The 217,151-nt window shown below is 37.5% G+C and carries 186 protein-coding genes, 3 riboswitches and 1 other annotated feature; of the genes, 133 read left to right on the top strand and 53 right to left on the bottom strand.

The features are described 5' to 3' along the window. Positions 1-662: 662 nt before the first annotated feature. From ACIQXJ_RS18095 to nhaC, 3 genes are all read left to right on the top strand, one after another. Positions 663-806 (top strand): hypothetical protein, encoded by a 144-nt coding sequence (locus ACIQXJ_RS18095; RefSeq protein WP_401011087.1) that lies wholly within the window; start codon positions 663-665, stop codon positions 804-806. 245 nt (positions 807-1,051) lie between these two features. After that, positions 1,052-2,167, top strand: coding sequence for an amidohydrolase (locus tag ACIQXJ_RS18090; protein ID WP_403055904.1), 1,116 nt, complete (start codon positions 1,052-1,054; stop codon positions 2,165-2,167). 277 nt (positions 2,168-2,444) lie between these two features. Next, on the top strand, positions 2,445-3,893 hold the full coding sequence (gene nhaC, locus ACIQXJ_RS18085) for a Na+/H+ antiporter NhaC (protein ID WP_403055907.1): 1,449 nt from the start codon (positions 2,445-2,447) through the stop codon (positions 3,891-3,893). 189 nt (positions 3,894-4,082) lie between these two features. Here the strand turns inward: nhaC and ACIQXJ_RS18080 are convergent, their stop codons facing one another. Continuing rightward, the gene (locus ACIQXJ_RS18080; protein ID WP_403055910.1) at positions 4,083-5,327 is read right to left on the bottom strand and encodes a hypothetical protein; all 1,245 of its coding nucleotides are present in this window, start codon (positions 5,325-5,327) and stop codon (positions 4,083-4,085) included. A 78-nt stretch (positions 5,328-5,405) separates the two neighbouring features. Here ACIQXJ_RS18080 and ACIQXJ_RS18075 point away from each other — a divergent pair, with 78 nt between their 5' ends. Next, positions 5,406-6,518 carry a mandelate racemase/muconate lactonizing enzyme family protein gene (locus tag ACIQXJ_RS18075; protein WP_403055913.1) on the top strand — a complete coding sequence of 371 codons (1,113 nt, stop codon included), beginning with the start codon at positions 5,406-5,408 and terminating at the stop codon, positions 6,516-6,518. 12 nt (positions 6,519-6,530) lie between these two features. Beyond that, positions 6,531-7,211, top strand: a complete 681-nt coding sequence (locus ACIQXJ_RS18070; protein ID WP_403055916.1) for a GNAT family N-acetyltransferase — start codon at positions 6,531-6,533, stop codon at positions 7,209-7,211. Between the two features lie 86 nt (positions 7,212-7,297). Here ACIQXJ_RS18070 and ACIQXJ_RS18065 read toward each other — a convergent pair whose 3' ends face one another. After that, positions 7,298-8,008, bottom strand: coding sequence for a Fe-S oxidoreductase (locus tag ACIQXJ_RS18065; RefSeq protein WP_401011263.1), 711 nt, complete (start codon positions 8,006-8,008; stop codon positions 7,298-7,300). Between the two features lie 117 nt (positions 8,009-8,125). Here ACIQXJ_RS18065 and ACIQXJ_RS18060 point away from each other — a divergent pair, with 117 nt between their 5' ends. Then, a complete protein-coding gene (locus tag ACIQXJ_RS18060; protein WP_403055919.1) occupies positions 8,126-8,557 on the top strand; it encodes a DUF4395 domain-containing protein in 432 nt (143 codons plus the stop codon). Between the two features lie 265 nt (positions 8,558-8,822). Here ACIQXJ_RS18060 and ACIQXJ_RS18055 read toward each other — a convergent pair whose 3' ends face one another. The 3 genes from ACIQXJ_RS18055 to ACIQXJ_RS18045 form a co-directional block, all read right to left on the bottom strand. Further along, positions 8,823-9,797, bottom strand: coding sequence for a DMT family transporter (locus ACIQXJ_RS18055; RefSeq protein WP_403055922.1), 975 nt, complete (start codon positions 9,795-9,797; stop codon positions 8,823-8,825). Between the two features lie 431 nt (positions 9,798-10,228). After that, a complete protein-coding gene (gene pepT / locus ACIQXJ_RS18050) occupies positions 10,229-11,458 on the bottom strand; it encodes a peptidase T (protein ID WP_403055925.1) in 1,230 nt (409 codons plus the stop codon). 70 nt (positions 11,459-11,528) lie between these two features. After that, positions 11,529-12,179 carry a lysoplasmalogenase gene (locus ACIQXJ_RS18045; protein ID WP_403055928.1) on the bottom strand — a complete coding sequence of 217 codons (651 nt, stop codon included), beginning with the start codon at positions 12,177-12,179 and terminating at the stop codon, positions 11,529-11,531. A 192-nt stretch (positions 12,180-12,371) separates the two neighbouring features. On the opposite strand from ACIQXJ_RS18045, the gene ACIQXJ_RS18040 reads away from it, so the two are divergent. Then, positions 12,372-14,051 (top strand): hypothetical protein, encoded by a 1,680-nt coding sequence (locus ACIQXJ_RS18040; RefSeq protein WP_403055930.1) that lies wholly within the window; start codon positions 12,372-12,374, stop codon positions 14,049-14,051. 47 nt (positions 14,052-14,098) lie between these two features. Here ACIQXJ_RS18040 and ACIQXJ_RS18035 read toward each other — a convergent pair whose 3' ends face one another. Both ACIQXJ_RS18035 and chrR read right to left on the bottom strand, forming a co-directional pair. Next, entirely contained in the window at positions 14,099-14,524 is a 426-nt protein-coding gene (locus ACIQXJ_RS18035) for a hypothetical protein (RefSeq protein ID WP_403055933.1), read from the bottom strand. A 202-nt stretch (positions 14,525-14,726) separates the two neighbouring features. After that, entirely contained in the window at positions 14,727-15,458 is a 732-nt protein-coding gene (gene chrR / locus ACIQXJ_RS18030; protein WP_403055936.1) for a class II chromate reductase ChrR, read from the bottom strand. Between the two features lie 315 nt (positions 15,459-15,773). Between chrR and scpC the strand changes: the two genes are divergently transcribed. Further along, positions 15,774-17,294: a succinyl-CoA:acetate CoA-transferase ScpC gene (gene scpC / locus ACIQXJ_RS18025; protein WP_403055939.1), complete on the top strand. Its 1,521-nt coding sequence runs from the start codon at positions 15,774-15,776 to the stop codon at positions 17,292-17,294. A gap of 35 nt (positions 17,295-17,329) precedes the next feature. Here scpC and ACIQXJ_RS18020 read toward each other — a convergent pair whose 3' ends face one another. Together ACIQXJ_RS18020 and ACIQXJ_RS18015 are read right to left on the bottom strand one after the other, a co-directional pair. Further along, positions 17,330-17,473 (bottom strand): hypothetical protein, encoded by a 144-nt coding sequence (locus ACIQXJ_RS18020; protein WP_403080881.1) that lies wholly within the window; start codon positions 17,471-17,473, stop codon positions 17,330-17,332. Positions 17,474-17,508: 35 nt separating this feature from the next. Further along, positions 17,509-18,150: a glycerol-3-phosphate acyltransferase gene (locus ACIQXJ_RS18015; RefSeq protein ID WP_403055944.1), complete on the bottom strand. Its 642-nt coding sequence runs from the start codon at positions 18,148-18,150 to the stop codon at positions 17,509-17,511. 156 nt (positions 18,151-18,306) lie between these two features. Further along, a riboswitch (SAM riboswitch) is annotated at positions 18,307-18,420 on the top strand. A gap of 113 nt (positions 18,421-18,533) precedes the next feature. On the opposite strand from ACIQXJ_RS18015, the gene ACIQXJ_RS18010 reads away from it, so the two are divergent. From ACIQXJ_RS18010 to ACIQXJ_RS18000, 3 genes are all read left to right on the top strand, one after another. Beyond that, positions 18,534-19,835 (top strand): O-acetylhomoserine aminocarboxypropyltransferase/cysteine synthase family protein, encoded by a 1,302-nt coding sequence (locus ACIQXJ_RS18010; protein ID WP_340821156.1) that lies wholly within the window; start codon positions 18,534-18,536, stop codon positions 19,833-19,835. Between the two features lie 404 nt (positions 19,836-20,239). Further along, positions 20,240-20,626, top strand: a complete 387-nt coding sequence (locus ACIQXJ_RS18005) for a hypothetical protein (protein WP_403055947.1) — start codon at positions 20,240-20,242, stop codon at positions 20,624-20,626. 418 nt (positions 20,627-21,044) lie between these two features. Further along, positions 21,045-22,031 (top strand): homoserine dehydrogenase, encoded by a 987-nt coding sequence (locus ACIQXJ_RS18000; protein WP_403055950.1) that lies wholly within the window; start codon positions 21,045-21,047, stop codon positions 22,029-22,031. 62 nt (positions 22,032-22,093) lie between these two features. Here ACIQXJ_RS18000 and ACIQXJ_RS17995 read toward each other — a convergent pair whose 3' ends face one another. Next, positions 22,094-22,324, bottom strand: coding sequence for a MerR family transcriptional regulator (locus ACIQXJ_RS17995; RefSeq protein ID WP_401011056.1), 231 nt, complete (start codon positions 22,322-22,324; stop codon positions 22,094-22,096). 157 nt (positions 22,325-22,481) lie between these two features. Here ACIQXJ_RS17995 and ACIQXJ_RS17990 point away from each other — a divergent pair, with 157 nt between their 5' ends. The 4 genes from ACIQXJ_RS17990 (at position 22,482) to ACIQXJ_RS17975 (ending at position 26,476) form a co-directional block, all read left to right on the top strand. Next, positions 22,482-23,339, top strand: a complete 858-nt coding sequence (locus tag ACIQXJ_RS17990) for a DMT family transporter (protein ID WP_403055953.1) — start codon at positions 22,482-22,484, stop codon at positions 23,337-23,339. A gap of 109 nt (positions 23,340-23,448) precedes the next feature. Further along, positions 23,449-24,141, top strand: a complete 693-nt coding sequence (locus tag ACIQXJ_RS17985) for a response regulator transcription factor (protein WP_340821152.1) — start codon at positions 23,449-23,451, stop codon at positions 24,139-24,141. Beyond that, on the top strand, positions 24,119-24,274 hold the full coding sequence (locus tag ACIQXJ_RS17980) for a hypothetical protein (protein WP_340821151.1): 156 nt from the start codon (positions 24,119-24,121) through the stop codon (positions 24,272-24,274). The genes ACIQXJ_RS17985 and ACIQXJ_RS17980 overlap by 23 nt, the downstream gene beginning before the upstream one ends. Positions 24,275-24,289: 15 nt before the next feature. After that, positions 24,290-26,476: a histidine kinase dimerization/phospho-acceptor domain-containing protein gene (locus ACIQXJ_RS17975; RefSeq protein ID WP_403055956.1), complete on the top strand. Its 2,187-nt coding sequence runs from the start codon at positions 24,290-24,292 to the stop codon at positions 26,474-26,476. Positions 26,477-26,849: 373 nt separating this feature from the next. Here the strand turns inward: ACIQXJ_RS17975 and ACIQXJ_RS17970 are convergent, their stop codons facing one another. Next, positions 26,850-27,998 carry an acyl-CoA dehydrogenase family protein gene (locus tag ACIQXJ_RS17970; RefSeq protein WP_403055959.1) on the bottom strand — a complete coding sequence of 383 codons (1,149 nt, stop codon included), beginning with the start codon at positions 27,996-27,998 and terminating at the stop codon, positions 26,850-26,852. A 159-nt stretch (positions 27,999-28,157) separates the two neighbouring features. Here ACIQXJ_RS17970 and ACIQXJ_RS17965 point away from each other — a divergent pair, with 159 nt between their 5' ends. The 7 genes from ACIQXJ_RS17965 to ACIQXJ_RS17935 all read left to right on the top strand — a co-directional run bounded on the left by ACIQXJ_RS17965 (position 28,158) and on the right by ACIQXJ_RS17935 (position 37,077). Continuing rightward, positions 28,158-29,237, top strand: a complete 1,080-nt coding sequence (locus ACIQXJ_RS17965; RefSeq protein WP_403055962.1) for a metallophosphoesterase — start codon at positions 28,158-28,160, stop codon at positions 29,235-29,237. A 289-nt stretch (positions 29,238-29,526) separates the two neighbouring features. Continuing rightward, positions 29,527-30,360 (top strand): undecaprenyl-diphosphate phosphatase, encoded by an 834-nt coding sequence (locus tag ACIQXJ_RS17960; protein ID WP_340821147.1) that lies wholly within the window; start codon positions 29,527-29,529, stop codon positions 30,358-30,360. Between the two features lie 298 nt (positions 30,361-30,658). Next, on the top strand, positions 30,659-31,951 hold the full coding sequence (locus ACIQXJ_RS17955) for a protoglobin domain-containing protein (protein ID WP_401011044.1): 1,293 nt from the start codon (positions 30,659-30,661) through the stop codon (positions 31,949-31,951). A 364-nt stretch (positions 31,952-32,315) separates the two neighbouring features. After that, positions 32,316-33,278 (top strand): 2-hydroxyacid dehydrogenase, encoded by a 963-nt coding sequence (locus ACIQXJ_RS17950; protein WP_403055966.1) that lies wholly within the window; start codon positions 32,316-32,318, stop codon positions 33,276-33,278. Between the two features lie 299 nt (positions 33,279-33,577). Then, positions 33,578-34,156 carry a helix-turn-helix domain-containing protein gene (locus ACIQXJ_RS17945; RefSeq protein ID WP_403055969.1) on the top strand — a complete coding sequence of 193 codons (579 nt, stop codon included), beginning with the start codon at positions 33,578-33,580 and terminating at the stop codon, positions 34,154-34,156. Between the two features lie 40 nt (positions 34,157-34,196). After that, positions 34,197-35,312, top strand: coding sequence for an ethanolamine utilization protein EutH (gene eutH, locus ACIQXJ_RS17940; protein WP_403055972.1), 1,116 nt, complete (start codon positions 34,197-34,199; stop codon positions 35,310-35,312). Next, complete coding sequence (locus tag ACIQXJ_RS17935) at positions 35,302-37,077, top strand: aminopeptidase P family protein (protein WP_403055975.1); 1,776 nt, start codon at positions 35,302-35,304, stop codon at positions 37,075-37,077. Before eutH ends, ACIQXJ_RS17935 begins: the two co-directional genes overlap by 11 nt. A gap of 418 nt (positions 37,078-37,495) precedes the next feature. Here the strand turns inward: ACIQXJ_RS17935 and ACIQXJ_RS17930 are convergent, their stop codons facing one another. Beyond that, entirely contained in the window at positions 37,496-38,296 is an 801-nt protein-coding gene (locus ACIQXJ_RS17930) for a TIGR00266 family protein (protein ID WP_401011032.1), read from the bottom strand. A gap of 437 nt (positions 38,297-38,733) precedes the next feature. Here ACIQXJ_RS17930 and ACIQXJ_RS17925 point away from each other — a divergent pair, with 437 nt between their 5' ends. The 6 genes from ACIQXJ_RS17925 to ACIQXJ_RS17900 all read left to right on the top strand — a co-directional run bounded on the left by ACIQXJ_RS17925 (position 38,734) and on the right by ACIQXJ_RS17900 (position 46,916). Further along, the gene (locus ACIQXJ_RS17925; RefSeq protein WP_403055978.1) at positions 38,734-40,212 is read left to right on the top strand and encodes an aldehyde dehydrogenase family protein; all 1,479 of its coding nucleotides are present in this window, start codon (positions 38,734-38,736) and stop codon (positions 40,210-40,212) included. Positions 40,213-40,238: 26 nt separating this feature from the next. Continuing rightward, positions 40,239-41,411 (top strand): saccharopine dehydrogenase family protein, encoded by a 1,173-nt coding sequence (locus tag ACIQXJ_RS17920; RefSeq protein WP_340826378.1) that lies wholly within the window; start codon positions 40,239-40,241, stop codon positions 41,409-41,411. Between the two features lie 9 nt (positions 41,412-41,420). Then, positions 41,421-42,614: an acyl-CoA dehydrogenase family protein gene (locus ACIQXJ_RS17915; protein WP_403055981.1), complete on the top strand. Its 1,194-nt coding sequence runs from the start codon at positions 41,421-41,423 to the stop codon at positions 42,612-42,614. Between the two features lie 489 nt (positions 42,615-43,103). After that, positions 43,104-44,078 carry a helix-turn-helix transcriptional regulator gene (locus ACIQXJ_RS17910; protein WP_403055984.1) on the top strand — a complete coding sequence of 325 codons (975 nt, stop codon included), beginning with the start codon at positions 43,104-43,106 and terminating at the stop codon, positions 44,076-44,078. A gap of 70 nt (positions 44,079-44,148) precedes the next feature. Next, a complete protein-coding gene (locus tag ACIQXJ_RS17905) occupies positions 44,149-44,601 on the top strand; it encodes an SRPBCC domain-containing protein (RefSeq protein ID WP_403056415.1) in 453 nt (150 codons plus the stop codon). 215 nt (positions 44,602-44,816) lie between these two features. Further along, positions 44,817-46,916, top strand: coding sequence for a beta-propeller domain-containing protein (locus tag ACIQXJ_RS17900; RefSeq protein WP_403055987.1), 2,100 nt, complete (start codon positions 44,817-44,819; stop codon positions 46,914-46,916). Positions 46,917-47,098: 182 nt separating this feature from the next. Here the strand turns inward: ACIQXJ_RS17900 and ACIQXJ_RS17895 are convergent, their stop codons facing one another. Beyond that, positions 47,099-48,505, bottom strand: a complete 1,407-nt coding sequence (locus ACIQXJ_RS17895) for a polysaccharide deacetylase family protein (RefSeq protein WP_403055990.1) — start codon at positions 48,503-48,505, stop codon at positions 47,099-47,101. 372 nt (positions 48,506-48,877) lie between these two features. On the opposite strand from ACIQXJ_RS17895, the gene ACIQXJ_RS17890 reads away from it, so the two are divergent. Further along, positions 48,878-49,630, top strand: coding sequence for a threonine/serine exporter family protein (locus ACIQXJ_RS17890; RefSeq protein ID WP_340821135.1), 753 nt, complete (start codon positions 48,878-48,880; stop codon positions 49,628-49,630). Between the two features lie 12 nt (positions 49,631-49,642). Next, positions 49,643-50,110 carry a threonine/serine exporter family protein gene (locus ACIQXJ_RS17885; protein WP_403055993.1) on the top strand — a complete coding sequence of 156 codons (468 nt, stop codon included), beginning with the start codon at positions 49,643-49,645 and terminating at the stop codon, positions 50,108-50,110. A 92-nt stretch (positions 50,111-50,202) separates the two neighbouring features. Here the strand turns inward: ACIQXJ_RS17885 and ACIQXJ_RS17880 are convergent, their stop codons facing one another. After that, positions 50,203-52,224: an EAL domain-containing protein gene (locus ACIQXJ_RS17880; RefSeq protein WP_403055996.1), complete on the bottom strand. Its 2,022-nt coding sequence runs from the start codon at positions 52,222-52,224 to the stop codon at positions 50,203-50,205. Positions 52,225-52,410: 186 nt separating this feature from the next. Between ACIQXJ_RS17880 and ACIQXJ_RS17875 the strand changes: the two genes are divergently transcribed. The 4 genes from ACIQXJ_RS17875 to ACIQXJ_RS17860 all read left to right on the top strand — a co-directional run bounded on the left by ACIQXJ_RS17875 (position 52,411) and on the right by ACIQXJ_RS17860 (position 58,296). Continuing rightward, positions 52,411-53,304 carry a DMT family transporter gene (locus ACIQXJ_RS17875; protein ID WP_403055999.1) on the top strand — a complete coding sequence of 298 codons (894 nt, stop codon included), beginning with the start codon at positions 52,411-52,413 and terminating at the stop codon, positions 53,302-53,304. Positions 53,305-53,378: 74 nt separating this feature from the next. Further along, the gene (locus tag ACIQXJ_RS17870) at positions 53,379-55,100 is read left to right on the top strand and encodes an ABC transporter ATP-binding protein (RefSeq protein ID WP_403056002.1); all 1,722 of its coding nucleotides are present in this window, start codon (positions 53,379-53,381) and stop codon (positions 55,098-55,100) included. After that, positions 55,100-56,932 (top strand): ABC transporter ATP-binding protein, encoded by a 1,833-nt coding sequence (locus tag ACIQXJ_RS17865; RefSeq protein ID WP_403056005.1) that lies wholly within the window; start codon positions 55,100-55,102, stop codon positions 56,930-56,932. The genes ACIQXJ_RS17870 and ACIQXJ_RS17865 overlap by 1 nt, the downstream gene beginning before the upstream one ends. A gap of 497 nt (positions 56,933-57,429) precedes the next feature. After that, entirely contained in the window at positions 57,430-58,296 is an 867-nt protein-coding gene (locus tag ACIQXJ_RS17860) for a GNAT family N-acetyltransferase (RefSeq protein WP_403056008.1), read from the top strand. A gap of 384 nt (positions 58,297-58,680) precedes the next feature. Here the strand turns inward: ACIQXJ_RS17860 and helD are convergent, their stop codons facing one another. Then, a complete protein-coding gene (gene helD, locus ACIQXJ_RS17855; protein WP_403056011.1) occupies positions 58,681-60,909 on the bottom strand; it encodes an RNA polymerase recycling motor HelD in 2,229 nt (742 codons plus the stop codon). Positions 60,910-61,044: 135 nt separating this feature from the next. On the opposite strand from helD, the gene ACIQXJ_RS17850 reads away from it, so the two are divergent. Next, positions 61,045-61,764, top strand: a complete 720-nt coding sequence (locus tag ACIQXJ_RS17850) for a glycerophosphodiester phosphodiesterase (protein WP_403056014.1) — start codon at positions 61,045-61,047, stop codon at positions 61,762-61,764. A 90-nt stretch (positions 61,765-61,854) separates the two neighbouring features. Here ACIQXJ_RS17850 and ACIQXJ_RS17845 read toward each other — a convergent pair whose 3' ends face one another. Further along, positions 61,855-62,877, bottom strand: coding sequence for a DUF2804 domain-containing protein (locus tag ACIQXJ_RS17845; RefSeq protein ID WP_403056017.1), 1,023 nt, complete (start codon positions 62,875-62,877; stop codon positions 61,855-61,857). Positions 62,878-63,061: 184 nt separating this feature from the next. On the opposite strand from ACIQXJ_RS17845, the gene ACIQXJ_RS17840 reads away from it, so the two are divergent. Beyond that, on the top strand, positions 63,062-63,556 hold the full coding sequence (locus ACIQXJ_RS17840; protein ID WP_403056020.1) for an amidase domain-containing protein: 495 nt from the start codon (positions 63,062-63,064) through the stop codon (positions 63,554-63,556). A gap of 102 nt (positions 63,557-63,658) precedes the next feature. Then, complete coding sequence (locus ACIQXJ_RS17835) at positions 63,659-64,231, top strand: nitroreductase family protein (protein WP_403056023.1); 573 nt, start codon at positions 63,659-63,661, stop codon at positions 64,229-64,231. A 280-nt stretch (positions 64,232-64,511) separates the two neighbouring features. Here ACIQXJ_RS17835 and ACIQXJ_RS17830 read toward each other — a convergent pair whose 3' ends face one another. The 3 genes from ACIQXJ_RS17830 to ACIQXJ_RS17820 all read right to left on the bottom strand — a co-directional run bounded on the left by ACIQXJ_RS17830 (position 64,512) and on the right by ACIQXJ_RS17820 (position 67,679). Beyond that, positions 64,512-65,894 (bottom strand): dipeptidase, encoded by a 1,383-nt coding sequence (locus tag ACIQXJ_RS17830; RefSeq protein WP_403056026.1) that lies wholly within the window; start codon positions 65,892-65,894, stop codon positions 64,512-64,514. Between the two features lie 265 nt (positions 65,895-66,159). Then, positions 66,160-66,903, bottom strand: a complete 744-nt coding sequence (locus ACIQXJ_RS17825; RefSeq protein ID WP_401011001.1) for an SDR family NAD(P)-dependent oxidoreductase — start codon at positions 66,901-66,903, stop codon at positions 66,160-66,162. Positions 66,904-66,923: 20 nt separating this feature from the next. After that, positions 66,924-67,679, bottom strand: a complete 756-nt coding sequence (locus ACIQXJ_RS17820) for an SDR family NAD(P)-dependent oxidoreductase (RefSeq protein ID WP_403056029.1) — start codon at positions 67,677-67,679, stop codon at positions 66,924-66,926. Positions 67,680-67,870: 191 nt separating this feature from the next. Between ACIQXJ_RS17820 and ACIQXJ_RS17815 the strand changes: the two genes are divergently transcribed. Together ACIQXJ_RS17815 and ACIQXJ_RS17810 are read left to right on the top strand one after the other, a co-directional pair. Beyond that, positions 67,871-69,001 carry a LuxR C-terminal-related transcriptional regulator gene (locus tag ACIQXJ_RS17815; protein WP_403056032.1) on the top strand — a complete coding sequence of 377 codons (1,131 nt, stop codon included), beginning with the start codon at positions 67,871-67,873 and terminating at the stop codon, positions 68,999-69,001. Between the two features lie 298 nt (positions 69,002-69,299). Beyond that, entirely contained in the window at positions 69,300-69,848 is a 549-nt protein-coding gene (locus ACIQXJ_RS17810; protein ID WP_340821120.1) for an RNA polymerase sigma factor, read from the top strand. 129 nt (positions 69,849-69,977) lie between these two features. On the opposite strand, the gene ACIQXJ_RS17805 is transcribed toward ACIQXJ_RS17810, so the two are convergent. From ACIQXJ_RS17805 to ACIQXJ_RS17785, 5 genes are all read right to left on the bottom strand, one after another. After that, positions 69,978-70,424 (bottom strand): MarR family winged helix-turn-helix transcriptional regulator, encoded by a 447-nt coding sequence (locus ACIQXJ_RS17805; protein ID WP_340821119.1) that lies wholly within the window; start codon positions 70,422-70,424, stop codon positions 69,978-69,980. Positions 70,425-70,447: 23 nt separating this feature from the next. Then, the gene (spx, locus tag ACIQXJ_RS17800) at positions 70,448-70,852 is read right to left on the bottom strand and encodes a transcriptional regulator Spx (RefSeq protein ID WP_036117523.1); all 405 of its coding nucleotides are present in this window, start codon (positions 70,850-70,852) and stop codon (positions 70,448-70,450) included. 571 nt (positions 70,853-71,423) lie between these two features. Then, positions 71,424-72,989, bottom strand: a complete 1,566-nt coding sequence (locus tag ACIQXJ_RS17795) for an ABC-F family ATP-binding cassette domain-containing protein (protein ID WP_403056034.1) — start codon at positions 72,987-72,989, stop codon at positions 71,424-71,426. Between the two features lie 98 nt (positions 72,990-73,087). Continuing rightward, positions 73,088-73,273, bottom strand: a complete 186-nt coding sequence (locus ACIQXJ_RS17790; RefSeq protein ID WP_403056037.1) for an SE1832 family protein — start codon at positions 73,271-73,273, stop codon at positions 73,088-73,090. Positions 73,274-73,501: 228 nt separating this feature from the next. Continuing rightward, positions 73,502-74,548: a PseG/SpsG family protein gene (locus ACIQXJ_RS17785; RefSeq protein WP_403056040.1), complete on the bottom strand. Its 1,047-nt coding sequence runs from the start codon at positions 74,546-74,548 to the stop codon at positions 73,502-73,504. A gap of 243 nt (positions 74,549-74,791) precedes the next feature. On the opposite strand from ACIQXJ_RS17785, the gene ACIQXJ_RS17780 reads away from it, so the two are divergent. From ACIQXJ_RS17780 to ACIQXJ_RS17765, 4 genes are all read left to right on the top strand, one after another. Continuing rightward, positions 74,792-75,631, top strand: a complete 840-nt coding sequence (locus ACIQXJ_RS17780; protein ID WP_403056418.1) for an NAD(P)H-binding protein — start codon at positions 74,792-74,794, stop codon at positions 75,629-75,631. 131 nt (positions 75,632-75,762) lie between these two features. Then, positions 75,763-76,317, top strand: coding sequence for an NADPH-dependent FMN reductase (locus tag ACIQXJ_RS17775; RefSeq protein ID WP_337982217.1), 555 nt, complete (start codon positions 75,763-75,765; stop codon positions 76,315-76,317). Between the two features lie 144 nt (positions 76,318-76,461). Then, entirely contained in the window at positions 76,462-80,244 is a 3,783-nt protein-coding gene (locus tag ACIQXJ_RS17770) for a DEAD/DEAH box helicase (protein WP_403056043.1), read from the top strand. Position 80,245: 1 nt separating this feature from the next. Then, complete coding sequence (locus ACIQXJ_RS17765; RefSeq protein WP_403056046.1) at positions 80,246-80,992, top strand: hypothetical protein; 747 nt, start codon at positions 80,246-80,248, stop codon at positions 80,990-80,992. Between the two features lie 925 nt (positions 80,993-81,917). Here ACIQXJ_RS17765 and ACIQXJ_RS17760 read toward each other — a convergent pair. Both ACIQXJ_RS17760 and ACIQXJ_RS17755 read right to left on the bottom strand, forming a co-directional pair. Beyond that, entirely contained in the window at positions 81,918-84,107 is a 2,190-nt protein-coding gene (locus ACIQXJ_RS17760) for a DNA topoisomerase III (protein ID WP_403056049.1), read from the bottom strand. Between the two features lie 436 nt (positions 84,108-84,543). Further along, on the bottom strand, positions 84,544-85,560 hold the full coding sequence (locus ACIQXJ_RS17755) for a LacI family DNA-binding transcriptional regulator (RefSeq protein WP_401010985.1): 1,017 nt from the start codon (positions 85,558-85,560) through the stop codon (positions 84,544-84,546). 600 nt (positions 85,561-86,160) lie between these two features. On the opposite strand from ACIQXJ_RS17755, the gene ACIQXJ_RS17750 reads away from it, so the two are divergent. From ACIQXJ_RS17750 to ACIQXJ_RS17595, 32 genes are all read left to right on the top strand, one after another. Continuing rightward, complete coding sequence (locus ACIQXJ_RS17750) at positions 86,161-86,991, top strand: amidohydrolase family protein (RefSeq protein WP_403056052.1); 831 nt, start codon at positions 86,161-86,163, stop codon at positions 86,989-86,991. Positions 86,992-87,007: 16 nt separating this feature from the next. Beyond that, positions 87,008-87,337 (top strand): UxaA family hydrolase, encoded by a 330-nt coding sequence (locus ACIQXJ_RS17745; protein WP_403056055.1) that lies wholly within the window; start codon positions 87,008-87,010, stop codon positions 87,335-87,337. Next, positions 87,334-88,494 carry a UxaA family hydrolase gene (locus ACIQXJ_RS17740; RefSeq protein WP_403056058.1) on the top strand — a complete coding sequence of 387 codons (1,161 nt, stop codon included), beginning with the start codon at positions 87,334-87,336 and terminating at the stop codon, positions 88,492-88,494. The genes ACIQXJ_RS17745 and ACIQXJ_RS17740 overlap by 4 nt, the downstream gene beginning before the upstream one ends. Before the next feature lie 22 nt (positions 88,495-88,516). Further along, positions 88,517-89,332, top strand: a complete 816-nt coding sequence (locus ACIQXJ_RS17735) for an SDR family NAD(P)-dependent oxidoreductase (protein WP_403056061.1) — start codon at positions 88,517-88,519, stop codon at positions 89,330-89,332. Next, positions 89,329-90,102, top strand: coding sequence for an SDR family NAD(P)-dependent oxidoreductase (locus ACIQXJ_RS17730; RefSeq protein ID WP_403056064.1), 774 nt, complete (start codon positions 89,329-89,331; stop codon positions 90,100-90,102). The genes ACIQXJ_RS17735 and ACIQXJ_RS17730 overlap by 4 nt, the downstream gene beginning before the upstream one ends. Before the next feature lie 27 nt (positions 90,103-90,129). Next, positions 90,130-91,023 carry a fumarylacetoacetate hydrolase family protein gene (locus tag ACIQXJ_RS17725; protein ID WP_403056067.1) on the top strand — a complete coding sequence of 298 codons (894 nt, stop codon included), beginning with the start codon at positions 90,130-90,132 and terminating at the stop codon, positions 91,021-91,023. A gap of 20 nt (positions 91,024-91,043) precedes the next feature. After that, positions 91,044-91,472 (top strand): L-fucose mutarotase, encoded by a 429-nt coding sequence (gene fucU / locus ACIQXJ_RS17720; RefSeq protein WP_403056070.1) that lies wholly within the window; start codon positions 91,044-91,046, stop codon positions 91,470-91,472. A 108-nt stretch (positions 91,473-91,580) separates the two neighbouring features. Continuing rightward, positions 91,581-92,594 carry an asparaginase gene (locus ACIQXJ_RS17715; RefSeq protein WP_403056073.1) on the top strand — a complete coding sequence of 338 codons (1,014 nt, stop codon included), beginning with the start codon at positions 91,581-91,583 and terminating at the stop codon, positions 92,592-92,594. 28 nt (positions 92,595-92,622) lie between these two features. Continuing rightward, on the top strand, positions 92,623-93,933 hold the full coding sequence (locus ACIQXJ_RS17710) for an ABC transporter substrate-binding protein (RefSeq protein ID WP_403056077.1): 1,311 nt from the start codon (positions 92,623-92,625) through the stop codon (positions 93,931-93,933). A gap of 177 nt (positions 93,934-94,110) precedes the next feature. Beyond that, positions 94,111-94,998 (top strand): carbohydrate ABC transporter permease, encoded by an 888-nt coding sequence (locus ACIQXJ_RS17705; RefSeq protein ID WP_340821097.1) that lies wholly within the window; start codon positions 94,111-94,113, stop codon positions 94,996-94,998. Further along, a complete protein-coding gene (locus ACIQXJ_RS17700; RefSeq protein ID WP_401010966.1) occupies positions 94,995-95,810 on the top strand; it encodes a carbohydrate ABC transporter permease in 816 nt (271 codons plus the stop codon). The genes ACIQXJ_RS17705 and ACIQXJ_RS17700 overlap by 4 nt, the downstream gene beginning before the upstream one ends. A 35-nt stretch (positions 95,811-95,845) precedes the next feature. Continuing rightward, positions 95,846-97,846 carry an alpha-amylase family protein gene (locus tag ACIQXJ_RS17695; RefSeq protein WP_403056080.1) on the top strand — a complete coding sequence of 667 codons (2,001 nt, stop codon included), beginning with the start codon at positions 95,846-95,848 and terminating at the stop codon, positions 97,844-97,846. Positions 97,847-98,014: 168 nt separating this feature from the next. Continuing rightward, positions 98,015-99,454 carry a leucyl aminopeptidase family protein gene (locus tag ACIQXJ_RS17690; protein WP_403056083.1) on the top strand — a complete coding sequence of 480 codons (1,440 nt, stop codon included), beginning with the start codon at positions 98,015-98,017 and terminating at the stop codon, positions 99,452-99,454. Positions 99,455-99,456: 2 nt separating this feature from the next. After that, a complete protein-coding gene (locus tag ACIQXJ_RS17685) occupies positions 99,457-100,149 on the top strand; it encodes a copper homeostasis protein CutC (protein ID WP_403056086.1) in 693 nt (230 codons plus the stop codon). A gap of 26 nt (positions 100,150-100,175) precedes the next feature. Further along, on the top strand, positions 100,176-101,114 hold the full coding sequence (locus ACIQXJ_RS17680; RefSeq protein ID WP_403056089.1) for an ROK family protein: 939 nt from the start codon (positions 100,176-100,178) through the stop codon (positions 101,112-101,114). Between the two features lie 466 nt (positions 101,115-101,580). Then, positions 101,581-102,231 (top strand): TetR/AcrR family transcriptional regulator, encoded by a 651-nt coding sequence (locus ACIQXJ_RS17675; protein ID WP_403056421.1) that lies wholly within the window; start codon positions 101,581-101,583, stop codon positions 102,229-102,231. 87 nt (positions 102,232-102,318) lie between these two features. Further along, positions 102,319-103,461 carry an acyl-CoA dehydrogenase gene (locus tag ACIQXJ_RS17670; protein ID WP_401010957.1) on the top strand — a complete coding sequence of 381 codons (1,143 nt, stop codon included), beginning with the start codon at positions 102,319-102,321 and terminating at the stop codon, positions 103,459-103,461. 33 nt (positions 103,462-103,494) lie between these two features. After that, a complete protein-coding gene (locus tag ACIQXJ_RS17665) occupies positions 103,495-105,135 on the top strand; it encodes an AMP-binding protein (RefSeq protein ID WP_403056092.1) in 1,641 nt (546 codons plus the stop codon). 15 nt (positions 105,136-105,150) lie between these two features. Then, positions 105,151-106,509 carry an acetyl-CoA carboxylase biotin carboxylase subunit gene (locus ACIQXJ_RS17660; protein WP_403056095.1) on the top strand — a complete coding sequence of 453 codons (1,359 nt, stop codon included), beginning with the start codon at positions 105,151-105,153 and terminating at the stop codon, positions 106,507-106,509. A gap of 201 nt (positions 106,510-106,710) precedes the next feature. Continuing rightward, a complete protein-coding gene (locus ACIQXJ_RS17655; protein ID WP_403056098.1) occupies positions 106,711-106,923 on the top strand; it encodes an acetyl-CoA carboxylase biotin carboxyl carrier protein subunit in 213 nt (70 codons plus the stop codon). Positions 106,924-106,935: 12 nt separating this feature from the next. Next, positions 106,936-107,853, top strand: a complete 918-nt coding sequence (locus tag ACIQXJ_RS17650) for a hydroxymethylglutaryl-CoA lyase (protein WP_403056101.1) — start codon at positions 106,936-106,938, stop codon at positions 107,851-107,853. Beyond that, the gene (locus ACIQXJ_RS17645; protein WP_403056104.1) at positions 107,850-108,635 is read left to right on the top strand and encodes an enoyl-CoA hydratase; all 786 of its coding nucleotides are present in this window, start codon (positions 107,850-107,852) and stop codon (positions 108,633-108,635) included. The genes ACIQXJ_RS17650 and ACIQXJ_RS17645 overlap by 4 nt, the downstream gene beginning before the upstream one ends. A 24-nt stretch (positions 108,636-108,659) precedes the next feature. Then, positions 108,660-110,198 carry an acyl-CoA carboxylase subunit beta gene (locus tag ACIQXJ_RS17640; RefSeq protein ID WP_401010947.1) on the top strand — a complete coding sequence of 513 codons (1,539 nt, stop codon included), beginning with the start codon at positions 108,660-108,662 and terminating at the stop codon, positions 110,196-110,198. A gap of 131 nt (positions 110,199-110,329) precedes the next feature. Continuing rightward, positions 110,330-110,902, top strand: a complete 573-nt coding sequence (locus ACIQXJ_RS17635; protein ID WP_403056107.1) for a VanZ family protein — start codon at positions 110,330-110,332, stop codon at positions 110,900-110,902. Positions 110,903-111,253: 351 nt separating this feature from the next. Further along, positions 111,254-112,042 carry a hypothetical protein gene (locus tag ACIQXJ_RS17630; protein WP_403056109.1) on the top strand — a complete coding sequence of 263 codons (789 nt, stop codon included), beginning with the start codon at positions 111,254-111,256 and terminating at the stop codon, positions 112,040-112,042. A 24-nt stretch (positions 112,043-112,066) separates the two neighbouring features. Continuing rightward, complete coding sequence (ybaK, locus tag ACIQXJ_RS17625) at positions 112,067-112,561, top strand: Cys-tRNA(Pro) deacylase (RefSeq protein ID WP_403056112.1); 495 nt, start codon at positions 112,067-112,069, stop codon at positions 112,559-112,561. A gap of 132 nt (positions 112,562-112,693) precedes the next feature. Further along, positions 112,694-113,326, top strand: coding sequence for a YczE/YyaS/YitT family protein (locus ACIQXJ_RS17620; protein ID WP_403056115.1), 633 nt, complete (start codon positions 112,694-112,696; stop codon positions 113,324-113,326). Positions 113,327-113,660: 334 nt separating this feature from the next. Then, a complete protein-coding gene (locus ACIQXJ_RS17615; RefSeq protein ID WP_403056118.1) occupies positions 113,661-114,737 on the top strand; it encodes a nucleotide kinase in 1,077 nt (358 codons plus the stop codon). 233 nt (positions 114,738-114,970) lie between these two features. Then, positions 114,971-116,170 carry a glycine C-acetyltransferase gene (locus ACIQXJ_RS17610; RefSeq protein WP_340826371.1) on the top strand — a complete coding sequence of 400 codons (1,200 nt, stop codon included), beginning with the start codon at positions 114,971-114,973 and terminating at the stop codon, positions 116,168-116,170. 248 nt (positions 116,171-116,418) lie between these two features. After that, entirely contained in the window at positions 116,419-117,429 is a 1,011-nt protein-coding gene (locus ACIQXJ_RS17605) for a methionine ABC transporter ATP-binding protein (protein ID WP_403056121.1), read from the top strand. Continuing rightward, the gene (locus ACIQXJ_RS17600; protein ID WP_401010933.1) at positions 117,422-118,090 is read left to right on the top strand and encodes a methionine ABC transporter permease; all 669 of its coding nucleotides are present in this window, start codon (positions 117,422-117,424) and stop codon (positions 118,088-118,090) included. Before ACIQXJ_RS17605 ends, ACIQXJ_RS17600 begins: the two co-directional genes overlap by 8 nt. A 20-nt stretch (positions 118,091-118,110) precedes the next feature. Next, entirely contained in the window at positions 118,111-118,962 is an 852-nt protein-coding gene (locus ACIQXJ_RS17595) for a MetQ/NlpA family ABC transporter substrate-binding protein (protein WP_403056124.1), read from the top strand. 58 nt (positions 118,963-119,020) lie between these two features. On the opposite strand, the gene ACIQXJ_RS17590 is transcribed toward ACIQXJ_RS17595, so the two are convergent. From ACIQXJ_RS17590 to ACIQXJ_RS17570, 5 genes are all read right to left on the bottom strand, one after another. Next, positions 119,021-120,190 (bottom strand): pyridoxal phosphate-dependent aminotransferase, encoded by a 1,170-nt coding sequence (locus tag ACIQXJ_RS17590; protein ID WP_403056127.1) that lies wholly within the window; start codon positions 120,188-120,190, stop codon positions 119,021-119,023. A gap of 158 nt (positions 120,191-120,348) precedes the next feature. Continuing rightward, the gene (locus tag ACIQXJ_RS17585; protein ID WP_403056130.1) at positions 120,349-120,555 is read right to left on the bottom strand and encodes a hypothetical protein; all 207 of its coding nucleotides are present in this window, start codon (positions 120,553-120,555) and stop codon (positions 120,349-120,351) included. Then, a complete protein-coding gene (locus tag ACIQXJ_RS17580) occupies positions 120,536-120,766 on the bottom strand; it encodes a hypothetical protein (RefSeq protein WP_403056132.1) in 231 nt (76 codons plus the stop codon). The genes ACIQXJ_RS17585 and ACIQXJ_RS17580 overlap by 20 nt, the downstream gene beginning before the upstream one ends. Before the next feature lie 62 nt (positions 120,767-120,828). After that, complete coding sequence (locus tag ACIQXJ_RS17575) at positions 120,829-121,026, bottom strand: hypothetical protein (RefSeq protein ID WP_403056135.1); 198 nt, start codon at positions 121,024-121,026, stop codon at positions 120,829-120,831. A 75-nt stretch (positions 121,027-121,101) separates the two neighbouring features. Then, the gene (locus tag ACIQXJ_RS17570; protein WP_403056138.1) at positions 121,102-121,800 is read right to left on the bottom strand and encodes a polysaccharide deacetylase family protein; all 699 of its coding nucleotides are present in this window, start codon (positions 121,798-121,800) and stop codon (positions 121,102-121,104) included. A 636-nt stretch (positions 121,801-122,436) separates the two neighbouring features. Here ACIQXJ_RS17570 and ACIQXJ_RS17565 point away from each other — a divergent pair. Beyond that, the gene (locus tag ACIQXJ_RS17565) at positions 122,437-123,228 is read left to right on the top strand and encodes a carbon-nitrogen family hydrolase (RefSeq protein WP_403056141.1); all 792 of its coding nucleotides are present in this window, start codon (positions 122,437-122,439) and stop codon (positions 123,226-123,228) included. Positions 123,229-123,376: 148 nt separating this feature from the next. On the opposite strand, the gene ACIQXJ_RS17560 is transcribed toward ACIQXJ_RS17565, so the two are convergent. Further along, positions 123,377-124,945, bottom strand: coding sequence for a PucR family transcriptional regulator (locus tag ACIQXJ_RS17560; RefSeq protein WP_403056144.1), 1,569 nt, complete (start codon positions 124,943-124,945; stop codon positions 123,377-123,379). Between the two features lie 372 nt (positions 124,946-125,317). On the opposite strand from ACIQXJ_RS17560, the gene ACIQXJ_RS17555 reads away from it, so the two are divergent. The 12 genes from ACIQXJ_RS17555 to ACIQXJ_RS17500 all read left to right on the top strand — a co-directional run bounded on the left by ACIQXJ_RS17555 (position 125,318) and on the right by ACIQXJ_RS17500 (position 138,628). Next, on the top strand, positions 125,318-126,670 hold the full coding sequence (locus ACIQXJ_RS17555) for an aspartate aminotransferase family protein (protein WP_403056147.1): 1,353 nt from the start codon (positions 125,318-125,320) through the stop codon (positions 126,668-126,670). Between the two features lie 486 nt (positions 126,671-127,156). Beyond that, entirely contained in the window at positions 127,157-128,740 is a 1,584-nt protein-coding gene (locus ACIQXJ_RS17550; RefSeq protein ID WP_403056150.1) for a glutathione ABC transporter substrate-binding protein, read from the top strand. Positions 128,741-128,806: 66 nt separating this feature from the next. Beyond that, a complete protein-coding gene (gene nikB, locus ACIQXJ_RS17545) occupies positions 128,807-129,730 on the top strand; it encodes a nickel ABC transporter permease (protein ID WP_401010915.1) in 924 nt (307 codons plus the stop codon). Between the two features lie 13 nt (positions 129,731-129,743). Further along, a complete protein-coding gene (locus tag ACIQXJ_RS17540) occupies positions 129,744-130,640 on the top strand; it encodes an ABC transporter permease (protein WP_401010913.1) in 897 nt (298 codons plus the stop codon). An 11-nt stretch (positions 130,641-130,651) separates the two neighbouring features. Further along, positions 130,652-131,644, top strand: a complete 993-nt coding sequence (locus ACIQXJ_RS17535) for an ABC transporter ATP-binding protein (RefSeq protein ID WP_403056154.1) — start codon at positions 130,652-130,654, stop codon at positions 131,642-131,644. Further along, positions 131,637-132,602, top strand: a complete 966-nt coding sequence (locus ACIQXJ_RS17530; RefSeq protein ID WP_403056157.1) for an ABC transporter ATP-binding protein — start codon at positions 131,637-131,639, stop codon at positions 132,600-132,602. Before ACIQXJ_RS17535 ends, ACIQXJ_RS17530 begins: the two co-directional genes overlap by 8 nt. 18 nt (positions 132,603-132,620) lie before the next feature. After that, a complete protein-coding gene (locus tag ACIQXJ_RS17525; protein ID WP_403056160.1) occupies positions 132,621-133,499 on the top strand; it encodes a sugar phosphate isomerase/epimerase family protein in 879 nt (292 codons plus the stop codon). 11 nt (positions 133,500-133,510) lie between these two features. Beyond that, complete coding sequence (locus ACIQXJ_RS17520; protein WP_403056163.1) at positions 133,511-134,569, top strand: Gfo/Idh/MocA family protein; 1,059 nt, start codon at positions 133,511-133,513, stop codon at positions 134,567-134,569. Between the two features lies 1 nt (position 134,570). Then, positions 134,571-135,452 carry a sugar phosphate isomerase/epimerase family protein gene (locus ACIQXJ_RS17515; protein ID WP_403056424.1) on the top strand — a complete coding sequence of 294 codons (882 nt, stop codon included), beginning with the start codon at positions 134,571-134,573 and terminating at the stop codon, positions 135,450-135,452. Positions 135,453-135,466: 14 nt separating this feature from the next. Further along, positions 135,467-136,615 (top strand): ROK family transcriptional regulator, encoded by a 1,149-nt coding sequence (locus ACIQXJ_RS17510; protein WP_403056166.1) that lies wholly within the window; start codon positions 135,467-135,469, stop codon positions 136,613-136,615. 18 nt (positions 136,616-136,633) lie between these two features. Further along, on the top strand, positions 136,634-137,635 hold the full coding sequence (locus ACIQXJ_RS17505) for an asparaginase (protein WP_403056169.1): 1,002 nt from the start codon (positions 136,634-136,636) through the stop codon (positions 137,633-137,635). Between the two features lie 12 nt (positions 137,636-137,647). Continuing rightward, positions 137,648-138,628 (top strand): N-acetylglucosamine kinase, encoded by a 981-nt coding sequence (locus ACIQXJ_RS17500; protein ID WP_403056172.1) that lies wholly within the window; start codon positions 137,648-137,650, stop codon positions 138,626-138,628. Between the two features lie 59 nt (positions 138,629-138,687). Here ACIQXJ_RS17500 and ACIQXJ_RS17495 read toward each other — a convergent pair whose 3' ends face one another. Beyond that, positions 138,688-139,860, bottom strand: a complete 1,173-nt coding sequence (locus ACIQXJ_RS17495; RefSeq protein WP_403056175.1) for an FtsW/RodA/SpoVE family cell cycle protein — start codon at positions 139,858-139,860, stop codon at positions 138,688-138,690. 175 nt (positions 139,861-140,035) lie between these two features. Here ACIQXJ_RS17495 and ACIQXJ_RS17490 point away from each other — a divergent pair, with 175 nt between their 5' ends. The 3 genes from ACIQXJ_RS17490 (at position 140,036) to ACIQXJ_RS17480 (ending at position 144,898) form a co-directional block, all read left to right on the top strand. Further along, complete coding sequence (locus tag ACIQXJ_RS17490; RefSeq protein ID WP_403056178.1) at positions 140,036-141,709, top strand: methyl-accepting chemotaxis protein; 1,674 nt, start codon at positions 140,036-140,038, stop codon at positions 141,707-141,709. A gap of 326 nt (positions 141,710-142,035) precedes the next feature. Beyond that, the gene (locus tag ACIQXJ_RS17485) at positions 142,036-142,989 is read left to right on the top strand and encodes an L-threonine 3-dehydrogenase (RefSeq protein WP_403056181.1); all 954 of its coding nucleotides are present in this window, start codon (positions 142,036-142,038) and stop codon (positions 142,987-142,989) included. A 283-nt stretch (positions 142,990-143,272) separates the two neighbouring features. Next, positions 143,273-144,898 (top strand): long-chain fatty acid--CoA ligase, encoded by a 1,626-nt coding sequence (locus ACIQXJ_RS17480; protein WP_403056184.1) that lies wholly within the window; start codon positions 143,273-143,275, stop codon positions 144,896-144,898. A 148-nt stretch (positions 144,899-145,046) separates the two neighbouring features. On the opposite strand, the gene trpB is transcribed toward ACIQXJ_RS17480, so the two are convergent. Both trpB and ACIQXJ_RS17470 read right to left on the bottom strand, forming a co-directional pair. Continuing rightward, the gene (gene trpB / locus ACIQXJ_RS17475) at positions 145,047-146,210 is read right to left on the bottom strand and encodes a tryptophan synthase subunit beta (protein WP_403056187.1); all 1,164 of its coding nucleotides are present in this window, start codon (positions 146,208-146,210) and stop codon (positions 145,047-145,049) included. A 59-nt stretch (positions 146,211-146,269) separates the two neighbouring features. Further along, positions 146,270-146,468, bottom strand: a binding site (T-box leader). 129 nt (positions 146,469-146,597) lie between these two features. Beyond that, the gene (locus ACIQXJ_RS17470) at positions 146,598-147,080 is read right to left on the bottom strand and encodes a QueT transporter family protein (RefSeq protein WP_403056190.1); all 483 of its coding nucleotides are present in this window, start codon (positions 147,078-147,080) and stop codon (positions 146,598-146,600) included. A 6-nt stretch (positions 147,081-147,086) separates the two neighbouring features. Next, a riboswitch (PreQ1 riboswitch) is annotated at positions 147,087-147,131 on the bottom strand. Positions 147,132-147,474: 343 nt separating this feature from the next. Here ACIQXJ_RS17470 and ACIQXJ_RS17465 point away from each other — a divergent pair. The 6 genes from ACIQXJ_RS17465 (at position 147,475) to ACIQXJ_RS17440 (ending at position 154,000) form a co-directional block, all read left to right on the top strand. Continuing rightward, positions 147,475-148,086 carry a hypothetical protein gene (locus tag ACIQXJ_RS17465; protein WP_403056193.1) on the top strand — a complete coding sequence of 204 codons (612 nt, stop codon included), beginning with the start codon at positions 147,475-147,477 and terminating at the stop codon, positions 148,084-148,086. Positions 148,087-148,131: 45 nt separating this feature from the next. Then, on the top strand, positions 148,132-148,647 hold the full coding sequence (locus ACIQXJ_RS17460) for a hypothetical protein (protein ID WP_403056196.1): 516 nt from the start codon (positions 148,132-148,134) through the stop codon (positions 148,645-148,647). A 708-nt stretch (positions 148,648-149,355) separates the two neighbouring features. Beyond that, positions 149,356-150,378, top strand: a complete 1,023-nt coding sequence (locus tag ACIQXJ_RS17455; protein ID WP_403056199.1) for an ABC transporter substrate-binding protein — start codon at positions 149,356-149,358, stop codon at positions 150,376-150,378. Positions 150,379-150,658: 280 nt separating this feature from the next. Continuing rightward, positions 150,659-151,684, top strand: a complete 1,026-nt coding sequence (locus ACIQXJ_RS17450; RefSeq protein ID WP_403056202.1) for an ABC transporter permease — start codon at positions 150,659-150,661, stop codon at positions 151,682-151,684. Then, positions 151,677-152,471, top strand: coding sequence for an ABC transporter ATP-binding protein (locus ACIQXJ_RS17445; protein ID WP_403056205.1), 795 nt, complete (start codon positions 151,677-151,679; stop codon positions 152,469-152,471). Before ACIQXJ_RS17450 ends, ACIQXJ_RS17445 begins: the two co-directional genes overlap by 8 nt. Before the next feature lie 131 nt (positions 152,472-152,602). Continuing rightward, the gene (locus tag ACIQXJ_RS17440) at positions 152,603-154,000 is read left to right on the top strand and encodes a DUF1565 domain-containing protein (protein WP_403056208.1); all 1,398 of its coding nucleotides are present in this window, start codon (positions 152,603-152,605) and stop codon (positions 153,998-154,000) included. A 268-nt stretch (positions 154,001-154,268) separates the two neighbouring features. Here ACIQXJ_RS17440 and ilvA read toward each other — a convergent pair whose 3' ends face one another. Continuing rightward, positions 154,269-155,531, bottom strand: coding sequence for a threonine ammonia-lyase IlvA (gene ilvA, locus ACIQXJ_RS17435; protein ID WP_403056211.1), 1,263 nt, complete (start codon positions 155,529-155,531; stop codon positions 154,269-154,271). A 286-nt stretch (positions 155,532-155,817) separates the two neighbouring features. Between ilvA and ACIQXJ_RS17430 the strand changes: the two genes are divergently transcribed. Next, positions 155,818-156,564, top strand: coding sequence for a TerC family protein (locus ACIQXJ_RS17430; protein WP_401010873.1), 747 nt, complete (start codon positions 155,818-155,820; stop codon positions 156,562-156,564). A gap of 40 nt (positions 156,565-156,604) precedes the next feature. On the opposite strand, the gene bshB2 is transcribed toward ACIQXJ_RS17430, so the two are convergent. From bshB2 to ACIQXJ_RS17415, 3 genes are all read right to left on the bottom strand, one after another. Continuing rightward, on the bottom strand, positions 156,605-157,294 hold the full coding sequence (gene bshB2, locus ACIQXJ_RS17425) for a bacillithiol biosynthesis deacetylase BshB2 (RefSeq protein ID WP_403056214.1): 690 nt from the start codon (positions 157,292-157,294) through the stop codon (positions 156,605-156,607). Positions 157,295-157,307: 13 nt separating this feature from the next. Then, the gene (locus tag ACIQXJ_RS17420; RefSeq protein ID WP_340821045.1) at positions 157,308-157,658 is read right to left on the bottom strand and encodes a YojF family protein; all 351 of its coding nucleotides are present in this window, start codon (positions 157,656-157,658) and stop codon (positions 157,308-157,310) included. Between the two features lie 573 nt (positions 157,659-158,231). Then, positions 158,232-158,513, bottom strand: a complete 282-nt coding sequence (locus tag ACIQXJ_RS17415) for a hypothetical protein (RefSeq protein WP_403056217.1) — start codon at positions 158,511-158,513, stop codon at positions 158,232-158,234. A 173-nt stretch (positions 158,514-158,686) separates the two neighbouring features. On the opposite strand from ACIQXJ_RS17415, the gene ACIQXJ_RS17410 reads away from it, so the two are divergent. Further along, positions 158,687-159,232: an acyl-CoA thioesterase gene (locus ACIQXJ_RS17410; protein WP_337982127.1), complete on the top strand. Its 546-nt coding sequence runs from the start codon at positions 158,687-158,689 to the stop codon at positions 159,230-159,232. Positions 159,233-159,375: 143 nt separating this feature from the next. Here ACIQXJ_RS17410 and thiD read toward each other — a convergent pair whose 3' ends face one another. Continuing rightward, positions 159,376-160,206, bottom strand: coding sequence for a bifunctional hydroxymethylpyrimidine kinase/phosphomethylpyrimidine kinase (gene thiD / locus ACIQXJ_RS17405; RefSeq protein WP_403056220.1), 831 nt, complete (start codon positions 160,204-160,206; stop codon positions 159,376-159,378). 174 nt (positions 160,207-160,380) lie between these two features. Here thiD and ACIQXJ_RS17400 point away from each other — a divergent pair, with 174 nt between their 5' ends. The 5 genes from ACIQXJ_RS17400 to ACIQXJ_RS17380 all read left to right on the top strand — a co-directional run bounded on the left by ACIQXJ_RS17400 (position 160,381) and on the right by ACIQXJ_RS17380 (position 163,418). After that, positions 160,381-161,058 (top strand): uracil-DNA glycosylase, encoded by a 678-nt coding sequence (locus tag ACIQXJ_RS17400; protein ID WP_403056223.1) that lies wholly within the window; start codon positions 160,381-160,383, stop codon positions 161,056-161,058. A gap of 76 nt (positions 161,059-161,134) precedes the next feature. Beyond that, positions 161,135-161,314: a uracil-DNA glycosylase gene (locus ACIQXJ_RS17395; protein ID WP_340821041.1), complete on the top strand. Its 180-nt coding sequence runs from the start codon at positions 161,135-161,137 to the stop codon at positions 161,312-161,314. Then, a complete protein-coding gene (locus ACIQXJ_RS17390; RefSeq protein ID WP_403056226.1) occupies positions 161,311-161,577 on the top strand; it encodes a YwdI family protein in 267 nt (88 codons plus the stop codon). The genes ACIQXJ_RS17395 and ACIQXJ_RS17390 overlap by 4 nt, the downstream gene beginning before the upstream one ends. A 71-nt stretch (positions 161,578-161,648) precedes the next feature. Beyond that, positions 161,649-162,029 (top strand): DUF423 domain-containing protein, encoded by a 381-nt coding sequence (locus ACIQXJ_RS17385; protein ID WP_401010859.1) that lies wholly within the window; start codon positions 161,649-161,651, stop codon positions 162,027-162,029. A gap of 210 nt (positions 162,030-162,239) precedes the next feature. Next, positions 162,240-163,418, top strand: coding sequence for a M20 family metallopeptidase (locus tag ACIQXJ_RS17380; protein ID WP_403056229.1), 1,179 nt, complete (start codon positions 162,240-162,242; stop codon positions 163,416-163,418). Between the two features lie 261 nt (positions 163,419-163,679). Here ACIQXJ_RS17380 and gerQ read toward each other — a convergent pair whose 3' ends face one another. Next, a complete protein-coding gene (gerQ, locus tag ACIQXJ_RS17375; protein WP_173478664.1) occupies positions 163,680-164,015 on the bottom strand; it encodes a spore coat protein GerQ in 336 nt (111 codons plus the stop codon). Positions 164,016-164,035: 20 nt separating this feature from the next. Then, on the bottom strand, positions 164,036-164,461 hold the full coding sequence (locus ACIQXJ_RS17370; RefSeq protein WP_403056231.1) for a cell wall hydrolase: 426 nt from the start codon (positions 164,459-164,461) through the stop codon (positions 164,036-164,038). 415 nt (positions 164,462-164,876) lie between these two features. Between ACIQXJ_RS17370 and ACIQXJ_RS17365 the strand changes: the two genes are divergently transcribed. After that, positions 164,877-165,047, top strand: a complete 171-nt coding sequence (locus ACIQXJ_RS17365; protein ID WP_340821036.1) for a hypothetical protein — start codon at positions 164,877-164,879, stop codon at positions 165,045-165,047. A gap of 251 nt (positions 165,048-165,298) precedes the next feature. Continuing rightward, complete coding sequence (locus ACIQXJ_RS17360) at positions 165,299-165,481, top strand: hypothetical protein (RefSeq protein ID WP_403056234.1); 183 nt, start codon at positions 165,299-165,301, stop codon at positions 165,479-165,481. Positions 165,482-165,522: 41 nt separating this feature from the next. Here ACIQXJ_RS17360 and hemQ read toward each other — a convergent pair whose 3' ends face one another. Beyond that, a complete protein-coding gene (gene hemQ, locus ACIQXJ_RS17355) occupies positions 165,523-166,275 on the bottom strand; it encodes a hydrogen peroxide-dependent heme synthase (RefSeq protein ID WP_401010850.1) in 753 nt (250 codons plus the stop codon). A gap of 160 nt (positions 166,276-166,435) precedes the next feature. On the opposite strand from hemQ, the gene lipL reads away from it, so the two are divergent. Further along, positions 166,436-167,269, top strand: a complete 834-nt coding sequence (gene lipL, locus ACIQXJ_RS17350) for an octanoyl-[GcvH]:protein N-octanoyltransferase (RefSeq protein WP_403056237.1) — start codon at positions 166,436-166,438, stop codon at positions 167,267-167,269. A gap of 32 nt (positions 167,270-167,301) precedes the next feature. On the opposite strand, the gene ACIQXJ_RS17345 is transcribed toward lipL, so the two are convergent. Beyond that, complete coding sequence (locus ACIQXJ_RS17345; protein ID WP_403056240.1) at positions 167,302-167,952, bottom strand: RsfA family transcriptional regulator; 651 nt, start codon at positions 167,950-167,952, stop codon at positions 167,302-167,304. A 234-nt stretch (positions 167,953-168,186) separates the two neighbouring features. Between ACIQXJ_RS17345 and ACIQXJ_RS17340 the strand changes: the two genes are divergently transcribed. From ACIQXJ_RS17340 to ACIQXJ_RS17330, 3 genes are all read left to right on the top strand, one after another. Then, positions 168,187-168,414 carry a YuzB family protein gene (locus ACIQXJ_RS17340; protein WP_024362844.1) on the top strand — a complete coding sequence of 76 codons (228 nt, stop codon included), beginning with the start codon at positions 168,187-168,189 and terminating at the stop codon, positions 168,412-168,414. Between the two features lie 178 nt (positions 168,415-168,592). Continuing rightward, positions 168,593-169,897, top strand: coding sequence for an HD domain-containing protein (locus ACIQXJ_RS17335; protein WP_340821030.1), 1,305 nt, complete (start codon positions 168,593-168,595; stop codon positions 169,895-169,897). Positions 169,898-170,387: 490 nt separating this feature from the next. Further along, positions 170,388-175,682, top strand: coding sequence for a collagen binding domain-containing protein (locus ACIQXJ_RS17330; RefSeq protein WP_403056243.1), 5,295 nt, complete (start codon positions 170,388-170,390; stop codon positions 175,680-175,682). A gap of 49 nt (positions 175,683-175,731) precedes the next feature. Here the strand turns inward: ACIQXJ_RS17330 and ACIQXJ_RS17325 are convergent, their stop codons facing one another. Both ACIQXJ_RS17325 and ACIQXJ_RS17320 read right to left on the bottom strand, forming a co-directional pair. After that, positions 175,732-176,400, bottom strand: coding sequence for a class A sortase (locus ACIQXJ_RS17325; protein ID WP_403056246.1), 669 nt, complete (start codon positions 176,398-176,400; stop codon positions 175,732-175,734). 143 nt (positions 176,401-176,543) lie between these two features. Continuing rightward, positions 176,544-176,729 carry a 2-hydroxymuconate tautomerase gene (locus ACIQXJ_RS17320; protein WP_024362848.1) on the bottom strand — a complete coding sequence of 62 codons (186 nt, stop codon included), beginning with the start codon at positions 176,727-176,729 and terminating at the stop codon, positions 176,544-176,546. A gap of 126 nt (positions 176,730-176,855) precedes the next feature. On the opposite strand from ACIQXJ_RS17320, the gene ACIQXJ_RS17315 reads away from it, so the two are divergent. Then, positions 176,856-177,371 (top strand): YwhD family protein, encoded by a 516-nt coding sequence (locus ACIQXJ_RS17315; RefSeq protein ID WP_401010838.1) that lies wholly within the window; start codon positions 176,856-176,858, stop codon positions 177,369-177,371. Between the two features lie 347 nt (positions 177,372-177,718). Here the strand turns inward: ACIQXJ_RS17315 and ACIQXJ_RS17310 are convergent, their stop codons facing one another. After that, a complete protein-coding gene (locus tag ACIQXJ_RS17310; RefSeq protein WP_403056249.1) occupies positions 177,719-179,773 on the bottom strand; it encodes a transglycosylase domain-containing protein in 2,055 nt (684 codons plus the stop codon). A 311-nt stretch (positions 179,774-180,084) separates the two neighbouring features. Between ACIQXJ_RS17310 and speB the strand changes: the two genes are divergently transcribed. Continuing rightward, complete coding sequence (gene speB, locus ACIQXJ_RS17305) at positions 180,085-180,957, top strand: agmatinase (protein ID WP_403056252.1); 873 nt, start codon at positions 180,085-180,087, stop codon at positions 180,955-180,957. A gap of 368 nt (positions 180,958-181,325) precedes the next feature. Beyond that, positions 181,326-184,262 carry an S-layer homology domain-containing protein gene (locus ACIQXJ_RS17300; RefSeq protein ID WP_403056255.1) on the top strand — a complete coding sequence of 979 codons (2,937 nt, stop codon included), beginning with the start codon at positions 181,326-181,328 and terminating at the stop codon, positions 184,260-184,262. 165 nt (positions 184,263-184,427) lie between these two features. On the opposite strand, the gene ACIQXJ_RS17295 is transcribed toward ACIQXJ_RS17300, so the two are convergent. From ACIQXJ_RS17295 to ACIQXJ_RS17275, 5 genes are all read right to left on the bottom strand, one after another. Next, positions 184,428-184,973, bottom strand: coding sequence for a hypothetical protein (locus ACIQXJ_RS17295; RefSeq protein WP_403056257.1), 546 nt, complete (start codon positions 184,971-184,973; stop codon positions 184,428-184,430). A 158-nt stretch (positions 184,974-185,131) separates the two neighbouring features. Then, positions 185,132-185,656 (bottom strand): hypothetical protein, encoded by a 525-nt coding sequence (locus ACIQXJ_RS17290; protein ID WP_403056260.1) that lies wholly within the window; start codon positions 185,654-185,656, stop codon positions 185,132-185,134. Positions 185,657-185,941: 285 nt separating this feature from the next. Beyond that, the gene (locus tag ACIQXJ_RS17285; protein ID WP_403056263.1) at positions 185,942-186,316 is read right to left on the bottom strand and encodes a RidA family protein; all 375 of its coding nucleotides are present in this window, start codon (positions 186,314-186,316) and stop codon (positions 185,942-185,944) included. A gap of 13 nt (positions 186,317-186,329) precedes the next feature. Further along, positions 186,330-187,271: a threonine ammonia-lyase gene (locus tag ACIQXJ_RS17280; protein ID WP_403056266.1), complete on the bottom strand. Its 942-nt coding sequence runs from the start codon at positions 187,269-187,271 to the stop codon at positions 186,330-186,332. Positions 187,272-187,431: 160 nt separating this feature from the next. Then, positions 187,432-188,541: a GGDEF domain-containing protein gene (locus ACIQXJ_RS17275; RefSeq protein WP_403056269.1), complete on the bottom strand. Its 1,110-nt coding sequence runs from the start codon at positions 188,539-188,541 to the stop codon at positions 187,432-187,434. A 160-nt stretch (positions 188,542-188,701) separates the two neighbouring features. Between ACIQXJ_RS17275 and ACIQXJ_RS17270 the strand changes: the two genes are divergently transcribed. The 18 genes from ACIQXJ_RS17270 (at position 188,702) to ACIQXJ_RS17185 (ending at position 214,369) form a co-directional block, all read left to right on the top strand. Beyond that, positions 188,702-189,136, top strand: coding sequence for a YwiB family protein (locus ACIQXJ_RS17270; RefSeq protein ID WP_403080879.1), 435 nt, complete (start codon positions 188,702-188,704; stop codon positions 189,134-189,136). Next, positions 189,136-190,803: an arginine--tRNA ligase gene (gene argS / locus ACIQXJ_RS17265; protein ID WP_403056275.1), complete on the top strand. Its 1,668-nt coding sequence runs from the start codon at positions 189,136-189,138 to the stop codon at positions 190,801-190,803. The genes ACIQXJ_RS17270 and argS overlap by 1 nt, the downstream gene beginning before the upstream one ends. Before the next feature lie 413 nt (positions 190,804-191,216). Next, entirely contained in the window at positions 191,217-191,606 is a 390-nt protein-coding gene (locus ACIQXJ_RS17260; RefSeq protein WP_403056278.1) for a MerR family transcriptional regulator, read from the top strand. Beyond that, entirely contained in the window at positions 191,599-193,101 is a 1,503-nt protein-coding gene (locus tag ACIQXJ_RS17255; protein ID WP_403056280.1) for a class I adenylate-forming enzyme family protein, read from the top strand. The genes ACIQXJ_RS17260 and ACIQXJ_RS17255 overlap by 8 nt, the downstream gene beginning before the upstream one ends. 2 nt (positions 193,102-193,103) lie before the next feature. After that, entirely contained in the window at positions 193,104-194,771 is a 1,668-nt protein-coding gene (locus ACIQXJ_RS17250) for an acyl-CoA dehydrogenase family protein (protein ID WP_403056283.1), read from the top strand. A 253-nt stretch (positions 194,772-195,024) separates the two neighbouring features. Beyond that, positions 195,025-195,209: riboswitch (cobalamin riboswitch) on the top strand. A 196-nt stretch (positions 195,210-195,405) separates the two neighbouring features. Next, positions 195,406-196,392, top strand: a complete 987-nt coding sequence (locus tag ACIQXJ_RS17245; RefSeq protein ID WP_403056286.1) for an ABC transporter substrate-binding protein — start codon at positions 195,406-195,408, stop codon at positions 196,390-196,392. Further along, on the top strand, positions 196,389-197,390 hold the full coding sequence (locus tag ACIQXJ_RS17240; RefSeq protein WP_403056289.1) for a FecCD family ABC transporter permease: 1,002 nt from the start codon (positions 196,389-196,391) through the stop codon (positions 197,388-197,390). The genes ACIQXJ_RS17245 and ACIQXJ_RS17240 overlap by 4 nt, the downstream gene beginning before the upstream one ends. Next, positions 197,387-198,847, top strand: a complete 1,461-nt coding sequence (locus tag ACIQXJ_RS17235) for an adenosylcobinamide amidohydrolase (protein ID WP_403056292.1) — start codon at positions 197,387-197,389, stop codon at positions 198,845-198,847. The genes ACIQXJ_RS17240 and ACIQXJ_RS17235 overlap by 4 nt, the downstream gene beginning before the upstream one ends. A 13-nt stretch (positions 198,848-198,860) precedes the next feature. Beyond that, positions 198,861-199,424, top strand: a complete 564-nt coding sequence (locus tag ACIQXJ_RS17230; RefSeq protein WP_139860146.1) for a cob(I)yrinic acid a,c-diamide adenosyltransferase — start codon at positions 198,861-198,863, stop codon at positions 199,422-199,424. 397 nt (positions 199,425-199,821) lie between these two features. Further along, the gene (locus ACIQXJ_RS17225; RefSeq protein WP_403056295.1) at positions 199,822-202,056 is read left to right on the top strand and encodes a (Fe-S)-binding protein; all 2,235 of its coding nucleotides are present in this window, start codon (positions 199,822-199,824) and stop codon (positions 202,054-202,056) included. Positions 202,057-202,256: 200 nt separating this feature from the next. Continuing rightward, positions 202,257-203,462, top strand: coding sequence for an acetyl-CoA C-acetyltransferase (locus tag ACIQXJ_RS17220; protein WP_403056298.1), 1,206 nt, complete (start codon positions 202,257-202,259; stop codon positions 203,460-203,462). Continuing rightward, positions 203,462-204,313: a 3-hydroxybutyryl-CoA dehydrogenase gene (locus tag ACIQXJ_RS17215; RefSeq protein WP_403056301.1), complete on the top strand. Its 852-nt coding sequence runs from the start codon at positions 203,462-203,464 to the stop codon at positions 204,311-204,313. Before ACIQXJ_RS17220 ends, ACIQXJ_RS17215 begins: the two co-directional genes overlap by 1 nt. Before the next feature lie 198 nt (positions 204,314-204,511). Beyond that, positions 204,512-205,645 (top strand): acyl-CoA dehydrogenase, encoded by a 1,134-nt coding sequence (locus tag ACIQXJ_RS17210; protein WP_403056304.1) that lies wholly within the window; start codon positions 204,512-204,514, stop codon positions 205,643-205,645. A gap of 103 nt (positions 205,646-205,748) precedes the next feature. Then, the gene (locus tag ACIQXJ_RS17205; RefSeq protein WP_403056307.1) at positions 205,749-206,885 is read left to right on the top strand and encodes an acyl-CoA dehydrogenase; all 1,137 of its coding nucleotides are present in this window, start codon (positions 205,749-205,751) and stop codon (positions 206,883-206,885) included. A 3-nt stretch (positions 206,886-206,888) separates the two neighbouring features. Further along, the gene (locus tag ACIQXJ_RS17200; RefSeq protein ID WP_173478637.1) at positions 206,889-207,521 is read left to right on the top strand and encodes a TetR/AcrR family transcriptional regulator; all 633 of its coding nucleotides are present in this window, start codon (positions 206,889-206,891) and stop codon (positions 207,519-207,521) included. Positions 207,522-207,818: 297 nt separating this feature from the next. Next, positions 207,819-211,067, top strand: a complete 3,249-nt coding sequence (icmF, locus tag ACIQXJ_RS17195) for a fused isobutyryl-CoA mutase/GTPase IcmF (RefSeq protein ID WP_403056310.1) — start codon at positions 207,819-207,821, stop codon at positions 211,065-211,067. Positions 211,068-211,531: 464 nt separating this feature from the next. Beyond that, entirely contained in the window at positions 211,532-212,074 is a 543-nt protein-coding gene (rpoE, locus tag ACIQXJ_RS17190) for a DNA-directed RNA polymerase subunit delta (protein WP_403056313.1), read from the top strand. Positions 212,075-212,776: 702 nt separating this feature from the next. Then, complete coding sequence (locus ACIQXJ_RS17185; protein WP_403056316.1) at positions 212,777-214,369, top strand: CTP synthase; 1,593 nt, start codon at positions 212,777-212,779, stop codon at positions 214,367-214,369. Positions 214,370-214,664: 295 nt separating this feature from the next. Here ACIQXJ_RS17185 and ACIQXJ_RS17180 read toward each other — a convergent pair whose 3' ends face one another. Next, the gene (locus ACIQXJ_RS17180; protein ID WP_403056319.1) at positions 214,665-215,195 is read right to left on the bottom strand and encodes a DUF2529 family protein; all 531 of its coding nucleotides are present in this window, start codon (positions 215,193-215,195) and stop codon (positions 214,665-214,667) included. A gap of 154 nt (positions 215,196-215,349) precedes the next feature. Between ACIQXJ_RS17180 and ACIQXJ_RS17175 the strand changes: the two genes are divergently transcribed. Next, the gene (locus ACIQXJ_RS17175) at positions 215,350-215,709 is read left to right on the top strand and encodes a response regulator (RefSeq protein WP_340821005.1); all 360 of its coding nucleotides are present in this window, start codon (positions 215,350-215,352) and stop codon (positions 215,707-215,709) included. A gap of 555 nt (positions 215,710-216,264) precedes the next feature. Continuing rightward, a complete protein-coding gene (locus tag ACIQXJ_RS17170; RefSeq protein ID WP_340821004.1) occupies positions 216,265-217,119 on the top strand; it encodes a class II fructose-bisphosphate aldolase in 855 nt (284 codons plus the stop codon). The last annotated feature ends 32 nt before the right edge of the window (positions 217,120-217,151 follow it).

Below are 217,151 nucleotides of genomic sequence, written 5' to 3'. Positions count from 1 at the left end.
AAACCTTAGTGGTTCAATCTTTTGCAGTAAATAAAAAATTAGAAGTGAATGATGGTAGCGAAGGCGAGTGACTCCTGCGGGAACAGCACAAAACGTAAGCCACAACAGGCGGCGCGACAGCGACGGTTGTGGCTTACGATGTGCCCGCGGAAAGCACGCGCCATAGCGGACATCAAGACGTGGCGAAAAAGTGTTGGATTAATGGCATTTTTCCGCTATGAAATAAAAATGAAACCTTAGTGGTTCAATCTTTTGCAGTAAATAAAAAATTAGAAGTGAATGATGGTAGCGAAGGCGAGTGACTCCTGCGGGAACAGCACAAAACGAAAGCCACAACAGACGGCGCGACAGCGACGGTTGTGGCTTACGATGTGCCCGCGGAAAGCACGCGCCATAGCGGACATCAAGACATGGCGAAAAAGTGTTAGATTGATTACAGTCAATCTAACACTTTTTCCATTTCCTCTATCTAATTTTAGATTTCAAAAAAGAAAAAGGCATCATATTTACGTGAAATTGCAATAAATTTAAGGTTTTATTATCTCAAAATGAGATGAAATTAATATTTATTATGCATAATGAGTATTATTTGTTGATTTTTAATAAAAAGCTAGTATATAATTCTTTTATCAGAAAATTCTATTAATAAAGGAGGTAATGAAATGGAGCACATTTTTAACTCGAAATTTGAAACATATTTGATGGACCAGGAGTCGGAATTACAAATTACTGACCAAAATATTGAGGAGCAACCAATTCAAATACATTATGAAGAATATCCAGAGGGGTTTTTTACAAGTTTATAAATCATTTTTCAAAAGGCTGTGCTAAAAGTGGAACAATATCTTTTAGCATAGCCTTTTGTTATGTATATAAAATGTACAGACACAATTTGTATAAAGTTTACATAAAATAGGAAGAAGGTTTTAAACATTTTCTTAATATTAAGTTATATGATAGTTAAATAAATATAGTACTAATTTCATATATACTTTTCTAAAAAGCTTTCATGTATAATGGGGGAGAAAAAAAGGTATATCGAGGTGTAGTTATGACAAGTGCAGCAATGTTAGAAGAAACAATGTATCAATGGTTTGAACATTTTCATAATTATCCAGAAGTAAGCTGGAAGGAGTATGAGACAACAAAGAAAATTGCATCTATATTAGATGATTTAAATGTTTCTTACCGTTTGTTAGGCGATGTACCAGGGCTAATTGCAGAAATTGGTACAGGCGATGAGATTGTTGCAGTACGTGCAGATATTGATGCACTCTGGCAAGAGGTAGATGGGAAATGGCAGGCAAACCATTCATGTGGTCATGATGCCAATATTACAATGGTTCTAGGAGCATTATTGTTACTAAAAGATCGACCGCTACAACATCGTGTACGATTTATTTTCCAACCTGCTGAGGAAGTAGGAAATGGTGCTTGTGCCGCATTTGATCGTGGTGCTGTAGATGGTGTTTCACATTTATTTGGTGTCCATTTGAGACCTATCGAAGAGCTTCCTTTAGGAAAGGTTTCACCTGCCATACATCATGGTGCTGCCTATTTTTTAGATGGGACTATTCATGGTACGGATGCACATGGTGCAAGACCACACCAGGGGAAAAATGCGATAGATGTTATTATGGCTATTCAGCTAATGTTAAATAGCATCCATTTGTCACCGTTCGAGCCACACTCTGCAAAATTAACAAAGATTATTGCAGATGGTGGTAGCACGAATATTATCCCAGGTACTGCTAGTTTTGCAATGGATATTCGGGCACAGCATAATGATCAGCTTGAGTTGCTTCGAAACCGTATTGAAGCAGGTTTGAAATCAATTCAGCAGCAGTTTGAAATTGAACTAAAATGGAAATGGGTCGATTTCACACCTGGTGCAGAAGTTTCACCTATAGCTGCTCGTATGGCTAAAAATGCTATAGTGGAATCACTTGGCGAGCAATTTTTAGCTGAGGAAATTACAACTCCGGGTAGCGATGATTTTCATTTTTATACAGTAAAAAAACCAGAGCTAAAGGCAACGATGATTGGAATTGGTGCTGATTTAGGCCCTGGGTTACATCACCCAAAGATGACTTTTGAACGAAGTGCATTAATAGATGCATCGAAAGTTCTTGCGTGTGTATTAGAAAAAAAGCCTGAAAATAAGTAGAATATTTTGAAAAGGTTCTATCCAACTGTTTACTTTGGGTAGAACCTTTTTTAGTATCTAAGCACAGCAGAAATGCATAAAGATACGCTGTTTTGAATGGTTTGTAAAAGCTATTTGGAAGCGTTTTTTTTCCCTTTAACAGTCATAATTGCTATAGAAGCATAAAATTTTTGCGTTGACTTTCTATTTTTTGAATATTAAGCTAAAAATCGTAAAAATATATTTGCGCTTGTGAAATAATAATTTGTAATTGGGTGCAAAAAAAGGGGATGGGACAATGAAAAAGGAAATTAGTGCGAGTTGGGCACTCCTAACTTTCGCAATAATGATTACTACGATGCTTGTTACAGTAGTTATGTTAGAGCAGAGTCCTCACGTGCCATTGATAGTTGGAACAATTGTAGCAGCGATTGTTGCCAAAATGCATGGCTTTAAGTGGATGGAAATTGAGGAAATGATGTATAAAGGTATCCGCCTAGCTCTTCCGGCCATTGTCATTATCATATTAGTTGGTTTGACAATAGGAGCATGGATTGGTGGAGGAGTCGTTGCCACAATGATTTTCTACGGATTAAAATTAATTTCTCCAGCTTGGTTTTTAGTAACGATTTTACTATTATGTTCAATCGTTTCGCTAGCAATTGGAAGCTCATGGTCAACAATGGCAACTATCGGTGTCGCTGGTATGGGGATCGGTTTAAGCATGGGTATTCCCGCACCAATGATTGCAGGAGCAGTTATTTCAGGTTCTTATTTTGGTGATAAAATGTCACCTTTATCTGATACTACAAATCTAGCAGCAGGTCTAACTAACACTGACTTGTTTGATCACATAAAACATATGCTTTATACAACTATTCCGGCATTAATCATTACACTTGTCACATTTGGCTTTATGGGAAGACGTTTCGCTGATGTATCAATGGATTCAGAAAAAATTATGACAACGCTTGATGTTATGGAAAAAAGTTTTGTGATTTCTCCTTGGTTATTACTTGTCCCAGTTGGCGTTATTGTGATGGTGGCAAAAAAAGTTCCAGCAATCCCAGCATTAGTTATTGGTATTATTTCAGGCTTCTTATTACAAATTTTTGTACAAGGTGGCTCACCAACTATGGCTGTCCATGCCTTACAAGAAGGGTTTGCGATTTCTACAGGAAATGAAATGGTGGACGAGCTCTTTAATCGTGGCGGTTTAGATTCAATGATGTATACGGTTTCAATGACAATCGTTGCCATGACATTTGGTGGGGTTTTAGAATATTCAGGCATGTTAAAGGCACTTATGGATGTTGTCGTTAAGTTTGCTAAATCTACGGGTAGCCTTATTGCTTCAACAATTGCTGCATGTATTACGACAAATGCGACATGTTCTGAGCAGTACATATCAATTGTTGTACCTTCACGAATGTTTGCTGACGTATATCAAAAGCGAGGCTTGCATTCAAAAAATTTATCGCGTGCTCTAGAAGATGGTGGAACATTAACATCTGTATTCTTCCCTTGGAACACTTGTGGCGTATTTATTTTAGCGACATTAGGTGTAAGTGCAATGGAATATGCACCTTATGCCATTCTTAACTTTGCTGTGCCAATTATTTCAATAATCTATGGTTATGTTGGGTTTGCTATTGTAAAGATGACACCAGAAGAGATTGAAGAGGCAAAGCAACGTAAAAAAGAAGCGCAAGAACAAGAGATGAATAATATGGTTGTAGCAGACTAATAAAAATAAGTCTTGCTTAAATAGAGAAATTGCTCGGAAGGATAGAGCTTATTAAAGTAAAACAAGACAAGCCCCATCACATAGATTGCTGTTGGAAAGTGAAGAGACACTCTAAGCATGGTTGATGCCGTTCGATGAGATTTTTCGCTCGCCAATGAAAAGCGCTATGTGGGGGCTTGTCCTTGTATATCAATAGGTTGCAAAGTCCAATTCGTAAATAGTGCGTGGTCGTCCTTGTTGGTGGGGCATTTCTTCGCCAACAACTTTAACATAGCCATGGTCTACTAATTTTTTGATTATACGTTCAGTAGTACGGCGTGTAACTTGTAAGTATTCTGAAAGATTTTGTGCTGTAAATTGTGATGCCTGTCGTTCTTTGCTAAATTGAATAATTTTAGATATGTTGAGAGGGCTTAAGCTTGTCTGTTTAGCCATTTGTAAAACAAACGGATCTTTTGTTTTTAAAGAGAGTTTACTCGCTGATTTTGGGAATGGACCAGATAAATTTTTATGTTCATCCAAAATATAAATTTCAAAAGGTTTGGCAAATTTTAATGCATGTGTAGCATTTTCGGCTGCTTCAAAAATCGAATGTCCATAGCCAAAAGCAAGCCTAAAGGGAACTTCAATTCGTTGTATAAAATGCTGCAAATTTTCTTTTTCCAGTGCATTTTGTAAATGTCCAGCTGTTGTATAAAGCTCAAAATAGTTAGGGCTAATTTGCTTATAGGTTGAATGTGTTGTTGCAGTTATTTGCTGTAAAATATCCGCGCAATGACTAGTTTCAGGAATATCTAAAAATCCAATGGCTGCCTTTGCAGATTCGGATTTAGTAAGAAGAGATTGTGATTTCGTTTCTTCTAGACATTGTATAATGGAACTTGTTGCATCTAGCATTCGCATAGCCGGAATGTTTCGTAGCTGCAATTCATCAAATACTGTATGAATGCTTGTAACGATAAAGTCAATTTGTTTGGACTCCCATAGAGTGATATGCTTTTGTAAAACATCGTCAGCCGTTTCTGTAATTGAAATAGAATGAACATATGGTTTTGTACCGGTATATTCTATCTCCGTTAGAACGTTATCAACGAATGTAGGGTGCATGACATCGATAGAAAGCCTTTGTAAAGGAATTGCCTGGTTCGCTATAAGAGATAATAAAGTCGTAGAAATTGTCATCTCATCTTGTTTTAAATAATTCCATGGAATCGGTAATGTCGCTAAAGATGTTTGCGCATGTAAATACGGCAATGTTCCTCCAAACAATAGTGCATCACATGGCTTAATTTGTTTTAACAAAGACGGTGCATCAGAAGGCTGATTGTAAAGATAAAATTCTAATTGAATATTCTCTATGTTTTGTGCGATACTAAGTATACGATTCTTAAAAGCTTTCGAACATATAATGGCTATTTTAGTAGACAAAGGCATCTGTCCTTTTCTATTATTTTTTGAAAAATTAGCGACGTATTAACGACAACTATAAATTATATAGGAGTATGATATAAAATGAAAATCCAACAAGTAGAAATTTTTGCAATTCAATTACCACTTATTGATCCTTTTATTATTAGCTATGCTACATATGATACAATGCCTTCTATCATTTTGAAAATAACAACTGATACAGGCATTGTAGGATATGGAGAAGCAGTACCTGATGAACATGTTACAGGTGAGTCGTGGGAAAGTACGTATGCAATATTAAAACAGCAACTTGTACCTGCAATTATTGGAGAAGACCCTATGGCTTTTGAGAAGCTTCACGATAAAATGAATCACATCGTAAAAGATGTCCCTGCTGCTAAAGCAGCAATTGATATCGCATGTTTTGATATTGCTGGTAAAGCATTACAGGTCCCAGTTTATCAGCTACTTGGCGGTCGCTATCATGAGAAATTCCCGATTACCCATGTGTTGAGTATCGGAACGCCTGAAGAAATGGCAAATGAGGCAGCTAAACGCGTGGAAATGGGCTATCAATCATTTAAAATGAAGGTGGGAACTGAAGTTAGACGTGATGTTGCACGCATAAAAGCAGTACGTGAGCGTGTAGGTGAGGATATTGCGATACGTGTTGATGTAAACCAAGGATGGGGAAATGCTTCTACAACATTACAAGGGTTACGTGCACTAAAGGATTTAAATATCGATTGGTTGGAACAGCCTGTTGATAGTGAAGATATAGATGGAATGGTAGAAATTAAATCGAAATCCGATGTATCATTAATGATTGATGAGGGACTTCGTGGAGTACGTGAAATGCGTGAAATCATTTTGAAGCGTGCTGCAGACAAAGTGAATATTAAATTAATGAAATGCGGTGGGATTTACCCTGCTATGAAATTAGCGGTAATGGCAGAAATGGCAGGTATTGAATGTCAAATTGGTTCAATGGTTGAGTCTTCTGTAGGTTCTGCAGCTGGCTTCCATGTAGCATTTTCTAAAAAAATTATGACAAGTGTAGAATTAACAGGTCCATTAAAATTCTCAAAGGACATCGGCAATTTACACTATGATGTTCCGTTCATTTGCTTAACAGAAAAGCCTGGTTTAGGTGTAGATGTAGATGAAGAAATACTTAAGGAACTATGCAAATTTTCAACAACAGTAACAGCTTAAGGGGGCTTCGACATGGAAAGAATTTATGAAGGAATACTCGGAGAAACACCTTTTTATGTTACTAAATTACAGCTGTTGCATTTACCAGCAATACAGCAATTACAGCAAGAGGTATATGAAACATTACCGGATCAAAGTATTTTACAGCCATTAACTACAGAAGAATTCGAATACATTTTACAGGGAAATGGTTTGATGATCGGGGCATACGTTAATAATGCGTTAATCGGTTTTCGGGCATTATTGAATCCACCTATTGATGACGAGCATCTTGGATATGATTGCGGCATTGCTGAGGATCAATTCCATCGCGTGTTATATCAAGAGATATCAAATGTTTCACCACATTATCGTGGCTACGGGCTACAAAAAACGTTAGCGACTATTGTGATGAATGAAATTGATTTAGATTGCTATGACTATGTTTGCTCTACGGTTAAACCTTATAATATACCAAGCTTAAAAGATAAGTTTTCTCAAGGGCTCGTGATAAAGGGCTTGAAGATTAAGTATGTTGATAAATTACGCTATATCTTTTATAAGAATCTACAACAGGAGCAATCTGTATATACTGAAAAAAGAGCTGTTTTGATGAGAGATACTGCCTTACAGCAGCAATTTTTGAAGGAGGGCTATACGGGAACTGCAATGTATGAAGAACAAAATGATTGGTTCGTTGTCTATGAAAAATAAACGTAATGCTAACTAACAAATATAGAGATATTTAAATAAAAAGAAGGCCTTACTTTTTCACGCAAATGTGAGAGTAAGGCTTTTTGTTATTTCTTAAGTGGACAAAATCCACAAGCAAGTAGGCCGGGAATATCCTTTGAAAAGCAGCAAGATTTTCGGACAGGAACGTTAACTAAATTTGTAGGGCTCTGACCGCCAGTATATTCCGCCCACCACGATTTTTGTGAAAAGCGAGCCCATGTTTTTGGGTTCTCTAAAATTTCAATATCATCCATTGCTTGATCTGCCAAGCCGGGGTTAGACAACAGTATATGATAATGCCAAAGGAGGTAGCCAAAGAAATTTTCCCAAATCGTTAAGGGTGAAATCGATGTTACTTTGCGCAGTTGCTGAACGATAACATGCCCGTCATATAAAATTTTTTCAATGACCGATTGTCGCTCCTCTTCATCCACATATCGCCAATCGTTAGGATTAACGAACATTGCGACAGTAAAACTATTAAATTCCTTAGCTGCATCAAAGCGAATTTCAATTGGTTTTCCATCCCATACTTCATCGTATGCAGCGAGCATATAAAGCTGCATGGCGAAAAACATACCATAGCGACGTGCAAAGTGGGAAATGGCTGCTGTTTCTGTTGCAGCATCTGTAATGCCCATCATTAGATTTAAAAAATCAGGATGGTAAAAGTCTTTATGTATATCAGCCAATGTAAATAACGTTCGTTTTGGCTCCGTTGTATAAATACTGTAGGAATTCAGTTGTCTGACTTGATCCATCGTTAAAGCGGGCATTGTCATCACCTTTTCTTTTCAATCATTAACTTCAATTATAAGTTATTCATTTTTACTTCACAAATGGTATGCAATATAGTAAAATACATTAAACATATCTGAAAGGTAGGTTTTTAGATGTCATTGCCACATGCAATTCCACGGCCGCTCGTACGACTCAATCAGTGGACTATACTGTTAAGTGTTATACTGACATGGCTAACAGGATTTGAATGGATATTAGCGATTCCTTTAGTAGCAAATTTACTTGGTGTATTATGTAATTATAATCCAATTATCCGATTTGGAAAGCTGTTTTTGAAAAAAGCTCCTACTGCGTATATACCAGAGGACGCACAGCAACAAAAGTTTAATTCAAGTATTGCAACCATATGTTTAGCTGGTGGTCTTGTCGCCTTTTTGTTTAATTGGCAAGTAGTAGGGTATGTGTTTACAACGATGGTAGCAATCGCTTCATCAGTGGCAATTGCTGGGTTTTGTATCGGTTGCTTTTTGCATTTTCAGCTAAAGCAACGGCAATATAGACGGAAACTTAAGAAAGCATTATAATCATTAAAAAAGTTTTAAGATAATTTAAAGATAATAGTTGACAATTTAATTGATAATGATTATCATTATCATTGTAAAGATTATTCCTTCTCTGCAAAACAAGTGTAGAGAGGATGAACTTTAGCTACTTTTCTCCAGAAGTTTGCTAGTTCATAAAGCGCTCCTAAAACCCCCCTCATTTTTTGGGAACGTAAAATCTCTAGACGGCTTATTCATACGGAATGAGCCGTCCTTTTTTATTTGTAAATAAGTTCAACAGCCTTTGTTAAGTTGACTGCTCAGAAGGGGTAGATTGTTGGGGAATGCTTTTTTTTCCAAGCACCATCGTATAGTAGCTATGCAACAACATACCAACAATAATAATACCAAGTCCAGCAAGTGCAATTGGCTCTGGAAACGCAATTCCAAGTAATAACGCTTCACCAATAATGACAAATAGGATTTCAGTTGATTGAGTTGCCTCAACAGCGGCTAGTTTGCCTTGATGTTCACGAACGCGATCAGTTGCGATGAAAAATAGAATGGTTGCAATTACACCTGAGCTAATCCCAACTAGTAGAGATTGTAGTACTTGACTTAATGAAGGTAGTCCAACTGTTACAATGGCATAAATGGCCATCACAATCCATGCAGGCATTGAAGCAACTGTCATTCCAAGCACTCGCTGGAATGTATCAACACGTCCCCCGCATACCTCCATCATTTTGCGATTTCCGAGTGGGTAGGCAAATGCAGCAACTACAACAGGTAAAATCCCTAATAAAAGATTTTTTGTTGGAACAGATTGTGCCTGTGGTACTTGAATAAGTAAAATTCCTGCTAAAATAACACATGAAATAAGCAACGAAATTAACGGGATTTTTTGACGTACTGTTTTTCCAGCAATTACTGTTACAAAGAGGGGAGCGAGAAGAACACCAGCAACAATTGTAAATTGCCATGTTCCAGAAACGAGCCAACCCGGACCGAATGCCGCAGCAAATGTAATTGGTGCATAAAATAGCACGAAGCCAACGAAGCTCCATAGTAGCCAAGCTACAGGTCTACTTTTCATTTCATTCGTTAGTTGCGAAAAGCCTTTTCGATAAAAGACGATGGCTAATAAAAATGGCAACATGAAGAAATAACGTAGTGATGCACTCCATAGCCAACTGCCTCCTTGCATTTCCATCGCATGATTTAAAATAAATGTCACAGCAAAAAAAAGTGAAGCTAAAATGCCTAATGCAATTTCTTTCAAAATCCATCATCCTAACTTTTATGTAATTTGAAAATTCAGTTATTATTATTGAGAAATCAACATCGACATAATGAGCAATCTTTAACTTGATTCAGCAGAGTCCGCTAATTCCGTAAAAGGTGAATGAAAGCCATATATGGGCTGTTTACGGTGAAGATTCACCTACAATTAAAGGCCTCAGCATATGTAGCAGATTTTTTGAGGTGCTTTTCGAGCCGGCTATAAAAATTGTGGACGCTATTATGCCAAGACATAATTGATTATTAAAGTAAAAATCCGCGTTGACTCCTAAGAAAAAGCAAATGCACGGGCCTAGTAGCTTTACTAGTCGTACCTTACCCATCAGGAGCGAAGCGGATTTTAGTATCTTGAAGACTTTTTAGAGCGTCCTCGCTTTAAATTGTTTCTTATCGCTCGAATTTAAAAATGACTTATTTGCCTTGTTGTTCAAATAATTGCACGATTTCAATAATAACTTGTGTAGCTTTTTCCATTGTTTCGGCAGATACATATTCGTATTTACCATGCATGTTCTCGCCACCTGCAAAAACATTTGGCGTTGGTAAGCCCATATAAGAAAGTTGAGAGCCATCAGTACCACCACGAATCGGTAATGTATTCGGTGTAATATCTAATTTTTCCATTGCTTGACGTGCAATGTCAACAATTTCTTTTACAGGTTCAATTTTTTCACCCATGTTATAGTATTGATCCTCGATAGAAATTGTTAGTGCATCCTTACCAAACTGAGCTTGTATTTTGGCAGCAGCATCACGCATTAATTGCTTTTTCGCCTCAAATTTTTGACGATCATGGTCACGTACAATATAAGAAAGCTCAGTATGTTCAATTGCGCCTTTAAAGCCCATTAAATGGATAAAACCTTCATAGCCTTCTGTTTTTTCAGGTACTGCATCTGTAGGCATTTCGTTTTGGAAAGCAATCGCCATTGTGATAGAGTTGACCATTTTATTTTTTGCCGAACCTGGGTGTACGCTTGTTCCTTTTGTGATGACTTTAACACCTGCAGCATTAAAGCTTTCGTACTGTAGTTCACCTAGTGGTCCGCCATCCATTGTATATGCATAATCAGCTCCGAATGCAGCGACATCAAATTTATGCGGTCCACGGCCGATTTCCTCATCTGGAGTGAACGCTACACGTAATTTACCGTGCTTAATTGAAGGATTATTTATTAAATATTCCATAGCAGTCATAATTTCAGCAATGCCCGCTTTATCGTCCGCACCTAAAAGTGTCGTACCATCTGTTGTAATTAGTGTTTGCCCAATGTAATTTTTTAGTTCAGGGAATTCAGTTGGAGACATGGCTAAATTTTTGTTTAATTGAATGTCACCGCCATCATAATTGTCAATACGTTGCGGATTAACATTTGTACCAGTGTAGTCTGTTGCTGTATCCACATGCGCTAAAAAGCCGATAGTCGGTACTTCTTTATCTGTATTTGCTTCAAGTGTTGCAAATAAATAGCCATTGTCATCTAATGTAATGTCTGTTAAGCCGATTGTGGAAAGTTCATCCTTCAATACATGCAATAAGTCAAATTGCTTTTGAGTGGAAGGAGTTGTTTCACTTGTGAAGTCTGATTGTGTATCGATTTTTGCGTAGCGAATTAATCGCTCGATTACTTGTTCTTTCATAGAATATACGGCCTCCTTTGTAGGTGTCTGGCACTCAAACAATTCAGAATTGTTTGAGTGCCAGGCACTTTCATTGTACCACTTTACTTCGGATTTCGGAATATTGAAGAATGCTCAATGCTATAAGTATTTGAGCACTATAATAAGTCATCATAATAACTTCATGTGAAAAAGGTAATGGCATGACAAATTTATTAATCGCTAAATAGGAATCCGATGCGATAAATAATATTGCGCCAATGATAGCGAAAGCAGAACCAGTGCGAATGGCAGTCCAGCCCATTGTTAAAATGATTGAAATATACGCTAAAACTGCAAAAGTAAGTATAGTTTCACCAGATTTAAAGACAGTAGTGGCAATCCAGCCCGCCATTAATACACCATATAGCAGTAATACAACCTTTGCCCAAGTGGGTACTGGCTGTTCATTTGTACTTGAAAAGGCAAAAATATAAAAAATATGGCCAATTAAGAAGCTTGTAAGACCAATAAGAAACCATTGTAATGTGTAGTCACCTACCATACAAAATAGTAGCCCAATAACTATTAACAGTTGATATTTTTTAATTGATTGTGCTTTTTGGGTTGCAGCCATGATTATAATCAAAATCATAGGAATGACTTTGAATATTAGTTTCAAACTTTGGTCAATATGTGAAAAGAAAAAAATATAATAAAGACCAAATAGTATGATGAACGTTAACAAAATTTTTCTTGCCAAGTTTTTCAGCTCCTTTACATTGAAATTCTCTATCGTTGTTTAAATTTCCTTTTTCAAGTATAAGCTCTTTTTACCTCGCAATGTTCTTCTATTAAGGGGAAGGGCAGAGGTATCCAATTCAACTTATGTTTGAAACTTTTTCAATATGTAACCGTAAATAAGTAGACAGTAAGTGAGGAGAGGGTGAACGGTATGACTAAGCTATTGATAGCTTCTGTAGTCATTGCATTAATTGCGAGTGTACTATTAACACCGCTAATAACGAAGAAGCGTGAAGATGGAGAATCGAAAAAAGTAGTTGGTTACTTTTTCATTGGTGTTTTTGTTATAGGATTTATAGCGTCGGGTATTATGCTGTATGTTACAAAAATTGATGTTAACTGGCTTGTCTTTTGGCCAGTAATTATACTACTAACTTTATGTGGTGCATTTCTTGCAAGTGGTATTGAAAGAAAGATTAAAGGTGTTTTATTTTTAGCAAGCTTAGTTGTGGGGGTCTATGTATTGTCCGCACCACTGTGGAATGCTAACGATAAATTCAAATCAGCGGAAATGAAAGAAGAGGTTGAGATTAAGCCGTTTGATGAAACGCAAACACCAGCGAGTGTCCCACCTAAATTCGTCCGAAATAAAATGAAAAAAGCATTTGGGCAAGTACCGAATACAAGTTATTACGAGCTAGGACGTTTACAAATTCAGAAAGTAAATGGTGAGTATGTTTATATCGCTCCAGTTGAATTTTCTGGTTTCTTTAAATGGATGAATGGTAAGACGACACCAGGTTATTTTACGATGAGTGCTACGGACTCAGCTGACAATCCTAAATTTATCCCGCAGGAAATGAAATACGTTCCTTCTGCGTTTTTAAATGCTAATTTAGAGCGTCATATGCGCTTGCAACATCCATTCCTTATTTTCTATGGAGATGTTCAGCTAGAAATTGATGATGACGGTAAACCATACTATATCCGTTCATATGGGGAATTTATTTCTGCACGAAATGGCTTTGATGTACAGGGCATTGTACTTGTAGATGCATTAACAGGCAAATCTGAGCTTGTAAAATTAGATGATGTTCCGGCATTTATTGATGGTGCCGTTTCACCAGAGACAGTAAGTTTACAAAATAGCTATTATGGAAAATACGTTCATGGTTACTGGAATAGTATGTTTGGTAAGAAAGATGTCAAGTTACCTTCAGATGAAGGCACGGAATCAAATGTCAGCCCGATATTCGATGAGGCAGGCGATATGTATTATTTCACTGATTTCACAAGTCCAAAAGAGGGCGTGGATTCAATGCTTGGCTACTCATTAACGAATGCTCGAACTGGGGAAGCGACATATTACACAGGAAATCAAGATGAATCGTATATGGATTCACAAGGGAATTTGCAAATCATTGAAAAGAAATTTATTGAGAAAAAGTGGGCAGGAGAAATGCCTGTATTGTATAACTTTTATGGTGAGGCAAGTTGGTTAACAGCAGTGTTAGATGCTAATGGCTTCTTACAAAATTATTTCATCGTGTCCGCAGCAAATCCTGAAATTTCAGCCTATGCCACAACACCGAAAGAAGCGTTGAAATTATATAAAACAGCACTTAGCCGTGGTGGAAGTACGGTTGATGGTAGTTCAAATGCAGAAGAGAAAAACGCAAGTGGAACAGTACTACGCGTTTATAAGGAACGCCTCGGTGACTTTACCCTCGTATCGTTTTTACTGAATAATGGTGAAAACTATTTAGTAAGTGCAGAAACGGAGCCTCTTGCAATTTATTTACAAGAAGGTGACGAAGTAATACTAACTTATGGTGATACAGGAGAGCAATTTTTACCAGTACGCTCGCTAATAATTAAAGGCTTACAATAAACAAAAGACGATCAGCACAATGAATTTTGTTGTCTTGATCGTCTTTTTTATGTAGTCTGATTCTCGATGTAACGTAGTAGCTTTTCTTTATGATTAGAAAAGAGTGTTGCGGCGTGATCGTTTAATGCGAAAATCTCTTGAATATAGCCTTGCAACAAATTATTTTCGTACTCCAAAGAATGTGCTGTTTCGTTTGCTATAATATGCTCCAATAGAAGTGCATGCAGCACAACCACTTCTAGGTTCTGTGTATTTGTCACAAATTTTAAGTTTAAAATGGTTGTATAGGAAACGAATTGATCGACATATGCAATAGCTTCTTTGTATTGATTGAGGTCGATATGTTGTTCAAGTCGCTTTCTTAAAAGTAAGCATTCGTTATTTAAGTCTTGGATTTTTAAAAATAAACCTCTTACGCTTCTCTTATGTTGTTGTTCTAGGGTACGGGCAAGATGCTTATTAACAAAGGACATTTTTACAAAACTCCTTTCGAGATAGGGTCCTTCTATTAATATTAATGGAAATGTTGGAAAAGGAAAGAGTCTTTTCGTTTAATTTGTACCTGAATTTAACATATCAATCAAGTCAAAAATACTAGGTTAGCATTAAAAAAACGTTAAAAATATGAAAAAAGTGGAGTTATTATCAGACGATAGTAACCCCACTTAAGGAATGTTATTTCCAATTAAATCCTTTTTGTGCTAGAAAGCTATTAATGTGTGGACGACGCTGTTCAACTAAAAAGTCAGCCATTTGCTTTGTCCAATTATCAATTTTACGATTTGAGGAACGACTATTGTAATATGCCTCCATTGTTTCATTGTAAGCAGGTAACAGTTCCTCATATTTTTCTGTATTGTATGCATTTTCATGAAGGATAGCAGCTACTGGTAAACGAGGCTTAACCTCATTGCGTCGAGCAGGAACGCCAATTGTTAAACCGAACAATGGGAATACATAATCCGGTAAATTAAATAAATCACTAATTTCTTCAGGCTTATTACGTACACCGCCTATATAACAAATACCGTATCCCATAGATTCAGCTGCAATCACAAAGTTTTGCGCAAATAATGATACATCTGCTACGCCAACAAGAACGTTCTCAGCCGAATCTGCGACAATATCAACGCCTTCTAATTTCCCTGCCATTTGTAGTCGTTTAAAGTCTACACAAAATACAAAAGCACCACCAGAAGTTTCGTATTGACGTGGATTTCCTGACAGCAAACCTAGCTTTTCTTTTTTCTCCTCGTCTGTTACCCAAATTACGCTATATGCTTGTACAAAGTGAGAAGTTGCTGCCATCTGTGCAGTAGCAATTAAATCCTCAACGATTTCTTTAGATATAGGATTCCCATCATAGATACGAACCGAAGAGTGGTTACGTAATAATTCTTTAACCATCTATAAAGTCCCCTTTTCCCAATTAATATACCAAGAGCATATCACGATTTTTGGCTAAAATCGAATCAAATCCAATATAAAAAAGGGTGAACTATTAAGGTGAAACTATTTTCGAATAATTAAGTCTAATGTTAATTCGCTCGTAAAGTAAAATATTTTGTTAGATATAGCTTAAATGTTCTGAATAGTGTAAAATTATGTATGGCGACAGGTTATTTATCTCCTGTTTTTTTACATTGGTTGGGTGTACCGATGTGGATGTGAAGGACAAATAATCTAGTTGAAGTAAATAAATGTGGGATGGAGGAATAAGGAATGGATGAAAAGTTAGCAAAAAAGCTTCGTAATGAACAATTACGAAACAAAGTCGTATCAGCAGAAGAAGCAGCATCTTGGATTAAGGACGGCATGGTACTTGGTATGAGTGGATTTACACGTGCAGGTGACGTAAAAGTGGTACCGCTTGCACTTGTTGAGAAAGCAAAAACAGAAAGCTTCAAGGTAGATGTATATACAGGTGCATCACTTGGACCTGAAGTTGACCAATACTTAGCAGAAGCTGGTGTTATTCGCAAGCGTGGACCTTTCCAAGGAGATGCAGGCATTCGAAACATGATTAATAGTGGAGAAGTCACTTATGTTGATGCCCATTTATCACACAATGCTGAATTAGTACGTCAGGGCATTATTGGCCCGATTGACTTTGCTATTATTGAAGCTGCTGCTATTACAGAAGATGGCTTATTAATTCCTACAACTTCAGTTGGTAACTCTCCGATTTTCGTACAAGAAGCAGACCAAGTTATCATCGAGCTAAACGTAGCACAGCTTGATGCATTAGAAGGTGTGCATGATATTTTTGTTCCAGGACCACAAGGTAAACGTGATCCAATTCCAATGCTAAATGTGTCAGATCGTCTTGGTACAATTGGCATTCCACTAAATTTAGACAAAGTAAAAGGCATTGTTATTTCAGATATTTTAGATGCGCCATCAATGATTGTTCCGGCTGATGAAGAAACAGATATTATGGCAAATCATCTACTGAATTTCTTAAGAGAAGAAATTAAAGTAGGTCGTTTAACGACGAGTTTACGCCCACTACAATCAGGTGTAGGTTCAGTGGCAAATGCTGTATTATTAGGTTTCAAAGATTCCGAGTTTGAAAATTTAGAAGTTTATTCGGAAGTACTACAGGATGCTGTATTTGAATTAATGGATGCTGGAAAAGTAAGCTTTGCATCTGCTACTTCTATTACCCTATCTGAAAAAGTAGGAAACCAAGTTTACGGAAATTTTGAAAAATATGCAGATAAATTAGTATTACGACCACAGGAAATTTCTAATCACCCAGAAATTATCCGTCGACTCGGCTTGATCTCTGTAAATACAGCGCTTGAATTAGATATTTACGGGAATGTAAATTCAACTCATGTTTCGGGTACAAAGATGATGAATGGTATTGGAGGTTCTGGAGATTTTGCTCGTAATGCACGATTAGGTATTTTCGTGACAAAATCGTATGCAAAAGGTGGGAAAATTTCTAGTATTGTTCCAATGGTTTCGCATGTAGACCATACTGAACATGATGTGGATGTTATCGTAACGGAGCAGGGCGTTGCAGACTTACGAGGTCTAGCACCTAAAGAGCGTGTCGGTCTAATCATTGAAAACTGTGCGCATCCAGATTATAAGGAGCAATTATGGGCGTACTTCAATGACGCAAATGAAGCAACAGGTGGTCACCATACACCGCATGATTTAGAAAAAGCACTTTCTTGGCATGTGAATTTAGCTAAGAACGGTACAATGCTAGATCCATCATTTGCAAAATAATATATTTAAAAAGTGTTAGATTGACTGCCATCAATCTAACACTTTTTGCTATGCGTTGATGTCCCGTTTGCGGATGCATTCCACGGCACACCGTAAGCCACAACCGTCGCTGTCGCGCTGTCAGTTGCGTCTGACATTTGTGCTGTTTCCGCAGGAGTCACCGCCCTCGCTACCACCAACTAGTGTCCTCGAAGTTATGTCTCATCCTCTTGTTTTATGCTGATTTTTTAAAGGCAGATGTTACTTTCGGTTCTGTTCCATGGAATAGCCTTTTAATATTTTCGATATGCAAGATGAACGCTATGCATAAAAGTAGAATGGAAATGATCGTTGGGCCAATTCCGGGTATCCATAAATAAGTTGCTGTACAAAATACAATATAAAATTCTAACACACCGACGATTAAATAGTTTGTAGCTAAAGATAAAATCACAAATAATATAAGTGCACATAAAGCAATTTTCCAATCGACAGCAAGTAAAATCCCAATAATGGAGGCAGTACCTTTGCCACCTTTGAAGCCCATATGGAATGGGAAGTTATGCCCTAAAATAACACTAGCAGCCATTGTATAGATTAAGAGCCACGTTTGTATTTCAGTGAATTGTGACGCATTAGAAGAAAAGTAGTAGATGGCACAGAGAATAGCACCGACGCCTTTACCAATATCAATCAGTGCCACTAATATGCCGTATTTCCAACCAAGAGAAAGCGTTGCATTTGAGGCACCAGCATTGCCATGACCAGTCTTTTTTAAATCTACACCCGATAGAAATTGTGCCACTTTAGATCCGTGAATACAGCCGATTAAATAACCAATAACAATAATAATAAAAAAAATCATAGCTTTTTCCATAAAAAATGCTCCTTTCATTTTTATTTTTTATATAGTGTATGTGCTCTTATTACGTAAATTAGCAGACAGAAGTTTCAGAAAAAAATAAATTTTACTGTTGACAGAAAAAAAGTCTATGTTTATACTGTGTAACAACGATGGAAATTGAATCACATACTCTTATCAAGAGCGGCGGAGGGATAGGCCCTATGATGCCCGGCAACCAGTGAGTGACGAACTTGCTAAGGTGCTAATTCCTACAGATTCTTACTTGGATCTGGCAGATAAGGGGAGGAAAACTTGCAACCGCAACCCTCTTCTTAACTGAAGAGGGTTTTTGTTTTCTACACATAAATCCTCCTCATCTCCGGTACCATCGTAAAACCATTAAGGAGGAAGAAAATATGTCGAATTTCAAACCAGAAACATTACTATTACACGGTGGTCAAGAGCCAGACCCAGTGACAGGCTCTCGAACTGTACCAGTGTACCGTTCAACAGCTTTCGTATTTAAAGACACTGCTCATGCGCAACGTCTTTTTGCATTAGAAGAAGCGGGCAATATTTACACACGTATTACAAATCCAACTGTAGATGTTTTTGAAAAACGCGTCGCTTTATTGGAAGGCGGTACAGCAGCAGTAGCACTTTCATCAGGTGCAGCAGCTATCGCATTTTCAATTTTAAATCTAGCAAGTGCAGGGGATGAAATCGTAGCAGCAAGCTCTTTATACGGAGGAACATATAACTTATTAGCAAATACACTACCAAACTACGGTATTAAAACAATTTTTGTAGATGAAACAAACCCTGAGAACTTCCGATCTGCGATTAATGAAAACACAAAAGCAGTGTTTGCTGAAATTTACGGCAATCCAAGTTTAAAGGTTTTAGATGTTGAAGCAGTAGCAACGATTGCACATGAAAATGGCTTGCCTTTAATTATTGATAGCACATTTGCTTCACCATATGGCGCAACGCCAATCGACTTCGGTGCAGATATAGTTGTTCACTCAGCGACAAAATGGATTGGCGGTCATGGTACAACTTTAGGTGGCGTAGTTGTAGATGCTGGGAAATTTGATTGGACACAAGGTAGATTCCCTAGATTTACAGAGCCAGACACATCTTATCATGGATTACGATACGGAATTGATACTGCAGCGGCTGCATTTGCCACAAAACTGCGTGTGCAATTACTACGTGATTTTGGCCCAACATTAAGTGCTGATGCTGCCTTTAACTTACTACAAGGTTTAGAAACGCTTCATTTGCGTATTCCTAAACACAATGAAAATGCGTTAGCAGTTGCTGAATATTTACGTAACCACCCATCCGTGGAATATGTAAACTATAATGGATTAGAGGATTTTGCTTCCCATGACTTAGCGAAGAAATACTTGAAAAATGGCTTCGGTTCAGTGCTTACATTTGGCATTAAAGGTGGACGAGAAGCAGGTCGTCAGTTAATAGACAGCGTGAAACTATTCTCACATGTAGCAAACGTTGGAGATGCAAAATCGTTAATTATTCACCCAGCATCTACAACCCATCAACAATTATCTGCTGAGGAATTAATCCAAACTGGCGTATCCGAGTCGCTCATTCGCTTATCAATCGGTTTAGAGGCAGTTGAGGATATAATTGCAGACTTAGAACAAGCAATTGCACAAGTAACACCTACTGAACAAAAAGTAGAAGCTTAACATAAATTGATAAATTAGATTCATGTCGTAGCGTTAACGTATTTTCTCATTCGAAATGCCTCATTTGGTAATGCGTATAACGTTGCTACATCAATCATTACCTCATTTGGTAAGTTATCTGAAATTTCCTATAAATAATACCTAGTATTTTTATAAGTATTGTTGACTTGATTAAAACCATGCTATATACTAGGGATTAAGTTAAATGTTCGAATGGCTACCAACCTAGAACAATTTTAAAGAGTGTCGAGGTTACGTAATTCTAAATGCCGCTTCTGTTTAGGCGGTAACAATCAATTTGTTTTCATAAGTGCTCCCCCACTTTTGAATATATGAAAAGAGTTTAGCTACATAGCCAGTAGCTATGCTCGCTTTAAAAAACTGATCGAAAAGGAGTGTTATAAATGGGAAATATTTATCGGGCACAAAATGTAACAGCTTATATAATTTATGAATTAAATGAAAGTCATCATTTTGTGAACAACCTATCCATTCAAAACTTACTTTCGACAGTTGAAACAAAATGGCAACAAACTTTTGGACATAGTGCTTTTGAAGAAGTCGTATATGCTAATGAAGAGGGCTATGTAGTTAAAGAAGTTTTTGAAGAGTATGATGCTTACGGTATAAGTCATATTGCATTACCGGCGACAGAATATTATTTAAAATACGGATCCTTTCAATTAATTGAACGCACATATGCAGTACCAAACTTTACACAAGAAGAAGTAATGCTAGTGCAATCAGCTTTAGCGCAATATCGTTATCGATTATTTTTACAAGCAAGTTAACTTTCCCTTATATTTTTTAGCTCATTCTCTACTGCTATAGGGAATGAGCTTTTTGTTGCGTTTCACGTTACTTGTGGAATTAGTTACTGCTTTTCAAAAACAGCTTATTCTATAACGGGTATCTTCATACATATATAATAGAAGAAAGGCATTTCTTTTTTTAAAAGAATTCGTCAAAAGTTGTTCAAAAATTATAGATTTATTAATAAAACGTATAATAAAGGCAATGAAACCGATTTCTTTTGCACTCCTAGAGAAAACAATTGTCCATCCTAGAAAGATTTTTCTTGTGCAATGTATTTATTTGCGTTACAATTTTCTTTAGGTTAAATTTTGAATTATTTGAATATGTGCTTGTAGGCACAGACTTTATTTATATATAAAACTGGAGAAATGTACGTTGGAGGGAATAACAAGTATGGCAACTATAAAGGCAGCAATCTTAGGATTTGGAACTGTAGGTCAAGGTATCTATCATATATTGAATGAAAAGCGTGAAGAACTGAAACGGAAATTAGGCATTGAATTGGTAGTAGCAAAAATATTAGTAACGGATACTAGTCGTGAACGTGTTCCAGGTACTGCTCATTTATTAACAACAAGTATGGATGAGGTTTTAGCGGAGCCTGGCATGCAAGTTGTATTTGAAGCAATTGTCAATGAAGAACCGGCATTTGGTTATTTAAAGCGTGCAGTTGAACATAAGTGTCATGTAATTACAGCAAACAAAGTGATGTTTGCAAAACGTGGCTTAGAGTTACAAGAGCTTGCAAAGTCAAATGGTGTATTCGTGGGCTTCGAAGCAACAACGGCAGGCGGCGTGCCTGTTATTAAAACGATGAAAAATATTTTGCTTGTAAATGATGTAAGCCGTATTCAAGGTGTGTTGAATGGAACATCAAATTATATTTTAACAAAAATGCGCGCACAGGGCTGGTCCTTTGAGAAAGCTTTAAAAGAGGCGCAAAACTTAGGTTACGCAGAAGCTGACCCGTATAATGATGTATCTGGTCAAGATGCCTTTAAAAAGCTAATGATTTTAAGCGCATTAGCATTTGGTGAGCAACCAGATTGGGCTGACGTCGAAGTAATTGGCATTGACTGTATCTCAGCTGAACAGGTAAAGGATGCTTGTGAAAAGGGCTTACGTTATCGCCATGTAGCTGAAGTGGAGAAACTTACAAATGGTAAAGTGGTAGCAAAGGTTGGTCCACAATTAGTAGATAAAGAGCATCCGCTTTATCCGGTTGATGACGTTAATAATGCGGTTGCGCTTGAAACGAATTATATTGGTACATTAACATTAGTAGGTCCAGGCGCAGGCATGTACCCAACGGCAAGTGTGATGGTTGAGGACTACGCTGAGATTATCGGAAAACGTGCAGGATTTGTAGTAAGTATTTAGTTAAGTAGGTGCCAGGCACTCAAACAATTTTGAATTGTTTGAGTGCCTGGCACTTTTAAAGTTTAGTCTTCGTCCTTCACGTCAATATCTTCAGGAATAGGTGTGTTACGCCAAATTTCTATTTCTTCTTTTATCCGTTCTAGCTGTTCAAAATAGGTACTAAATTGTCCACTATTAATCAATATTTGATCCCCATCATAAATTGAACGGATGCGTCCTTCATAAACAAGTCGTAGTATCTGCTCCTCAGGCATGCCAAGTTCCAGGGCTGTTTCTTCAATAGTTTTATACATAAACGGTCGCTCCTTTTAATGTTATTATTATACCTCCTCTGTTATAGAAAACATAATAATGAATTGTATGTAAGGAAAGTAAGTTGGGAATTGTTTGATTTTGGATAAATCTGTATAGTTAACAGTAATAGTGTTAAAGGTTAGGAGGGTATCAGCATTGGTTTATCCATATTTTTTTGTACTTCTAGCAGCTATTTTATGGGGAATGACAGGGACAGCACAAACTTTTTTAGATAATGGCGTATCGCCGTTTGCAGTGGCAACTATTCGCTCAGCAATTGGTGGTGGTTTATTATTAGTTGTAGTAGTGTTGTTACGTAAAATTACTTTTCGAACATGGTCCTGGAAATGGACAATATTGGCGGCGGCAAGTATTGCTTTATTCCAAGGTCTTTTTTTTACATCTATCCGTCTAACAGGCGTAGCGATTGGCACTGTTGTGACAATTGGTAGTGCCCCGATGTTTTCAGGCGTGCTGGAGTGGCTACTTTTGAAAACGCGACCAACAAAAGTATGGGGCGTCGCAACCGTTATGACAATTACAGGATGTATTCTATTGTTTATTAATAATGGAGATGGAACTATACATATGGGTGGCATAGGGCTAGCCATTTGTGCGGGTGTTTCTTTCGCAGTATATACAAATATAAGTAAAAAACTAATGGCACAGCAGGAAGCATTACCTGCAGTTGCTATGACATTTTCGATTTGTGCACTATTATTACTACCGTTTTCAATTGGCAGTGGATTTAGCTGGCTATCAGATACACAAAACTTATGGACAATGCTTTTTATGGGCGTTATGTGTACAAGCATAGCGTATTTATTGTTTTTAAGTGGTCTTCAGAAAATTAGCTCGTCATCTGCTGTAACTTTGTCCCTTGCGGAGCCCTTAACTGCAGCAATGTTAGGCGTAGTGCTAGTTGGCGAGCATTTAAGTATAACATCTTGGTTTGGTGTTGTAATGCTACTTGGTGGCATTGTGGTTCTTACATTTGCAGGGAGGAAAAAATAGAAATAGTAAGCATGGAAAATGGTAAAAGCTTAAGAAATTCTTCATTTTTATCCTAGTTGGTTTTTAAGATTTTATATGTAGACTATTAGTTGAGAGCGAGGTGTATATCATGACGAAGTTAACAGTTCTTGTAACAGACGATGATCAAGATATTCGTGATGGTATTGAAATTTACTTAAAAAATGAAGGTTATCATGTCATTAAGGCAGCAGACGGTGTAGAAGCACTTGAAAAGCTGGAAAATAATGAAGTACATTTAATTATTTTAGATATTATGATGCCAAATATGGATGGTATTACGGCGACGTTTAAAATTAGAGCAGAACGCAACATTCCAATTATAATGCTTAGTGCGAAAGCTGAAGATGGTGACAAGATTCATGGCTTATCCGTTGGAGCTGATGATTACGTAACGAAACCATTTCATCCATTAGAGCTGTTGGCGCGTGTTAAATCACAATTGCGTCGTTATGTACAACTTGGGACGTATAATGACGGCGCAGCAAAGGTAGAAATTGATGGTTTAGTGCTAGATGAAGATGCTAAGGAAGTAGTGTTGGAAGGCGAACCTGTTCGTTTAACGCCAATTGAATATAAAATTACAGAATTACTAATGAAAAATGCAGGACGTGTTTTTTCGATTCGAGAAATTTATGAACGTGTATGGAATGAGGAAGCTTACAATGCAGAAAATATTGTAGCAGTTCACATTCGGAAAATACGTGAAAAAATTGAAGCAGATCCGAAAAATCCACGTTATTTAAAGGTGGTATGGGGCGTTGGCTATAAAATGGAAAAATAAAATAGAGAAGTATGTAACGATAGCAGGATTTGTGGCAGGTGTTATCGGTCTCGTTTATTTCGGTATTTATGCATATAAAATGGTAAATTCCCGCTCCTCCGAAATGCTACAATTTTTTGAAAAAATTTTTTAGAGGGGAGTTGAAAACATGATGAAAATTTGGAAGCCTCTACTTGCACTTATTTGTTTAACATGGTTTATTTTCGGTGTATTTACGTTTTCTAAAATTGGCTATCAATATGTAGGGAAATCGTATTTTCAATCCGGGAATTTTCAAAATGAACTGGATAATTTTCAATCGGAGCTAGGGCCGTTAGTGCTTAATTTACCAACTGCTGAGGAATTGAAGAGCAAGATTACAGTTTCAGAAAATGAAATTGAGGAACACCGCAATTATTATGGCTCACTAGGCACACAAATTGATAATATAAAGAGTCAATATGAAGAGAAGATTCAAGAAGCTGCTGATAATAATGCCAACGAATTAAAAACAAAGCTTGAAAATGAGCGAGATGCCAAAATAAAAGATATTACGAAAAACTTTGAAGATGATGAATATGTTCGGAAGAAAATTGCGGCGCAAAAGGGTGCGCTCATCGATAAATATATAAAAGCGGTAAAAGATGAAGCAAAAGATTTTGCGAAAAACTATAACTATTTGTCTTATGAATTAACGAATGTTGAAACTGGAGAAACTTATCAATCCGGAGATATTACTGACAGTAATGTATACAAAATAACATATGTACACCCTCCGCTAAGAACGGGTAGCATCAGTAACAATTCAAGTCATTTGTTATACGGTTCCGATGTGTACATTGAATCCGACGTATTAAATGAAACGAGTGAATACACAGGAACAATTACTATCTCTAAAAGAGCTGCACAATCTGCAGCGATAATGGATGGGTATGACCAATTTAAACGCAATCAATACATGTTTTTTGTTATTTGGCTTACAAGTCTAATAGCAGCATTCTTTGCTTGGAAAGGACGTAAAGAATTACTTCCTACTATAGGCAGCTTAAAGGAAAAAGAATCTTTAGCCAAGCTACGCATTGATATCCAAATAGTATTACTGTTCATTACAGGTTGTATATACTGGTTTTCTTCACATATTGCATTCGAAGCAATTGAATATACGTATCAATACAATTATGTACGATTTTTAATTGACTTTGTATTTAAAGTATTAGTTTTAATTATTATTGGTGTTGCATTTTTTGTGCAAGTTATTTGGTTGTATGATCGCGTAAATACAGTGAAAAAACTAAGTGAAAATGTACAGGAAAGTTATCTGTGGGGAATAGGGGAATCAATGACTGATTTATTTTTAAATCGATCGATCGCTTTACACTCAATTGTCTTGGTCGCAGCTGCCTTTTTTGGTGGTGGTAGTCTTGTTGCCAGTATGATGTGGGGCGGATTCCCAGTTCTAGTATTTGGAATATGTACGATTGTCGGCATTCCAGCAATGATTGTCTTCCTTTCTAAAATGGGCTATTTAAATCGCATTATGAAGGATACAAAGGATATGGCAGAAGGGCGCCTAAATCGAGATGTGAAAGTAAAGGGGAAATCCCCGCTAGCAGCCCATGCAGAAAATCTTAATCATCTACGCGAAGGTGTTCGCACATCAATGCATGAACAGGCAAAGAGTGAACGTTTAAAAACAGAGTTAATTACAAATGTTAGCCATGATTTACGTACCCCGCTAACATCTATAATTACGTATACAGATTTACTGAAAAATCCGGATATTACGGAAGAGGAGCGTAAGCAGTATATTCATATTCTCGATAAAAAATCAGACCGTTTAAAAGTATTAATTGAGGATCTGTTTGAAGTATCCAAAATGGCGAGTGGCAATATTGAGCTTCATCGAAGTCGTGTAGATGTAACACAGCTTGTTCAGCAGGCGGTAGGAGAGCATGAAGAAGATTTAAGTAAAGCACGCTTAGATTTGCGCATGACGATGTCTAATGATCCTATTTACGCTTATGTTGATGGACAAAAATGGTGGAGACTTATCGATAATTTAATTGTCAATGTATTGAAATATGCCTTAGAAGGTACACGAGTTTATGTTACGTTAAAAAGAACGACTAACGGTGATGCTGAATTCACTGTGAAAAATGTTGCGAAATATGAAATAAGCGAAAATGCTGATGAATTATTTGAACGCTTTAAGAGAGCAGATGCTTCACGTCATACAGAGGGCTCAGGGTTAGGTTTAGCCATTGCACAATCTATTGTAGATTTGCATGGAGCACGTATGAGCATAGATGTAGATGGAGATTTATTTAAAGTAATCGTTCGAATACCAGCAGTGTAAGAAGCAGCGGCAAAATTTGCCGCTGTTTAAACTTTCCGTTCAAGAAACTTACTTTCCCAAAAGCACGGTAAAGCTAATGTGAATTTCTGCTATATAGAATGAATGAAAACACAGCATTTCTATCCTTAGCAATCAATAAAGGTTAGAAGTGAACACTAGTTGTTGGGAGCGGAGGCGGCGACTCCTGCGGGAACGCACGCTGCGTAAGACGCAACAAACCGCGCGTTAGCGAGGGTTGCGGCTTACGGTGTGCCCGCGGAAAGCGTCCGTCGTAGCGGACAACAACGGCAGAGAAAAAGTGTTAGATTGATTAAAGCAATCTAACACTTTTTCCTTTTGTTCAAGTCGCAATTCCTCGCAGCGACAATGCTTTTTATAGCCCTACATTTTTTGCAATAATCATTTTCATCACTTCATTTGTGCCAGCGTATATAGACATTACCGGAATATCACGATAACGTCGTGCAATTTTATATTCCTCCATATATCCGTAGCCACCATGCAACTGCATGCACTGAGTAGATATCTCTCGAGCATTTTCAGTAATCCAGTATTTCGCCATAGAAACCTTTGTGACAACTTCTTTTCCAGCAATATGTTCTTCGATTAAAGATTCTAAAAATGTTTTCCCAAGTTCTACTTTTGTTGCCATTTCAGCAATTTTAAATTGTGTATTTTGGAAGTCACTAATGGATTTTCCGAAAGCCTGACGTGATTTAACATAATCAATTGTTAAAGCGAGCATATCTTCGGCTGCAGACTGGGCTGCGACTGCTACAGCTAGACGCTCCTGCTGAAGCTTTTCCATCATGTAAGTGAAGCCTTTTCCTTCCTCACCTAATAAATTTTCTACTGGAACCCGACAATCCTCAAAAAATAGTTCGGCCGTATCTTGCGCATGCATGCCTACTTTTTCAAGTTTACGCCCCTTCGTAAAGCCTGGTGTTCCTGCCTCAATAACGAGAAGGCTAATTCCTCGATGTATTTTCTCAGCATGGGGGTTCGTTTTTACCGCGACAACGACTAAATTTGCATGAATTCCATTCGTAATAAAGGTCTTTTGACCATTAACTATATAATGATCGCCATCTCGAATAGCAGTCGTTTGTATATTCGCTAAGTCGGAGCCTGTTCCTGGCTCTGTCATTGCAATGGCTGTAATAGTTTCACCTGTGACACATTTAGGGAGCCAGCGTGATTTTTGTTTGTCTGTCCCATATGCCTCAATGTAAGGGACAACGATATCATTATGCAAACCGACACCGATAAGGCTGGAACCTACGCGCTCTAATTCTTCTTGGATAATGACACCAAAGCTAAAATCTAACCCGAGACCTCCATATTGTTCTTCCACTTGTGGACATAGATAACCTAATTGTCCAAGCTTACGCCAAAAATCCAGCGGAATAAGGTGATCTTTTTCCCACTGATTATAATGTACTTCAGCTTCTTCTGCTAAAAACTTACGGAACGTTTTGCGGAATAACTCATGTTCTATGGATTCAAATTTATACTTCCCCATCTGAGACAACACCCCTTTATTTGCTCGTTTATGCATAAATTTTCTAGTACATCTATAATGTTACTGAAATATTGTCTAAAATAAAAGAGCTTTTAAAAATACGATTTTCATCTGTAATGCTATAATCACTATGAATATATGAAAGTAGAGGACCAGTATATGGCAAAAATAAGCATGGGCGTTCTTTTTTTAGGTATATATAGCGCTTTAACGTTCTATTTAGGGTGGGGCTTAAAGCAGTGGCTTGTCGCAATGAATTGGTTTTACTATCCGGTTTTATATTGGCTGTTACTTTATATCGTTTCCTTTAGTGTTCTTATAGGAAGGATACATGAATCTTTACGAGTATTTTCTGTGATCGGTAATTATTGGATGTTTATATTCGAATATGGTTTATTGTTATGTTTAACAGTACAAATTGTTATGTGGCTAACGCCATTCAATAATCTTCGCATTATTGGAAGTTTGGCTATTGGTGCGTTCTTTGTACTGTGGGTTGTCGGTACGTATCTAGCATATTCTCCAGTTGTACGTAATTTAGACATTACAATGGATAAAAAAGATAGTGAGTTATCGTCGATGCGGGTTGTTATTGCTTCCGATTTTCATTTAGGTGTGTTATCAAATAAAAAGCATTTACAACGTTTTGTAAATTTATCGAATGAAGCGAAGCCAGATGTTGTTTTTTTAGCAGGAGACATTGTTGATGATGACCCAAAATGGTTTGTTCAAGAGGGAATGGCTGATGTGATGAAACAGCTTACGGCTACTTATGGTGTATATGGTGTGCTTGGTAATCATGAATATTATGGAAAGAAAATTCCTGAATTTGTAGAGGAAATGAAAAAAGCTGGTGTGGAAATTTTACGAGATGAAACAATTCGGGTAGGCAATGCGTTTATAGTAACGGGCCAAGAAGATATTACGAATAAAGAAAGACAACAACTCGATGCTATAAAATTGAAAGATCATTTGCCTTGGTTTGTTATGAATCATACACCGGATGATTTGGTAACACCGGCGCATGCAGGGGTAGATCTCCATATGTCTGGTCATACACATAAAGGGCAATTATGGCCTAATCAGTATATTACCGCACGTGTTTTTGAGTTGGATTATGGTTATAAGATGAAGGGACAAATGCATACACTTGTTTCATCAGGCTTTGGATTTTGGGGACCACCAATGCGTATAGGTAGTCGTTCTGAGCTATGGGTTGTTGATATTACTTTTCAGTAAAAGAGGTAGTATATGAAAAAAGAGTAGCTTATAATAAGTTGGTGTGTGCAAAAACGATTATGGTCAAGTATTTGATGTTATCGTCATCATTAAAGTTAATTTGGATTGTGAAAGAAGTATACAGCAGCTTTATTCAACATAAAGGCTGACTGTCTCCAACTGAAGCTAGCTTTCGTATGAGTTACTAGGAAGTCTATGAAAGTTACCTCACGATTGGTGTCTATTGTAGAAGCTTCATTTTCCACACATAGAACAAAAGAAGAATAAAGTTAAAAGGTAAGGTGACAATGTGGATATAATAGAATTGTTGAAGGCACTTATTTTAGGCTTTGTCGAAGGAATGACAGAGTTTGCACCAGTATCTTCTACAGGTCATATGATTATTGTGGATGATATGTGGTTAAAGACAGAGGAGTTTTTAGGAAAGTATCCGGCTAATACTTTTAAAATCGTTGTTCAGTTAGGATCGATATTAGCGGTCGTAGTGGTCATGTGGAAGCGTATGCTAAGCCTCGTGGGTCTATATAATATTAGTGGACAATCACGATCAATGAAAGGTCGCTTTAACTTAATGCATGTAATTGTTGGTATGTTACCAGCAGTTGTATTAGGATTTGCGTTTAAAGATTTTATTGACGATCATTTATTTAAAGTAGAGCATGTTATTTATGCATTAGTAGCAGGTGCAATTTTAATGATTGCTGCCGATAAATTTGCACCAAGAAAACCTAAAGTCGAATCATTAGATGATATTTCTTATGGCATGGCGTTTAAAGTAGGTTTAGTACAGTGTTTATCTTTATGGCCAGGATTTTCTCGTTCGGGTGCAACTATTTCAGGTGGTGTCCTTTTCGGGATTAGTCACCGAGTAGCTGCTGATTTCACGTTTATTATGGCTGTTCCAATAATGGCAGGTGCAAGCCTTGTATCTGTATTGAAAAACTGGGATACCCTTTCAATGGATTATTTAGGATTTTATGTAGTTGGTTTTATTAGTTCATTTGTATTTGCATTACTATCCATTAAGTTTTTCTTAGCTCTTATCTCAAAAGTAAAACTAATGCCATTTGCGATTTATCGTTTGGTATTAGCTGCTATACTAAGTATTATTATTTTTATGTAAATGAAAAAAGTCACTCATTTGTCACAATAATGAGTGATTTTTTTTGTAGAGACAGAGCTATTCATTAAGTTAGTGAATGTGAAAGTGTTACTATTATCTAATTATTGGCAAAAAAACAATGGTTATATAGATAAAAAGAATTATAAAATCGATGATAATGAGTGTCAATAGGTGGTGTAGTAGATAATTTTTACTGAACTATTGTATCTATTAATCAATACACTTTATAATCAATTATAGATAAGTTGCATAGGAAAAAAATAGAATGGCACAATATATTACTTTATGGGGTGGAAAGATGTTTCAATTTAGGAATAGACCTAAGCAAAATACAATTGTTATGCATGATGTGTCAAATACAGGTGTAACTATTCAAGATCAAGAACGTCTGCTACAGCTACAACTCGTCAATCTGACAAAACAAGATTTACAGTTAATAAAAAGTTTAAAGCCATATGTTGAGCAAAGTGTTGTGGAAGTGGTCGAAACATTTTATAAAGCAGTAGAGAGTGTACCAACTTTACGAGATGTTATTCAAAAGCACAGTTCGAGTGAGCGCCTTCGCCAAACACTTCGTCATCATATAATTGAAATGTTTGAAGGGAAAATCGATGACAACTTTTTAGAAAAGCGTCGGAGTGTGGGAAAAATGCATGTAAAGATTAATTTATATCCGAAATGGTATCTAGCTGCGTTTCAAAACCTAGAAAAATCTTTGCGGAAAATCGTCTATAATTTGCATTTATCAAAAGAGGAAGAAGAAAAGCTATGTGATGCTATTAGTAAAATGTGTAATTTTGAACAGCAAATTGTTTTGGAGGAGTATAACAATTACTCTAATTCTATAGTAGAAGAGCAACGAAGCAGTATCCGTGCACATGTAAAAGATATAGTTGGTGGAATTTCGACGCAGTTAGAAGCCCAGTCTCATGAAACAAATGAATCGGTGATGGAGCTTATTTCTAGTACGAAGCAAGTAGATGCTTACTTAAAGGAAAGTATTGATGAAGCTAAGACGATGCAAAAGGTTTCATCTGAAGGCTATTCGAAAATAGTATTATTAAATGAGCAAACTGGAAAAATTAATGATAAGACTGCTGAGATGGCGATAATGGTAGAGGAGTTAAACCATTCCTCTTCAAAAATTAATAAAGTAATCGAGATGGTGAAAAGCATTTCTGGACAAACTAATTTACTAGCATTGAATTCAGCAATTGAAGCTGCACGAGCTGGGGAACATGGAAAAGGTTTTGCAGTAGTAGCCGATGAGGTACGTAAGTTAGCAGATCAAACGAAAGAATCAGTGGAACAAATTGCAGATCTGATCGGTATGTCCAATGGGATTACGAAACATGTTGTTCAGGCAATTCAAGAAATTCAAGAGCTCGTAAATAATAGTATCGAGCAAAATTTGAACTCATTAAAAGCATTTGATGCGATATCTGGCTCTGTTGAGGGCTCTATCGTAAACTTTCAAAATGTCGGAAGTCAAATAACTGAGTTGGCAAATGTAATTGAATCCATTGGCGAATCTTCGGAGGAATTAGAACGAGTTGCAAGTCGTCTTGATACGACGATTAAAGATTTCTAATTTATTGGAAAATAGTACTTAAAAAGAGTGCGTGAGACGCTTTTGGGCTCACCACAACGTAAGCGGTAACCTTGAACTTCTTGATGACTGTTCTCATAACTCTGAACTATGCACATAAAAGTTGCATAGTTTTTTTATGGATAAAATTGTTGAAATAGAGGGTAGAGAAGTTTAAAAAAGGATAAAATCCCATAACTGAAGGATAAAATTACTGATAGGAAGGATAGATTTAAAAAAACCAGAAAACCGTATTTTTTTATCGTGCAAAATGGAAATATTGAATATAAAAGCTTGCTTGTGACGTTAGCATATTAGTGTTACGCTAAAGGCAAAATGGGGAATTGACTCAAAGGGGTGTTGGAATATGAAAAAGAAATTGTTTATTACACGAAAATTTCCGGCTCAGTTTGTTGAGCCTTTAGAGGAGCATTATGATATAGAACAATGGGAGGAGGAAGAAATCGTTATTCCGCGAGACAAACTTATAGCAGCAGTAGCGGATTGTGAAGTATTGTGGGTAACGATTGCAGACCAAGTTGACGAAGAATTACTAAAACACGCCCCCAATTTAAAACTAGTGACAAATCTAGCAGTTGGTTTTAACAATATTGATGTACCAGCGTTGCGCAAAAGAGGCATAATGGCTACAAATACTCCAGGCGTATTAACAAATACGACAGCTGATTTAGTATTCGGCTTATTGTTAGCAACAGCACGTAGAATACCAGAAAGCGAGCGTTATTTACGTGATGGTAATTGGAAAAGCTGGTACCCAATGCAATTAGTTGGTAAGGATGTATCGGGTGCTACTATTGGCATTATTGGCATGGGACGTATCGGGCAGGCTGTTGCGAGACGTGCGAAGGGCTTTGATATGAAAGTTTTATATCATAACCGCAGACGTCGCCATGAAGCGGAAGAAATGTATGGCTTCCGTTATGCATCCCTAGAGGAGCTTTTAACGAAATCTGATTTTGTTGTTATAATGACCCCTTATAATAGCGATACAGTTGGTTTAATTGGCGCGAAGGAGCTTGCCTTAATGCAGGAAGATGCAGTATTGATCAATGCCTCTCGTGGAGGAATTATTGATGAGAATGCCCTTTATGACACGTTGAAAAATGGCAAGCTATGGGCTGCAGGGCTAGACGTTTTTGAACATGAGCCAGTAGCATTGGACCATCCACTGTTAACCTTACCAAATGTCGTTGCGCTTCCGCATATCGGTAGTGCCTCATTAAAAACAAGAACTGCTATGCTAATGCTCAATGTCAATGCACTAATGGCATATGGAGAGGGTAAGCCAATATCGAATAGAATTGACTAAACAAATATTAAAGGGGTGTTTCCTCTTATGCGAGCGACCTCCAATAGAAGTCTACTTTAACTTTAGTTGAGGTAGTCACAATAGGATAGTTTTCTAATTTTAATATTGAACAACGTAGGCGCAAGATCTAATGGATCGAGCGTCTTTTTTTGTACTAGATGGGGTAATACTTTGGACTTATTGAGAGCAATAAAAACATGAAGAAATTCATATAAGTGAATTTATTTCATAATACATTGAATATTTAGCTGAAATATATTATATTATTCACAATTATGAAATTTAGAGGAGGTGAAGTAATGAATATAGGGATGGAAATAAAGAAATTAAGAACTGAAAAAGGAATTACTTTGAAAGAGTTAAGTGAAAAAAGCGAACTTTCTGTTGGGTTTTTGTCTCAATTAGAAAGAGGTCTTACTACTATAGCAGTTGATTCACTTGAAAAATTAGCTGAGATTTTGGAAGTACACTTAACACATTTTTTTGATTATCCACATAAAAAGAAAGATATCGTTTTAAGGAGTTATGAACAAGAAATATTAGACGCCGTAGAAGGTGGCTTTATTAAGTATAGTTTAAGTACAAACTTGGAAAATAAACAACTTGTACCTAGGCTTATCGAAATACTACCTCAAAAGAAAGATGAAGAAGTATTATCCTATAAGCATGAGGGAGAAGAGTTCATTTATGTTTTAGAGGGTATATTAACGGTTTACATAAATGGTAAGAGCTATGAAGTGTATCCTGGTGATAGTATTCATATGGACTCAAATATCGCTCACAATTGGGCAAATTATACTAATAAAAAGGTTAAGCTCATAGCTGTTAATACGCCTAATTTCTATAATAGTGGGTTAAATAATATAGCTTCGGATTAGTCAAAACGTTAAATAAAGTTAATAGAAAGTGAAAATAAAAATGGATAAATTTGTATTGCTCCTAATTGGCTCATTTTTTGTAATCGGAGGTATTGATTATATTACCGGTAATCATTTAAAATTGGGTCGGAAATTTGAGGAAGGCATAAAAACCATGGGGGCTTTAGGGCTTGGTATGATAGGAATACTTTCTTTAGCACCTATACTAGCAAATTTTTTATCCGCTAAGATTATTCCAATATGTCAAGTATTTCATTTAGATCCCTCTATCATTCCTGCAGCATTTTTAGCGGTAGATATGGGGGGATATCAACTGGCTGAGAAGCTAGCAATGACAAAGGAAATGGGAGCATTCTCAGGAATTATCATTGCTTCTACTTTAGGAGCCACAATTAGTTTTTCAATTCCTGTCGCTTTAGGAATGCTTTCGAAAGAAGATGAAAAATTTTTTTCAAAAGGTGTTTTGGTTGGAATTATTACGATACCCATAGGATGCCTTGCAGCAGGTTTATGGCAAAAAATAAATATCAATCTATTAGTATGGAATCTGGTACCTATATTTGTTTTTGCCATTATTTTAGGGGTTGGATTATTAAAAGCTCCTCATGTGTTTATAAAAGTTTTTAATGTATTTGGAAAGCTTATAATGAGTCTAAGTGCTGTAGGATTACTTTTACAAGGTGTAGATGTGATATTTGGTGTAAAGCTTGTTTCAGGATTAGCGCCTCTATCTGAATCTATGGTTATAGTAGGCAAAATCGCATTTATTTTAGCTGGTGCATATCCTATGCTAGAACTGATTAATCTAATATTTAAAAATAGGTTTAAAAAAATAGGGAAGAAATTTGGCATTAATTCTGCGGCGGTAGCAGGCATTATCGGAAATTTAGCTAGCAATTTATTAATATTTGGCACATACAAGGATATGAATCCTAAAGGAAAAGTGGTATGTACTGCCTTTGGAGTAAGTGGAGCATTTGTATTTGGTGGCCAATTTGGATATGTGTCAGAAGTAGCCCCAGAAATGTTAGGTGCGTTTATAGTTTCGAAGCTTACAGCAGGCTTAATGAGTATAGTACTAGCCTTATGGCTGTATGATCGTGAAAATAAAAAATTTAGTCTTAAGAACAATGGAGGTATTAGTAATGAATATTAGAAATAGAGTCGAAAAGCTAAGAGAGCTAATGCAAGAAAATCAAATGGATGCTTATATAATTCCAAGTTTTGATGCACATCAAAGTGAGTATATAGCAGACCATTGGAAATGTAGAGAATGGATATCAGGATTTACAGGATCTGCAGGTACTGTAGTTATTACGTTAAATGATGCTGGATTATGGACCGATGGCAGATACTATATTCAAGCTGAAAAGCAGCTTGAGGACTCGGGAATTAGATTATTTAGAATGGTAGATCCAGGGGTACCATTTTATTCAGAATGGCTAGCAGATGTTCTGAATGAAGGAAGTGTTGTTGGCTTTGATGGGAATGTTTTTTCAATAGATATGGTTAAAAAGATGGAAGAAGATCTAAGAGCAAAAGGAATCTTATTAAAAATGGATCAAGATTTAATTGGTGATCTGTGGGAAGATAGACCGGACATTCCTAAAGGTTCGATTTTTGCGCATGACGTAAACTATGCAGGGAAGTCACGAGCAGAGAAATTAAATGAAGTAAGAGCAGAAATGAAAAATAAAGGGGCAAATTATTATATTTTAACTTCCCTTGATGATATTGCGTGGCTTTTAAATATAAGAGGTAACGATGTGCCAAACAATCCAGTTGCCATAGCCAATGTAATCGTAGCGGAACATACATGTTATTTATTTATTGATTCGTGCAAGGTTCCCGCTTTGGTTAAATCGGAACTAGAGGCAGAAGGAATTGAAGTAAGAGAGAATGATGAAATACAAACATTCTTGGAAAATCTTTCGCACGAAGATGTCGTTATTTTAGATCCAAATAAAACAAATATCAGATTATTTAATGCCATTAATCAAAAAACAAAGAAAATTGAAAGTCCTAACATTACGACGCATTTAAAAGCGATTAAAAATGACGTCGAGATAAAAAATTTAAAATGGTGTGAAATAAAAGATGGTTTAGCTATGGTTAAATTTATAAAGTGGCTAAAATACTTTGTTGATAAAGAAGAAATTACAGAGATTACAGCAGAAGAAAAATTAGAAGATTTCAGAAGTGAACAGGAAGGTTTTGTCGGACCTAGCTTTGATACGATTGCAGGTTATAAAGAACATGCAGCGATGATGCATTATAAAGCTAATCAACAATCGCAACATACTCTTAACAATGAAGGTCTATTTTTAATTGATTCAGGCGGACAGTATTATGATGGAACAACAGATATTACACGAACAATTGTTTTAGGAAAACTTACTGAAGAACAAAAAAGAGATTTTACTTTAGTGTTAAAAGGCTTTATTGCATTAAGCTCAGTAAAATATTTATACGGAGCAACAGGCTCTAACTTAGATGTTTTGGCAAGACAACCAATTTGGCAGTATGGTTTGGATTATAAATGTGGGACAGGACATGGGGTAGGTTTTTTCCTGAATGTTCATGAAGGACCACAAAGCATTCGAAATACTAATCATGTTACATTAGAAAAAGGCATGATTGTTACGAATGAACCAGGAATATATCTTGAAGGTAAATATGGAATTAGAATTGAAAATATGATGTTAGTAGTGGAAGACGAGAAAACAGAATTTGGTCAATTTATGAAGTTTGAAGCAGTTACATATTGTCCTATTGATTTAGCGGGTATCAATAAAGATATGTTAACAGAGAGTGAAAAGCAATGGTTAAACGATTATCATCAAGAAGTTTACACAAAGCTAGCTCCTTATTTAAATGAAGAAGAGAGTGCATGGTTAAAGGAAGAAACGAGAGAAATATAATAAGGTATGGCGGAAAAAACAATATTGACCTTAAGCACAAGCAGATTCGTGATGGGTGCCAGGCACTCAAACAATTTCTATGCTAGCCAAGGAAAAAATGCACGCAGCGAAAGTACGCAACAGACCACGCGACAGCGGGGGGGCTGCTTACTGTGTGCTCTTGGAAAGTGAATAAGCTAAGTGCCAGGCACTCAAACAATTTTGAACAAAGTCTAAAATATAGGTGTAGGGTTGCTAATTCTTACAAAAGAACGAGCAACCCTACAAAGTAATCTATTACATTTTGAATAACCATGCTAAGTGAAACGAAACAGAACATGGGCTGCAACTATCGGAAAAGAACGAGTCCTGTTTAGCTGCTATTTGCCTATGAAAAATGCTGAGGATGACTGGAAGTATTTTTTGTGACTACCCCTAGTTACTTATTGAACATATCAAATAGTCCACCGATACCACCTTCACCTGCTGAATGTCCGCCACCGCCTTGTGAAATCGGTGCAGCTGCAAAGACGCGACTTGCTAAACGGCTAAACGGTAATGATTGAACCCAAACTGTACCAGGACCACGTAAAGTTGCGAAGAAGATTCCTTCACCACCAAATAGTGCAGTTTTTACGCCTCCAACCATTTCGATATTGTAATCAACGTCAGAAGTCATCGCTACTAAACAACCTGTATCAACACGCAATACTTCGCCAGGCTGTAAAGTTTTTTGATGAATTGCGCCACCTGCATGTACGAAAGCCATACCATCGCCTTCAAGTTTTTGCATAATGAAGCCTTCACCACCGAAGAACCCTACGCCAATTTTTTTCTGGAATTCAACACCAACTGAAACGCCTTTAGCAGCCGCCAAAAAAGCATCCTTTTGACAAACAATTTTCCCTTTTAGTTGACTTAAATCCATAGGAATAATTTTCCCTGGATATGGAGATGCAAAATAGACATGACGTTTACCTGAACCAGCGTTCGTAAATGTTGTCATGAATAAGCTTTCGCCTGTCACAAGACGTTTACCTGCTCCAAGTAATTTCCCCATAAAACCGCTTTGTGAACCACCTCTTGAACCATCACCAAAAATTGTTTCCATCTGAATAGCATCGTCCATCATCATTAAGGCTCCTGCTTCTGCTACTACCGTTTCTTGCGGATCAAGTTCAACTTGCACATATTGCATGTCATCACCAAATATTTTGTAGTCGATTTCATGGTTATTCATAGTGTAATTCCTCCAATATCATTTATTGTTATTGTATACGATTATTAGACAGGATAGTTTCATGACATAATTAATAATTTTAGAAAAAAAGGGAATAAGATAGAAAATGTCGAATATAAAAAACTAGAATGTGTATTATTTATCTTTGCACCAGTTGTTTCTATATAGTGATGAAAGTATGCACTATCTATTTGAAATTGCTGGACAAAGATAAAGCCTTTGGCAAATGTCACCGATATTTTTCACTAAAGTTGATTCCAGATTAGATTAATGCTCAAGGAGTTTCTTTAAAATGAAAATTCGGAATTTTGACATTTTTAACTGCGTATATATAATGCAGTGCGCATAAGGAAGCAATAGCGACAGATATTTTCTGTAGCGAAAGCAAAAGGTACGTGGAAGCCAAAGCATCATAGATTTATCAGGGGGTGTTTGTAATGGAAATTAAAAACTATATCGGCGGTAAATGGGTTACACATTCGCATTTACAAAGTATAGCAGTGACAAATCCTGCAAACGGAGAGCACTTAGCAACAATACCGCTTTCAACTGCAAATGAAGTGATGGAAGCGGTAGCTGTAGCGAAGGCTGCGCAAAAACAATGGGCACTTGTGCCAGCACCAAAGCGTGCAGATTATTTATATGCCATCGGTCAACAGATGAAAGAAAAGAAAGAATATTTGGCGACCGTTTTAACAAAAGAAATGGGTAAAGTGATTGAAGAAGCAAGAGGGGAAGTACAGGAAGGGATCGATATGGCTTATTATATGGCAGGGGAAGGACGAAGGTTGTTTGGGGAGACAACACCGTCTGAGCTTGCCAATAAATTCGCCATGAGTGTGCGAGCACCAATAGGCGTAGTTGGCCTAATAACACCGTGGAACTTCCCTGTTGCTATTGCTACGTGGAAATCTTTCCCTGCGCTTGTCGCAGGCAATACGTTCATTTGGAAGCCATCAAATGAAACACCGATGATGGCGTATGAAATGGGAAAAATTTTTGAGGAAGTGGGCTTACCGGAAGGGGTAGCAAATATAATATTTGGTACAGGGCCGACTGTAGGAACAGCATTAATTGAGCATCCCGATGTAAAAGTAATTTCGTTTACTGGCTCTACCACAACCGGAAGTAAGGTGGCAGAACTGGGCGGGAAGCATTTAAAGAAAGTGTCACTAGAGATGGGTGGAAAAAATGCTGTAATTGTCATGGATGATGCAGACTTACAGCTTGCTACAGAAGCGATATTATGGAGTGCATTTGGTACAGCGGGTCAACGTTGTACAGCATGTAGTCGTGTGATTGTGCATAAAGATGTAAGAGAAGAATTAGAAAACCGTCTATTAGAAGCAATGCAGTTTTTAACAATTGGAGACGGTTTAGATGAAAGTGTGAAAATTGGTCCTGTGATTAATAGAGCGGCATTGGAAAAAATTAATCATTATGTACAGATTGGTAAACAGGAAGGTGCAACCTTATTAGCAGGAGGCAAAATTTTAAACGAGGCTCCTTACGATAAAGGGTTTTATTATGAGCCAACATTGTTTACTAATGTAAAGCCTCATATGATTATTGCACAGGAAGAAATTTTTGGACCGGTCGTCTCTCTTATTGAAGTTGCCAACTTAGATGAAGCAATTGAAGTCAATAATGGTGTGAAATTTGGCTTATCAAGCTCTATCTTCTCACAAAATATTAATACGATTTTCCGCGCTCAACGAGACTTAGATACAGGTATTGTTTATATCAATGCAGGTACGACAGGTGCTGAAATCCATTTGCCATTCGGGGGAACGAAGGGAACAGGAAATGGACATCGAGATTCTGGTGTAGCAGCATTAGATGTTTACACAGAATGGAAGAGCATATACGTTGACTACAGCGGCAAATTACAAAGAGCACAAATCGATACAAAGTAACAGATCAATGAAAGGGGATGTTCATGATGAAAGTTGTTGTATTAGGTGCAGGATTGATGGGGAAAGAAGTAGCTCGTGATTTAATAAAAAATAACAATGTTGAACGTGTCATTTTAGGAGATATCGACGTAAATACAGCTCAAAAATTTGTAGATACATTAAATACAGATAAAGTTGAAGTAGTAGAGCTGCATGCGGAAAGTGATGACTCATTAACATCGGTTATTGCAAAAGGTAATGTTGTTGTGAATGCACTGTTCTATTCGTTCAATGAACGTGTGGCAAGGGCTGCAATAGAAGCAGGTGTTCATTCTGTAGATTTAGGGGGACATATCGGTGGTGTAACTGACAAGATTTTGGCATTACATGAAGAAGCAAAGGCAAAAGGTGTGACAATCATTCCTGATTTAGGTGTAGCACCGGGTATGGTGAACATATTAGCAGGCTATGGAGCAACAAAACTAGATGAAGTAGAGTCTATTAAACTATATGTAGGAGGCATTCCTACAGAGCCGAAGCCACCTTTGCACTATACGCGTGTCTTTTCTCTTGATGGTGTATTTGACCACTATACACAGCCTTCTAAAATGATTCAAAAGGGTAAACTTGAAGAAGTTCCATCATTATCAGGAATTGAACCTATATATTTCGATGGTTTTGGTGTGCTTGAGGCATTTTATACATCGGGTGGCATCTCCACTCTTTATAAGACATTCCCAAATGTCCACACATTAGAATATAAAACGATTCGTTATAAGGGGCATGCAGAGAAATTTAAATTGTTAGCAGACTTAGGATTTTTAGATGCTAGTAATAATGTAGAGCTAGAAAATCAAGAAGTGCCTGTAAGAGCAGTTGTCAGGGAAGCACTAAAGAAAAAACTTGAACTTGGAACGAAGCCTGATGCGGTGCTATTACGTGTAATTGTAGCAGGTGAAAAGGCGCAACAGCAGGTCACATATGAGTACGAAATGGTCGTACGTAAAGATATGACGATTAATGAGACAGCGATGGCTCGTGCTACAGCGAATACAATTTCTGTAGTAGCACAAATGATTGGGGATGGGCTTATTACAGAACGTGGAGTATTTGCTCCAGAAACCATTGTACCAGGTGAGCCGTATATTAAAGAAATGGCTAAGCGTGGTGTTGTCATTAAGGAAACATCTCATAAGTCTGCAATGATTGTGAAATGGTAGGTGAAGACCTTGAATTTCGAATTTACAACAGAGCAGGAAATACTAAGAAAAACCGTACGCCAGTTTGTTGATGATGAAATAATGCCACATATTGCAAAGTGGGATGCAGAGGGGAGCTTTGATGCAAGCATATGGTCAAGGCTTGCTGAGCTCGGTTTTATGGGTGTATGCGTACCTGAAAAGTACGGTGGCAGTGGCATGGATTATAATGCACTTGCTATCGTTTGTGAGGAACTTGAACGAGGGGATACAGCCTTTCGAACGGCTGTATCCGTCCATATAGGGTTAAATAGTATGACGTTAATGCAATGGGGCACTGAAGCGCAAAAACAGCAATACCTTGTGCCACAGGCGAAAGGTGAACGTATTGGGGCATTTGGGTTGACTGAGCCTGGTGCAGGTTCTGATGTAGCGGCAATGACAACCACTGCAGCCCGAGATGGTGATTTTTATGTGTTAAATGGGCAAAAAACGTGGATTTCTTTATGTGATATAGCTGATCATTTTATTGTCTTTGCCTATACAGATAAATCGAAAAAACATCATGGCATCAGTGCCTTTATTGTTGAACGCTCAATGGACGGCTTTTCATCCAAGGCGATTAAAGGGAAGTACGGTATTCGTGCAGGCAATACAGGGGAACTTTTTTTCGAGGACTTGCGCATTCCGGTTGAAAATCGTTTAGGTGAAGAGGGAGAAGGCTTCAAAATTGCCATGTCTGCACTGGATAATGGCCGCTTTACAGTAGCAGCGGGTGCAGTTGGCCTTATTCAAGCGTGTATTGAGGCAAGTGTGAAATATTGTCATGAGCGTGAGACATTTGGCAAGCCAATCGGTGAGCATCAACTTGTCGGTCAAATGATTGCTAAAATGGAAGCAGGCTATCAAATGAGTCGTCTGCTTGTTTATCGAGTTGGTGAGTTGAAAAATAACGGTATTCGCAATACAAGGGAAACTTCGTTGGCAAAGTGGCAGGCTTGTGATTTTGCCAATAAGGCAGCAGATGACGCGCTACAAATTCATGGTGCGTACGGCTATTCAGATGACTATCCTGTTGCGCGTTATCTTCGTAACTCTAAAGCGCCAGTAATTTATGAAGGTACACGAGAAATTCATACCATTATGCAGGCCGATTATGTACTTGGTCGACGAAACGATAAGCCGTTAGCCAAAATGTTACCTAAGTGGCCATTTGATGAGTAAACGAGAGATATGATATTTTTTATGTTAAGCTAGCTAATTATTAGTTCAGCTGAAATTCTCGACAAAAGGCGTCAAGATTAACTCTTGATGATGCCTTTTGTCATTTTTTTTAGGTGCCAGGCACTCACACAATTCTCACACAATTGTATGTATTGGAAAGAAAAAAATCCACGAAGACCCCTGCGGTAACGCACGTAGCGTAAGACGCAACAGGCGGCGCGATAGGGTTGTGGCTTACGTCGTACCCTCGGAAAGCGCACAGTGCCAGGCACTAAAATAATTATACTAGTTGAGTGCAGCAGAAATCGTCCGCTTGTAATGTAAATCAACGGCAGTATCCCATCTACAGTCTGAACGGAACTCTATAGAGGAAACTTTTGACCAAACTTTATTTAAATGCCACAGTAAGATATTTATAATAAAGTAGAATGTTCTTCCCGAATCAGCGCTTTAAGTTGATTTGAATTTCGGAGAAAGGAATCTTTGTATATGTCTAAAATGGTTAATATGCTTTCTATATTATGGCTCCTTAAAACAAGGAAACAATTGACTGCAAAGGAGCTAGCAGAAGAATTAGAAATCAGTATCCGTACGGTATACCGTTATATTGATGCTCTATGTGCAAGTGGGGTACCAATCATTTCAGATGCAGGGCATAACGGTGGGTACAGTTTACTGAATGAATTTACAAAGGCCCCTTTATTTTTTAACCCGGATGAGCAGAAAGCGCTTGTACACGCTGCAAAATTTGCAATAGATGCCGGGTATCCCTTTAGTGAAACTTTAGATGAAGCCATTTCTAAATTGAAAATGTATACAAACGAAGAACAACTGAATCATATTAATAATCATTTAAGAGGATTTGAAATCATCCATCCGACTGTTGCACCTTCTTTAAAACCTATTCTTCAAGATTTAGAAATTGCTGTTGCAGACAGTTATAGTTTAAATATCGTTTATCATAAAGAAAGAGCGATTGAACCGCAATCTCGTCATATCGACCCTTATGGGATAGTATATTGGAAAAGTAAATGGTACACAGTAGCTTATTGCCATTTGCGGAAAGAAGTTCGGAGTTTTCGAATTGATCGTATTCAATCATTGTCTAAAACAGACCAAAAATTTGATCGACCTTTTGGATTCTCAGCACGTTCTTACTTTTTAAAAGACCTTTTACCTGATTCGAATCAGCTTGATAAACTCGTTTCAGTCCGTATCGAAGGTAATGCACATATGCTAGATGATTTATGTCAACATTGGTTATTCAATCATGCCTTAATAGAACGAAAAAATAATCAGGCTCTTTTTAAGGTTGATAAAGAGTCCATTCATAGTTTTGTACCTTACTTTCTTCTCCCATATGGTAAATCGCTTACTATTTTAGAGCCAGCATTATTACAAGAAAAATTGGCAACTATTAGCTTTGAGTTATTCAAGCATTATCAAAATACTTCACTTCACTGACCATAGGTGTCAGTGAAGTTTTTTTATACTGTAAATGTTCAAAATAATATTATTAGGAGGTTTAAAAATGATGAAGGATTTAAAGTATCAATTTTTTATTGCAGGTACACCTGAGGAAGTTTGGAAAGCACTTATCTCTCCTGAAGGCACAAAACAAATTTATTATGGTTCTGTCATTAACTCTACATTCCAAATTGGAGATCTTTTGGAATATGTCGGTCCAGGGGTAGATGGAGATAAAACAGTACATGTATACGGCAATGTATTGGAATTTGAGCCAAATCGGTTACTGCGTTTTACTCACTATCCTGGAAAGTCTTATGTAAAGGAAAATAAAGCATTGGAATCAAGAATTTCTTATCTTTTAGAGCCTGTTGGATCATGCACGAAATTGACACTCATTCATGACCAATGGAAAGAAGGCGATTCCTCTTATGACAACAGTGATATAGCTTGGTGGATGATTTTAAGTAATACGAAAACATTAGTAGAAACAGGTAGCACGCTAGACTTTGGTGAATAAGAGGAAAGGGTAGGAAAGTCCTTATCCGCAACGGTTAATAAATAATCCATTTTGATAATACTTTTATCAAAATGGATTATTTTATTTGCGGACAAGCTCCGTGAGATTTGTTTCAATATACCACTTTTATTTTTATGAAATTTTTTCTTTAATTGTAACTTTATAACCCTTTAGCAGTCTAATTAGAAAACAAGTATATGAAGGAGTGGAAAATAATGAGAGGTAAATGGCTAGCCATAATGATTATCGTCGTTTTAGCTGTTTTGCCAGGGGTCTTCACGTTTATGGTTTCCCCAGAAGCGCATGCTAAAGCAACAAGTACAATTATGTCAACGCAAAGTTGGACAGCATCCTTTACACAAGCATTAAAATCAAAAAATATAACGGATGAATATGTCTATGTTACTGATGAAGCGGGGAAAAGGGTGACAGCAACAATTACGTTGGGAGAAGATAAAAAATCACTTATTGTTAGTAAACTTTCGCCGGGTAGTTATCGATTACATGTGAATAAAGAAGCATTCGCTTATAGTACTCTTAAAACGACATCCCATGATATTGCATTTACCGTTATTGAAAAACTAGAGGCTGTAAAATCGGAAAAAGAATTACAACAATATTTTGAAGCCATTATTGCAAATGGTAATAGGGAGCCGGAAATGGGCATCCTTGAAGATAGTGCTTCAAGCAGTAAAGATAGCGCCTCTTCAACTAATAGTTCTTCTACGACAAATAACCAAGTAGAAGGTGTCGAAGAGGGCGATATAGTAGTTGTGAAAGATGGTTTTATTTACGCTATAAAAGATCAAAGTATAACTGTTGTTGATGCAAATAATCCTAAAAACTTAAAGCTTGCAACGACAATTAAACAAAAGGAATCTCAATATATTGTGAAGTTAGCATTATACGATAATGTATTAATAGCTATCGGAGAAGACTACATTGAAAAATCAGGCACAAGCATGTCGACGGCAGTTTTTTATGATATTACAAATCCGAAAAACCCAAAATTGATTCGTGAAGTTGCTCAGGAGGGCTATTTACAGGATATGCGTATTACAAATGATACGCTGTATTTAATTGGCAATATGCATCCGAATTATTGGATACTTCAAGAGGAAGGAACGCAAGATTTAAAGCCAAAAATGTATGATAGTGTAGAGAGTAAAGAATACAAAAGCTTATCTCTTGATAAGATTTCGATTTTACCAAACACAATGGATGGCACGTATAGTTTAATTACAGCAATTGATTTAAAAAATGGAGCCAAAACTTCTGCTAATACAAAAGGTTATTTAGGAGGTAGTAGTGGACTTTATATGTCAGAAGATGCGCTATATTTAACTACACCAATTTATGATGGGAATCAAGTAGTTCCATTTGGAGGTATGATGGATAGAATCTGGATGCCTCTATCAAGTAATACACAAGTATTTAAATGGGACTTAGATGGAACGGCCTTGAACTTTGTTGGTACGAGTGAGGTTAAAGGTTCTGTGTTAAACCAATATTCAATGGATGAGTACGATGGGAATTTCCGCATTGTTACGACTGAAGGCAACATGTGGGATGAGAAAAATATTTCCCGAAATCATCTATTTATTTTAGATGAAAGCTTAAAGGAAATTGGTGCAGTAAAGGATTTGGCGCCAGGGGAAAAAGTGTATTCAGCACGCTTTATGGGAGAGAAAGCATATGTCGTAACATTTAAACAAGTTGATCCACTATTCGTTATCGATGTAGCAAATCCGAGAAAGCCAACAGTGCTAGGTGAATTGAAAATCCCAGGGTTTAGCAACTATTTACATCCATTAGATGATACACACCTAATTGGAATTGGTTATGATACGGAAGAACGCTTTGATGCTTATACGAAGCGTAATTTCACGGTAACGACTAATATGAAAATGTCGCTATTTGATGTTACAGATTTTAAAAATCCAAAAGAGCAATCTACAGTGAAAATTGGGGGGAAAGGCTCTTATTCAGACGTACAGTACAATCCAAAAGCATTATTCCGCAATAAAGAATATCATTACTTCGGCTTCCCAGTTGTGCTTTATGAGGCAGGAAAGAACGATGAAGTGGTATACCAAGGTCAAGGTGCACAAATTTATGAAATTACAGCGGAGAAGGGCATTGTACTAAAAGGAAATATCATTAATAAAAGCACGGGTGAGCCATATGAAAATTGGGAGCAAAACGTACAACGTGTAGTTTATGTAGAGGATACTTTATACACAATTGCACGCAATGAAGTAAAGAGCTACCAACTAAAAGATTTCAAAGCGCTTGATACACTAAATATCAATTAATGGTAGCAAAGGCGGTGACTTCTGCGCCGAACGAACAAAACGTAAGACACCACAACCCTTGCGTTAGCGAGGGTAGCGACTTACTGTGCTGAGCGAAAAGAAACCGCCATAGTGGACATCAATAGCATAGCAAAAAAAGTGTTAGATTGATTTCAGTCAATCTAACACTTTTTCTATTCTTGTTATTGACGATAAGGAAGAATTTCAGATACTGTAACAAATTCATAGCCTTCTCCCTGTAAATAGGTGAGTACAGCATCGAGTCCATCTGCTGTTGATTGATGAATATCATGCATTAAAACGATGGAGTTATTGTGCAAATTATTTTTAATATACGTTAGTAATAATTGTGAATTACGATGTTTCCAGTCCAATGTGTCAATACTCCATAGTACTACAGGAACTGGTATTTTTTCATTAATTTCATCATTGGTCGCTCCATATGGTGGTCTAAAAACGGTTGCGCCCTGATTAATTGCTAATTCAATTTCATTAGCGGTAGATGTATATTCTTTTAATACTTGTTCCACCGGCATTTTTGTTAATACAGGATGGTTCCATGTATGGTTTCCAATTTCATGACCACGTGCAAGAACATCTCTGGCGATATCAGGATAGTGTTTTACACGGCTGCCAAGCATAAAGAAAGTAGCTTTAGCATGGTATTTGTCGAGTGTATTTAAAATTTGCTCTGTTACTTTCGGATGTGGACCATCGTCAAATGTTAACGCAATACGTTTAACATTTGGATCTCCTGGGGAAACAGGAGGATTAGTTGGTTCCATTGTCTCCATAGCAATTTGGAATTCAGAGGCTAACAATGGATTGATAAGTGAAAGCGAAAGCTTCACTATAGGTGCACCTGCTGATCCACTTGCAATTTCATACTCGTCAAAGTAAAAATGTATCGAATCATCGACAATGGCAAACCGTTTAAAGTTTTCCCACTTTGGCTCCGTCACTTGAAGTAGCTCATCTTCATTTAGCACTTCTTTTAACTGAAGGTTTTGTTGTAAGTCTTTGCGAACATAGGCTGCTAAAGTTGATAAGTTATTGTTATCGTTTTGTAATAACGTTTGTATATTAATTTGTTCACCTGTCTCGTTATTATAGAAAAATGTTGTTGTTGAAACGACATGATTAGCTCCGCCTAAATACTGCATTTTCGTCAGGACAAATGAATAGTAGTGCTCGTGATATGGGAAGGTCTCTAAATTTATAGTAAGCTCACCCTTAGCCTCTTTATTCTTATTGTTTTTCATAGATGACAGATAGTTGTCTTTAGCATCCGTAATATATTGTAGTACGGTCTCGTTAAAAACTTTATTATCTGTTTGTGGATAGTGAACGGCAAAAGGTGAGCGTTTATCGTTAGAAACGTCAGATACAATACGTATGCCAGGAAACGCAGAGTTTTCTGTGGATAATTTAGATTCACTATTTGTGTCTTTCGAGGCACTTATTTTTTGAAACTTAAATTCGTCCTTAGATAGTATAATAACAAGGATGATGGATATTAATGTAACAATGAGCCCAATTAACAATAAATCAATTATTGGGCGGCGTCTTTTTCTGCGCTCCTCTATCAATGTGGGTTTGCTCCTTTCTATAATTATTCTTCTATAAAATCAGACGTACGAGGCATTGGAAAAGTTATAGAAATCTACAAATATTTTATATAATTAAATAGAAATATAATAAAAAATAGTAAATGTAACAGTTTTTTATAACCACCACGTAAATAACTTATAAAGACTCGATTTTGCAAACTGTATTTTACAGTTTTATGCTCAATTAAATTCGATTAATAAATGGATTTTGAACTGAAGGCATTGTATCATTTAGCGACAGATACAATTATTCCAAAATATAATTGATAATATCGAAGATTTTTGGTTGAGTTTTTATTTGCAGTTCGTTACTATATGCAAGGAACCTTTTGAAGGAGGTAGATAACTGGAATGCTATCACATGAAGTGGATAATGAATTTACTATTGACTGCTTGTTACTTGCAGGGCGAATTATGATTGAAAGTGGTGCAGAAACATATCGTGTTGAAGATACGATGCTACGTATGGCACAATCTCAAAATATGCTAGATGCGCAATGTTATGCTACACCTACAGGTATCATTTTTTCGTTAGGCAAGACACAGCCGACGAGAATCACTTCGATTTCCAGTAGGGTTACTGATTTACAAAAAATATCCATGGTAAATTCAGTATCTCGTAGACTCACATCTCACATAATATCATTAGAAGACGCTTATGACGAGCTAAAGACGATACAAAAAACAAATTATTTTTTGCCAATGTATATACAAGTATTTTCAGCAGCACTTGCGAGTGGCTGTTTTCTAATTATGTTTAAGGGTGGATGGTCTGATTTCCCCGCAGCTTTTATAGCAGGAGGGTTAGGTTTTCTTACTCTTATTTTAATGAACCATTTAACAAAAGTGAAATTTTTCTCGGAGTTCACAGCTTCGTTAATTATTGGTACTATTGCTTTTTTTGCGGTGAAATTTAACTATGGCACAGAAATTGATAAAATTATTATTAGCTCTGTTATGCCACTAGTACCAGGTATTTTAATCACCAATGCGGTAAGGGATTTAATGGCAGGTCATTTTATGTCAGGGATGGCAAAGGGAGCAGAGGCTTTTTTAACAGCTTTTGCTATCGGTTCAGCAATCGCCGTCATCCTATCATTTTAGGAGGCGGGAAAAATGGATATATTCGTACAATTAATCGTGAGCTTTTTTTCAACGGCCGGAATTGCAATTATCTTTAATGTTCCTAGAAAAACCTTGTTCCACTGTGGTTTTGTAGGTGTGGTCGGCTGGATGATTTATTATTTATTAACAGAGCACGGTATGGATGTTGTAGACGCTTCATTTTTTAGCTCATTTATCATAGCGATTGTTGCGCATTTATATGCACGTCGTTTTAAAATGCCGATGATTATCTTTATTGTAGCGGGAATAATTCCCCTTGTGCCAGGGGGGATGGCTTACAATGCAATGCGAAATGTAGTGGAGGATGATTATTTACAAGGCTTACAGTATGGACTGAAGGCGTTTTTAATTACAGGTGCAATTGTTATGGGCCTAGTATTTGCAGAAGTATTAATGCAGTTTGTGTTTCGGGCTGTACGTTCGAGCAAGTCAAAGTTGCAAAGGACTTACAGAAAATAAATGCTATTTAACTCTATATTATGAAAAACGAGAAAAAAAGAGCTGCTCCGTAAGTGATTGTATCCTTAGGAACAGCTCTTTATCTTGTTTTTTTATTTTACAAGTAGTGCCTCGATTTCTTCTGGTGTAACAGGTTTGCTTATATGAAATCCTTGAATAGTATCACAGCCATAATTAATTAACAGATTAGCTTGCTCAGCTGTTTCAACACCCTCAGCTACCACTTTTAGTTCCATGGATTTGCCCAACTGTATCATACCATGCATAAGCTTTTGTGATTTTTCGGATTTTAATAACGAACTAGTAAATGTTTTATCAATTTTTAATGTATCAATCGGTAAAATTTGCATATAGCGGAATGAACCATAACCTGTACCGAAATCATCTAAGACAAAAGCGATACCCTCGTTTTCAAGTTTGCGCATTTGTTGTGTAATAAAGGTTGCAGCTTCGGCTTCCAATGCAAATTTCTCTGTAATTTCTATCTGAATAAGGTTTGCGGGACAATTTGTTTTTGCTAACATATCAAGAATTGACTTGGCCATGTTTTTGTCGCGGAATTCGCGAACAGACGAGTTAACCGCCACCTTTAAATTGATACCAGCCTTCTTCCAGATAAGTGCTTGTTCGCAAGCCCTTTCTAGCATAAAGGAGCCAATATTGTTAATAAGCCCTGTTTCCTCAGCAATTGGAATGAGCTCATCTGGTGAAACTACGCCAATGACTTCATCTTCCCAACGAACTAGTGCCTCTACAGCTGTAATTTTCCCCGTGTATACGTCAACTTGTGGTTGATAAAGGACTTTAAGGTTTTTCTGATCAAGTGCCTGTAGAAGACGTTTTTCAATTAAGGCTTTACGATTTAAAGCTTTATGTGTAGCTTTTGAAAGTGAGACAATTTTGTCGCCACCAGCTTCGCGAACCGTTGTAATCGTAGCGATAGAAGCTTTCATTAGCTGAGAGAAGGTAGTTTGATCCTCAGGGAAGCGTGTAATCCCACCACTAATTGAAATAGGAACTGCAATATTGCTGCTATAAATCGGATGCTGTTGTAAATAGGACAAGAAGCCTTGAATAAACCATTCACTTAAAGGTGTAATGACAACGAAATCATTTTCGTTAATACGTGCCATTGTACTGTCCTGGAAGTACATTTTGATACGATTTGTAAATTCAATAATAAGACTTTGGTTAATTTGTTGATCATGTAGTTCTTTTAATGTGTAAAACTTATCGATACTTAAATAGACGAAGGAGAAGTGTTTTTCTTCCTCGATCATTTTGGAAATTACTTTTTCTAGTCGATGAGCATTCATTAAGCCTGTTTCTGTATCTATGTAAGCAATTTTCTCAAGCTGATGTTGAATCGTCTTAGATTTTGTAATATCCTTTTCAATTAAAATAAATTGTTGCTCATTAGCTTCTAAATTAAATGTTGGGATAGCTGTGAGAAGTACCCAATAAGACTGTCCTGTTTTCGTAACTTTTTCAATTTCGCCTTGCCATGTGTGACCATTATTTAAATTGCGCCAAATCGTATTTGTAATTTTTTCGCTTACTTCATTTTCAGGGAACAACTGCCAGAATGTTTTGCCGATAACACGCTTTGGTGTCCATTGGCTAATTTTTAAGAACTCTGCATTACATTCTAAAATGAATCCATCACGATCAAGCGTTACGGTCATAAATGTAGAGTCTAAACCTTGCTTTAAGTCTACATAAGTACTGCTGTTTGAAACTGAATTAATCATTAACTCTGGTAACATAAACATAATGAGAATAAGGTGTTCACCCTGTTCAAAGTATGGCTTAGCCAGCATTGCTGTAGTGATTTCTTCATCTGCTTGGGTGCAAACTTGAACCTGGTCTATATATGTACTTTCTTCATTTTGTAAAATCGATTGAAACGTCTCTTTTGAAAGATTTCTTAGTAGATTTTCATGTATGGATGGCGTAGTATGTCCTGTAATGTCATTGACTGAAAAACCAAATAATTCTTCAGCGTGTTTTCCCGAAATAGTTGCTTGTCCATTTTGTGTTATAACAATTGCAGGAAAAGGAAGTGAATTTATATAATGCTCATCTATCGTAAATGATTTGTGCTTAAGACTCATGATTATTCGATCTCCTTGGGTAATCTATATATACTAATATTATAGAGAATTATCGGGAATTAGTCATTATGAATATATTTGTAAATATTTGATAATCGGAAAAGATAGGACTTTTCTAGTGAAATTAAAGAAAAGTTTTGAAGAAAAATAACAATTTTTAGTACGTATATAGGAAGCGGGAATTGGATGGAACGATTAAAAGGTATTCTTTTTATTATCTCTGGAGCGATGCTATGGGGGGCAACTGGACCATTAATGGAATGGTTACTCAATCATACAGCATTGACAGTTTCTTTTATGCTGACAATTCGGTTGTCAGTTGCAGGTATTTTCTTGCTTACATATTTGTTGCTAACGGGTAAAGATATTTTTTGTATATGGCAACAAAAGCTTTGGAGTAGGCAGCTCATCATCTTTGGTATCGTAGGGATGCTCGGTGTGCAATACGCTTTTGTCGGAGCTATAAATGAAAGTAATGCTGTATTAGCTACGTTACTTCAATTTTTAGCGCCAATATTTGTTGTTGCTTATGTCTCTCTTAGTTTAAAGAAATGGCCACCTAAATATCAAGTGTTAGGTATTATGGGCACATTAGTAGGATTATTTCTGCTACTAACGAATGCTTCATTTGATTCTTTGTTAGTTAGTAATAAAGCCTTATTATGGGGAGTTGCGGTTGGATTAACCTTTGCATTTTACACACTATATCCTGCACGTCTTATGAAGGAATGGAATGTGCTCCTTGTTGTAGGATGGGGAATGTTAATAGGTGGTGTAACATTAGGCATAATAAGTCGTGTATGGCAATCAAATCAGTGGATTGTCTTTGCGGATTTAAAAATTAGTGGGTTAATGATGGCGTTAATTTTTACGGGTACTTTAGCATTTATACTATTTTTAAGTAGCATGAAGTATATTACAGCTGTCGAGACGAGTATCTTATCTAGTATTGAACCTTTAACGGCGATGGTGATTTCTGTAATTGTATTTGGCACATCGTTAGGATTGTGGCAATTAGTGGGAGTTTTCGTTATGCTTGTATGTGTAACGTGGCTATCTATTGCAGGGGAAAAAGCATAAAATTATTATTTGTATAGGTGATTTTAACTACATTCAGTGTAATGATAGTTCTTCTCAAACAAGGGGGAGAGAATGTGAAAGTAATTTTTTCTTATGTAAAGCCATATAAGTGGACTGCGATTTTTGCATTATGTTTGATGTTGATTGAATTATTTGTAGAGCTTGTTCAGCCACTTATAATGGCCAAAATTATTGATGACGGTGTTCGTGGTCAAAATAATGACATGATTATTCAATGGGGAGCCATTTTACTTGTTTTATCTTTTATCGCCTTTATATCAGGCGTCGTCAATTCTTATTTTTCATCACATACTGCGCAAAGCTTTTCTTTTGATTTGCGCAATGCTTTGTTTGACAAAATTCAATCCTTTACATTAGCTACATATCAAAAATTTTCTACAGCTTCGCTTATTACCCGGCTTACAAATGATGTAACGCAAGTTCAAACAGTGCTGTTTATGAGCCTTCGGATTATGCTCCGCGCACCACTTGCTGTTATCGGGAGCATTGTCATGGCTTTTGTTGTCAATGCAAAGCTAGCACTGTTTTTAGTTATTGGTACACCGCTCATTTTTGTTTTCCTTATTTTTATGGTTGCAAAAGGTGTGTCATATTTTGGGCGAGTGCAGAAGCGCGTGGACCGTTTAAATCGGGTCCTTCAAGAAAATTTGCAAGCGATGCGTCTAGTGAAGGCTTATTTACGTGGGGCGTATGAGGCTTCGCGCTTCGAGCAGGTTGCTTCACGATTAAAGGTGGACACTGTCAAAGCTCTGCGTACGATGGAGTATATTATGCCTGTATTATTGTTTGTAATGAACATGAGTTTATTGGCAGTACTTTGGTTCGGTACAAAGCAAGTTGCTGCAGGAACGACACCGCTTGGTGATATTGTAGCTATCGTCAATTATGCAATGCGTATGACAGGTTCATTTTCAATGTTTGCTTTTATTATTATTTTTTATGCACGTGCAAAAGCCTCAGCAGAACGTATGACAGAGGTGCTTGCTGTTGACAATGAAGTAGAAATTACTTCTTCATCTAAAGAAGGTGCATCTAGCGACTTGAAATTAGGCGAATTAGCATTTAAAAATGTAAGCTTCCACTATCCAGGTACAGAAACTGCTGTATTGTCCAACGTCACTTTTCAAGTGAAATCGGGTGAAAAATTAGCAATCATGGGGGCTACGGGAGCTGGTAAATCGACATTACTACAGCTTATTCCTCGCTTTTATGATGTGTCGGAAGGACAGATTTTTGTAGAAGGAAAAGATGTGCAGCAATGGGATTTGCAAGAACTACGTGACATTATAGGTTATGTACCGCAGCAATCCTTATTATTTACAGGGAGTATTGCAGACAATGTTCGGTGGGGCGATACAGAAGCCGAAATGGACGAAGTGCTTAATGCAACGATGCAGGCGCAAATACACGCATCTGTGGAAGATTTCCCAAGCGGTTATGATACTCGAGTAGGGCAAAAGGGCGTTAATTTATCAGGTGGACAAAAACAAAGATTATCTATTGCAAGAGCGCTATTAAGAAAAGGACATATATTAATGCTTGATGATAGTACAAGTGCACTTGATGTTAAAACAGAACAGGCACTATGGGATGCGCTTAGTGAAGAAAGTGCAACGATGCTCGTTGTCACACAAAAAATTCGGACGGCTAAAGGTGCAGATCATATTTTGTTAATTGATGCAGGCGAAGTGGTCGGATATGGGTCCCATGAAGAGCTTCTGCAAACTTCTGAACTGTATAAAAAAATCGCAATCTCCCAACAGGAGGTGGAATAATGGGGTTTTTCCAAAAACCTTTTGGCTATGAGCCGATTTTATCGAAGGGCGATGTAAAGCAGGTCGTAAAGAAAAAGAAAGGTCCACGTGCAGCAGATTGGAAAAGCACACTTTGGCGTTTATGGAAGATTGTCGATGAACAACGTATGCTATTAATTGTCGTACTGTTACTCGTAATGGCCAGCTCGATTTTGGCACTTCTAGGACCATATTTAATAGGTAAAATAATTGATATATATGTAATGCATGGTGAGCTTGAAGGGTTAGGCAGTAAAGTAATGTTGCTTGTGGGTATTTATTTACTTTTAGCAGTCGCTTTATTTTTACAAAACTTTTGGATGATAGGGATTGCCCAACAAACGATTTATCGCCTGCGCACAAGTGTCTTTGCTCATTTTCAAAAGCTACCGATTTCGTATTTTGATAGACGGCAACATGGCGAATTAATGAGTCGTATGACAAATGATATTGAAGCAGTAAGCTCAACTTTGAATAGTTCTTTTATACAAGTATTTTCGAGTGTATTAACGCTTGGCGGCACAATCATCATTATGCTGAGCTTGAGTCCGTTGTTAACAATCTTAACAATGACAATTATTCCAATTATGTTTTGGGCGATGCGCTGGATTACCCGTCGAACAGCTCCGTTATTTAAGGAACAACAAGCAGCCATAGGAGCGCTTAATGGCATGATCGAAGAAACGATATCAGGGCAGCGAATTGTAAAAGCCTTTTCACAGGAAGAACGTGTAAAGGCAGAATTTCGCGACAAAAGTTTACGGTTGAAAAATACAGGCTTTTGGGCACAGACATACTCGGGTTATATACCTAAGGTCATGAACTTTTTAAATAATATGAGCTTTACAATTGTTGCAGGTATTGGTGGGGTGCTAGCACTATACGGTCATGTGTCAATTGGGGTAATTGTTATTTTTACAGAATATGCTCGCCAATTTACACGTCCATTAAATGATTTGGCAAATCAGTTTAATACGGTATTATCAGCTATAGCAGGAGCTGAACGTGTATTTTCTTTACTTGACGAACAGCCTGAAAAGGAAATGCCTGCTGCAAAAAAACATACATTATTAGGACAGGTAACATTTCAACATGTGTTTTTTAAGTATGATTCTGCACAGGAATCCTACACATTAAAAGATATTAATTTTACGATTGAGCCTGGGCACACTGTTGCATTGGTAGGTGCAACTGGTGCTGGAAAAACAACTATTCTACAGTTGATTGCTAGGTTTTATGAGGTGACAAAGGGCGATGTATTATTCGATGGTGTAAATGTACAGCATATTGACCGGGAGGCACTTCGTTCACAAATGGCCTTTGTGTTACAGGATCCATTTTTATTCGAAACAACAGTAATGGAGAATATCCGTTATGGTCGTTTAGATGCTAGTGATGATGAAATTATTGAAGCAGCACAGCTTGCTAATGCACATGATTTTATTATGAAACTAAAGGATGGTTATGACACCGTTCTTACGGCGGATGGACGTGAGATTTCCCAAGGACAAAAGCAATTACTATCGATTGCACGTGCCCTAATTGCTAATCCAAAAATATTATTGCTTGATGAAGCAACAAGTAGCATTGACACAGTAACAGAATTAGCAATCCAAGAGGCGCTCGATAGACTTATGCAAGGACGAACAAGTTTTGTCATTGCGCATCGATTAAATACTGTACACAATGCGGATGTTATTTTAGTTATGCAAAAGGGCGAGCTAGTTGAAGCTGGATTACAGCATGATTTAATTGAGTCTGGAGGGATTTATGCCCAAATGCTAAACTCCTCAACACATCATTTAGATGAGTAGTGTGAAAAGAGCTTTGTAGCATGAGTGTTGGTAGCGAAGGCGGTTTACCTCATAAAGCTAGAGAATTCGTCGGTAAACCTTTGGATTGCATCGGTAGTAGTTTAGCTTATGTGTTTGTCTATAGTGTAGAGTGATTTCTTTTATGAAATCGCTCTTTTTTACAATTGGAGACATCCTGCCAATAGTAACAGTAATGATAATTCAATGTAGTAATTCAGTTTTTTAATAATGTAATTTATTTGAATAAATGTTATAATAATTACAGTAAAATGTAATTATTTAATTTCTTATAAGGCATCCCGTATAATAATTTATAACTAATGCCTTCTAGTAAATTTCATTTACTTTGAAGTACAATAGTAGTATAAATCCTTCTATTTTTTCTGTATTTAAAGTAAAATTGCTGATTATTAGAAACGGGTATTATAATTTGTTGCCAGTTTATTTTCTTTCTTGCTACAATAGGGCAATAGTCTGGTTTAAGAACGGAGTAAACAATGAACATTTCAGTAATTACAGTGTCATTCCCACTGGACGGGGAAACACTGAATGAATTAAAAATATTATGCGAAGAAGCAACCTTACATGATTACCGTGTATATGAAACGATTATGAATATACCATTAGCAGGCTCATTTGAATCGAAAGGTTTTATGGTGCTCGCTTATGAAGATGATAATGATGAACTAGTTGGTGCTGCAAGTGCTATTGATTTAATGGGGCTACATACGTATGAATGGTCGTTAGTAGTTACACCCGCTTATCGCCAAAAGGGAGTTGGGACAGCATTAGTTAACTTATTACAAGCTGGACTACAAGAGCGAGGAGCAGAAGGTCAATTGGCAGTAGTTATTGATGGATCCCCTTTTGGACATACATTTATCGAAAAGTGTGGTTATTCATATAGTTTTTCAGAAGCGACGTTGGAAACAAAAGCAGAGTCAGTTGAACTACGAAATGATATTCATATAGCTCCATTTGCAGGAGAACAGACTGAATTGATCACTATTTATAGTGAGGCGTTTGGAGATTTGCCATCAGAATCTGAGGAGCTGATTGCCTTTAATACGTCAACGAAAGATCGAAAATTATGGGTAGCACATAAAGACGGTCAAGTTGTAGGTACGGTGGCTACAGTTAAGGAAAATGAAATACAATGGGTGACAGCCCTAGCAGTTCATCCGCAGTACCAAGGACAAGGTATCGGTACAGCTTTATTGTCCTTTTCAAAAGACTATGCAAGTAAACAAAACGCTAAATTTGTCATGCTCGATGTAGAAATCGAAAATAGAAAAGCGATTTCCATTTATGAGAGAGCGGGCTTTATGAAAGCACAGCAACTAGACTATTATGTAAAAAATTAAATGATGGGTGAGGAGTGAGCAATAAGCTTCACTTCTCACTTTTTTTATTTTAAGAAACTGTTAAAATCTTCTTTTTTATCATAAATGTGTACTATGTCCATATAGTATTAATAAGCCTGAAGAAAGGGGTCGTTCTCATGCGTATGCCAGCATTGCCGAAAAAAAAGTCACCTCCGAGGGAAGCACCTCGCTCATGGTGGAAGGTTGTTAAAGCATATTTATCAAAAGGAAAGTTTTACAGACTACCACCGCGACATAAATAATTTTGCAGTTTTATTTATCTAATATGATTGAGCAAGGCTATTCAACGTTAAAATAGCATGTTAGGGAGCTATATCCTACTGTGCTATTTTTTTAGCTTTTAGAAATATGAAATGCGGATTTTTAATTATCTAATAAAAATGTTTTTTTTGATGGACCGATTAAATAAAGCTCATGCATTGCACGAGTTAGTGCAACATAAAGTAGCTTTCTATCAATTTTAGTATCAAAGAAAGGAGTATCAAAGGCAGCAACAATGACAGCATCAAATTCCAGTCCTTTTGCTAAATGGCTTGGTACTACAAGTAATACTTGCTGATTAATAGAATCATCCTCAGTGAGAAGTTGACAAGGGATAGCGTCATTTGTCAAAGCCTGTTGCATTGATTTGGCCTCAGCCGTCGTTTTACAAATTAAAGCAATCGACTGATGCTGGTTTGCCCTAATGCGATCAAAAACTTCTTTAATTTGTTGCGTATTAAAGGAAGCTGCCTGTATAAAAGTTGGCGCATCCCCGTGACGGACTACCGGTTCAACTAATGGTAGCTGCTCATCCATTTGCATTAAAATTTGGTTAGCAACCTCCATAATTTCAATGGTTGTACGGTAACTTTTTTGAAGTGTTCTGAAGCTGGCACGAGGGAATAAATTTTGCACAGGCTCCCAGGCTGTTAATGAACGGTAGCTATGAATTCCTTGTGCTAAATCACCTACCATTGTAAACATATCGGTTTCTAGCCCTGCTTTTAGAGCGGCTAGCTGAAATAGACTGTAGTCCTGTACTTCATCGATAAAGACAACGCGCATTTTCCACTCATCTGCAATACCTTTTAGTCGTGCCTGTAAATAATAGAGAGCAGCTAAATCTTCTAGCATCCATTGCTCTTTAGCATGTGCTTGTAAAAACTGCTGTTGCTCTAAATAATGCCATTCTGGTGCGACTTCTGCTAATAGCTCGGTATTTGTTAAAAGTGTACGATAGAGCGTTTTTACATTATATTTTGCAAAGCGGCGCATATAGACAGATACAGTTGATTTTGCTTCTTTTTCAATTGCTGGCATACGTTCATCACGTTCATCTATAAATTTAGTGACAATGTGTTTACGCTTCTCTGCATCACGAATACCATTAAGTGCCTTGCCAAGTGCTTCATCGTACTTTGCATGTAACATATTTAAGACAGCTTGTTTCTTTTGCCGAACATGACTGGCTAGCACCTTTTTAATATGCGCGAGCCGCTTTTCAATTGGCATGTAAGAAAATTCATATAAAAACAACTTTTTTAAATGTGAGGCACGCATAATACGATATTTTTCAATAAATACATCTTCGAATTGTTCAGCGATTTGCAGTTCGATTTTTTGCAAATAGCGTTCTATCATATCGCGATAATAGAGGGAACCCTTAACTTCAGAAATCCACGCAGTAGGCTGATCAGCGCCACCTATTATTAATGATTCCAGCTGTTCGTTAGGATTGCGTAGCTTTAGTTTTAGTTTAGTTGCGGCAAGGACATAATCTGAAAACGTTGTTTGGCATATTTTATCAACACCAAGCTCTGGTAGGACATCTCCGATATAATCGATAAATAGTTTATTTGGTGCTAAAATCATGAGCTGCTCAGGATTAAAATGTTCGCCCATCGTATATAAGAAGTACGAGATGCGGTGTAAAGCAATTGTTGTTTTTCCACTACCAGCGGCACCTTGAACGATAATTGGCTGACGAAGATGCGCGCGGATAATATCATTTTGTTCTTTCTGAATGGTAGAGACGATTTCTGTTAAGCGTACATCTGCTTTTCCTGCTAATGCCTCTTGGAGTAATTCATCATTTGTCGTTAAGTCAATATCTCGAATATCGAGTAATTCTCCATCTTCGATTTTATATTGTCGTTTGGCAAACAAATGTCCTTTATGAATTTCTCCACGTACATCATATTCCATATCTCCAAGACGCCCATCATAATAGACATTTGCCACAGGTGAACGCCAGTCTACAATAATCGGTTCATGTGTATCGCGGTGAAACAAGGAGGTTTTTCCGATATACAAAAATTCCTCAGGATCACCAGTCTTTTGAAAATGAATTCGAGCAAAATATGGCTTTTTTTGTACGGCTTCTAAACCTTCCTTTTGATTTCGAGCCATTTCAAAGAAGCGGGCGTTTGTTAAAATATTCAAATAACTTAAACTAGAATCTAAATAATCAAGATCTGCCATGGACTTTCGAATATTTTCTTGCGCAGATTGCAAATCACGCTGTGATTCATTTAAGATTTGTTGCATATAATTTTGGGTGTATGCTAGCCTCTCCAGCTCAGCCTGAAAATCCGGGTGTTTTACAGTCATTTTTAGCACCTCCTAAGTACTTACAAATTCAAGTAGATTCTCATACTACTATACAAAATTTTACCTATCAAGTGTAAATGTCATCATTCACTTATTGTTATACTATTAAGTAAAGATTAGAAGGAGGTTTTGCATTTGGATCTATTTGCACATAGAGGTGTATCTGCACACTATCCTGAAAATACAAAGGCTGCTTTTTATGCGGCTTCCAAGCTACCAATTGCGGGCATTGAGTTGGACGTTCATGTTACTGCGGACGGGGAGGTAGTAGTCATCCATGATGAAATGATTGACCGTACATCAAACGGTTCAGGCTATGTGAAAGACTTAACGCTACAGCAGCTTCGTTCATATGATTTTGGTTCGTGGTTTGCAGAAGAATTTAAAGGCGAGAGTATTCCAACACTAGGTGAAGTATTAGAGCTTTTCGTTGCTACACATCACCGTATCAATATCGAGCTAAAAACTGATATCTTTTCGTATGAGGGAATTGAGGCGCTTGTGTTAAAGGAAATAGCGAAGCACCAAATAACTGAGCGAGTAATTATTTCTTCCTTTAATCATGAATCGCTTCAAACTGTATCTCAGATGGCGCCATACATTGAAACAGCTGCTTTATTTGCTGAAATTTTAGTTGATTTTACAACATATACAGAAAAAATCCCTGCAGATGCTATTCATGTTAGTTTACCAACAGCATTTAGGAGATCAATAGGTGTAGCACTTGAACAAGGGGCAACAATACGTGTTTACACAGTTAATGATCTAGAGTATGCAAAACAATTGCAACAGCTTGGTATACAAGCTATTTTTACAGATGACCCAGAAGCAATACTAGTCGGATTAGTAAAGTAAAGAGGCTACTAAGCAAAAAAATTCGCGATACTTTTTGAAAAGGGAGCGAATTTTTTTGCAGCACATATGAACTTAATAAGTTTTAGGCACCTACCATTTTGCTTGATGTTCCTCGATACAACCAAGCATTTGCTTAATAACAAGTGTCTCACCATTGTCTAATAGAACAGTACCGTCATAATAGCCAAACATCTGGTGAACTTCCGATTTGACGAGTTTTACATTTGTTGCGGCAACACGCTCAAAAAATGGGGAGAACGTTAGAGAAACTTGATTTGTGAATTTCGTCTTCACTTTCCAGCGTTGCATATAGTCCTCACGATCATAATCGAATAGTAAGTCCTCATGTATTTTTGTCATTTTCCCATCAACAAAAACCGCATTTTCAGTCATTCCAGTACCATCAGTCCATTTACCACCTAAGTTAAGTCCAATTCGTCTGCCACGAACTCGCTGAGACGCCATTCCCCAATTCCAAGTGGCTTCTCGAGGCCAAACACCTCGTCCGTAATCAAGTACTGCAAAACTTTCCTCGGGAGTAAATGTAAAGTGACGATTACCGATAGTCACATCTCCTGACGTAGGGAGTATATGATGCTTCCCTGTAAATTGGAAAGTTCTACGATTCCATGGAATGACTACATTCAACGATTCGTCTGCAGGTGGATGCTGAATAATTAAATTCGCACTTAGGGCATCGCCATCAAATGTAGGGATTGAAACGGATAAATGTGTTTCGTTTTGAATATAGGTCATATCAATCGACATTTCACTATTACTGAAAGATACGGATTCAAGCACGTGTGTCGGCATTTTAAGCTTGCCACCAAGTGGAACTGTTATTGTTTTTTCAAAATATCGCTGAGTTTCATATTCAAGGAAATACACGAAGCAGACCGCAGCGTAATCGAGATGACTAATAGTTGCGGAGAATAAAATCTCATCACCATAGACACACCAATAATTCCATTTCTTTTTACGCATGATATGACCACTTAAATTGCTATTTATGAGAGGTTTTCGTGCAAATCCAATAGCAGCTGGATTTAAATTACCTTTTTTATCGCATAAAAGAGTAGGCTGTAAGATTTCTTTCTCAGCATGCTGCTTCACATTCAACATCCCTTCTGTTCGTAAAATAAAAAAATGCCAATTTGTTTAATCTTATTGTAGCAAAAACTATCTTGAAATTGGAAAAGATAGCGCCTGATATAACCGTTTTCAACAATAATACGATGAAGGACCTAATTAATAGAACGAATGATGTAGTCATATGATGGTCATAAGGAGGGGAAGCGTGGTCAAAATGTATAACAGACAGGCAGCTGTTCAATATGCGAATTTATGGTGGAATAGACGCAATCCAGCATTTCCAAACTTTGATGTCGATTGTACGAATTATATTTCGCAATGCTTACTTGCTGGAGGGGCTCCGATGAGAGGGGCGCCAAATAGAGAAAGGGGTTGGTGGATTCAGCAAGGCAACTGGAGTTTTAGCTGGTCTGTCTCACATTCTCTTAGATGGTATTTAGAGGGCTCGAAAACTGGTTTGAAGGCTACACGTGTGCAATCTGCAGAGGAGTTAGAGCTTGGGGACATCATATTTTACGATTTTCAAGGAGACGGCAGAATCGATCATTCTGTTATTGTCACGAGTATCCAAAATGGAATTCCTTATGTGAATGCACATACTTCCGATAGTATTAACAGGCCATATTTTTATCAGGATTCTACGGCGTATACCCCTAATATGACCTATTACTTCTACCATATAGATGATAGTTTTGCTTAGAGAGTTGGCGGTTTTAAAGCTCATCATTTTGTGATAATGTTGGAGATAGAACTAATGACGAATAATCAATATTCTAATATAAATAGAAGGAGATAATAGAAAATGAGTGAACAATTATTATCAGTAAGAGAAGCAATTATAAATCGCCGTTCTATAAAAAAATTTAATGGGAAGCCGGTAAATCGTGAAGAATTATTGAGCATTATTGATGATGCGATATGGGCACCTAACCATGGTAACCGTGAGCCTTGGCGTTTAGTTATAGCTTGTGATAATGAATTAGTTGCAGTTCAACATCTATTACGTGATATAGCTATCCCAAAATGGCAAGATCTTTCTAGTGAAGATTTAGCCAAACAAACGACGAAATTTACACTACCAGGTGGCTTTGCTTTTGTCATTGTGCCAGAGGATGCACGTCAAAAAGAGCGTTTAGAAGATTATGCAGCAGCGAGTATTTTTATTCAAAATATCCAGCTCTTAGCTTGGGAGAAAGGCATCGGCACTTGCTGGAAAACACCAGGCTTCTTAGACAATCCGAAATTCCGTGAGGCATTGAAAGTGAAGCCGGGTGAACGTGTAATTGCAATGCTACAAGTCGGATATTTTGATGAAGTTCCAAAAGGGAAAGAACGAAAAAAATCAGCAGAATTTGTAACAAATTTCGGTGAATAGACGATTGAAAAAGCCTCTTGCCAAATGGCGAAGGGGTTTTTTATTAAATCAAAATGCATTGTGAGTAACCCTGAGAAAAACGAAAGTGGTTGTAATTGTTTGAGTGCCTGACACTTTAAATCGACTGATAATTTAGAGGAGGACACTAGTTGGTTGTGGCTTACGGTGTGCCCGCGGAAAGCGTCCGCCGTAGCGAACAACAACGGTTGCACTAAAAAAGTGTTAGATTGATTGCATTCAATCTAACACTTTTTCTCTTTTGTAATAGCCTTGTGATTTATTATTTTTGTAACGCTGCAACCTCATATAAATAGTCGCCTAAAACACGTAAGCCTTTATCGAAGTTCTCTAAATGGAAGTGTTCGTTCGGCGCATGGAAGTTTTCGCTCGATAAACCGAAGCCCATTAGAACTACTGGTAAATCTAAAATTTCATCAAATGCAGCCACGATTGGAATCGAACCACCACCACGTGTGTAAGCAGTTGGGACATTATAAACTTTTTCATACGAACGACCAGCCGCTTGAATAAATGGGTGATCAAATGGTGTTAAGAATGGACGTCCTTTATCGAATTCTGAAATGGTTACGTCTACGCCAACAGGCTTATGTTTTTCAATATGTGCTTTTAATAATGCAACGATCTCTTCTGGATCTTGATTTGGTACTAATCGGCATGTAATTTTTGCACCAGCTTCGGCGGGAAGTACAGTTTTAATGCCTTCGCCAGAGAAGCCACCGAACACTCCATTTACTTCTAGTGTTGGACGAGCCCAAGTGCGTTCTAAATAAGAATAGCCAGCTTCACCAAATAATTCTGATACGCCAACTTCCTCTTTTACAGAGTCTTCGTCAAAACCTAGCGCACGGTAAGCTTCACGTTCTTCTTCTGTTAATGGTAATACTTTGTCGTAGAAACCTTCTACTTGAATTGTGCCGTGTTCATCGCGGAAGGAAGCTAACATTTCAGCTAATGCATGGATAGCATTTTGCACGCCTCCACCGTAAAGGCCAGAATGTAAATCCCCTTTTGCTCCACGAACATCAATTTGTACGCCTGTAAGACCGCGTAAGCCATAGCATACTGCAGGTTTACCAGGACCATAAAGACCTGTATCTGAAATCAAAATTAAATCTGCAGCTAATTTTTCTTTATGCTCTTCGACGTAAGCAGGAAGGTGTGGACTTCCGATTTCTTCTTCACCTTCATAGATGAATTTTACGTTCACTGGTAAAGTACCCGTTGTAGCAAATAGCGCTTCAATCATTTTTAAGTGCATAAACACTTGGCCTTTATCATCACTTGCGCCGCGTGCAAATAATTTGTTATCACGAATTGTAGGATTGAACGGCTCGCTTTCCCATAAATGTAATGGATCAACAGGCTGTACATCGTAGTGACCGTAAAACAAAATCGTCGGTTTACCTTCGGCATGTAACCAGTCAGCATAAACAACAGGGTGACCAGCAGTTTGCGTAATAGAGATGTTATCCAAGTTTAGTTTCTTGAAGGCATCGGCTAGCCACTCAGCAGCGTGTTGAATATCTTCCTTATGTTCTGATAACGAACTAATACTTGGAATACGTAAAAATTCATTTAGCTCGTTTAAGTGTGCCTCGCGATGTTCTGTAAAGTAAGCATTTAATGTCTCTAATTGCGTCATATTAGCATCCCTCTTTCAATATTTCGATAATAGAAATAGTATAGCATAATGTGGTTGGGGAATCCTGTTATTGCAAAGGTTTCTACAGTTTTTATTAATGCTTTGCTTCACTAGCCTTTGCTGAAGATTGTGACCCTAAATTTCCATAGTCTTCTTTTGAGTATTGCCTAACCTCTCTGGTCGATAACTTTCACATAAGTCCATCATTTCTATAAAAAAAGATCTGAATTCGGTGTTTTCTCGAAAACAGATCTTTTTATCATAATTAATGAGCAGTATAACCGCCATCAACAAGAAGTGTTGTGCCGTTAACAAAGCTTGCGTCATCACTTGCTAAGAATAGAACGGCTTTCGCGATTTCTTCTGGTTTACCAAGACGACCTTGTGGATGAAGGGATGCTAGGTATTCTTTATTTTTAGCGTCTACTTCTGCCAATAGAGGTGTGTCGATGTAGCCTGGACATACCGCATTTACGCGAATACCTTGTTTAGCATAAGCAGTACATAGGTTTTGTGTTAATAATTTTACGCCACCTTTTGCAGATGAGTAGGCTGTTGGATTCGGTAAGGCAACAAAACTATGAATGGAACCAGCGTTAACAATAACGCCACCTGTACCTTGAGCAAGGAACTGTTCAATCGCATATTTATCAGAAAGAAATACACCTGATAAATTAATATCAATTGTTTTTTTCCATTTTTCGAAAGATAACTCATGTGCTGGTGCATCGTCAGCTACGCCTGCATTAGCATACATAACATCAAGTTTACCGTATTTATTCACAGTTTCATTAATCATGTTTTTAATGTCATCTTCGATAGTTACATCTGTTTTCACGAAGAGTGTATCAAAACCACTATTATTTAATTCATCTGAGATGCTTTGTCCACGCTCAGAGAAATCAGCGATGACTACTTTTGCACCCTCTTGTGCAAAAAGACGAACAGTTGCTTCACCGATACCGCTAGCACCGCCTGTTACGATTGCTACTTTATCTTGTAGTTTCATATAAATGACCACCTTTATTTTTATTTTGCTGTTGCTCCGCCATCGATGACAAATTCTGCACCTGTTGAGAAGGAAGACTCATCAGAAGCTAAAAATAATACTGTTTGTGCTACTTCTTTAACAGAGCCTAAACGTCCTAATGGGAAAATGCTTTTTCCTAATTCAGCTTTAGAGCTTCCAGTAGTTGCGGACGCATAGTCTGCCATTCCTGTGTCAATGTAGCCTGGATGGATAGAGTTTACGCGTACTCCATATGGTGCATATTCCATTGCCGCATCTTTTGTCATAATGCGAACAGCTCCTTTACTAGCTCCGTATAATACGTGCCCAGCAGCGCCTGTTAAGCCAGCAATAGAAGAAGCATTAATAACAGAGCCCTTATGTTGTTTAGCCATAAGTGGCATAATATGTTTCATGCCTAGGAAGACACCTGTCACATTGATGGACATTAAGCGATTCCAATCAGATAGTTCGATTTCTGCAAGTGGTTTAATGATATAGATACCTGCATTATTGAAAAGAATATCCACTTTGTTAAATGTTTTGATCGTTTCATCTGCGACCTTTTTCCAGTCTTCTTCATTGCTAACATCATGGCGTACAAATAATGCTTCACCGCCAATAGCTTCAATATCACGTACTGTGTCGTTACCAGATTGTTCGTTTATATCTGTAATAACTATTTTTGCCCCTTCTTTGGCAAATAATAGTGCAGTTTCTTTCCCGATTCCTGTACCTCCACCTGTAATAATGGCTACTGCATTTTCAAGTCTCATTTCATGCATGCCCCTTTCACTATTTCTGGTTATATAATTACCTTAGGATCCAAAAGTATTCGCATTGTTTAGCGATACCTTTATTTTACTATTGTCAATTTGAAATACTATCCTATAAGATGCTGTATAATATAGTGAGTGAATATCCTCCATTTATAGGGGTATTTTAGTGTGAAGGAGAAGAATTTCCTATGACGCATCCATTTCAGCCAATTGAAGAAGTAACACTTCAAGAGTTTGTGTTATTTATTAAAGTTCATCATAAACAAATTAAAGAGAATATGAATATTTACCTCAATCTAGAACCTGCTATAGGCGAAACAGAACGAAATAGAGTCGCGCTGCTATTGGATTCATTTTTACGTTTACTGACATATACAAACATTGATGAATTAAATGGTGATGATAAGTATTTTTTTAATACATGGCTACAATCACAATTATCCATTATTGATAGAAAGAGCTTTAATTTATTTCAATTAATATTTGAAAAGTCATTAATTACGTTTATGATTCAACAAAAGAGTAGTCGAACGAATGCTGTCTTAATGTATGTATTATCATTATTTATGTCTCTGGTACAGCTTTACTATGACTGTGAGGGAGAAGGCAAAAGTAGTAACATGCCAATTGAAAATGAGGGATTAAGACATTTACAGTTATTAGATAAGCTCGATAAATTGCTGATCAGTTCATCAGGCTATCAGGATTTAGCCTATATTTTAAAAAAATGTGAAGAATATTTTAGCTATAAAAGATGTGTATTTTACGCATATGTCCCATGGTCCAATCAATTTTACGGTGTTATTGGAGCAGAGCTTCCTAAGGTGCAAAGTATGAAAGGGGAGCTAACTGGAGAAAACACTATACTTAGTTCAAGAAAACCAATTTATTTAAAAAGCCCAAAAAATTACGTGAAGGAGGAGCATATCCAATTATTTGGTTTATCCTCTATTATTTTTATTCCTATTATTGGAGGGGATCAGTTATTCGGCTGGCTAACATTTGATCAGCTTGGCGAGGAATTTGATTGTACAAAGGGAGAATTAACTCTCCTTGAGGAAGTAGGAAAGCGTTTAGGCTTATTTTTATCACGTAAGAGTGAGAAGGTAGAGAAAAATACAGAACTTCATTTAACGGAAAGGGAGTCGATGATACTCGGCTTGCTTGCTGAAGGATATGACAATAAAAAAATTGCCAGTTTATTATTTTTAAGCGAGCATACGGTCAGGGATTATGTAAGTAGTTTAATGACAAAGCTCAAAGCAAAAAATCGAACACAGGTCGTAGCCTCATCTTTTCGTTTAGGGCTGTTAAGTTAACAAAAATGCGCTTCTGCTAGGAGTGCATTTTTTGTTTTTCATATCAATTAATGCCCGCTAAATTTTCTGATAATAAATATTATTGAAAATATAGTAATGAAAATAGGGGAGTATTGTTTTGAAGTGGTCTTTTGTTGGGAAAGTGATATAGTAGTAAAACAATTTTTACGAATATTACAAGTGAAAGCATTTAAGCTTACACGATTGTAATGAAATTGAAAGCCAATACGATAGAGTGTAATACATTATTTTGCGAGAATGTGTATAGAAGCAAGAACAAGAAGCGGAGGAATACACAATGAATGAAAAATTAGAAGGCGTATATGAGGAATATAACCGTTATATATACCATTTATGTTTGAAACTTACTCGCAATAATGTAGAAGCAGAAGATTTAATGCAAGAAGTATGGGTAAAAGTCGTGCGCTATGAAGATAGCGTTGCCGAAGTTGAACATATTAAAGCTTGGCTAACAACAATTACAATGAATACATTTAGAGATCGCTATCGAAAAAAAGTACGACGCAGTAAGTATATGATGAACCAACCTGAAACATTAGACGTACCGATTTTAGATTTGGTTCCCAATAATGACATTTCTACAGAAGAAAAAATTGAAAAAGAGATTGTGACGAAGCTAGTTCAGGACAAAATGGGTCAATTAGATACAATCTATCGTAAAACATTATGGTATTTCTACATAGACCAATATTCACTTGCTGAAATTTCTACAATTATGAAAGTATCAATTGGTACGGTGAAATCTCGTTTATTCCGTGCAAAAGCGCGGTTAAAAGAAATGCTAATGGCCGATGTGTCAATCGTCGAGGCTGTGCTGCCAGCGTAATAATAATATTGGTCGCACAATCATAACTACTTAGACGGAAGTATTCGTTCGGCCAATCCAAAAAAGGATGCACTGCAAACAAAAATTTGCGATGCATCCTTTTTCGTGTTTCCACACAAAGATGAAAATTTAATCTTGCCGATTGGTATCAACAGATAGTAAGCATTTGGCGAAAATATCACGCAATGTTTGCACCTCTTCTGCTGAGAGCATACCAAACATATTATTAATAATTTCACTAACTTGTTGACGGGACTCTTCAAGTATTTCTTCACCCTCGGTAGTAATAACTAATTGTGAGGCTCTACGATCAGTAGCATGCTGCGTTTTTTCAATAAAGCCAGCATTAATCAGTTTGGTCGTTAATACCGTGACACCACCAGTTGTTACCTTTAAGCGTTCTGCTATTGCAGAAGGGCGCTTTGGTCCCTCCTGCGATAAGTAGTCTAAAATTAAAATATGGGATTTTGAAAAGCCGAGTGCATTATGATTATTCCACTCGTTTGCCCATTTACGCTCGATAGAAAAGACAACTTCAAACAATGAGGTAATGGCTTGTTGTTTTTCTTGATCCATATAAGGTCATCTCCAAAACTGTTTTAACTTTCTTGTGCCAATCTTGTCATCGCATTTAATTCGTAAGCACGTACTTTACGTGGAATAAAACGACGAATGTCCATCTCATTGTACCCAACTTGGATACGTTTTTCATCTATAAGGATAGGACTACGTAACATTCTTGGATGCGCTTGAATAATTGCGTACAGCTCTTGAATCGAAAGCTGATCAATATCAATATTTAAATTTTTAAAGTCATTTGAGTTTGTTGCAATAATTTCATCTGTACCATCTTCTGTCATGCTTAAAATTTCTTTAAATTCTGCAAGTGTAAGAGGATGTGACGTAATGCGTTTCTCTTTATATTCGATGTTGTGATCTTTTAACCATTTTAGTGCTTTTCTGGATGAAGAACAGCTCGCTTGTGAGTAGATAGTAACTGTCATTCTTCATTCCCCGCTTTCTTTGTTGGATTATATTTTATGAATAGCTTATTAGTAAGTTAAATAGGTTATACATATATCTTACTAGTAAGCTATATATAAATCAATAGTTAATTAAAAAACTTTTAAGAGAACATAATATTTTTAATCTATACTAAATATACGCTTGGAAGTGCGAAAAGTTTCATTAAATAAGCTTACAATGATGTAAGTTTAGAAGATTTTAAAAATATGGAATTTTGAAACGATAGAAGTAAGTTTAAGTGAGTGGCGGTGAATGAAAGACTAGCGTTTGAATAAGTGCCAGTCACTCAAACAATTGTGAATTTTCATGGCAATGCCTTTACAATATAGAAGGTGCGATGCTTTGCAAAAGAGTGACCACTTAAGAGCAAGTTCAAAAGTTGTCGCATACTGCACTGTCAGAAGGGGATATTTTCCTAAGAAAAAATCCACCAAGCATCCTGCGGGAACAGCACAAAAAGTAAGACGCAACAGCGACGGTTGCGGCTTACCTTGTGCCCGCGGAAAGCGAAGTGGATTTTTACTCTTTAGAATGACACAGTATTAGTATTTAGCTTTGTTGACCAGAAGTGAACCAGTCTTGTACATTCCATACTTTTGTTACTAAGCCTTCATAGAAATCAGGTTCATGGCTAACGAGAACAATTGTGCCTTTAAATTCTTTCATAGCACGCTTTAATTCTTCTTTTGCATCGACATCTAAGTGGTTTGTCGGTTCGTCAAACAGTAACCAGTTTGCTTCTTCCATCATTAGCTTACATAATCGAACTTTAGCCTGCTCACCACCAGATAAAGAATTAAGTGGGCGAGTAATATGGTCTGTTTTTAGACCGGCACGTGCTAATGCAGCGCGTACTTGTGCTTGCTCCATAGAAGGGAATGCATTCCACACATCATCAATTGGCGTAATTTTATCTGCCTTTACTTCTTGTTCGAAATAAGAAGGAGATAAATAATCACCACGAATTACCGTACCACCTAGCGGATTAATTTTACCAAGCATCGTTTTTAGTAAAGTAGATTTACCAACACCATTCATGCCGACTAAGGCAATTTTTTCACCGCGCTCAATCATAAATGAAAGAGGTGGTAGTAGTGGTTTGTCTTTATCGTAACCGATGACTAAATTCTCTGCTTCCACAACGTAACGGCTTGGTGTACGTGCTTCTTTAAAACCAAATTCAGGTTTCACCGCTGTTTCAGGACGGTCGATACGTTCTAAACGATCAAGTTGCTTCGCGCGAGACTTTGCACGACCAGTTGTAGAGTAACGCGCTTTATTTTTCGCTATAAAATCTTCTTGTTTTTTTATGAACTCTTGTTGCTTTTCATAAGCATCAATATGTTGACGTTTATTGATTTCAGCAAGCTCTAAAAACTTTTCGTACGTAGCTGTATAGCGAGTTAGCTTTGAAAACTCCAATTGGAAAATAACATCTACTGTCTCATTCATAAATTCCGTATCGTGGGAAATTAATAAGAATGCATGTGGATAATTTTTTAAATAGTTTTTCAACCATGTAATATGCTCCTCATCGAGATAGTTCGTTGGCTCATCGAGTAATAATACTTTTGGTTTCTCTAATAATAGCTTTGCCAGTAAAACTTTCGTACGTTGACCACCAGAAAGGGCAGCTACATCGCGTTCAAGTCCAATAGCATCTAAACCTAGACCTCGTGCAACCTCCTCAATTTTCATATCGAGAGTGTAGAAATCTCCAGCATCAAGAGCATCCTGAACCTCTGCCATTTGTTCTAGTAAAACTTCTAATTCCTCAGGTGTTGCTTCAGCCATTTTACCTGTAATTTCGTTTAGCTCTTCTTCTTTTTTATATAGTGGGAGGAAGGCATCACGTAATGCATCGCGCATAGTACGTCCAGCTGTAAGCGCAGTATGCTGGTCTAAATAGCCGTAATGTGTTCCAGGTAGCCATTCAACTTTTCCCTCATCGTGAATTGTTTGTCCTGTAATAATGCCCATAAGAGTAGATTTACCAACACCGTTTGCGCCGACAAGGCCAATATGATCGCCTTCTACTAAACGGAAAGAAACATCTTTAAAAAGTGTACGGTCACCGAAAGAATGACCTAAATTTTCAACTGTTAATATTGCCATATATGTTGCTCCTCCAAAATAATTCGATTAGGTCTTGTGTAAATAGATTAATCACAATGCTACTGCTACAACATAACAGTTGGCACGATGCAAATCCATTATAGCTCTGCTAGTTGTTTATTTAATTCTGCTAGCTTTGCTTCCATGTTAGCAAGGCGCTGCTCAGCTTTTGCGACTTGGTCGTTATGGCCTGTAGATTCAAGTTTTTCGATGTCACCTTGTAAATTCATATAATCCATTTTTAATTCTTTGATTTGATATTCAATATCGCTTTTTGATGGCATGATACTTTGCTCCTTTAGTAGTTTATTTTTTATTACGAAAGCGTGTAAAAGCGATGGAGGTTTTGTCATCCCCCACCGCTCAATTGTTAAAATTAATCGGGTACTGATGCGTTGAGATTCCTCAAATATTCTAGCCTACTTTGTATTGGATACATTCAACTAGAAGCAGGGGAATAACGAAAGTGAAAAATTCTAATATATTGTATCATATCCACCTTAAAAGAATCACTAAGTAGAAGCGATATTATGTCGATCATAAGCGAAATCAAGTAATAAAGATTCCAGCGTTTTGTTATTGCTAACGAGATTAAGCTGGCGCTGTTTTTTCACAGCACGTTCACTGCGAGCCTCATGTAATAAAAACTCCATAACGGCATTTTGTATTTGTGATTGTTTCATCTTACGCCCGAGGCCGAGATGTATAAAGCCATTATGCTCACGAGGGAAGGCGTGTAATAGTTCATTTTCTGTCTGTGCGAGCGTAATACATGGCACACCATAGGAAGCAACCTTATATGGCGTATAGTTAGCATTACAAATAATGACATCAGCTTTGGGTAATAATTTTAGGAGTGCGTCTTTATCGCGCAAAATGGCAGTATTACGACGACTTAAAACCATCATTTGCAAGTCATCAGTCGCATGTCGATAGCTTTCATCTATCATTACTGTAATTTGTAGTGGGATTTGTAGCTGGGTTAGGTGTCGAAGAGTACGATATGTTAAGTTATGCTCGTCCCCATCCTCAAAAGCAACAACAATGTGAGGAGGGTTTTCTGGTGTTTTAAGATCAGGTAATTGTTCTGAATGCTGATAAGCTTCGGGTAATGCAAAAACGAAACTGCCACCAATATAATGGGAAGGCATATAATCTTTAACTTCTTGATAGAGTGCTAGTAAGACACAGTCACAGGCTTGGCCACCTTCACCAAAATCATCAAAATGAATAATCGTTTTACAAAATGGTCGTAAATTTTCCACTTGCCAGCTTTCTGAGTTACGACCGTCCCTAACAATTAAATCAGGTTGTATAGCTTTTATTTGCTTAGGTAATTCGTCGAAATGATCGAATAGTATTGGTGGAAGATTGTCATTCATTAAAATTTGAATTCCATCATTTGAAGGGGTCTTGACGAATATGAAAACTTCCTCTTGTCCAAGCAACTTAGCTAATGTTGCAACCCGTTCAAAAGGATACAGCCCTTTATCAATACAGCTTTCAATTATGAAAACAATCGATTTTTTCGGTTTAATTGTTTGTGTTTCGTTTTGCAAATGTATCCCATCCTTTCATCTGTCTATTTAAATTATGGTGAAAATTGGGCAAGTATGTGTAAAAATTAACATTAGATAAATAATGTATGAGATGAAACTTTAAAAATTGAGTTTGCTATACCGATGAATAGTAGAGAGGACATGCAAAATAAAGCTAGTTCTTATTATTGATGATACATACATAGGAATCGTCTTTTTGGAGCAAATATAAGAATTTCTCGAAGGGGGAGAATAAAATTGGGCATGCGTTCGGCAATTGTTGTAGGAGCAACTGGATTAACAGGTAGCTCACTAATAGAACAGTTATGTGAAAACGATGAATATGTTTCCGTAATCGTTATAGCACGACGAGAGCTACAATATAAGCACCCTAAGTTAGAGGTGAAAATTCGAAACTTCGATACATTAGAAGAAAAAGATATTGAGTTTGCTCATGAGTTATTTTGTTGTTTAGGTACAACGATAAAAAAGGCGGGCTCACGTGAGGCGTTTGAAAAAGTTGATTTTGAATATCCACTAGCCATTGCCTCATTGGCGAAAAAGCAAGGGATACCGCATATGCTTGTCATAACAGCTATGGGTGCCAATGAGCAATCTCGATTTTACTATAATCGTGTGAAAGGGAAGCTTGAGCATGCATTAATAGAGCTGGGCTTACAGCGTCTATCAATTATTCGTCCCTCTCTTTTAGTGGGACAGCGCGATGAATTTCGTTTTGGCGAAAAGGCAGGAGAAAAGCTATTAAAACTTGCTAAACCTTTATTAATAGGACCATTAAAGCGTTTGCGCTCTATTGAGTCCTCGCAAGTTGCAAAAGCAATGATCGTTATTGGGTTACATGGAAAGAAACAGCCGGTGACAATTTATCCATCACAGGACTTAGCGAAAATGGATTTTCCTAATGTGGCACAAGATGAATTTACGCGTGAAGAGTTATTTAATTGGCAAAAGCTTAAAGGCTCAGATGTGTCAGATGCAGAGCATAAGGTAAATCGAGAAGTCATTATTAATCGAGATAAATTTAAAGTGGAAGAAACGGTAGTAGACAAAGAGGTGACATTTAATCGGCACAATGAAAAATAGACGTTCTTCCATTAAATTTAGCATTCCGTCTAAAGGCTGAATTTATTGTTTTGACTACTACAATTCTTCCCGAGCCACTATTCATTTGTTACAATATTATTGTAGAAGATGAATGTGGAGGCAAAATGAATATGAAAATTTTACTCGTTGATGGCACAATGTTTGGGCGTAAAACTGGTGCTATTTTAGAGCAAGTAGAGCGTTATATTAAAGATTTTGATGCTAGTTTCGACTTAGAAATTATGCATTTTAGTGAATATAAGCATCAAATTGTCGATGGTTCACCATTAAATGACGATATGAAAAAAATGATTCAAAAATTTGAAGAAGCGGATGCGTATATTATTGCAACGCCAATTTTTCAAGCTTCAATTCCAGGTGTATTGAAAAATGCTTTTGATTTCTTACATCCGAAAACAATGCGTTATAAGCCGGTATCTATCGTAGCGAATGGTGGCACATATCAGCACCATTTAGTAGTTGAAAACCAATTAAAGCCTATTTTAGACTACTTCCGTGCACTTGTAACACCAAACTATGTATACACGCATACATCTCATTTTGATGCAAATAATGTAATTGTAGACGAGGATGTTCATAATCGTTTACGTGAAATGGCACGTGTTTTCGTTCAGTACTGTGAAATGAGCAAAACATTACCGAAAGAAACAATAGACCAACATTAAAGATTTGTCCTAATGTCGGTTCCAATAAGTATTGATCCCTTGTACAGTGGAAGGAAATCACTGTGCAGGGGATTTTTCTTTGCAAGATTCCTTTTACGATATGATAAAATAATACTTTAGTGAATTCGGAAGGGAGGGCAGCTCATGCAGAACATCGCTTTACTAGAGAAACAACGCTGTAATTTAATTTTGACGAATAAGGCGAAGGAGGCGGTAGAGGAATGCTCAGCAAATGAGCATGCCTTTTTTGCGTTACAAAAAACAATTACCGTCTATATTGAAAAAAGAAAAGCCAAAACAATTGGTGAAACGTTTTTATCGATTTATTTTAATGCAGAGCACAATGACAAGTTAGATAGTGTACTTGCCGGAAAAACGGCAATTATGGATTGTGTACTAAAAGTGGAAGGGTTATTAGCAACAAATATTCGTTTTGTACATATGCGAGGTCCAATAAGTACGAATCGTCGCTTACCGGCTGCATTGCAATTTGTAACAAAGCCTAATAATGGTGCAGGTATCCCGCTTGACCTTCATACGAAAATAAGAGAGCTACCGATTGCTGAAGAACGCACCGAATATGTGAAAAAGCGTATTGCAAGTTGGGAAGGCTATTTAAAAATCCAAGAACGGGATGCAACAGTTGATGATATTCATACGGAATTTAAACAAAGCTACTTCAATGAAGATTTTTCACGTTTAACACTTGTATGTCCCTATGTAAAAGCGAAGGAATGGAAGCAACTCGAAGGTTTAAGTGTTAGCGTCCAAGGGGTACGTGGCGAAATCGGACAAGTATTAAAATCGAATGCTGGCAAACAAACAGTGGAAATTGATTTAAAGCCTTTTGCACAGGATCAGGCTCGTAAAGATCAGTTAAACTTGCGCTCAAAACAAGCAAGCTTTAGCAATTTTGCAACACTAAGCCAAATTCGACGCTTACGCAATGGCTTTACGAAGCTAGAAAAGGGCGAAGCAGTTAATGCTAGTCTAGAGACGATATTATTTGAAAAACGCCCAACTGTCCGCACTGCAAAGCTACGAGATGATATTGAGTTTCATAATAATTTAAATGAATATCAACGTAAAGCTGTAATCGGAGCCCTATCTGTTGAAGATTTGTATGTGATTCAAGGGCCACCGGGGACTGGGAAAACAACCGTTATTTCAGAAATTTGCCAGCAAAATGTTAAGGCAGGCTTGAAAACACTCGTGGCATCACAGTCAAATTTAGCTGTTGATAATGCATTAGGAAGACTTCTCTCCAATCAAGAAATTCGAATTTTACGGTATGGCCGAACAGAAAGTATTGAAGAAGAGGGGAAAAAATTCATTGAGGAAAATGTTGCCCTACATTGGCGCGAACAAACATTAGCTTCTGTTGAAGAAGAAATTATCGCTTTTGCTGAGCGTGAACAGGAATTGAAGGCAAGTATTTTAAAAGCAGTGGACGAGCGACAAAAGCTTGAGACATGGCTTGAGGAGCTAGGTAAGGAAATAGCTGCTAAGGAGCAGGCGGCAATAGACGAACCTATTTTGCAAAAAGAGATTCAATCGCTAAAAAAAGATTTGAAAACGGCAAGAGCAGAAAAAGAATCTAGTGAAGAGCAAAAAGAGCATGTTGAGAAACAGCTAGCACAACTAGAGTCCGCTATACAATCGCAAGAACAAATTTTATCTGAGTATGATTCGCTTGAACAGTTACAACAAACGATTCAAAATTGCACCCATAAAATTGAACAATGGCAAGCTGCTATTCAATATAAAGAATTACTTGTAGAAAAGCAGGAGCTGACATCGCAGTTTCAAGATATTCAACTAAAATATGAACAAGAAAATAAGCGATTGCTTTTAATGAAGGAAGGACAACAATATATTGGTACGTTAACGTCCTTTGATCGTATTCAACGCTTTTTAGAGCATTATCACATCCGTCCTACGCACATATTAGCTCAACAAATTGGACGATTAGAGCATTTAGAGGATGCGAAAGATTTAGAAGCATGGGCAACAATTAACTCTCGATTACAAAAAGCAATTGCAAAGCTTGAAGAATTGGTATCGCCTGAGGAGAAAGAGCGAGCGTTAGCTAAAAGTCGTCAGCAGCCGGTTCAATCGTTCTCATTACAAAATTTAACAGGTGTCTTTGCGCAGCTAAATGAGTCGTTTCAGGAAGGGCAAACGCCACCTATCGAACAGTTAGAGAGCTATTTACTAGGGCTTTATATGCGACGCGATTTTGTTTGGCAAAAGGGTATGGCGCTTCGACAACAACAGGATCATAAAGATCGTGAATTTGAGTCACTACGTAAAAATATTAGTAGTTTAATACATCAAGAATGTGCCATTACAAGCTTCGATGTACAAAGCTTGCAACGCCAATTACAGCCATATATTACACATACCGAGCGTCTACAGCAACTCGCTGATACATTCCAAGCTGATGCTATGCCAGAAGAATCAGTGGAGCAGCTGAAAATGCTAGTATCTGAAACACAATCCTCTTTAAAAACAGCCCGTCAACAGCTTCAGGCCGTTGAGCAAGCTAACACACAACTCGTGCCAAAGAGAGCAGCTCAGCAAACAGCACAGGCTAGCTTACATGAGGTTGAGGAACAGCTAGCGCAATTAGAAGAAAAGATTAAAGCTATAAATGTTGAGGGACTAAAAAAGGAAAAACAACTAACTGCGTTAACAACATTGCTACAATCTACGCCGGAGCGCACATATGAGGAAGTAAAAGAAACTATTCAAACGACAAATGAAAGCTTAGAAGAGCTACATCGTAAAGAACAACAGCTACCTTTACGTAAGAGATTACAAGAGCAATGGCGTGATAAGTTACAAAACGCAACAGAATATGATTTAGATGAAATTCGTAAATTATATGTGCGTCATGCCAATGTTATCGGAACAACATGCGTTGCTTCGGCAAGTAAGGAATTTATGGAAAACTATCCGACCTTTGATGTTGTCATAATCGACGAAGTATCCAAGGCGACACCTCCAGAGCTATTATTACCAATGCTAAAGGGCAAAAAAGTTATTTTAGTTGGTGACCATCATCAGCTACCACCACTTCTTGGTGATGATACGCTAGAGGAAACATTAAAGGGCATGTTAGAGGAAAATCCAAACTTCGATGGTGCACAAGAGCTAAAAAGCTTGCTGCGTGAATCGTTATTCGAACGGTTATTTAATAACTTACCGCCAACACATAAGCAAATGCTTGCATTGCAATACCGAATGCATGAAAAAATTATGCACAGTATTACACCTTTTTACGCCAAGGAAGAGAATGGACTGCAATGCGGTTTACCGGATTCTGATTTAGCGCGTGACCATGGCTTACAAGGGAAATTTGTCAATCGAGATGATCATTTACTATGGATTGATATGCCAACTGAAAAACCATTTTTAGAGGAACAAGTTAAAGGTGGCACGAGTCGTTATAATGAAGGGGAGCTACAAACAATCCGCCGAATTTTAACAGATTTAAATGCTGCTGTTTTAGAGGCGAAAAATGCAGGGCGCATACCACAGGACGTACAAAAAAGTGTAGGCGTTATTAGCTTCTATGGCGAGCAAGTGAAGAAAATTAATCGTCTACTTCAACAGGAATTACAGCTACCCCATTTACAGTTTAGAACGGGAACAGTCGATAAGTTTCAGGGGATGGAGATGGATGTCATATTAGTTAGTATGGTACGTAATACGCCAAAGGGAGGGGACATTGGCTTTGCGAGAGATTATCGCAGGTTAAATGTTGCACTTTCTCGTGCGTGTGAATTGTTAATGCTTGTTGGCAGTGCAGATATGTTTGCAAAACGTGCTAAGCATCAAGATACACGTGACATGTACAGCAATCTTTTAACGACGGTGAAATCCTACAATGGCTTGCGTAATCATGAAGGACAGGTGATGTAGGGTGTTGAAATTACAACAGCGTTTAATGCGAGAGTTACAACAAAATCGTCATGTGAAAATAGTGAAATCTACTGAATGGTGTATTCCAGTTCGCACAATTGAAGTGTCATATGAGCCAATTCGTCGCTCAACGATGGATGTCTTAATGAAAATGCTATTAATTAGTATGCAGGAAGCAAATTTTAAAAATGTGCAGGAATTAAGTGAGCTGTTACTAGTAGACCCACTTTTTATTGAGGATTTAGTGTCGTTAATGTCTCGCGTCCGCCTTATAGAGCAAACGGATGGCTTCTATAAATTAACCTCTAAAGGGCAGCAACAATTGGAGCATGGCATTTTCGAGGAAGAGCTAGAGGTAGAAACGGCAACGCTCTTATTTAGTCCATGTCACCAAGCCATTCTCCCTGTAGGAGAAGAGGCAATAGAGGAATTTGATGAGTTACCTGAGCCATATCGTTATGTCGATAAGGAGGCTGAGCAGCAAGAACATTTTAATGAGGAAATGATGCTAGCAGCTTTACAACAGGAAGAGGAAGAATCTAGCTCACAAAAAATAGTAGCAACAATTGTTACTTCAGATGCGAAACAGATTAATGATATCCCTTGTTTAGAATTCGTCCTTTTTAATAAGGAGCAAAATATTGTATATGTCCGAGTATGGAATACATTGCTAAACCAATGGGATGAAAAGCTGGAACAGCAGCTTACAGAAAAAGAGCAGCTACAATGGCGTGAACAATATTTATAAACGACAGAACGAGCGGTAAAGCAATGAGCTTACCGCTCGTTTTTTTGTGCTTAAAAAGTTAGTTATGGAGAGAATTCCGCGGAGCGATGGGCTGATTCCGCGGAGCGATGGGCTGATTCCGCGAAGCGATGGGCTGATTCCGCGAAGTGATGGGTTGATTCCGCGGAGCGATGGGCTGATTCCGCGAAGCGATGGGCTGATTCCGCGAAGCGATGGGCTGATTCCGCGAAGCGATAGGTTGATTCCGCGAAGTGATGGGCTGATTCCGCGAAATGAGCTAGTGATTCCGCGGAGCAATGAGGTAAACCAGCAATAGAAAAAAGAGTCCACTCTACGCCCATATGGTACAAGGGGACGTTGAGCAGATTCTTCTTTTTACTCTTTAACTCTAAATAGTATATAGATAGCCTTTATGGTAATAATTCCTCTTACATATTTACTCTGCCATAAGCTGCACTACATCTGTGATAGCAACAATCTAGGTATAATCCCACCAACTAAGATATTTTATGTGATGTGATTTCTCAGAATGTGCATTTAAAAAACCTCAATATAATTTACATAAATCGAATGCCCAATTATTAGTGATAAAACAACAATAATCGTAATAATAATCACATTTCGAGGTCTAAAGTCTTGAGCTTGCATTTTCTACTCCTCCTTCATAATTTAGTGAATATTATGACAATTCAATATATGTTAAGGGAATAAGAGTATGCAGTTTATAAGTACTTTTATGTAAATATTCTAGTGCAAAGACGTATCAGAGGTAATGTATTAGATAATAGTTTTACTAGCAAATTTATATTGTACTAGAAATGATAAAAACTTAAGCCGCACCCCTCGCTATGCAAGGTGCTATGGCTTAAGTTATTAAAAATATCTTGCTGGGGAGAATTCAGAATTGTGTGAGTGACTGGCACTCTTAATCAAGTTTTAATCCTTTTAAGGCTTCAGCCAATGCGTTGTTTACTGGTTCATCATTATTTTGTTGCTTTAAATATTTTTGAACTGAGCGTTTATCTACTTTACCGCCGCCTTCTTTTTTACGGCGCGCTTCAAATGCAGATAATTTTTCGCGATGACCACATTTACAGACAAAAATTTGTCCATCGCCTTCACCACGAAGCTCAAGTTTTTTCTTACATTGAGGGCAGCGAGCGTTTGTCACACGTGCTACATTTTTACGGTGACCACATTCACGGTCCTGACAAACAAGCATTTTGCCTTTTTTGCCGTTGACTTCAAGCATCGGTTTACCACAATCAGGGCAAGATTTAGTAGAAATATTATCGTGCTTATATTTTTTGTCGCTTGCCTTAATTTCAGAAACAATTTCCTTCGTGTAATTTTTCATTTCACTAATAAATACATCTTTTTTCAGTTTTCCGTTTGCAATTGCTTCTAGCTTTTGCTCCCATTCGGCTGTAAGGGTAGGGGATTTTAACTCTTCGGGAACTAAATCAAGCAGTTGTCTACCTTTTGAAGTGATGTAAATATCTTTAGCACCACGTTTTTCAATTAAAAATGAATTAAAGAGCTTTTCGATTATATCTGCGCGAGTTGCTACTGTGCCTAAACCGCCTGTAGATTTTAAAGTATCAGCTAATTTTTTATCGTTCGTTCCCATATATTTCGTCGGATTTTCCATCGCAGATAACAGCGTTGCCTCGTTAAAGCGGGCTGGTGGCTTCGTCTGGCCAGATGTTTGTGCAATCAGTTTAATCTGAAGTGTGTCACCCTTGTCAATGCGTGGAAGGATTTGTTCTTGCAAATCATCTGTTGAATCCTCATCGTCAAAGCGATTTTCATATACTTCCTTCCAGCCAGCTGACATAATTGTTTTGCCGCGTGCGACAAAGCTTTCATCAGCGATTTTTGCACGTAATGTAAGCTGCTCGTATTCAAAAGCAGGGAAAAGAACAGCTAAAAATCTTTTCACAACAAGGTCGTAAATTTTACGTTCCTTATCGGAGAATGCTGAGAAATTGACATAGCCTTCTGTCGGAATAATCGCATGGTGATCAGAAACTTTACTATCATCGACAAATGCCTTTGACGTTTTAATTGGTTTATTTAAAAGCTTATTTGCAAGTGAACGATATTCGCCAATACCACAAGCTTTTAAACGTTCTGGTATAGTTGCAACAATGTCTTGTGAAATATAGCGAGAGTCTGTGCGTGGATACGTTAATACTTTGTGCTGCTCATATAATTTTTGCATAATAGTCAGCGTTTCTTTTGCAGAATAGCCGAAAATTTTATTCGCATCACGTTGCAACTCTGTTAAATCATATAAACCTGGAGCAAAAGTTTTCTTTGGTTTTTTTTCAATGTCAGTAACAGTTGCATTGCTTCTTCCTAGCTTTTTAACAATAGCGTCAATTTTATCTTTATCAAAGCTACGGCTATTACCTTTTACATCTTGCCATGTCAGTTTTAAATGATCGTTAGTCTGTGCTTCAATACCATAGTAAGTTTGTGGTTTAAAATGTTTGATTTCATCTTCGCGCGCAGCAATAATTGCCACTGTTGGAGTTTGTACACGACCACAGTTAAGCTGTGCATTAAAACGCGTTGTTAAAGCTCGAGTAGCATTCAGTCCGATATACCAGTCTGCTTCAGAACGAGCAACAGCGGAAGCATACAAATTATCGTAGGCCTTGCCTGGTTTTAAGTTAGCAAACCCGTCTTTAATGGCTTTATCAGTTACAGAAGAAATCCATAAACGTTTAATCGGCTTATTTATCTTTACTTTATCAATAATCCAACGTGCTACGAGTTCACCTTCGCGACCAGCATCAGTTGCTACAATGATTTCTCCTACATCACCGCGCGTTAGCTGGCTTTTTACCGCATTAAATTGTTTACCTGTTTGTTTAATTACTGTCAGTTTTAAGCGTTCAGGTAACATTGGTAAATCCTCTAAATTCCACGTTTTGTATTTCACGTCATAGCTTTCTGGGTCTGCTAATGTTACAAGATGACCTAATGCCCATGTAACGATGTATTTATCCCCTTCAAGATAACCGTTTCCTTTTTTATTGCAGTTCAATACACGCGCAATATCGCGAGCTACTGATGGTTTTTCAGCTATTACTACACTTTTAGCCATAAATAACATCCTTTCGTAAATCCTTGTTTTTACTATATCATAGAGCATTCTTATTATGTTAAAGAAGAAATCAGCGGTGTATAACAAGGGGAATTGGAGTTTATCGTAATTTAAATTGTTTGAGTGCCTGGCACTTATTGTTGCTGGGGTTATGTACTTTAATAATCAGAAACATGAGGTTTTCAACGAAAGCAAATTTTACTTACAGGTTCATCTAATACGTATGAAGAAGTAGGGGAATATACAAAGTGAGATGGGTTCCCATTTCAATAAAAAGTTAAAATCACAACGAGTGAATCGAATCAACATTATTATTTTGAGTGTAGTGTCAGGCACTGGAACAATTGTGATTTTTCCAAAAAAAGACTGAAGTAAACTCAAGTTTTTTGAGTTTACTTCAGTCTGATTTTTTTAAAAATCGACTTTATTAATGATCTTAAACAATAGAAGTACTAGAGGATTTTCTTACAATCAGCTTTGGTTGAAGATTAATTTTGCGATATTCACTTGGTCCGTTTCCTTCAACTCTTTCAATAACTAATTGCGTCCCCATATATCCAAAGTCATATGCGGGCTGTGAAGCTACTGTGAAGAAAGGATCCAAATATGAATAAGGCTCTAAGTCGTCAAAGCATACAACAGCAATATCTTCTGGCACTCGGATATTTTTGTTGCGCAGTGTTGTAATCGCGTTGATCGCTATAAAGTTATTAGCTGCGAAGATGGCAGTAGGTCGTTCTTCCTCAGGTAATAGCAGTAATCCATTGATAGTATCCCATTCTTCTTCTTGTTTATAATGCGTTTGGATAACCAAGTTTTTATTAAAAGACAGATCATTTACTTTCAATGTGTCTACATAAGTTTGATATCGCTCTTTGGATGTGGAAATATCTAAAGGTGCATGAATGATAGCAATCTTCTTATGTCCTCGATCAATTAAATGCTGAACTAACTCTCTTGTTCCCTCATGATTATTCCCCAATACCATATCGCAAGGAAGATCATCTATCATCCTATCAATTAATGTAAAGGGAACTTTGTTTTTCACAAGCTTTTTTAAGTTTTTTTTAGATTGATTCCCAGTTGGTGCAATAATAACGCCGTCTACCATTTTAGAAATAAGAGCATCTATATAGCCACTTTCTTTTTCTGGATCCTCGTCAGTATTACACAACATAAGCTGGTAGCCTAGTTGATTAGCCTTATCTGCTGCACCTCTTGCAACCTTTGTGAAGAAAGGGTTTGTAATATCAGGAATAACTAATGAAAGGAGCTTAGTTTTTTTAATATTTAAACTTCTGGCAGCGGAGTTGGGGATATAGTTTAATTCTTGAATAACAGCCTCTACTTTTTTTCTTGTTTTCTCGCTAATATTGCCTTTATTGTTAATAACTCTTGAAACAGTCATAGGAGAAACATTAGCTTTTTTTGCAATATCATATATTGTTGTCACCTATCGTACCTACCTTACATTGTTAATTTTTTTGTATTATTCCTACTGCTGGCGCAACGATTCTACGCAAAAAACATCTCAAATGAAGATACATTTTATTTCAAAATAAAGTCATCGTGATTATCATGTTGTTGGTTTATTTTTACATAAATAATTCAAATATAATTGTACTTCTTCTAACTCTACACTTTCCAATTATTGAATCCAAGAGGGAAAGCGCTTCAAGTAAGCCAAAAATAAAATAATACAATTAGTTTTCCGTTTAAAGCTCCCCGACGTTCATCCACCATTTTTCTCAAGTCATTATAGCATGTGGTTTAAAAATCTACATCACCATCCAATTTTCTAACCTGCTCAAAATTAAAAGTTTTTAACATTTGAGCTTAGTAAATGTAACATTCAAATACGTCAATACATCTAATGAATAGCGTTCATTGTCGCTATTCTACTCCAATAAGTATGAAATATTCTTAGCAATACCATCTATTTACCTCGGTTTTGAATTTTGATTATTTTCAGAAATTAGTATTGACATGTAATTTTTTGTTTGTTATTTTTACGTTACCGGTAACATAAAAGTTAACAAAGGTGGTGTTGAATATGATAATCGATTCGCATCAACATTTTTGGAAGTTATCAAGAAATGATTATAAATGGTTAACCAAAGATTTACCAGAGCTTTATCGGGATTTTATGCCTAATGATTTATATCCAATTTTAAACGAACATCAAATTACTAAAACAATAGTAGTCCAAGCTGCCCCAACAATCAATGAAACTTTATTTTTATTAGATTTATTTGAAGAGCATGAATGGATTGCAGGTGTAGTCGGCTGGTTAGATTTAACCGAAGTAAACTTTAAACAACATTTAGAGGAGTTGCTACGACATCCTGGTTTTGTAGGTGTGCGACCTATGTTACAAGATTTGGATGAAGATGATTGGGTTTTGAGAAAAGATGTATTAAAGAACATTGAACTGCTTGTACAGTATGATGTTCCGCTAGATCTTTTAATAAAGCCAAGGCATTTTCCTTACATACTAGAATTATTGCAAACATTCCCTCAATTGAGAGTAGTAGTGAACCACATAGCTAAGCCAAATATTGCAAAGCAACAAATAGATGGTTGGAAAGAAGCTATGGGTGAAATTGCGATGTACCCGAATGCGATGTGTAAACTTTCAGGATTAGTGACAGAGGCAACTCATAAAAACTGGGCAATTGAAGAATTTCACCCTTTTATCAACCATGTGGTAAACGTTTTTGGAACGAATCGAGTGATGTTTGGTAGTGATTGGCCTGTATGTAATTTATCAGGTACATACAACGATGTACTAACGATACTTATGGAAAACTTACCTACAAACTTACTTGGAAAAGATTTAGAAATGATATTTGGAGAAAATGCAAAGCGTTTTTATAAATTATAAGAGGGAGGGCGAAGGAATGGCAGAAATGGCGTATCAACAAGGGATAACTTGCATTGTAATGGATGAAAAAGATAATGTAACAACCCTTTTAACGGATGTAAAAAAAGGTGAAAGTGTAATTTACACAAAAGGTAATCAAACATATGAATTAACTTTGCAACAAGATGTTAACTTTGGGCATAAAGTTGCGATTGCTCCTATCAATAAGGCAGAGGAAATTGTGAAGTACGGTGAAGTAATCGGAGCAGCAACAATTGCTATTCAGATAGGAGAGCATGTTCATGTTCATAATATCGAGGGCATACGAGGACGCGGAGATAAGAGTGCGGGAGGTGTGAAACGATGACAGTTATTAAGGGCTATCGAAGAGACAATGGAAAATTTGGTATTCGAAATCATCTTTTAATTTTACCAACAGTTGTATGTGCAAATCAGGTTACTTCAAGAATTCAACAACAAGTTCCGGGGTCAGTAGCTATACCTCACCAACATGGATGTAGCCAAGTAGGTGCTGACAAAGAGAGAACACATAAAGTATTAGTTGGAATGGGAAAAAATCCCAATGTAGGTGCGGTATTAATTGTTAGCCTTGGTTGTGAAGTAATCAATGCACAAGAGATAAAGCAAGAAATTGAAGAGACTGGTAAGCCAGTTGTTTGGATTGACATTCAAAATGAGGGTGGCTCTGTTAAAACGATTCAAAAAGGTGTGGAAGTAGCACAGGATCTTCTGAAAAAAATAAAAGATATTCCTTTAATAGATATTCCACTTTCAGAGCTCATTGTTGGTGTGAAATGTGGTGGTTCTGACGCTACGTCAGGATTATGTAGTAACCCAGCACTCGGTAGAGCAGCCGATACTATTTTGAATGCAGGTGGCACAATTGTAATGGGCGAGACTACAGAAATTATTGGTGCTGAGCATCTTGTTGCTGCAAAGGCAATCAATCAAGATGTACAACAAAAATTATATAAATGTGTTGAACAATTTGAACTTGAAGTAGAACGTATGGGTGTCGATATGCGTGGAGGAAATCCAAGCCCAGGCAATATCGCAGGGGGTTTATCGACAATTGAGGAAAAATCTTTAGGTTGCATCAGTAAAGCTGGGACTGCAATGCTTCAAGGAGTTGTAGACTTTGCTGAAGAAATTCCAAACACAGGCTATTATTTCATGGATTCACCAGGGAATGATATTGAATGTGTAACAGGCATGGCAGCAGCGGGTGTTCATGTTGTTTGCTTTACAACTGGAAGAGGGACACCGACAGGAAATCCAATTATACCTGTCATTAAAATAACAGGGAACGAAATTACTGGAAGACGAATGGCAGACAATATCGATGTAGATGTCAGCCCTGTTTTACAAGGGAAAGAATCGTTGGACGAATCGGGTAAACGTATTTTTGAATCGATCGTAAATGTAGCAAAAGGTCAGGAAACGAAAGCCGAGATTTTAGGCCATCAAGAATTTAGTATTAGCAGAATTGGTATTAGTCTATAAAAGTTATGTTAGGAGAATAAATATGAAAAAACTTGAAAACCGTGTTGCTCTAGTAACAGGAGCAAGTAGGGGGATAGGGGCTGCTATCGCAGAAAGATTAGCAGAAGAAGGAGCCCATGTTGCCATTAACTATACATCTCAACGTTCACTAGAAAAAGCAGAAATGTTAAAGGAACAAATAGAGAATCGTTTTAATGTCAGAGCGATGGTTGTAAAAGCAAATGTAGGTATTAAACAAGAAGTCGATCACATGATTGATGAAGTTGAGAAAACGCTTGGCAATGTAGATATATTAGTGAATAACGCTGGTATAGCGCCATTCGAGTCATTTATGAAGTTAACAGAAGAAACTTGGGATACGACCTATCAAACAAATGTAAAATCAATTTTCTTAACTTCACAACGGGTAGCAAAAAAAATGATTGAAAAACGTTACGGTAAAATCATTAATATTACATCTACGGCAAGCCTGCTTGTTACAAGTCCGGTTATCCCACATTATATTTCCTCAAAAGCGGCGGCTAGTCATTTGACTAAAGCTTTAGCGATTGAATTAGGCAAATATAATATTAATATCAATGCTGTTGGTCCAAGTACAGTAGCTACAGATATGTGCCAAGAATATCTCGAAGATCCAAGTATTTTGGAAAAAGAAATACAAGCCAATCCCATGAAAAGACTAGGGACTGAAAAGCAAATTGCTGATGCTGTCGTATTTTTAGCTTCTGAGGAAGCGATGCAAATAAACGGACATTTACTAATGGTAGATGGGGGGCTTACTGTGAAAGCCGCACAGCCAGAAGACCATTTAGAACAAGAAAGGGAATTGTTGTTATGAGATTACAAGGTAAAGTAGCACTCATTACCGGGGGTGGTAGTGGGATTGGTCGTTCTACAGCCCTTCTATTTGCAGCAGAAGGAGCCCACGTTATCATCAACGATGTTCACAAGGAAAATGGTGAAGATACAGTAAAAGATATTCAACATAACGGAGGAAGCGCAACATTTTATCATGCAGATGTGACTATTCCTGAAGCTGTAAAAGAGATGGTTGAACATATTACAAAGCAATTCGAAAAAATTGATATCCTTTTTAATAATGTAGGCATTAGTAATGTTGGACGGATAGATGAGGTAGAGCCAGACGTATGGGATAAAGTGATGAGCGTAAATGTAAAGGGAGTCTATTTACCAACAAAATATATTGTCCCTCACATGATGGAGCAGAAGAGCGGATGCATTATTAATATGTCTTCATGTGCTGCGGAAATAGGCTTAAAGCAACGCGCATTATATTCGGCAACAAAAGGAGCCATTTTATCGTTAACAAAGGCGATGCAGGTAGATTATGCACCTTACAATATTCGAGTAAATGCTTTATTACCAGGAACGATTTTTACACCATTTGTAGAAAATTATTTAAAGAATGCATATGACAATCCACAAGCTGCCATCGCAAGTATTAAAACAAGACAGCTAAGTGGCGAATTAGGAAAACCTGAAGATGTTGCGAAAGCTGCCTTATTTTTAGCATCTGATGAGTCCAGTTTTATGATGGGTTCTCCGCTTTACATAGATGGTGGCGTTGTCTTTGGGAAAAATGCTTAATATTACGAAATGACATGAGGAATGACTATGAAACTATTAACATTTGAAAAGCAGGGCAACTATAAATTAGGCGTTCAAACGACGCAAGGCATTATAGATATAGACGCATCGATTGACAAAAATTCAGATCTTAATAACTTACCAGATGTAGTATCTTTATTTTCTTGTAATAAAGAAGAGATAGCAAAGCTTCAAAATTTTATTCAAGCAATAGAAGTAGAAGAAAGTGCAGTTTTTGTAGATGACAGTCAAATCAGCTGGGGACCATGTGTTACAAAACCACATAAAATTATTTGCGTAGGTTTAAATTACCGTAAACATGCAGATGAAACGAATGCGCCTTATCCAGAAGTGCCTATTTTATTTAATAAATTTGATAATACATTAACTGGACATCAAAGTGATATTCAAATTCCAAATGTAACAAAGCAACTTGATTATGAGGTAGAGCTTGGAATTGTTATTGGTGAAAAAATAAAAAATGTAAAAGAAGAAAATGCATTAGATTATGTTTTTGGTTATTGCACTGTAAATGATCTATCGGCGCGCGATTTGCAAATGAAAACACAACAATGGTTGTTAGGAAAAACGTGCGATAAGTTCAGTCCTGTTGGTCCTTACTTAGTGACGGCAGATGAAATAGAGAACCCTAATAATCTAGCATTAAAAACATATGTAAATGGAGAAATAAGACAAAACTCGAACACCGCAGATATGATTTTCAATTGTGCTGAAATTATTAGTTATATTTCCCGACATATGACATTAGAGCCTGGAGATATTATTTTAACAGGTACACCTGAAGGCGTAGTATTCGGATATCCTGCAGAACAGCAAATGTATATTCAACCCGGGGATGAAGTAACTGTAGAAATCGAGAAATTAGGTTCTCTTACAAATTACTTTGTAGCAGAAGATTAAAGAAATGAGTGTGAATAACTATGCTAAAAGGGATTCCCCCAATTATTTCACCAGACTTAATGAAGGTATTAATGGAGATGGGTCATGGAGATGAAATTGTGTTGGCGGACGGAAATTTTCCTGCTGCCAGCCATGCCCAACAGCTAATCCGTTGTGACGGACATACAATTCCAGAATTACTAGAAGCGATATTGGCGTTCTTTCCTATCGATACGTATGTGGAACATCCTATTCAATTAATGGCTGTTGTCCCAGGAGATCCAGTGGAACCAACGATTTGGAAAGAGTATGAGGAAATCGTTCACCGTCAATCCGAATATCCAATTCCATTTGAATTTATGGAGCGCTTTGAATTTTACGAGCGCACAAAAAAGGCTTTTGCCGTAGTAGCAACAAGCGAAAAAGCTCAGTACGCTAACATCATTTTAAAAAAAGGTGTCATCAAATAATCGGTGTATTTCGAGGATGAACATTAACTGAATGTTCACCGTAAACTCGATATGAATACAAGCGTATCGGGAATTTGGTCATTCTAATGTATCGGGGGAAAGCGAATTATGAATTCTGAAGTGTTAATAGAAGAAACAAGAGCGAACTTACTGGAAAATGTTCATTCTGGTGTCGTTTGTGGTGTTAATGACAGCAAGGAGGCAATATATCAAGTTGGTAATATCCAACATAATACATATTTCCGTTCTGCTGCAAAACCAATTCAAGCACTACCTGCATTTTTATCTAAAATTGATTTAAAGTATGGCTTAACAGATAGAGAAGCAGCGTTATTTACTGCTTCGCATCGTGGAGAAACGTATCATATTGAAGCGCTAGAAACGATGAAAGAGAAATTAGCCATTGATGAGAATGAATTATTTTGTCCTTTTTCGTACCCTTTAAATGCGGAACCAAAAGAGGCAATGTTAAGAAAAAATATAGAGAAAAGACGACTTTTTCATAACTGCTCAGGAAAACATATGGGCTTTATTGCAACTTGTCGTGAAATGGGTTTTCCAACGGAGGGTTATTGGAATATAGATCATCCCCTACAACAGCTTATTTTGAAAACGCTATCTTATTTATCAGAAACACCACTATCTGAAATTCATGTTGGAGTAGACGGCTGTGGTGTGCCTGTGTTCGCTATACCATTACACAATATGGCTATTACAAGTTTGAAATTAGCTTGTCCAGATTTAATTGAAGATTTGGAACTTAGAGAAGCAGTAGAGCGAATGACAACAATTATGAACAATGAATTCAATATGGTAGCGTCTGAAAACTTTATTTGCTCTGTATTATTGCAAGATCAAAATATTGTAGCAAAGGGTGGAGCAAAAGGCGTATATTGCTTCGGCTTGAAAAAAGAACGTTTAGGTTTCGCTTTGAAAGTTTTAGACGGTTCAGAAGACGTTTGGCCAAATGTAATTGCTTCGATTTTAGAGCAAATAGATTATGAAAATAAAAAAACAATTGCTAATATTCGCTCCCTTAGACCAAGCATCATTAAAAGTGATGGGGGCATCGAAGTAGGATCAATCCATGAGGTATTTGCATTAACACCAAATACAAAATAAAAAATTTGTTACAAAGGGGATGAAATTTATGAAGAAAAAGATGCTAGTCGTATTGATGGTTTTATTAGCTACTATACTTACAGCGTGTGGTGGTTCGAGTGATGCAAGTGATAATGCAGATGGTAAGGTAAAAATCAGATTGCTAACAAGAATGGCAGGGACAAGCACTCAGGCACAAATCTACAAAGATATTATTAAAGAATTCGAGGCAAAGCATTCCGATGTAGTTGTTGTTGATGAATCTCAAGGTGATGAATCAGCATTTAACAATAAGCTGAAAACAGATCTTGCATCTGGCACTTTACCTAACATTTTTAGAGTTCAAGGTGTTGCAAATTTAAATGAATATATTGAAAGTGGCTTACTTATGGATATGGACCCAATTTTAAAGGATGATTCTGAATGGGGACAAAATTTCACGGAAGGTGCATTAAAGTATTATCAAGTGCCAGGTCATGAGGGGACTTATGGAATTCCAATGGAGTCTGGTTTAATTGGTGTTTATTATAATGAAGAACTACTTAAAAAAGCTGGTATTAATGAATTCCCTGAAACATGGAGTGAACTAACAGCAGCTGTTAAAAAGCTAAAAGGCATCGATGTAACACCTATTGCACTTGGTGCAAAGGCAACGTATATGGCAGGACATTTACACAACCAAATTTTTTATAAATGGATGGGTACAGAAGCAGCAAAGAAACTAGGTACTAGAGAATTAAAATGGACAGATCCAGATGTTGTGAAAACACTTGAATATGTTGAAGACTTAAATAAGTTAGATGCATTTGGTAAAAGTGCTGCTGGAATAAGCGATGAAATTGCTGTGGCAGATTTCCTTGAAGGTAAGGCAGCGATGATTATTACTGGTCCATGGAACATCGGTAAATTTACGAATCCAAGTGAGACAGAATACGCTGATGCTATTAAACTTGCTAAATTCCCATACTTCGATGAAAAACCAGAGTTTAAAGATGAAGATATGCAAATCATTAGTCCATATATGGTGAATGGCAAACTTGAAGGAAAAGAAAAGGAATATACGGTTGAACTTCTAAAAATGCTTACTTCTGCTGAAGCAGCTAAACGATTTGCAGAGGAAGCACAGTTCTTAATTCCAAGATCAGATATAGCAATTGATAACTCGAAAGTATCTGATTTGTTCTTACACAATATTGAATTAGGTGCTACGTCAACAGGAATTGCAGTAGATGTATTCGATTTTGATCCACTACCATCTATGCAAGATAGAACAAGAAATTCTATCGTAAGTATTTTAATTGGTGGTAAGCCTAAAGATGCTGCAAAAGAAATTCAAGATGAAATTGATAAATCTAAATAAGTAGTTTTTCAATAACGAATATTTAAGTGGAGCGGAAGGCATCGACTCCAGCGGGGAAAGCAAGCATCGAGTGAAGCGGCTCGGTGCTTACCCGCGGAATGCGTCCGTATGTTGCATATGCGAATTAGATTGAAATTGATTAAGATTACAAAAAAATTAAGAAATGGAGGGGAATAGATGAATGTAAAAACAAATAGAGATAAGTCAAAAATTTTTCTATTTACTTTACCGGCCTTAGTAATCTATATTCTATTCCTTATTATACCTATGATAGGCGCCCTTTATTTTTCCGTTGTCAATTGGAATGGCATTAAAGGAGCACCATTAAATTTTGTAGGTTTAGAAAACTATCTAAATGTGTTTAAAGATAAAGACTTTCTTATTTCTTTGAAAAATATGTTTGGCATGGTGTTTTTTAGCGTTTTATTCCATACACCAATTGCTTTATTATTAGCAGTTGCCATTAATACGAAATTTAGAGGACATCGATTCTTTAAAGTAATCTATTTTGTACCTACTATTTTTCCACTAACAGCTATTGGTCTACTTTGGTACTTTATCTTTATGCCGAATGGCTCCTTAAATAGCTTATTAGAATTTATTGGTCTAGCAGATTTAGCTAAAGGCTGGTTAATCGACTCATCTACGGCTATGGGTGCAATTATCTTTGTAAACATTTGGGCAGGTGTTGGATACTACATGGTAATCCTATTAGCGGGGTTAACAACGATACCTGAAGAAGTATATGAGGCAGCAGAGATGGATGGGGCTTCATCCGTACAAAAGTTTTTCCATATAACTGTACCTATGCTAAAGCCAATTATTACTCTATGTATTTTAATGGATATTATTGGGACGGTGAAAGTATTTGATTTAATTTTTGTTATGACTGAGGGAGGGCCGAATGGTCTAACCAATCTGCCGACTACTTTAATGTATTATGAAGCTTTCAGATACAACAATTATGGCGTTGGTAGTGCATTAGGGGTCATCATTTTTGTTATTGCGCTCGTATTGACTATCGGTAGTGAAGCAATCATGAATAGGAAGGAGAAGAACCAATGAAAAAGAAAATAATATTATATGTTTTTGTAATAGCAATGGCTTTATTGTTTATTGAACCGATGTTATTTACATTAGTTTCTTCTCTTAAAGGAAATAAAGAAATATTTAGTTCACCCTTTAGCTTGCCTGAAGTTTTTAGATTTGAGAACTATGTAATTGCTTGGCAAGAAGCGAATATGAGTAGATATTTTTTAAATAGTATACTTATTTCAATGGCAACAGTTATTATCCTTGCGATTGTCTCTTCTATGGCGTCATTTACATTATCGAGATTTAACTTTAAAGTGAATAAATTTTTAGCCCTGTTTTTCCTATTAGGTATGATGATACCTATGCATACAGTTCTTGTGCCGGTTTCTTATATTATTGGAGCACTAGAATTGAAAAATAACTTAGTAGCATTAGTTCTACTGTATGTGGCATTTTCTTTGTCATTTAGCATTTTAGTTTTGACACGCTTTATGAAAGGAATTAATGCCTCTTTAGAAGAAGCGGCACTTATGGATGGCGCAAGTTATTTCCAAATATATTTCAAAGTTATATTGCCGATGTCTGTTCCAGCAATATCGACGGTTTCTATTTTTAATTTTTTAGGCGCATGGAATAACATTCTGTTCCCACTTTTATTTATTAATGATGACCGCTTAAAACCAATCGCATTGGGTCTATTAAACTTTAGTGGTGAAAGAGGATCAGAATACGGGCCATTAATGGCTGCAATCGTCATCACGATATTAGTTCCTTTAGTCGTTTATCTTCTATTCCAAGAGAAAATTGAAAGCGGTCTTGCGGCAGGTTCAGTCAAAGAATAGCAATGAAACAGAAGTAGTGAATATTATTGGGGGTTATGAATTTGAGCGAATTACGTTATAGACAGGTACATTTAGATTTTCATACGAGTGAAGATATCCCTGGTGTTGGAAAGGACTTCGTTGCAGAGGAGTTTGTTGAGACATTAAAAGAAGCGAATGTAAACTCGATTACTTGTTTTGCTAGATGTCATCACGGCTGGTTATATTACCCTTCACAGCATCGTCCAGATTTGATCCATCCGCATCTTGAAAATAAAAACCTTTTATTAGAGCAAATAGAGGTTTGCCATAAAAATAATATTAAAGTTCCGATTTATACAACTGTTCAATGGGATGGTTATATTAGTAAACATCATCCTGAGTGGTTATCGATTGATGAAAACGGAGAATTCATTAACAGTCAGGGGGTTCCTGAGCCACATTTCTACTATACAATTTGTCTAAATAGCGGCTATAGGCAATATTTTAAAGACCATTTACAAGATATTATCGATACAGTGAAAAGCGAAAATATTGATGGCTTCTTTTTAGATATTTTATTTAAAGTTGATTGTAATTGTACAAATTGTTTTGAACAAATGGAACGTAAAGGATTAAACACAGCAAATAGAGTAGATAGAATCTATTATTCTACGCTGATGCTTGAGGAATTTAAAGAAGAGATTAGCGATTTTATTAGAACTAGAGTGCCGCATGCAGGTATTTTCTATAATAGCTCGCATATTGGTCCAGGGAATAAAAGTAGCTTAGACAATTATACACATTTAGAGCTAGAGTCTTTACCAAGTGGTGGATGGGGCTATGATCATTTCCCTGCAACAATGAGATATTCTCGTATTTTGGGTAAGGACATCATCGGTATGACGGGTAAGTTCCATACGTATTGGGGTGATTTCCACTCATTGAAAAATAAAGCAGCTTTAGAATTTGAATGCTTCAATATGCTTGCTTTAGGTGCAGGCTGTTCAATTGGAGATCAACTTCATCCAAATGGCAAATTATCGAAGGCTGCTTATGAATTAATTGGCAGTGTTTATGGAAAAGTGAAAGAAGTAGAAAAGTACTGTATGAATACAAAACCGGTTACAGAGATCGGGGTATTAACGCCTGAAGAATTTTATACACCAGGAGATCATAATTTAGGTATCCATCCAGCATTAATCGGTGCAGTTAGAATGCTACAAGAGTTATCTTATCAATTTAATATTATCGACAGTCAAATTGATTTTAATGACTATAAGCTAATTGTTTTACCTGATGTGATTGACTATTCTCCTGAATTACAGCAAAAGCTACAAGCTTATGCTAACAATGGCGGGAAAATTATTGGTACGTTTGAATCCCTAATTAATAAAAATAGTAACGAAGAAGATTTATATGGAAATGTGTACGTTGGTGAATCAAAGTATGACCGAGATTTCGTTTTACCGAATGATATAATTGGGAAAAAGTTGCATAAAGAAGAGTATGTCATGTATTTAAAAGGTTTAGAAATGAAACCTGTACGGTCAGAGGTACTGATGCAGACAGTAAAACCATATTTTAATAGAGAAGGCACTACGTTTTGTTCCCATCAACATGCCCCATCATCACATACATTTGGACATGCTGCAGTGACAAAACGTCAAAATATCATTTACTTCTCACATCCTATTTTCAAACTATATCGAAAAAATGGTCTAGCTTGGTGTAAATGGATGATGAAAGATGCGATTGATCATCTTCTCGAAAGTAAGCTTATTGCTCATAATGGTCCATCGACATTGCTGACATCATTAAATGAAGATAAAGAAACCGGGGCAAAGATTTTGCATGCACTGCATTATATAACTGAGAAACGCTCAGAGGATATTTATACGATTGAAGATATTATCCCACTTTATAACACAGAAATTAGAATGTTTGTTGGTGATACAAAGGTGACATCTGTAAAAAAACTACCTGAATTAACAGAGGTAAGTTACAGTGCCGAAGGACAGTATATACACTTTACTATCGAAAAAATCGAAGGACATTTAATGCTACATATCGATTAATGTTATCAAAGGACTATAAAAAGAGGGAAATAATCTAAGAACATTAAACTTAGATATTTTCCTTTTTAATATAGTTAAAGTCTCTTGCGGGTGTCATCGATTTTAAAAGTAGCTAGCTTTTCGAGCAGGCTCGAAAGCAATTACGATAAATGAAAGATGTGATGATAGATGGAATTTCATTTTGGACAACGGAACAAGAATATAGTTGTTGTAAATCCTGTATTACAATCAGCTCATCAATCCATCCAAATTCCTAAATGGATGATTGAAAAACATAAATGTCATGGGTTAAGACATGAAACAGAGCAGGGCGTACAGGATTATTTAATCATTGGATTGGGAAGCAATGAAACAGTTACTTATGAAAGCCTACGAGAAGCAGCAGGAGAAGTAGCACGAGTTGCTAATGCCAGTGAAAATAATGACATTCAAGTATCATTTGATTTTTTAAATGCAGTAAATCTCAATCAAGTAGATGCTGTGACTGCTTTTGTAGAAGGTTGGATACTTGGAGCCTACCAGTTTCAAAAATACCGCAAAGAAAAAATAGTAGTAAAACCTCGTAATGTTTATTTTTTATTAGAAGAAACAGAGGCTTTAAAAGAAGCTATCAACGTTGGAATGTTACGTGCAAACAGCACTAATATAACGAGAGATTTATGTAATACAGATCCGATTGATCTTAACCCAGACACATTTACTGAAACGATTCGTCAGCATTTCGGGGAAAAAAATCTGTCCGTAAATATTTATCATACAGACGACTTGCAACAGTTCGAATTAAATGGGCTACTTGCAGTTGGAAGAGGCAGTCAATATTCATCTTATTTAGCAGAGATTAAGTACTGTACGGATGTTAATAAACCACATATCGTGTTGATAGGTAAAGGCATGACTTATGATAGCGGTGGTATTAGCATTAAAACAGGTCTTAACATTAGCGATATGCGTATGGATATGGGAGGAGCAGGTGCTGTATTTGGTGCTATGGATTTAATCGCTTCAAAAAATGTAGATGTAAATGTAACTGCCCTGTTGCCGATTGCTGAAAACTTGCTTAATGAAAAGGCATTTTTACCAGGTGAAGTTATTCGTTTCGCAAACAATCTGCATGTTCAAGTTGGCAATACAGATGCTGAAGGAAGGCTTATTTTAGCTGATGCTCTATTATATTCTGAAAGGTTAAAGCCAGATGTAATTATTGATATCGCTACATTAACGGGGTCAATTGGTGCAGCATTAGGCTTAAAATACGCAGGTGTATTCGGAGATGAGTCGATTACAGCATTAATGAAGAAGCTAGGCGGTCAGAATGGTGATTTTGTATGGCCGATGCCACTTATTGATCAATATGAGGAATCATTAGCGAGTGATTATGCAGATATTTGTAATATTAGCTCAGACAATCTAGCAGGCTCTATTACGGCCGCACTCTTTTTAAGAAAATTCGTCCCTAAAGGTATTAAATGGGGACATATTGATATGGCGGCACCTGTTCAATCACCAAAAACGAGAGGGTATCATGTGCGCGGTGCATCAGGTTATGGCGTTCGGTTATTGGCAGACTTTATAGAAAGCTATAGTAAACTAGAAAAAGGGAATGACTAAATATGGTTATTGAAGTGATTGCAATTTCTTTAACAGATGCGAAAGCGGCACAAAAAGCTGGAGCAGACAGAATTGAATTGGTCGCAGGTATAGCCGAGGGAGGATTAACACCGAGCTATGCAATGATTGAAAGTGTTTGCGGTGAATTAACTATCCCTGTAAATGTAATGATTCGACCTCACAGCCGTTCATTCTTCTATGATCAAAATGATTTGCAAATAATGTTAAAAGATATTCAAATATGTAAGCAGCTAGGTGCTAGTGGAATAGTTGTTGGTGCACTTACTGAAGAGCATGATATTGATGAACATACTTTAAAACAATTAATAGAAGCGGCGGATGGATTGGATATTACATTTCATCGAGCATTCGATGAAGTAAATAACCAATCAAAGGCATTAAATACGTTAATGTCTTATAAAGAAATCTCACGAATTTTAACATCAGGTGGCAAAAATAAAGTACTTGATGCGGTTAGCGAAATTCAAGCTTTAGAACAACAAGCAAGCCAATCTCACATTCAAATAATGCCGGGTTCTGGTCTATCACCCAATACCCTCCCATCCTTTTTGAATCAGGTCAACGTTTCAGAATTTCATTTTGGATCCGGTGTTCGGCATCAATCGAGCTTTGACCATTTCATAGACGAACATAAAATTAAAGAAATAAAGGACATAATTTTATACCGTGCATAGACACAGTGACCATTGGGGGAAATAAAATGCAGCAAAAAGAGTACCTAGTTGGAGTAGATATGGGTGGTACAAAAATTGCCGTTGGATTATTAAGTGTTGATGGGAAAATCATTAAGGAAACTCGTATGGATACGAGAGGGCATGAAGGTCCAGAGATTGTTGTCAATAGATTAGTAGCGGCGATTAATGCTTTTTCAGAAGGTTACGAGATAAAAGGTATAGGCGTTGGAGTACCAGGGATAGTAGATTCAGATAATGGAATTATTCACTATTGGTCTACTTTTAATTGGAATAACGTACCTTTAGGGCAGATGTTAAATGCACAATTAGATAAGAAAATTACAGTAGTCAATGATGCGAGTGCAGCTACTTGGGGAGAATTTAACTTCGGGGCTGGTCAGCAATCAAAGAATATGCTTTTTATGACGATAAGCACAGGAATCGGTGGAGGCATTATTTTTGAACGACAGTTGTTTACCGGCAGTAATATGTTAGCTGGCGAAATAGGGCATGTTACTGTTAATCCGAATGGACCAACATGCAATTGTGGCAAATCGGGTTGTTTAGAAGCATATGCATCGGGAGTATCCATTCAACGACGTGCAATGGATGCAATCAAATATAGACCATCTATTTTGGTCGAAATGGAGAAGCATGAAAGAAGACCAATTGATACAAAAATGGTGTTTGCTGCATATGAGTCAGGAGACTTAGTTGCACAAGAAATTATTGAGCAAGCGGCGACATATGTAGGTATTGTTTTGGCGAATTTTATTCAAACATTTAACCCTGACCGCATTGTATTAGGTGGCGGTGTTATGAAAACAAATTCTCAATTTATAGAGAAAATTGAGGAAGTGACTCAAAACTATGTTCTTCCATCCTATCGAAACACATATGAAATTAGACGTTCGCAATTGTTTGAGAATGCAGCATTAATAGGTGCGGCAAATTTAATTGTTTGAGTGCCTGTCACTTTTAAAAACCCACAAAGACTTCCGCGCGCAGCACACTGTAAGCGCAGAAGTCTTTGTGGGTTTTACTTGGATATATATAATTCAGAATTGTTTGAGTGCCAGTCACATAAAATTCAACTGGAGAGCATACAGTTAATGTAGGAAATTTACGGAAAAAGCTTCTGGGGAAAAGAATGCTTTAGAAGAGAGGAAGTACAGTATTACACATGTGAATTTACATTTTATATTGTGTAGATTCATAATTTTTGTTGAAAACGAATGGTGTATATGCTGTTTAATGTAAATAAATTCTCGATAATACTATTAAATTGTTTTATGGAACTAGACACCAATTTTTGAGAATGCTATATTAAAGGAGTCATAGTATTTTTATAATTAGGAAAATTAAGAGAATACAAGTCCTAGTTATAAGGAACAAAGGGGTAAGTGTTATAAAGAAGGATGATAGGTGCCTATGGTAAAAAAAACGTTAAAACAAAGAATTGTAGACGCTTCTGTAGTACTGTTTCAGCAAGATGGCTATCATAATGTAACTGTTGATCGCATTGTGGACTACATCGGCGCATCAAAAGGTGGATTTTATCATAATTTTAAATCGAAAGATGAATTGTTATATGAAGTTCATGATGTGTTTATTTCCTATGTTATTAAACAGTCACAGGAAGCTTATGACAAATATGATACGCCAATTAAACGCTTATGTGCAATGCTTCAAACGCTGACACAAGTGTTTGATATGTATCAAGCCCATATTACTGTATTTTATGAAGAAAGCCGTTCGTTGTCAGAAGAATATAGTGCAATAATTCATAAAAAGCGGGACCAATATCGGGAAATATTACAAAAGGTGATTGAAGAAGGGCAGCAGACTAAGGATTTTCGTTGTGAATTACCTTCTACGATTGTAACAATGGCCATTGTGGGGATGATTAACTGGACATATATGTGGTTTAAACAAACCGGTCCATTGACAATGGAGGAAATTACAGAAGTATTTACGGATATGATATTACGAGCAATTGTTACAGAGCAAGCTATGGAAGAAGCAACTCAATTTATGGTAAAGGTGAAGCCAGAAGAAAAAGCTGGTTTTATTAATCTTTAATACAGACCGACTAGTCGGTCCAGATTTGTGTAACTGTCGTCTGAAAGAAATCCGCTATGGCAAATTGGATATTAGGGGGAAATGGAAATGAACTTTGAACTAACGAAAGAGCAAGCGATGATTCGAGACATGGTACGTGATTTTGCAGAGAAAGAGATTAAACCTTACGCTCGTGAAGTCGACGAGACATCAACAATGAGAATAGAAAGCTTTGAAAAAATGGCAGAGCTAGGCTTATTGGGTATCCCGTTTCCTGAGGAATATGGTGGTTCTGGAGGAGATACGGTTTCCTATGCAATTGCGGTTGAGGAAATTGGGCGTGCTTGCGGTGGTACAGGTTTAAGCTATGCAGCAGCAGTGAGTTTAGGCGCCGCTCCAATTTATAACTTTGGAACGGAAGAGCAAAAGCGTGAATGGCTTGTACCTTTGGCAAAGGGAGAAACATTAGGTGCTTTCGGTTTAACGGAGCCAAATGCAGGATCGGATGCTGGCGGAACACGTACAACAGCGGTAGTTGATGGTGATGATTACGTTATTAACGGTGAAAAATGCTGGATTACAAATGCAGGCCATGCACGCCAAATTATTGTTACAGCAGTAACAGGCAAACGTGAAGATGGCAAAAAAATCATCTCATCAATTATTGTGCCAACAAATACACCTGGTGTCACAATCAATTGTAATTACGACAAAATGGGTGTACGTGGTTCCAACACATGTGAAATTATTTTGCAAAATGTTCGCGTTCCAAAAACGAATCTATTAGGGGACGAAAAACGTGGATTCAGCCAATTTTTAAATACGTTAGATGGTGGACGTATTTCCATAGCCGCTTTATCAGTCGGCATTGCACAGTCTGCCTATGAAAAAGCATTAAAGTTTGCGAATGAACGAGAGCAATTTGGAGCACCAATCTCCAAGTTACAAGCAATACAGTTTAAATTAGCGGATATGGCAATGGAAATAGAGCTTGCTCGTACACTAGTACATAAAGCAGCATGGCTTAAAGACCAGAAAAAACCATTTGCTAAGGAAGCAGCTATGGCGAAATTATTCGCCTCTGAGATGGGCTTCCGAACTTGCAATCAAGCCATTCAAATTCATGGTGGTTCAGGTTATATGAAGGAATATGATGTAGAGCGTCATTTACGTGACATTAAATTAATGGAAATCGGTGAAGGAACATCTGAAATTCAACGTCTCGTTATTTCTCGTCTAATTGGCTGTTAAAAACATTAAATAGCATATTTAAGGGGGATTTTCATGGCAGAACTTGTGTATCAAACAATTGGTCAATTGCTCGATGAACAGTCTAAAAAATATCCTAAAAATGAAGCGCTAGTGTATGCAGATAGAGACTTACGTATGACTTATGAGGAGTTAAATCATCAAAGTCGTTTAGTTGCGAGAGGATTAATGGCCCTTGGTATTGAAAAGGGAGATCATATCGCAGTGTGGACGACAAATGTTCCAGAATGGGTACAGTTACAGTTTGGCACTGGAAAGATGGGGGCGCCAATCGTTACTGTAAACACAAATTATCGCGCGCATGAATTGGAATATTTACTAAGACAATCCGATGCTAAAACGATAATTTTAATCGAAAATTATCGAGACCATTCTTTTATGAATACACTCCAAGAAATTTGCCCGGAGCTTGAAAATTGTGAACCTGGTAAATTGCAATCGGAGCGACTACCTCTATTGAAAAATGTTATTTTAATTGGCGAAACAAAATATCCGGGAGTACTTAACTGGTCTGATGTATTAGCAGCTGCTGAGCAAGTTACAGAGCAACAATTAGATCAAATACAGGGTTCACTCCATTATGATGATGTCATTAATATTCAATATACTTCAGGAACAACGGGGTTTCCTAAAGGGGTTATGTTAACACATTATAACTTAGTCAATAATGCGGTTAACATTGCAGAATGTATGCGCTTAACGTCAGAAGATCGCTTATGTATTCCAGTACCATTTTTCCATTGCTTTGGATGTGTCATCGGTACATTAGCCATTACTACAAGTGGCGGAACAATGGTACCGGTGCAAGAATTCGCTCCTGCGGAAGTGTTACGAACAGTAGAAAAAGAGAAGTGTACTGCATTACACGGAGTACCAACAATGTTTATAAGTGAATTGAATTTGCAGAATTTTGCGTCTTACGACTTATCGACATTGCGTACTGGCGTAATGGCAGGTTCTAACTGTCCTATTGAAGTCATGAAAGCTGTGATCGAAAAAATGGGGATGACTGACGTAACAATCTGTTATGGGCAAACGGAATCTTCTCCTGTCATTACACAATCGAGAGCAGATGATCCATTCCATTTAAAAGTAGAGACTGTAGGTAGAGCATTACCAAATCTAGAAGTTAAAATTGTCGTTCCAGGTACAGATGTAGAAGCTGCAACAAATGAGCAAGGTGAGCTCTGTACAAGAGGCTACCATGTGATGAAAGGTTACTATAACAATCCTGAGGAAACCCAACTTGCAATCGATCCCGATGGCTGGCTTCATACCGGTGATTTGGCCACGATGGATGAAGAAGGATATGTGAGAGTAACAGGCCGTTTGAAGGACATGATTATTCGCGGCGGTGAAAATTTATATCCACGTGAAATTGAAGAGTTTTTATATACATTTCCAAAAATTGCAGATGTACAGGTAGCGGGTGTTCCTGATCCTAAGTACGGTGAAGAAGCCGCTGCATGGATTATATTGCGAGAAGGGGAACAGGCGACAGAAGAGGAAATTCGAGCTTTTTGCCGAGATAAAATTTCTAAACATAAAATTCCGCGACATATTTTCTTTATCGATAGCTACCCAATGACTGCCTCAGGAAAAGTGCAGAAGTTTAAACTACGCGAAGATTTTGTGGCAGCAGTGAAGGTGAATTAGGGAGGGGGCAAGACAATGTTCAAGAAAGTATTAATTGCAAATCGTGGTGAAATTGCTAGACGTATTATTCGCACATGTAAGCGACTTAATATCCAAACGGTCGCGGTATATTCTGAGGCGGATGCTGAAAGTTTACATGTCAAAGATGCTGACGAGGCATACTGCGTTGGTAAGCCGCCTGTTGTTCAAAGCTATTTAAATATTGAGCGCATTCTTGAAATTGCAAAAGAAAGCGGGGCTGACGCTGTACATCCAGGATACGGCTTACTTTCGGAAAACGCTGATTTTGCAAAACGTTGTACGGAGGCTGGTCTAGTATTTATTGGACCTAGTGATACAGTGATTGCGTCCATGGGAAGTAAATTGGAAGCTCGAAAGACGATGAAATCTGCAGGTGTGCCGATTGTAGAAGGTGTTGAAACGCCTATAAAGGATGTTTCAGAAGCAGTTGAAATTGCTTCACGTTTAGGGTACCCCATTATGCTGAAAGCCTCCGCTGGTGGTGGTGGCATTGGCATGCAACTCGTGGCAGATGCTGAGGAGTTAGAGAAAGCATTTGAGGGTAATCAGAAACGTGCACAATCATTTTTTGGTGATGGCACGATGTACATGGAACGATTTATAGCCAATCCACATCATGTCGAAGTACAGATTATCGCGGATTATGAGGGCAATGTCGTTCCGTTATTTGAACGAGAATGTTCCATTCAACGACGCAATCAAAAAGTGGTGGAAGAGGCACCATCTCCATTTATTTCTGAGGAAACGCGAGCACGAATGCTGGAAGCTTCTGTGCAAGCGGTGAAGCATATCGGCTATGTAAACGCAGGAACGATTGAGTATTTAGTAGATGCAGAGCAAAACTTCTATTTCTTAGAGATGAACACGCGCTTACAAGTAGAGCACCCAGTAACGGAAGAAATAACGAAATTAGATCTTGTAGAAGAACAATTGAAAGTAGCTGCGAGACAGCCATTAAGCTTTACACGAGACAGCATTGATAAACAAGGGCATGCCATTGAGGTACGAATTTATGCAGAAAACCCTACAACGTTTTTCCCGTCTCCCGGCAAAATTACAGATCTTGTATTGCCGATAGGTGAGGGTATTCGACATGAATGTGGTGTAGAAGCAGGTTCAACTGTGACACCATTCTATGATCCAATGATTAGCAAATTAGTAGTGTGGGGGAAAACGCGAGCAATTGCGTGTGAGCGTCTTATACAAGCATTGAAAGAATACAAAATTGAAGGAATTCAAACCAATATACCGATGCTTTTGAAAACTGTAACCCATGAGCAATTTTTAAAAGGGCATACAACAACGAAATTTGTCGAGGAATTTTATTTACCACAATTAACAGAAACAAAATAAGGATAAGTTCATAACATGGACATTCGTAGCAACGAGCTTATAAACAAAAGACTCGTGATTACGATCGATGTTTTCATACTGAGGAGCTTATGCAAAGCATATGTGAGTATGCATGCGTTACAAAATGAAAATATGTGTGTTGATTTGAGTGATACGTTTGTCACTTGAAACAAATACACCCAACTATTTGGAGGGATTTATATGGCAACAGTAAAAGCGAGCATGGCAGGAACAGTATGGAAAATCGTAGTGGCAGAAGGCGATAAAGTGACAGCAGGGCAAGACGTAGCAATTTTAGAGTCAATGAAAATGGAGATTCCGATTGCTGCAGAAGAGGAGGGCGTTGTAACAAAAATTATTGCGAACGAAGGCGATTTCATTAACGTTGACGATGATATTTTAGAAATTGAATAGGGAGGCATTTCTATGCAATTACCAAAGCATGTTACGTTAAAGGAAGTTGGGCCTCGTGATGGATTGCAAAACGAAAAGGTACACATTGCTACTGCAGATAAAATACAGCTGGTAAATTTACTTAGTCGGACGGGATTAAATTATATAGAAGTAACGTCTTTAGTCCATCCGAAGTGGATTCCTCAATTAGCAGATGCAGTAAAAGTGCTGCAAGCTATTAAGCGAGAAAAGGACATAACGTATGCGGCTCTTGTGCCAAACATGCGAGGACTAGAACGTGCATTGCTAGCGGGCATCGATGAAGCAAGCATTTTTATGTCTGCCAGTGAAAGCCATAATCAAAAAAATATCAATAAAACGATCGACGATACATTTCCAATAATGAAGGAAGTCGTTGAGGGGGCAAAGGCCGCAAATAAGCATGTACGTGGCTATATCTCCACGGTAATTGGTTGCCCTTATGAGGGTTACATACACCCAGAAAAGGTTTTACAAGTAACAGATAAATTATTGGAAATGGGCGTTGATGAAATATCGTTAGGAGATACAATCGGCGTTGGAGTACCGACGCAGGTTGAGCATCTTTTAGAAGAGCTGCTAAAGAGATATCCGGCTGAAAGATTTGCGATGCATTTCCATGATACGCGTGGTACGGCGCTTGCCAATATTATGAAATCATTAGAAATGGGTATTACAAAATTTGATAGTGCACTCGGTGGCCTAGGCGGTTGTCCTTATGCAAAAGGAGCAACAGGTAATGTAGCTACAGAGGATTTGTTGTATCTATTAGAAGGAATGGGTATCGAAACAGGCGTTAACATGCAAAGGCTGTTGGAAGCGGTACTATTTATAGAACAAAAGCTAGGGAAGGACGTTGCGTCTAAACAAATGGCCATTGTTCGTAATGAAGGGAGTGCTAATGTCACGTGACACACCAACTCGTACAATTTGATTTGTTACCAGGTAATATAGGGCTCATTACACTTTCGAGACCGGAAGCTGCAAATGCAATGTCAGTACAATTATTAAACGACCTTAGTGCTACGCTAGATAAAATAAATGCTGATCCAGCAGTGCGTGTTATTTTACTAACAGGTGCAGGGGAAAAGGCATTTTGTGCAGGAGCAGATTTAAAAGAGCGTAAAGGGATGTCCGATCAACAAGTAAAGCAAATTGTGCATTTAATCGGAGCAACGATTGCAAAAGTAGAGTCATTAGCTCAACCTGTTATTGCTGTTTTAAACGGTGTTGCATTTGGGGGTGGACTAGAACTCGCTTTAGCTTGCGATTTACGCATAGCAGCTACACATATCAAAGTAGGTCTTACTGAAACCTCACTTGGAATTATTCCAGGCGCAGGTGGGACACAACGCTTACCGCGACTTATTGGAATTGGAAAAGCGAAGGAACTAATTTATACAGCACGTCGAATCGATGCCGAGGAAGCGAAATACCTTGGTATTGTGGAATATGTATATGAGGGGCATGAAGTGCAAGAAAGAGCGCAACAGCTTGCACTTGAAATGGCGAAAAATGCGCCGCTATCATTAATTCAGGCGAAAAACGCCATTAATAATGGTGTGGAAGTAGATTTAGCTACAGGCTTGAAAATCGAATCACTTGCATATAGTGCACTTATTCCAACTGAAGATCGCTTGGAGGGCTTACAAGCTTTCCAAGAAAAGAGAGCACCACAATACTCAGGAAAGTAATGGACTGCAAAGGGGGAATTGGACATGAGCAATATATCCACAGAAAATACATCAAATGCGATGAAGGAACAAATTTTAGCAGGGGGTCTGCCGAAATATCACGATAAAAATGCACAACAAGGCAAGCTATTTGTCCGAGAGCGACTAGAATTATTATTAGATGATGGTCTTCAATCGGAAGATGGACTATATGCAAACTGTTTAGCAGGTGATTTACCAGCAGATGGCGTTATTACAGGTATCGGTAAAATCCATGGTCGTACAGTATGTGTTTTAGCCAATGATTCGACAATTAAAGCGGGATCTTGGGGAAAACGTACAGTGGAAAAAATGATTCGTATTCAAGAAACGGCGGAGAAATTAAATTGTCCATTATTTTATTTAGTTGATTCGGCAGGTGCACGTATAACAGATCAGTTAGAGATGTTCCCTGGACGTCGTGGAGCAGGACGTATTTTCTACAATCAAGTAAAACTTTCTGGTAAAGTACCGCAAATTTGCTTGTTGTTTGGTCCTTCTGCAGCGGGAGGCGCTTATATTCCTGCATTCTCTGATATTGTGGTGATGGTGGAAGGTAACGCATCCATGTATTTAGGGTCACCCCGGATGGCAGAAATGGTCATTGGTGAAAAGGTAGATTTAGAAACAATGGGTGGCGCTAAAATGCATTGTTCAGTATCTGGTTGTGGTGATGTTCTTGTAAAAACAGAGCAGGAAGCTATTGCCTATGCACGCAAATATTTGAGCTATTTCCCGAATAACTATGCTGAGCGTAGTAAAGTGGAAGCACCGAAGCCACCAGCAACATTTGAAAAATCAATTGAAGAATTAATTCCTAAAAATCAAAACTCGCCTTTTGATATGTATCAATTAATAGATCGGTTGATTGATGAAGATTCTTTCTGTGAAGTAAAAAAATTATTTGCATCAGAATTAATAACTGGGCTTGGCCGCATTAACGGGCAATCAGTTGGAATTATAGCTAACCAACCACGTGTTAAGGGCGGCGTATTGTTCCACGATTCGGCTGACAAAGCGGCAAAATTCATTTCATTATGTGATGCCTTTAATATTCCACTTATTTTCCTTGTAGACGTTCCAGGCTTTATGATTGGAACACAAGTTGAGAAGGCGGGCATTATTCGCCATGGCGCGAAGATGATTTTTGCAATGAGCGAGGCAACTGTACCTAAACTAACTGTAATTGTACGTAAGGCGTATGGTGCAGGGCTTTATGCAATGGCGGGTCCGGCTTTTGAGCCTGATTGCTGTATTGCGTTATCGAACGCACAAATAGCCGTAATGGGCCCAGAGGCAGCTGTAAATGCAGTATATGCCAATAAAATTGCCGAACTACCAAAAGAAGAACAAGCAAGCTTTATTGCTGAAAAGCGAAAAGAATATCAAGAGGAAATTGACATTTATCGCTTAGCATCTGAGCTAATTATTGATGATGTCATTGAGCCAAATGATTTACGGAAGGCACTGGAAACACGTTTGGACTTGTATATGTCTAAATACTTGTTATTCTCTCAACGGAAGCATGGTGTAAATCCAGTATAAGAAGAAATACTTCATCAAAAAATGCACCCAGTTTATGCTGGTGTGCATTTTTTGATATATTTCACCCCTTGCATGAGCACGGTCAGACATATTAAAATATGGGATGGATAAGAGGAAGTGGGTGAATTAGCATGGCAAAAAATAATATATCTAGTATACAAGGTGATGCCAAGCTACCATTACCATTTCGAGCGTGGATTGACACGTATTATTTGCAGCTTAAAGTAATTGGCTGGGTGTTTTTTAGTTTTTACACAATTATTGCCTTTTACAAATTAGTGATTAATCGTTTAGTTGATGTTTGTATTATGTTGTTCCGAGGCGATTATTCTTTAAATGAGATTGGTTTGTTTGATTATAGTAGCTGGCGAGTAACGACAAATTTTATACCGTTTGAAACGATTTTACGTTATATCAACTACTCACAATATTTTAATTTAGATTTGATTGTCGTAAACTTATTAGGCAATTTGTTAATATTTACACCGATGGGCTTTTTGTTATCACTACTGTCAAAGAAGTTTCGAAAGGCATGGGTTATTATTTGTATAGGCTTTTTCTCTAGCCTTGCTGTTGAAACCGTACAGTTTATTTTTACGGTTGGTTCTGCAGATGTTGATGACTTGATTTTAAATACGCTAGGCGCATGGTTTGGATACTTAGCTTATAAATGTGTGCTTATCATGCCCAAAAAACGATTGTAAAGTTCGATTATAGAAGAAACAGTCCATTTATTAATGGGCTGTTTTTTTATTAGCTATAAACACTATTTTACAAGTGTTTAATGTGATAAATTTTGATGAAAATGAATGAAAAAGTAATGAAGAAATGTAATAACAATAAAAACACCCTTATTAACAAGGTGTTTTTACCTATATGAAATTTTTTGTATTGTTTCTTTAGGAGGTTAGTAGTAATTTTTGCTTGAATTTAAGAGAGAAAATTCCGATAATAAAAGTAAAGAAACCGTTCTGTTTGAATAAAATTAGTTAATAGAGAGTTGTTCATATTTACTACTAAACTTGCATATTAAAAAGAAAGTCGAGGTGATGGATATGAAACTATCAAACATGATAGAGCAAGAAAGACAATCCGCTCATTATAACCGTAAGAAAATCCTTCAGCGCAAAGAGGCTGGTGACGCTTATCGTAAAAATGCACAGTACTTCCAACCAGAAAAAAACCCAATATTGCTAGAGCTCGAAAATCTTTTATTAGGCCGCCAAGATCAAGATTTATATAAGCAACATAAAGAGGAAGCTAAGGAAGTAACGGCACAGCAACAGGCGATGCTTCATGATTTACAACAAACTGAAAAAACTGTAAGAGCTCATGAACAAGCATATAAAACAAGCAGTGATATTGGAGAATCGTCTTCTTCATCACGGCTAAAAGCATCAGATGACCGATTAGATGATTTGTCTGAAGCAGTAATTGATACGGATACTGAGGCCGTGGACACATTGCGAATTTTACAGCAGGTTCGAAGTGCTGCGCTAACACCAACAGTTCCATCTCCACAAGATTTACGTATAGTGGCTAGTGCAGAAGCTCAAATGCAACAAATTCAGGTGGATATCAATGGGATAGAGCTAGATGAAACAGTGCTTAACGAGCTTGAACCGCCTTATGCTACGGAAACAATTGATGTAAAGGTGCCAGAACGGTTTTCAAAGGAATTGAATTTGGACCCATTTGCAGATACAATTTTCGGTAAGAGTTATGATGAGGCATTGAAAGCACGGACATTTAAAATAGCGTCTGCAAAATATGCTACGCATATTCAAATGGCAAAAAGCGGGTATCTATATGGAGACAACTCGACGTTTTCAATGACAGCTTAATGGTATAGATAGGGGATTTTAATTGTGGCAAAGGCGAAGCATACGAAAACAAATGCAATTAGACTATTAGAGCAACAAAAAATACAATTTGATGTTTTAGAATACGAGACGGGTGACGGTCAAGTAGATGGGGTGTCAGTAGCTGGGAAAATCGGGTATCCTGCATCTTCTGTATTTAAAACATTAGTGGCAAAGGCGAGCGCTCAAAAGCTTTTTGTTTTTGTCATACCAGTTGCGGAGGAACTTGATTTAAAAGCTGCGGCTAAAGTCGTTGGTGAGAAAAAGATTGAGATGCTAGCAGTTAAGGAGCTACTTGGTTATACAGGCTATATCCGTGGTGGATGCTCACCGGTTGGCATGAAAAAGCTGTATCCGACGGTTGTTGATGCATCTGCGCGTGCGCAAGGAAGTATTATTGTTAGTGCAGGGAAAATTGGTATGCAAATGCACGTTCAACTAGATGATTTACTTGCAGTGACTAAGGCACAACTTGCGCCAATCACAACTATCCAAGAATAATCCTTGGATAGTTTTTTTATTTGGGGAAGTTTTATGTTCAGATTATTTAAAATTATTAGCGAAACTGAGATTTCGAAGTAGAAATGATGATAAAGTTAGAGCAATATCATACATAGAGAGAAGGATAGTGAAATGCGAAAAGTCACAGGATGGCGCTGGGTGTTTTTTGTGGTGGGGATGATGATTATGTCATTAGGAATTACTATGTCAATCAAGGGGAAAATTGTAGGAACAAGCCCATGGGATGTGTTACATGTAGGGTTATTTCAAAATTTCGGCTTAACAATAGGAACTTGGTCCATTTTAACAGGACTTTTAATCGTAGTATCAACCTCGATTGTATTACGGCAGTGGCCCAAAATAGGTACATGGCTAAATATGCTACTTATCGGGTCATTTATTGATGTGTTTAATTGGCTGTTGCCTTCAACTGATATTTATAGCTTACAAATAACCTATTTTGTATTAGGTTTATTTGTTTTAAGCTTCGGCTGTGGAATGTATATCGCACCAAATATGGGGGCAGGTCCACGTGATACTTTAATGATGATACTCGTTGAAAGGTTTGGAGGGACGATTAAAACAGCACGTATGGGCATTGAAGTTCTCGTAACCATTCTCGGATGGTTGCTCGGTGGCCCTGTTGGTGTTGGTACTGTCGTTATTGCACTAACATCGGGCTATATTGTGCAATTTTCCTTACCGTATTGTCGGAAAGTTTTAATGAAATGTATCGGAAGTATGGAGGGCATCAAACCATTTTAAGTATCTTTTTAAGTGCCAGTCACTCAAACAATTCTGAATTCTGCTAGTAATATTTATTAATACCCCAGTAAAAATCCACGAAGACTCCTGCGGGAACATACAAAACGGAAGACGCAACAGGCGGCACGTTAGTGACGGTTGCGGCTTACATTGTGCTCGCGGAAAGCGAAGTGGATTTTTACGATGTAAGGAGCTTGTATTATGCCAGGTGGTCTATGCCAAGTGCCAGTCACCCACACAATTAGTGCCAGCCACTCAAACAATTAGCCACCCCTTTCATCTTTTTGTGTGATTGTTCATATAATGTCATGGCATAAAAAAAGGGGGAGCGACATTGAACGGAAATGTGACCTATTACTTTGGACACGCACTTACTGGGCAAGGAATTAAACATTTATATAAAGAAATGATGGATGAAGCGGAACTAGTTTACGTTCTGCAAGGCCCATCAACATATAAAGGATCAGAACTTCTGAAAGAGCTCGGCTATTATTATGTAAAACAGGGCTTTGCGGTTGAGTGGTTTCAACATGCATTGTTAGAGAACGTAATAGAAGGAGTATTTATTCGAGGCTGTAATCGATTCTATGTTTGGTCTTCACAGTGGGGGATTGAACCAACTTTATTTGGTACGAAGCATCGTGTGCTGTCCTTTTATGATTGCTTAGAAGAAGACCGACTTGAAGAAATCGGCGAAAAGCTAGCCGTGGCAATAAAAGAGCGAGAATTGTGGCGCGAGAAGTGTATCACAATGCTTGAAATCGCAAAAAAAATACATGATGATTGGGAGATTGTTACGCAAAGCTGCATGAACTGGCAAGCGTTAGATGAACAAGTTACAAACTTAAAGTCGAATATTTTTCAATCCATTGTTTTAAATAAAACAGGCAGACGGACACATCGACTATTAGGAACACTTACACCTCGTGGCGCAGAAAATACAGTAGATAGTATGACAAAAAATTTAGCGAGAAGATTGATGATAAAAGGCAAGCCGGGTACAGGGAAATCCTCATTAATGAAAGGCTTGGCTGATGAGGCAAATGCAAGAGGGCTAGATGCACAAATTGTTTGGTGTGGCTTAGATGCTGGTTCAGTGGATATGGTCATTGTTCCAGAATTAAACTTTTGCATATTTGATAGTACAGAACCACATGTATTTGAGCCACAGGATGGAAGATTAGGGGATGAAATTTTTGATATGGGGCAACATTGTATTTTGTCCGAGGAAGCGGAAGCAGAAATTGAAGAAATCCGCGTAAACTATAAAAGTGCAATGCAAGATGCTATCGGCTATACGACGCGTTATGCAGAAGCGGAGAAAACAATTCGCCAGCTAATGGATCAATGTTTATCGACTGCAATTTGGCGTGAAAAAACGGCTCCTTTATTCGAAAGATTAGCAAAGTAATTTATTCTAATTGGTTGCTTATGCTACACTATGAGTAGACTAGTCGATCTTTATTCAATAGCTACTTGCTAAAGCGAAATTGATGCAAATGACCCCTTATTTGCATGGATATCTAAAGCAAGATGAATGAAGACAATGCCTCTGGCAGAAGCCGTGGATTTTGAATTGTAGGATGCATGCATAAATTAAAATCCGAATATTATGACGCCGAGACAAAACTAATCGTAGAAAGGATGATACTCTTGTCAAAAGTACTAAATGCATTTTTAGATGAAAACTTACAAGCCTTACGTGATCAAGGCTTATACAATGAAATTGACGCAGTAGAAGGCGCAAATGGGCCAGTTATTCAGGTTCGAGGTCAGAACCTTATTAATCTTTCCTCAAATAACTATCTCGGCTTAGCAACAAATGAGCAATTAAAGCAAATTGCTAAAGAAGCAACAGAAAAATATGGTGTAGGTGCAGGAGCTGTTCGTACAATTAACGGCACACTTGATCTGCATGTTAAATTAGAAGAAAAGCTTGCAGAATTTAAAGGAACAGAAGCAGCTATTTCCTATCAATCAGGTTTTAATTGTAATATGGCGGCTATTTCAGCTGTTATGGATAAAAACGATGCAATTTTATCGGACCAATTAAACCATGCATCTATTATTGATGGATGCCGCTTATCGCGTGCTAAAATCATTGCGTATAATCACTCAGATATGGACGATTTACGCGCAAAAGCAAAAGAAGCTACAGAATCAGGTTTGTATAATAAAGTGATGGTCATTACAGACGGTGTCTTCTCAATGGATGGTGATATCGCCAAACTACCAGAAATCGTCGAAATTGCTAAAGAGTTTGATTTAATTACGTATGTCGATGATGCACATGGATCAGGTGTTACAGGCAAAGGGAAAGGCACTGTAAAACATTTCGGTCTAGAAAAAGAAATTGACTTCCAAATCGGTACACTTTCAAAGGCAATTGGTGTAGTCGGTGGTTATGTTGCCGGCAAGAAAAATCTGATTGACTGGTTGAAAGTCCGTTCTCGTCCATTTTTATTCTCAACAGCGTTACCGCCAGGTGATGTAGCTGCGATTACTGCAGCAGTACAAATGCTTATTGATTCAACAGAACTGCATGATAAGCTATGGGATAATGGCGATTACCTAAAAGCAGGGTTAGCGAAATTAGGCTTTAATATCGGTGAATCTGAAACACCTATTACACCATGTATTATTGGTGATGAAAAGCTGACACAAGCGTTTTCGCGTCGATTATTTGAGGAAGGCGTTTATGCAAAATCAATCGTTTTCCCAACAGTTCCAAAAGGCACTGGCCGTGTTCGTAATATGCCAACAGCAGCTCATACAAAGGAAATGCTAGACAATGCATTGGCGATTTATGAAAAAGTAGGACGTGAACTAGGCGTAATTCAATAAGGAATATATGGCACTTTTTGTTCAAATTGAACAGGAAGTGCCTTCTTTTATTTTTATATTACGTATCGTTTTACTGCGAAAATTCGAGATATTGCTAAAGTTATAACCATTTAATCGGAAATTAAATAATCGGTGATATGATAGATTGTCAAAAGAGATTGACAAATAACATAATTCGAACTATTCTATAAAGCATATTGAAATAGTAGGTTATAATTGCTATTGAATAATTGAGTAAGGAGAACAAAATGCTCGAATTTCGTAATGTATCAAAAGTTTATAGCTCAAAGAAAAAAGAGGTTGTCGGTGTTGATGATGTATCCTTAACAATTAATCGTGGCGATATTTTCGGAATTGTAGGTTATTCGGGAGCTGGCAAAAGCTCGCTTTTACGTTGTATAAATTTACTCGAACGACCTACTAGCGGTGAAATATTAATTAATGGTAAGGATTTGACAAAGCTATCACGAAATGAACTACGTTTAGCGCGCTTAAAAATAGGGATGATATTTCAACACTTCTATTTAATAAGCCAAAAAACAGTAGGCGAAAATATAGCCTTTGCCCTAAAGGCAGCGAATATGCCAGCAGCTGATATTCCTGCACGAGTGGACGAATTGCTTAAAATGGTCGATTTAGCAGAAAAAAGAGATGTTTATCCTGCGCAACTTAGTGGTGGTCAAAAGCAAAGAGTAGGAATTGCAAGAGCTTTAGCAAACAATCCAGCGATGTTGCTCTGTGATGAAGCTACATCTGCACTCGATCCTAAAACAACAGTGTCAATTTTACGACTGTTAAAGGAAATTAATAATAAGTTAGGTATTACGATTGTTCTTATTACACATGAAATGGATGTAGTGAAGGAAATTTGCAATCGTATGGCTGTTATGCAAGATGGTAAAGTCATAGAGGAAGGCGAAGTATATGATATTTTCGCTAGCCCTCAAAAAATATTAACACAGGAATTTATTAGTAGTGTTGTATCGTTTGATATTCCGGAAACGATTTTAAAAGATGTACATGGTCAAATCGTCAAAATTTTATTTAAAGGAAATGTAGCAGGTGAAGGCGTTATTGCAGACACAATGCAACGTTTTTACGTTAAAGGGAATTTCCTTCATGGCACAATCGAATACATACAAGAACGACCACTTGGTATTTTTTTAATGGAGCTACAAGGTGAGCAAAGTGAGTTAGCGAAAGCTGTTGCTTATATGACCGAACGTGGTGCTATTGTGGAGGTGGTTCAGCATGTTTGATGTAACACATTTTATGGAGATGATCCCGGATATTTTGAAAGCCTTTCAGGAAACGATTATTATGATTGGCATCTCGCTTTCTGTGTCGATCGTGGTAGGTTTACCGCTTGGTATTTTATTATTTGTCACGGATAAAGGGCTATTTTGGGAAAATCGTTTAATCAAAAGTGTATTCGGCTTTGCGGTGAACTTTATTCGATCGATTCCATACATCATTTTATTGGTCGCGTTATTCCCATTAACGAAATTACTTGTTGGACAAACAATTGGGCCGATTGCAGCGAGTGTTTCCTTATCGGTTGCAGCCATTCCTTTTTTTGCTCGATTAGTAGAAACGTCATTACGTGAAATTGATAAAGGTGTTATTGAAGCGTCAATAGCGGTAGGAGCAACACCGTGGATGATTATTAAAGATGTTTTAATTCCCGAAGCAAAATCAAGCATTATTCAAGCAATGACAGTCACAGTGATTAGTTTAGTTGCTTTCTCTGCAATGGCAGGCGTAGTAGGTGGCGGTGGTATCGGTGATTTAGCTATTCGATTCGGCTACTATCGTTATGATAATACAATTATGATTGCTACCGTTGCGATATTAATTTTGCTCGTGCAAGCGATACAAATTGCTGGCGACTGGTTTGCAAAATCAATTGATAAAAGATAAGAAGAGGAGAGAAAGAAAAGATGAGAAAATCATTACTAGCATTTTTAACAATCATTCTTGCTGTCGTTTTAGCAGCATGTGGTTCAAGCGACAAAGGATCCGATTCAAAAAAGGGTTCAGATGCAGCAGGGGAAAGCAAATCTATTAAACTAGGGGCAACAGCAGGTCCTTATAGTGATATGCTTAAAAAAGCAATTATTCCACAGCTTGAAGAAAAAGGTTACAAAGTTGAATTAGTAGAATTCAGTGATTATGTGCAACCAAACAAAGCTTTAGATAATGGCGATATTGATGCGAACTTATTCCAGCATACGAAATACTTAGAAAACTTTGAAGAGCAAAACAACATGGATTTAGAAGCATTAATTATTGTACCGACAGCGCCAATGGGCTTTTTCTCAAACAAATATAAATCAATCGATGAAATTCCTGATGGTGCAACAGTGGCAATTGCCAACGATCCTTCAAATGCAGCACGTACATTATTATCATTGCAGGAGCAAGGCTTAATCGAGATTGACCCTAGCATCGAAGAATTAAAAGCATCAGAAAAAGATGTAGTGAAAAATGACAAAAATTTAGTATTCCAACCGATTGAGGCTGCAGCACTTCCGCGAACAGTAGAAAGTGTTGATTTAGCAGGAGTACCTGGTAACTTCGCATTAGCAGCGGGATTAGATTTACTAAATGCAGTATTTTTAGAAAACATGCCTGACCAATTCCGTAACGTTATTGCGGTGAAGGCTGATAACAAAGATTCACAATTATCAAAGGACCTAGTTGAAATTGTAGAATCGGCTAAATTTGAAGAAGTAATTGACGCAGAATTCAAAGGCTTTGGTAAACCAGAGTGGATGGAAAAACGTAAATAATAAAAAAATAAGAAGCACTCGTCATATGGCGAGTGCTTCTTACTTTTATATTAGTAAATTATAGTTTAAATAGATTAAGCTTTTCAATACGGCCAATAGCTTCTCGTAGGCGTTCTTCACTAACGAGTAAGCCGACACGTACATAGCCTTCACCGAACTGTCCAAAGCCATTGCCAGCAGCTACTGCAATATCGGCTTTATCAAGTAATAAATCGGCAAATTGTTCACTTGTGTAACCTAATGGAACTGGGAGCCATGCAAAAAATGAACCTTTTGGAGCTGTTACTTGCCAACCAATACGATGGGCTTCTTCCATTAGGACATTTCGACGGCGCTCATATGTCGCGTTAAGTTCCTGAGCACAAGTTTGTGAAGAAGTTAAAGCGACAGCTGCTGCCTGCTGAATAGCAGGAAATTGGCTACAGAATAAATGATCTTGAATAAGGTTAATAGCCTCTATAATTTGAGCATTTCCGACTGCGAAACCGATGCGCCAGCCAGCCATATTATAGGTTTTTGATAATGTATACAGTTCAATGCCGACATCTTTAGCACCGTCTGCCTGCAAGAAGCTAACTGGTTTATTGCCATCAAAACCAATCGCACCGTAGGCGAAATCGTGTGCTATGATAATTTGATGCTCTTTAGCAAATCTTACGGTTTCTTCGAAAAATTCAAGTGTGGCTGTTCCACCAGTAGGATTGTTCGGATAATTCAAGTAAAGAAGCTTAGCTCTTTCTTTTACTTCATCGGACAATGCATCATAGTCAGGTAAGAAATCATTTTCTGCAAAAAGTGGCATCACATCATATTGAACTTCACCTAATACAACACCAGATAGATAATCTGGATACCCGGGATCGGGTAATAGCATTGTGTCACCAGGATTTAAAACGGCCATTGGTAGTTCCACAAGACCAATTTTCGTTCCGCCTAAAATGGCTACTTCTGTATCAGGATTAATATCCACATTGTATTCACGTTTATAAAACGCAGTCGCAGCTTGGCGTAATTCAGTAATACCACGGAAAGGGGAGTATTTATGATGCTGTGGGTTTTCTGCAGCCTCTTGAAGCGCTTTAATAATGTGTGGGGGAGTCGGTTGGTCGGGATTGCCCTGACCAAGATTAATAATGTCGCGCCCTTCCGCTAGTGCTGCATTGACCTTTTGAACAAGTGCGGCAAAAAATTGAGTTGGGAGTTGCTGTAGTTTTCTCGATAATTCCATGTATGCTCACCTTTTTCAGAATATAATAATTATTATAGATATGTTGCAAATACTATTACTTTTTCAATAGATTGTCTATAGTCTTTCTTTATCAAGGGTAAAAAACGTAAAAAGAAGACTAAAAAGAGACTTATGCGAAAGGCAAAGCCAGGACTCAATTAATTTTGAGCCTGGTCTTTGTTTGGATTACGATCTATAAATTCGGTAATTTCATCTTTTAATCGATAAACTTGTGTGAAGTAAAGATGTTCAGGTACTTCGTCGCGTATTTGCCATTCTCGTAGAACTTTATGATGGAAAGTTACAAAATATTCTTCTAATACACTTCTGTCAATTCCTTGTTTCTCAGCCAGCCATTTCTGCAATAGAAAGCCCTTGTTGCCAATATAAATTAAACTCCTCTTCAGTCAATTTTAATAACGCATAAATCTCTTCATAATTATATTGAAGGCTATATTCATATTGTTTTTCTGTTGTAGAGTAATTCGTATTTTCTTCAGCGTTAACTACATCGCTAAATGATATCGAATTAGAAATAAATAAAGTAGCAATGACTATAAATGTTAATTTTTTCACAAATATCTCCTTTCGTTTTTCACTCCTAATTTATTTTGTGAGAATTAATTTTAAAAATACGTCTAATTGCTACCTAGGTCTTTTTTGTACTTATCGGGATGGAATTGTCGATGTAATGTATCAGTACCAAAGAAAATGAAGAATGCGCCGACTATTCTTAAAAGACTATTTTTAATTAGCTCATCATCAATTGTTATAGCGATGAGCATAATTCCAAACAACATCATAATGAAACCTAAAAACCCTTTTATATATTTCATTTTGCCTCCTAAAAATGCCACTCGAATGAGTGACATTAGTTTCAAATTCAGTTTCTTTAAGCTATCTCATATGTTTTATAAATCCTGAAGTTCATCCATGGTAACAAATGTATAGCCATCCTTTGAAAGCTCTTGTAAAATGCCTTCAATTGTTTCAAGTACATTATCGGTTTTATCATACATTGGATGAATTAAAATAATCGAACCAGGTTCAATGTTTTCTTTTACATAATTTACTTTGTCTATTGCTGAGTTGTAATAACTATCTGGTTCGAGATTCCAAGTTATCGTTTCTCTATTATGTTTCTTTAGGTAATATGGAAATCCTATAAGTTTTTTGCCATTAGGAGGCCGAACATCAATTTCTCCTTTAAATCCAGTATTTCGAATTAGTAGATCTGTTTTTTCAATTTCTTTCTCATAATAAGAAGGGGTTTTGAAAACCATTCGATTATGAGAATAGGTGTGATTGCCAATTTGATGTCCTTCTTCTGCAATTTTCTTTGCTTCGTCTGGATGTTTTTCAATTTCTTCACCAATTAGAAAAAAGGTCGCCTTGGCATGATACTTTTCTAATAGTGGCAGTATCCTATTTACGTTATCTGTTGGTCCATCATCAAAAGTCAACGCAATCACTTTTTGAGTTGTTTCTACTTTATTCGTTATATTCCCAAACAACTGATACGCTCTCGAATTCATTAATTTATATGTGCCAAATAATAGGAGGAAAACGAACAGAAATCCTGTCGCAATGATTGTTACTTTCTTTTTCATAACAAACCTTCTTTCCGTTTGGAAGTTTTAATACAGTTTATAATTCAATTCGAAAGCCACTTTTCCTCTAGTCCAAGAGAGTTAATCGAAAAAATAAAAAAGATGGGGATTCCCATCTTTTTTATTGCTTATCTAACTTATCAGAAATATTTTTAAGGATTTGTAATTGCTCTTGTTGTACTTTAAGAAATTTAAGGAGAAACCAAATGACAAAAACAACTGGAGCTATGTAGATTAATAAGCTTAAGAGAGGTAAAAAAACGAAAAATGCGCTTTCCATAAAAATGACGCCTTCCTTCTTGATAATGATTTAAAAGGGATTGCCTAGAAAAGTTTTACTATTAATTCTATATATGTAATGAGTATATCAGTATTAATTATTGTTGTCATTAAACGAAAAATATGTATATTTATAGTATTCTAAGTGATTAACAAGACATTAAATGATGGTCATTGTGCGAAATTGATTATCGTGGAAGGTTTCCTTCATATCATCGACAAGCTAAGATCGCTCAATGATATAATGGGATATAGAAAAATGGAATGTAGTAAGCTAAATGCTTTTGGAAGTGTTTGGAATTACTTGTATCTTGAATTATAAAACTATTTTTTTACTAATGGACGGGGGAATGAAAAATGAAAATAGGTTGTATTCAATTAAACGTAAGATTTGGCAAAGTAGAAGAAAACTTCGCGAGAGCTGAAGAAAAAATACGCGAAGCGGCAAGTTTAGGTGCGGAAATTATTGTACTTCCCGAAATGTGGAATACTGGCTACGCGCTTGAAAAATTAGCTGAACTTGCAGATACAGACGGAGAGCGAGCAAAGGCGTTTCTACAAGGCTTATCAATCGAACTTGGTGTACATATTGTGGGTGGCTCTGTCGCAACGAAGAAGGGCGATAAATTTTACAATACGATGTATACGTTTGATAAGGAAGGAAAGCAAGTTGGCGAATATAGTAAAGCACATTTATTCCGTTTGATGGATGAACATCTATATTTAGAGGCGGGTGATGAAATGAACCGCTTTGCATTAGGGGATATTGAAGCGGCGGGCGTTATTTGCTATGATATCCGTTTTCCAGAATGGTTACGTGCGCATGCATTAGATGGTGCAAAGGTTCTATTCGTACCAGCACAATGGCCAACACCTCGTATTGACCATTGGAAAACATTATTACAGGCACGTGCAATTGAAAATCAATGCTTTGTCATCGCTGTAAATCGTATTGCCAACAAGGTAGAAAACTTTAATGGACAATCTATGGTTATTCAGCCTTGGGGAGAAGTATTATGGGTTGGTGCAGATGATGAGGAAGTAGCGGTTATTGATGTTGATTTTTCAATAGTCGATGAAGTACGAGGAAGAATTCCAGTTTATGATGACCGAAGACCTGGATTGTATAGCGGCGTTGTTGAGAAATAAGTGCCAGGCACCCAAACAATTCTGAATTCTATATCCAAGTAAAAATCCACGGAGACTTCTGCGGCTTACAAATTGCTGCGCGGAAAGCAAAGTGGATTTTTACGTTAAGTGCCAGGCACTCAAACAATTTTAGGAAGTCTACTTAATTTTACGTTTTATCTTCAATTAGTGAACTGGCAAGTAACATAAACTCAAGTGTAATACGATTGTGACCCTTCATAAAATTTTCACCTAGCAAACTTTCTAGCTTCTTTAGACGATGATAAAGTGTTTGCCGTACAATAAACAATTGATTGGCAGTTTGTTGTTTTGAGCCATTCGTTTGTAAATAAACTCGGAGTGTTTCTAGCAGTTTGCTGTTGTATTTTTTATCATATTCAATAACAGGCTGTAAATAATCTTGAATGACTTCTTGCAAATCCACTTGCATTTGTAATTTGTAAATAAGGTGGTACAAGTGCAAGTCATCATAAAAAAACGATGTCGTTTGAACTTTGCGACAAATATATAATGTTTCCAAAGCTGTTTGATAGCTCTTTGGAATTTCCTCGACATCCGAAACAACCTTACCGATCGCTAGCTGATACCCTTGCGACAATTGCTTTTTATAAAAATCCGTTTTTTGGAGCGTAGAAAATAACGTATTTAATAAATCGCGACTCGCTTTACAATCTTTTGTATGGAGTAGAATGAATATCACATAGCTCTTCCTTTCAAATAAAAAGGGGATGAAACCATTTTGTTCAAATAGATTTCGATAATAAAGCTTGCTATACACAATATCCTCTTGTACCTTCATGATTGTATAAGGTGAAGATAAAATAAACACCGCGCTACTATAATAAGTAAAGTTAGAATGATGAGCCACGATAAATTTATAGATTTCCTCTTTCGTCAACTTGTCATCGATCCAATCCGCTAAAATCGTTGCATCCTCAATATCTCTTTTCTCTTCTATATAAAATTCACGCATTAAAAGCTGGGCTAGTGCCGTCGCCGTACGATCTAAAATAAGTAATTCAAATTCTGAGAATAATCCATCTGCCCGATAAAGGGTTAAATCCGCATAATGCTGATCGACAATAAAAATAGGCTCATGTTTAAGTTGTGTTGATGATTTTGGCATATTTAATAAATGCTGTCTTTTCGCTAGAGGCATATTTGGGAAAAAGATAGCGTCCCGACCTTTAATAGAAAAAATGATTTGTGTGCGTAACGCTTGATAGAGGGTTTGCAAAATGTCATCCACGTTTTGTCCTAAAAGAGCGTTTTTGTTTAAAGTTTGTGAGTAAGTTTCTAATGAAGAAATCATAAAATATTGTTGATTCATGATCTGGCTATGTAAATCCTGTGTAATCCGAACAAAAGGCACTGTCTCATGAAAAACGATGATTGGGAAGTCATGGCGGTTAGCAAGTGAAAGAATAGATTCTGGTATTGTTTGTAAATAGGTGCCGTATTCTATGCAAAGTGCTGCACAGTTTTTTTCAATTAGAGACTCCACGAAAAAGATAAAGTCCTCAATATGATGCTGTAAGCTAATCCCCGTCGTTAAAACCAATTCGTCCCCGGCTAGGAAATTATCAACTTGTACAATTTCAATAACATGAGCCCACTTTACAATGCGTAATAACCCATCCTTGCCTGCAACGACCTCGGCGCTTTTAAAGTGTTCATTCTCTAATACATCCTTTACCTGAAGTTTATATTGACTCATCGAAGCCCTCCAATCAAAGTTCGTGTTGTAAATGGGAATTATGGACTTATAAGTGAAAAGTGATAATTTAGCTATTAATTAACGTCATATACTCTTTAAAAACTATTTATTCTATTTTACATTATGTTTAAAACAAAATCATAGAATTATACAGAATGTCTATTACATTGCTTTGTTAGAAGATGTAAAATTTTTGTAAGAAACAATTCAATCAAATAGGGGTGACACAATTAATAACCATGCTTGGAAATGGGGTTTTGATATCTACAGGAACAGGTTCATTTGCCTTTCCAAGTAAACAAATTACATTAGGTGGAACAGTTCAAGCTGCTTCAATAATAGAACTTAATATAATTAAAGGGGTGCATGTAAATGGTTCAAACAAATCTTAAGAGTGATGTATTAAAAAAAGATGAACAGTATGTCTGGCATTCAATGAAGCCCTATAATCCACAAGCCACGTATGTTGTAGAAAAATCGGATGGTGCAAGAATCGTTGATACAGAAGGTAATGAATACATTGACGCAATGGCAGGGTTATGGTGTGTAAATGTAGGCTACGGGCGTAAAGAATTAGCGGATGTTGCACATGAGCAAATGATGAAAAATGCATATGCGCCTCTATCACAAGGCCATTTACCCGCTGTTGAATTAGCAGAAAAGATTAACCAAATGCTTGGCGGCGATTACGTCGTTTTCTTTTCGAATAGTGGCTCTGAGGCAAATGAAACGGCATTTAAAATAGCGCGTCAATATCATCAACAAAAAGGGGAAAGTACGCGCTATAAAATTGTCTCACGTTATCGGGCATATCATGGAAACTCGTTTGGGGCTTTAGCTGCCACTGGGCAAGCAGAACGAAAATATAAATATGAACCGCTATCACCAGGTTTTATTCATGTAGCGCCGCCAGATCAATATCGTGAACCAGAAAATGACTCGATAGCACCAACTGACTTAGCGAGTGTAAAAGCCGTTGATAAAATGATGACATGGGAACTCGGCGATACCATTGCCGCGATGATCTTAGAACCAATTATTACAGGTGGTGGTGTTATCATGCCTCCAGAAAATTATATGAAGGGCATTGAGGCAGTCTGTAAAAAACATGGGGCTTTAATGATTGTCGATGAAGTAATATGCGGGTTTGGACGTACAGGAAAGCCGTTTGGTTTTATGAATTATGATGTGAAGCCTGATATTATAACGATGGCTAAAGGTATTACAAGTGCTTATTTACCTCTGTCAGCAACGGCAGTGAAACGAGAAATTTATGAAGCCTTTACAGGAACAGATGCATACGGTTATTTCCGCCATGTCAACACATTTGGTGGATCTCCTGTAGCCTGTGCTGTCGCGTTGAAAAATATTGAAATTCTTGAGCGAGAAGCATTATTTGAGCGATCTAAGGAAGTGGGAGCTAAAACACTACAAACACTTCAAAATGCTTTAAACACGCATCCAAATGTAGGAGATGTGCGAGGTAAAGGCTTATTGATTGGGATTGAATTAGTTGTAGATAAAGTTTCGAAAGAACCTTTACCAGTGGAAAAAGTGAATGCTGTCATTGCAGCATGTAAAGGGCAAGGTGTCATCATTGGGAAAAATGGAGCTACCGTAGCAGGGTATAATAATGTCTTAACGTTATCACCTCCACTTAATATTGTACAAGAAGATCTTGACCGCATCCTAAATGTGGTTGTCGATAGTATAAATACGCTATAGTAACTATTCACGAAAGTTCTAAAAGCCGCTAATAAAGGCTTTTAGAACTTTTATTGTGGCACTTTGTAGCATAAATAATCTTCGGGTTAATTATTATAGTCCAATAAAAATAATTATAAAATTCTGAATTTTATTAAAAAAACACTGGAAATATTAGATTTCATAGTTTATAGTTGTAAAAAAATAATAAATTTTCTGATTATTAAAACAATGTCCTGAAAGGGAATATTTTTTTACTTACTTATTTTCAGCGGTGGAATAAATACATCTTGTTATTTGAACTATACTTTCTGATTAAAAGCAATTGTGATAGTTGAGGAAGCAACGCCTTTCCTGAATTGAATTGACTAATCGTAAGAAAATATAGTTTTATTTTTTGTCTATTTATTTTCAGCAGTGGAGAAAATAAATGTTTTTAGTAATTATATTTCTTATTTTAAGTTATAAGAAATATTTTTATATATTTTTACAAAGGGGGAAGATGAGATGAATTATGTTAAAAATTTAGTTTTTGTCATACTATGTACGTTGCTTTTAGCAGCATGCGCAGAGAAAGATAATTCTAACGCATCAAATACTGGGGATAAGTCTACTACAGAATCAGGCACAGCTAGTTCAAAAAATGAACTTGTCATCGCTGTAAATGAAAATTTTATTTCAATGGATCCGCATAACACAGGGGATACTAATTCGAATTCTGTACAGGAGACGATGCTAGAAGGATTATTAGGCTTCGATGCAGATGGACAAATAATTAAGGTTTTAGCAGATGATTATTCAATAAGTGAAGACGCTCTTGTATATACGTTCAAACTTCGAGAAGGAGTTACTTTCCATGACGGGGAACAGTTTAATGCTGAGGCTGTAAAGGCTAACATTGAAAGAATCATGAATGATGAAAGCTTACGCTTATATTCTCGTGGTTTTAGCTTAATTAGCAATGTTGAAATTCTAGGTGACTATGAGATTAAAGTTACTTTAAAAGAACCATACGGTCCAATGATTACTCGCTTCGGAGTTGCCAAAATGATTAGTCCAAAAATGATTAAAGATAATTTAGCAGACATACCTAAAAAACCTGTCGGTACAGGTCCTTATAAATTTGTTGAATGGGTACAAGGAGACCATTTAACAATTGAAAATTTTGATGGCTATTGGGGTGGCGGAGAACGTGTTTCTAAAATCACCTATAAACCAGTACCAGAAAACGGATCACGAGTAGCGATGCTAAAAGCAGGTGATGCACAGGTTATCTATCCAGTGCCATCTCAAAATATTGATGAACTTTCTAAAAGTAAAGATGTAGAAGTTAATAAAGTTCCTTCTACAATTGCACACTACGTTTCATTAAATACCTATAAGAAACCTTTGAATGATATTAAAGTTCGACAAGCCTTTAACTATGCTGTGGACAAAGATGCTTATATAAAAGTGGTTAATGCGGGGTTAGGTTTACCATTAGACTCCATTATTCCTTCAAAAACAGTTTATTATAAGCAACAAAAATTATATGAACACAATATTGAAAAGGCAAAAGAATTATTGGCTGAGGCTGGCTATCCTGATGGCTTCGATATTGAAATCTGGGGGAACACAAACTCAGATACGATGAAAGGTATGCAATTTATTCAACAACAGTTAGGTCAAATCGGTGTAAAAGTAGAAATTAAATCAATGGAAGAAGGCACTTTATCAGATGAAATCTATGGTGCACAAACACCAGATGATGCGAAATTACAAATGTGGTATGTGAGTTGGTCAGCCTATGCTTCGGATATAACGAACGCGACAAAGCCTCTTTTCCATAGCGTATCATTCCCACCAAATGGTGCAAATACAGCTTACTATAATAACACGGAGGCAGATCAATTAATGGATGAAGCTAACTCCATTTCAGATGTAGATCGCCAAGCTGAACTATATGAAAAATTACAGGAAATCGTATATCAAGATACGCCTTGGATTTTCTTAGGGGTGGATGAGGTTGTATATGGTGTTCGCTCAAATGTCAGTGGTGTGTTAGTAAACCCTACAGGTGGACTTGATGTAAAGAATGCCAAAGTGGAGTAATGCACGGTAAAAGGAATTGATGCTAGTCAATTCCTTTTCTACAAAAATAGAAAGGAGGAAGGCGCGGTGTGGAAATATATAGCAAGAAGAACTGTTGAAATGATACCGATTTTAATTGTCATTTCCATATTAACATTTTTATTTATTCATTTCATACCAGGTGACCCTGCACGGTTAGTAGCTGGTAAGGATGCCACGCTAGAAGATGTTGAAAATGTAAGACATGAGATGGGTCTAGATAAACCTATTCTTAAACAATATGTGGATTATATGAAAAATCTTGTGACGGGTGAACTTGGAACATCATTAACAACAGGACTACCTGTCATTGATATGTTTAAAACAAGGTTTATGCCTTCTCTGCAACTTACTTTCCTTTCCATGTTTTGGGCTACATTAATGGGTTTGGCGATTGGCGTTTTTTCTGCCATCAATAAAAATAAATGGCCTGATTATTTTGGAATGGTAACGGCTGTATCTGGTATTTCGATTCCAGGATTTTGGCTGGGCCTTTTATTGATTCAATTATTTTCAGTGCAACTAGGGTTACTTCCGACAGGTGGATTAGATGGCTTTTCTAGTTATATTTTACCTTCCTTGACATTAGGAGCTGGCATTATGTCAATGATCGCTAGATTTACTCGATCTTCCATGCTTGAAACGTTACAAGCAGATTATATAAGAACAGGGAGAGCAAAAGGATTGAAAGAACGCTCCGTTATTGTGACACATGCTTTAAGAAATTCCTTAATTTCTGTGGTAACGGTAGCAGGCTTGCAATTTGGATTTCTATTAGGTGGATCGGTGGTAGTGGAGACCGTTTTTAGTTTTCCAGGAATGGGACGACTTCTAATCGATTCTATCGCATTTCGAGATTACCCCGTTATTCAGTCAGCACTGCTGTTATTTGCATTAGAATTTATTTTAGTGAATTTAGTCGTAGATGTACTTTATACAGTGTTAAATCCAAAAATCCAATTAGATTCTTAAGGGAGGGAACAATATGACTTCACCAACTACTGTGCAAAATAGCCAAGTGCAAAATACACAAAGAAAATACTCTCCTCTTAAAGAATTTTGGAAGTCTTTTAAAAAACAAAAGGCTGCATTGGTAGCAAGTATCTTTATAGGATTGTTAATTGTAGTTGCTATTATTGGTCCTTATATCGCGCCGTACGATCCTTTCGAACCAAATTATGATGCTTTATTAGAGGGACCAAGTGCAAGTCATTTGGCAGGAACGGATGAGTATGGTCGAGATATTTTTAGTCGTTTAATAGTAGGAGCAAAAATATCCTTGATGGTAAGTTTTAGTGCCGTATTTTTAGGCTTAATACTAGGAACGATTTTAGGTTTAATTAGCGGTTACTTTGGTGGGTGGATTGACAAAATCATCATGCGTAGCTGTGATGTATTATTTTCATTCCCTGATTTATTGTTAGCCATTGCTATTGTAGCCTTATTAGGTCCTGGTATTAATAATGTCATTATTGCTGTGATGATTTTTAGTGTACCATCTTTTGCCCGTTTAGTAAGAGGTGCTACATTGAATGCGAAAGAGAATGTATACGTAGAGGCAGCTCAATCAATGGGAGCTTCGCATGTTAGAGTGCTGTGGAAACATATTTTCCCTGAAACCATGAATGAATTAATCATTTTTGTCACAATGCGAATAGGAACAGCCATTTTAGCAGCTTCTGGTTTAAGTTTTTTAGGCTTAGGTGCCAGCCCTGAAATGCCTGAGTGGGGGGTAATGCTAAGTAGCGGGCGTGACTATTTAGGAACATCATCGCACGTAGTCATCATGCCGGGCATTGCTATATTTTTAACCGTACTGGCATTTAACTTAATAGGTGATGGATTACGAGATGTATTAGATCCAAAAATAAAAAATAATTAAGGAGAATGCCTATGTCAGAACATGTATTGCGAGTAACTGACTTAGAAACGTCCTTTACGCGTGATAAAAAGGAAATCAAGATTTTAAGGGGTGTCAATTTTTCCATCCGTAAAGGAGAAATATTAGGCTTAGTGGGAGAATCGGGTAGCGGGAAAAGCTTAACATCGTTATCCATCATGCAATTATTCCACGGTACTACAGGCAAAATCGTTAATGGTTCTATACATTTTAATGGTCATGACTTGACGAAAATGTCCGAATCTGAAATTCGGAAGATTCGTGGCAAGCAAATGGCGATGATTTTTCAAGAGCCTATGACTTCTTTAAACCCTGTCTTAAAAATTGGCAAGCAGTTAATGGAAGCAATTGAGATGCATTTGAAGCTGCCGAAGAACGAAAGCAAGCATCACGCAATCCAAACGTTAAAAAGTGTGGGTATAGGAAGAGCCGAGGAAATCATTTATGAATATCCACATCAGCTATCAGGAGGAATGCGCCAGCGAGTAATGATTGCTATGGCTATGGCCTGCCATCCTAAATTACTTATTGCTGACGAACCAACCACTGCGCTTGATGTCACGATACAAGCGCAAATTTTAGAGCTAATGAAAAATCTAAAGGAAGAAAATGAGACAGCTATTCTATTAATCACACATGATTTAGGTGTTGTTGCTGAAATGTGCGATAAGGTAGTTGTAATGTATGCAGGGCAGGTTGTAGAGGAAGCAGATGTCTTTGAGTTATTTGCTAGCCCAAAGCATCCTTATACAAAAGGATTAATTGCATCTGTACCGAAAATTGGTGATAACAAAGAAATATTAGATTCTATCAATGGTCAAGTACCATCCCCGCAAAATATGCCAAATGGTTGTAAATTTGCTCCACGATGTAATGAAGCGATGTCTATATGCCATCAGGAGAGTCCACCGACAGTGGGAATTTCAGCTACACGGCAATGTAGCTGCTGGCTATATGCGAAAAAGGATGTGAAAGTAAATGCCTAACAGTATTTTAAAAGTGGAGAATTTAAAAAAAAGCTTTCAAACAGCGGGTGGATTATTTCAAAAAAAGCAATATGTTAACGCAGTCATAGATGTTTCCTTTGAAATAGAAGAAGGTACGACATTTAGTCTAGTTGGAGAAAGTGGTTGTGGAAAATCTACGACAGGCAGGTTAATCACTAGATTAATAGCACCAACAAATGGAAGTATTATTGTGGGCGGGAAAGAAGTAGCTACTGCAAAGCAATCCGAATTAAAGCATTTAAGGCAAACTGTTCAAATGATTTTTCAAGATCCATATGCCTCATTGAATCCACGAATGAAGGTAAAGGAGCTTGTTGGTGAGCCTTTAGAAATTCATTCAAAACTTTCAAAAGCCGAGCGTGAAAAACTAGTTCTTGAAATGTTGGAAGTCGTGGGATTAAATGCTGAACATGCCGACCGCTATGCACATGAGTTCAGTGGTGGACAAAGACAGCGTTTAGGTATTGCACGCGCTTTAATAACAAAACCAAAATTAATTATTGCTGATGAGCCTGTGTCGGCGTTGGATGTATCTATACAATCGCAAATTTTAAATCTATTAAAGCAATTGCAGCAAGAATATAAAATATCTTATCTTTTTATTTCACACGATTTAAGTGTTGTAGAACATATTAGCCATAATATAGGCGTTATGTATTTAGGGTCCATTGTAGAAATCGGGCGAAAAGAAACTATATTTAATGAACCTAAGCATCCTTATACACAAGCACTCATTGCTTCCGTGCCGATAGCAGACCCAACATTACGAAAAAAGAAGATTGTTTTAACTGGTGATATTCCGAATCCTAAAAACCCGCCAAGTGGTTGTACCTTCCACACAAGGTGTCCCCTTGCATCAGATATATGTAAGCAAGCTATTCCGGAAATGAAAAAAATTAACGATGAGCAAAGTGTTGCATGTCACTTTGTCAATTAATAGAGAGGGTGTTCATAAATGAAAATAGGGTTAAGCACATACAGTATGGTCAAAAAAATGAGGCAGGGGGAAATGAATGTTCTGGATGTTTTGCAATGGGTAGCAGACAACGGAGGACAGCATGTAGAATTAGTACCCTATGAATTTACTGTTGTAGATAACTATGAACTTGCAACACAAATTAAAGAAAAAGCTGCAGAGCTAGGGCTAGCGTTATCTGCCTATTCATTACCAGCAAACTTTATTCAGGATACGGAGGAAGCTTTTCTAGAAGAAGTTGAGCGCTTAAAGAAACATATTGATGTAGTACATCATATGGGCATTAACATTATGCGCCATGACGTTACGCTTTTTACTTTACCAAAGGAGTTAACAACCATTCATTATTACAATGAACATTTTGAAGAAATGGTTAGAGGTTGTCAGTTGATTGCAGATTACGCGAAACAATTTGGTATTACGACAACGATTGAAAATCACGGCTTTAATGTTCAAACAAGTGATCGTGTACAACAATTAATTCATGCAGTTAACAGAGATAACTTTAAAACAACTTTAGATATCGGAAATTTTTTATGTATTGATGAAGAACCTCTAATTGGTGTGATGAAAAACATCCCTTATGCTGCTACGGTGCATTTCAAAGATTTTTATATTCGACCTTATTATGAAAATCCAGGAGAGGGCGAATGGTACCGTACAGTTCATAACAATTACATTAGAGGAGCTATTGTCGGACATGGCGATATAAATATTCGAGAAATTATTAAGCTCGTAAAAGGCAGTGGATATGATGGCTATCTTACAGTGGAATTTGAAGGCATGGAAGATTGTCAAGTTGGTTCAAAAATAGGGATGGATAATGTACGTCGTTTATGGGACGAGTGCAAGCTCTAAGGGGGATGGATATGAATAAATTAAAAGTTTGTGTAATCGGCACAGGTTCCATTTCCGATTATCATTTAGGCTCCTATATGAAAAATCCAGCGGTTGAGTTATATGGCGTGTATGATGCCTCCATTGAACGAGGTAAGGCAAAAGCAGCTCAATATGGAGCAACTCATGTTTTCTCTTCGAAGGAAGCGTTATTCGCAGACAAAAATCTAGATGCTGTAAGTATTTGTACATGGAATAATACACATGCCGAATTGGCAATTCTTGCATTAGAAAATGACTTACATGTGCTAATCGAAAAGCCTTTATCCATGACCTATGCGGAGGCTTTAAACATTCAAAAGATTGCCCAAAAGCATCAGAAAGTATTTCAAGTGGGCTATGTTAGACGGTTTGCAACAAATACCAAAGTACTGAAAAGCTTCATCGACGATAACAAACTAGGCGATATTTATTATGCGAAAGCTTCATGTCTAAGAAGATTAGGTAATCCAGGAGGCTGGTTTGCAGAAATCGATAAGTCTGGTGGTGGCCCTTTAATTGATTTAGGTGTACATGTGATTGATATATGCTGGTATTTAATGGGTAGACCAAAGGTAAAACGTATAACAGGTCATACTTACAATCAATTAGGAAATAGAAATCATATTGAAAATTTATCTTTTTACAAGGCTGCAGACTATGATGCTACTAAAAATACAGTAGAAGACTTAGCGAATGCCCTTATTACATTTGAGAATGGGGCGTCGCTAATGGTAGACGTTTCTTATACACTACATGCAATCAAAGATGAAATCAGTATTAAGCTATATGGTACGAACGGTGGAGCAGAGCTAGAGCCTGAGTTGAAAATTGTAAGTGAAGAGCATAATACGATTTTAAATATTCATCCGCAAATTAACGATTTAACATTTGATTTTGCGAAAGCTTTTCAAAATGAAATCAATTCATTTGTTGATTGCTGTCTTCATCAATATGAATCAGTTGCACCTGTGGAAGATGGGGTAGAAATTATGAAAATCTTAGAGGGCATTTATATATCTGCAACTGAAGGAAAGGAAGTTGTTTATTAAGATGGTGAAATTGGACAATAAAATAGGCGTGATAGTAGATAGTTTTCGTTTGCCTATTCGTGAAGGTTTATTAAAGGCGAAAGAAGTTGGTGCACAAGGGGTACAAATATATGCAGTTTCAGGTGAGTTGGACCCGGATAATTTAAATGCTGCACAAAGAGCAGAATTGAAGCAGTACATTTTAGAGTTAGGTCTAGAAATCTCCGCATTATGTGGAGACTTAGGAGGACATGGCTTTCAAGATAAAACAGAAAATGCCTGGAAAATAAAAAAATCGAAAGAAATTATGCAATTAGCTAAGGATCTGGGAACATCCATTGTTACAACCCATATTGGTATTGTTCCTGAAGATGAAAATGATCCAATTTATCAAACAATGCTCGAAGCCTGTGAAGAATTAGGTCAATATGCTACATCATTAGATGCTTACTTTGCGATTGAAACGGGTCCAGAAACGACTAAAACATTAAAGGGATTTTTAGATAAACTATCGACAAATGGTGTATCGGTTAATTTTGATCCTGCCAACATGGTGATGGTAACGAATGATGACCCTGTAGCTGGCGTTAAACTTTTAAAGAATTATATCGTACATACACATGTAAAAGATGGTATTCAACTGCAGCCAACGGACCCCAAAGATGTGTATGGGTACTTAGGATACGATTCTGGAACATCTCATGATAAAATAGAAGAAATGGTGGAAAATGGAGAGTTTTTTAGAGAGCTTCCATTAGGACAAGGAGATGTCAATTTCGAGCTTTATTTTTTAGCTTTGCAGGAAATCGGATACAATGGCTATTTAACTATTGAACGAGAAGTGAGATCAAATCCTGAAAAAGACATCAAAGAAGCTGTCCATTTTATAGAAAAGTTTAAATAGGGGTTGAATCAATTTTGAAAAAGCAAGATCAAGTTCAGATGCGAAAGCAAAATAAATATATTGTGCTTGACGCAATAAGACAGATGGCGCCAATTTCAAGAATTCAATTATCAAAATATACGAAAATGAGCCCTACGACCATTACTCGCATTGTGCAGGAACTAGAAGCGGAAGGCTTTATTCAAGAAGGAATATCGGAAGAAACAGCCATTGGTAGACGTCCTACGTTAATTCATATGCGTGAAGATGCTTTATATACTATTGGGATAGAAATTGATTGCTTTACTATTCGGATAGGTATATTAGATTTCTTAGGGAAGCTTATTGCCTTTCAAGAAGTCAAATGTAGTATCAGGCATCAATATGAGGAAGCTTTACATCTACTGAAACAGTCTATCGATAATATCATGACGGAATATCAGATTGTTCAAGATAAATTACTAGGCATTGGGATAGGAATTCCAGGAGTAATCAATAACGAGGAAGGAATAATCGTTTCCTCTGAGCAATTGAAGTGGGAAAACTGCCACATAAAAGAAGATTTAAATTGTGTTTTTGGTTGTGAAGTCATCATAGATAATGAATTAAAAATGCAAATCAATGCTGAAATTGGTGATATTTATACACCACAGTATTCAAATTGTATTTTAGTCGGAATTGGAACGGGCATAGGTGCATCTATATTATTAAATGGAGAAGTCTATCGTGGCATTCAAAATAAAGCGGGAGAAATAAGCCATATAACGATTAATCCCTTTGGTGAAATGTGTCATTGTGGTAAAAGAGGATGCCTATCCATGTATGTTTCTGAAGTAGCGTTGTTAAAAAGGACGCCTAAAAATCTTAATATTCAATCAATAGAAGAGGTTTTGCATTGTGTTGATCAAGGTGAGCAATGGGCAATCAATATTCAACAAGATGTAGCTACATTTTTAGCTATTGCCATCAATAATCTAGTTTGTTTATATGAACCGGAGGCTGTCATAGTCAGTGGAGAAATTATTGAGCACAATGTAACATTTCAAAAACTACTTAGTGAAAAGTGTAGACAGTATATATGGAAAGAATTACAACCCTTTGATTTGCAGTTTTCAAATCAATTAAAAGAAGGGGTTGTTAAAGGAGCGGCATTACAAGCTCAAAAGCAGTTGCTGTCTGTTTAAAGAAAGGTTGGTTAATTCATGGCTTACTCAGAATTTTTAAAAGAGTATCGTTCAGGATTAATGGAAAATGTGCATTATGGACAAATGAGTGCTGTGAATCTAACGAAGGAAGAATTTGTCTCTGTAGGTCAAGATTATGAGCCCGTGTATTTTCGTTCTGCAGCAAAACCATTTCAAGCGATTCCCATTTTTATGACCGATTTTATAGAAAAGTACGGGATTACTTCAAAAGAAAGTGCATTGTTTCTGGCTTCACAAAGAGGTGAAATTTATCATCAAGAGGCATTAGTCTCTTTGTTAGAAAAAATACCTATTAATGAAAATGAGTTAATTTGTGCAGCATCCTATCCATTAAATGAGGAACCTAAAACACAGTATATTCAACAGGGCTTTGAAAAGAGGAAACTATTTCATAATTGTGCGGGCAAGCATTTAGGATTTTTAACTGCCTGTCTAGCAAATGGCTATGATGTTAAGCAATATTGCCAGCCAGATCATCCACTGCAGCAGATGATAAAAAAATACATTGCTTATTTAAGTGAATATGATGTGGAGAAAATTCGTACAGGGATTGATGGCTGTGGTGCGCCGGTCTTGGCGATTCCGCTAAAAAATATGGCATTAGCCTATTTAAAGCTAGCACGACCAGAATTAATTGATGATCAACAGATTCGTGAAGCAGTAATAAAGCTTACTGGCGTAATGAATCAACATAATCATATCATTGCATCTCAAAACTTTATTTGTACGGCATTATTAAAGGACCCTAATATTGTGGCGAAGGGCGGGGCACAGGGCGTATATTGTTTTGCTCTAAGGAAAGAAGGGGTAAGTTTTGCCTTGAAAATTATGAATGGCTCAGAAAGTCCGTGGCCAAATGTAATTGCTTCTGTATTGGAACAAATTCAGTATACAAATCAAGAAACAATTGAGCGTATTAAGGCATTGTCTCCTTCATTTGTGCGTAATGACGCAGGGGTTGAGGTAGGAGAAATTGTATCTACAATTAAAATTGTATAGAGGTGAAGGCACTTGTATGTTTTGGCAATTGACGGTGGTGGAACAAAAACAATTGCAACAATCTCAACATATCGTGGTCAAATTATGGCACTAGCTGAAACGGGTAAAAGTAACCCGACATCCATGAGTTTGGAGCAATTTACAGAGACGATAACAGAACTAATAAATGATTTAAAAAGACAGGGACTTCACGAATTTCAACATATTACAAAGTGCCATGCGGGACTATCTGGTGTAACAGAAAATAATAATGAGAAAATTACCCATGAGTTATTAACCTCTCTTTTACCTCAAGACTGTCAACTATCACTATCGAATGATGGGTTGAACGCGTTATATGCGGGAACATTGGGTCAGCCTGGCATTGTACAGATTTCTGGTACAGGGGCGATTACACTCAGTATAGATTCGTCTGGAAGAATTGAGCGTACAGCAGGATGGGGTTATATTTTTGATGATGAGGGCAGTGGCTATGATATTGGCATTCGCACATTAAAAGCGGTATTTAAAGCATTTGATAAAAGAGGTCCTGAAACGCTCCTAACAACAGCAGTATTAGAATATTTTCAATTACAATCCGTTCCGCAGATAATTGAAGTAGTGTATGGTGAAGGACATCCACGTGATACAATATCCCCTTTAAGTAAGGTAGCAATCGAATGCGCTAAACGTGGTGATGGAGAAGCCCAAACAATTATTGATCAGGTATGCCATGTTTTTTATCAAAGTATAGATGCTTGTTACAAGAAAAATTCGTTTGCAGATCAGCGTATAAAAGTAGTGCTAGCTGGAGGAGTTTTTAATGAGTTGAGGCTATTTATTGAAAAATTAGTCGCTATTGATAAAAAGAATAGTAATCAGTATGACTTCATGGGTGCCTATAGCTTACCAGTGGGTGGTGCCGCTTTAGCTGCATTAAAATTATCTAGTAATGAAGCTAAAATATTTATCGATCAATATAATGCAAGTATGACAGAGTTTTTAACTAATTAATCCCCCCTTTAACCTAGCAAGTAGAGAATGGTATGTACTTATTCTCTACTTGCATTTTATTAGTCCCCTACTTTAAACATATATCCCTTATAAGAGTTATGGATAATCATAACGATACCCATCAACATGAAATTTGAAAGTAGTGAACTCCCTCCATAGCTTAGAAACGGTAACGTTACTCCTGTTACAGGTAAAAGTCCAATCGTCATACCGATATTTTGCGTAATTTGGAATGCTAATAAACTGGAGATGCCTGCACCCATAAGTGTCATAAATGGATCCTTGGCTTGTACCGTAATTAGGACAATACGGTAAATAACAAAAAATAATAGTGCAATAACAAAAGCCCCTCCAATAAAACCTACTTCTTCAGCGATAGCAGAAAAAATGAAATCCGTATGCTTTTCTGGGACATAGACATTATTTTGTAAATAGCCTTTCCCAATAAACTCACCTGAACCTATGGCCATAAAGCCTTGTCTAGTCTGAAAGGATGAATCAGTATATTCATAAGGTTGTAGCCACCCATAAATACGAGAAATCTGATGCCCTGATAATTTACTTAATAACTTATCTGTAAAAAAATCATTAAACTTTATATAAAGAGTAGCAATAACAGCCACAATTGAAACTGGTATGGCTGTAAAGATTACGAGTAATTTAGTTTGAATGCCTGAGAAGTAAATCATCGGTATGATCATTGCCATGTATAACATAACCATGCCTGTATCAGGTTGCTTATAGACAGCAAGTGTCGGTGGAAGAGTAATAATGCCAATCGTAAATAGTAGGCGCATATCTGATAGGAAGGAAGGGCGTACATATTTTGCTTGATGGGCAACAATGACTTTACTTACAACAATTAAAAATGCAAACTTCAAAAACTCTGATGGCTGAAATGATCCTAAAAGTGGAACTTGATACCAAGATTTCGCCTCATTTATCGTTCGAGCGATGCTTTCTGGAGCAATAAATAAGCCAAATGTGAGGGCTACGATAAACCAATAAAAGGGCCAGCCTATTTTTTTAAGTTGTTCAATATCAAGTGTTGCAACGCCATACATAATTAAAAATCCAAGGCTATAATAAATAAATTGCTTTACAATAAACAAGCTTGCATACTGTTCAAATGCTATACTGCTAGAATGTACGAAAAGACAACTAATAATACCTAGCAATAATAGACTAATTGCTAAACTATTATCTAATTTTTTTAGCTGCAACAGTTTCACCTCCTTTTGTTTTTTGGAAAAACCAACTAGTAATAGGGAACGAATGGAATTAAAGAAGGTTCCGTGTGAACATATGATAATTTCTTCAGATTTCTAGAAAATTTTACAAAAACATAATACTAGCTTTATATCTCCATACTATGATTAATGGTAAGAGTTGGAGAAGGAGCCGAAGATGATGCATTTTTTTCGTTATATTAAGGTAAAAGATAAGCTGCTTGTACTCATGATTGTTTGTGTACTATCAAATATCCTAATAGGTATATTTAGTGTAGATTATTTACGGAAAATGTCCTGGCATGCAAGTGAGAGTTATACCGAGGGGCTTGTACCGATTGGATGGCTAAATGAGCTAGAAGAAGCGCAAAGGCAATTGGATTTCTTAGTGGATTCCAGTGGTGACTACCAAGAGATGACAGCTATTCTAAATAATATTGAACAGCCTTTAGGTCATTTAGAAAAATTAACGATTGATAAAAAGATGAATCATCAGGTAAAGAAGTATAATACGATATTCGCGCAGCAGGTAGATTTAGTTGAAAACTATCAGCAGTTAAATTCAGAAGAACTTCAGCGATTTTATGAGCTGTCCTATTTGCCTGTAAGCCAACAAAGTCATTCAATTTTAGAAGAAACACAGAGCTACTTAGTTCAAAGAGCAGAGGAACAGCAGCAGGCTTACCAAAAGAATGTACAATTCGGTTATTGGTTATTAGGTAGCGTCTGTATGTTTGTTGTGCTATTAGTTATTTTCATTGGGTTGATTGCAACGAAAGCAGTCAATGTACCAACTAGGCAATTAAAATCACTATTAAAACGGGCTGAGCAAGGAGATTTTACAGCTAATGCGAGCTACGTGGCACATGATGAGCTAGGGGAAGTTGTACTGTCCTATAATCAGATGGCAACAGAAGTAAAGCAATTACTACATACGGTTACAAACAGTGCGCAAGAAGTAGAAGGTATGACAGAAAATTTGCAACAATCCTCTGAGCAATCTTCTACAACTACGCATAAAATTGCAAAAGATGTGCAAAATATTGCGGAGTTAACTACTGCTTCAACTACAAAATTAGCGTCTAATTCAGCTTCATTAGAAGAAGTACTAAATGGTGTACAGATTATATTAGAAAAGGTGCATCTTGTAGAGAGCTTTGCACATGACACTGCACACGAAGCCGAGAGTGGTACAGAAATTGTGCAAGCAAACTTAACACAAATTCAAGCTATTAAACAAGCGGTAGAAAAATCTAATACAGCTATTTTTAATTTAGTTGAACGTGCCGCTACAATTGACCAAATGGTTGAAGTAATCGAAAAAATAACAGCACAAACAAATTTACTTGCTTTGAATGCGTCCATAGAAGCTGCTAGAGCTGGCACGCATGGGCAAGGGTTCGCAGTCGTTGCGAACGAGGTGCGCAAGCTAGCGGAGCAAACAGTTCATTCAACTAATACGATTACGTCTATTGTGCAAAACATCCATACAGATTCTCACTATGCTGTTAAGATGATGGAAGGTGTATTAATTGCTACCGAAAAGGGTGTAAATGTAACTGCAGAAACAGCAACAAGCTTCAATCAAATATTAGAAAAAGTGAATAATATCCAGCCTTATATAGTTGAGGTATCGTCGACAGTTCAAGAAATAGCTGAGCATACGAAAAAAGTTAACGAAGATGCAGAGATGTTGACATCTCTTTCCGATACGAATGCTGCCTCGACCAAACATGTGGCTAAGTTAACTGCAGATCAATTAAATGCACAGCAACAATTTCATAATTATATAAAAGAATTACGAAAAGTTTCGAAGGTTTTGCAAATTGCTGTGAAACGCTTTTCAATTTAATGAAAAAATAAATTAAGAAATGAAGAACCTCTTGACTTTAAAAGTGCAAAGAGGTTCTTTTATTTATGTAAAAAAATAGATAATTGTATTTATGGAAAGTACAAATGTGTTTTTAATGAATGTGTCAGAACAATTTTAATACAAAATCATATACTGATAACAAGGCGTTTTATGTTCTTTTTTAGAAAATTGCACATATTGTTGTTGTATTTTTAATATGAACACTTTATAATAAAATTCATCAAAAGTGTTATTAAATCAATGTTTTAGTATAAAATATTGTGCTTCTCAGGAGTACAATTGTTCATATGTGGAGGTTTAGAGAAATGGAAAAGATTATGGTTACAGGTGCTCTTGGTCAAATAGGCTCTGAGCTAGTAGAAAAACTTCGTAGTATTTATGGAGAGGACAACGTATTAGCGACGGATATACGAAAGCTTGAACATACAAAGGGTCCATTCGAAGTACTGGACGTGACAGATGGACAAAGGATGCATGATTTAGCTAAGGATTTTGGGGCAGATACGATGATGCATTTGGCAGCATTATTATCTGCAACAGCGGAAAGAAATCCGTTACTTGCCTGGAATTTAAACATGGGTGGTCTGATGAATGCGTTAGAAGTTTCCCGTGAGTTAAATTTACAATTTTTCACACCAAGTTCAATCGGTGCATTTGGGCCATCTACACCTAAGGATGATACACCACAAGATACGTTACAGCGCCCAACAACTATGTATGGTGTTAACAAAGTAGCCGGTGAATTATTATGTGACTATTATTTCAATCGTTTTGGTGTAGATACACGTGGGGTACGTTTCCCAGGTTTAATTTCTTATGTAACTCCTCCTGGAGGCGGTACGACAGACTATGCGGTTGAAATATTTTATGAAGCAATTCAGCAAGGGAAGTATACATCGTATATTCAAGAAGGCACTTACATGGATATGATGTATATGCCAGATGCATTACAAGCTATTGTAGATTTAATGGAAGCTGACAGTAGCAAGTTAATTCACCGTAATGCTTTTAATATTACTGCGATGAGTTTTGAACCATCTCAAATAGCGGCTGAAATTAAAAAGCATTTGCCACAATTCCGTATGGATTATAAGGTGGATCCAGTGCGTCAGGCGATTGCTGACAGTTGGCCAAACTCTATAAATACAGAGGCAGCTAAAAATGAATGGGGCTTCAAAGCAGAATATGATTTAGCTAAAATGACGGTCGATATGTTAGAGAAATTAAAAATTAAGCTGCAAAAAAAGGCTATTTCATAAAAAACATATATTAAATCAGAAGTTTGTACTATAAAGCAGGTGAGGAAAACAAATTTGTTTTCTTCGCCTGTTTTTTTGTCGAGAAAAGATATGAATGGATGTATTGGAAAAGATGGATAAGAAAGAAAAAGTGAGTATGAAAAAGAAAATTTTTGGAATATATAGCATAGTAATTAATTTTTTAATATAATCATATTCAGAATATTAATATTATTCTGTCAAATTTGATATTAGTATTCTACAAAGTTTGGGGGAATTCACAAGAAGAAGGGATGAATGTTTTATGATGCAAGCACCGTTAGTATTAACAAACTTTTTTAAGCGAGCAGAAAGTTATTTTGCTAGAAAGACAATCGTGTCACGTACAAGCCCACATAAAATTCACCGTTTAACATATGGAGAATGGGCAAAAAGAACGCGTCGATTAGCAGATGCGCTTACAAAGCTGGGGATGGAAAAGGGGAAGAAGATTGGTTCCTTCGCTTGGAATCAGCATCGCCACTTAGAGGCGTATTTTGCGGTGCCATGTGCTGGTGCTATATTGCATATGGTCAATATTCGATTATCAGAAGAACATTTAATTTATATTATTAACCATGCGGAAGATGAGATTTTAATGATCGATGAAGATCTTGTCCCTATCATTGAAAATATTGCATCTGAGTTAAAGACAGTAAAACACTATATTATTATGACAGATTTAGATACTCTACCAGAGACAACATTACCAAATGCTTTGTCTTATGAGGAATTATTAGCATCTGCGGATGAAAACTTCGAATTTCCGGATGATTTAGAAGAAGAAGCACCTGCTGGTATGTGTTATACAAGTGCAACGACAGGGAATCCGAAAGGGGTTGTTTATTCACATCGTGGCTTAGTGCTACACAGTATGATGCTTAGCATGTCCGATTCCATGGGTATTGCTGAGCGTGATGTGGTAATGCCAATTGTGCCGATGTTCCATGCGAATGCATGGGGTTTACCATTTGCGAGTGTTAATGTGGGAGCAAGTCAAGTATTGCCTGGTCCTCAATTTACTTCTGATTTAATTTTAGATTTAGTGGAGCAAGAAAAGGTGACATTAACAGCAGGTGTACCGACAATTTGGATTGGTGCATTACAGGAACAGGAGAAGCGGGAGCGAGATATTAGTTCGCTACGTGCGATTTGTTGTGGTGGTTCGGCATCACCAACACGTTTAATTCGTACTTTTGAAGAAAAGTACGGTATTCCGTATATCGTTGTCTATGGGATGACAGAGACGACACCGATCGTTGCATTATCGAATTATATGTCATGGATGGATGAATGGCCGATTGAAAAGCGAATTGAAGCGCGTGCTATGCAAGGTATGACGATGGCTGGTATTGAGTCTAGTATTGTCAATGATAATGGAGAGGTGCCGTGGGATGGTGAGACGATGGGGGAATTACGTCTACGTGGTCCATGGATTTCACATGAATACTACCGTGATGAGCGTACTAAAGATGCATATCGAGATGGTTGGTTATTTACAGGAGATATTGCGGTACGAACGGCGGATGGCTTTATTAAAATTACCGATCGTACAAAAGATTTAATTAAATCTGGCGGGGAATGGATTTCATCCGTAGATTTAGAAAATGCATTAATGACACATGACGCTATTTTTGAAGCAGCAGTAATTGCCATTCCGCATGCCAAATGGCAAGAACGCCCGCTTGCTTGCGTAGTTTTAAAAGAAGGGATGTCAGCAACGGAAGAAGAATTGTTAGCATTTTTAGAAAGTCAATTTGCGAAATGGTGGGTGCCAGACGATATTGTATTTTTGGATGAAATACCAAAAACGTCTGTCGGTAAATTCTTAAAAGCAAAGTTACGTGACAATGTGGCGGAAATTTATCCGAAATTAAGTACGCTTGTGTGACATGAAAAAAGGCATCGAGAATATATTTCTCGATGCCTTTGTTTTTTTAGTCTTATAATTGTATTGGAATGGTATTTTTATAACAATCATAGCCGTTGATTGGAGTGAAACGCATCTACGCAACGAAAATCAACCGCTTTTGGAGCTATTATTTATTCAACATATTAAAAACCTGTTCAACGTCTTTATCACCGCGACCTGAAATATTAATGATAATACTCTCTTCAGATGATAAAGTTGGAGCTAATTTTAATGCATGTGCAACAGCATGCGAGCTTTCCAGTGCAGGAATAATTCCTTCAACTTTAGAAAGCACTTGAAATGCTTCAAGTACTTCTTCGTTTGTAACTGTTACATACTCACCGCGACCGATTGTTTTTAAATAACTATGTTCAGGTCCTGCGCCAGGATAGTCAAGACCAGCGGCGATAGAATACGTTGGCAGTGGATTGCCTTGTGCATCCTGCAATAGTAAGCATTTGAAACCATGTAATTCACCTGGAGTACCTTCATTTAATGTCGCTGCTTTATCGGGCTCAATACCGATTAAGCGAACTCCTTCATCAGCGATATATTCTGCAAATGCACCAATTGCATTACTGCCTCCACCAACACAAGCAAGCACTGCTGCAGGGAGCTTACCTTCTTTTTCTAAAATTTGTTCACGACTTTCTCGGCTAATAACCGATTGGAAATGCTTCACCATTGAAGGGAAAGGATGTGGTCCTACCGCAGAGCCTAATAAATAGAAAGTTGTTTCATAGTTTTCTACTAAATCAGCAAATGCCTCGTCTACTGCATCTTTTAGACGACCTTGCCCTTTATCAACCGCAACGACTTTAGCACCGAGTAGCTCCATACGGAATACGTTTAATGCTTGACGCTTTGTATCTTCTAGCCCCATATAGACTGTACAATCCATGCCAAACATTGCACAAGCTGTTGCTGTGGCAACACCATGTTGACCTGCACCTGTTTCTGCTATTACACGATTAGCACCCATACGTTTTGCAAGTAATATTTGACCTAGTACATTATTAATTTTATGAGAACCAGTATGATTAAGATCTTCACGCTTTAAATAAATTTTAGCGCCACCTAATTGCTCTGTTAAGTTCTCAGCAAAATATAGTGGCGATTTACGTCCTATATACTCACGAAAATAATAATCTAGTTCATTATTAAAATCTGCATCATCCTTATATTTTTGGAAATTCTCATCTAAAATATTTAAAACATTTTGAAGCTCTTCAGGAACGAAGCTGCCTCCAAATTCACCAAAATATCCTTTTTGCTCGACTGTTGTACTCATCTACTCTCGACTCCTCTATTCTAATTTTCCATAAAAAAAACCCACTTCAATCCCTCTATAAAAAGGACGAGTAACCGTGGTGCCACCTTTATTCGCAAAATTGCGCGCTTGTGTACTCCTGTAACGGGGAGTTAGTTCGGCCACATTTTACTGAGGCTGCTCCAAAGTCCATTCACAAGTTCATACTACTGATTTGCACCTGCCATCAGCTCTCTAAAAGTACAAATTCTTGCTACTATTCTTCTTCATAGCATTTATTATTGAAAAATTTTAAAGTATTTTCAAAATAGTGTCAAGAAAAAGAAAATGGATTCTTGATGCAAGGATTAACGAAGTCGCAAAAGCTTTGTGAGGACAAAAAAAGACGAATCTAAAAAGACTCGTCTGTTAAATCAAGTTTTTGAAATTTAAGCGTTTATTGAGCATATACATAATCGGCGCACCGACTGCTAATACAACAAATTCACCTGCTGCGACTGTTAACCATGTCCAAAAGAATGGTAATTCCAGTGCTAAGTTCAGTTCGAAGGCGATGATAAACATCGTGCAAGTAAATAATAAGGTGTTAATGATTAACCGTGCCCATGTATTTTTTACAAATTTACAAATAACAATAAATAGGCCAAGTGTAATCATTGTCTGTCCAACGCCGAAAACTAAATCGTAAGCACCGAGTGGTGAAAATAAATTAGAAATAAAGACACCCATAATAATCCCAACGGCAAAGCGAGGGTTAAAGGCAACTAAATGATTAAAAATTTCCGAAACGCGGAATTGCACCTCTGTAAACCCGAATGGTGCGACTAGTAAAGTAACAGCAATATAAAGCGCGGCAATAATGCCACTTGCTGCTAAAAATTTCACTTTCATATTCATTTCTCCTTAGTTTTTTTTCGTGGGATGGTTACGAACCACGTAGAGCAAGTGCAATCATACCAGTGTTCATGCGGGTTTGTAAATAGCTATGTGTAAAATGTGTAAAGCTAGAATATTCGTAGTATTGCATCTATTGGGTGAGGTATAAGAATTACCAATTTTTAAGTGTAAGGTACTGGTCTACCGACAGAAAAAATGTCGGTTGAAATGTCGGTATTGGATTCGATAAAATTAAATTAACTCGAGTATATTTAAATTTGCTATAGCAAACATTTCAGATGACTTAAGTAATAAAAGTTGAATTTGGAAAAGGAAAAAGGCGTGCAATGAGGATACTTAAATTCACACTATATCTTTTGATTTTTTTCTATTAGTTGATTCGGATGTAATGGCTAATGATGATACTAATTCAAATGTAATCAATATATTAGATGGGAAAAATATGAGTGAGGAAGAGTTGGATGAAATTTTGAATTCAGATGAAGAGTTTATTGTTGAACTTACAGATGAGCAAGTTGCTGAACAATATGCAAAAATTAAAGGCGTCTCTTTAGAAGAGGCTTATGAAGCTATGTCAGATAATTTAGTTCAATCTAATTCTAGAGCAAAAAGGTCTCTTGCGCCAAAATCTTCATGTAGCTGGTTAGCTACTAGTACACCGATAACAATTCCCAATAGATCCTATAAACCAACTCTTCTTGTATATCTGAATGTGTGCCGTGGTGGTGGTGCACAATATATAGATACAAATACGAAAACACTTCTTCAAGAGTTTCGAGCAAACCCAATATCTTTTCAAGGTACAATAGTAGTTGAATTATACAATGGTCATTTTTATTATACAGTGAATGGAAATTTTTATGATTCTACATCAACTACACATACAGGCACTACTGGAGTCACTACAATTTTCAGTGCTACTTATTCAGTTGCCTCAACGAGTAATTATTATGCATCGTTAACAATCTTAAGGACAAAACGGGATGTATTAGGTTATTAGTTAGGTAAAGTAAAATGAACTTATCCGTAACTGGAGGGATGTCGTTTGAAGAAAATTGCATCTTTGGTTATCGGGGTTTTAATCTGTTTAGTTGGGTGTGTAAATACAGAATTTGGAATTTATCAAGGGCGAGATTTAAAAATTGGGGTAATTGGGGCGATTCCAGAAGTAAGGGAAGAAAATATAGATTTTCAAGATATTACTTTTGAGGAGTTAAAAAATAATACGGAATCCCTATCTAAAGAGCTAGATGCTATTATGATTATGAAAGAATTTTTACAAGAAGCAGATGATGACCAATATGTAGCTGCTTATAGGTCGTTAAAAATTCCTACATTTTTTATGCAAACGACTAAAGTACATGTACCATTTGTCAATGAAGGTGCTCAGTATGATGATATTATCGATGTTGACCCTGCTAATTTCGCAACAGGATTTCTCGATTTAGGAACAGATGAGAAAATTAAAGAACATACATGGAGATATAAGTTGGAAAAGAAAGAGAATATTCAAGATGTTTACTCGCGAATTTTTGCTACTATTGAATCTGTAAGTAATTAATTCAAATGGCGCAGTGAAGGCAGACCCCTGCACTCAATGCAAGATGCGGACACCTCGCACGCTTCCGGCTTATGGTGTGCCCGCGGAAAGCACCAGCCGAATTGGATATCAACGATATAGCAAAAGGATTTTAATTAATGGTAACTTTCCGTTTTGCCAAATGAATGAAGCTTTAGCTATTTCACTCTTTTGCAATAGTGAAATATAGAAGTGAACACTAGTTGATGGTAGCGAAGGGGGGTGACTCCTGCGGGAACAGCACACGATTTTAGACGCAACAATCCGCGCGTTAGCGAGGGTTGCGGCTTATGGTGTGCCCGCGGAAAGCACCAGCCGTAGCCGACATCAGCGATCTAGTAAAAAAGCGTTAGATTGACTGTGGTTAATCTAACGTTTTTTCTCTTTTGTCCCAAACTCTATTATGGTCTTATAGACTTTTGGATTAGGGAAGTAACCTGTAAATTTCGAAAAATTGCCATACAATTATTTATTATATTACAAAAGAATTATAGAACGAGAAATACAGCAATTTAGCGGTTTAAAGCGCAAAATTGAATGAAAAGGTAAAATATTTTGTCAAATATAAAAGTCAGAACATTCATAATGTTGTTGACGAATATCAATAATAACGATAATATAGCGATACATTCACACTTTGCTAGAGTGAAGTGTGATAGATAATAGAGATATTAGTCGGGGGGATTAATTGTGAAGCGCAATATGACAAAACTGTCGTTCCTATTATTTGGATTAGTATTACTGCTTGCTGCTTGTGGTAGCGGTGGTTCTAGTTCAACTGATTCAAAAGGCGACGAAAAGAATAATGCAAGTGAGAGCGGTAGTGTAGATCAAAAAACATATAAAATCGGGATTACTCAAATTGTTGAGCATCCATCTTTAAATGCTGGAACGGAAGGCTTTAAAAAAGCAATTGAAGACTCTGGTCTAAAAGTGGAATATAATCAACAAATTGCACAAGGTGATAACAGTCTGAATACGACAATTGCCAACAACTTAGTAAGTGATGGCGTAGATTTAATTTTTGCTAACTCTACACCTTCTGCACAAGCGGCAGCGACTGCAACTAGTGAAACGCCAATTATCTTTACTTCGGTAACAGACGCAGTTGGTGCGCAACTAATTGAATCAATGGAGAAACCAGGGAAAAATGTAACAGGTACGATTGATTTACACCCTGAAACGATTGCTAAAACGGTAGCATTCTTAAAAGAGCTAGGTGCTAAAAATGTAGGTATGGTCTACAATGCTGGTGAGCAAAATTCAGTAGCACAAGTAACAGAAGTGAAAAAGGCTATGGCCGAGCAAGGGCTTGAAGTAAAAGAAGCTTCAGCTGCAACGTCAGCGGATGTAAAACAAGCTGCTGAATCATTAATTGGTAAAGTAGATGCATTCTATATCATTACAGATAATACAGTAGTTTCTGCATTAGAATCTGTCATTGATGTTGCTAATGCAAATAAATTACCACTTATTGTAGGAGAACTTGATTCTGTGGAACGTGGTGGCTTAGCGGCATTCGGCTTTGAGTACTATGATATCGGTTATGAGGCTGGTCAAATGGCTGTGAAAATTTTAAAAGGTGAGGCTACGGCTGCTGATACACCAGCTCAATATCCTCAAAACTTAAAATTAGTAGTGAATAAAAAAGTAGCTGATGATTTAGGAATCGAAATTAAAGATTCTTGGGGCGCAGAGCTTTTAGAGAAATAATGCATAAGTGAAGTCAATGTTAAGCTGAAGCGGGGGAGGATTAACCCCGCTTTATCTTCATTTTAACTTGCTTCTGCAGAAGTCTGTTGCTTCTATAGTGGGGAATGAATGCCAAAGTACTACCAATACAGCGGGATTTAAAACCTAGCTGAGTCAAGATAAAGCCCACGGCGGATGCCATAGATTTTGAGTTGCTTTTCGAGCAAACTCGAAAAAATAAAGAGGCAATTACGACGAGACGTGAATGATACGATAATTTTTTTTAGGAGATGATTCAACGATGTTTACAGCAATATTTGGCTCAGTGGAGCAAGGAATCATCTATGCAATTATGGCACTCGGTGTGTACTTAACATTCCGTGTGTTAGATTTTCCGGATTTAACGGTTGATGGAAGCTTTGTAACAGGGGCGGCAACAGCAGCGACAATGATTCTGCTTGGCTACCACCCAATCTTAGCGACTTTAGTGGCAATTGTTGCTGGATTTATTGCAGGATGTATGACAGGAATTCTTCACACAAAAGGGAAGATCAATCCGCTTTTATCAGGGATTTTAATGATGATTGCCTTGTATTCTATTAACCTACGTATCATGGGGTTAACTGCAGAAAATACGATAGGTCGTCCGAATATTCCATTATTAAACTCTGAAACGTTATTTTCAAAGTTTCAAACATTTTGGAGTAATTTAGGTATTGATGATGCATTAAATAACGTATTAAAAAGCATCGGCATTCAGCAAGTACCGTCAACTTGGGGTACGTTGATTGTAGTTTTACTCATCACGATTTTAATTAAATTTATTGCAGACTGGTTCTTAAAAACTGAGGTCGGGCTAGCTATCCGAGCAACAGGTGATAATAAACGTATGATTCGTAGCTTCTCTGCGAATACAGATACTCTTATTATTCTTGGGCTAGGTCTTTCAAATGCACTTGTCGCATTTTCTGGAGCTTTAATCGCACAATATTCGAAGTTCTCGGATGTTAGTATGGGGATCGGTATGATTGTTATCGGCCTTGCTTCTGTCATTATAGGTGAAGCAATCTTTGGCACAAAAACAATTATGCGAACTACTTTAGCTGTAATCGCAGGTGCTATTATTTACCGCATCATTTTAGCGTTAGCATTACGCGTTGATTTCCTTGATTCAGGCGATATGAAATTAATCACTGCTATTATCGTTATTTTAGCGCTTGTCGTACCGCAGTTTGTCGATAAAAATAAAGAACGAAAGCGCAAAGCAAAGCGTGCAGCAGAACGTACTCAAAAACCGGTAGAGCGGGGGGGAAAAGGCCTTGCTTAAATTAGACGGCATTAACAAAATTTTTAATGAAGGTACACCTGATGAAAAAATTGCACTTGCTGAAATAAACCTGCATTTAAAACCAGGCGATTTCGTTACAATTATCGGTAGTAATGGTGCTGGTAAATCAACAATGATGAATATGATTTCAGGCGCGTTAACACCTGACTTTGGTTCTGTTTTAATAGACGGTAATAACGTGACGGGATTGCCCGAATATAAACGCTCGCATTTTATTGGGCGAGTGTTTCAGGACCCTATGGCGGGGACAGCACCAACAATGACGATTGAAGAAAATTTAGCACTTGCTTATTCAAGAAATAAGAGTCGAGGATTACGCATTGGCGTTGATAAGAAGCGCCGACAATTTTTTAAGGAATCATTAGAGATGCTTGGCTTAAACTTGGAAAATCGTCTATCGGCTAAGGTTGGTCTTCTTTCTGGTGGTGAGCGTCAGGCGTTATCACTTTTAATGGCCACGTTTACGAAGCCATCGATTTTATTGCTAGATGAGCATACAGCGGCACTTGATCCTTCGCGTGCTGAGCTTATTACGCGCATTACGAAGCATTTAGTTGAAAAGGATAACCTTACAACGCTGATGGTAACCCACAATATGCAACAAGCATTGGATTTAGGAAATCGCCTCATTATGATGGATAAAGGTCAAATCATTTTGGAAGTCGGTGAGGATCGTAAACACCAACTAACAATTCCAGATTTAATGGCTGAATTTGAACGCATCCGTGGCGAGAAAATGAATTCAGACCGTGCGTTGCTAGGATAAAGATTAAACGCCCATACATTAGTATGGGCGTTTTTATTGTCCTAGTGTAAATTCAGAATTGTTTGGGTGCCTGGCACTTAAATTAAATGTATTATTAAAGTTATGAAATATATTCAATAAGGAATGATTTAATGAAAAAAATTTGTTTTTTCCTCTTGGTTGCAGCTGCTATGGTGATTGTCTTTGTTTTAAACAATAATGAAGATAAGCAGGATCAAACTATTTACGTTGCGACAAATGGAAATGATCAAAATGTTGGTACAAAATCAAAGCCATTTCGAACATTAAAAAAAGCGGCTTCAGAAGCAAATCCCGGTACTACTGTCCTCATACGAAAAGGAATTTATTATGAAAAACTTGTCGTAAAACAAAGTGGCACCAAGGCGAAACCAATTACATTTAAAGCCTACAACAAGGAGAGGGTTGTTCTTAGTGGAAAGGACTTAAAGGATGATGAAGGGGATACAGCCTTAGTGGTATTAAATAATAAAAATTACGTGACCATCAGTGGACTAACTATCCAGGATTTATCTACTGATTTAGCAGACGAAACAGTAATGGGTATTTATGTAACAGGTTCTAGCAGCCATATTACACTAGAAAATAATCATGTGCAAAGCATTGAAACCCATGCAGATGATGGAAATGGCCATGGGATGGCTATATACGGAACTGGCACAATGAAAGATATACATATTTTAAATAATACGTTGGAGGACTTGAAACTAGGGGCAAGTGAATCTCTTGTTCTAAATGGAAATATTGACGGTTTTAAAGTAGAAAATAATATAGTTCGCCGTAGTGATAATATCGGGATTGATCTAATTGGTTATGAAGGTATTTCAAATGATAAAAAAGTGGACTTTGTGCGGAATGGCATCGTAAAGAATAATGTAGTTTATGAAATATCCTCTTACGGCAATCCAGCTTATGGGGAGGATTATGCTGCTGGTGGAATTTATGTAGATGGTGGAAAAAATATAACCATTGAAAAGAATACCGTTTATAAAAGTGATATTGGAATAGAAGCAACCTCTGAACATGCTAAAAAATACGCTGATAACATTAAAATAATAAACAATATTATTTATGAAAACTTTTACACTGGGATATCGATTGGTGGGTATGATGAAGATCGGGGAGGTACGATCAATTCGACTATCTCTCAAAATATTCTTTACCGAAATGACACGAAGGGGCTTGAAGGGGGACAGCTATTATTACAACATGATACAAAAAACAATGTGATAGAAAAAAATGTTTTAACCGCTGGTCCATCGCGGATTTTTATCTCCAACTATTTTACAACCAATCAAAAAAATAAACTACAAAAGAATGTATTTCATAAAGAAAAAGGAGAAAAGGGTATTTGGATATGGAAAGAGGAAGAATATACATCTTTTCCCAAATTTCAAAAAGCCTCAAAAAGTGATGAGAAGTCAAGCTATATAGACCCGAAATATCAAAATGCAAACAAATATGATTTTCGGTTAAAAGAGGATTCGCCTGCCAAAAAAATTGTATACTAATTTTGAAATTTTTAGGACTCGTATTGTCCCTATTTGTAGGGTGGGTCTATGCTATGTTCTTGGGGAGCTTACTAATGGCAGAATTCAGAATTGTTTGGGTGACTGACACTAAATTCCGCGGGCACAATGTAGCCGCAACCGTCGCTGTCGCGACTGTTACGTCATACATTTTGTGCAGTTCCCGCAGGAGTCTATGTGGATTTTTACTTGGTGATTAAAAATATGCTACTGGTGGAATTCAGAATTGTTTGAGTGCCTGGCACTACCCTTATACGAGTAATCCAAATAATTGGATATCATTATTTACTTCTTTGTAGTTGAAGCCAAATTCTTTCATACGTCTTAGTAATCCTTCATAGTCATCGCGATTACCAAGCTCAATGCCTACTAACGCAGGGCCGCTTTCCTTGTTGTTTTTCTTTGTATATTCAAAAGTAGTAATATCATCATTTGGCCCTACAACACTTGTAAGGAATTGGCGTAGTGCACCTGCACGTTGTGGGAAACTTACGATGAAGTAGTATAGTAATCCTTCATGAATTAAAGATTTTTCTTTAATTTCTTGCATACGCCCAATGTCATTATTACCACCGCTAATAATAACGACGACAGATTTGCCTTTAATTTCTTCTTTATAGCTGTCGAGAGCAGCGACTGATAATGCGCCAGCTGGTTCAGCGATAATAGCATGTTTATTGTACAAATCTAATATTGTTGTACATACTTTTCCTTCGGGTACGAGTACGATATCGTCTAAGTAACGACGACAAACATCATATGTGTGGTGACCGACGCATTTTACGGCAGCACCATCAACGAATTTGTCAATCCAATCAAGAGCCACTGCACCGCCCTCTGCAAACGCGGCCTTCATACTGCCTGCGCCAGCTGGCTCTACACCGATAATTTTACTGTTGGGGGAGAGGTTTTTCACATAAGCTGAAACACCTGACATTAATCCGCCACCGCCAATACTACCGAATACATAGTCGATTGGTTCTTCCATGTCATTCATTATTTCAACAGCGACAGTTCCTTGTCCAGCGATGACGTCGAAATCATCGAAAGGGTGGATAAAGATTTTATCTTGTTCCTCACAATAGACCATTGCACTTTCAGCAGCATCATCAAACGTATCTCCTGCTAAAATAATTTCAACATAATCACGACCAAACATTCGGACTTGGTCGATTTTTTGTTTAGGGGTAGTTTGAGGCATAAAAATGCTGGCTTGAATCTTTAGTTGTGCACAGGCATACGCAACACCTTGCGCATGATTTCCGGCGCTTGCACAAACTACACCTGCTTCGCGAGCTTCTTCCTCAATTTTTTTAATTTTATAGTAAGCACCACGTAGTTTAAAAGAGCGAACATGTTGTAAATCTTCACGTTTGAAATAAATGTGGGCTCCATATTTCTCCGATAAATAATCGTTTTTCTGCAGCGGTGTATGCACCACTACATCTTTTAAAAAGTGATGTGCAATTAAAATATTTTCTACTTGCACAGTTTTAGTATCAGCTACTTCCATAGTATTCATCCTCCGTTTTACGTATAAAACATTCATCTATGATAGCATATTTTTCTCTATTTTTGTTATAAATTTTTAGTAAATTCTAAATTTTCGGTGTCTATTTTTATCATAGTGTATTATTGGGGCAGCATAATCTGTTATGTTCGAGAAAAAACGTCCGTTATTCGAGTTTAGTAGTCATTGAATTGTTATAAATTTTTAAAAATGATAAGTGGGTGACACCTCATAACGATGATTGGCGAGCATATACTAGATTAGTTTAGGACAAGTAGGGGGGAAGCAGTTGGACATTATTCATGGGATACTATCTACATATATGCAATTTTTCGATTGGGACATGTGGAAAAAAGTATTGGCAGATCCAGTATCGTGGGGATTAATTTCATCGCTCATTGTAATTGAGGGATTACTTTCAGCAGATAATGCCCTCGTACTAGCGGTACTTGTCAAACATTTACCGGATAAGCAACGTAAACGGGCATTAATGTATGGGATGCTTGGCGCTTATTTTTTCCGTTTTTTATTTATTGGAATTGGTGTGTATCTAGTAGAATTCTGGTTTATTAAAGTGTTGGGGGCTTTATATTTAGGATGGATTAGTATTGCTCATTTTTTACAACTAGGACAAGAGGATAGTGTCAAAGAAGTAAAAAAGTCCGGAGTAATGGTACGTATTTTTGGCGTATTTTGGGCAACGGTTATTTCTGTAGAGTTAATGGATATTGCCTTTTCAATTGATTCAATATTTGCTGCCTTTGCGATATCTGATCAAGTTTGGGTACTATTAATAGGCGGAATGATAGGTATTTTAATGATGCGAACAATAGCAGGTTTATTTTTAATTATAATTGAAAAAATACCAGAGCTAGAGGCAACGGCTTTTATCATTATTGGCATCATTGCACTTAAGATGTTAGTGACTGTGTTTGGTATATATGTACCTCATTATTTGTTTTTTGTTATATTAGTGATTGCCTTTGTTTTGACGATGATTGTGCATGTGTTCAATAAATTAAAAGTAGCTAAATAAAAACGGTTGTGACCTCTTTAGGGCACAACCGCTTTTTGTATTATTTTATATAATTGTCAGGGTTAACAATGTAGAACTTTTCAACATTAAGCCAGCTTTCGCTCATTGGCTCGCCGTCGTCAATGCGCTTTTCAGTTTCTTGCATCATCCAACCTGTTTGAGAAGCGTGAGCTTGTAATGCCTTTAATTTATCCATCTTCATTTCGCGAATATCGATTTGAACGTGTGGCTCGCCGTTTTTCTCGAGTGTATCATTGGCGAAGGCACACCCGAAAATTTGAGGTCGCGCTGCTTTAGGCATGCGACGAACAGCCTCAACAACAGCACGTGCTGTTGCTTCATGGTCAGGATGCACTGCAAAGCCTGGAAGGAAAGTGAAAATAAGCGATGGCATTAATTCTTCGATTAGGCCTTCCATGAGTTTGACCATTTTTTCATCTTCTTCAAATTCAATAGTTTTATCCCGTAGGCCAAGCATACGTAAATCTTGAATACCCATAGCATCCGCTGCATCTACTAGCTCCTTGCGGCGTATTTCTGGCAACGATTCCCGCGTAGCAAAAGGTGGATTTCCTAAATTACGACCCATTTCACCCAAAGTTAAGCAGGCATATGTAACAGGTGTATTCATCTTCTTTGTATAATAGGCAATCGTTCCAGCAACTGAAAAAGCCTCATCATCTGGGTGAGGGTAAACAATTAAAATATGACGTTGTGGTTGTAAATTCAAATAGTTGTCCCCCTTAATAAGTAAACGGCGTTTCGCTAATTTCAAGTGCTATCGCCAATTTACCGGAATAGTCTAGTCCAGCCATTAACAAACGGCCTAATTCATCTAATTCATAATGTGTAATGCCTTGAGCATACACCCAACCATGTGCCATTTTTAAGCCGACACGATGTGGAGAAGCATCTACCACTTTAGCCAGTTCGTAATTAATTTTTGCATTACGAATGAATGCACCGGCATTAAAAAACTTTTCATCATAGTGTGCTGCGTAAGAACCGTTTGTCGTCTCAAGATGGATATAAACGTCTTTGTTGGCGAAAGAATTTAGTAATTCTTGCAACGTCTCTACTTGTACTTCTTGCATCTTAACACTCCTCTCGATTATTTCTTTCTTAAGTATAGTCAAAAAAGGTCACAAAGGGAAATTGAATGACCTTTTTATGACAAATTTTTGTTGAGGCAAATACTCATATTTTAAAATTGGGTAAAATAGTGAAATCGCAAAAGTTTATGATTCTCTTGTTATTTTTTTAAGCAAAATCCTTGAAAAAGTTATTGTAATGTATCAATATATAGAGTGTGAAAGCAAATATGTACAAAAAGTGTCGCTTGAATTTGTATGCGGTTTCACAAAACAAAAAGATGTTGCATATTTGACTTCTCTCTCGTAGAGTGACAGTTTACTATGCAGAAGGGAATTTTAAGTAAGACAAAAACGATTTCTATCTTGGTACAATAGATGACGTCCTTCTGCATAATTAGGTTTAGAGCTGTAGCGTGAAGAGAAGACATGAAAGCTCATTATCATAGTATAGTAAAAAAGCCACAATTCTCTTTATGACGGAGAATTGTGGTTTTTTTACATGTATGCACATCAAAAATAAGACTACTCTTAAAGCTTTCTAGCAAATAGCGGAGCGAATAGGATATGTACCTTTTAATAACGATTGAGCTTCTTTTCAATGGAATCTAAACGACTATTAACGGATTGTAATTGTTTGCACATTTGTTTGAATTGTTGATTTTGATCTTGTGAATTAGAAGCAAGTAATTGTGCATCCTCTTCCTCCTCCTGTAACGCTAATATCGTGGCAAGGGTGGATAGTGAGTAACCAAGAGTTAATATAATTGATGCGATTACTTCAACTTTAGAAGAAGTTATTTCTCCAGCTAACAAGCGTGATTCTTCAGTTGTTTCCTCAGATTTTTGTTTTTTCATACGTCTCCCTCCCATATACAGCTAATATATGGCATATGCCGAGATACGGTATCTTGTCCTAATTTATTGTGTAAAAGTAAAATTTTTAATTTTCAGACAACTATATTGATTTTTTAATTAAAATATTGCATTATAATAGGAACAAAAAATAAGTAATAGGGGGATTTGATGGGATGAAGGATTATAAGTTCTGTAAAGAATCTAGAGTTATGCGGACAAGTCGTGTTTTTCCGAATGATGTAAACAATCATAATACACTTTTTGGTGGTCGTTTAATGAGTGATATCGATCAAGTCGCATCAATTTCTGCAGCCAAACATAGTAGAAGAGATTGTGTCACTGCTTCAACAGATTCGGTCGATTTCTTACAACCCATTCGACCGACTGACTCTGTCTATTTTGAGTCCTATGTGACATGGACAGGGACTTCTTCGATGGAGGTATTTGTGAAAGTTATTTCCGAAAATCTCAAAACAGGTGAGCGAAAAGTTGCTGCTACAGCATTATTAACCTTTGTCGCACTTGATGAACATAACCAGCCTACTGCAGTTCCGCGCGTTATACCTGAAACAGTAGAGGAAACTAAACTGCATGAGACTGCTTCTGAACGGGCAAAAGCACGTGCAGAGCGTAAAAAAGAAAGTAAAGCATTAGCTAGTTTTATCTCTATGAACGATCCTTGGGATTATCGGCTCGAACTAATGGTTAACTATATGTAAAAAAAGGTATCTAATTAGAAAAAACCTGACCTGTAAGCACGATGTATAGGTCAGTTCTAATTAGATACCTTTTTATATTCTATAAGCGATGAGAGCACATTGATTAGTGCTCTATCTACTATTTAAATGTACTTTTACATTTGTTAAATTTCAGTTACAGTCACTACAGGTGCTCCAAAGCGAGATTTCGCTCCATGCATTACTGGTCCAACATAGTCGTTTAACGCCCAACCATGAGCGATGGCAGCTGATACAAATTCTTTTGCTTCAATAACAGCTTCTTTTACAGATAGACCATTTGCTAAATTTGCTGTAACAGATGCAGCGAATGTGCAGCCTGCACCATGGTTATAAGTAGAAGCTACTTTTTCTGATTCTAACAAGTAGAATGTTTCACCATCAAAAAATAAGTCTGTTGCTTTTTCTGTTGCTAACGCTTTGCCACCTTTAATGACAACGGCTTTTGCACCTAGCTCATGAATTTTACGCGCTGCTGTTTTCATCTCATCAATTGACTTAGGTGTACCTGTGCCAGCTAATTGACCAGCTTCAAAAAGGTTCGGTGTTGTAACAGCAGCTAGTGGTAGAAGATATTGAATCATAGCATCAGTGTTTCCAGGATTTAATACTTCATCATCACCTTTACATACCATAACAGGATCAATGACAACATTAGAAGTACCGGATTTTGCGATTGCTTCACCAGCTATGCGAATGATTTCCTCTGTTGAAAGCATACCTGTTTTTACTGCATCAATGCCTGTAGATAATGCTGTATCAATTTGTTTTTGAAGAAGCTCTGTTGGTAATGGTGTTACATTATGTGTCCAACCATTTGGATCCATTGTAACAACTACTGTTAGTGCCACCATACCGTATGTGCCATGTTCTTGGAATGTTTTAAGGTCTGCTTGCATGCCAGCGCCGCCAGATGTATCTGAGCCTGCAATTGTTAAAGTTTTTTTAAGAGCCATGTTAAAGATCTCCTTCGTTTTTGAATAGTTTAATCTACCGTTAAGTATAGTCCTATTCTGATTCTGTAAAAATAGTCAGAAATCAATATTTTTATAAGGTCAGTATAAATTGAAACTTGAATAACACATTATTTTTTTGTACCGTTGTAAGAAAGAAAGGGGCTTGTAATTTCAATGAAAGAAGTATTCCCAAATGATTGGCAAACAATACTAGCAGATGAATTAGAAAAAACATACTATCAACAGTTACGTCAATTTGTGGCACATGAATATTCGACACAAACGATTTATCCACCGATAAACGATGTAATGAATGCATTTTACTGTACGGCTTTTCGTGATGTAAAGGTTGTAATTTTAGGGCAAGATCCATACCATGGTCCGAACCAAGCGCATGGCTTAAGCTTTTCTGTGAAGCCAGATGTTCCAAAGCCGCCAAGCTTACGCAATATGCTACAAGAATTACAGGACGATATAGGTTGCCCCGTACCTCAGCATGGTACATTAACGAAGTGGGCACAGCAGGGTGTATTGCTTTTAAATACTGTACTAACAGTAAGAGCGGGACAGGCCAATTCCCATAAGAACCAGGGCTGGGAACAGTTTACGGATGCTGTTATCGAAAAACTTGCAGCTAGACAAAAACCGATTATCTTTGTGCTATGGGGCAAGCCTGCACAGCGCAAAAAGCAAATAATTTGTCAACATTCAACATCGCATGTGATTTTAGAAGCACCACATCCAAGTCCACTAAGTGCCTATAGAGGCTTTTTTGGAAGCAAACCGTATTCAAAGATTAATGAGCAGTTAATGGAATGGGGAGAGCAACCAATTGATTGGTGTTTAGGATAAAGTGGCACAAATCGTTTGCTTTATACACTATAAAAATCATGATACAGTTAATAATAGAAGAAAGAGAGGCACAGCAATGCAGGTAAATTGTTTTAAATGTCAATATTTTAAAGTAACATGGGACCCGCAAACACCGCGTGCTTGTGTAGCATACGGCTTTAAAACAAAGCAAATACCATCAGTAGTTGTCAAACAATCGTCTGGCACGGACTGCCTAAAATTTGTGCCAAAAGTAGAAGGTGAGAGAGCGCAATGATTTCATATGAAGCTGTCATACAGCAACTTGAAAAACAATTAGCCAGTGCAAAAAATACAACGAATGATCAGCAAATTCGTGAGGCACTGACAGCCATTCGTGCATTATGTGATGTGGTACTGGATTTACCTACAAATAACGCACAAATTCAGGCAAAGCATTTACCGCAAATGTTAAGTACAGAGCAAATGCCATCTACATTAAATACAGCAAAAATAAAACATGACGATGGCGCAAACGGTGATTCGATTTTTGATTTTTAGATTGTGCGCTTAAACGTTCCTAAAGACTAGCAATGTTGAGCATTAAGATGAAAAAAGGTAGGGTAAATGAGATGAAAAAATTTATTGTCACAGGTGCACTTCATGGTTTTTTAGCAGTAGCATTAGGTGCATTTGGTGCACATGCATTAAAAGATATAGTAGATGATTACGGTCTTGGCATTTGGGAAACAGCAGTGCAATATCAAATGTTCCATGCTACGGGTCTACTTATAATCGGTCTATTGATGAGTTCGAAATTGCTAGGTGAGGTTAAACAATTAAAGTTAGCAGGTATCTTCTTTAATCTAGGGATTGTTTTTTTTGCCGGAAGCCTATACGTGTTAGCGATAAGCGGCATTAAAGTACTAGGAGCAATTACACCAATAGGTGGGGTGTTATTTTTAGCCGGCTGGGTACTGATTATCGTTAGTGCCTTAAAACATGCCAAATGATTAACGGCTATTTTTTTCACCACTTTTGTACAGTAATATTCAATTAAAATCAAAAAAATTAGTATGCTAGGTAATACTGGCATGCTATTTTTTTATAGATAAAATTACCACTGCTTGTTTATAATTTTAATTCCTATTGTTTTTGTAAGGATTTGTGAGGTACACTAGTATTACTAAAAAAAGGAACAACAAGAAAGCGGGGTTATAGTTATGGAGAAATTATTTACATTGCTTGATGAGAACTATGATGAGATGGTATCAATTCGTCGCCATTTACATCAGTATCCGGAAATATCCTTTGAAGAAGTGGAAACACCTGCTTACATAGCAGCTTTTCATAGAGCATTAGGGCATGAAGTACGAGAGCAAGTTGGTGAGCGAGGTGTCGTTGCAACGTTACGTGGTGCAAAGCCAGGAAAAACGGTGGCGTTACGTGCTGATTTTGATGCATTAGCTATCCAAGAAGAAAATGATGTGCCTTATAAGTCTAAGGTCGACGGTAAAATGCATGCTTGTGGACATGATGGACATACCGCAACTTTACTTGGACTTGCCAAGGTGCTAAATGCCATGAAGGATGAGCTTGCTGGCAATGTAGTGTTCATTCATCAGCATGCAGAGGAGGTTGCGCCAGGCGGAGCAAAGCCAATGATTGAAGATGGCTGCCTCGATGGGGTCGACGTGATCTTTGGTACGCATTTATGGGCACCAACACCACTTGGAGACATTTTAGTGAGAGAGGGAGCTATCATGGCGGCTGCTGATAAAGCGGAAATTCTTATTCAAGGAAAAGGAGGACATGGTGCAGAGCCACATCATTCCATCGATGCGGTTGTACTAGCATCTCAATTTGTTATTAATGCACAGCAATTAGTTGCTCGTCGTATAGACCCATTAAAATCCGCTGTCTTAACAATTGGTCATTTTGAGGCCATAAATCCATTTAATGTTATTGCTGATCGAGTAGCTTTAACTGGTACTGTAAGAACATTTGAGGAACAGGTACGTACACAAATGGAACAGGAGTTGGAGGCGATATTAAAAGCTACTTGTCTTGCCTTTGGGGCAAGTTATGAATATCGCTATACAAGAGGATATCCACCAGTTTATAATCATGCGAAAGAAACAGAATTTGTTGCACAGCTTGCAGCGGACATTCCAGGAGTAAAAAATGTTATTACATGCCCGCCGTTTATGATTGGGGAAGATTTTGCGTATTATCTTGAGAACATTCCTGGCACGTTTTTCTTTACGGGTGCCAAAAAACCTGAGTGGGAAACAGCCTATCCACATCATCATGCACGCTTTGATTTTGACGAACGTGCAATGCTAATCGCTGCAAAAACGTTAGGAAAAGCGACTTTGCAATTTATGCAGGAGAGTAACTAGTTAAAATGAGACTTGGACATAGCTTTATACTTAAAAAGAACAACATTGATAATAAATTTCTGCCATAGAAGATGGATTGGCAGCGAAGGCAGTGACTGCACGCAACGTAAGACACAAGGGACCGAGCGTTCGCTAGGGTTGTGGCTTATGGTATGCCCGCGGAAAGCAACGCAGTAGCAGACAACGACGACATAGCAAAAAAGTGTTAGATTGATTGCGGTCAATCTAACACTTTTTCATTTTGTCCAAACCTCATTTCAGTTATGGATTTTGATTGAAATAAGACATTTCCTCATCGAATTCAGCGAAATCAAAGTAAATCATTGGGAATAAAAAGCGATGATTTGATTTAATTTCTCTTAAAATAACGTGATCCCGACCTGCAGCTTCTACCACACCACGTACTGTCTTTGTATTTTTCCCTTGCTCAACAGCATGTTCAAAAGAAAAGTGGAAAGTACCAGGTTTTCCTCGATTCAAACGTAAGATATTTTCAATGTACGACTCCTCACGTCCAGGTGGCCGTCCGCTTGGAAGCGTCACTGGAGGAGGTGTCATTTGTTGTTGAGTTGTCGGTGTCCAATAGTAAGGCATCATAAGTATCGACCTTCTTTCATTTAAATTTGAGGACAATCTTCTTCGGTTGGTGAGAAGAAGCAATGCGATTTGTAACGTCCCGTATTCCATTGACCATACCATTGTTCAGGGCAATCACCCTCAGGTCTGAAAAACCACAGCGAGCGAGTAGCCGGATGGAACCTTTCACCTTCAATAACTCTTTTTGCTAATCTAATGTCTTGATCACGTGCCCGTTGATAAAAATAACTTTTTGTTGTTGCTTCAAACCCCCCTGGACGTTGATAAATCATTTGCTCGAGTGTTCGAATATCACCAAAATCTAGACAATCTCCCCGTACACGATTGACGCCAACATTGCCGACCATTAGCATGCCTAACTGACCTTCGCCTTCAGCTTCCGAACGCATAAGCCTCGCAAGCAAAGCTGTTTGTGCATCATTCGTTTTTATAACAGCGATTTTCAAACCTCCTCGCAACCAGTATATGCATGAAGGTATTGTAGACATGTTTAATTTCGATAAGAAAGAAATTCACATTTCAAATTGCTGAAGCATATATTAGTAATAACGAGTAGTCCGTGGAAATAAGGGAGTTTATAGATAGATTCCATCTAAATGGGGTAAAGAAAAAAATAGAAAAAGTTTAACTTGTTTCAGCAGAAGTCCTCCACTTCTAAAAGTTGGAGATGAATGCCAAATAGTCATATAAGTGAAGTGGGGAGCAAAACCCTGCTGAATCAAGTTAAAGACGCCGGCAGAGGTCGCAGATTTTTCTAAGTATACTCGAAAAAATTTGGACGCAAATACGCCAAGGCGTTATTGATGAGGGGAATGTGGATATAAAATTGCATGTGTATTAATACATGTGAGGTGGAAGGGCATGGAGATTGGTGTTTGGATTGGGATTTTATTGAGTGCTGTACTTGCTTTTTTGCTCGGGAATATCTATGGTCAGCCTCTCCATTGGTATCTTTTTATATTAATAATTGTAGTTGGCTTTTTCATTAATACGATTATTATAATCTTAAAAGTTAAGGATGAAAGCTCGTGAAGTTTTTAATGTAGGTGAAAGTAAAGCAGATTGAACTTTGTTAATAGGGTGTTTCCAGTTCAGTTTTGAACAGGAAGCACCCTATTTTATTGTGGTATTGAAGCGCATTAAATACTTACATAGGAAGATCGCAATTTATGATAGATATCTGCTGATATGTTGTGAAAAAACTTATGATTTGCAAGTATATTGAAATTTGTTTGAGCCATACTAAATTGGAATGATATAGCTTTTCATAAAGGAGTAGTACTATGCGTATTATCAGTATGTTTGTAGCAATTATTGTAAGTGCATTCATGGCTGTTGGAATTGCTGAGTATTACCATCAGCCATATAATTGGTATTTAGTATTTGTAATGATTCTTATAGGTTTTTTTATTCATACCATTATTTTAATAATAGAATCAGAAAACAGTGAGGAACATGAAGCATAAAAAAATGCGAGCCCATTTTATATGGACACGCATTTTTTATTTTATTTAACTGATAGGAAGTTCACTAATTTATCGTTATCAAGTAGGTTACCAACAAAGAATGCACCGAACTCACCGTAGCGAGCAGATACTTCGTCGAAACGCATTTCATATACTAATTTTTTGAATTGTAATACATCATCTGCGAATAAAGTAACGCCCCATTCATGATCATCGAATCCAACAGAGCCAGTAATAATTTGTTTTACTTTTCCTGCATAGCCTCGACCAATCATACCGTGTGAACGCATTAAAGACTTGCGCTCATCCATTGATAACATGTACCAGTTATCATTACCTTGACGACGCTTGTCCATTGGATAGAAGCATACATACTTAGAACGAGGAAGTTCAGGGTATAGACGTGCACGCACATGTGGATTTTGATAAGGATCTTCGTTTGATTCACCAGCTAAGTAGTTTGAAAGCTCGACCACAGATACATAAGAATATGTAGGAATTGTAAAATCAGCAATTGCTAATTTGTTAAATTCCGCTTCAAGCTCTTGTAATTCATCCATCGTTTCGCGTAATGTCATAATCATAAAGTCGGCCTTTTGACCAACGATTGCGTAAAATGCATGAGCACCTGTTTTAGCAACATCTGCTTCATTTAGCTTTTCTAAATAAGCAATAAATTCTTCAACTGCTGCTTGACGTTCTTCAGCAGAAACAAGTTTCCAAGAAGCCCAGTCGATTGAGCGGAAATCGTGTAATGCGTACCAACCATCTAATGTAATTGCTGCTTCATTCATTATTCAAAGCACTCCTTTATAAGTGAAAATCATTCTTAATTTAGTTTATCATAGTTTGTACGAAATCCCTAAACTCATGAGTGAATTTCACGAATTTGACACCTTCGTCGGATGCTGTATGCTAAAGAGAAGAGATGTAAATAGAGGAGCTTCAAAATAAATGAACAGTAATTTACAACAGCCGATTTGGCGTTTATATGATCAATCTATTAGCTTGAAAAACAGCACACCACTTGAATCATTTGCAACCGATGATACGCTGTGTCAATTAGTAGGACAGCTTGTATCGCCTCCGACTATAAGAACTTGGGTACATAATGCTTCGGTGGTGCTCGGAATTCAAGATCATCGTTTACCATTTGTACAGCAAGGAATGAAGTTGCTGGAAGAACGAGGCTATCACCCAATCGTTCGCAATTCAGGCGGGTTAGCCGTTGTGCTAGATGAAGGCATACTGAATATTTCACTTGTTTTATCTGAACAAGCAACCGCAATTGGCATTAATGACGGCTATGATGTAATGGTAGCGCTAATCAAAGCATTACTGCCAGAAGTTGCCGATAAAATTGAAGCCTATGAAATTGTAGGTTCTTATTGCCCAGGGTCCTATGATTTAAGTATTGGAGGTAAGAAGTTTGCCGGCATTTCACAAAGACGATTACGTCAAGGTGTTGCAGTGCAAATTTATTTATGTATTGAAGGAAGCGGTGCAGAACGTGCTGCACTTATTCGTGATTTTTACGCTGAGAGTTTACGAGGAGAAAAAACGAAATTTACGTATCCCCAAATTATACCAGGTGTAATGGCTTCATTAAGTGAATTGGTCGATGCCTCATTAAAGGTAGAAGACGTTGTAATTCGTCTACAACAAATTGTCCAGACATTTGCCGATGAAGTTCGTCTAGAGCCTTTTCATGATGAAGAATTACAACTATATGCATTTTATTTACAGCGTGTGTTTGAACGAAATGCTAAAATGCTTGAATTGAAATAATAGTAGCAGACCTTGAAAAAAAGGCGATTGTGCTAACTAAGCACATCGCCATTTTCTTTTTGATATGTTGGACCGCTCACAACTAGATTACCGTTTTTCTCCATTTTAAAAACAGGAGCAATACGTTCTTCCTCTTCATCTAGCGTTACAAGGCGTCTAGCACGGTTCATAATTTGTACAAACTGCTCATAATCTTTGCGAATCGCTCGATTTTCCTCTTCTAGTTGAGCAATTGTTTTCTCTAGTTTTTTATTTTTCTCAGAGGTTACGTGTACAAGTTGTCTCCATTTTGAAGACTCATTACCTATTTCACCAGAATGTTGTAAACGTAGTAAATATGCTATGACAATATCAAGAGATAGTGCTGATAGTGGAATTGACTTGCTATCTGTATCACTACTATTAATTGTAAACATATTTGTGGAACGACGTCTTGCTGGTGCGCCCAACACTCGCATTCTCTCTTTTCTTTCTTTTTTCGCTTCTGCTAACTGCTCTTCATAAGTTTTACGAACAACTGCATTCCAGCGAAAACCACATGCTGCAGCAGTACGATTTAACGCATCACCAGCTTCTTCAAATGCATTTAACTGTGTGCTACCTTCTGTTACGTGACGAATTACTGCCTCTGCTAGCAATTCATCGTTTTCTTCTAACCAAGCATCTTGTCTTACTTTACTCATCATATAATCCTCCCACCTTTATTTGGAACTTCCTTATTTATGTCTAGCATGACCAATCTTTTAACCTTTTATTCATCCAAGTGAAAGGAATTATGCTTGAATACAAGGGGAAAAATGCGATACAATACCGGATGTAGGTTTGTGCGTATGCTGCATACTTAAATATGTGAAGGTTATGCGGACATTAGAAAATTTTATTTAACAAAATACTATATAGAAAGGGTTGTTGACAAAATGGCAAACGAATTTAAAGTTTGCGATGAATGTCAGGCCGTTAACTTAAAAACGTTAATTCCAAAATTAAAGGAAATAGATCCTGATGCAACCATCGAAATTGGATGTCACTCTTACTGTGGCCCAGGACGAAAAAAAACATTTACATTTGTAAATAGTCGCCCTGTAGCTGCATTAACAGAAGAAGAACTAATGGAAAAAGTTTTAGCTAAATTAAAAAATAAGTAATAAAAAACTATCTTCACATAGCTGAAGGTAGTTTTTGTTTTAGAGCGATAGTAACCTATTTAGAGTAAAAATCGCGTTCAATTAGGTTGATAGTCTCTATAGTTACAGTGCAATCCCTATGCTAGTTCTATATTGTTTGCATATAATAGAAGAAAGATGAAATGGAGGTGCTGTACAATTGACACATTATGCAAAGGCAAAATTACAAGAGGAAAAGGTATTTAAAGATCCAGTACATCGTTATGTACATGTACGTGATCAGGTTATTTGGGATTTAGTAGGAACAAAAGAATTTCAACGTTTGCGTAGAATTCGCCAACTTGGCACTACGTTTTTAGTATTCCATGGAGCAGAGCATAGCCGCTTTAGTCATTCACTTGGTGTTTATGAAATAGTGCGTCGTATTGTCGATGATATTTTTGTAGGTCGTCCGGATTGGGATGAGGACGAGCGGCTACTAGTGCTTTGTGCAGCCCTATTACATGATCTAGGGCATGGCCCATTTTCACATGCATTTGAAAATGTTTTTGAGTTAGATCATGAATTTTATACGAGGCAAATTTTACTTGGCGATACGGAAGTACATGCAGTGCTAAAAAAAGTAGCACCAGATTTTCCTGAAAAAGTATCGCAAGTGATTGAAAAAACGTATCCCAATAAGCAAGTCATAAGCCTAATATCGAGCCAAATAGACGCTGATCGTATGGATTACTTACAGCGTGACGCTTATTTTACAGGTGTAAGCTATGGACATTTTGATATGGAACGCATATTACGAGTAATGCGCCCACGTAAAAATCAAGTAGTGATTAAAGCAACAGGTATGCATGCGGTAGAGGATTATATTATGAGCCGCTATCAAATGTACTTACAAATATATTTCCATCCTGTATCACGTAGCGCAGAGGTTATTTTAAATAATATATTAAAACGAGCGAAGCAATTAAGCAAAGCAGGCTATAAGTTTAAGCATGAGCCTACACACTTTTTAGCATTTTTCCAAAACTCGATTACGCTGGAAGATTATCTTGCTCTGGATGAAAGTATTCTTTTTACATATTTTCAACTATGGATGCAAGAAGAAGACGCGATACTAAGTGATTTAAGTCGCCGCTTTGTCAATCGTAAGCTATTCCAGTACATTGATTTAGATCCAGGCGTAGAACTTGAGAAATATCAAAAGCTACAAGAGTTATTTAAACAAGCAGACATAAATCCAGAATACTACCTTGTGCATGATACAACAGCAGATCTTCCGTACGATTTTTATCGACCAGGGGAGGAAGAAGTACGTGTCCCTATTTTTTTAGAGATGAAAAACGGGGAATTACGTGAACTATCCAGGGAATCTATTATTGTCGATTCCATTTCTGGTCGAATGAAACGAGATCATAAAGTATATTTTCCACTTGATATTTTAGAGGATGATAGTACAAAAGTTGGGGTTAAACAACAGATTTTAAAGTTATTACAAATGCAATAAAAAAAATATAAGAAAATATATCTATTTTATGAATATACAAAACGAAATTGTATATATATAATATAAAAGCACTAAACTCACTGGAATATAGTGATAGTTTAGTGTTTTTTGTTATGTAAAAACTCATATTGGTTTGAAGTGTTGGTGATATATCTAGGAAATGATAATGAAAAATATGGTAATGTTTAGAATTTGTTTAGATATGCTTTTTATAATGAAGTAAAACATAAAAGGGGGTGAGGCCATTATATTTGTAAAGGCGTCACATCAGCTTAGGATACATACAACTGTTTACAAACACAATGACTAGGCAGCATGATAATTGACCGCGTGTAAGACGGTTTTTAATGTATCGGAACGACGACGAGTTATTTAAGGGGAAGAGGGGCAAACCGAATGTTTGGAGCGTAGCTTTCGAGGTTGAGAAAGCATGCAAAGTCGTCAGCAAACGCCTATAGGAATCTCTCTAAACTTAGAAAAGGAGAGAAACATGAAAAAATTAAATTTAGCAATCATTACATTATTGCTTGTGTTCCAAACCGTACTTTCACCGATATCCGTGTTTGCGGAAGAAGGAGATTCTTCTTTACCTCCATCAGTGGAATCAGGAAATGACGGAACCACTTCTGATTCGGGGGGCACAGGCGACCCGGATTCAACAGTGACAACACCTGGGGAAACGGGGGAAGCTGGTGGAGCTGATTCTGGTAGTGACTCAACTGAAATACTTCCAGATGAAACAGAAAAAGATGATGTGACTGAAGGGGAAGAAAAACCAAGTGGCGAGAAGCCTGAGGAAAATACACCTGACGAAGAAGCATTGAATGTGGCGCCATTAGCATTAGCGGCTGATGATATGCAAGGTGATGTAGGGGGATTATCTGCCGGCATTCGACTAACTGGTCCAAATGGTGATGTCATTACTGACTCATCACAAATTCCTGCAGATACTGCACCTAAAAAAGGAGACACAGTATATTTAAATTATGTATTTGGCGTTACACCTTCTAAAGATTATGGTGTAGGCTCTACATTTGCGTTTGATTTACCACAATATATGATTGAACAAGTAGATGACTCTTTTTCAGGATCGAAATCAACGGATTATGCTACTTATTCATATAGCTATTCTGCTGGTAAAATTACTGTAACATTAGAGAGTGAGATAAGAATTGGGGAAGAAGGAAATATTGACTTCAACTTCATGGCCAAGTTTGGCAATTTCCAAGACGAGTCAAAACTTGATCAAGAATTAAAGATGCCTGTGCTAGGAAAAACGGATATTACGCTACCATTTAAATTTAAACCTACAGGTAGTGGTGATCCAATTACTAAAACTTCTGGTGCAATTACACGTGCAGCAGATGGCGCTGAAATTGATTGGACAGTCTGGGTAAATACAGAAGGGAAAACAATCGTTTCAGGTGCTACAGTAGCGGATACGCCAGATGCAAATCTTGCATTCAAGGCAGGAAGCTTGCTAGTGGAGAAATATCCAATTGGATTAAATGGTATTAATAAAAATAACCCTGGAACGCCTGTAACTTATAATAGTGGTTCAATAGCGTTTCCTGTCAATTTAGATGCTGGAGATTTTGCATACAAGCTGACGTATAAAACGAAAGTAACCGGTGATCCAACAAGCTCAAATATGACGTATAAGAACACCGCAGAATTTACAAACAATGGCGTTTCTAAAACGAGCCCAGGACAAGTAAATATCACTTATGGACCAGCATTACTAAAAACTATTAAGACTAATAATAAATACGAAGCATCTTGGGAGATTAAGTATAACTGGTTAGGAGAAGATCTTAGCAAAAAGAACTCCCAATCATTAACGGATTCAATTCCAGCAAATAGCAAAGGTGCAAAGCACAATATACAATATGATGCTAATTTCCAAGTGTACCGTGTAACATTAAATGACGACGGTCAAACAGCCGCTTCACAAACATTGTTAATAAAAGGTACAGATTACACTTTAAGTAATGATACTGCACAAGGGTTTACAATTGATTTTTCAAAAGATGTTGCCTTGAATCCTCGAGCAGCCTATTTAATAAAGTATAATACGAAGTTTGATCAAGAATTCGTTACAGATGCGAACGCAGAAAATATAAAAAACACTGTAACGCGTTTAGATGATAATAATTCAGAATCAGCAACTGTAAATATTGCATCAAATATCTTTAATAAAGAACGTGGTGCAATTGACTATGTCAACAAAACGATTACGTGGGAACTGACAATTAACGCTGAAAAACCTTTAACAAACTTTGTGATTGCAGATACAATTTCTACGAAAAACGCGAACGGTAAAACGTTAAAGCATAAGTTAATGTCGTGGGATGGTTCAAGCAAAGTATTTGAAGTAAAAGGTAGTACCGCTCCATCAATTAATAGTGGAGGGCAAGTAGGAGATGAAGCATTTAATATTTCATTTGCTTCTATTCCTTCAGGAACTGTAACGATTGAATACAAAACGAAGTTTGAGATTGAGTCAAACGGAGGCGTGGCACTTAGCTATGACAACGTAGCAGACGCTACTTGGGATGGTTTAACTAGTACTAATAATGTAGCGAAAAATAAAGATGCTAGTTATGAACCGACTGCAACGTCACCAACAAGTAAAAATGGCTATAAAGACAATGCAATTGTGGATAACGACAAACAAGAGTTTTCTTGGAAAATTGGTGTAAACATCAATAAGCAAAACATCGAAGGTGCAGTACTAATTGATACATTAGGTACAGGACATCATATTGTTATTCCAGAAGGGCAAGATTTAAAACAAGCTATTACTGTGAGTAAATTAACATTAGGTGTTAATGATGAAAAAGGAAAAAAGGGTAACCCGTTAGACTCTACTAAATGGGATGTAGCATCTGTTCAGAAAGATGACAAAGGAAATGTTACAAGCTATAAACTAACATTTACAGGGTTAACTACTACTGAGAATAATGAAGCGTATTTAATAGAATACAAAACAAAAGATTCAGATGATGTTTACGGGAATGGCAGTACTAATTCTCAAAAATATACGAATCATGCTGTTTTAGATACACCTGATAATGGTAGCTATTCGTATGAGGCAGAGGCAACAATTACAAATAAAGCGAATAAGTTAATTGAAAAGTCTGCTAATCCTCAACCTGCATCAGATACGATTGAATGGACAGTAAAAATTAATGAGTCTAACTCAAAGCTAGGCAACATTACGTTAACGGATAAGCCATCAGCTAACCAAAAGCTATTAACAAACACATTTACAAAGCAAGAAATTAAATTAGATGCAGCAGGGAACACGCAAAATGTTGGGCTAGCCGTTGAAATTAGCCCTAATGATATTAAAATACAGGCAGATGGTTCATTTACATTAGATTTAGGTAATGTAGAAGGCAAGGGTTACATCATTAAATACAAAACATATTTTATGGGTGATCCTAATGCTGGTGAACAAGTTTCAAATGAAGCATCCATCAACTATGCAGGTGCATCTTCAGCTGGTACATCGTCATCGGGCGGAGATAACAAGTTATTTAAATACAGCACATCTGATACAAATGCTTCGGGCAAAAAAGGTACATTTAAAATTAAGAAGCAAGGTGTAAATCCTAATACAGGTGTGACAACAGCACTTAATGGCGTAGAATTTAAGTTATATAACCGTGATGGATCAATTGTCTTAGCAGAAGGTACGACAGTTGATGGTGAACTTACATTCGAAAATTTACGCTATGGTATTTATAAACTGGAAGAAAAAACACCTACAGGCTATAAAGCAGTTGCAACAGTTGATGTTAGGTTCAATGATACGAACAACTTCGAGGTAACAAACAAACCGTATACAATTATTAACGTTGAAGATGTTGTACCACCAGCAAATGCTTGTGCGGAATTTGAATTAACAATTAAAGATATTGATGGTGGCTTAATTGCTGACCAAAATATAACATTTAAAGATGCGAATGGTACTGTTAAACATACAGGTCCAACTGTTGGTGGAGTTGTAAAAGTTCCAAACACTGTATTGGCGGGTCAATACGATGTTTATGATTCAAATGATATTTGGCTAGGAAATGTGACTGTAAAATATATTGATGGCTGTAAAGATGAAATTGCACCATTACCGGCATGTCCAGTATTTACAATTACATTGAATGAAAACAAAGCAGGTGTTGACGTACCTCGTCCAGGTGTTACTGTCACATTGAAAGATTCAGTAGGTAACGAAATCACAACAGTAACAACAGATAAAGATGGAAAATTTACTGTACCGTCAATTCAAGTAGCAAATGGAGTTAAAGCAGGCGAATACTATTTATATGAAGGTAATCAATTCTTGAGTAAAGTTGACATTTCATATAAAGGTAATTGTGAGACTTCTCTTACACAAGCACCAAAATGCGAATCGTTTGAACTAACTGTAAAGGATGTTGATGGTAACTTAGTTGCTGACGGTACTTCTGTAACAGTTAAAGATGCAGATGATAATATTGTTGATACTAAAACTACAACTAACGGCGTTCTAGAGTTAACAGATTTAGATCCAGGGATTTATACAGTAGTAGTAGATGGCAAAGAAATTGGTAGTTTCCAATCTAATATAGATTGTGAAGCGACAGTGCAACCAGCACCTTCTTGTCCAGAATTTACTTTAATGATAAAAGATGAAAATGGAAATGTACGTCCTAATGTAAGCAACATCATTATTAAAGATAAAAATGGAGCAACTATTGCTTCCAATAAAACAACAAACGCATTAGGTCAGATTGCAATTCCATCTACAGATATTCCGTCAGGTAAGTATGATGTATATCAAGGGGACCTATATATTGGTCAAATCATAGTACAATATTCAATTTCTTGTAACGCGGAAATTCTAGCAGCACCTAAATGTCCTTCATTTACATTGACTGTACAAACTGCATTTGGCACACCTCTTGCAAATGCAGAATTAACAGTAAAAGATGCTAATGGTAATGTCATTAAGGATGCAGCGAACAATGAAAATTTAACTACTAGCATTGCAGGAACAATTATTTTACCAAACAAGGCAATTCAACAAGGAACGTACAATGTATATGAAGGAAGTCATTTAATTGGCTCATTCACGGTTAAAGATACATGTTCTGCACTTGTAAAACCGACATTACCAGGTGGCGGTGGTGGCGGCGGAGGCGGTGGCTCGACACCGGATCCAGAGAAACCAGTGGATCCAAGCAAGCCAACACCAGATCCAGAGAAACCAGTGGATCCAAACAAACCAACACCAGATCCAGAGAAACCAGTGGATCCAAACAAACCAACACCAGATCCAGAGAAACCTGTGGATCCAAACAAACCAACGCCGGATCCAGAAAATCCGTCAACAAATCCAGATGAGCCAGGTAATCCAGAAAATCCATCAACGGATTCAAAAAATCCAACGACACCTGGAAAACCAGAACCGTCTAAACCATCTGTACAAGATGTTATTGATCAAGGTAAAAACTTACCGCCATACAATCCTTCTACTGCAAATAAAGACACACTAGATGCGTATAAGGATTTCCTTGATAAATATAATAATTTATCAAAAGAGGATCAGGCGAATGTTGCAAAAACACTTGATATTAATAAAATCAAGGAAGATGCGAAACGTTTGGAAGCTCAATTAAAAGCACAAGGTAAACTGCCACAAACAGATGGAGCAAATCAAACAGCACTTACTCTAACAGGTGTAATGCTTGTTTTAGGTGCATTGTTCTTCTTGCGTCGTCGTAATGCAGAAATGAAATAATGTACAATAAAAACCCTCAAGACAATTAAGCCTTGGGGGTTTTTCTATACTAAAAAGCTTCCGATAGCTTTGCAGGTGCATTATTTAATGGATATTGCTCCACAAAATCTGCATGGATAGCAAGGCGTTTTGTGCCATTATCAGCACATGTAATAAGGGTCAAAACAGTTTGATTCGGGATATCATCAATGACATACACATCTGTTGCTGCAATCACTTTTTTTGTTGTTAATTTGTACTCATAAATATTTTCCAAATCCGTTATGTAAATTACATCACCAATGTTTGCTTTATATAATGGGCTGAATAATATATTTTTTTCTTCAAAATAATGACCAGCTAAGGCGTAATTTCCTTGTCCTAATTTTTGATTAGACTTCATGGTACCTGCTCCAACTGCAAGAGAAGCATTGCCGACTCCTTTAATAATAGGAAGGTGCATGTCTACATTAGGTATGACAATACTTCCGATGACAGGTAAATTATCGATCTGTGTCTGTGCTTTTAAAACTTCTGCGATGGATAGAGATTGGACATCTTCAAATTCAAAATTTGCTTTTGCATTATTGTTCATTTGCAACTCTTCTGCACTGTAATCGGTCGTATTTAGCTGTTTACTTAAATGAGCGATAATTGCATTTTGAATAGGATTAATAAAAATAAGTAGTAAACCAATAATCAGCATACAAATGAGTAGTGTCATTTTGAGTATTTTCATATTTAGTAGGATCACTTCCTTTAGTATTTAAGAATCGCCGGTAAACCAATGAACATGGCCAATAAATCCCTGATATTAAACACGGGTAATTTATTTAGACTAAAAAAAGGGTAGAGCGGTATGTTGCTCTACCCGGGTTATTGTTATTTATCGCTGAAGCGGACGCCTGCAACGCCGTAATGGTTTTTAGACATTTCTTCGATGAAAACTGTTACGTTTTCAACTGGTGCGTTTACTGTGCGTGAAACGGCTTCTGTTACTTCTTTTACTAGTGCGCGTTTTTGTTCCTCTGTACGGCCTTCAATCATTTTTACTGTTACGTATGGCATAATAGTGCCTCCTTTTAGAATTATGTTGTATAGTTAGTTTATAAGAAATAATAAACTTCTTACTTAATGCACAAAAGCGCAAGAATATGCTTTACTTTATAATAGCAGAATGGAGGGAATTAAAGTATGGCAAATGAAGAGAAACCGAAACAAAAACTGGGCTTTACGATTATAAAAAATGACCCGACAGATGGCCATAAAGGATATGGTATTGGTTCGCTTTCATTAGAAAACGTATCACCGGTCATTATTGATATAGAAGAAGGTAAGGCTTCAGTTGAAGTAGGTGCGATGCATGCACGTAGCGATGTAGAACGAGGCATCAAATTTACGACAAATCGTGCTGATTCAGAGGGTGGAAAACCTTACTGGTTAATATGGGTAACGATTGATCATAAAGCAGATGGTCCTTACTATGCAGGTGTAACAGCATGTGAAATGGTAGTAAATCGCGAAAAGCGTCGTGGTTATAAAATTTTAGCTGATCACGTTAACAAGATGGATAAGTCGATGAAACGACAAATTATTGTTGATCATATGGATGAAGCATCTAAAAAAGTGTTAGCTTCTTTCTTAGCGGAGCTAAATCCGGAACTTTGGGAGCGCAGTGACAGTCAATTACGTCAAGACTTATTTGTATAAAAGACCATCAATGATTGAACAATCTGTGACATTTTGCAATCGCTTTCGATATTAGGTTGAAAGTAGATATGAAAAAAAGTACACTTGATTTAGAGCTTACATTTTAGTAAGCTAGGACACTTGGTTCCTAGAATGTGATGAGGGCTATGCGACATTTGACAACCCAAACCCAAGCCAAATGCCCCATGATTCTCATCCTTTCCCGGGCCAAAAAATTAGAAAAGCTTTCTGTTCCCACGGACACGTCTCCGGGGAAGAGAAAGCTTTTCTTTTTTCGTTTTATGTCTATAACTTTGTCGAGAGCTATTCAATAAAATAAAACGACTATTTGAGAAAAAGGTTGCGCATTATTGTTTATTTTTGAAGAACGGAATCATATTCCAAAATTCTCCCCACGTATTGCTATCAAGAATATCAAAGTTAGTACATTTTTCAGTTGGTACATCTTTGGTATCTAGATACACGAGACGTTGTTTAGGGCAGGCATCTGTAGCAAGCTTTCCTGTTTCGATATCAACGACAACGCCTTTAACACCTTTTGGTTTCGAGAAGTCCTCGTTTTTAGTGCCTTTATTTACGTTTTCCATAAAGTCAATCCATATTTGCTTTGTGGCAGCTGTATCTTCTTTCGTAGAAAGGTTTTTACCCTGATCGTAGCCGTTCCAAACGCCAGCGGTTAAGCTTGGTGTAAATCCTATAAGCCACTGATCACTATTTGTCGATCCAGACTTTGCAGCATACGTATGAGTCATACGTGAACGAATGCCAATCCCTGTAGCAGGAGAATAATCACTAAATACAGGATCGAAAATACCAGTCATCATTTCTGTTAGAATATAGGAATTTTCTTTTGAAAGCACCGTTTCTTCCTGTTTTTCGACGCTCTTATTATCGTAAATAATGTCTCCATTGGCATTTTTAATGGAGATAATCGTTGTAGGAGCTGTTTTTTGACCTTCTGACGCTAAAATATTATACGCATTTGTCATTTCGTACAGTGTCGTTTCCATTGTTCCAAGAGCAAGCGATAGATTATCCTTCGTACCAATCGTTACTCCAAAGCGGTCCGCTATATTATGAAATGCTTTAAATCCGATATCCTCTAATGTTTTAACTGCATAAATATTATCGGAAATCGCAATGGCTTGTGCCAACGACATATCATGGTCGGCAAATTGACCGTTCACGTTTTTAGGAGAGTAGGTTCCACGTCCATTATCATAAGTAAACGTTGTTTGTCCTACATCTAAAAACGTTAAAGGCGTATAGCCATTTTCTAATGCTGCTGCATATAAAACCGGCTTAATGGTTGATCCCGGTTGACGTTTTGCTTGTGTTACGCGGTTAAAAGAGCTAGTGGCATAATCCTTCCCGCCAACAAGTGCTGTGACGGCGCCAGTTTTAGATTGCATACTAACAAATCCTGTTTGCAGATCATTAGCGGGCATATTTTTAGCTACGGCTTCTTCTGCAGCTTTTTGGTGGCTAAGGTTAATTGTTGTTTGAATAGTCCAACCACCTTCGCTAATGTCTAGATTTTTTTCTTTTAAAATTTCACTTGCTTCTTGCCAAGCAACATCTAGGAAATAAGGTGCAACGGATTTGGAAGCAACCCACATATCATTCTTTAAGACAAGCTGCTCTTCCTCAGCACGTGTTTTTTCGTCTTGCGTTATTGCTCCTTGGTCTGCCATCAGTTTCAAGATGACGTGCTGGCGATTCGTAGCTTTTTCAATATTGGCGATTGGCGAATATATACTTGGACCTTTTGGTACACCTGCAAGCATAGCAGCCTCTGCAAGCGTCAAGTCTTTTGCAGATTTTCCGTAATAATAACGACTAGCCGCTTCTATTCCGTACATTCCGTGCCCATAATATACAGTGTTTAAATAACCTTCCAATATTTCGTCTTTGTTATAAAAAACTTCTAATCTATAAGCATACAACGCCTCGTTTGCTTTTCGAGTCCATGATTTTTCATGAGATAAATATAAATTTCGAGCATATTGTTGGGTGATAGTACTTGCCCCTTGAACTTTACTTCCTGCTTTAATATCAACTAATACGGCACCAGCAATACGAGAAAAGTCAAAACCGCTATGTTTGTAAAAGTCTTTATCTTCAACGGCCACTGCTGCTTTTACTAAATAGGGTGATATTTCATCAAGACCAACCCAATAGCGACGTTCATTCGTAAAGTGGTCTCCAATTTGGTTCTCGTTTTCGTCTAAGAAAATAGAGGCTTTCGGTACAGTTAATGGCGGTGCACCAGCCACTTGAACATAGACGCGTAGTGCAATAAATGCTACTACTATTGCAGATGCAAAGGTGACAAAAAGTGTAAGCGCTTTGCGTGAACGCTTCACACGCTTTTGCTTACGTTGATAGATTTTTCTTTTCATCCGACTTCACCTCGTTTTCTAACAACCTGAGTTTAGTATGTGTCTGAATATTCTTCTTTAATCGGAATTCTAAGCAAAAACTATTGCACTTTATTCAAAAACATCTATACTTTTTTTGTACTGATATGAAACGCTAGCTTTCGACAAAAGTATTGCACTTTGTAGATTTTAATTGAAATTTGCTAGTCGTTCCAATAATGTATACGAGGATTGAGTGAATGAGGTTTCATTACAAACCTGTAAGTCCTCAATGAGTAACAAATATAAAAACTGAATTTCATAGGAAGTTCAGATATTAATGGAGGCTAAATATGAGATTTGATGAGGCTTATTCAGGGAATGTTTTTATAAAAAGTCATCCTACATATGAGGATGCTCAAGCAGTTATTTACGGCATGCCAATGGACTGGACAGTTAGTTATCGTCCAGGTTCACGTTTTGGCCCTCAACGTATTCGTGAAGTATCAATTGGTCTAGAAGAGTATAGTCCATATTTAGATCGCGAGTTAGAAGAAGTGAAGTATTTCGATGCAGGGGATATTCCGTTACCATTTGGTAATGCACAACGTTCTTTAGATGAAATTGAGAAATTCATTGTGAAGCTACTAGAAGACGGTAAAATTCCTGTCGGTATGGGCGGCGAGCATTTAGTATCTTGGCCTGTTATGAAGGCAGTTTCAGCAAAATACGACAACTTAGCAATTATTCATTTTGATGCGCATACAGATTTACGCGTCGAATATGAAGGGGAGCCTCTTTCACATTCAACTCCAATTCGTAAAATTGCAGAGCATATTGGACCAAAAAATGTCTATTCATTCGGTATTCGTTCAGGTATGAAGGAAGAATTTGAGTGGGCGAAAGAAAACGGCATGCACATTTCGAAATTTGAAGTATTAGAGCCGTTAAAAGAAGTGCTACCCACATTAGTTGGACGTAATGTATACGTTACAATTGATATTGATGTACTAGATCCAGCGCATGCGCCTGGGACAGGTACAGTAGATTGTGGAGGTATTACGTCTAAAGAGCTACTAGCTTCAATTCACGCAATTGCTGCAAGTGGCGTGAACGTAGTAGGCTTTGATTTAGTTGAAGTTGCACCAATTTATGACACATCAGAAATGACAGCCAACACAGCGAGTAAATTATTACGAGAAATGATTTTAGGCTGGATAAAATAATAGGGGCTTTGTAAAATTTGTTTATGAAGCTATTTTGAGTGGGGTTAGCGATGAGCTAGCCCCTCTTTTTATGTAAATTGTTTGAGAATTGTTTGAGTGACTGGCACCCCAAATACAAATGTTAATAGTGCACTATTAACATTTGTCAGTATTTTTAATAGAGATTCACTTTTATAATTAAAAAGATATTTTAAATAGTATTCAGTGAAAAAATTTGAGGGAGTTTTTATGTCATCTGAGTAATGTGTATGTAATGAGAATAAAGAATTTAACTAGATGAAAAAAGTGATTTAGGAAACAAATGGGAATGTAAATTAAATTATTAGCGTAGTGATTTTAGAAAATTTAATAGAAAAGGAGTATGTATGATGAGAAAGAAGATAGCTTCGATTGTTAGTTTATTGTCTTTGGTAGTTAGTTTGGGCACAACCTTTATTTTTAGTAATCAAGATGTAGCATTTGCCAATAACAGTTTGGTACCAATTTATGCAACTGAGGACACGACAATGGTATATGAGGGTATTGATGCTGGATTAGTTTACGAGGATGGGAACCTGGGATATCTTGATGTAGGTTATCAGGGAACATATGGTGCGCCTTTGCAGGTTCAAGTATTGCTCAAGTTTCAGTTGCCACCCATTCCTGCAGGGTACGAGGTTGAAAGTGCAAATCTTTATATTCCTGTAACAGGTGGTGCTCTCCAAGCAACAACTAATTTTTTACTAAAAGTTTCTACAAGTACTAATCATAACTGGATTCAAGATACTGGGATACCATCACCACCAGCTCCTACTTCAGGGTCTACACAATCAAGAACATTAGCCAATAATGTTACTATACTTAAACCTACGCTAGCGCCATTTGATTTCACTAGCTATATATCAGAGGAGTCCATGAAAACTTACTCTAGAGCAACATTTATTCTTTCAGGAATGACTGCTCAAGAAGCTGCTCAAAATGGAATACTATTTATGGACCATTATATCCAAATGACTGAATCTAATATGGGGGGAAATCTGGGTCCATATTTAATTATTACATACTCCGAAATTGTCGACTTTCAGGTAACGGGAGTTCAAGATGGTGGCCTATACAGCACGAATGTAACGCCACAGTTTAACATTGGTACAGCAACTTTGAATGGGAATCCATTTACAAGTGGAACACAGATTACTGCTGAAGGTTCATATACATTAACAGTTACAGCTGGTAGCCAATCAAAAAACATCCAATTCCGAATTGATAAGACCCCTCCGACAGGGACGGTAATTGTAAATCAAGGCAACCAATATACGAATAGTACAGGTGTATCCGTTTCAGTAATGCCAGATGTAGGTGTAAATGATATTACGCATATCCGTTATTCGGTTAATGGAAATCCATTTGCACAAATGCCTTACGTACCAAGCTTTATGCTAGCTATAGGAACTGTTAACGGAGAAAAAACATTGTCCTTTAAGCTTGTTGATGGAGCGGGCAATGAATCTCCCGAATATCAAAGAATCATAACACTGGATACGGTAGCCCCAACAGGCTCTGTTGTTATCAATAATGGAAATGCGTATACAACGAATCGTGATGTAACGCTTAATTTATCCTTAGCTAGTGGTGTGACAGATGTAGTAGGGGCACAATTTTCTATTAACAATAGTTCTTGGTCGGGTGTCGAAGCCTTTAGTCCAACGAAAAGCTATACACTACCAGCTGGAGATGGCAGCAAGACAGTATATGTACGATTTATTGATCGAGCGGGCAATGTAGGGACAGCTCAAGAGAGTGTCACTCTGGATACGATCGCGCCTGTTGTCAACGGTATAACAAACGGAGCGAGCTACAATGCAAAGCAGACAATAACTTTTAATGAAGGTACAGCAAAATTGAACGGTACTATCTTTACTAGCGGCTCGTCTGTAGACGCGGAAGGCTCGTATGTACTTGTCGTTACGGATATTGCTGGTAATACTACAACCATTACATTTTCCATTGATAAGACCGCGCCATTTGTCAGCGGTGTAGCGGATGGAGGAAGTTACAATTCCTCAAAAACCATTACATTTAACGAAGGTACAGCAACATTAAATGGTAATGCGTTTGTGAATGGGATGTCTGTGGACGCGGAAGGCTCCTATGTGCTCGTTGTTACGGATGACGCTGGTAACTCAATTACCGTAACATTCAGTATCAATAAAACAGCTCCTATTAAATATACAATAAAGTACGACGGAAACGGAGCAACTGGAGGACAAGCGCCAGTCAATAGTCAAACTTATGAAAATGGACATAGCGTTACAGTAGCTGATAATACTGGCAATCTAGTGAGGACTGGATTTACGTTTAGTGGTTGGAATACAAAAGCAGATGGCAGTGGTATAAATTATGTGGCAAATAGCAAGTTTACTTTTAAAGGCTCGAATGTCACACTGTATGCCTTGTGGAAAGTTAATCGTTATACATTATCATTTGAATCAAATGGAGGCAGTGGTGTCACGATTCAGAATGTATCATACAACGGAAAAACAACAGAACCGACTGCACCGACGAAACTAGGTTATACATTTGGCGGATGGTATAAAGAGGTTACACTTATTAATTCGTGGGATTTTACAAAAGATACGGTAGTAGGGAATACAACGCTATATGCGAAGTGGATAGAAAATAGTTCATCAGGTGGTGGGGGTTATATTCCAACGCCAGAAACAAAACCAAATCCTAAACCAACACCAACACCAGAAATCCCAGTAGAACCAGAAAATCCTACAGAACCTGAAGTACCAGAGAATCCAACACCAACAATAACATTCAGTGATATTTCTACAAACTGGGCAAAAGAAATGATTGAGGATATAGCAATGCGTGGAATAATCAATGGTTATCCGGACGGAACATTCCGTCCAAATGATTCAATTCAGCGTCAGCATGTTGCAATTATTATCGCTCGTGCCTTTGAGTTAGTACCAAGTCGCGAGATAACACCATTTAATGATGTTGCAGCAAATCATCCCTACTATGAGGGCATTATGAAGTTGCAGCAGGCAGGAATTATAGACGGGTCCAATGGATTATTCCATCCAAGCGAATCATTAACACGAGCTCAATTGGCAAAAATAATAGTGTTGGCATTTGGATTAACTTCAGAAGGGACTAGTCATTTCGAAGATGTTCCTACAACACATTGGGCTCATGATTATATTGCTATTCTCGAAAATTATGGGATTGCGTTAGGGGATAATGGCAGTTTTAGACCGAATGAACCTGTAACACGTGCACAGTTTGTTACTTTCTTATACAGGGTGCTTCATTTGTAACAACCACTCGTTTGGTCGCAAAGAAAATTCTTTTTAGTAAGTTTTCAGACAGCTTAATTATAAGCAATATAAGGCGAAAGAGCATCCACAGTTTTCATTGCGGATGCTCTTTATTAAGTTACCTAAAAAAAGAGAGTGGGGTTAGCTATGAGCTAGCCATATTTTTTATGTAAATTGTTTGAGTGCCTGGCACTTAAGATAATTGTATTTTTCAGCCAGGCCATTTAAAGTTTGTGTTCGTGTATCTTGTTGTCTTAACGACAGGTATTGATGTGCGCTGAGCAAGACTGCTTGAAGAAATTCATATTCGGTACAAACCCCTTTAGTGATTTTCCCCATACCATGCTTTGAAGAAAAAATTACTAAATGATTTGGCTTCGTAATAATTTTTTCTAAAGTCCATTGGATATCATTCAATGATATAGAAGTTTCACCAAATCCATCATGTAAATAATCAATAACCATCGTTAAAAACCCTGGCCATATTAAGTCACAATCATCCCAATCAAACAACGACGTAATGGGCACACCGTCTATTTCTACAATAATAGCCCCATGTAAAAAATGACCTTTACCTTTCGTTAAATTTTTTGCAAGGATTTGTAGCGCATCGTTACTTTGAATACTAATAAATTCCTGTTGAAGCTGTTCAATCGTATGGGAATAAAGACTTTTTGTTTCGATGGCAATGAATGTATCAATTTTTATCATATATATCACCTACAAGCCGTTAGGATAAAATGTAGTAACTCGGTTTTTAGATATTACTAATCTATAAGCTTGCCCCTCAATCATTACAATTATTCTTCCATAGCCGTTTACGTCAATCTTATCTCTATTTTGGTTTATGATTTGAATTATTTGTGATCTTAGTTGAGGAGTCGTGATGTTAGGTTAAAAAGGGTTTTATCTTTTAAACCTGTCCAAAAACGCGGATGGTGATTTTGTAAAATATGCACCATACTACTTCTCTGTAAAAGTACCGTATTACCATTTCCGATATTTATAGTAGCAGGTTGGAATGAAAGTGTTTCTACTTGTGCTGCACTAGCCGGTTGTTTTTTAAAGATTTTTGAACCGAATTTAACTACGTATTGTCCACCTGAAAAAACAACTCTAGCTACTAAATGCCATAAGCGTGGTTGTCTTGTGGGGAAATCCTCTTCATTAATTATATGATACTGCCCATCATAGACTTCTCCAGGCTCAAGGTCTACTATTTCAGCGTTATCGTCTTGTTCTTCAAAATAATCAGGGAAACTATCGTTTGAGTTTTCGAAATTCGTTTCTTCCCATAGGACGGAATCCCAATCAAAATCTGTGTTGTGTGTAGCATTGTTTATTAAATCGAAATCACTTGCTGCAGTGTTTGCTAGTGTGATACTACTACTCATAGGAGTAAGTACTATTGAAAAACATAAGTAGGAAATTAAAATATAAGCTATTTATTTCAAAACAAATTACCTCCTGTTTATACTTACTAAACATTCTTTTAAATGATAATTTGTTATAACAAATTTACTTATACTCGAGTTACTTAAAAAATATCATAATTAAAACTATTATTTCAATTATATTGCGGTCAATAATTTGAAAATTATAAAAATAAACAGTCCGTCGAGCCAAATAATTTTTGAACCGAAAAAGTAAGTGTTTTGAATGTTTTTTCCAAAATAGAATTAACCGTAAAGCTCTGCAATGGCCTCTAATTCAATTAAGCAGCCGTGGCTTAATTCTTTAATGGGGATAATGGCGCGAGCAGGTTTATGGGAGCCGAAAAATTGTGCATAGGCTTCATTTACATCTGCCCATAAATCAGAGGAAGTAATATAAACTCGGCACATCACAACAGCCTCTTTTGTAACACCGCTTGCTTGCAGTACAACTTCCATTTTTTGCAGAGCCATTAATGTTTCAGCGTGGATGCCACCTTCTGCTGGTTTGCCGGTAGTCGGATCTACTGAAGTTTGCCCCGAAATATACAAATTCCCGTTACTAATGATTCCTGGTGAATAATGCCCGATAGGTTCTTGGTTGATAAATATTTGCTTCATAATGTTAGCCTCCTTATAAATTATGTAATTGATTTAACCCAACATTGCCACCTGAAATAAGGAAGCAAACATGATCGTTTTTCGAAATTGGTAAATTCCCATGAAGAGCTGCCCCGATACCAATGGCAGAGGAGGGCTCAGCTAATATTTTGCCTTCAAGTAATAATGTCCGCATTCCGCTAACGATTGAAGCCTCGTCTACACGCACAATATCATCAACAAGCTTTTGAACAATTGGGAAGTTTCGTTCGCCAGGTTGTAAAGTTAAGAGTGCGTCAGCTAAAGATTTTTGCTCATCTAAAAGCAATCTTTCATCGGCCTTTATACTTTCTGAATAACGGGGGACGGCAGCCGGCTCTACACCGATGATTTTAATATGAGGAGCTAACGATTTTATCGCCGTTGCTACACCACTTATTAGTCCACCGCCACCAATTGGAACAACGATTACATTAACCTGAGGGAGTCGTTCTAAAATTTCTAATCCTACCGTCCCTTGACCAGCCATAATGTCATAATCATCATAAGGATGAATGATGGCATATCCGTGTTCTAAGCTAAGTTTTTCCGTTATATCGTGTCTTTCAGCAAGCTTACATTGTACAATGTTTGCACCTAGTGCCCGAATACCTTCAACTTTAATACTTGGTGCTGAATCGGGTAAAACGATTGTTGTCGGAATATTTAATAGTTTAGCTGCGAAGGCAACACCTTTACCATGATTACCTGATGAGGCCGCCACAACACCCTGTTGTAATTGTTCAAGTGGCATCGAGAGCAATTTATTCAGAGCACCACGTAATTTGAAGGAGTTTGTTTTTTGCATATTTTCGGCTTTAATCGAAACATTGCAATTTAACAGTTCATCGAGTCCATGTAAGCGAACAACAGGAGTTTCATAAATATAAGGCGCAACTTTCATTTTGGCAGCTTGGATATTTTCAAGTGTTAACATATAGCAATCCTCTTTTCTATTAATGGATTGAAAATTCTGAAATTATAATATAAATGTAGTGTTATAGTGAATATCTGTCAACGACTATTAGTGAAGCGAAAAAAGAAAAAGAATCTGCGTTACGTTACTTTCGCAGATTCTCGTGTAGTAGACCCAAATATTAGTTTTCTTTGTGGAAGTCGATATTATTAGCGTGTAATACTCGGTTGCCACCAAAAGCTTTTATATCAGTTGTAACTTGTGCCGCGATAATGGCAAGTTCATCAAACGCCACACCGTTATCAGGACTTGAGCTAATACCGATGGAAACCGTTAATGGCGTAGTTTGCTCAGTATTGGTGTTGAAAGAATGAAGTGCAATTTGATGTCGCAGTTTCTCAGCATGATATAGAGCGATGGCTGGTGGGGCATCCTTTAATATAATATAAAATTCCTCTCCTGCAACTCGTGCAGCTATACCGTTTATAGGTTCTACATAATCATTAATGATTGTGGCGAGTTGTTTAATAACACCATCACCAGCTAAATGGCCATACTTGATATTAATATCTTTCATATCATCAACGTCAAAATGGAGCACTGAAAAATGGTCCGTTTCTAAAACCATTCCTTGCGCAAAGGATCGAATAGCCAAATTATTTGGGAGCTGTGTTAAATAGTCCTTTTCTTTAAGATGGTAGGTTAGCTGTACTTTTTCACTTGTCGCTTGTAAACGTTTAATAACAGCGAAAATTGTAAAAAATGTAAAAAGGGCATAGGCAACAAATCCTAAAATAATCTTTATTTTTAGCATAGCAGGTAAAGTGACAATAAGAACTAACATCACAGTGATTTCAATCGTCAAGCTATAAAAATAAGCTGTTAATGTGTGAAAAGTAATGGGCTTTTTTAATGCAAAAAGCGCAAGAACAATAGAAATTACTAATAAATTAATATTTGATAAACTTGTTATCGATAGTACGTCTTGTGTAGGGATGATGATTAAGCTTCCTATTGCCATTATTATGCCACTAATTACAATCGACCACGGGCCACCGATAAGTCCACTAAAAAGAAGAGGGACAATATGGATGTTTATGAGTGTTCCGTTCAAATAGTTTAACGAAATGCCACTTAGTATAAGACCTGTTAGACCAAAAGAAATTCCCACCAAAATGGGCTTAAAATCTTTAATTAGTGATTGTCCTCGAGCCGGATGAGTAAATGGCCAATACGTTAAAATGATTAATGTAAAGGTAATACAAAAGCTGACAAAAATGTGAAGTAACATCTATAATTGTAGTTCCTTTCTCGAAGATCTATAAATAATAGTAAATCTTTTCACTTTGTCTGCCAATGCTTGAAAACATTACTCACTTCTATCTTGAAAAAAAGTAGACATTCATCCTATAATAAAAAGGTTATAGTAAAAAGAATAAAAGGGAGCGTCCATGATGGTGAACGAAGAAAAATCGCAGGTGAACATTAAGCTCATTTCGACGATTCGTCCGATTGATGGGGAGTCCGAAACCGTTGAAATGTGGTTAAAAGGGCAGCTAATAACTAAAGCAGATTCCCTATATTTAAAATATGAAGAGATGCAGGATGAAAAAACAATCCGCACGACGATGAAGCTAGACAAAGAACGGGCACTTATTATGCGCGCAGGAGCAGTAAAAATGCGCTTACCACTCAATATTTTTGAACAACAAATAGGCCATTATGAAAGTGAATTTGGTTCGATGCCACTCGTGACTCAAACGAAAAACATGTTATTTACTAGACATGTAATGCGTGGAGATTTTCATGTGCAGTATGATTTACTAATGGGTGGACAAAGTGTTGGCAATTATACATTAGACATTACATTTACGGAGGTACAATGATGAACGCAGTAGAACAAGTACAACAAGCCATTAAGACGGCGATTGCACAGGCTGTTGAAAAAGCTGGCTTAGTTGAAGCTGGCACAGAGTTAACGATTCACTTAGAAACACCAAAGGATAAAGCAAACGGAGATTATGCAACAAATATTGCAATGCAATTAACAAAACTAGCTAAAAAGCCACCACGTGCGATTGCAGAGGCAATTTTAGAAAACCTTGAAACTGAAGGTACTGATATCGAGAAAATTGATATCGCAGGTCCTGGCTTTATGAATATTACTGTCCGTAAAGATTTCTTAACAGGTGTTGTAACAGCTGTCCTTGAACAAGGTGCAGATTATGGACGTTCAAACGCAGGAGCTGGTGAGAGAGTACAAGTTGAATTTGTGTCAGCAAATCCGACAGGCGACCTTCACCTAGGTCATGCACGTGGCGCATCTGTAGGAGATTCATTGTGTAATGTTTTAGATATGGCTGGTTATGCAGTATCTCGTGAGTACTACATTAACGATGCTGGTAATCAAATTAATAACTTAGCTTATTCATTAGAAGCGCGTTATAAGCAAGCTTTAGGTCTTGCTGCAGATATGCCAGAAGATGGTTATCACGGTCAGGATATTATCGATATTGCAGGTAAATTAGCGAGTGAGCATGGCGATTCGATTTTATCAAAATCTGATGAAGAGCGTTTTGCATTTTTCCGTCAACATGGCCTAGCTTTAGAATTAGATAAATTGAAAACAGACTTAGCGAATTTCCGCGTGAATTTTGATGTATGGTATTCTGAAACATCATTATATGAAAACGGCAAAATCGAAGTAGCTTTAGATAAATTAAAAGCAAATGGCCATGTTTTTGAAGAAGATGGCGCTACTTGGTTCCGTTCAACAACATTTGGCGATGATAAAGATCGTGTATTAATAAAAAATGACGGATCTTTCACATATTTAACACCTGATATTGCTTACCATGAAGACAAAATTGTCCGTGGCTTTGATAAACTAATTAACATCTGGGGAGCTGACCACCACGGCTATATCCCACGTATGAAAGCGGCTATTCAAGCACTTGGTTATGACCGTGACACACTTGAAGTAGAAGTTATTCAAATGGTTCAGTTATATAAAGACGGCGAGAAATTTAAAATGTCGAAACGTACAGGGAATGCCGTAACGATGCGTGAGCTTGTTGAAGAAGTTGGATTAGATGCAGTGCGTTACTTCTTCGTGAAAACAGCTGGTGATTCGCATATGGACTTTGACCTTGATCTTGCGGTATCACAATCAAATGAAAACCCAGTATATTATGCGCAATATGCGCATGCGCGTATTTCTTCAATTTTACGTTCAGCAACTGAACAAGGCTTTGCTACATCAACAGCTAACTTAAGTCTGTTAACTGCTGAAAAAGAAATTGATTTATTGAAAAAAATTGGTGATTTCCCGAAAGTAGTGGCAGATGCAGCAAAACACCGTACACCGCACCGTATCGCAAACTATATTCAAGATACAGCAGCTGCGTTCCATAGTTTCTATAACGCTGAAAAAGTACTAGATGCTTCGAATAAAGAGCTAACAGAAGCACGTTTAGCACTTATTACGGCTGTACGTACTACTATTGCTAACGCATTACGTCTAATCGGCGTATCTGCACCTGAAAAAATGTAATATGATTTTTATTACCCCGACACAATCGTGTGTCGGGGTTTTTTTCGGTGACGTGTTTTGTGCATCACGCCAACATAAAATTGTTCGAGTGCCTGACACTTCATCAGACACCTACCATAAAATGCATTTCTAAAATCGTGAAAATCTGCTGTGCATTCCTCGGGGTCGACGTAAGCCACAACTCTCACTTCGCGTGGTTTGTTGTGTCATACGTTACGTGTGTTCCTGCAGGAGTCTACGCAGATTTTTACTTAGAAATTAAAGATATTTTAACGGCAAAATTCTGAATTGTTTGAGTACCTGACACTTTTTTCTTCTTTGTGTGTTGATTTTTCTGTTTATTTCTAATTTTTTGTTGAAGTTTACGTTAACGTTAATGATATACTGATGAAAATTGTGAAGGGGGAGCTGGCGTGAAAACGATTCAGGAGGTAGCGAAGCAATTTAATGTGTCTACACGTACCATTCGTTATTACGAGGAGCTTGGGCTTCTATGTCCTCATCGTTCGGCTACTAATCAACGCACCTTCTCAAAAAAAGAAATGGCGAAGCTCAAGCTTATTTTTAGGGGGAAGCGTTATGGTTTCTCATTAGAAGAAATCAAGGAAATGGTGTTGCTTTTTGATTTTGATCGTTCAGGAATACAACAACTGGAACGTACTGTGGCATATGGAGATCAAAAAATTCAAGAAATTGATAGTAAAATAGCCGAGCTTACACAAATGAAAAATGAATTACTGCAATTACATGGCATATTTAGTGAGAAATTATTAACTTTAAAGGGAGAGATGCACGATGAATAGTTCAAATTTGTTAGCACGAAATGCCCGAAAGTATGCTGGAAAAGAAGCTGTTGTTTGTCATGGAAGAAGAGTGACTTACCGTGAATTAGATGAGCAAGTGACTCGACTCGGTCATGCTTTGATAGAACTGGGTATTCGTCCAGACGATAAAGTAATTATTTTTATGCCAAATGTTGTAGAGTTTGTTGTTAGCTATTTTGCGATTCAACGCATTGGTGCAATTGTCGTTCCCGTAAATGCAAAATTTACATTGCAGGAGGTTGAATATGTTGCACAGCATGCAGAGGCTAAAGCTATTTTAGTGCATGAGGCTATTTTTGCTGCGGTCGAGCATATCAATGTCGTGCCGTTGAAAATTAAAACAGGACATGTGGAGGCAGGGTGGCTTCATTATGAAACGCAAATACAACATGCCAGTACACATCCAATTGATTGTCAGCTAAATGAAGACGATGCATCGACGATTTTATATACATCAGGCACAACTGGAAAACCAAAGGGCGTACTATTTAGCTATCGTAATATTTTAACTGTGGCCCAGATGATTGCGGTAGAAATGGAAGTAAAGCCTACAAGTCGTATTCTCCTTATGATGCCGTTAACGCATTCAGCACCATTGCATTTATTTTTAATGGCTGGCGTACTTGTTGGCTCAACGAATGTATTAACGCCAACATTCACACCAGATTTATTGATAGATTCGATTGAACAAGAAAAAACGACACATTTTTTCGGGGCTCCTGTTGCCTATTTATTAACTGCCCAAACAAAGAGATTGCAAACAGCGGATTTATCTTCGATGAAATGGTGGGTTTACGGAGGTGCACCTTTATCACAAAATGAAATTTGCCATATACAAAAAGCTTTCCGAACAGACAATCTAACATGTGTTTATGGATTAACAGAGGCTGGGCCAAGTGGTTCCTTAATGTTCGGACAAGAGCATAAAGCGAAGGCGGGGAGTATCGGTCAGCGTGCACCTCTGGGGACGGAGCTTCGTATTATTAACGACAACGGGGAAGATGTCGGTGTGAATGAAGTGGGCGAGGTTGTGTTATTCGGAGAAGGCAATATGATGGGGTATTACAGGGATGAAGTAGCAACAAAGTCAGCCTTTATAGATGGATGGCTGAAAACAGGAGATTTAGCTCGGAAAGATGAAGAAGGCTATATTTGGATTGTAGATCGCAAAAAGGATGTTATTATTTCGGGCGGTGTCAATATTTATCCGAAGGAGATTGAGGATTTACTTTTAAGCTATGAAGGAATTTTTGAGGTGGCTGTTATCGGTGTCCCTCATCCGCAGTGGGGAGAAACCGTAAAGGCAGTGTATGCTGCAAAGGCAGAGATGGATGATAGTGCACTAAAAGCGTATTTAGAGAAGCACCTAGCAAAATATAAAATTCCACGTTTATTCGAACAAGTGGAAGCGCTACCAAGAAATGCGTCAGGAAAAATATTAAAACAATCGTTGAAGGAACAAGAGGTGAGATAAATATGAAAGTGTTACAACAAAATGCAAATCGAACAACTAACTTTTTCGCAGAGGATGAGACACTACACAAACTATTAGAAATGATGCTAGATAAAGAACTTCTAGTCTATGCTCAGCGAGAGTTAAAGGATTTCGGCGAGCTTTGTGCAAATGACATCGACGTGAGAGCGAAACATACGGACAGAGAGGGAGAGCCCAAACTGCACCGCTATAATGCTTATGGTGAGGATATATCGGAAATTTGGGTCAATGAAGGTTACAAAAAAACGATTGAAGAAACATATAACACTGGGATCGTTGGCTATGTGCATAAGGAAATTCCACAGTTAGGTAGAAAGGGAAATTATGTGTATAGCTTTGCACAAGGCTATTTACTGTCACATGCAGAGCCTGGCTTCTATTGTCCAGTTACCTTAACGATGGCAACAGCGTATTTGCTTGATCATTATGCGAGTGATGAGTTGAAGGACAGGTTTTTACCACATGTTTGTGCAACAGGGGATACAGAGTTATATGAGGGAGCAACATTTTTAACGGAGCGGCAAGGAGGCTCAGATGTCGGCGCAAATGTTGTAGAGGCTGTACAGGACGGAAGTCATTATCGTTTGTATGGAGAGAAGTACTTTGCATCAAATGTTGGAATGTGTGGTGTGGCGATGGTATTAGCACGTATTGAAGGTGCTTCAGCAGGTTCGAAAGGTTTAACATTATTTGCAGTACCTTGGCGTCAAGATGATGGCAAGGTTAACCACCTTCGCATTCGACGTTTAAAGGATAAGCTCGGAGTCAGAGCAGTGCCATCAGGTGAGGTGGAATTCGATGGTGCACTTGCGTATGTCGTTGGAGAGCCAAACAAAGGAATTTATTATATGTTAGAGGCTCTTAATTTATCTCGAATTTGTAACGCCGTAGCTTCCATTGGCATTATGCGTCGAGGTTATTTAGAGGCGAAGCATTATGTCACAAACCGAAATGCGTTCGGGCAACCTTTAATTCAATACCCAATGATTCAGGATACATTAGGGAAATATGCTGCTAAGTTACATGTAGAGGTAGCTACTGTTTTTGATCTTATTCAATTATATGACAAGGTAACGAGTGGTCAGGGGAATGAGCAGGACATCATTCTTAATCGTTTGAATATCGCCATCATGAAAAAAGAAACAGCTGAACAGGCGGTACATTACGCAAGCGAAGCAATTGAATTGCATGGAGGAAACGGTTATATCGAAGATTTTGTAACGCCACGTTTACTTAGAGATGCTCAAGTACTTACGGTATGGGAAGGTACGGCTAACATTTTAGCACTTGAGCTTATTCGCTTAGTAGATAAATTTAATGCCCATGAATTATTTGTCCATGTAATGCGCGAGCGTTTGACGAAGTTAACTGATTGTTCATTAGTACAAATTGTAGGCGAGCAACTGAAGAAAACAGAAGCAACATTGCAAGTCTTTAGTCGTTTGGATGAGGCTACGAAGTCGTACGAGGCAAAGGGAGTAGCCGAAAAAATGGCCCATTTATACGAAAGTGTAGTGGCAGTCGAATGGGCAGTCAAATTTGGCGACAAGTATGAAAAGCTAGCAGATATTTATTTAGAAGATACATGGGCATTGCGCGAAATAGGCGCACCAATGAAAACTGTGCAATATTTTTCGGAAATTATGTAGCGGGTGTCAGGCACACAAACAATTTTGAAAATTTTTTTATCCTGCGGGAACGCGGAAAACGAAGTGGATTTTTCCGATTTAGGAGTCGACATTATGTTAGGTTCTATGTAGTGCCAGGCACTCAAAGAATTATACTAGTTGATTGAAGCGTAAAGTGTCCGCACACAGTGGAAATCAACGATCTTAAAAAAGAGACGCTAATACAGGGTCTCTTTTTTATCGTTATCTATTTCTATTTTCATGTATAATAAAATCAACTGAATATTATAAAGGTTCTTTACTAAAGTAAAGTGAAAAGGGAAATCGGTGTAATTCCGATGCGGTCCCGCCACTGTAAGTGTGAGTTTTTTCAATCTATGCCACTGAATTTTTTTTGGGAAGGCATGAAAAAGCATTTGGAGCACGAGCCAGGAGACCTGCCTTTATAGAACGATACATTGCAGCCTACGAGGATAGGATGGTGGTTTTTTTGTGCAAGCACCGCCTCTCGTTATGATGACGAGGGGGTTTTTTTGTTTTGGAAAGCTACTGACGATAAATAATTGAACATAAAGGCAATAAGTTGCCAACATTCTATCGATCAATCAAGTGAACAGAGCTGAAAAATGCACATACAATCTAAGGAGGTCTCACAATGAAAAAGTATTGGAAAATAGGGTTATCAGCATTTTTAGCAATGGGCATTCTAGCAGCATGTGGAGAAGAACCGAAAAACGACAAATCAACAACAGAGCAGCAGGATCAGCAGGATCAGCAGGATCAGCAGGATACAAAACAGGTAGAAGAAGCAACGTTCCCGCTAACAATAACAGATGCTACTGGCAAAGATATTGTACTAGAAGCACCGCCAGAGAAAATTATTTCTCTTATTCCAAGTAACACAGAAATATTATTTGGACTTGGCTTAAATGATAAAATCGTTGGCGTTAATGATTATGATGATTATCCACCAGAGGTTGCTGACAAAGAAAAGGTTGGCAGTATGGAATTTAATATAGAACAAATTATTGCTTTACAGCCAGATATCGTTTTTGCACATGAATCAGGTATAGCTTCTTTAGGGGGAGCGATGGATCAGCTGGAAGCAGCGGGTGTTAAAGTATTTGTTGTGAAAAACGCGAGTGATTTTAATGAGACATATACGACGATTGAGCAATTAGGTCGCGCCACTGGTAAGCTACCAGAGGCGGAAAAAATTATTGCCAATATGAAAGCAAAGGTTGAGGAAGTCCAAGCAAAATTACAGGACGTGAAGATGAAGAAAGTCTTTGTAGAAACGTCAGATGAACCAGAAATCTACACACCTGGCAAGGACACGTTTATGCAGGAGATGCTAGAGATGATTCATGCCGAAAATATCGCAGCTGATACGGATGGCTGGTTCAAAATTGATGCAGAACAAATTATTACAAAAAATCCAGATGTCATCGTGGTCACTTATAATTATGTGCCCGATATTTTAACAAAAATTCCACAACGTGCAGGCTTTGAGACAATTACGGCTGTAAAAAATAAGGCTATTGTGCAAGTAGATGAAAATACGACAAGTCGTCAGGGCCCGCGGTTAGCAGATGGGCTTGAAGAGTTAGCGAAAGCCGTCTATCCTGAGGCTTTCGAGTGAGTAAAACAGTTTTTGCCTATGTAACAGCCATTACGTTACTTATCGTTAGCATCTGGTGTGGCGTATCAATAGGCTCGGTTCATATTCCGTTAGAGGTATTTTGGAATAAAGCGGCAGATGAAACAGCTGCCAATATTTTATGGAAAATTCGTTTGCCGCGAGTATTGCTCGCAGGTCTTGTAGGAGCATCGTTGGCCATTGCAGGGGCAGCCTTTCAAGGATTGTTAAAAAACCCGTTAGCAGATCCGTATACGCTTGGTGTATCTTCAGGAGCGTCAGTCGGTGCTGTCATGACACTATTTTTCGGCATCTCTATACCAGTTGTCGGTTTGTATGCATTGCCAACGCTCAGTATGATAGGGGCTGTACTAACGATGGTAGCTGTGATGAGCTTTGCCAGAATAGTAGACCGTTCTCTGAAAATGGAGACACTTATTTTAACCGGAGTTATTTTTAGTTCTTTTTTAGGGTCGCTCATTTCACTAATGATAGCGTTATCAGGTGAAGAGCTTCGGCAAGTGATTGGCTGGTTACTAGGCTCAGTCTCGATGCGAGGATGGCCGTATGTGCAAATGATTACCCCATTTGTGGTCATTGGCTCTGTTATTTTGTGGACGCAAAGACGCGAGCTAAATGTTCTGCTCTATGGAGAGGAACGAGCAAAGCATTTAGGTGTCAATGTAAAGCGTAGCAAATATTTAATTTTAGTAGGAGGCTCCATGCTTACTGGGGCGGCAGTTGCTGTTTCAGGAACAATCGGCTTTGTCGGCTTAGTTGTGCCGCATATGACTCGAATGATTTGGGGTTCAGATCATCGTCATTTATTGCCGTTATCTTTTTTGAATGGTGCAACATTACTTATTATTTGCGATTTAGTGGCACGTACGATAATTATCCCACGTGAGCTACCGATAGGTGTTATTACTGCATTTATTGGGGCACCTGTCTTTTCTTATATTTTCTATAAGCAGCGTAGAAGCAAGGGGGTACGTGTATGATTATCGTTGAACATCTATCAGGTGGCTATGAGGACGTACCAATCGTTAAGGATGTAAGTTTTACGGTAGAAAAGGGGAAAGTCCTTGGCATTTTAGGGCCAAATGGAAGTGGCAAATCAACATTATTGAAAGTAATTAGTGGCGTATTACCAGCAACGGCAGGGACTGTTTTATTGGATGGCAAAAATATTAAAACATATAATCCGCGCACGTTGGCAAAAAAGATGGCCGTACTACCCCAATTACATGCCAATGCATTTTCAAATACAGTACGTGAGGCAGTATCACTCGGCCGTTATCCACATCAAACTGGCTTTTTTTCTCATTGGTCAGAGAGGGATGAGCGAGCAGTTCAATATGCCATGGAGCAAACGGGCGTCACACGCTATGAGCATACATCACTGGAGTTTCTATCAGGTGGTGAGCAACAACGGGTTTTTGTAGCACAAGCTTTAGCGCAAGCAGCGGAAGTATTATTGCTAGATGAGCCGACAAATCACCTAGACATTGCGCATCAACGTCAAATTTTAGATATGGTGCGTAAGGAAGCAATTGAATGTGGTTTAACTGTTATTATGGTGCTGCACGACATGAATTTAGCATCCCTCTATTGCGATGAATTGTTATTAATGGAAAGCGGCTGTGTACGCGCTTTAGGTGCACCACATAAAGTATTAATAGCGTCTCAAATTGAGGACGTATATCAGGCAAGAGTGACAACCTATGCCCATCCAGAAATACCTAAACCACAAATTACAATCATGCCATCATCAAGTGAATATCAGCAACGAGCTGTCATTGTAAAAGAAGATTTTAAAGTAACAACAGATTATATCCAACTGAAATCAAATGTCCCGCTAAAAACAGTTTCTTCAGCTGTTCATAATCCTGGAATAGGGTGGTATGACTGCCTATTAAATCGCTCTGTACCAGGAGATTATGTAGTTAATAATGTGAAACAAGAGGTCACAGATTTTTTACAAAGAGAGCATTTTTCGCCGACTAGCACAGTTGTGATGTTAACCGCTGTTCCTATACAACTCTATGCACTAAATGAATATAGCGCTTCTTTCGGTAGTGTGTTTGTCGTTGTCACTGCGGGTGTTGGAAATGCTGTAGATGTCTCTCGCACACACGAAAGACAGGATACGCCATATATTGGTACTATTAATACATGGGTCATCATCAATGGTTGTTTGTCGGAAGAGGCATTTTTTCAAGCATTGATGACTGCAAATGAAGCAAAAACGAAGGCATTGCAAATGGAAAACATTCGCGATTATCGTAGTGAAACAATTGCAACAGGCACTGCGACAGATAGCTTACTTATTGCGGCAACGCAAAAGGGTGAGGAAATGCGCTACGGTGGGCCGATTACAGATGTCGGTAAGATTATTGGTAAAGGCGTTTATGAGACGACGATACAAGCAATACAAAATTATAAAAATAAAGCATAGGAGTGAAAAAAGGATGAAACTTTACACGAAAACAGGCGATACAGGGAAAACAAGCTTAATTGGTGGGCGTGTTGACAAAGACAGTCTACGTGTTGAAACATACGGGGCAATTGATGAATTAAATTCTTTTATCGGCAAGGCAGTGAGCGAATTAGATCGCGAATTATTTAAAGACATTTTAGTTGATTTAGAAACAATTCAACATGAGCTTTTTGATGCTGGTGGAGATTTGGCCAATGTTATGAAGGAGCGTCATTACAAGCTAGCGGAAGCACCGATTGAAGTATTGGAGGCGCGTATTGATGCATTGTCTGATGAAGCGCCACCATTAGAGCGATTCATATTACCGGGAGGGGCTCCTGCCGCGGCAACATTACACATTGCACGAACTGTTGCCCGTCGAGCAGAGCGTCAAATGGTAACGCTAATGAAAGAAGTTCAAGATGTACCTACTATTGTGCAAAAGTATTTAAACCGTTTATCAGATTATTTATTTGCCGCTGCACGTGTTGTTAATGCTCGTTTAAATTTACCTGATATTGAATATATTCGCAGTGGGAAAGTGTTTAAAAAATAAGTTGTTTCTATAAGAAATTTTCTAGGAACAATAGTGGCTAGAGCCTGTATATAGCAAGCATTGCCTGGAGTGTAACGATGTGAATAATCACTTTATTAAATAAATATTTTAAGTGAAACTTATTACAGAGAACACTAATAATTATTAGAAAAAGAGCTAGTTACGAGAAATTAAAATACAAAAAAGCTACTTTGAAGGAAAATTCAGGGTAGCTTTTTTCCTTATAAAATGTAAGAATATAAAATTATCAGAAATATTTTTGTTTTAATGTTGACTGAATGCTCACTCATTTATTAGAATGTGAATATAGTGGTGGAATATCATACATTTACGTATGAGCTAGAAAATTTAACACAAAGAGAGAAAATTTACGACAAACTAAAAGGGGGGACCAACCATGAGTCCATTAGTTATTGCAAACATTGTTCTAACAGTCGTGGTTGTGCTTTATGCAGTAGGGTTATTTATCTATCTGTTAAAAACACGCTATAAATTCGTACAACTGGGGAAAAAGGTTGAGTTTGATGAAAGTGTCCAAGAACGTATTCGTTATTTAATGGTGAATGTGTTTGGTCAAAATAAGCTATTAAAGGATCCTAAAAGTGGTTTAATCCACGTTATGTTCTTTTACGGCTTCTTAATGGTTCAGTTAGGAGCCATCGATTTAATTTGGAAGGGGTTAGCTCCTGGGTCGCATTTACCACTTGGCATGTTCTACAGTGTATTCACTTTCTTCCAAGAGCTAGTAGTATTAATGATTTTAGTAGCGGTAGTATGGGCATTTTATCGCCGCTATGTAGAAAAACTAGTACGTCTAAAACGAGGCTGGAAAAATGGTCTTGTCTTAATTTTTATTGGTGGCTTAATGCTTTCAACATTATTAGCAAACGGTATGGGTCTTATCTGGCATGGAGAAGGTTTAACGTATACTGAGCCTATTGCTTCAAGCATTGCAGCTATTTTTGGCTTTTTACCAGCAACGGCAGCAGCGACTATTTTCTATATTTCATGGTGGGCTCATTTATTAATTTTACTAACGTTTTTAATTTATGTGCCACAATCGAAGCATTTCCACTTGATTGTCAGCCCACTCAATGTGTACATGAATCGTTTAGATCGCACAGGTACATTGACACCAATTGACTTCGAGGCGCTTGAAGAAGCAGGTGAAAATGCTGAAAATGAAGAAGATATCCCATCTATTGGTGTAGGACGTATTCAAGATTTTACACAAAAGCAAATGCTTGATTTATATTCTTGTGTAGAATGTGGCCGTTGTACAAATATGTGTCCTGCAACAGGAACAGGGAAAATGCTATCACCAATGGATTTAATCGTTAAGCTTCGTGACCATTTAACGTTCACAGGTGCGGTTGTTACAAAGCAAAAACCGTGGGTGCCATATCAATTTTTTGCAAATACAAAGGGTAATCAGCTTGCAATGGCAGCTGGTGCTGAAGGTGCAGTTATTGAGAATATTTATAGCCCTTCATTAATCGGTGACGTAATTACAGAGGAAGAGATTTGGGCATGTACAACTTGCCGTAACTGTGAGGATCAATGTCCAGTTATGAATGAGCATGTCGATAAAATCATTGACCTACGTCGTTACTTAACGATGACGGAAGGGAAAGTAAACTCTGATGCTCAACGTGCAATGACAAACATAGAACGTCAAGGAAATCCTTGGGGTCTAAATCGAAAAGAAAAAGAAAATTGGCGTGACTTAGATCCAACGATCAATATTCCAACAGTGAAAGAATTGAAAAAATCAGGCGAAGAAATGGAGTACTTATTCTGGGTAGGCTCTATGGGTGCATTTGATAATCGATCACAAAAAATTGCACTAGCGTTCTGTCGTCTATTAAACGAGGCGGGCGTGAAGTTTGCTATTTTAGGAAATAAAGAGAAAAACTCTGGAGATACACCACGTCGTTTAGGAAATGAGTTTTTATTCCAAGAGCTAGCGACAGCAAATATCGATGAATTTGAGAAAAATGATGTGAAGAAAATTGTAACGATTGATCCGCATGCATATAATATCTTTAAAAATGAATATCAAGATTTTGGTTGGAAAGGCGAAGTTTATCATCATACTGAACTACTAAATGAATTGATAGAGGAAAATCGTTTAGTACTGAATCATGAAGTGGATGAAACAATTGTATTCCACGACTCTTGTTATTTAGGCCGTTACAATGATGTGTACGATGCACCACGTGAAATTTTACGTGGCATTCCAGGCGTCAAGCTTGTGGAAATGGAACGTAATCGCGAAACGGCCATGTGCTGTGGCGCAGGTGGTGGCTTAATGTGGATGGAAGAGCATGTCGGTAATCGCATCAATGTTGCGCGAACAGAGCAAGCTTTAGCAACAAACGCTTCCGTAATATCTTCGGGATGCCCATACTGTTTAACGATGTTAGAGGATGGCACGAAGGCAAAAGAGGTTGAAGATACGATTAGTACGTTCGATGTGGCAGAATTATTAGAGCGCTCTGTGTTTGGAGAAAAAGTAAAAGCTGTTACAGAGAGTGACGAAGAAGTAAAAGAAGAGATGCTAGAAGAAGTAGTAGCTTCAGTGGAGTCTCCAGAGCAAAACAAGAATGAAGAGTTAAACGCAGAAAAATAATAATTATTGTAGAAATATTTTCTTTATCTGAAAAATATAAATTGCACAATAATTAATTGTTTTGTAGAATAAGATTAATTAGAAATGGGAGTTGCTTAATAACTCCCATTTTTTTATCGGGAAGAGTCGAGCGAGCGTTCAGTCAATGAAGATTGCTTTGATGCTTCATCGAGAAACGTAAAACAAAAGGGGTGTTTTACTTGAATAGAGCTGTAATTTTAGCAGGAGCAAGAACGGCATTTGGTAAATTTGCTGGATCACTTTCCGCACTTAACGCAAGTGATTTAGGTGCGATTGCCATTAAAGGTGCACTTGAAAAAGCAAATATAGCACCAGATGCAGTGGATGAAGTGATTTTAGGTACCGTTTTACAAGGTGGGCAAGGACAAATACCGTCAAGACAGGCTGCCCTAAAAGCAGATTTACCTGTAGCAGTCAAAACAGAAACGATTAATAAAGTTTGTGCGTCGGGGATGCGCGCTGTAACTTTAGCCGATCAGTTAATTCGTTTAGGGGACGAAGAAGTGATTATTGCTGGCGGTATGGAGTCAATGTCAAACGCGCCTTACTATCTTCTAAATGGTCGAACTGGCCTACGTATGGGCGATTCTACAATAATAGATGGAATGCTTTATGATGGGTTAACTTGTGCCTTTAATGAGGCAAGACCACCAATGGGGAGCTATGGCAATAAGGCTGCAATCGAATTTTCATTAAGTCGTCAAGAACAAGACGCTTGGGCTGTTCGCAGTCATGAACGTGCTCTTACCGCAATTGAACAAGGCTATTTTGCAGAGGAAATTGTACCTGTGCAAATTGCACAGCGTAAGGGTGAGCCGCTCGTAGTAGATACTGATGAAGCACCAAGACCCGGTACTACACAGGATGTGCTTGCTAAACTTAAACCAGCTTTTGAAAAGGATGGTTCGATTACAGCTGGCAATGCTCCTGGCGTCAATGATGGGGCATGTGCACTCGTTGTAATGAATGAAGAACGTGCAATGCGTGAAGGAAGAGAACCACTTGCCGTAATTATTGGCCATGCAGAGATTGCAATTGATCCGGAAAATTTCCCACAAACACCAGGTCTCGTTATTAATAGCCTGCTAAAAAAGACGGGTAAAGCATTAGCTGAAATCGATGTCATTGAAATCAATGAAGCCTTTGCAGCAGTGGCTCTTATTAGTAACCAGCTTGCGGACCTAGATGCAGAAAAAGTAAATGTTAATGGTGGTGCAGTGGCACTTGGCCATCCTATAGGCGCTTCTGGTGCACGCATTATATTAACACTAGCACATGAGTTAAAGCGTCGTGGTGGAGGAATCGGTATTGCGGCAATCTGCTCTGGTGGAGGGCAAGGCGATGCAATCATGATTGAAGTACCAAAGCAAAGGGGACATGAATGATGGGAATCCAAAAGGTAATGGTGATTGGTGCTGGGCAAATGGGCTCAGGAATTGCACAAGTTTGTGCGCAGGCAGGCTATGATGTTTTATTGAATGATATAAAACAGCCTTTTTTTGAGCGTGGCATAGGCGTTATTACGAAAAACTTAACACGTGATGTCGAAAAAGGCCGTAAAACCGAAGATGAAAAAACGGCAATTTTGGGTCGTATCAAGATGTCACTAGATTTAGAGGATGCTAGTGATGTAGATATTATAATCGAAGCAGCTGTTGAAAACATGGAAGTAAAGCAATCCATATTCAAGCAATTAGATGCAATTGCACCGGCACACGCCATTCTTGCGACTAATACATCATCGCTTCCAATTACAGAAATTGCAGCTGTCACAAACAGACCAGAGCAAGTGATTGGCATGCACTTTATGAATCCGGTACCTGTCATGAAGCTTGTCGAAATTATTAGAGGTTTAGCTACAACTGACGAAGTGTACAAAGCTGTGGAAGGAATGACTGTAAAGCTATCAAAAACACCAGTGGAAGTAAATGACTTCCCAGGCTTTATTGCAAACCGTATTTTACTGCCAATGATAAATGAAGCAATTTATGCGTTGTATGAAGGTGTTGCAACGAAGGAAGCAATCGATGATGTTATGAAGCTTGGCATGAATCATCCAATGGGACCTTTAACATTAGCAGACTTTATCGGTTTAGATACATGTTTATCAATTATGGAAATTTTACATGAGGGCTTAGGTGATAGTAAGTACAGACCTTGTCCTTTATTACGAAAATATGTGGCTGCAGGCTGGCTTGGTAAAAAATCAGGAAGAGGCTTTTACGTTTACGAATAGTCCTATGGGGATGGGAAGATTCAGATTAATTACTTACGTCGCGGCGTAATTTTGTCCAGATTATTTCGAGTCTATTCGAAAAGCTTTTTAAAATCTTAGACAACTGCCGAGGACTATTATTTGATTCAGCTAGAAGATGAATGCTAAATCAAATTAAAATGTAATGCTACGTGACAGCATAGAGGGGTGACATTATAGATGCATTTACAATTTACAGATGAGCAGTTAATGATGCGTGATATGGTGCGAAGTTTCTCACAGGAGAAGATTGCACCGTGGGTAGAACGTATGGAGGCAGGAGAGTTTCCACGTGAGCTCCTGCAACAGATGGGTGAGCTAGGTTTAATGGGGATTACAACGCCAGAAGAACTAGGTGGCTCTGCGATGGATTTTACATCATACATCATCGCTATCAATGAACTATCAAAAGTTAGTGCGGTAATGGGAGTTATTTTATCAGTACATACTTCAGTAGGTACGAATCCTATTATTTATTTTGGTAATGATGAGCAGAAAAAGCATTATGTTCCGAAGTTAGCAGCGGGTGAATATTTAGGCGCATTTTGTTTAACTGAGCCAGGTGCTGGTTCAGATGCAGGCTCATTACAATCAAAAGCGATACGTGATGGTGATGAATATGTTATTAACGGCTCAAAAGTATTTATTACAAATGGAGGCGAAGCAGATGTTTATATCGTTTTTGCCTCAACCAATCAAGCTGAAAAAACACGTGGCATCTCAGCATTTATTGTTGAAAAGGGCACACCAGGCTTAATTATTGGTAAGGATGAACATAAAATGGGCCTACATGGTTCACGTACAGTCCAATTAACATTTGATAACTGTCGAATTCCAGCTGGAAACCTTCTTGGGGAGGAAGGGGAAGGCTTCAAAATAGCAATGGCTAATTTGGATGTGGGACGGATAGGAATTGCAGCACAAGCTTTAGGAATTGCGGAAGCGGCACTTGAAGCGGCAACTAGCTATGCCAAAGAGCGTGTGCAATTTGGTAAACCTATTTCAGCACAACAAGGAGTCGGCTTTAAGCTTGCCGATATGGCGACTGCCGTGGAAGCGTCAAAACTGCTTGTGTATCGAGCAGCTGATTTACGTGCGAAAGGTTTACCATGTGGAGCAGAAGCATCGATGGCAAAGCTCTTCGCTTCGCGCACAGCCGTACAAACAGCGATTGAAGCTGTACAAATTTTTGGAGGCTACGGTTATACGGAGGATTATCCGGTAGAACGTTATTTCCGTGATGCCAAAGTGACTGAAATTTACGAAGGTACAAGTGAAATACAAAAACTCGTTATTAGCAAACATTTAATTTAATAGAGAGCACCATTGTAAAAGAGTTTGTTGAATGCACACGTGTTTATAAGGAATCCAATTAAGTCTTAGATGAAATTCATTAAAATTAAAGGGGAAATGGACAATGAACTTTCAATTAACAGAAGAACATGAACAATTACGTGAAATGATTCGCGACTTTGCTTTAAATGAGGTAGCACCATCAGCAGCGGAGCGCGATGAAAATGAGGAATTTGATCGTGCAATTTTCGACAAAATGGCTGAGTTAGGCTTAACAGGGATTCCGTGGCCAGAAGAATACGGTGGTGCAGGTTTTGATTATCTTGCTTATGTAATTGCTGTTGAGGAATTATCACGTGTATGTGCTTCTACAGGCGTAACATTATCAGCTCATACATCCCTTGCAGGTTGGCCATTATATAAATTTGGCAATGAAGAACAAAAACAAAAATATCTTCGACCAATGGCAGAGGGAAAACATATCGGTGCTTATGGCTTAACAGAGCCAGGATCTGGATCTGATGCGGGTGGTATGAAAACATATGCAAAACGTGATGGCGATGATTATATTTTAAATGGTTCAAAGATTTTTATTACAAATGGTGGAGTAGCAGATACATATATCGTATTTGCTGTAACAGATCCAGAAGCGAAAAACGGTACTTCTGCCTTTATAATTGAAGCTGGCTACGAAGGCTTTTCTGTTGGTAAAAAAGAGAAAAAACTAGGAATTCGTTCATCACCAACAACAGAAATTATTTTCGATAACTGCCGTGTGCCAAAAGAAAACCTACTTGGGGCTGAAGGAGAAGGTTTTAAAATTGCTATGACAACACTTGATGGTGGTCGTAACGGCATTGCTGCCCAGGCTGTAGGGATTGCTCAAGGTGCATTAGATGCTGCGGTTGACTATGCAAAAGAGCGTGTACAATTCGGTAAGCCAATTACGGCAAACCAAGGTGTTTCCTTTAAATTAGCTGATATGGCAACACAAATTGAAGCATCTCGTCTTCTTACATACCAAGCTGCTTGGTTAGAGACGAATGGCCTTCCATATGGTAAGGCATCGGCAATGGCTAAGTTAATGGCTGGTGATACAGCAATGAGCGTCACAACTGAAGCGGTTCAAGTCTTTGGTGGTTATGGTTATACGAAAGATTATCCAGTAGAACGCTATATGCGCGATGCAAAAATTACACAGATTTACGAAGGTACACAAGAGATTCAACGTCTTGTTATCTCACGTATGTTGACGAAATAATTTATGACAGAAAAAAACAAAAGGCCCCAAGTCCAGTCAACCGTGAAAGACGAAAATCTCATTGCCATTCGCCGAGAACAAATGATTCAAGGTGCCATTAAATTATTTAAAGAAAAAGGTTTCCATCGTGCGACAACAAGAGAAATTGCAAAAGCGGCAGGTTTTAGTATTGGTACATTATATGAGTATATTCGTACGAAAGAAGATGTACTTTACCTCGTCTGTGATAGCATCTATCACCATGCGATGGAGCGACTATCAAGCTATGAAATAAAAGCAGGTACGATAGAAGAGTTAAAAGAAATGATTCGTGAGTATTTCTTGCAAATTGATAGCATGGTTGATGAATTAACAATTATGTATCAGGAAACGAAATCATTATCCAAAGAAGCACAGCGTTATGTTTTCGGTAAAGAGTTTGAGATGGTTGCCACTTTTGAAAGGCTATTGCAACGCTGTGTGCAGTCAGGGGAACTAACGATGACTGATAAGCAAATTCATTTGGCAGCGAATAATTTAGTTGTTCAAGGACAAAGCTGGGCGTTCCGCAAATGGGCGCTTCATCGTCAACATTCACTTGACGAGTATATCGAAATGCAAACAACATTGTTCATTTCAGGCATTAAGGGGTTTTAATAAGTTCCAGAGGGATTCGTCGGTAATTGCATAAAGCGACATTGCAATTACCGATTTTTTTCATGATTTTGTATGGCAGTAAGCTCATAAGAACGACTAAACCATACAAACGGGTCAATTTCATAAGTAGTTTTTCTAAAAAGGCATACGAACATACAAGTGAAGCGGAAGCAGCTCAGTGCTTGCCTGCGGAAAGTGTCTGCATTGAGCAAAATGATGCATTGAAAATAATATGAATAGAAATTAACTTAAACATCAATGAAAAGGTTTACTAAGGGGAGAAAGTGGGGGTTTCATATGACAAAGGTAGAAGTGTATCGTCCAAAAAATCACGTACGTTTTGTAACAGCATCAAGTCTTTTTGATGGACATGATGCTTCGGTCAATATTATGCGACGTATTTTACAATCAAGCGGTGTGGAAGTGATCCATCTAGGACATAATCGCTCTGTAGAAGAAGTCGTTAATGCTGCGATTCAAGAAGATGCTCAAGGTATTGCTTTGTCTTCTTATCAAGGTGGCCATATGGAATACTTTAAATATATGTTTGATTTACTGCGCGAAAAAGGGGCACCGCATATTAAGATATATGGCGGCGGCGGTGGTGTTATTTTGCCACGAGAAATTAAAGAATTACATGCTTATGGCATTGCGGGTATTTTCTCACCTGAAGATGGTCGAGTTTTAGGGCTGCAAGGAATGATTAATGAGCAAATTAAAGGAACTGATTTTCCAACTGCAACAGGCGACTATCTAGAAAAGCTTGATGCTTTAACGACAGAGAAACCAGAATTATTGGCGAACTTAATAACTGCTGCTGAATCGAATGATGATGAAGAAACGAAAAAGATGTTAGTGGAAGCACGTAAACGCTCAAAAGGAACACCAATTTTAGGGATTACAGGTACTGGTGGTGCAGGTAAATCTTCTTTAACAGATGAGCTTATCCGTCGTTTCTTGAAAGAATTCCCTGATAAACGTGTAGCGATTTTATCAGTCGATCCAACAAAGCAAAAAACAGGTGGAGCATTACTAGGGGATCGCATTCGTATGAATGCCATTTTCAATAACCGTGTTTATATGCGAAGTTTGGCGACACGTGGTTCTCGTACAGAGCTCTCCGCTTCTATTGGTGATGTGTTAGATGTCGTGCGTGTAGCCGGCTATGATTTAATTATTGTTGAAACAAGCGGAATCGGTCAAGGAGATGCAGAAATTACCAATTACACGGATCTATCCATGTACGTTATGACGAGTGAATTTGGTGCACCGACTCAGCTTGAGAAAATAGATATGATTGATTTTGCAGATGTTATTGCCATTAATAAGTTCGAACGAAAAGGCTCAGAAGATGCGCTACGTCAGGTGCAAAAGCAATACCAACGTTCACGAGAACTTTGGGATGAGCCAATTGATAAAATGCCTGTTTACGGTACGATTGCTAGTCAATTTAATGATAAAGGAACGAATGCTTTATTTGCTGCATTAGTTCATATTATTAACGAAAAAACAGGTAGTGACTGGGTAACAGGCTATGAGCAATTTGCTAAAACGCAAAAACAGGATGTTATTATTCCGAATGATCGCCGTTATTATCTACGCGAAATAACAGATACAGTGCGTGGATATCATAAAAAAACAGAACAACAAGTTGCATTTGCCCGTCGCCTATTCCAACTAGAGGGCGCCATCGTGGCAGTGAAAGAAAAGGCGCCAGATGATGCACTTGTCGCATCGCTTACATCTTTAGCGGAAGGTGTCCGTGATGAATTAACAGCAGAGTCTAAGCGTATTTTAGATAATTGGCAAGCTTTAAAAGAAGCGTATGCTGGAGATGAATTTGTAACGAAGGTGCGCGATAAGGAAATTCGCACAATTTTAAAAACAACGAGTCTTTCAGGGACAAAAATACCGAAAGTTGTACTACCGAAGTTTGTTGACTATGGTGAAATTTTACGTTGGGTGTATCGTGAAAATGTACCAGGCGAATTTCCATACACTGCAGGTGTGTTCCAGTTCAAGCGTGAAGGTGAAGATCCGAAGCGACAATTTGCTGGCGAGGGTACACCTGAGCGAACGAATAAACGCTTCCATTATTTATCGAAAGACGATGATGCAAAGCGTTTATCAACAGCATTTGATTCGGTTACGTTATACGGTGAGGACCCTGATTACCGTCCAGATATTTACGGAAAAGTTGGAGAATCAGGTGTCTCGATTTGTACGCTTGAAGATATGAAGAAGCTCTATGCAGGTTTTGACCTTTGTGCACCTTCTACCTCTGTATCGATGACAATCAATGGACCTGCACCAATTATTTTGGCGATGTTTATGAACACAGCGATCGATCAGCAAGTAAAGTTGCGTGAAGCAGAACTTGGTAGACCTTTGACAGTTGAAGAATTTACAGAGACACGTGCGAAAACATTACAAGTTGTACGTGGTACGGTACAGGCTGATATTTTAAAAGAAGACCAAGGGCAAAATACATGTATTTTCTCAACGGAATTTGCTCTAAGAATGATGGGCGACATTCAGCAGTATTTTATCGACAAAAAAGTACGTAACTACTACTCTGTTTCCATTTCGGGCTATCATATTGCAGAGGCGGGAGCCAATCCAATTTCTCAGCTAGCGTTTACACTTGCAAACGGCTTTACGTATGTTGAATACTATTTAAGTCGTGGTATGAATATTGACGATTTCGCACCAAATCTCTCATTCTTCTTCTCTAATGGATTAGATCCAGAATATACAGTGATAGGCCGTGTTGCTCGTCGTATTTGGGCAGTTGTTATGCGCAATAAATACGGGGCAAATGAACGTGCTCAAAAGCTTAAGTATCATGTCCAAACTTCTGGCCGTAGTTTGCATGCACAAGAAATTGACTTCAATGATATTCGTACAACGTTACAAGCACTTATGGCATTGCAGGACAATTGTAATTCATTGCATACAAATGCATATGATGAAGCAATAACTACTCCAACAGAGGAATCTGTACGTCGAGCTATGGCAATTCAAATGATTATTACGAAAGAACATGGTTTAGCGAAAAATGAAAACCCATTACAGGGGGCATTTATCGTTGAAGAATTAACAGATTTAGTAGAGGAAGCTGTGCTAGAGGAGTTTGATCGTATTAATGATCGCGGTGGTGTACTAGGTGCTATGGAAACACAATATCAACGCGGAAAAATTCAAGAAGAATCGATGCATTATGAAATGTTAAAGCATTCGGGTGAATTACCGATAATTGGGGTAAACACATACTTAAATCCGAATCCGCCAACAGATGATGCAATCGACAACATGGAAATTGCACGTGCATCGTCAGAAGAAAAAGAAACGCAAATTCGCAATTTGCAATTGTTCTGGCAACAACATGAAGGACAAACAGAAGCAGCAATTGCCCGCTTACAAGAGGTAGCTGTAAACAATGGTAATATTTTTGAAGAACTAATGGAAACCGTAAAAGTAGCAAGCCTAGGACAAATTACAAAGGCTTTATATGAAGTTGGTGGACAGTTCCGTCGCAACATGTAAAACAAATAGATGGTAATTTTCTAATTTATGGAACCTAAATGCTAGTTTATCCGACATGCTGCTGTATTTTAAAGTGTCTAGTCATACGATTAGGCACTTCTTTTCATTTTCGTTATAATAGAAATGTAAAAAAGAGGGGGCGCAGTAGAGGATGAAATCAATAATTCACTACATTATTGTTTTAGCTTTAGTATTGGGAGTTATTTTCCTGTATAATAAGCAAATTGGCGCTATTCCTTTATTGTTATTATCGATTTATTTATTTTTTCTAGGGATAAAAAAAATGTGTAATATAAAAAACAGTAATTGAAGCTAGCAAAGAGACTAAAACATTGTATATAATGGGTATTATGCTTATGGTATGGAAAGTTACTTTTGTGCGGTCTTTTTTAACTGCGCTCCGAAAATAAAGCACTATTTAATTTTAAAACGTCCATTGTGATGAGAGGAAGGAAGTGCACGAATTGAATTTTCGTGAAATGACAAAGGAACAATTAGCGGAAGAATCGTTAATTAACTTAGCTTATGCAATTTTAACTGAAAAACGTGCTTCAGTGTCATTTAATGACCTGCTTACAATTATTAAAGAGCTAGTTGGCTATAGTGATGAAGAAATTAAATCACGCCTACTGCAATTCTACACTGATATGAACGTTGATGGACGTTTCTTATTTAATCAAGAAACTGGTTGGGGCTTACGCGAATGGTTTAAAGTAGAACAAATCGAAGAAGAAACAGCTCCATCTGTGAAAACACACAAGAAAAAATCTAAAGCTACTCTTGATGATGATGATTTAGAAGAAGATTTAGAAGAAGATGAAATTGACTTCGATGAGGATTATGAAGAGTTCGTTGAAGAAGAAGAAGAAGAAGAAGAAGAAGATATCGATGGAGAAAAAGAAGATATTGACTTCGACGAAGAAGATATAGAAGACATCGAGGATGAAATCGATGAAGATTTCATTGAAGATGAGGAAGAGTTCGAAGAAGAAGAGGAAGAAGCGTAACACAAACACACTTTGAATTTTCTTACTTTTGTACTTGCATTAAAAATTCTTGACTTATTTCACGGTTCCGTTTAATCTTTTACTTGGGCTCCTTAAAAAAAGGAGAAAGACCGTGTATATAATACGCTCCCCCTGCAAACCTATGCAGGAGGGGCGTTTTTTTTGTTTTTAACTTGCTGAATCAAGTTAAAGATCAAGGCGAATATCAACGATTTTAAGAGGAGCTTTTCGACCAGGCTTGAATAAAATTTGGAAGTAATCGCCGAGATGTAATGAATAATCAGTCAAGCTCTCCCATGCTAATAAATAATGATTTGAATACCAAAGTGGTAAACTAATCATTATGTATATTAATCGGTGACTGAGTTATATGGTAAAGCTTCTCATAGCAATAATAATTAGATTGCTCATAGGCGATGCTAACTATGAAAGTTTTACTACGAAGAACAATTTAGAAAAGTAAAAAAGATATAGAAACGATTACAGCTTCGAATCGACTGCATTTAAATGTAGGCATTCTCGGCTTTTCTTATTTTAGGGATAGGAAAGCATTAAGTTTCTTATTCATGTCCATACAATTGTGTTGTCAGTTTACATTTCCTTCCTGCAATTAGGCGATTGGTAAGCGGTATGACAGAATGGATGGACGCAATATACTTTTTTTACTAACAAGATCTAGTACAACATAAGGAGGAATTTTTCATGACAAAGTATATTTTTGTAACAGGTGGGGTTGTGTCATCACTTGGAAAAGGGATTGTAGCAGCATCTCTAGGACGTTTATTAAAAAACCGTGGGTTAGAAGTAACAATTCAAAAATTTGACCCGTATATCAATATTGACCCAGGTACAATGAGTCCATATCAACATGGTGAGGTTTTCGTTACAGATGATGGCGCTGAGGCTGATTTGGACTTAGGTCACTATGAGCGCTTCATTGACATTAACCTAGGCAAACATTCAACTGTAACATCTGGTCGCGTATATCAATCTGTATTACAAAAAGAACGTCGTGGTGATTATAACGGCGGAACAGTTCAAGTAATTCCTCATATTACAAATGAAATTAAAGAACGTATCCAACGCGCAGGACGTGAAACGAACGCAGATGTTGTTATTACAGAGGTTGGAGGAACTGTAGGCGATATTGAATCACTACCATTCCTAGAAGCTATTCGTCAAATGAAAACAAATTTAGGCCATAACAATGTAATGTATGTTCACTGTACGTTAATTCCTTACATTAAAGCTGCCGGTGAATTAAAAACAAAACCAACACAACATTCTGTTAAAGAATTACGTTCTTTAGGGATTCAACCAAATATTATTGTTGTGCGTACAGAGCAAGAAGTGCCAGAAGAAATGAAAGAAAAATTAGCATTATTCTGTGACGTTCAACCTCATGAAATTATCGAATCTCGTGATGCAGAGCATTTATATGAAGTACCATTAAATCTTCATGCACAAGATTTCGATGATATCGTGCTTGATCATTTCGGTATTGAAGCACCAGAGGCAGATATGGAAGAATGGCGTGATCTTGTTGCAAAAGTGAAGAGCCTACCAAATAAACGAAAAGTGGCATTAGTAGGTAAGTATGTTGAGTTACAAGATGCGTACATTTCAGTTGTAGAGGCGTTAAAACATGCAGGTTATGCATTTAACTCTGATATCGAAATTGATTGGATTAACGCAGAACATGTAGATGCTGACAATGTTGTAGCATTACTAAAAGGTGCTGATGCTATATTAGTACCAGGTGGCTTCGGTGATCGAGGCGTTGAAGGTAAAATTTTAGCAACTCAGTTTGCTCGTGAAAATAACGTACCGTTTTTAGGTATTTGCTTAGGTATGCAACTAGCAACAATCGAATTTGCTCGTAACGTACTAGGCTTAAATGGGGCGCATTCTACAGAACTTGATGCGGAAACACAATATCCTATTATTGATTTCCTACCAGATCAAAACGATAACGTAGATATTGGTGGTACATTACGTTTAGGTTTATATCCATGTAAGTTAAAAGAAGGCTCAAAAGCAAGTGATGCTTACGGCAAAGAGCTTGTGTACGAACGTCACCGTCATCGTTATGAATTTAATAATGAATACCGTGAGGCAATGGAAGCGGCAGGTCTTGTATTCTCAGGTACAAGCCCAGACGGAAAATTAGTGGAAATTATTGAACTACCAGAAAACAACTTCTTTGTAGCTTGCCAATTCCACCCAGAATTCGTATCACGTCCAAACCGTCCACAACCATTATTCCGTGATTTCATCGGAGCAACATTTAAATAAAACCAAAAAGGATGTCTCGTAATTTTGAGGCATCCTTTTAGTCTGTAAGCAAACGCGAAAAATTTCGATTTTGCCTACAATTTTTTAAAGAATTATGGAAATCGCCGGTAAGCCCTCCTGAATCGCTGATAGGGCATGGGAAATGTATGTTCAAACGAGTAGTCGATATCTTCTGCTTCATTCAACAGCATAAGTCGGTAAATAAATTCCATTTTAAGACATGCTAAAAGGCACCAAGAATAGACTTCTCGATGCCTTTTGTTTATCGCGCTTTAATTTTGTATATAGTGAAGCTTTATAACTCTTCATCATCAAGTCCGAGCATTTCATCATAAGCGATTTTTACAGCTTCATAAATGAATAGGGCAGCTATTGCATGCGGTACAACAATACGCTCACCTAAATCATTAGGTAACAATCCTCCACGCATACGAGTAGAGATATATGTGTACGCTAAATCGGCTAAAGGATTTTCTGCATTTGCTACTTCACTAGCTACGGCTGCGAATGGAATAAAATGTTCGTTCAATCTTTTTGCTAATGCTAATGCTTCCTGATCATGTGCACTACGGGTAAAAATACAAATACGATCGGCTTCACTAACTTCAGTATGCTCTGTCCAAGGGAGTAGCTTAGCGAAACGCTCAACACCTTGAAGTGCATTTAACTCGACAACTTGCATTTCGCCAAAACAAGCAAAGTAGACATTTCCTTCGCCTATTGCTGCTTGTGCAAGTAAACGTGCTGTTTCTTCAATAGATTCTTCTTCGCTTTGTGTTATTCTTTGTAATAATCCGCTCAGCTGTGTTGTTAATATTTTTGACATGATTCCACCTCTATCAATATTATATGTATGTGTGAAGCATAAAGCAAAAGTAGATAATTTATAATACTAGAAGGTATTAAGCTGTAAAAGGAGAATAATACATAATATAGATATCTTTGTGCAAAATAATAATTCAAAAAGGGCGGAATGCAATGTGAAACGATTACTAATTGTTGATGATCAGCAGGGAATTCGTTTGCTATTAAATGAAGTTTTGAAAAAAGAAGGTTATGTTACATATTTAGCAGCTAATGGCGCTGAAGCACTACGTTATGCAGAGGAAGAATCGATGGATTGTGTATTGCTAGACATGAAGATTCCCGGCATGGATGGCATAGAAATTTTAAAATGTTTAAAAGAGAAATGGCCTCAACTACCTGTCTTTATGATGACCGCTTACGGTGAATTAGATGTAGTACAGGAAGCATTGGAATTAGGGGCAATTCGTTACTTTACTAAGCCATTTGATATTTTTGAAGTACGTGATGCAGTAAATAAAACATTAAACACATAAACAACAGGCAGTGGTAAACACCGCCTGTTTTTTGTACATAGGTGTTATTTATTGTAGCATTTAAATAATGCTACCTAACTGCCCTGGACTTTCATTCAAAATTCTCCGACCATAACTTTGGAATTTATAATTTAGATTTACTTTGTTTTGCAATAGAAAAAATTTAGCAGATAGTACAAGTTGATGGTAGCGAAGGCGGTGACTCCTGCGGGAAAGTACAGAACGTAAGACGCAACAAACCACGCGTTAGCGAGGATTACGGCTTACGTGTGTGCCCGCGGAAAGCACCGTCGTAGCGGACATCAACGGTACCAGCCTCTTTTTGAAAAAAAGGCACCTGTCGCTACGTTGCACTACGCTTTCGATGCAGAAAATATAAGCACCTGAAATTTCTTTTCAGGTGCTTTTGAAAAAGGCACCTGTCGCTGCGTTGCACTACGCTATCGGTGCAAAAAATATAAGCACCTGAAATTTCTTTTCAGGTGCTTATATTTTTGCTATGATTAAATAGCACATTTATGTATAAAGAATAGTCCTAAAAGGAGGATTTTTAGTATGGCATTAGTATCTATGAAAGAGATGTTAATTAAAGCAAAGGCAGAAGGTTATGCAGTTGGTCAATTCAACATCAACAACCTTGAATGGACACAAGCAATTTTACAAGCAGCGGAAGAAGAGAAATCACCTGTAATCCTTGGCGTATCTGAAGGCGCAGGTAAATATATGGGTGGATTTATCTCAGTAGTACACATGGTAAAAGGTTTAATGGAGTCTTATGGTATTACAGTTCCAGTTGCTATTCATCTTGACCATGGTTCTAGCTTTGAAAAGTGTAAAGAAGCGATTGATGCAGGATTTACTTCTGTTATGATTGATGCTTCACACCATCCTTTCGAAGAAAATATCGCAACTACTTCAAAAGTAGTTGAATATGCACATGCCAAAGGTGTTTCTGTAGAAGCTGAGCTTGGAACAGTTGGTGGTGACGAGGATGGCGTAATTGGTGGTATTATGTACGCAGATCCAGAAGAATGCCGTAAAATGGTTGAATTAACAGATATTGATTGTCTAGCACCAGCACTTGGCTCTGTACATGGTCCTTACAAAGGAGAACCAAACTTAGGCTTTAAGGAAATGGAGGAAATCTCAAACTTAGCAGATCTTCCTTTAGTATTACATGGTGGTACAGGTATTCCAACAAAAGATATTCAACGCTCAATTTCATTAGGTACTGCTAAAATTAACGTTAATACTGAAAATCAAATCGCAGCTACAAAAGTGATTCGTGAAATTTTGGACAATGATAAAGATGTTTACGATCCTCGTAAATTCTTAGCGCCAGCTCGTGAAGCGATTAAAACAACAGTTGTCGGTAAAATCCGTGAATTTGGAAGTGCACAAAAAGCATAATTTAGCTTCTTATATTGTACAAAAGCAAAGAT

The organism is Lysinibacillus sp. NPDC097868 (assembly GCF_044761135.1).
Lineage (GTDB): Bacteria > Bacillota > Bacilli > Bacillales_A > Planococcaceae > Lysinibacillus.
This window is presented reverse-complemented; position numbering and strand designations above follow the sequence as displayed.

What these genes read in the sequence shown, in the direction of transcription:
- ACIQXJ_RS17825 (WP_401011001.1), bottom strand. Translation starts at nt 66,903, where the DNA reads ATGAAACTACAAGATAAAGTAGCAATCGTAACAGGCGGTGCTAGCGGT.
- ACIQXJ_RS18080 (WP_403055910.1), bottom strand. Translation starts at nt 5,327, where the DNA reads ATGCCTTTGTCTACTAAAATAGCCATTATATGTTCGAAAGCTTTTAAG.
- ACIQXJ_RS17875 (WP_403055999.1), top strand. Translation starts at nt 52,411, where the DNA reads ATGGAACGATTAAAAGGTATTCTTTTTATTATCTCTGGAGCGATGCTA.
- argS (WP_403056275.1), top strand. Translation starts at nt 189,136, where the DNA reads ATGAACGCAGTAGAACAAGTACAACAAGCCATTAAGACGGCGATTGCA.
- ACIQXJ_RS17330 (WP_403056243.1), top strand. Translation starts at nt 170,388, where the DNA reads ATGAAAAAATTAAATTTAGCAATCATTACATTATTGCTTGTGTTCCAA.
- ACIQXJ_RS17665 (WP_403056092.1), top strand. Translation starts at nt 103,495, where the DNA reads ATGGCAGAACTTGTGTATCAAACAATTGGTCAATTGCTCGATGAACAG.
- ACIQXJ_RS18095 (WP_401011087.1), top strand. Translation starts at nt 663, where the DNA reads ATGGAGCACATTTTTAACTCGAAATTTGAAACATATTTGATGGACCAG.
- ACIQXJ_RS17180 (WP_403056319.1), bottom strand. Translation starts at nt 215,195, where the DNA reads ATGTCAAAAATATTAACAACACAGCTGAGCGGATTATTACAAAGAATA.
- ACIQXJ_RS17570 (WP_403056138.1), bottom strand. Translation starts at nt 121,800, where the DNA reads ATGAAAAAGAAAGTAACAATCATTGCGACAGGATTTCTGTTCGTTTTC.
- icmF (WP_403056310.1), top strand. Translation starts at nt 207,819, where the DNA reads ATGACAAAGGTAGAAGTGTATCGTCCAAAAAATCACGTACGTTTTGTA.
- chrR (WP_403055936.1), bottom strand. Translation starts at nt 15,458, where the DNA reads ATGGTTAAAGAATTATTACGTAACCACTCTTCGGTTCGTATCTATGAT.
- ACIQXJ_RS17935 (WP_403055975.1), top strand. Translation starts at nt 35,302, where the DNA reads ATGAATATTAGAAATAGAGTCGAAAAGCTAAGAGAGCTAATGCAAGAA.
- ACIQXJ_RS17885 (WP_403055993.1), top strand. Translation starts at nt 49,643, where the DNA reads ATGGATATATTCGTACAATTAATCGTGAGCTTTTTTTCAACGGCCGGA.
- ACIQXJ_RS17200 (WP_173478637.1), top strand. Translation starts at nt 206,889, where the DNA reads ATGACAGAAAAAAACAAAAGGCCCCAAGTCCAGTCAACCGTGAAAGAC.
- ACIQXJ_RS17470 (WP_403056190.1), bottom strand. Translation starts at nt 147,080, where the DNA reads ATGAAAGTGAAATTTTTAGCAGCAAGTGGCATTATTGCCGCGCTTTAT.
- ACIQXJ_RS17255 (WP_403056280.1), top strand. Translation starts at nt 191,599, where the DNA reads ATGAATAGTTCAAATTTGTTAGCACGAAATGCCCGAAAGTATGCTGGA.
- ACIQXJ_RS17995 (WP_401011056.1), bottom strand. Translation starts at nt 22,324, where the DNA reads ATGTATAAAACTATTGAAGAAACAGCCCTGGAACTTGGCATGCCTGAG.
- ACIQXJ_RS17440 (WP_403056208.1), top strand. Translation starts at nt 152,603, where the DNA reads ATGAAAAAAATTTGTTTTTTCCTCTTGGTTGCAGCTGCTATGGTGATT.
- ACIQXJ_RS17555 (WP_403056147.1), top strand. Translation starts at nt 125,318, where the DNA reads ATGGTTCAAACAAATCTTAAGAGTGATGTATTAAAAAAAGATGAACAG.
- ACIQXJ_RS17525 (WP_403056160.1), top strand. Translation starts at nt 132,621, where the DNA reads ATGAAAATAGGGTTAAGCACATACAGTATGGTCAAAAAAATGAGGCAG.
- ACIQXJ_RS17540 (WP_401010913.1), top strand. Translation starts at nt 129,744, where the DNA reads ATGACTTCACCAACTACTGTGCAAAATAGCCAAGTGCAAAATACACAA.
- ACIQXJ_RS18005 (WP_403055947.1), top strand. Translation starts at nt 20,240, where the DNA reads ATGGGAAATATTTATCGGGCACAAAATGTAACAGCTTATATAATTTAT.
- ACIQXJ_RS17205 (WP_403056307.1), top strand. Translation starts at nt 205,749, where the DNA reads ATGAACTTTCAATTAACAGAAGAACATGAACAATTACGTGAAATGATT.
- ACIQXJ_RS17380 (WP_403056229.1), top strand. Translation starts at nt 162,240, where the DNA reads ATGGAGAAATTATTTACATTGCTTGATGAGAACTATGATGAGATGGTA.
- ilvA (WP_403056211.1), bottom strand. Translation starts at nt 155,531, where the DNA reads ATGGAAGTAGCTGATACTAAAACTGTGCAAGTAGAAAATATTTTAATT.
- ACIQXJ_RS17920 (WP_340826378.1), top strand. Translation starts at nt 40,239, where the DNA reads ATGAAAGTTGTTGTATTAGGTGCAGGATTGATGGGGAAAGAAGTAGCT.
- ACIQXJ_RS17515 (WP_403056424.1), top strand. Translation starts at nt 134,571, where the DNA reads ATGGTGAAATTGGACAATAAAATAGGCGTGATAGTAGATAGTTTTCGT.
- ACIQXJ_RS17820 (WP_403056029.1), bottom strand. Translation starts at nt 67,679, where the DNA reads ATGAGACTTGAAAATGCAGTAGCCATTATTACAGGTGGAGGTACAGGA.
- fucU (WP_403056070.1), top strand. Translation starts at nt 91,044, where the DNA reads ATGCTAAAAGGGATTCCCCCAATTATTTCACCAGACTTAATGAAGGTA.
- helD (WP_403056011.1), bottom strand. Translation starts at nt 60,909, where the DNA reads ATGACTGTAAAACACCCGGATTTTCAGGCTGAGCTGGAGAGGCTAGCA.
- ACIQXJ_RS17745 (WP_403056055.1), top strand. Translation starts at nt 87,008, where the DNA reads ATGGCAGAAATGGCGTATCAACAAGGGATAACTTGCATTGTAATGGAT.
- scpC (WP_403055939.1), top strand. Translation starts at nt 15,774, where the DNA reads ATGGATGAAAAGTTAGCAAAAAAGCTTCGTAATGAACAATTACGAAAC.
- ACIQXJ_RS17485 (WP_403056181.1), top strand. Translation starts at nt 142,036, where the DNA reads ATGGAAAAGATTATGGTTACAGGTGCTCTTGGTCAAATAGGCTCTGAG.
- ACIQXJ_RS17660 (WP_403056095.1), top strand. Translation starts at nt 105,151, where the DNA reads ATGTTCAAGAAAGTATTAATTGCAAATCGTGGTGAAATTGCTAGACGT.
- ACIQXJ_RS17490 (WP_403056178.1), top strand. Translation starts at nt 140,036, where the DNA reads ATGATGCATTTTTTTCGTTATATTAAGGTAAAAGATAAGCTGCTTGTA.
- ACIQXJ_RS17655 (WP_403056098.1), top strand. Translation starts at nt 106,711, where the DNA reads ATGGCAACAGTAAAAGCGAGCATGGCAGGAACAGTATGGAAAATCGTA.
- ACIQXJ_RS17680 (WP_403056089.1), top strand. Translation starts at nt 100,176, where the DNA reads ATGCAGCAAAAAGAGTACCTAGTTGGAGTAGATATGGGTGGTACAAAA.
- nhaC (WP_403055907.1), top strand. Translation starts at nt 2,445, where the DNA reads ATGAAAAAGGAAATTAGTGCGAGTTGGGCACTCCTAACTTTCGCAATA.
- ACIQXJ_RS18040 (WP_403055930.1), top strand. Translation starts at nt 12,372, where the DNA reads ATGACTAAGCTATTGATAGCTTCTGTAGTCATTGCATTAATTGCGAGT.
- ACIQXJ_RS18060 (WP_403055919.1), top strand. Translation starts at nt 8,126, where the DNA reads ATGTCATTGCCACATGCAATTCCACGGCCGCTCGTACGACTCAATCAG.
- ACIQXJ_RS17705 (WP_340821097.1), top strand. Translation starts at nt 94,111, where the DNA reads ATGAATGTAAAAACAAATAGAGATAAGTCAAAAATTTTTCTATTTACT.
- ACIQXJ_RS17235 (WP_403056292.1), top strand. Translation starts at nt 197,387, where the DNA reads ATGATTATCGTTGAACATCTATCAGGTGGCTATGAGGACGTACCAATC.
- ACIQXJ_RS17360 (WP_403056234.1), top strand. Translation starts at nt 165,299, where the DNA reads ATGCGTATTATCAGTATGTTTGTAGCAATTATTGTAAGTGCATTCATG.
- ACIQXJ_RS17170 (WP_340821004.1), top strand. Translation starts at nt 216,265, where the DNA reads ATGGCATTAGTATCTATGAAAGAGATGTTAATTAAAGCAAAGGCAGAA.
- ACIQXJ_RS17530 (WP_403056157.1), top strand. Translation starts at nt 131,637, where the DNA reads ATGCCTAACAGTATTTTAAAAGTGGAGAATTTAAAAAAAAGCTTTCAA.
- ACIQXJ_RS17860 (WP_403056008.1), top strand. Translation starts at nt 57,430, where the DNA reads ATGAACATTTCAGTAATTACAGTGTCATTCCCACTGGACGGGGAAACA.
- ACIQXJ_RS17930 (WP_401011032.1), bottom strand. Translation starts at nt 38,296, where the DNA reads ATGAATAACCATGAAATCGACTACAAAATATTTGGTGATGACATGCAA.
- ACIQXJ_RS17695 (WP_403056080.1), top strand. Translation starts at nt 95,846, where the DNA reads ATGAATTTGAGCGAATTACGTTATAGACAGGTACATTTAGATTTTCAT.
- ACIQXJ_RS17950 (WP_403055966.1), top strand. Translation starts at nt 32,316, where the DNA reads ATGAAAAAGAAATTGTTTATTACACGAAAATTTCCGGCTCAGTTTGTT.
- ACIQXJ_RS17740 (WP_403056058.1), top strand. Translation starts at nt 87,334, where the DNA reads ATGACAGTTATTAAGGGCTATCGAAGAGACAATGGAAAATTTGGTATT.
- speB (WP_403056252.1), top strand. Translation starts at nt 180,085, where the DNA reads ATGAGATTTGATGAGGCTTATTCAGGGAATGTTTTTATAAAAAGTCAT.
- gerQ (WP_173478664.1), bottom strand. Translation starts at nt 164,015, where the DNA reads ATGATGCCTTACTATTGGACACCGACAACTCAACAACAAATGACACCT.
- ACIQXJ_RS17810 (WP_340821120.1), top strand. Translation starts at nt 69,300, where the DNA reads ATGAATGAAAAATTAGAAGGCGTATATGAGGAATATAACCGTTATATA.
- ACIQXJ_RS17320 (WP_024362848.1), bottom strand. Translation starts at nt 176,729, where the DNA reads ATGCCATACGTAACAGTAAAAATGATTGAAGGCCGTACAGAGGAACAA.
- ACIQXJ_RS17910 (WP_403055984.1), top strand. Translation starts at nt 43,104, where the DNA reads ATGTCTAAAATGGTTAATATGCTTTCTATATTATGGCTCCTTAAAACA.
- ACIQXJ_RS17685 (WP_403056086.1), top strand. Translation starts at nt 99,457, where the DNA reads ATGGTTATTGAAGTGATTGCAATTTCTTTAACAGATGCGAAAGCGGCA.
- ACIQXJ_RS17280 (WP_403056266.1), bottom strand. Translation starts at nt 187,271, where the DNA reads ATGTTAACACTTGAAAATATCCAAGCTGCCAAAATGAAAGTTGCGCCT.
- ACIQXJ_RS17630 (WP_403056109.1), top strand. Translation starts at nt 111,254, where the DNA reads ATGAAACTATCAAACATGATAGAGCAAGAAAGACAATCCGCTCATTAT.
- ACIQXJ_RS17805 (WP_340821119.1), bottom strand. Translation starts at nt 70,424, where the DNA reads ATGGATCAAGAAAAACAACAAGCCATTACCTCATTGTTTGAAGTTGTC.
- ACIQXJ_RS17905 (WP_403056415.1), top strand. Translation starts at nt 44,149, where the DNA reads ATGAAGGATTTAAAGTATCAATTTTTTATTGCAGGTACACCTGAGGAA.
- ACIQXJ_RS17830 (WP_403056026.1), bottom strand. Translation starts at nt 65,894, where the DNA reads ATGACGCAATTAGAGACATTAAATGCTTACTTTACAGAACATCGCGAG.
- ACIQXJ_RS17400 (WP_403056223.1), top strand. Translation starts at nt 160,381, where the DNA reads ATGAAAGAAGTATTCCCAAATGATTGGCAAACAATACTAGCAGATGAA.
- ACIQXJ_RS17535 (WP_403056154.1), top strand. Translation starts at nt 130,652, where the DNA reads ATGTCAGAACATGTATTGCGAGTAACTGACTTAGAAACGTCCTTTACG.
- ACIQXJ_RS17325 (WP_403056246.1), bottom strand. Translation starts at nt 176,400, where the DNA reads ATGAAAATACTCAAAATGACACTACTCATTTGTATGCTGATTATTGGT.
- ACIQXJ_RS17575 (WP_403056135.1), bottom strand. Translation starts at nt 121,026, where the DNA reads ATGAAATATATAAAAGGGTTTTTAGGTTTCATTATGATGTTGTTTGGA.
- ACIQXJ_RS17315 (WP_401010838.1), top strand. Translation starts at nt 176,856, where the DNA reads ATGGCAAATGAAGAGAAACCGAAACAAAAACTGGGCTTTACGATTATA.
- ACIQXJ_RS17215 (WP_403056301.1), top strand. Translation starts at nt 203,462, where the DNA reads ATGGGAATCCAAAAGGTAATGGTGATTGGTGCTGGGCAAATGGGCTCA.
- ACIQXJ_RS17985 (WP_340821152.1), top strand. Translation starts at nt 23,449, where the DNA reads ATGACGAAGTTAACAGTTCTTGTAACAGACGATGATCAAGATATTCGT.
- ACIQXJ_RS17700 (WP_401010966.1), top strand. Translation starts at nt 94,995, where the DNA reads ATGAAAAAGAAAATAATATTATATGTTTTTGTAATAGCAATGGCTTTA.
- ACIQXJ_RS17310 (WP_403056249.1), bottom strand. Translation starts at nt 179,773, where the DNA reads ATGAAAAGAAAAATCTATCAACGTAAGCAAAAGCGTGTGAAGCGTTCA.
- ACIQXJ_RS18000 (WP_403055950.1), top strand. Translation starts at nt 21,045, where the DNA reads ATGGCAACTATAAAGGCAGCAATCTTAGGATTTGGAACTGTAGGTCAA.
- ACIQXJ_RS17185 (WP_403056316.1), top strand. Translation starts at nt 212,777, where the DNA reads ATGACAAAGTATATTTTTGTAACAGGTGGGGTTGTGTCATCACTTGGA.
- lipL (WP_403056237.1), top strand. Translation starts at nt 166,436, where the DNA reads ATGAACAGTAATTTACAACAGCCGATTTGGCGTTTATATGATCAATCT.
- ACIQXJ_RS17835 (WP_403056023.1), top strand. Translation starts at nt 63,659, where the DNA reads ATGAGTGAACAATTATTATCAGTAAGAGAAGCAATTATAAATCGCCGT.
- ACIQXJ_RS17640 (WP_401010947.1), top strand. Translation starts at nt 108,660, where the DNA reads ATGAGCAATATATCCACAGAAAATACATCAAATGCGATGAAGGAACAA.
- ACIQXJ_RS17690 (WP_403056083.1), top strand. Translation starts at nt 98,015, where the DNA reads ATGGAATTTCATTTTGGACAACGGAACAAGAATATAGTTGTTGTAAAT.
- ACIQXJ_RS17610 (WP_340826371.1), top strand. Translation starts at nt 114,971, where the DNA reads ATGATACTCTTGTCAAAAGTACTAAATGCATTTTTAGATGAAAACTTA.
- ACIQXJ_RS17725 (WP_403056067.1), top strand. Translation starts at nt 90,130, where the DNA reads ATGAAACTATTAACATTTGAAAAGCAGGGCAACTATAAATTAGGCGTT.
- ACIQXJ_RS18070 (WP_403055916.1), top strand. Translation starts at nt 6,531, where the DNA reads ATGGAAAGAATTTATGAAGGAATACTCGGAGAAACACCTTTTTATGTT.
- ACIQXJ_RS18010 (WP_340821156.1), top strand. Translation starts at nt 18,534, where the DNA reads ATGTCGAATTTCAAACCAGAAACATTACTATTACACGGTGGTCAAGAG.
- ACIQXJ_RS17295 (WP_403056257.1), bottom strand. Translation starts at nt 184,973, where the DNA reads ATGATAAAAATTGATACATTCATTGCCATCGAAACAAAAAGTCTTTAT.
- ACIQXJ_RS17635 (WP_403056107.1), top strand. Translation starts at nt 110,330, where the DNA reads ATGGCAAAAAATAATATATCTAGTATACAAGGTGATGCCAAGCTACCA.
- ACIQXJ_RS17865 (WP_403056005.1), top strand. Translation starts at nt 55,100, where the DNA reads ATGGGGTTTTTCCAAAAACCTTTTGGCTATGAGCCGATTTTATCGAAG.
- ACIQXJ_RS17210 (WP_403056304.1), top strand. Translation starts at nt 204,512, where the DNA reads ATGCATTTACAATTTACAGATGAGCAGTTAATGATGCGTGATATGGTG.
- ACIQXJ_RS17890 (WP_340821135.1), top strand. Translation starts at nt 48,878, where the DNA reads ATGCTATCACATGAAGTGGATAATGAATTTACTATTGACTGCTTGTTA.
- ACIQXJ_RS17945 (WP_403055969.1), top strand. Translation starts at nt 33,578, where the DNA reads ATGAATATAGGGATGGAAATAAAGAAATTAAGAACTGAAAAAGGAATT.
- hemQ (WP_401010850.1), bottom strand. Translation starts at nt 166,275, where the DNA reads ATGAATGAAGCAGCAATTACATTAGATGGTTGGTACGCATTACACGAT.
- ACIQXJ_RS17650 (WP_403056101.1), top strand. Translation starts at nt 106,936, where the DNA reads ATGCAATTACCAAAGCATGTTACGTTAAAGGAAGTTGGGCCTCGTGAT.
- ACIQXJ_RS17770 (WP_403056043.1), top strand. Translation starts at nt 76,462, where the DNA reads ATGCAGAACATCGCTTTACTAGAGAAACAACGCTGTAATTTAATTTTG.
- ACIQXJ_RS17290 (WP_403056260.1), bottom strand. Translation starts at nt 185,656, where the DNA reads ATGAGTAGTAGTATCACACTAGCAAACACTGCAGCAAGTGATTTCGAT.
- ACIQXJ_RS17560 (WP_403056144.1), bottom strand. Translation starts at nt 124,945, where the DNA reads ATGAGTCAATATAAACTTCAGGTAAAGGATGTATTAGAGAATGAACAC.
- ACIQXJ_RS17480 (WP_403056184.1), top strand. Translation starts at nt 143,273, where the DNA reads ATGATGCAAGCACCGTTAGTATTAACAAACTTTTTTAAGCGAGCAGAA.
- ACIQXJ_RS17775 (WP_337982217.1), top strand. Translation starts at nt 75,763, where the DNA reads ATGAAAATTTTACTCGTTGATGGCACAATGTTTGGGCGTAAAACTGGT.
- ACIQXJ_RS17340 (WP_024362844.1), top strand. Translation starts at nt 168,187, where the DNA reads ATGGCAAACGAATTTAAAGTTTGCGATGAATGTCAGGCCGTTAACTTA.
- ACIQXJ_RS17250 (WP_403056283.1), top strand. Translation starts at nt 193,104, where the DNA reads ATGAAAGTGTTACAACAAAATGCAAATCGAACAACTAACTTTTTCGCA.
- ACIQXJ_RS17590 (WP_403056127.1), bottom strand. Translation starts at nt 120,190, where the DNA reads ATGGAATTATCGAGAAAACTACAGCAACTCCCAACTCAATTTTTTGCC.
- ACIQXJ_RS18035 (WP_403055933.1), bottom strand. Translation starts at nt 14,524, where the DNA reads ATGTCCTTTGTTAATAAGCATCTTGCCCGTACCCTAGAACAACAACAT.
- pepT (WP_403055925.1), bottom strand. Translation starts at nt 11,458, where the DNA reads ATGAAAGAACAAGTAATCGAGCGATTAATTCGCTACGCAAAAATCGAT.
- ACIQXJ_RS17365 (WP_340821036.1), top strand. Translation starts at nt 164,877, where the DNA reads ATGGAGATTGGTGTTTGGATTGGGATTTTATTGAGTGCTGTACTTGCT.
- ACIQXJ_RS17505 (WP_403056169.1), top strand. Translation starts at nt 136,634, where the DNA reads ATGGCTTACTCAGAATTTTTAAAAGAGTATCGTTCAGGATTAATGGAA.
- ACIQXJ_RS17760 (WP_403056049.1), bottom strand. Translation starts at nt 84,107, where the DNA reads ATGGCTAAAAGTGTAGTAATAGCTGAAAAACCATCAGTAGCTCGCGAT.
- ACIQXJ_RS17600 (WP_401010933.1), top strand. Translation starts at nt 117,422, where the DNA reads ATGTTTGATGTAACACATTTTATGGAGATGATCCCGGATATTTTGAAA.
- ACIQXJ_RS17465 (WP_403056193.1), top strand. Translation starts at nt 147,475, where the DNA reads ATGGCTAATGATGATACTAATTCAAATGTAATCAATATATTAGATGGG.
- ACIQXJ_RS17275 (WP_403056269.1), bottom strand. Translation starts at nt 188,541, where the DNA reads ATGTTACTTCACATTTTTGTCAGCTTTTGTATTACCTTTACATTAATC.
- ACIQXJ_RS17285 (WP_403056263.1), bottom strand. Translation starts at nt 186,316, where the DNA reads ATGAAGCAAATATTTATCAACCAAGAACCTATCGGGCATTATTCACCA.
- ACIQXJ_RS17225 (WP_403056295.1), top strand. Translation starts at nt 199,822, where the DNA reads ATGAGTCCATTAGTTATTGCAAACATTGTTCTAACAGTCGTGGTTGTG.
- trpB (WP_403056187.1), bottom strand. Translation starts at nt 146,210, where the DNA reads ATGAGTACAACAGTCGAGCAAAAAGGATATTTTGGTGAATTTGGAGGC.
- ACIQXJ_RS17410 (WP_337982127.1), top strand. Translation starts at nt 158,687, where the DNA reads ATGAAGGATTATAAGTTCTGTAAAGAATCTAGAGTTATGCGGACAAGT.
- ACIQXJ_RS17270 (WP_403080879.1), top strand. Translation starts at nt 188,702, where the DNA reads ATGATGGTGAACGAAGAAAAATCGCAGGTGAACATTAAGCTCATTTCG.
- ACIQXJ_RS17450 (WP_403056202.1), top strand. Translation starts at nt 150,659, where the DNA reads ATGTTTACAGCAATATTTGGCTCAGTGGAGCAAGGAATCATCTATGCA.
- ACIQXJ_RS17730 (WP_403056064.1), top strand. Translation starts at nt 89,329, where the DNA reads ATGAGATTACAAGGTAAAGTAGCACTCATTACCGGGGGTGGTAGTGGG.
- ACIQXJ_RS17390 (WP_403056226.1), top strand. Translation starts at nt 161,311, where the DNA reads ATGATTTCATATGAAGCTGTCATACAGCAACTTGAAAAACAATTAGCC.
- spx (WP_036117523.1), bottom strand. Translation starts at nt 70,852, where the DNA reads ATGACAGTTACTATCTACTCACAAGCGAGCTGTTCTTCATCCAGAAAA.
- ACIQXJ_RS17385 (WP_401010859.1), top strand. Translation starts at nt 161,649, where the DNA reads ATGAAAAAATTTATTGTCACAGGTGCACTTCATGGTTTTTTAGCAGTA.
- ACIQXJ_RS17230 (WP_139860146.1), top strand. Translation starts at nt 198,861, where the DNA reads ATGAAACTTTACACGAAAACAGGCGATACAGGGAAAACAAGCTTAATT.
- ACIQXJ_RS17815 (WP_403056032.1), top strand. Translation starts at nt 67,871, where the DNA reads ATGACGCATCCATTTCAGCCAATTGAAGAAGTAACACTTCAAGAGTTT.
- ACIQXJ_RS17965 (WP_403055962.1), top strand. Translation starts at nt 28,158, where the DNA reads ATGGCAAAAATAAGCATGGGCGTTCTTTTTTTAGGTATATATAGCGCT.
- thiD (WP_403056220.1), bottom strand. Translation starts at nt 160,206, where the DNA reads ATGGCTCTTAAAAAAACTTTAACAATTGCAGGCTCAGATACATCTGGC.
- ACIQXJ_RS18015 (WP_403055944.1), bottom strand. Translation starts at nt 18,150, where the DNA reads ATGGAAAAAGCTATGATTTTTTTTATTATTATTGTTATTGGTTATTTA.
- ACIQXJ_RS17900 (WP_403055987.1), top strand. Translation starts at nt 44,817, where the DNA reads ATGAGAGGTAAATGGCTAGCCATAATGATTATCGTCGTTTTAGCTGTT.
- ACIQXJ_RS17300 (WP_403056255.1), top strand. Translation starts at nt 181,326, where the DNA reads ATGAGAAAGAAGATAGCTTCGATTGTTAGTTTATTGTCTTTGGTAGTT.
- ACIQXJ_RS17550 (WP_403056150.1), top strand. Translation starts at nt 127,157, where the DNA reads ATGAATTATGTTAAAAATTTAGTTTTTGTCATACTATGTACGTTGCTT.
- ACIQXJ_RS17790 (WP_403056037.1), bottom strand. Translation starts at nt 73,273, where the DNA reads ATGCCATCAAAAAGCGATATTGAATATCAAATCAAAGAATTAAAAATG.
- ACIQXJ_RS17715 (WP_403056073.1), top strand. Translation starts at nt 91,581, where the DNA reads ATGAATTCTGAAGTGTTAATAGAAGAAACAAGAGCGAACTTACTGGAA.
- eutH (WP_403055972.1), top strand. Translation starts at nt 34,197, where the DNA reads ATGGATAAATTTGTATTGCTCCTAATTGGCTCATTTTTTGTAATCGGA.
- ACIQXJ_RS17415 (WP_403056217.1), bottom strand. Translation starts at nt 158,513, where the DNA reads ATGAAAAAACAAAAATCTGAGGAAACAACTGAAGAATCACGCTTGTTA.
- ACIQXJ_RS17970 (WP_403055959.1), bottom strand. Translation starts at nt 27,998, where the DNA reads ATGGGGAAGTATAAATTTGAATCCATAGAACATGAGTTATTCCGCAAA.
- ACIQXJ_RS17395 (WP_340821041.1), top strand. Translation starts at nt 161,135, where the DNA reads ATGCAGGTAAATTGTTTTAAATGTCAATATTTTAAAGTAACATGGGAC.
- ACIQXJ_RS17595 (WP_403056124.1), top strand. Translation starts at nt 118,111, where the DNA reads ATGAGAAAATCATTACTAGCATTTTTAACAATCATTCTTGCTGTCGTT.
- ACIQXJ_RS17955 (WP_401011044.1), top strand. Translation starts at nt 30,659, where the DNA reads ATGTTTCAATTTAGGAATAGACCTAAGCAAAATACAATTGTTATGCAT.
- ACIQXJ_RS17925 (WP_403055978.1), top strand. Translation starts at nt 38,734, where the DNA reads ATGGAAATTAAAAACTATATCGGCGGTAAATGGGTTACACATTCGCAT.
- ACIQXJ_RS17345 (WP_403056240.1), bottom strand. Translation starts at nt 167,952, where the DNA reads ATGAGTAAAGTAAGACAAGATGCTTGGTTAGAAGAAAACGATGAATTG.
- ACIQXJ_RS18090 (WP_403055904.1), top strand. Translation starts at nt 1,052, where the DNA reads ATGACAAGTGCAGCAATGTTAGAAGAAACAATGTATCAATGGTTTGAA.
- ACIQXJ_RS17750 (WP_403056052.1), top strand. Translation starts at nt 86,161, where the DNA reads ATGATAATCGATTCGCATCAACATTTTTGGAAGTTATCAAGAAATGAT.
- ACIQXJ_RS17565 (WP_403056141.1), top strand. Translation starts at nt 122,437, where the DNA reads ATGAAAATAGGTTGTATTCAATTAAACGTAAGATTTGGCAAAGTAGAA.
- ACIQXJ_RS17795 (WP_403056034.1), bottom strand. Translation starts at nt 72,989, where the DNA reads ATGGCAATATTAACAGTTGAAAATTTAGGTCATTCTTTCGGTGACCGT.
- ACIQXJ_RS17975 (WP_403055956.1), top strand. Translation starts at nt 24,290, where the DNA reads ATGATGAAAATTTGGAAGCCTCTACTTGCACTTATTTGTTTAACATGG.
- ACIQXJ_RS17675 (WP_403056421.1), top strand. Translation starts at nt 101,581, where the DNA reads ATGGTAAAAAAAACGTTAAAACAAAGAATTGTAGACGCTTCTGTAGTA.
- ACIQXJ_RS17420 (WP_340821045.1), bottom strand. Translation starts at nt 157,658, where the DNA reads ATGCAAGAAGTACAAGTAGAGACGTTGCAAGAATTACTAAATTCTTTC.
- ACIQXJ_RS17245 (WP_403056286.1), top strand. Translation starts at nt 195,406, where the DNA reads ATGAAAAAGTATTGGAAAATAGGGTTATCAGCATTTTTAGCAATGGGC.
- ACIQXJ_RS18075 (WP_403055913.1), top strand. Translation starts at nt 5,406, where the DNA reads ATGAAAATCCAACAAGTAGAAATTTTTGCAATTCAATTACCACTTATT.
- ACIQXJ_RS17620 (WP_403056115.1), top strand. Translation starts at nt 112,694, where the DNA reads ATGCGAAAAGTCACAGGATGGCGCTGGGTGTTTTTTGTGGTGGGGATG.
- ACIQXJ_RS17605 (WP_403056121.1), top strand. Translation starts at nt 116,419, where the DNA reads ATGCTCGAATTTCGTAATGTATCAAAAGTTTATAGCTCAAAGAAAAAA.
- ACIQXJ_RS17735 (WP_403056061.1), top strand. Translation starts at nt 88,517, where the DNA reads ATGAAAAAACTTGAAAACCGTGTTGCTCTAGTAACAGGAGCAAGTAGG.
- ACIQXJ_RS17880 (WP_403055996.1), bottom strand. Translation starts at nt 52,224, where the DNA reads ATGAGTCTTAAGCACAAATCATTTACGATAGATGAGCATTATATAAAT.
- ACIQXJ_RS17670 (WP_401010957.1), top strand. Translation starts at nt 102,319, where the DNA reads ATGAACTTTGAACTAACGAAAGAGCAAGCGATGATTCGAGACATGGTA.
- ACIQXJ_RS18065 (WP_401011263.1), bottom strand. Translation starts at nt 8,008, where the DNA reads ATGCCCGCTTTAACGATGGATCAAGTCAGACAACTGAATTCCTACAGT.
- ACIQXJ_RS17780 (WP_403056418.1), top strand. Translation starts at nt 74,792, where the DNA reads ATGCGTTCGGCAATTGTTGTAGGAGCAACTGGATTAACAGGTAGCTCA.
- ACIQXJ_RS17710 (WP_403056077.1), top strand. Translation starts at nt 92,623, where the DNA reads ATGAAGAAAAAGATGCTAGTCGTATTGATGGTTTTATTAGCTACTATA.
- ACIQXJ_RS17520 (WP_403056163.1), top strand. Translation starts at nt 133,511, where the DNA reads ATGAATAAATTAAAAGTTTGTGTAATCGGCACAGGTTCCATTTCCGAT.